Here is a 225777-nt window from a genome sequence, read left to right as displayed (position 1 = left end):
CGATGCGGCCTTCATCCAGCGCGGAAGGCGCGCCATCATCGTCAGTCCGCGCTTGTCCGGGCGTTCGCGTAACGTGGCGCCGAGCCAGGATTCGAGCGCGTCGAGATGGTCCAGATTATAGACCCAGAGCGTGTAGTTGCCGATCGGGCGCCGCAGATAGGGCGCGCGACGATAGGGCAGGCCGCGGCTCCAGTAGAGGGTCGAGCGACCGGCATAGGCGCGATAGGCGCCACGATGGCCGCAGGTCGGGCATTTGACCTGCGCCATTGGCGTCGCGTCGTCGCCGTCCGGGCGCAGCGCACGTCCGCGCCCGGGGATCGGCGCCTTGCACTTCGCGCAGGCGGGGCTGCCTTTTTGAAGCATGAGGAGTTGCCCCTTGCGAATGCGCTGTTCTTTCGCGCCGAACGCATAGCCGCATTGGATGCAGGTGATCCGCCTGTGGGTATCACGCGCGGGGCCGCCGCAACTGGGGCAGTTCACCCAGTTCACCCCGCCCCACTCGGCGAGATACTGGAACAGCCGCTTGCCGGGATCGCGGGCGCGGTGTGGCGGAGTTGGGATTTCCGTCATCGCGGCGCGGGTCAGAGCCAGCGCGGGACGTTGTGCGTGTAATTGATGTACGGCACGCCGAACTTGTCGGCCATGTAGCGCTCCTCACGCACGATCACCCCGTAATGGATCGTCACGATCAGCGGGAGCAGAAGCCACAGGACAACGGGCGCGTTGGCGGCGACGGCGAGGCCGAGATAGATCAGCGTCATGCCGAGATACATGGGGTTGCGGGTGAAGCGATAGATTCCCTGCGCGACAAAGGCGGTGGCGGGCTGCCAGGGCGGGGCGGGGGTTCCGGCGGCGCGAAAGCGGGCCAGCGCGGCGACGACACTGGCGATCCCCGCGATCAGGAACAGCGTAACGACTGTCCAGCGCAGCGAACCGGGCATGTCGAGCCCCTGCGTCCGGACCACCAGAAATTCGAGCGCGAGGCCCGCGAGCAAATAGCCCAGGAAGATCAGCGGCGGCGGGGCGATGACGCCGGGAATGTCGGATTTCGTGTCGGTCATGCGCGCTTCCTAACCTTCCGAATCGAACTTGTCGCGCTTGCGCTTGCCGAACAACAGCCGTCGTTCGAGATGCAGGCGCGCGGCGGCATAATAGGCGTCAAGGAACCCGCGGTCGTCGCCATCATCGGGGCGCCCGATCTTGCGCCGGATGACGCCCGCAACGGTGGTGATCGTGTCCGGATCGTCGCGGTGGAGCACGTCGGCAAGCCGCTGGATCTCGAACTGGCCATAGGCTTCGAGTTCCTCGGGGGTGAACGCATAACGATCGAGCTGTTCGACCCGGGTATCGGCGAGCAGATCGGGCGCAATCCGAGGCCGCTCATTTTCGACGACCCAGGTTCCTGCGAGCAGATCGCCCGCGCGCAGCCGGTCGCGGTTGAACAGCGGCATCAGCATGAAGATCGCGGTCCAGCCAAAGCCGAACAAGGTGAGCCAGCGATTGCTGAACCCCTGGACCTGCGCGGCGATGAGGAAGAGGAGGGGGAGGAATATCTCGACCTCACGCATCAGGTTGCGCGCGAGGATTGCGCCGCCGGTGAGGCGCCCGCCATCGCGCGCGACGACGCGCAGCTTCAGGATACGCTTGCCCAGCGTCGCCGCGCGAGTGCCGCTTTCAAACAGGGTGAAATAGAAGTTTCGCAGCAGGAAGAAACCGAGCAACCAGATGATCTGGGCGGCGCTGTCGGTCGCGCGATTGCTGAGCAGCCAGACGGCCAGAAAGGTCAGGCCGATCAGCGTCACGAGCATGATCGTCGCGTCGATGGTGAAGGCGCCAGCGCGCGCTGCGGCACTTGCGAGGCGCAGGTGAAGCACCGCCCCCTCCGGCGTCACCATCTCGCGCACCCGCCGGGAGGAGCGCTCAGCCATTGCGACGGCGCCCGGCGAGCGCAAAATAGCCGACCCACAGGGCGAACATCGACGCGGCGATGGCAAAACGTGCGGCATCGGCGGTGATGAGCTGGCGCGCGAACCCCTCCAACAGTCCTGCGGCGAGTAGCATAATCACCACGCCGATCATCACCAGCGCGCCGCGCCGCCCTGCCTCTCCGGCGGCGGCAAGCCGGCTGCGGGGGCCAGGAAAGGCGACGGCGCGGCCGATATGCAGGCCCGCGGCGCCCGCCAGGACGATCGCGAACAGTTCGGTCGAGCCGTGAATCATCAGCCAGCCGGTAAAGCCGACCCCCAGCCCTTTGGGCACGAACGCGGCATAGAAGGCGCCGATCAGGATGCCGTTGCTGGCGATCAGCAGGACGGTGGGGATGCCGAAGGCGAAGCCGAGCGCGAAGGCCATGATCGAGATCTGGCTGTTATGCGTGAACAGCATCGTCGCGAAGACTTCGAGTCCGCCGCGTTCGGGCTTGCCGTAGATCGATTCGCGCAGCGTCTCGATGCTGGCGTTCATGTCGCGGCCGCTGGCGAGTTCGGACGGTACGATCGCGCCGAACCAGGCGGGATCGGACAGGACGAGCAGATATCCCGCCAGCGCGCTGCCGAGAAACAGCGCGGCGATCAGCAGCGTCTCGGCAAAAAGACCGCGCACCGCGGCGGGCCAGCCCTGGGCGAAGAAGTCGCCGATCTGGCGCCAGAAGGAGTCGCGGCAGCCATAGAGGATGAAATAGGCCCGTGTGGACAGGCTCTCCAGATAGGCGATCATCGACCCGTCGAGCGAGGTGTCGCGGGCAATCGACAGCGCCGAGAGGGTCGAGCGGTAGAGTCGCGGGAGTTCGACCAGATCGTCATTGGTCAGGCGGCGGGGCGATTTTTTCTCGACAAGATCGAGCAGCGCTTCGAGCCGCTTCCAATCGGCTTCGCGCTCGCTGCGGAACTGGCTGACGCCAAAGACGGGGTTGGAGGCGGTCATGGGCGCTCGCGGTCCCGGACATAGCGCTCGGCGAGGGCCAGAGCGAGATCGTCGGGATTCGCCTCCAGCACGTCGATTCCGAGGCGTTTGAGGCGTTCGATGACGATCCTCCGTTCACGCAGCAGCGCATGGGCGACATTGGCGCGGACGATATCGTCCGCGCTTTGCGGGCGCGCATCGACGACGCGGTCGAGTTCGACATCGTGGAACAGCACGAACAGCAGCCGGTGGCGCTTGTGCATCCGCGCGGCGGCGGCGAGCATCAGTTCGGCGCTGGTCGGATCGGTGAACTCGGTGAACAGAATGACCAGGCTGCGCCGTTGCAGCCGCTGGTCGAGGCTGACGAGCGACAGGGTGTAGTTGCTTTCCCGATTTCCGTAATCGAGTTCGGCAGCGGTGCGGTGTAGCGTCGCAAAGCCACGCGCGCCGTTGACGCTGCCCGAATCGGCGACCGGGCGGCCGGCAAAGCCGAACAGGCGGACCGTGTCGCCGGACTTGAGGGCGACAAAGGCGGCGAGCAAGGCGGCCGAGACGGCGCGGTCGATGCGCGGGAGTCCGTCGACCGGATCGCTCATCGCGCGTCCGCAATCGACCGCGAAGACCACGCTGTTGTCCCGCTCGGTGCGATATTCGCGGGCCAGGAGCGAGAGATGGCGGGCGGAGGACTTCCAGTCGATTGCGCGACGTTCCATGCCCGGCTGGAAATCGGTGAGCGACTGAAATTCGGTGCCGTCGCCGCTTTCGGGACGGATGCGCGCGCCGAACTGACGGCTGCGCAGAAACTGCCGCATCCCCTGTTCGCGTACGGGGCGCAGATCGGGGAGAATGCGGACTTCGCCATCCTGCGCGGCGCTGCGCTGGCGCCAGGCGAGGCCGAGCGGCCCGGCGACACGCGCCCAGAGCCGCACGATGCGCGCGGTGCCGCGCCGGGCGGCGGTGAAGGCGAGGGGCGCGTCGGCTGGATCGAGCGGCGGTGTGGCTTCGACCGCATAGGCGAGGCCCGGGGTGGCGCCGGTCAGCGTTACCCGGTCGCCGACTTCGGCGGTGGCGGGTGCAGCAAGCGCAAGATCGGCGCGCACGATGCGGCGGGCGAGCAACCCGTCGAGCAGGACCAGCACCGCGATCCCGAGCGCCCAGGCCACCCCCAGCAGCCAGCCTTCGGGACGCAGCGCGCCGAGCAGCAACGCCAGCGGCGCCGCCGCAAGCGCGAGCGCGACCGCACGCTGGGTCGGCACGATCAACGCGGTGCCTCGACCCGGTCGATGATCTGGCTGACGATGTCGTCGGTGCGGCGGCCGTCGATCTCGGCCGCGGGGGACAGGACGACGCGGTGGCGCAGCAGCGGCTGGGCGAGCAATTTGACGTCGTCGGGGATGACATAGTCGCGTCCCTCGAGCGCGGCGGCGGCACGGGCGGCGGCGGCAAGCGCGGAGGCGGCGCGGGGCGAGGCACCGTGCGACAGATCGGGATGATCGCGGGTCGCGCGGATCAGATCGACGACATAGGCGATGATCTCGTCCGCCAGCCGGACTTCTAGCACCGTGTCGCTCGCTCCCTTGACCGCATCGGGGGTCGCGACCTGTTCGACGCCGCTATCCTCGGGCCGGGGGGAGCCGGTGCGGCTGCCATATTGCGCGACGATCGCACGTTCCGCCTCGGCATCGGGATATTCGATCGCGAGCTTGAACAGGAAGCGGTCGAGCTGCGCCTCGGGCAGGGGATAGACGCCCTGTTGTTCGATCGGGTTCTGCGTCGCGACGACGGTGAAGCGATCGGAGAGCTTCTCGGTCGAGCCGTCGATCGTCACTGCGCGCTCCTGCATCGCCTCGAGCAACGCGGCCTGGGTCTTGGGCGGGGTGCGGTTGATCTCGTCCGCGAGCAGCAATTCGGTGAAGACCGGCCCGCGGCGCAGCTCGAAGCTCGAACTCTGGAAGTTGAACAGGCTGGCGCCGACGATGTCGCCGGGCATCAGGTCCGGGGTGAACTGGATGCGTCCGAAATCGAGGCCTAGGGTGCGCGCGAAGCTTTGCGCGAGCAGGGTCTTGGCGGTACCTGGCGCACCTTCGAGCAGGACATGGCCGCCCGAGAGAAGCGCGATGGTGAGCAGCCGGGTCGCGGCGCCCTGGCCGACAACGGCTTTCGCCACCTGCGCATCGATCGCCGCACCGAGGTTGCGGACGTCGTCGAGTGTCATGCCTTCACTTCCTTTCGCCAATCGTCGAGTTTCTGTGCCGCGTGGAGCAGGTCCGCCTCGCTGGTCGCGGTGCGGACGCGCGTCGCCCATTCGGCATAGGGTGTCGTGGTTTTCAGCGCGTCGAGATGCGTGTCGAGCGCTTCGCCCTTCAAGGTGCGGGGCAGCGCCAGGCGGCGCGCGGCCCAGTCGCGGATCGCATCGGCATAGGCGCCGCCGCCCTCGCGGGTCCTTTTGGCACGGCGGGCGAGGCTGACGATATTCTCGATCAGCGCCGCCTTGCCCAGCGGGATGCCGCGCGGCTCGCGCCGGACGGGGCCGAAGCGCATCAGCGTCGCGAACCCGGCCAGCAGCGCGGCGATGGCGAGCGCGACGCTGACCCCGGCAAAGGGCGGTTCGAACATCAGCTGCGTGACGTTGCGGTCGCCGGCCCCAAAGGGGAGCATCGTGTCGAAGATCACCGTCCCGGGCGCATCGGGGTCGAGCGCGGCGAGCATCGCGATTGCCGCACGGGCATTGGCGCGTTGCGCGAGACCGCGATTGTTGAGCAGATCGGGGTCAGACAGGATGTAGGTGTGGGTGCCCGGCACCTCGCCCAGCACCGTCGCGCCGCCGGCGGACTTGATCAGTGGATAGATTTTTGCGCCCGTGATGGTCTGGATCGCGTCGACAGGCTTGAAATCCGGTATCGGCAGGCTGGTCGTGACGTCGAGCTTGCCGGGTTTTTCCCGCGCGACGCGTGCGGCGGCGAGCGGCGCGAGAATCTCCTCGATCCGCTCGGTGGGCAGATAGGCGGTGCGCTGCTCCCGGGTGGGGCGTTGTGGCTGCGGAAACGAGATCCATTTGGGAAGGACGATCAGGACCGGCGCGGTTTCGCTCGCAGCATCCTCGAGCGCCGCGGCCATTTGCTCCCGCGTGGTGGCGCGATGGGGCGTCAGGATCAGGATGCCGCGCGCGGGGCGGTTCATCGCGTCCGCCGACAGCGTGACGCTGCCGCCGGAAAGCTCGATCAGGCGGGTGAGGCCGTAATAACCCGTGGCGAAGCGCGAGGTGGGGCTGGGGATGTTGCTGCGCTGACGATCGACGCGATCGCCATAGGCGCTGACCAGCAGAAAGCCGAGCGCGAAGATCACGCCCGCGGCGATCAGGATCAGCACCGTGCGGGTGCGGAACGGGTTGGCGGAGGTTGCGGTCATCGGGCGAGGGCAAAGCCGGCATAATCGGCGCGAGCGCGCTCCCAATCGGTGCGGACGAGCGGCTGGCCCGCGAACAGGCTGCGTTCCACATCCGCGACGATTCGGCCGAACACGGCGCGCGCAGCATCGGGCAGCCGGTCGATCCGGGCGATGTCGCGACTGGTGAGGGAGGGGCGCAGCGGATCGCCGCGCCATTTCTCGATATCCTCGATGCTGCGATGGAGGAGCAGACGAACGGCTGCGTCATAGTTCCCTTCGCCCGCCAGCCGGTCGGCCTCGACCAGCAGCGCACGGGCGACTGCAGCTTCAGGCGCCCAGGCGGGAGCTGCCGCTGAGACATCGCCCCGCCGGGCGAGGCGCGTCGCGAGCCATTCGCGGGCGGGCGAAAAGAGCGCAAAGACGAGGGCGATCACCACCAGGGCGATTGCCACCCACATCAGCACCCGCCACCCGCCGCCGACCCATTCGATCGCGTTGTTGAACCACTCGAACAACTCGGTCAGCCAGCGCGGGGGCGGGTTGCGCTTGATCTCTAACCAGGGGAGGTCGAACTGGATCGTCGGATCGGCGCGGATCGCGCGCTGGGCGGCATCGACTTGCGCCGGATCGCCAAACGCAGCGGCACCGTCGCGCGCGGCGGCGCTTGCGCCCGTAGCCGTCATTGCCGCAATCCCCCGCAACTGCTTCATCCCCTTGGAGCAAATCGGCAAATTGCGCGCAACGCTTTTCATCCCTAACGTCGCCACAAAGCTGCGGCGAAGCGACCGCGCATCACCATTCAGGGAGACAGACGAGTTGATCCGGATCATCATCGGCGCGGCAGCGGCGGCCAGTCTGGCGGCATGTACCGCCAATGCAGGGGACAAGCCCAGATCGGCATCTGCCGCTCCGGCGAAAAGCGGCCCGGGCGTGGGCAAGGGATATGACCGCAATCCCTATCCTTCGACTTACAAAGCCTATCCAGGCGTGCCGACGCTGTTGACCAATGTGACGATCCTGGACGGTGAAGGCGGACGGATCGAGCGCGGCGCGGTGCTGTTCCGCGACGGCAAGATCGTCGAGGTGGGGCCGAGCATCGATGCGCCTGAAGGTGCGGTGGTGATCGACGGGGCGGGCAAATATGTGACGCCTGGCGTGATCGACGTCCACAGCCATCTGGGAGACTATCCCAGCCCCGGGGTGCAGGCGCATTCGGACGGCAACGAGATTACCGGGCCGGTCACGCCCGAAGTGTGGGCGGAGCATAGCGTCTGGCCGCAGGACCCGGGGTTCAGCCGCGCGCTGGCCAATGGCGGTGTCACGACGCTCCAGATCCTGCCCGGCTCGGCAAACCTGTTCGGCGGACGCAGCGTGACGCTGAAAAATGTCTATGCGCGCACCATGCAGGGAATGAAGTTCCCCGGCGCGCCCTATGGCCTCAAAATGGCGTGCGGTGAGAACCCGAAGCGCGTCTATGGCGGCCGGGGGCGGATGCCGTCGACCCGCATGGGCAATATCGCGCTTGATCGCGGCACTTGGGCCAAAGCGGTCGAATATAAGCGCCGCTGGGACCGCTATGAGGAAAATGGCGGCGAGGCGCCCGCGCGCGACATGGCGATGGAGACGCTGCGCGGCGTTCTGGCGGGCGAGATCATCGTCCACAACCATTGCTATCGCGCCGACGAGATGGCCATCGTCCTCGATATGGCCAAGGAGTTCGGGTACAAGGTGGGGACGTTCCACCATGCGGTGGAAGCGTACAAGATTGCCGATCTATTGAAGGAACGCGGCACCTGCGCTGCGGTCTGGGCGGACTGGTGGGGCTTCAAGATGGAATCCTACGACGCGATCGAGGAGAATCTGGCGATCCTGGAGCGCGAGGGCGCGTGCGGGATGATTCATTCGGACGACGCCAACGGCATCCAGCGGCTCAATCAGGAAATTTCGAAGGTGCGCGCCGCGGCGAAGCGCGCGGGCTTCGTCATCCCCGAGGAAATTGCGTGGAAATGGGCGGCGATCACCCCGGCAAAGGCGCTGGGCATCGACGCGGTCACCGGCAGCCTGAAGCCGGGCAAGATGGCGGACGTGGTGCTGTGGAACGGCAATCCGTTCAGCGTCTACACCCGGCCCGAGAAAGTGTGGATCGACGGCGCCTTGCTGTACGACATGCATAATCCCAAATTGCGGCCGGTGTCCGATTTCGAGCTTGGCCAGCCCGGATCGGGAGACGTGAAATGAAGAAGCTCCTGATGGCAGCAGCGGCGTTCGGCACCGCCCTTCCCGCCGCGGCACAGACGGTCGCGGTCACCAATGCGAAGCTGGTGATCGGCGACGGATCGGCCCCGGTCGAGGGCGGCACGGTGCTCGTTCGCGACGGGCGCGTGGTCGCCGCCGGACCGGGCGTGACGGTTCCGGCCGGGGTGCCGGTGATCGATGCCGAAGGCCGCTGGGTCACGCCGGGCATCTTTGCCGGCTTTACCCGCCTGGGCATCGTCGAGGTCGATGGGGTGAGCGAAACCGACGATAGCGCGGCGAGCAGCTCGCCGTTCAACGCGGCGCTCGACATTTCCCCGGCCGTCAATCCGAAGACGAGCGCGATCACGCTTAACCGCGCCGAGGGGGTAACCCGCGCGGTAGTGGCGCCGGAGGCGCGCGGATCGATCTTTGCCGGGCAGGGCGCGGTGATCGATCTGGGCGCGGACATGGACGCGGTGAGCAAGCCGCGCGCCTTCCAGTTCATGGAATATGGCGAAACCGGCGCGCGGCGCGCGGGCGGCAGTCGTCCGGCGGCCATCGCGCTGTTCCGTAACGCGCTGTTCGAGGCGCGCGACTATGCGCGCAACCCGGCGAGCTTCGCCGATCGCGGCAAGGACGCGCTGCTGACCCGCGCCGACGCGCTGGCGTTGCAGCCGGTGGTGACGGGGCAGGTACCGCTGCTGGTGCATGTCGAGCGCGCGTCGGACATTCTGGTGATGCTCGACCTCAAGCGCGAGGTCCCAGCACTCAAGCTGGTGCTGGTTGGGGCCGAGGAGGGCTGGACCGTCGCGCGCCAGATTGCCGCGGCGAAGGTGCCGGTACTGGCGAGCGCGTTGGCCGATCTGCCCGCCTCGTTCGAGCAGCTGGCGGCCACCCAGTCGAATATCGGGCGGATGCAGGCGGCGGGCGTCACCGTGGGCATCGGCACGATCAACGACAATGAGGCGCGTCAGGCGCGGCTGGTGAAGCAATATGCCGGCAACCTGGTCGCGCTGACCAAGGTGCCCGGCGCGTCGGGCCTCGACTGGGGGCAGGCGTTCGCGACGATCAGCTCGAAGCCTGCCGAGGCGATGGGAATGGGCGGCGAGTTCGGGTCGCTGCGGCCCGGACGGCGCGGCGACATCGTGCTGTGGGACGGCGATCCGCTGGAAATCGGCACGGCGGCGGTGCGGGTGTTCATCGACGGCGTCGAGCAGCCGGTCGAGACGCGGCAGGATTTGCTGCGCAAACGCTATTTCGATCCGAAGGAAGGCGCCTTGCCCAAGGCGTATGAGCGCTGACCGAGGACCTGAAATTGGCCAGTGCGGCCGAGGAACCGCGTCGCGCGGGTCGGCCGCGCGACCCCGCCAAATATGCCGCGATCATCGAGGCCGCGCGTACGGCGTTCTTCACGCGCGGCTTCCACGCCGCGACGATTGAGGACATCGCGCAGGCGGCGGAGGTGTCGAAGGTGACCGTCTATAGCCGGTTCGGCGACAAGGAGACGCTGTTCGAGGAGGTCATGCGCGCGGAGAGTGCGCGAATGGCGGCGGTGTTCGACGAAGAGATCGCCGGGCAGCGCAATCTTGAGGAACAGCTCAACGCCTATGGCGTCGGGCTGCTGAATTTCATGTTCAGCAAGGACCATGTCGCGGTCGACCGGGTGCTGATGCACGAAATCGCGCAGATCCCCGATCTGGCGCGCCGCTTTTACGAGGCGGGACCTGCCTTGTGCTTCGGGCGGCTGGCCGAAGTACTGTCCGAGGCGGCGGCGCGGGGCGAGGTCGAGGTGGACGATCCCTATCTGGCCGCACAGGACCTGTGCGGGCTGTGGAAGGGGGTGTCGGACCTTGGGCTCAAATTGGGCCTCGATCCGCTTCCTGGACCGGAGGCGATCCGCAAGCGAGTCGAGCGGGCGACGCGACTGTTTCTCAAAATGATTGGATCGAAGGCGTGACGATCGGCGTTATAGCCGCCGATGGAGGTGCTTAGATGCGACAGATGATTCTGGTACTTGCGACGGCGGGCCTGCTGGCCGGATGCGGTGGCGGGCAGACCGCCAGCAATGTGACGGCGAACCAGGCCGTCGAAAATACGGTCGAGGATACGACCAATTATCAGGCCGAGGTGCTCGCGCTCAATCTGCGCGCGCGCGAAGGCGTATTCCTCCGCGCGGTGCGCGATGCCGGCCTGAGCTGTCAGTCGGTGACCGCAAGTGAGCGGGTCGAGGATCGCGGCGGCGACCCGACCTGGCGGGCGACGTGCGACGACCGCAACCCGCATCTGATCTCGATCACCAAGGACGGCACCGCGAATATCGTGAGCCGTACCGACGCGGACTGATCTCCACCCAAAAAATTGGGAGGCAGGCTTAGGCCCGCCTCCCATGAGTGGGGGTTCACTCTTCAGAGGCCGACGACGCCGCCATCATTCTTGGTGATGACGACCACCGAGGAACGCGGGCGCGTTCCGGCGGGGGCGGTGCCGGTCGCCTGCGTCGCAGGCCAGCTGCTGTCCGGGGCGGCGGCGGTGCCATCTTCACCGGGATGCTGGATCCCGACGAACAGCGCGCGTCCATCCGGCGTGCTGTCGACGCCGGTGATCTCGCAGCCAACCGGACCGACCAGGAAACGCTTGAGGGTGGCGTCCGTCGCCGGCGCGCCGCGGCGGGTGGTCTGGGTCGCCGTCGCGCCGCCCGAGCCGCGGTTGGTGATCGTCACCGATCCGCCATCGCCCACCGTTCCCGGAATGGCGACGAGCATCTGGTTGTTGGTGCGGTCGGTCAGCGCGCCATCGTCGGTCTGGATCCACAGTAGCGGCTTGACCTGACCGCCCGGGTTGGTCGGGCGGGAGAACCACAGGCCGTCGGGGCTGGAGAAGTCGTTCGACGCGGTGAGGCCTGATAGATTGACGTCGCTGTCCGCGTCCGCAGAGTCCGCGCCGAACAGATAGATGTCCCAGACAAAGCCGGTGGCTGCCGGATCGGACGCATTCTCGCGCAGGCGCAGAATGTGGCCGTTCGGATTGCCATACTGGTTCGACGCGCCCTTGGGGTCGTTATAGTGGCGCGGGTTCGCGGCGTCGGTGCCGCCCAGCGGGCGAACCGATGCGTTGTTGTTGGTAAGCGTCAGGTAGATGTCGCCGTTCACCGGGTTGGTCGCGGTCCATTCGGGACGATCCATCCGGGTCGCGCCGACCGCGTCGCCAGCAAGGCGCGGGTGGACGAGAATGTCGGCCTGATCAGCGAAGACATATTCCGCGTCGGACCCGGTCGCGGGGCGGTTGGGGACCGATCCGAACACCAGCGGCACCCACACGCCCGTGCCATCGGCGTTGAACTTCGCGACATGGAGCGTGCCAGCGTCGAGATATTTGTCGCCGATGGCGAGGCGATCCGCCGCCTGCGCATCGGCCGGGTTCCACGCGGCGTCCGATACGAATTTGTAGAAATATTCGCCGCGTGAGTCATCGCCCAGATAAACCGCGACCTTCTTGCCCGAGGCTAGATTGCCGAGCCACGCGCCCTCATGTCCCAGTCGGCCCAGCGCGGTGCGTTTGCGGGGGGCCTTCGTCTTGTCATAGGGGTCGATCTCGACCACCCAGCCGAACTGGTTGGGCTCATTGCGCCAGTCGGTCGCGGCGGTGCCACCCGCGGTCGCGCGCGCATCCCAGCGGCGGAAGCGGGTGTCGGTCGCGTCGGCGGCCACGACGGTCGACCAACCATAGCTGCCGGTGCTGCTGGTGACGCCATAGCGGCGCAAACCGGTGACTTCACGCGGGGTGCGCAGTGCGTCGTCGCCGCTGCGACGGAAATATCCGGCCCAATTCTCCTCACAGGTCAGGTTCGTGCCCCACCCGCTATGGCCGTTGGCGCAATTGTTGATCGTTCCGCGGCCAGCAGTGCCGTCCGACGAGAAGGGGGTACGCAGCATCGCCGAACCACGGACCGGGCCGTTGATGACCATCGGCGTGTTCGGAGTGATCCGGCGGTTGAAGGTCGAGTTCTGGACATAGGTCCAGGCGCGGTTTGCGCCTTCGACGATTTCGGTCACCGACACGCCATGCGCTTCGATCTCCTTGATCGCCTCTGCTTCCGGACGCACGCCGCCCGTGCTGGTGGGGCCATTCGGATGGAGATACTGGACGTTGAGGTTTTCGTGATTCTGGACGAGCAGGCCGCGCGTCGAGCTTTTGTCGTCGCGCGCACCGGAGGCCGACAGGCCGTACCAGTAGAGCGCATCGCCATGATCGCCGATGCGGCTGGCGAAATCGGTGTCGGTGCCGTCATTCTTGTACGCCGGGGCGCCGGAAGCGATCGGATCGCCGAGACGGGTCAGCACGGTCACGGTGTAGCCGGCCGGAACCGTAACGATGTCGTTCTTGTTCTTCGCGAGCGAAGTGAACCCAAGCGCGGCTGGCGAGATGGCGACGGTGGTGGTGCCGACCGACGTCTGCCCGGCATTGTCGGTGGCGCGATATTCGAATTGCAGATTGGTGGGACCGCTGACCGCCGGGGCGATGAATGTGGCCGTCGCGCTGCTCGCGCCAGTCAACGTCACCGTGGGTCCCGAAATCTGGGTCCAGGACGAGGTGATCGTGCCCGCATCGGTGGCATTGCCGGTCAGCGTGACGACCCGGCCCGAGCTGGTCGCGCCCGACGACCCGACCGAGACGATGACCGGAAAGAAGTCGCCGTCGGCGTTGGCGCTGTCGCAGCCGGCCAGGATCGCGCCACCGAACACAGCCGCCGATGCCGCCGCGGCGCCGGAGCGCAGCGTCGCGCGGCGCGAATAGCGTTGCTGGATCATCGCATTGAGCGACGGGTTGCTGCTGGTATTGGTATCGACGTCGCCGTCGGTGTAGGCAAAGCCGTGCGCGGTCAGTTCGGTCATATCTCTGTCCCCTGGACCGAATCCATGGTTGGACGCGGTTCAGGGCGGCATGTGACCGTGCTCGCTTACAGGGTGATGCAATTGCGCTGACGAACATGTTGCGATTGCACGGCGAATTTATGACAGCTGGGCAGGCTGGGGCGTCTCGGCTAGAGGGCGCGCGATGACGCCGCCGCGCCACAGCCTGCTCGACTCGATTGCCCGTCGCGGTGCGGCGGCGAGGTCGATGCGGCTATCGCTTCCCCCCGTCGATCTTCGCTTTGCGGCTGCGTTGACGGGCCTGGTCGCCCTTGGCCCACTGCTGACCATAGCCGGAGCCGGATGGATACGCGCCGAGGTGGAGCGGGGCACAGAAGCGCTGCGTGCGCAGGGGCAGGCGCGGTTTGAGTCCGAAGGCGCGGAGCGGCGTGCTGCGATGCTGTTTCGCGACACGGTGCGACGTCCGACGCTATCGGCAACGCTGGACCGGATTGCGCGGGTGCTCCCCGATGACGCGCGGTTGGCGTCGGTGACGCGGGCCGCCGACGGGGTCTTGCGAATTGAGATCACCACCAACGATCCAGATCCGTTGCGCGCCGCGCTCCGTCGCGACCCGCTGTTCGTGGCGATGCGCGAGAGCGCGCAACGACGGACGGGGGATGGCCGGGTCGTGGTCACGATGCGGACGCTGCGATGAGGATCGGGAGTATCGCGGTCGGGCTGGTTGGCGGGGCGCTGTGCTGGCTTTTGCTCGCGCAGCCTATGGCCGAGTCCGTCACCAGGCTGGTGAGCGCGCGCCAGACCCGCGCGAACCTCGCGGCGCGGCTCGAGGCGCCCCCTGCACCCCAATCGCCGATTGCTGCTGCCGGTGCTGCATTGCGTGCCGATACGCGCATGGCCGCGACCCGCGCCATGGCGGCGCGCATCCGCACTGCGGCGGCAGGAGCCGGGGTGCTGGTCGAAGCGCTGAGCGCGACCGACCCCGGGCCGGGCCTGGCGGGCGTGCGCGTGCGCCTGTCGGGACCGGACAAGGCGGTAATTGCGCTGGTCGACGGGATCGAGCGGGACGCCCCGTTGATCCGCTTTCGCGAATGGCGCGCGACGCCGATTGCCGATGGCGGCGTGCGGATCGAGGGGGAGATGGTGGCGGCATGGCGTTGAAGATTGTCTCAACTGCGCTGAACCGGCGCCGCGATTCAGCGGGGCTGAATCCGACTCTCGAGGCGGGACAGGCGCGCATCCTGATCGGTGCGGCAATCCTGGCGGTCGCTGTGCCGGTGGCGGCGCTCTATCCCTATCCGCTGACCCCGCGCATCGGCGGCGGTCAGGCGATCGGGACCGTCGCGCCACCGCCGCAGCCCGCCATTGGCGCTGTCTATGAACGCCGTTTGTTCGCGTTAGCGGAGGGCGACGCGCCTCCGGCCGACGCGCCCGCGCTGACCGGCATAGCGGGGCGGCTGAACCGCGACGCGGTCGCGCTGGTGAGGATCGCCGACGGGAGCGCACGGACGCTGAAGATCGGCGAGAGCGTTGATGGCTGGCGGCTGGAAAGCCTGGCGATTGACGCGGCGTTCTTCACGCGGGGGCGCGAGCGGGTGCGGGTTGCGATGGGCGACGCAGAGCCATCGGTCGAATAGGCCCCGCTCCGTCCTATTGATCGCAGGTTTTCAACGCCTCCGTGCGGGTCGTGCGTCCGCTGGTGATCCAGCTTTCCGGGATCACGCTCAGATTCTGCTGGGTGATGAGGTAAGAGCCCGGTCGCTGGCGATAAATCACCAGCATCCCGCAATAGGCCGCGATCTTCGGATAGGTTCCGGTCACCTTGACGAAGGCGTAGCGGCCCGGATGCGATGCGCCTTCGGGATTGTTGACCCAGCCGAGCGTTTGCAGATTCCAGCTGCCTTTGCCGCCGGAATGCTGTTTGAGCATATTGGGGACGCTGAGCCATTCGTCCTTTTCGATCTCCAGGATCGGTTCCATCATCGGCATACCGGCGACGTAATCGCTGCGATCGAGCAGGCCCATATAGCGTTGGACAAAGGCGGTCAGATCGGCCTCATCCTGCGCGTTTGGCTTCCAGTCGGCGGGCGCGCGTTCATAAGGATCGGTCGCCGGGTCGTAACAGCTGAAGCTCGCCCGATATTCGGTCAGCGCCGCGCGGCCCTGAGCGTCGGTACTGGTGAAATATTTGTATCGGCCCATGCGGGCCGAGAGGCGACCGCAGCGTTGCTTGGCGAGTGCGCTGACGCGGTCGCTGACTGATGTAAGCTGCGCGACGGGGAAGGTCTCCACGACCGCCGCATAGCCCTTGCCCGGCACTGTTTCGACCTTGATCGCCGGTTGGGCCGGGGGGGCGGGCGGAGAGGGCGGTGGCGGTGCTGCGGCCATCTGTGTGCTCGTCGTTCCTCCACATACGCGCACGAGACGGTCGATGGCAGCCTTTAACGCTGCCGCCGCAGTGCCGCCGTAGAGGAACCGGCCACGCTCGGGCAGGCCCGGGGCGACCACCACGACATATTGATCACCGTTGGACAATCGAGTCGATCGTACCTGCCCCCAGGAGAAGTTCGTCGTCTCGGCCCGGGCCGGGTGCGAGGTGGTGCCAATCTGGTGCGAAGGATAGCTCACCTCCAGACGCGTGCTGCAACCCGTTCCCGAGATGGAATAGGTTGCGGTCTTGCCGGGAACCGCCGCGCCGGATGCGGCATACATCGGCGCACGAACCCGTTCGAGCAACGCCTTGATTTCGGTCTGAGCGGAAGCCTGATTATTCTGTGCCGAAGTTGCGGCGGGCAGAAACGAGACGAGCAATACAAAACTCAACAGACGCATATGCGCACCCCCACGCACATCACCAACGATGCTCGTCAGCATCACTCTATTTTAGGCGCTGATTTCTTCAAACAGAATCTGAGAGTTGCGTAGCAGGGCTGGTGGGTCAGTAAATCCCGTCAATCTCCAGCGTCAGGCGCGGCTGGAGCGGTTTGAGCAGCAGGTTGCTTGGGCTGTCGAGATCGAGTTCCTCGGCGCGCAGCCGGGCATATTTGGCCTTGGCGATCGCGGCTGCATCCTCACCGTTGCGCAGGATGGTGGGCTTGAGGAAGATGAACAGCGTCCGCTTCTGGCGGCTCTCGCGGCGGCTCTTGAAGAGTTCGCCCAGGATCGGGATGTCACCCAGGATCGGCACCTGGCTCTTTACCTGACCGTAATCGTCGGAGGTGAGGCCGCCCAGCACGATCGTCTGGCCATTGTCGGCGAGCACGGTGGTGTTGATCGCGCGGCGATTGGTGATCAGGTCGGTCGCCTGGGAGAGCTGCGTCGTGGCGATCGAGGACGCTTCCTGGACCACTTCGAGGCGGATCGTGTCACCCGCATTGATGCGGGGGAGCACCTTCAGGGTGATGCCGACATCCTTGCGCTCGACCGAGGTATAGGGGGTGACGTCGCTGGAGTCGGTGAGGATCGAGCCGGTGATGAACGGCACTTCCTGCGCGACAACGAATTCGCCGACCTTGTTGTCGAGCGTCGTGATCTGCGGTGTCGAGAGCAGGTTGGACTTGGACGAGGTGCCAAGCGCCTGGACAAGGATCGAGAAATTGTCGCCGATCGCGAGATTGGCGGTAAGGCCCGGCCCGAGGGCGGCGGCCATCGGCACGTCCAGCGCGCTGAGAATGGCGCTGAGCGACGGCTGGGTCGGGCTGCTGCTGAACGACGTGGCGGCGCCCTCAATCTGATTGAGCGCCGCGCCGCTCGTGCCGAGTTGCACCGCGAGCGCTTCGGCCTCGTCGCCGGTGATTTCGGCGATGGCGGCTTCGATCAGCACTTGGGGGCGGCGGACGTCGAGATCGATGATGAGCTGTTCAATCGCGGCGATGGCGCTGGGCGTGCCGCGGACGACGACGGCGTTGATGTCGGGCGAGGGCTGGACGGTGATCTCGGGGGTCGAGAAGCCCTGCGGCGTCGCCTCCTGTTGCTGGCCGAGCTGGGTCTGCTGCGCCTGAGCGGCGCCCGCGGCGGCGGCTGCGGCGGTCTGGGCGGGGCTGGTGCCGCCCGAGGCGATGAGGCCGCCGAGTACGCCGCTGGGGCTGCGCGGATTGCTGCGCGATCCGGACAGGCTGCGCGCGACAGGGTTGGTGGTGGTCGATTCCTGTCCCAGCACGCCGCGCAGCACTTCGGTCACCGATTCGGCGTCGGCATAGTTGAGGCGGAAGACGCGCGTCATCGGCGTCGCGCCGCCCGGCGCGTCGAGCGACGCGGCCATGCGGCGCGCGTCGGCGACGGCGGCGGGCGAGCCGCGCACGATGATCGTGTTGCTGCGCGCATCCGCCGCGACGCGCGCGCCGCCCGCTGCGGCATCGCCGAGCACCGTCTGGAGCGCCTGCGCGACTTCGGGTGCGCTGCCGTTGCGCAGCGTGATCGTGGCGAAGGTCATGCCGCTGCCGCTGCCGTCGAGCGAGCGCAGGATTGCCTCCACCCGGCGGACATTGTCGGCATAGTCGGTGACGACGACGGCGTTGGGCTGGGCCAGCGGCTCGACGCTGCCGAAGCTGGCGACGAGCGGGCGGACGACGCGGGCGGCCTCGGCGCTGGGCACGTTGGCGAGGCGGATCATCCGCGTCACCAGTTCCTGACCCGATGCGGCGCGCGAGGGGACGCCCCCGTCGCGCACGGCGTTGCCCGCCGGCACGATCCGCCAGGCGCGGCCCGAGCGGACCGCCGCAAAGCCGTTCGCGCGCAGCACCGACTGGAACAGCTCCCACACGCCGCTGGGAGAGAGCGGGGTCGCCGACGTGACGGTGACGCTGCCCTTGACCGACGGGTCGAGGATGAGCGTGCGCCCGGTGAGGCGCGAGATCTGGTCCGCGACATCGGCGATCTCGACCCCGCGCATGTTGACGACGATGTCGGCGGCCTCGGTCTGCTGCGCGAGCACGGGCTGCGCAGTCATGGCGGCCAGCGCGAGGGCCAGAGAGACTTTGGCTGCGGTCTTGCGGATCATGTGCGGCACGGTTGGATACCTAGCGGGTCGGGATGGTCAGCGTCACGGGCTTTCCATCGCGGGTGATCTGGACTTGGACGGAGCTGCGGCCCTGGGCAGCGGCGAAGGCGGCGGCGGCGCTGGCCTGTCCGGTCAGCGGGGCGCCGTTGATCGAAGTGATGACGTCGCCCGACTGAAGCCCGGGCGGGGCATTGGCGCCGACCTGCATCCCGCCGCCCGGAGCGGGGGTCATGCCCGCGAGCGCGGCCGCAGCTGCCGGAGGAGGAGCGGGGGTGGTCGCGGGCGCGGCGGCAGCGGACTGGGCCGGGGGCGCGGCGGCGCTCGCCTGTTGCTCGGGGGTCAGCGTGGGATCGGGAAAGGCGAGATATTCGATGTTGCCGCCGACGCGCAGGATCACGCGGTCGCGCAGGATCCCCTCGATCGTTCCGCCGCCCGGTGCCTCACCGATGCGGAATGGCTTCGCGGTTTCGCCGCCGACTTCGATATAGGCGACCGAGAGCGCGGCGGGCACGGCGGCGAACACGCCCTTGAGCTTCAGCGGAAGGCCGGTCGGCTGGGACGCGTCGGTGATCGCACCCTTGCCGAACGGGGCAAAGGCGAGCGCAGGGGCGAGATCGGCGGTCGTGGCGGCGGGACGCGCGCCCGAGGGAACGGTGACCGCGCCGGTGCTGGCATGGCCGGCGATCCGCCAGGTCAGGCCCGCAAGCGCGATCGCGACTGATACGATCGCCGCCGCCGCGAAGATATCGAGCGCAGTGCGCGCCTGGCGCGGCGAGAGGTCCGGGAATCGGATCATGCTCCGCCGCCCTCGACGAAGCCGTCGAGCGATGCAAGGGGCGAACGCTCGCCTGCGGGAGTTACGTCGACGCGGACCTTGTCGATCGCCCTATCTTCGGTGCGGGCGCGGACGACCTGTACCTGCCATTGCTCACCGAGCAGTTCGACCTGCTTCTGCGCAGCGGCAGGGTCTGCGACCTGGAGCTCGGCGAGGCGGTTTTCGGCGACCCACATCGCGACGGCGCGGCGTTCGAGCCCGCGGGTCGAATCGACATGGCTCTCCACCGCGCGGATGAGGCCCACGCTGGCGATAGCGAGCACCGCGAGCGCGACCAGCGCCTCGATCAGCGAGAAGCCCGCGTCGTCCTTCACGAGGGCTGGGTCCCGGCCTGTGCGCGCTGCGCGGTGGCGGTCATGCCGTCGTAGCGGACGGTCCAGACCTGTTCGCCATTGCTGATGGTCGCGTTGAGCGGCTTGCCCGATCCATCGACGCCCATCATCACCGGGGGCGCCACGTCCAGTGCGACCGCGATGCCACCGGGCAGGCGGTGAAAAGCGAGGCCATCCGACAGGGGGGTCATGGTTCCGTCGCGGCCGACCGCGGCAAAGCCATAGCCGTGCTTCTCCACTGTGAAGGCGATGATGCGATCCCCGATCATCGCATCGTCGGCTGCCGCCTGCAGCCGGAGCGCCAGGCGGCGCGCTTCGGTTTCGACCGAGGGTGCGCGGGTGGCGGCGCCGACGCCGAGCGCGACCCCGCCCGCGACGACGCCGATGATGACGAGCACGATCAGCATCTCGATCAGGGTCATGCCCTGATCAGCGCATCTCCTGCTTGTCCCCCCCGGCACCGACTCTACCGATCCCGCGAGTCGAGATCGGCGTCGAGACCCTCGCCCCCGGGCTTTCCGTCCCGGCCGAGCGATTTCAGCGTGAAGCTGGAGCCGGTGGATTCATAGACATAGGGGTTGCCCCAGGCATCGACCGGATCGATCCGGACATATCCGCCATCCGGCCAGGCTGTGGGGAGGGGCGGGGTCGTCGGCTTTTCGACCAGCGCTTTCAGCCCCTGCGTCGTCGACGGATACTGGCCATTGTCGAGGCGATAGGTGGTGAGCGCGCTCGACAGCGTCACGAGATTGGTCTTGGTGGTCGTCACGCGCGCCTGATCGGGGCGGCCGACGACATTCATCGTCACCAGCCCGGCGACGATGGCGATGATGACGAGCACCACGATCATTTCCAGCAGGGTGAGCCCGGCCTCGCCCGTTGGCACGGGCCGACCCTTGCCCTTCGCGTGCTTGCTCTTCGCGACATCGACTGTCACGGTGTCATTGAATTGTTTTAAAACTGTGCGCATCGCGGCCCCATGCGGGTTCATCGTGAAAGCCATGTTACAGCCGGGACTCCTCAAAGCATGACGGGCCAACCCATTTCGGAGTTCGCGGACGAGCCGTCCGGCGGCGTGTGGACGCTGGCGGGCGGACGGCCGATCATAGCCGACCCCGACGGCCCTGCAACCATGCTGGTGCCGGGCGAATCGGTGCTGGTGCTGGCCGTCGACCTGCCGCTGGCGTCGCGGGCGAAGCGGATCGAGGCGCTGCCCTTCGCGATCGAGGACAAGATCGCCGATCCGATCGAATCGGTGCATCTGGCGATCGGCGAGGAGATCGCGCCGAAGAAATATCTGGTCGCGGTGGTCCGCCACACCCGGATGGTCGAATGGGTCGAGGCGGCGGAGGTCGCGGGCCTTGGCCATGCCGCATTGGTCCCCGATGCGCTGGCGCTGCCGGTGCCGGGACCGGGCGAATGGTGCGCCGAAGCGGGCGATGGACGCGTGGTCGTGCGCAGTGGCGATGCGACCGGCTTTGCCGCGCCCGCCGCGCTGATCGGCCCGGCCTGGGAAGCGGCGGGGCGCCCGCGCATCTGGAATATGGGCGCGACGCCGATCGGCGAACTCCCGCAACAGCCTTATGCGGGCGGCGGCGGGGGGCTGGCCGAGCGGCTGATGCGCCCCGCGCTCGACCTCCGGCAGGGCATCTATGCGCGGCGCGCCAGCGCGGCACGCAGCAGCTGGCTCAAGCGGTTTGGGTGGATCGCGGCGGCGGGGATCGCCGCGCACACGGTGATCGCGGCAGCCGATGCCGTGATGTTGCGCGTGATTGCCGAGCGCCGTGCGGAGGATGTGCGCACCGCCGTCGCGCAGGCAGCGCCGGGAACGCCGCTCAATGGCGATCTGGAACAGACGGTGGTCGAACTGTTGCCCGCCCCCGGCGCGGCACCGGGCGGGTTCGTGCCCGCCGTCACCCAGCTTTCGCGGGCGCTGGCACCGCTGTCGAGCGCCGTGACGGCGCGGGCGATGCGGTATGAGGGGAGTGCGCTGGTGCTGGAGATAGAGCCGGGCGCCGGCGATCTGGCCGGGCGGGTCCGCGCGGCGTTGCAGGCGGCGGGCGTGGCCGGGCAGGTATCCGCCGGTGCCGATGGCGCGATCCGCGTGAGCATCGCGGCATGATCCGGGTCGTTCGCATTTCCGCGCTCGACAGCCTGTCGTCGCGCATGTCGCTATGGTGGGCGGGGCTGAGCAGCCGTGAACGCTGGCTGGTCGGTATCCTGGGCGGGCTGCTCGCGGTCCTTGTCCTCGTGTTCGGGATCGTGAAGCCGCTGCAGACCGCGCGTGCCGATGCCATCGCCGATATCCGGGCGCGCGAGACGCTGGCGGCGCGGGTGCGCGCGGCGGGCGTGCTGGCACCTCCGGGCAGCCAGCCGCAGCAGCGCGCGGGCGCGCCGATCGATGCAGCGGGCGTCGCCGCGCGTGAGGTGGGGCTGGTCGCCACGCTCGCGCCGGGCGGGGCCGGGGTAATGGCGCAGGTCGCCGAGGCGCCCTATGAAACCGTGATCGGCTGGATCGGCAATGTCGAGCGCACCACCGTGCTGCGCGCCCGCCGGGTCGAGATGACCCGGGGCGGCGCCCCGGGTCGCGTCACGACCAGTGTGGAGTTCGGCCAGTGAATGCGGTGACGCCCGACGTCGCGAACCTGCCCTATGGCTATGCGCGCAATCATGGCGTGGTGCTGCGCATGGGACCCGGCGGGCTGGACTGCGTGCATCGCTCCGACGCGGCGCTCGACGCGCTGCTCGAGGTCCAGCGGATCGCGCCGGGCGTGCGGTTCGTGCCGGTGGCGGATGCCGACTTCGATCAGGCGCTGGCAGCGAGCTATTCAGGCAGCGCGGGCGCGGCGGCCGAGTTCGACTTGGGCGGCATGGACCTGGCGGCGCTGGCGGACAGCGCGGCGGCGGTCGACGACCTGCTCGATTCGCGCGACGATTCGCCGGTCATCCGCCTGATCAACGCGCTGCTGCTCGAGGCGGTGAAGGAAGGCGCGTCGGACGTGCATGTCGAGACGCAGGAGAAGCGCGTCGTCGTCCGCTTCCGCATCGACGGGGTGCTGCGCGACAAGCTCGAACCGCGCCGCGAGCTCGCGCCGCTGCTGGTCAGCCGCATCAAGGTGATGGCGAAGCTCGACATCGCCGAGAAGCGCGTGCCGCAGGACGGCCGCGTGACATTGCGCATCGGCGGGCACGATGTCGACGCGCGTGTCTCGACCATCCCGACCCAGCATGGCGAGCGGGTGGTGATGCGTCTGCTCGAGAAGGGCTCGCTCAAGCTCGACATGGAAGCGTTGGGGATGAGCGCGCGCGACCGCGAGGTGTTCGCGCGGTTGCTTGAGCGGCCGCACGGCATGTTGCTGGTCACCGGGCCTACGGGCTCGGGCAAGACGACCAGCCTCTATGCCGCGCTCCAGCGGCTGAACGATCGCAAGCGCAACATCATGACGGTGGAAGACCCCATCGAATATGAGCTGGCGGGCGTCGCGCAGACCCAGGTCAATGCGCGCACCGGCATGACCTTCGCACGCGGGCTGCGCGCGATCCTGCGCCAGGACCCCGATGTCATCATGGTCGGCGAGATCCGCGATCAGGAAACCGCCGAGGTCGCGGTAAGGTCGGCGATGACGGGGCATTTCGTGCTGTCGACGCTGCACACCAACAGTGCGGTCGGATCGGTCACGCGGCTGATCGACATGGGGGTCGAGCGGTACCTGCTCGCGCCGATGCTGGTCGGGGTCGCGGCGCAGCGGCTGGTACGGCGGCTGTGCTCGAGCTGTCGGCGCCAGGATGTGGCGAGCGAGGGCGATTCGCTGCTGCTGGGCGGCGCGCTCAAGCCGGGCAAGAAGGTCTGGCGTGCGGTGGGCTGCGACGACTGCCATGGCGATGGCTATCGCGGACGTGCGGGCCTGTACGAGGTCGTCGCGGTCGACGAGACCTTTCAGGCGATGATCCACAATGGCGCGTCCGAGGCGGAGATCGAGGCGCACGCGCGGCGCGACAATCCCTCGCTGCTCGACGATGGCGTGGACAAGGTTCGCGCCGGGGTGACGACGGTCGAGGAAGTCGCGCGGGTGGTGAGGGACGAGGCGTGAGGGATTCGCAAATCCTCCCCGGAACGGGGAGGGGGACCGCGCCCGCAGGGCGTGGTGGAGGGGGGGCTAGGCGCCGGACTCCTTTGCCTTGGGCCCCCTCTATCATGCTGCGCATGGTCCCCCTCCCCGTTCCGGGGAGGATTTAGTGCCTGCCTTCACCTATCGCGCTGCCGACCGGGCGGGCGCGCAGAAGAAGGGCGTGGTCGAGGCGTCCAGCCCCGCTGCCGCCCGCGCGATGCTGCGCGATCAGGGGCTGCTGCCGCTCGCCGTCGAGGCAGCGGGGGAGCGGCGGTCGATCGGCAGCATCCAGCTTCCCAAGATCGGCCGTTCGGGGATGAGCGCGCGCGAACTGGCGACCGCGACGCGGCAGATCTCGACGCTGGTGGGTTCGGACATCCCGGTCGAGGAGGCGCTGCGGCTCGCGGCGAGCCAGTCGGAGACGCAGCGCGTATCGGGCATCCTGCTCGACGTGCGCGGCGCGATCCTGGACGGGCGTAGCTTTGCCCATGCACTGGGCACGCACCCGAAGACCTTTCCCGAATTCTATCGCGCGTCGGTGGCGGCGGGGGAGGCGTCGGGTCGGTTGACCGAAGTGCTCGCCCATCTCGCCCATTTCGTCGAGAACCGACAGGCCAATGCGCAGAAGCTGCAGCTGGCGTTGCTCTATCCCGGGTTGCTGGCGACGGTGTCGCTCGGCGTGATCGTGCTGCTGCTGGTTTATGTGATCCCCGACATCGTAAATGTGTTCGTGTCGCGCGGGACCGATCTGCCGCTGCTGACGCGCGTGCTGATCGCCGTGTCGGGGTTCCTGCAGAGCTGGGGGCTGTACATCCTGCTTGCGGGACTGGTTGCGTTCTTCGCGTTCAACCGCTGGGCGGCGATTCCCGCCAACCGGTTGAAGGTCCATCGCGGGTTCACCGAGCGCTGGCCGTTCAAGCGCTTTTCACGCCAGCACAATGCCGCGCGTTTTGCCGGGAGCCTTGCGACGCTGGTCGAAAGCGCGGTGCCGCTGGTCGAGGCGCTTCATGCGGCGGCGGCGGTGACCCCGAATCTGTGGGTGCGGGCGCGGGCGATGCACGTCGCGGCGCGCGTGCGCGAAGGCATCAGCCTGCGCGCCGCGATGAGCGAGGCGGGGGTATTCCCGCTGATGCTGACCGCGATCGTCGCGTCGGGCGAGGCATCGGGCAAGCTCGGCCCCGCACTGTCGCGCGCCGCCGACGAGCTGGATCGCGAACTGGACGCGGTGACCACCGCGCTGGTCGCGCTGGTTGAGCCGATGGTGCTGCTGCTGATGGGCGGGATCGTGCTGATGATGGTGCTTGCGATCCTGCTGCCGATCATCAACCTCAACGATCTGGTGACGCTGTAGCGGGTTACTTCGCGATATATCCCTGCGCCCGAAGGAATGCCGCGATCGTGGCATCGCCATCCTTGTCCGCATTTGGGTCGATGTCGAAATCGCTCTCCTGATTGGCCAGGTTGCGCGTGAGCAGGTGGCCGAGGCCCGGATAGGTCTTGAGCTGGCAGGTGCCGCCCTTGGCCGTGAGGCGCGCGCAAAAGGCGTTTGCGCCCGATAGCGGCGTCAGCGTGTCGCGCTCGCCCTGGATGATGACGGTCGGGGGACCGCCCGCAACGGCCAGCCGGAGCGGGGAGATCGCGGCGACGTCACGGCCCTGCATCAGCTTGCCGAACCACCCGTCGCGTTCGAGATCGAGCGCGGGCGACCATAGCAGCATGACGTCCGGCCCGCGCACGTCGCCGCAGGCGCCGAGCCCCGCCGCTGCGACGAGATGACCGCCCGCGCTGACCCCATATCCCCCGATGCGGGTCGGGTCGACGCCCAGTTCGGCGGCGTTGCGGCGGACCCAGGCGAAGGCGTCACACGCGTCCGCTACGGCGTCGCCCGGGGTGACCGTGCCACGGGAGAGGCGATATTCGATCGAAATCGCAACAAGGCCATCGGCTCGCAGCAACTTCGCCGCGCCGTAGGTCCATTGCGGCTCGCCGACCTGCCACCCGCCACCGTGAAACAGCAGGATGGCGGGAGCAGGACTCCGGCGATTGGCGGGGCTGAAGATATGCGCGGCGAGGCTGGTTTGCCCCACGGTCTTGTAGCTGGTGACACGCGGGGGCGCAGGATTTTCGTCCGGAGCAGCGGCGCCAAGCAGTGCGAGCAGGGCCGAGACGAACAGGATCTTCATGCCTAAAGTTCTCCGTTGATCGTCGCTCCTCCCGGCAATCCCGCGAAGGGCAGGACGCGCGCGCCGTCCGGGGTCATCCGCAGGGTCAGCACGCCGCTCTCGGCGAGCGTCGCGTCGAGCAGGACCTGGCGCCGCTGCGCGCGGGGGGTGAGGCGGATCTGGGTCGCCGTGCCAATCTTTTCCGATGTCAGCATCAAGGGCGGGACCGGGACGGGCGCGCCGCCGCCCTTGGGCGTGCACGTGCCGGCGTCGGTGGTGAGGCGGCCGTCGATGCCCTGGTTCGATCCGCCGACCGCGATCCGGTCGAACTCGATCTGCATCACCAAGTCGCAGGTGAAGGGCAGGTTGGGCTGGAGCGCCTGGAGCAGCGAGGCGTGGCTGCTGCCGCTGACCTTGTCGAGGATCATGCTGGACAGGCCCGCGAGCGCGCGACCGCCCATGTCGGTGTCGGGTCCGGTCGCGGTCCAGTCCGCGGCGAAGCCGAGGCTGGTGAGCGAGCGCAAAGGCGCCCAGTGCCATTCGAACTTGCTGCCGCCCGCGACGCCGACCTCGCCATTCCACACGGTTCCGGCGACGCCGGTGCGCCAGGGGCGGTTCTTGACCACGACGCTGGCGGGCATCGTCGCGATCATCGCCAGGGCATAAGCGGCTATGCCGAGCACGACGAAGACGGTAAGACGCCGCCGTGCCGACCAGGATGCCTTTGATGCCGCCACAGCCGATTCGCCGTCGCGAAGCGCTGACTCTGTTAGGATCAGGGTTGATGGCGCCGTCGGCATTGCTCGCAAGTTCCTCCGTCTTCGCGGCCGACAAGGTCAAGCGTGACAAGCGGCCGGTGGCGTTGCTGCTGCCGCTGAGCGGGCCGCGCGCCGCGCTGGGCCTTAGCATGAGGCAGGCGGTGTTGCTCGCGGATTCTGGGCCGGAACTCACCGCCTACGACACCGGCGGGACGCCCGAGGGGGCGGTGCTGGCGGCGCGCAATGCGTTGAAGGCCAAAGCTGCGATGATCCTGGGGCCGGTGACGGCGGAGGAGCTGACGGCGGTGAGCGCCGAGGTCGCGCGGCGGGTGCCGGTGATCGCCTTTACCAACAATGCGGTGGTGGGCGCGCCGGGCAGCTTCGTGTTCGGCATCACCCCGGCACAGGTGACCAGCGCGATCCTGCGCTATGCCCGGTCGCGCGGGGTCCGGAGCATCGTGGTGATCGATGATACCTCGCCGTGGAGCGCGGCAGCGGCGCTGGCGGCGGGGAAGGCGCAGGGCGAGATCGGGATCGACGTCCGGGTGCTGACGGTGACCGACGGCCAGCCTTTGCCGGAGGCCGGGGACGCGCCCGACGCGGTGCTGCTGCCCGGCAGCGGCGCGGCGGTGCTGGCGGCGGCGCGGAACCTGAAGGCGACGGGCATTCAGCTGCTCGGCACGGTGCAGGCGCTGGACCATCGCCCCGCATCGCTCGAGGCGCTGGACGGGGCGTGGATCGCCAGCCCCGATCCGGCGGCGTTCGGACGCTTTGCGGGCGAGTTTCGCTCGCGGCATGGAGGAACGCCGGGGGCCCTGTCGGCGCTGGCCTATGACGCCGGCGGGATCGTCAAGATCCTGCGCGCCAAGGGATCGTTGGACGAGACGGCGTTGCTGGCGGAGACAAATTATCCGTGCGTGACCGGCAATGTGCGGTTCCGCAGCGATGGCAGCGTGGCGCGCGAGCTGTCGATCCTGGTCGCGGGTCCACAAGGCTATGAGCCTGTTGCGGTGAGCCTGGGGGCGTGAACGACGGTGAGCGGCATCGGCCCGCTCCGCCACCGGGCCAGCCAGCTTTGATATCCTGTGGGGGAGCGGGCCGGTGCCGAACCCCAACGAATGACGCGGGATTCACCCTTCTCGAACTCATCATCTCGCTCGGCCTGTTCGCGCTGATCGCGGTTGCGGGCCTGGCGCTGCTCGAGAGCGTGATGGGGGTGCAGGCGCGCACCGAAGGGCGGCTCGACCGCACCGCGACGCTGCAGCGCGCGATGTTCGTGATCCAGAGCGACCTCGACCAGATTGCGCGGGGTGAGGTGAGCGGCGGGGGCGCCGGGATCGCCTTTACCCGGATCGCGGCGGGGATGGGCGGAACGCCGGTGCCGCTGCGCTATCAGGCGGCGGGCGGGGCGCTGGTGCGCGCGGCGCCGCAGCCGCAGCTGCTGATCGACGGGGTGACGGGGGTGCGCTGGCGCTTTCTGGACGGGCAACGCTGGATCGACCGCTGGCCGCCGAGCGAGGAGCGCAAGGCGGAGTGGCCGCGCGCGGTGCAGGTCGAGATGCAGGTGACCGGTGCGCGCGGGCCGCAGGGGAGCCTGCGCCGGGTCGTCGCGCTGCCGGTCCGGCCCGAGGATGACACGCCATGACGCGGCGCGACGACGAGCAGGGCATGATCCTGATCAACGTGCTGATGTTCGTCGCGATCGCGAGCGGGCTGGTGCTGCTGATGATCGGGCGTGAGGAACTGGCGCTCGACCGCGCCCTGCGCAGTCGGGAGGCGGCGCGGGCGGCGGCGATCGTGCGCGGCGGCGAGCTGTCCGCCATTGCGGCGTTGCAGCGCGACGCACTGGCGGCGCCGGACGTCGATCATGCGGGCGAAGCCTGGGCATCGATCGGGGCGAGCGGGGCGGCGATCGACGGCGGAACGTTCGACCTCGCGGTGAGCGACGCCGAGGGGCGGTTCAACGTCAATTCGCTGCGCAGCGGCGACGCGGTGCCGGTGATCCTGTTCCAGAAGCTGGCGGCGATCGCCGGGCTGGACGAGCAGCAGACGGTCGAGGCGATCGCCTATGTCCGCAGCCAGGGGCCGGTGACCGATATCCGCCCGATCCGCCTGTTGCCCGGTGCCGATCCGGCGGCGATCGCGCGGCTGGAGCGGATGGTCACGGCTTTGCCCGGCAAGACGACGATCAACCTGAATGCGGCGGACGAGGAGTTGCTGGCGTTCCTGTTCGACGATCCGGTCGCGGCGCAGCGGCTGGTCGCGATCCGCAAGCGCAACGGGCAGGTGACGCTGCGCGACCTTTCCGACCTGAAGATCAGTCAGCCGCCGGGGACGGGGTTCAGGTCCAGCACCTTCTGGGTGCGGGTACGCGCGACGATCGGCGACACCGCGCAACAGGGCGCAACGCTGATCCAGCGGCGGTGGACGGTGGAGAACGGGGTTGAGACGGTGCCGGTGGCACGCTGGCGCAACGCGGCGGTGCCGCCCGAGGCTCCGGCGTTCGCGGTCCGAAGTTGACACTGGCTTTACACTATCGGCGGGTTCGGCGGGGGTGGAAGTTCCGCGATCGAACGCGCGCATTGCCGCAATTGCAGATGGATCGACCGGTTCAAAGAGCGGGCGGCCGTTCGGACTGCCGAGTTCTGCATTGCATCAGTTGAATTCCAACATTGCAAGGCTGGTTTTGCCCGGTCGCCCCTTGCAATTGATGATATAAAGTATCATCTGCGCCGCGAGCGATGGAGTGTGCGTGGATGCGGATGAGTATAGCGCGGTGGTTCGACGGGTTTGCGGTCGGCGCGTCGGCGCTGTGCCTGGTCCATTGCCTTGTCCTGCCGCTGCTGATCGCGGGGCTGCCCGCGCTGGCGGGGCGGCTTGATCTGGGCGAGGGCTTTCATCTTGGCGTGCTGGCGTTCGCGGTGCCGACGAGTGCGTTTGCGCTGATGGAGGGATGGCGGCGGCATCGCGCCGTGGCGCCGCTGTTCGCCGGGATTTCCGGGCTGTTGCTACTGGCGGCGGGGCTGGCGTTCGAGGACTGGGCGGCGGTCGAGACGGGCGTGACGGTGGCGGGGAGCTTGTTGCTTGCCGGGGCGCATGTGGCGAACTGGCGGGGGCGGCGACCGCTTCAGTCTTTTCCCCAATAGGCTCGAAAGGCCGAGTGTTCGCCGACAAGCGCTTCATACGAGGGTTCGGAGATTTCGAGAAGGTGTAGCTCTCGCTCACCCAGCTCGGACCAGTCCTGAATCGAAATCGCACGACAAACTATGCTAATCCCGTCTGTCCTCTCCACCCGCAAAGTCTCGCTCCGGTCTGCGATATAGTCGCCATCGACCATGTTCGCGTGGCGATCCGGGACATAGGCCGAGGTTGGCTCGAACTTTCCCATTGCGATCCCCATCGCTGGGTCGAGCGCGTTCAGAAACGCGGTGCCGATCGGCGTGAGGCCTTCCAGGATTGTGACGTGCATTGGCATCATTCTTCACCATTGGGCGATGCCACGCAACGGGTGGCTTTGCCGCACGTCCGTCATCCCGGACTTGTTCCGGGATCCACCCGTCGGCAGGCGTGGGGCAAGAGGCTTTGGGTTCGGGGTGTGCGGGTTGGTGGACCCCGGCACAGGGCCGGGATGACGAAGAAGGAGTCTGTTGCTGGCCCGGGCGCATGTGGCGAATTGGAGGGGGCTCGAGGCATCGGGTTCCCTTGCCTCGGGCCCCCTCCACCGCGCCCTTCAGGCGCGGTCCCCCTCCCCGTGCCGGGGAGGATTTGTTGCGTCGGGCTCGGTGAGACTTGGCTGCTCCACCCCAACCCCTCCCCTGAAGGGGAGGGGCTATCGGATCCCCGGCAGGTCCAACCCCATTTCCGCGGCGCAGGTCTTGGCGATCTCGTAGCCCGCATCGGCGTGGCGCATCACGCCGGTCGCGGGGTCGTTCCACAGCACGCGCTCCAGCCGCTTGGCCGCTTCGGGGGTGCCGTCGGCGACGATGACCATGCCGGAGTGCTGCGAATAGCCCATGCCGACGCCGCCGCCATGGTGGAGCGATACCCAGGTGGCGCCGCTGGCGGTGTTGAGCAGGGCGTTGAGCAGGGGCCAGTCGCTGACCGCGTCGGAGCCGTCGCGCATCGCCTCGGTCTCGCGGTTGGGGCTGGCGACCGATCCGCTGTCGAGATGGTCGCGGCCGATGACGATGGGGGCTTCGAGTTCGCCCGATGCCACCATCTCGTTGAAGGCGAGCGCGAGGCGGTGGCGGTCGCCAAGGCCGACCCAGCAGATGCGCGCGGGCAGGCCCTGGAAGGCGATCCGATGGCGCGCCATGTCGAGCCAGTTGTGGAGGTGGTGGTTGCCGGGTAGCAGTTCCTTCACCTTCGCATCGGTCTTGTAGATATCCTCGGGATTGCCCGACAGCGCGGCCCAGCGGAACGGGCCGATGCCGCGGCAGAAGAGCGGGCGGATATAGGCGGGGACGAAGCCGGGGAAGGCGAAGGCGTTGGCGACGCCTGCGTCCTTGGCGACCTGACGGATATTGTTGCCGTAATCGAAGGTGGGTACGCCCATTTCCTCGAACGCGAGCATTGCGCGGACATGGGTGGCCATCGACGCGCGGGCGGCGGCTTCGACCTCGTGCGGGGCGGTTTCGCGTTTGGTGAACCAGTCGTCCAGCGTCCAGCCGGCGGGGAGGTAGCCGTTGATCGGATCGTGCGCGCTGGTCTGGTCGGTCACCATGTCGGGGCGGATGCCGCGCTTCACCAGTTCGGGCAGGATCTCGGCGGCGTTGCCGAGCAGGCCGACCGAGACCGGGGTTTCGCTGGTGCGGATGATGTCGAGCGCTTCGTCGATGCTGGTCGCGCTGCGGTCGAGATAGCGGGTCTTGAGGCGCATCTCGATCCGGCTGGGCTGGCATTCGATCGCGAGGCATGACGCGCCCGCCATCGTCGCCGCGAGCGGCTGCGCGCCGCCCATGCCGCCAAGCCCGGCGGTCAGGATCCACTTGCCCGACAGGTCGCCGCCATAATGCTGGCGCCCGGCCTCGACAAAGGTTTCGTAGGTGCCCTGAACGATGCCCTGAGTGCCGATATAAATCCACGATCCGGCGGTCATCTGGCCGTACATTGCCAGCCCCTTGCGATCGAGCTCGTGGAAATGCTCCCAGGTCGCCCAATGCGGGACGAGGTTGGAGTTGGCGATCAGGACGCGCGGGGCGTTCTCGTGCGTGCGAAATACGCCGACGGGTTTGCCCGACTGGACGAGCAGGGTTTCATCGTCGTCGAGGCGGCGGAGCGTTTCGACGATCTTGTCATAGCTCGCCCAGTCGCGCGCGGCGCGACCGATGCCGCCATAGACCACGAGGCTTTCGGGCGCCTCGGCGACGTCCGCATCGAGATTGTTCATCAGCATCCGCAGCGGGGCTTCAGTGAGCCAGCTCTTGGCGGACAGCTGGGTGCCGGTCGGTGCCTTGATACGGCGGCTGTTGTCGGTGCGGGTCATTGGGTTCTCGCGAAGTCGATAGCGGCGGAGAGGATCGGGCGGAGGGTCGCCTGAGCCTGTGCGGCGTGGAGGTCGTCGTAACGCGGGGGCCAGTCGGCGGCGGGGACCTCGGTGAGATAGGTGCGCATCGCCAGCTCCATCTGGATGGCGTGGACGCCCTTATCGGGCTCGCCGTAATTGCGCGTGGTCCAGCCCCCCTTGAAGCGGCCGTCGATGACGTGGCTGCGCTGCTGTTCGGCGCAGATCGCGGCGATGGAGTGCGCGAGTTCGGGGGCGCAGGACTGGCCGCTGTTGGTGCCGATGTTAAATTCGGGCAGGCGGCCGTCGAACAATTTGGGCACCACGCTGCGGATCGAATGCGCTTCGTAGAGGACGATGGCCGGGTGGAGGTCGCGCAGGCGATCGATCTCGGCGGTGAGGGCCGCGTGATAGGGGTCGAACCAGGCGGCGCGGCGGCGGGCGATCTCGGTTTCGTCGGGTTCCTGGCCCGGATGATAGAGCGGGTCGCCGTCGAAGGTGACACGCGGGCACAGGCCGGTGGTGAACTGGCCTGGATAAAGCGTCTGGCCGCTGGGATCGCGGTTGACGTCGATCACCGTGCGCGAGGTGGTGGTGCGGATCAGCGTCGCGCCCAGCTTGAAGGCGAAGGCGTAGAGCTGGTCGACATAGAGATCGGCGTCGTGGCGTGCGCGGGCGGGGGAGATCAGCGCGGGGGCGATATCCTCCGGGATTTCGAGGCCGGCATGGGGGATGCTGACGATCAGCGGGCCATCGTTGCGGACGGTGACGATCATGGGAGGCGCACCCTTCTAGGCCCCTCCCCTTCAGGGGAGGGGTTGGGGGTGGGGCGTATCAGTCTCACCGAGCCCGATTGCCAAAAGGATAGGCCCCACCCCAACCCCTCCCCTGAAGGGGAGGGGCTAAGGAAGTGCTCGGCCCTCATGCTTCCACCCCCGGCAGGCCTTCGCCCAGCGCGCCGCTGGTGACGAGTGCGGTCGCCAGCGCCATGTCGGGGGCGAAGTAGCGGTCGTCCTCCAGATGCGGGACCTGTTCGCGCAGCAGCGCGCGGGCGGCTTCGAGCGGGGCGCTGGAGGCGAGCGGGGCGTGGAAGTCGCAGCCCTGCACGGCGGCGAGATATTCGATGCCGAGGATGTTGGCGAGGTTCGCGGTCATGTCGAGCAGGCGGCGCGCGCCATGGCCCGCCATCGAGACATGATCCTCCTGATTGGCGCTGGTCGGGATGGAGTCGACGCTGGCGGGGTGCGCGCGCTGCTTGTTCTCGCTGACCAGGGCGGCGGCAGTGACCTGGGGGATCATGAAGCCCGAGTTGAGGCCGGGGCGCGGCGTGAGGAAGGCGGGAAGGCCCGAGCAGGCGGGATCGACGAGCATGGCGATGCGGCGCTCGGCGAGGCTGCCGATCTCGCAGATCGCCAGCGCGAGCATGTCGGCGGCGAAGGCGACGGGTTCGGCGTGGAAGTTGCCGCCGGAGAGGGCTTCACCCGTATCGGTGAAGATGAGGGGGTTGTCGGTGACTCCGTTCGCCTCGACGGCAAGCGTGTCGGCGGCCTGACGGATCAGCGTGAGGCAGGCGCCCATCACCTGCGGCTGGCAGCGCAGGCAATAGGGGTCCTGCACCCGCTCGTCGCCCTCGCGGTGCGAGGCGCGGATGGCGGACCCCTCCATCAGGCCCGCGAGCGCTGCGGCGACCTCGATCTGCCCGGGATGGCCGCGCACCGCGTGGATGCGGGGGTCGAAGGGGGTGTCGGAGCCTTTTGCCGCTTCGGTGGACAGCGCGCCGGTGACGAGCGCGGCGCGGAACAGCTTCTCGGTCTCGAACAGGGCGGCAAGGGCATAGGCGGTGCTGAACTGGGTGCCGTTGAGGAGGGCGAGCCCTTCCTTGGGGCCGAGCGTCAGGCCGCCCAGCATCGTGCGCGCGGGGATGCGGCGCGGGCCCATTTCGACCTCTCCCACGCCGATCATCGCGGCGGCGAGATGGGCGAGCGGGGCGAGATCGCCGCTGGCGCCGACCGATCCCTGTGCCGGGATGATCGGGGTTATGCCGCGATCGAGCATGTCCTGAAGCATCGCGATCGTCTCGGGCTTCACGCCTGAATGGCCCTGCGCGAGGCTGGCGAGCTTGAGCGCTATCATCAGGCGGACGATGGGGGCGGGCATCGGATCGCCGACGCCTGCGGCGTGGCTGAGGACGATGTTGCGCTGGAGCGTTTCGAGATCGTCGTCGCCGATGCGGACGCTGGCGAGCTTACCGAAGCCGGTGTTGATGCCATAGACGGGCTCGTGCCGGGCGAGAATGTCCTGCACCGCCTGGGCGCTGGCGGCGACCTTGTCATGGCATGACGGGTCGAGCGGGGCGGGTTCGCCGCGATAGATGGCGTTCCACGTGCTGAGGGGCGTGTTGCCGGGGACGATCATAGACCTGCGTACACTCGTGCATGAAGGGGGTTGGCGGCGATGCGGTAGACCAGCTCGGCCGGGTCGGCGATGTTCCAGATGGCGAGGTCCGCCGCCTTGCCTTGTTCGAGGCTGCCGATCCGGGCGTGCGCGCCCAGCGCGCGGGCGGCGTTGAGGGTGATGCCGCGCAGGCATTCGGCCACGGTGAGGCGGAAGAAGGTCGCGCCCATGTTCGCGGCGAGCAGGAGCGACGCCATCGGCGAGGTGCCGGGGTTGCAATCGGTGGCGATTGCGATGGGCACGTTTGCGTCGCGTAGCGCCTGTACCGGCGGGCGGCGTTCCTCGCGCGTGAAGTAGAAGGCGCCGGGGAGGAGCGTGGCGACGGTGCCGTTCGCGGCCATTGCCGCGATCCCGGCAGCGTCGAGATGCTCGAGATGATCGGCGGAGAGGGCGCCGTGGCGGGCGGCGAGCGTGGCGCCGGAGAGATTGGACAGCTGTTCGGCGTGGAGCTTGACCGGCAGGCCGTGAGCGACCGCAGCGGCGAGGACACGGTCGGTCTGCTGCGCGGTGAAGCCGATGCCCTCGCAAAAGGCGTCGACGGCGTCGGCGACGCCGACGGCGGCGGGGATGATGGTTTGGCAGACGAGGTCGACATAGCCCTCGGCATCGCCCTTATACTCTGGGGGGACTGCGTGGGCGGCGAGCAATGTGGTGCGGACACGGACGTCGCGGACCTCGCCGAGGCGGCGGGCAGCGCGGAGCATCTTGAGTTCGTCTTCGAGGGTGAGGCCGTAGCCGGACTTGATCTCGACCGTGGTAACGCCTTCGGCGATGAACTGGTCGAGGCGGGGGAGGGCGGTGGCGATCAGATCGTCTTCGCTCGCGGCGCGGGTGGCGGTGACGGTTGAGAGGATGCCGCCGCCGGCGCGTGCGATCTCTTCATAGGTCGCGCCCTCGAGCCGCGCCTCGAACTCCTTTGCGCGGCTGCCTGCGTGGACGAGATGGGTGTGGCAGTCGATCAGGCCGGGGGTGATCCAGCGGCCTCCGCAATCGATGATCTCGGCCGCATCGGGAGCGTCGGTGGCGGGGCCGACATAGCTGATCGTATTGCCGGTCGCCGCGACGGCGCCCTGCTCGACGACGCCTAGCCCGTCGCCGGTCATCGTCGCGAGGCGGGCGTTGCGCCAGAGTTTGTCCGCAGGAGTCGCCATGCGTTTAGTGTTGGACAGTGCGGCCATTATGTCTAGACATATTCGGCATGGCGCTTTGGTTCGAGACTGCGTTGCTGGAGACTGGCTGGGCGGAGCGCATCCGGCTGACGCTTGCGGGTGGGCGGATCGCCGCGGTCGAGACGGGGGTCGATCCGGCGCCGCAGGACGAGCTGCATTTCGCTGCGCTGCCGGGCCTGCCCAATCTGCACAGTCACGCCTTTCAGCGTGCGATGGCGGGGCTGACCGAGGCGCGCGGGGGCCAGGGCGACGATTTCTGGTCGTGGCGCGAGTTGATGTACCGCTTCGTGCGGCGGATCGGGCCGGAGCATTGCGAGGCGATCGCCGCGCTGGCCTATGCCGAGATGCTGGAAAGCGGGTTCACGCGGGTCGGCGAGTTTCACTATCTCCACCACGCGCCCGACGGGTCGCGCTATGCCGACCCCGCCGAGATGAGCGGTCGGATCGCGGCGGCGGCGGAGACGGCGGGGATCGGGCTGACGCTGTTGCCGGTTTTCTACGCGCATGGTGGGTTCGGCGGGCAGGCGCCGGGGGCGGCACAGGCGCGGTTCGTCAACGACGTTGATGGCTTTGCCGATCTGGTCGAGCGGGCGCGGGCGAAGCTGCCACGGAATGGCGTGATCGGCATCGCGCCGCACAGCCTGCGCGCGGTGACGCCGGAAGAGCTGAGTGCTTTGTTGCCCATCGCAAAGGGCGGGCCGGTGCATATCCATAGCGCCGAACAGGTGAAGGAAGTGGAGGATTGCGTGGCGTGGAGCGGGCGGCGTCCGGTCCGCTGGCTGCTCGACGCCGCGCCGGTCGATGCGCGCTGGACGCTGATCCATGCGACGCATGTCGACGCGGACGAGATTGCCGACATCGCGGCGCGGGGCGCGGTGGCCGGATTGTGCCCGATTACCGAGGCCAATCTGGGGGATGGCCTGTTCCCCGCCATCGACTATCTGGCGGCGAACGGGGCGTTCGGGGTCGGTAGCGATTCCAACGTGCGGATCGATGCGGCGGAGGAGTTGCGGTTGCTCGAATATGGCCAGCGCCTGTCGCGACGGGGCCGGAACCTGCTGGCGAGCGATGCGCGACCGGCGACCGGCGCGCGGCTGTTCGCGGCGGCGGTGGCGGGGGGCGGGCGATCGCTGGGGGTCGAGACGGGCCTAGCGGTCGGGCGTCAGGCGGATATCGTGTCGCTCGATCGCAGCGATCCCGCATTCGGAGGCCGGTCGGGAGATGCGCTGATCGACAGCTGGATCTTTGCCAGCCGCCGCCCGGTCGACTGCGTGTGGCGCGGGGGCGTGAAGCAGGTCGAGGGTGGGCGGCACCGGTACCGCGCGGCGATCGAGGCGCGCTATGGCGTGGCGCTGAAGGATCTGCTGGCATGAGCATCGAGGCGCGCATCCGGGGCGAGATCGAGGGGCGCATCCGCTCGGGCGAATGGGCGCCGGGCACGCGCGTACCGACCGAGCATGAGCTGATGGAGGCCTATCGCTGCGCCCGCGCGACGGCGAACAAGGCGCTCAGCCGCCTGGCGCGCGAAGGGTTGATCGAGCGCAAGCGGCGTGCGGGGAGCTTCGTCGCGCCGCCGTCGATCCGCGCGCCCGTGGTGGGGGTGCCCGATATCGCCGCGCTGATCGCGGGGCGGGGCGAGGTCTATCGCTGGGAATTGCTGACGGTGAACCTGCACCGTCGCGCGCCGCCGGGATTTCCGGTGCGGGGCTCTGGCAGCGGCTGGCTGGTGCTGACGGGCGTGCATCATGCCGGGCGCGCGCCATTCGGCTGGGAGGAGCGCTGGCTGGACCTGGCGGCCGCGCCCGAAGCGGCGGAGGCGGACTTCTCCGCGACCGCGCCGGGCAGCTGGTTGCTCGCCCATGTTCCCTGGACCGATGCGCGGCACCGGATCGCGGCGGTGGGGGCGAGTGCGGAAGCGGCGGGGCGGCTGAAGCTGGCCGAGGGCGCGGCCTGTTTGCAGGTCGAGCGCTGGACCTGGCGCGGCAAGGCGCCGGTGACGTTCGCGCGCCAGATTTTTCCGGGCGAGCATTACCAGCTGGTCGAGGATTTCACGCCGCGTGGCTAGGTCGTCGCGCAATCAGGATCGTCATCCCCGCGAACGCGGGGGCCCACCTTCCTGTCCGTTCGTCGACCGCGCTCGCGTGGCTAGAGGAACGCGTTGGAGATGGGTCCCCGCTTTCGCGGGGATGACGGCTTGCCCTTAGGAGTAGCGCATGTTCAAACGTCTGTTCATCGATCACCCGCGCGATGTCGGCGAAAGTTACGCCGAGCATTTCGCGACGGCGGCCGGGTTCGGCGTGCGGATGGTGATCGGGGGGCTGGCGTGCATCGTCCACGCGTTCCTGCCCGCGCTGTTCATCCGCACCGCCAGCGATACCGTGAAGTCGCTCTACGGCACGATGAAGGCGCGCCAGCCGGCCTTTGCCGAGCAGCGACCTGCATTCGAGGCGCCGGAATGGCAGCTCGACTACGAGATTTGAGGATATGCGGATCGAGCATGTCGCCATCGTCGGTGCGGGGTTTTCGGGCACGTTGCAGGCGATCAACCTGTTGCGGCACAAGGGTCCGCGCGCGACGCTGATCGAACGGGCGGGGGCGCCGGGGCTGGGGCTGGCCTATGGCGCGGCGCATCCCAGCCATGTGCTCAATGTGCGTGCGGGGAATATGAGCGCCTTTCCCGACGATCCCGGGCATTTCGCGCGCTGGCTCGCGGAGCGCGGGGTGGCCGATGCAGCGCACGCCTTTGCGGCGCGGGTGACCTATGGCGAGTATCTGCGCGAACTGCTCGACGCGGCGGTGGCGGGGAGCGGCGGGCGGCTGACCGTGAGGCGTGGCGAGGTCACGCGGCTGGACGAGCGCGTCGACGGCGTGACGCTGGCGTTGGCGGATGGCGAGAAGTTGGAGGCCGACGCGGCGGTGCTGGCGGTGGGCAATCTGCCGCCGCATGATCCGCCGGGGCTCGATCCGGCGACGTTGCCCGGCGATCTCTACAAGGGCGATCCATGGGCGGGCGATATCGGCGACGGGCTGGACGATGCCGACACGGTGCTGGTGATCGGCACCGGGCTGACGATGGTCGATGTCGCGCTGATGCTGGAGGCGCGGGGTTTTGGCGGGAAGATTGTCGCGCTGTCGCGGCGCGGGCTGCTGCCGCGGCGGCACGCGGCGGGCGGGGCTTGGCAGCGAATCGAGGAACGGCCCGCGACGGTGGCGTCGGCGCTGGTGCGCCGGGTGCGGACGCGTGCCGAGGCGATCGGATGGCGCAATGCGGTGGACGAACTGCGCCCCTTTACCCAGCCGATGTGGGCCAATGCGAGCGAGGCGGAGCGGGGGCGGTTCCTGCGCCATCTGCGCCCCTGGTGGGACGTGCATCGCCACCGGTTGGCGCCGCAGGTGGCCGACCGGCTGGATGCGATGCAGGCGCGGGGGCAGCTGGAAGTCGTGGCGGGCAAGACGCTGGGCTTTGCCGCGCAGGATGGCGCGGTCGCGGTGCGCTGGCGCCCGCGCGGGAGCCATGGCGAAGCGGTGATGCGGGTGCGCCGGGTGGTCAATTGCACCGGGCCGCTGGGCGACCTCAACCGCACCGACGATCCGTTGCTGGTCGCGTTGCGTGAGGACGGAGCGATCCGGCCGGACGCCGCGCATCTGGGGATCGACGTCAATGGTGCGGGCGAGGTGATCGGCGCGGACGGGACTGCGAACCGGCGGCTGTTCGCGCTGGGCCCGATGACGCGCGGGGCGTTCTGGGAAATCGTCGCGGTCCCCGACATCCGCCGCCAGACCTGGGACGTCGCACGGCGGCTGTCCAACGCGCATTGGGTGGGGGGCGAGGGACTGTAGGGTTGCCGTATTCGGGCGAAGGCGCCTCAGCCACGATCCACAGCATATTTCGATTTCGAGGAAGACCGAAGGCGGCCAGCAATTTGGACGGGCTTGCAAGGGGAAGGGCAGCTATTGAGTTTGATAGCTGCCTGACCGTTCTCGACCCACTTGCGGACGTTCCATCAATGCGGCGCCACTCCGCAGAACTCCTCGATCCATAGGGCGAATGACGGAGCGATCACGTCCACGGTCCCGTCGTCATGATTAAAAAAGATGACCGGGGCTGGTTCCCCAGCTTCAGCAGCTATGGGAAAGCAGAATAGATTGCCCATGCAGTCGGTAGCGAAGGCAATAAAGTCGTTAGGTAAACCTAAAGCGCGCCAGTCCTGAGTGACAGACACAAGCTCCGCCGGACTGAGGAACTCGCTCACGTCCCTAAGGTCGAGCTCTCGATCAACGATCGCATCGAGTAGTTCAATGTTTGGGCGCGGCAGTCCGGCTTGGAGAACAGCGGTGCGGTAATCGGTCGGTAGTCGTGTGTTTAGTCGATCCTCGGCGCGTTCCAGCTCGCCTTCAGAAACCGGATCGGGAGCATAATCCGGATGTGTCCAAAGCGCGATGAAGCGATCCAAGCTCATCTCGCCTATGTAGCGCCTCGGGTTGGGGTCCTGGAAGAGCGGAATGTCCGCTTTCCACCCAGCTCCCGACATCCGGTCTTTAGCAGTGGCTCAGCGACGTTTTCGCGCGCGAATGGCGGGGCCGGTGACCGGGCGCTAGTCGCGATGCCGCTGCATCAGCATATGGTGAAATATGGTCGGGGAAAGAGGATTCGAACCTCCGGCCCCTGCCTCCCGAAGGCAGTGCTCTACCAGGCTGAGCTATTCCCCGACTGAGCGACGAAGTCCTTGTCAAAGGCCCCGGGTGGGCAGACCGCGCCGCTTGGAGGCGGGCCTATAACCGGCGCAATCCGGCCTTGCAAGCGCCCCTGCGCGCTTTTTTATGCCCCGCGCGCGTCGAGCATTTCGGTCACGCTGGTAAACTTCTCACGCGGGGAATCGGCGCGGGCGGCGGCGATTTCGGCCGCGTCGATCTTTTGCCAGTCGCGGAAGGTGACGACATCGACATTTCGCGATGCGAGCAGCGCATCGAGCGCGGGACGACCGCCCTTGCCGGTGCCGTGCGGGATATCTTCGGCGATCTTTTCGGCGATGGCGAAGCCGTCGGGGCGGTTGGTGCCGATCGTGCCGGTGGGGCCGCGCCGCGCCCAGCCGACGGCATAGAGGCCCGGCAGCACGCGCCCTTCGTCATTGGCGAAGCGACCGGCGCGGTCGTCATAGGGCACCCCCTCGATCCGGGGGGTGCGGTATCCGATGCATGAGACGACGAGGCCCGCCGGGATCGCATAGGTTTCGCCCGTCCCAACCGCCGCGCCGCGCTCGTCCAGCCGGGTGCGCTCGACGATCACCCGCTCGACGCGGCCCTCCCCCTCGATCCGCAGCGGCATGGCGAAGAAGTCGAAGACGATGTGCACCGGCTTGTCGACGCTGGCGGCGGCGAAGTTGCGCAGATGCGTCACCGATTTGCGCAGGCCGGGCTCGAGCAAAGCATCGTCGAGATCGGGGGGGAAATCGGCGGCATCGACCACCGGGGCGGCGCGCTGGAGCTCGCCGAGTTCGCCAAGCTCCTTGGGCGTCATCGCGATCTGATGCGGACCGCGGCGGCCGAGCAGGGTGATCGTCTCAATCCCCGATCCCGTCAGCGCGTCGAGCGCGTGGCTGACGATGTCCGATCCGGCGAACTCGGCGCGCGTCTTGGCGAGGATGCGCGCGACGTCGAGCGCGACATTGCCGTTGCCGATCACCACTGCACCGGGTCCTTCGAGCGGCGGGGCGAGGTCGGCGAAGTCGGGATGGCCGTTATACCAGCCGACGAATGCGGCGGAGCCGGTGACGCCGGGCAGGTCGGCGCCTGGAACCTCCAGCGGCCGGTCGGAGGGGGCGCCGGTCGCCAGCACCACGGCGTCATAAAGGTCCATCAGTTCGGGGATGGTGACGTCGCTGCCCACCGTTACATTACCGACGAAGCGGACCGTGTCGGTCAGCGCCACCGCCTCGTACCGGCGCGAGACCCCTTTGATCGACTGATGATCGGGCGCTACGCCGCTGCGGATCAGGCCGAAAGGGACGGGCAGGCGATCGATAATATCGACCCGGACATCCTCCCCGAACTGCTTCTGGCACGCTTCTGCGGTGTAATAGCCCGCCGGCCCCGATCCGATCACCGCGATATGCCGCATAGCCGGTCCTTTTTTTGATGTGGGGGGGGAGGCTAGCGGGGAAATGGGGAAGGGCAAAGGGGCTTTGCCCGGCACTCGACGCGGTTGAGGGGGCGAAGTAGAACCGGCTGCCGCAAGGATCGTGCGGGTGGGAGCTGGGCAGGATGACGCGAATCGAGGGCGGGGACGAACGCTGGCCGCTGCTTCCGGCGATACTGGCGGCGCTGGGGCTGGTTACCGGGCTGATCGCGCACTGGATCATCGGCACGGGATATCAGGCGCAGATCGGCGCGGGGCGGCTGGCGCTGCTGAGTTTCGTCAGCGTCTCGGCGATCGTGTTCGGGTTCGTGGTGATCCGCGCCGACCTGATCCGGTCGGCGGCATTCGCGCTGGGATGCGGGGCGGTCGCGGCGCTGATCCTCTATTTCAACGGCGCGACATCGGGGTGGAGCTCGAGCGAGGGGTGGCGGCTCGTGTGCCTGGCCCTCGCCATCGGAATTGCCGCACCGCTGTTTCAGGCGGGGCGCGAGGGCGGGTTTCGGCCGATCTCCTATCCTTTGGCGCACGACCATGCCTGGACCAACGCGGTGCTGTGGTGCCTTGGCTGGGCGTTCGTCGTGGTCGTCATGCTGCTGTCCTGGCTGCTGGCCGCGCTGTTCGATCTGATCGGGATCGAGCTGCTTTCGGACCTGCTGCGGAAGGAGTGGTTCTGGCGACCGCTGGTCGGGTTGGCGTTCGGGCTGGGGCTGGCGCTGCTGCGCGAACAGCGGCGGATCGTTGGGTTGCTCCAGACTGTCGCGATGCTGGTGCTGGGCGTGCTCGCGCCGGTGCTGGCGGTGGGGCTGGGGCTGTTCCTGATCGCGCTGCCGTTCACCGGGTTGCAGCCGCTATGGGAGGCGACCAAGTCGACCACGCCGATCCTGCTGGCGTGCGCGGTCGGCGCGCTGCTGCTGGTGAATGCGGTGATCGGGAACGGCGGCGATGATGCGCCGCGCAACCGCGTGCTGCGCTGGGCGGCGCTGGTGCTGGCGGTGGCGATCCTGCCGCTGGTGGTGATCGCGCAGGTCTCAACGGGGCTGCGCATTGGGCAATATGGTTATACGCCGGAGCGGCTCTGGGGGCTGACCTTCGTCGTCATCGCAACGGTGGTGGCGGTGGCGTATCTGGTCAGCGTGATCCGCGGGCGCGGCGCGTGGGCGGAGCGGGTGCGGTCGGCCAACCTGTATCTGGCGATGATCGTGTGCGGCGTCGCACTGCTGCTGGCGACGCCGCTGGTGAGCTTCAACGCGATTTCGACCCGCGACCAGGTCGCGCGGCTGGAGTCGGGGAAGGTTGCACCGGACAAGTTCGACTGGCGCGCCTTGGCGTTTGACTTCGGTGAGCCGGGTCGAAAGGCATTGGAGCGCTTTAAAGCGTCGAAGAACGAGGCGATCCGCAAGGGGGCGACCGAAGCGGCAACCGCCAGGTATCGCTGGGATGCGCCGGACGGAACACAGGCGGTTCGGGAAGAGTCGCTCGACAAGACGCTTCGCATCCTGCCGGCGGGAACGCCGCTGCCTGCGGAACTGCGTCAAGCGATTGCGGAAACCTGGGAGTGCCGAGCCGAACGTTGCACGCTGGCCTTCCTGCCGGGAGGCAAGGAGGCGGTGCTCCTCGCTCACTCGCAGTTCACCAGCCAATCTACGCCCAGCGATACGCCCGTCGCCAAGATGCAAGTAGTGGGGAATGCGCGCTACGGGGGCACCGATGCGGTGCGGCGATATGTGATTGCGAACGGAAAATGGGCTGATGCGGCCGAAGCTGCGAAATCTTCAACAGAGACCGCATCGGATGTGCGTGCAGCGGCCGCCGGGCTTGACGCGGGCGAAATCGAGGTCCGCCCGGTCCAGCGCCGCCAGGTCTTCGTCGGCGGCGTGCCGGTCGGCGATCCGTTCGAATAACCCCGCTTGCTGAAACAGGGGCGTCGCTGCTAGGCGCGCGCTTATGTCCGTAGATACCGCCACCGTGAAGAAGGTCGCGAGCCTTGCGCGCATCGCGATCAGCGATGCCGACGCCGAGCGGCTCGCGCCTGAGCTCAACAACATCCTCGGCTGGATCGAGCAGCTGGGGGAGGTCGATACCTCGTCCGTCGAGCCGATGACCGCCGTGATCCCCAACACGCTGCGCCTGCGCGACGACGTCGTGAACGACGGCGACATGCGCGACGCGGTGCTGGCCAATGCGCCGCTTGCCGAGCATGGCTTTTTCACCGTGCCCAAGGTGATCGAATAATGACCGACGTCACCACTCTCGGCGTCGCCGCGCTGCGTGACGGCATCCGCACCGGCGAGTTTTCGGCCAAGGAAGTCGCCGACGCCTTCATCGTCAAGGTGAGCGCGGCCAAGGCGCTCAACGCCTTCATCGTCGAAACGCCCGAACATGCGCTGGCCGCCGCGCGTGAAGCCGATGCCGCGCGCGCCGCTGGCGAAACGCTGAAGCCCTTGGCCGGCGTGCCGATCGGCATGAAGGACCTGTTCTGCACCAAGGGCGTGCAGACCACCGCCGCCAGCCATATGCTGGAGGGGTTCAAGCCGGTCTATGAATCGACCGTCTCGCAGAAATTGTGGGACGCGGGCGCGGGGATGCTGGGCAAGCTGAACCTCGACCAGTTCGCGATGGGGTCGTCGAACGAGACCAGCTATTTCGGCAATGTGATCAGCCCGTGGCGGCGCAAGGATGGCGGCAATGCCCCGCTCGCACCCGGCGGTTCGTCGGGCGGTTCGTCCTCGGCGATCGCGGCGCGGCTGTGCCCGGCGGCGACCGGCACCGATACCGGCGGATCGATCCGCCAGCCTGCGGCATTCACCGGCATTTCGGGCATCAAGCCGACCTATGGCCGCTGCTCGCGCTGGGGCGTGGTGGCGTTCGCCTCGTCGCTCGACCAGGCGGGGCCGATGGCGCGCGACGTGCGCGACTGCGCGATCATGCTGGAGGCGATGGCGGGCTTCGACGCCAAGGACGCGACCTCGCTCAAGCTCGACGTGCCCAACTGGGAGCAGGGGCTGAACCCCGACCTGCGCGGCAAGAAGGTCGGCATCCCCAAAGAATATCGCGTCGACGGCATGCCGAGCGAGATCGAGGCGCTGTGGCAGCAGGGCATCGACTGGCTGAAGGATGCAGGCGCGGAGATCGTCGAGGTCTCGCTTCCGCACACGAAATACGCGCTGCCAGCTTACTACATCATCGCCCCGGCGGAGGCGTCGTCCAACCTCGCCCGCTATGATGGCGTGCGCTATGGCCAGCGCGACCTGCCCGATGGGGCGGGGTTGCAGGACATGTACGCCGCGACCCGCGCCGCGGGCTTCGGCCCGGAGGTGCAGCGCCGCATCCTGATCGGCACCTATGTGCTCTCGGCGGGCTATTACGACGCCTATTACACCCAGGCGCAGAAGGTCCGCACGCTGATCGCGCGCGACTTCGAGCGGGCATGGCTGCACTGCGACCTGCTGCTGACCCCGACCGCGCCGAGCGCCGCATTCGCGCTGGGCGAGAAATCGGCCGATCCGCTGGCGATGTATTTGAACGACGTGTTCACCGTGCCGTCCTCGCTGGCAGGCATCCCCGCGATGTCGGTGCCCGGCGGGCTGGACAAGGACGGGCTGCCGCTCGGCCTGCAGATCATCGGCAAGCCGCTCGACGAGCAGGGCGTGCTGAACGCGAGCCTCGCGATCGAGCAGCGCGCGGGATTCACGGCGCGGCCGGAGCAGTGGTGGTGATTGAAACGCCGGACGCCCGGTGTTACCTCCGGTAACACTGGAGCATCGCCATGAACGCGCCGATCGATCTTCGCACCGTTACCAACATGACCAGCAAGGGTCAGGTGCTGATCCCCAAGGATGTGCGCGACCGTCTCGGCCTGCAGCCGGGCAAACCGGTGCAGGTGGGGATCAATGATCGCGGTGAGGCGGTGGTGCTGCCCGCGCCGTCCGAACCGACCGAAACGCCGGACGAGCGCCGCGCGCGGTTGATGAAGGTACTGGCGGAAGTCCGTGCCCGGCAAAGCACCGGAAAGGCGACCGACGAGATCATGGAGTTCCTGCGCGGCGACGAACCGCTGCCGTGATTTTTCTGGACAGCAATGCCGTGATCGATCTGATGAACCAGCCCTCCTCGGTGGACCGGGGCTGGGCCGCGCGTCTGTTCGATCGCTATGCCAATGACGTCGGACTTGGCGCTAATCTGATCGTCGTGTCAGAAGTCGCGGTCGGCGTGCAGCAACCCAACGCGCTGGTCGATGACATGGGCCAGCTTGGCATTGAAATCCTCGACCTCACCCCGCCCGTGGCGCTGCGCGCCGCCGCCGCGTTTCGCGAATATCGCCGTCGCGGTGGTCCGCGTTCGACAATCTTGCCGGATTTCCTTATCGGCGCGCATGCAACGGTGTTGGGCGCGACGTTGATGACGCGCGACCAGCGGCTGGCATCCTATTTTCCGGAACTGACCTTCCTTACACCAGAGACCGAACATGGCTGACGCAACTGCATACCGCATCAAAGGCGAAACCGGTGAGTGGGAGGTCGTGATCGGCCTGGAGGTCCATGCGCAGGTCACGTCCAACGCCAAGCTGTTCTCGGGCGCGGCGACCGCGTTCGGGGCGGAGCCGAATACGCAGGTCTCCCTGGTCGACGCCGCGATGCCGGGGATGCTGCCGGTTCCGAACCGCGAGTGCATCCGCCAGGCGGTGCGCACCGGCATGGCGATTGATGCGAAAATCAACAAATGGTCGCGCTTCGACCGCAAGAACTACTTCGCCGATCTGCCGCAGGGCTATCAGATCAGCCAGCTCTACCACCCGCTGGTCGGCGAGGGCGCGGTCGAGATCGACGTGGACGGCGAGACCAAGGTTATCGGCGTCGAGCGTATCCATGTCGAGCAGGATGCCGGCAAGCTGATGCACGACCAGCATCCGCGCCTGTCCTATGTGGACCTCAACCGCAGCGGCGTTGCGCTGATGGAGATCGTGTCCAAGCCCGACATGCGCTCGCCCGCCGAAGCCGGGGCGTATCTCGCCAAGCTGCGCTCGATCCTGCGCTATGTCGGCTCGTGCGACGGCAATATGGACCAGGGATCGATGCGCGCCGACGTGAACGTCAGCGTGCGCAAGCCCGGCGCGGAGTTCGGCACGCGGACCGAGACCAAGAACGTCAACTCGGTCCGCTTCGTCATGCAGACGGTGGAGATCGAGGCGAAGCGCCAGATCGAGGTGCTGGAGAGCGGCGGCACGATCGTGCAGGAAACCCGCCTGTTCGACCCGGATCGCGGCGAGACGCGGTCGATGCGGTCGAAGGAAGATGCGCATGATTACCGCTACTTCCCCGATCCCGACCTGCTCCCGCTGGAGCTGGACGACGCCTTCCTCGACGATTGCCGCAAGTCGCTGCCAGAACTGCCCGATGCCAAGCGGGCGCGCTACGTCGCGCTCGGCATTACTCCCTATAATGCGGGCGTGCTGACCGCCGAAGTCGAATCCGCGCGCTATTTCGATGCGCTGCTGGAGGCCGGGGCGAAGGGGCCGGCGGCGGCGAACTGGGTGACGTCGGAACTGTTCGGCGCGCTCAATCGGCTCGGCAAGGATATCGAGCACAGCCCGGTTTCGCCCGCTCAGGCGGCTGAGCTGCTGGGCCTGGTCGCCGACGGTACGTTGTCCGGCAGCCTCGCCAAGCAGGTGTTCGAGATCATGCTGGAGACAGGCGACGATCCTGCAAAGATCGTCGAGGAGCGCGGACTCAAGCAGACCTCCGATACCGGCGCGATCGAGGCGGAAATCGCCAAGGTGCTGGAGGCGAATGCCGACAAGGTCGCCGATTATCGCGGCGGGAAGGACAAATTGTTCGGCTTCTTCGTCGGCCAGACGATGAAGGCGATGGCGGGCAAGGCCAATCCCGGCGTGGTCAACGACCTGCTCAGAAAGGCGCTGGACGGCTAGCGCTTACGGGGCGCGATCAGTCGGGCGGCGGGGGAACGCCCGGTTTGCCGTTGGACTCCTCGGGATAATCCTCGGGCGTCACGCTGCCCTGATTGCGGACCGCTTGCCGGTCTTCGGCGTCGCGGGGCGTTCCATCCGCCTCGCGATCGCCACCGGGCTTGTTGGGTTGTCCCGTATCGGGGGTGCTCATTGCCCTGTCCTCTCGATCATTGCGCGCTATCGTCCTGATTTTTCGTGACGCCGCCGGTGCCGCCAACGGCACCGTCCACCCCTTCGGGCGGGGTGTCGTCCTGGACATTCTCGATATCGCGGTTGGTGCCGCTGACCGCGCGTTCGAGGTCGCTGTGGCTGTCGTGGTCGGCGCCGGGCAGGCTGTCGGGATGGGGGTCGCGGTCGGTGTCGCTCATGGTTCACTCTCCTTCGCATCGATAACGCGCGGCATCGCCTGCCGCTCCATCGATCCCGCTTGCCTGCCGTATCGCCGGCGATAATCTCCGCCGCGGGGCAGGTGATCCGCCGAGTCGGCGGACCATCACTGAAATGGAGGGGTATCCATGGAATATCACGGTGTGGCTCGGCGCGCGTGCGCCGCGCTGACGGCGGCTGCGCTGGTGCTGCCGGGCATCGCGACGGCGCAGGAGCAGGCCCAGGGACAGGCGACGCCGGTCTATCTCGAGGATAGCGGCTCGCCATTCGGGCGATTACCGGCGGAGGCCGGAGACGCTGCGGCGGTCGAGATGCCCAAGCTCGACTTCACGCCGTCCGCGACCGACCCGGACAATTACGACAAATATTATTACTTCGTCCGGTCCGGGACCGACTTCGAGACTGCTTATGCCGACATCGTCGAATGCGATGGCTATGCCCGCGGGCTAGCGAGCGGGATCAGCTATACCCAGCCACCCTATCCCTATGCCGGTACGATGGCGGGCGCCGTTGGCGGGGCGATCGGCACCGCGATGGCGATGGCGATCTTCGGATCGGCGGAGAAACGTCGGTTGCGTCGGGTGAACATGCGCCAGTGCATGAATTTCAAGGGCTATGCCCGCTACGGGCTGTCCAAGGAGCTGTGGCAGGAATTTCATTTCGAGGAAGGGCTGTCCGACATGCCGGAGAGCCGCCGGTTCGACTATCTCAAGCGGCAGGCGCTGGTGGCCGCGACCGCGCAACCGCAGGGTGAGGAGCTGGGCCTGTGAAGATGCTGACGATGACCGCCGCTGTGGCGCTGCTGGCCACGGGTGCGGCGATGGCGGCGCCCGCCGCGAAGAAGGAAAAGGTCGTGTTTGTCGAGGCCGCGCCCGTCAAGGACAAGCCCGCCGTCACGCTGGACCCTGCCAAGGCCTATGTCATGCTGCGCTCCGACGCCGCCATCCCGCTCCAGCTGATGCGCGTGCCGAGCGCCGAGGATCAGGCGAAATATGACGAATTGCGCGCCGATGCGCTGGTCGAGGCGCGCGAGAAATATGTGAAGAAGAAGGCATCCTACGACAAGGCCAAGGCCGCCTACGACAAGATGCCCAAGGGGTCGCCGAAGCCCGAACTTCCCAAGGAGCCGGTAGAGCCGACCGAGGAGAATTTCGAATTCACCCCCTTCGGCCTGCTGACCGGCGTGTCGGTCGGCCCGCTGAACCGCTTCGCCAAGGGGGCGGGCGACGACAAGGTCTCGACCTATGTTCACGAACTGACGCCCGGAACCTATCGCGTATATGGCGTGATGTCGGTGCTGCCCGGCGGCGGCGCCTTCGGCAGCTGTTTCTGCATGGGAAGCGTCAAGTTCGATGTGAAGGCGGGCGAGATCACCGATCTCGGCCGCTTCGTGTCACAGGAAATGCCCAAGCGCGAACCCGGCGACAATGCGAAGCCGAGCCCGATCGCGCTGGAATATCGCCTGCCTGTCGCCGGCGACACGGTAGACGCGCGCCTGCAATCGCTACCGGTACGTCAGGCGAGGCTCAAGCCGGTCGGTAAGCTGCCCAATTACTTCGGCATGCCCATCGGCCGCTTTCCGGCGATCGAGGGCGTCATGCGCTATGACCGCGACAAGATCGTTGACCTGACCGCTGGCAGCTGACCCCTTATGCTGTCGGCTGGATCGGCGTCGCCGGCGGCTCACCTCCTGGCTGAGGGGCGGGCACGTCGATGTCGGGCGGCGGAGGACTGATCTCCGGCGTCGCAGGTTCCGGCTGGCCGGGCTGCGGCGTCGGGGGCGCTTCGGGCGGGGGGACGGACGGTTCGGCGGGGATCGGCGGTTCGACGGGCATTGGATGATCTCCTTTGCCCCGTTGAACGTGCCGAGAGGCGCTTTGGTTCAGGCCGATTTGCGTCTAGGCAACCCTCGTTCGCGATCTACGACTTCTGTCGGAATGGTTCGTCGCGCCAGATGCGCTATGGGGTCGCGAAGATATGAGGCGAACAGGAGAGCGTGATGGCTGAGTCGATCTACCCGGTACCGCAGCAATGGGCCGAGGGGGCGTTGATCGACGCGGCGGGCTATCAGACGATGTACCGCCGCTCGGTCGAGGATCCCGAAGGCTTCTGGGGCGAGGCGGCGCAGCGGCTCGACTGGATCAGGCCGTTCACCCGGGTCAAGGACACCAGCTTCGACGAAGCCGATTTCGGCATCGCCTGGTTCTCCGACGGCACGCTCAACATCAGCGCCAACGCGCTCGACCGGCACCTCGCCGAACGCGGCGACACGGTCGCGATCCTGTGGGAGGCGGACGACCCCGCCGAGCCGCACCGCGCGATCACCTATCGCGAATTGCACGCCGATGTCTGCCGCTTCGCCAACCTGCTCAAGGCGCAGGGGATCGGACGTGGCGATCGGGTGACGCTGTATCTGCCGATGGTGCCCGAAGCGGCGGTGGCGATGCTCGCCTGTGCGCGGATCGGCGCGATCCACTCGATCGTGTTCGCCGGCTTCTCGCCCGATGCGCTCGCCGGACGGATCCGGGATTGCGACAGCCGTATCGTGCTGACCGCGGACGAAGGGCTGCGCGGTGGCAAGCGCATCCCGCTCAAGGCGAATGTCGATGCGGCGCTCACGCATTGCATCGGCGTCGAGCGGGTGATCATGCTCCGCCGCACCGGCGCGGATGTGCCGATGGTAGAGGGCCGCGACATCGACTGGGCAGAGGCTGCGAACCAGTCCGCCGACTGCGCGCCGGCCGAGATGAACGCGGAGGACCCGCTGTTCATCCTCTACACCTCGGGATCGACCGGAAAGCCCAAGGGCGTGCTCCACACCACCGGCGGCTATGCCGTGTGGACCGCGATGACGCATGAATATGTGTTCGATTACCGGCCGGGCCAGATCTACTGGTGCGCCGCCGATATCGGCTGGGTCACCGGGCACAGCTATGTCGTCTACGGCCCGCTGATGAACGGCGCGACGAGCGTGATGTTCGAAGGCGTGCCCAACTGGCCCGATCCCTCGCGCTTCTGGCAGGTGGTCGACAAGTTCAAGGTAGAGATCTTCTACGGCGCCCCCACCGCCTTGCGCGCATTGATGCGCGAGGGCGACGACTGGGTCGCGAAGACCGATCGCAGCTCGCTGCGCCTGCTCGGCAGCGTCGGCGAGCCGATCAACCCGGAGGCCTGGTCCTGGTATCACCGCGTGGTGGGCGAGGGGCGCTGCCCGATCGTCGACACCTGGTGGCAGACCGAGACCGGCGGCGCGATGATCACCCCGCTGCCCGGCGCGACGCCGCTCAAGCCCGGTTCCGCGACCAAGCCGTTCTTCGGCGTCCAGCCCGCGCTGCTCGATACCGACGGCAAGGAGATCGAGGGGGCGGGTGATGGCTGTCTGGTCATCAAGGACAGCTGGCCCGGCCAGATGCGCACCGTGTGGGGCGATCACGACCGCTTCTTCCAGACCTATTTCACCACCTTCAAGGGCGTCTATTTCACCGGTGACGGATGCCGCCGCGACGAAGACGGCTATTACTGGATCACCGGCCGCATCGACGACGTGATCAACGTGTCGGGCCACCGCATGGGCACGGCGGAGATCGAAAGCGCGCTGGTCGCGCATCACAAGGTCGCGGAGGCGGCAGTTGTGGGAATGCCCCACGACATCAAGGGGCAGGGCATCTACGCCTTCGTCACCACCAACGCCGAGGTGACGCCCGACGCCGCGCTGCGCGCCGAGCTGATCAAATGGGTGCGGCAGGAAATCGGCCCGATCGCCACGCCCGACGTGATCCAGTTCGCCCCCGCACTGCCCAAGACCCGATCGGGCAAGATCATGCGCCGCATCCTGCGCAAGATCGGCGAGAACGACGTCGGCAATCTCGGCGACACCTCGACGCTGGCCGATCCCTCGGTGGTCGACCATCTGCTCGCCAACCGGCCGCATCTGACGGAGGCGTGAGGGCGGGGGCGTGCCTGAAGGATGAACGTCGACAGCGCGTGGGCGGAGCGTCTCACTTCTTTGCGAGGAAGGCGGCGATGACGGGGCGGCGGGAAGTGATTGAAAAGCGAACAGCCGCTGCCATGCGGATCAGTCTCCGACGGCCAATATCCACCGATCTGATCGAACGCTCTCATCCAACGCCTCGAGAAACCTTTGGATGTTTGGGCTTTCGCGGCCGCTAGACCTGATGGCCTCGGAAAGTAGTCTTGCATGATCGGGAGCAAGTCGCGTGTCCGAGTAGGGGTCGATGTGAACCCCTGTTTTCGACCGTAGGATGAAAAGCTCTTGCTGCAACTCTGACACGTCGTGCTCATTCAATTGCGCGATGCACGCGCTCTGCCGGGCATCCAACCACACGAAGTCCAGCATGACATCTCCCTTGCCCGAACCGCGCAGCGTTGCTTACGACGCGAGTATTCACAAGGGGGCGCAAGCTGAACGGCGGCTTCGTGCTCCGTCCCCCTATCAGCGACTCCGCCCCAGCGGCACGATCGCGGGGCGGCCATCATGCTCCTCGATCCGCACCTCGATACCATAGACCGCGCGCAGATTGTCGGCCGTGAGCACGACGCCGGGCGCGCCGTCGGCGACGATCCGGCCGCCGTCGATCAGGATGATCCGGTCGCAATAGCGCGCCGCCATGGTCAGGTCGTGGAGTACGGCGACCACCGTGCGCCCGGCACGCGCCTCCTCGCCCAGCAACTCCATCACGTCGATCTGGTGCCCGGGATCGAGGCTGGCGAGCGGCTCGTCGGCGATCAGCGCGGGTGCCTCGACCGCCAGCGCGCGGGCGAGCAGCACGCGGGCGCGCTCGCCGCCGGAGAGTTCGGTGGCGATCCGGTGGCGCAGCGGCAGCACGTCGGCGCGGTCCATCGCGCGCTCGATCGCGGCGGCATCGGCTTCCCCGAGCCGCGACATCGGTGCGAGGTGGGGTAGCCGACCAAGGCCGACCAGCCGCTCGACCGTCAGCGGCCAGTGCAGCGTCTGGCCCTGCGGCAGATAGGCGATCCGCCGCGCCAGTTCGGCGCGCGGCATCGTCGCCGCATCCGCGTCATCGACCAGCACGCGCCCCTGCGCCGACACCAGCGCGAGCATCGCGCGCGCCAGCGTCGACTTGCCTGCGCCATTGGGGCCGACGATGCCGGTCAGCGTCCCGGGCGACACCGTGAAGCTGGCGTCGCGGACCACGGTGCGCTTGCCCAACGCGACGCTCAGACCTTCGACGGTAACGGTCACCATAGCCGCCGCTCCCGCATCAGATGGAGCAGGAAGACGGGGACGCCGAGGAACGCGGTGACCACGCCCAGCTTGAGCTCGTTGGTGGTCGGCGCGATGCGGACGCCGAGGTCGGCGAGGGTGAGCAGCGCCGCGCCTCCGATCGCCGAGGGAATCAGGATCGCCGATGGGCTGCGGTCGGTGAGCGGGCGCACGAGATGCGGCACGATCAGCCCGATAAAGCCGATGGCGCCCGACACCGCCACCGCGCCGCCGACGCCGATCGCGGTGCCGAGCAGCAGCCGCATCCGCACACGGCGCAGATCGACGCCCAGCGCCGCAGCGCCATCCTCCCCCAACGTCAGCGCATCGAGCGCGCGCCCGTTCCACAGCAGCAGCGCCGCGCCGACCGCGATGCAGGGCAGGGCGATGGCGACATGCTCGAACGACCGGTTCTCGAGACTGCCGAGCAGCCACGTCATGATCTCCATCGCCGCGAACGGATTGGGCGACAGGTTGAGCGCAAGGCTGATCCCGGCGCCAGCCAGCGTCGAGACGGCGATCCCCGCAAGGATCAGGGTGAGCGCGCTTTCCGACCGCCCCGCCAGCGCGAACAGCAGCACGAGCGACAGCAGCGCGCTCAGGATCGCGAGCAACGGCAGCACCGCGGGGTGAACGGCGGCAAGCCCGAAATAGAGCGCGGCGACCGCACCCAGCGACGCCGAACTCGACGTGCCGAGCACCGCGGGTTCTGCGAGCGGATTGCGCAGGAACCCCTGCAGCACCGCTCCGGCAAGACCGAGCATTGCCCCCACCGCAAGGCTCAGCAGCGTGCGCGGCAGCCGCAGTTCGAACAGGATCGCCGTCGCGACGGGGTCACCGCGCCCCGACAGCGCGGCGAAGAGGCGGGGGAGGCCAAGATCGACCGGCCCGAGCAGCAGCGATGCCAGCGCGGCGCACAGCGCCAGCGCGGACAGGGCGACGATCAGCGTCGAAAGATGGCGGCTCGATGTCATGCTGTGCCTCGCAAGCGCTTGCTGGCACGCGCCGCTCGGCTATGGAAGCGGCCATGGCTCGTCTTGGCTTCGCAACGCTCGGCATGATCGCACTCGGCGTCGGTGCCGCCGCATGGGGGGCGCGTCCCGCAACCCGGGACGCCGCGCCCGCGGCTCCCAAGCGCGTGGTCTCGTTCAATCTCTGCGCGGACCAGCTCATCGTCGCGCTCGCCGACCGCGCGCAAATCGCGGGGCTGACCCACAATGCCACCGATCCCTGGATGTCGGCGGCGGCGGAGCGCGCGCGCGGCCTGCCGCGCCTGTCGAGTTCGGGTGAACAGATCCTCGCGATCCAACCCGATCTGGTCGTCGGGATGCCCGCGGGCCCCGCCGCCGCTTTGATCGCACGCCAGGGCTATCCGACGCTCGATTTCCGTTTCGCCAACTCGGTCGACGAACTCTATCTGTCGATCCGCGAAACCGCCGCCGCGCTCGGTCATCCCGCGCGGGGCGCGGCACTGATCGCGCGGATGCAGGCCGATCTTGCCGCGATCCCGCGAACCGGGCGCGGCCGGGTGGCGGCCTTCTACCAGCGGCGCGGCTTCATGACCGGCACCGGCACATTGGTCGACGACCTGATGCGCCGCGCCGGGCTGGTGAACCTCGCCGCGAAGCTCGGCAAGCCGCCGCTCGCACAGGTCAGCATCGAGGAGATGGTCGCGGCAAAGCCCGATTTCCTGATCGTTGACAGCGCCAGCGACACGGTGACCGATCAGGGGACGGAAATGCTGCACCACCCGGCGCTGCGCAACATCCCCCGCATCCGCCTCCCCGAGGCATGGACCGTCTGCGCGGGCCCCGCCTATGTGCAGGCGGCGCAGAGCATCGCGGTACAGATCGCCCGCCACCGCTGACCGCCGCCGCAAGGGCGCAACGGCGCCGCCGGCCGGAACCGGCGACGCCGCCCAAGGCAGCCCGCTGACGAGGCTGCCGACGTGCATCAGAACGCTACGCGCACGCCGCCATAGGCACCGATCCCGGAGGTCGCGGTACCGAAGATTTCCTCGTAATCGACGTCGAACAGGTTCTCGACGCGCCCGAACAGCTGGATGCTCTCGGTCACGCGATAGCGCGCGGCGAGGTTGACCAGCGTGTAGGGCTTCATCGACACGCGCACCGGCGCGTAGCTCGGGTCGGTATAGGCGACATCGACGAAGCGACCGTTGTGCCGCACCGTCAGCGTGGTGGAGAACCGCTCGTCCGCGCTCGCGAAGGTCGCGTTGAAGCTGGCGATATCGCCGGGGCGCCGCACCTCCTCGACGCCATTCTCCTTCGCGTCGAGATGCGTGTAGCTCGCGTCGAGCCGCAGCTGCGGGATCGGGCGCGCGCTCGCGAACAGCTCGACGCCGTGCTGCCTGGACTCGGTCGCACGGTTGGCCGGGGTCGCGACGAACGTCGGCGCAGGGTAGCTGGTATAGATTTCGTCGGTCAGCACGGTGGCGAAATAGGTCGCGCCGAAGCTGACCTTGCCGTCGAGCAGCTCCTGATCGACCCCGGCCTCCCAGCCCTTCGACTTTTCGGGCTTGAGGTTGGGATTGCCGATATAGCGGCCGTCCGAATAGCCATAGAGCTCGTAATAGCCGGGGTTCTTCACCCCGGTGCCATAGGCGGCCCGAAGCCGCGTGCCCGTGGCGAGGCGATAGCCGCCCTGCACGCGCCAGGTCGTGGCATTGGCGAAACGGTTATTGTCGTCATGGCGGACCGACCCGCCCAGCGCGAGCCCGCCCGCGGTCAGCTCATACTGGCCGACCAGCCCGACATTGGTGGTGCTGCGCTTGCCGGTGAACGCGTCGAACGGCGATCCGCTGGATGGCGTGGTGTTGCGATAATCCTCTCGCTCGACATCGACCGCGCCCGTCACGCGGTGACTCACCGCATCGCTGCCGAAGCGCAGGCTTGAGACGAACGATCCCTTGTAGCGCTGGCCCTTGTCGCCATAATCGACCCCGAACGGCGAATAGCTGGTGCGCTCGGTGTCCGAGAATTGCCCGGTCAGCGTATTGGTCCAGCGCCCGTCGAGCGCGGTCAGCTCGGCGCTGACCAGCCCGTAGATCGCGTCGTTGACGAAATACACGCTCGGGCTGTCGATCGTCAGGCCGAAGGTCGGGCTGGTCGGATCGCCATCGGTGTTGTTCGTCTCGGCATCGGTATGGCTGTAGCGCAGCACGCCGGTCAGCTTGAACGTCTCGGTCGGGCGCCAGTTGAGCTTCGCGCTCGCGCCGACGCTGTCCGCGCCGACCTTGCGGCTGCCGCCGCGCGCGGTGGGGATGCCGTCGCTGTGCAGCCAGCTGGCGGTCAGCGCATAGTCGAACGCGTCCGATGCGCCAGCCGCGCGTGCCGCTGCGCTGACCGTGCCGAACGACCCGGCCTCAGCGCGCGCGGTGAACCCCGGAGCCTCGGCGCCCGACAAAGTGATATAGTGGATCACCCCGCCGATCGCGTCCGATCCGTAGAGCGAGCTTTGCTGCCCGCGCAGCACCTCGATCCGCGCCGCCGGATCGGCGATCAGCGTGCCGAAATCATATTCGCCCTGATAGGGATCGGCGACCTCGATCCCATCGACCAGCACCAGCACATGGTTCGCCTCGGTCCCGCGAATGCGGATCTGGGTCAGGCTGCCGATCCCGCCGGTGCGATTGACCGCGACGCCGGGAACGTCGCGCAGGACGTCGGACACGATCCGCGTCTGGCGATCCTCCAGCGCCTGCGCGTCGATCACGGTGATCGAGGCGGGGATGTCCTCCACCGGCACGTCCTCGCCGGAGCGCGAGGCGGTGACGACCACGTCCGCACCGTCGGCGGTATCGGAATTGGCGAGCGCGGGCGATGCCGCGGCGATGGCGATCAGTGAAACGAAACCGGTCTTCAACATGGATATTCCCCCGGCGCCTGAACGAGCGAGGGCAGGGGCCTGCCATCCGCCTCCGCGAACGGCCGGTGCGTTGTGACAGACGGGCGCTAGAAGTCGCCTGACGCACGCACCGAAGCGGCCCCGGCCGCTTGGGTCGTCGCTCAGACGGAGAAATACCGTGCCGTGGCCATCCCCTGGACCAAGGCAAGAGCGACCGGTGCGCTGGCAGGTCTCCTGGCTCGCGGGTCAGGGCGTGATGCACGGCCTTCCCGGGCCGCATGGCCCAGTGGCTGTTCCCTCGACGGGGAACCAGTGCATCGCGCTCGCCGCTTACAGTTGCAGGGACAGCCGCGGAGTTGGACGGTCGACCCGTCCGCACCGCATTCCCGTTTTAAGCCCCTTGCGGGGCACCGGCGCGATCATCGAGGGGCGGGGTTGCCCCCGATCCTCGCCCGGCCCAATAGGCGCGTGAGTCCGCGGCGGCAAGACATAAAGAATTCTTTATATCGCATTCGTTCTGAGACCGGCGATTGAGGCTTCCCCGCGCCGCGTTTTCCTGATTGCTTGGCAAACATGATGCTCCGCGCCGCCCTGTCGCTCGCCCTGCTCGCCCCGCTGCCTGCCCTCGCGCAGGCGCCGGCCAAGCAGATCCCCGCCGCCCAGACCGCGGAGATCGACGCGCTTTTCGCCAGCTATCGCGATCAGAACCCGAGCCCAAGCATGGTCTATATGGTGATCAAGGACGGCAAGCCTGTCATGTCCGCCACAGTCGGCACCCAGACGCCAGGCGGCGCGCCGGTCACGCTCGACACCCGCTTCCGCATCGCATCGATGAGCAAGGCATTCACCGCGCTCGCGATCCTCAAACTGCGCGACGACGGCAAGCTGCGGCTCGACGACCTCGCGGAACAGCACGTCCCCGAAATGCGCGGCTGGGCATACCCGACCAGCGACAGCCCGCGCATCCGCATTCGCGACCTGCTCGCCCACGTCTCGGGCATGGTCACCGACGACCCCTGGGGCGACCGGCAACAGGTGCTGAGCGAGGCCGACTTCACCAAGATGATCGCCGCCGGTGTGCCGTGGAGCCGCACGGGCCAAATGAGCCACGAGTATTCCAACTTCGGCTATGCGCTGCTCGGCCGGATCGTCACCAACGTCTCGGGCCAGCCCTATCAGGACTATATCCGCCGCACGATCATGCAGCCGCTCGGCATGGCCGCGACGACCTATGACATCGCGACGGTACCGCGCGACAAGCTCGCGCTCGGCTATCGCTGGCAGGACGATCAATGGGTCGCGGAGCCGGAAATGCGCGACGGTGCGTTCGGGGCGATGGGCGGGGTCATCACCACCGCGAAGGATTATGCGAAGTGGATCGGCTTCCTGCTCTCCGCCTGGCCGCCGCGCGACGGGGCGGAGGCCGGCCCCGTCAAGCGCGCCACCGTGCGCGAGCTGGCGCAGGGCCTCAACTTCGTCCAGATCGGCCCCCGCCGCGGCGCGCCGGAAGGGGACAAATGCGTCCATGCCGTCGCCTATGGCATGGGGATGCGGGTGACGCCCGATTGCGATCTCGGCCTCACCCTCGCGCATGGCGGCGGCTTCCCCGGCTATGGCAGCTTCGTCGTGCTCGCCCCCGAGCGTGGCATCGCCGCCTTCGCGTTCACCAACAAGACCTATACCGCCCCCGCCGTGCCGGTCTGGCAGTCGCTCTGGGCCTTGGCGCGGGCAGGGGCGGCGCAGCCCCGGGAACTCCCGCTCAACCCGCTGCTGGCGCAGATGCAGGACGCCGCCCGCGCCGCCTATGCCGCCGGCGAACTCAAGCCGCTCGACGGCAAGCTCGCGATGAACTTCCTGATGGACCGCGACGCCGCGCATTGGCGGACGGAATTCGCGCGGATCAAGGGGCTGGTCGGCGACTGCCCCACCGCCGAACCGCTCTTCCCGACCGGCAACCTCACCACCGCCTTCCGCTGGAACTGTGCCAAGGGGAAGCTGGACGGCCAGATCCTGCTCAGCCCGACCAACCCGCCCGCGATCCAGGCGCTAAGGTTTGCGCCGCGGCCGGACTGAGGGCACGCGCAACAAAAACGGCCTGTCGGCTAGCGATCCCATTGCGGCGGCCGTTGCTATTCGATGGACTGCAATCAGCGTCAGGCATTCGTTGATCGTTGTGCGATAGCCTGAAACAAGCAGTCTTCGGCTCGCCGGCCAAAAACGCCTTTTGCACAAAATCTGTCGCTCGCACTCAATCCAAAATGAACATAATTGCTATAAGCAAATCGCATAGAGCAGATTATTCTGCCACATCAACAAGAATATTGAGTCGGGAGATTTTCAATGCGCAAGCACGCAGCAGTTGCCGTTGCAGTTTTATTATCTTCAGCACTAATCTCCTCCAAAGCGCAGGCGCAAGAGGAGACGTTTTGCGATTCATACGCGAGGTATCTCCATGATTACTGCGGATTAAACTGGCAGAATGCGGCATATTCGTCGGTTGAGTCGTGCTGGGAGGAGCAATTCAGTTCGGCATGTCCCGAACAATATTCAACACCAGGACTCGGAACGAGGGACTATAATTTTTACGAGTTTCCGGTCTGCAAATGGTCTGGTCCCGTGGGTACGATGTATGGCGTTTGCTATTACGGATGAAATATTCCCGTTCAGCGATAGCGTTGTCGCGCGAATCCTATTTTTCGAACGCGCGCGTTGCCCGTAACCTTGTCAACTTCCCCGCGAGCCTACCGCCAAATCGCCCGCTGCTCGCTCAGCATGTTGCGGATCGTCGTTGACGCGACCCCGGCCTGACCCATCGCGTTGCTGATCTGGTCCAGTCCAAGCACCACATCCCCCGCAGCGAACAGCCCGGGGATCGACGTGCGCTGGTGATCGTCCACCTCGAGGCATCCCTCCTCGGTCGCCGCCGCGCCCGCCGCGACCGCCAGATCGGACCGGATGCGCGATCCCAGCGCCGGGTACACACTGTCGAACGCAAGCGGCCCGTCGGCCGTCTGCACCACCAGCTGGTCGCCCTGAATGGCATAGCCGCCGCACGGCCCGTCGACCCGCGCGATCCCGGCTTCTTCCAGCCTGGCGACGCAGGCATCGTCCAGCCGATGCTCCACATCCGGCGCGATCAGCGTCACATCACGGGTAAAGCCGCGCAGGAACAGTGCCTCGCGCATCCCGTGATCGCCGGTGCCGATCACCCCGACGCGCTTGTCGGTGACCTCATATCCGTCGCACACCGGGCAATAGCGCAGCAGCCCGGCGGCGAGCGCCGGATCGTGCACCGCATCCGCAATCCCCTCGGGCCGGTGATTGACCACGCCCGTCGCCAGCAGCACCGATCGCGCCGGGAAGCTGCGCTCGCCCGCATGGACGATGAAACCCTCGTCCTTCGGCTCGATCCGCGTCACCTTGGCCGGCTCGCGCACCGCGCCATATTTCTCTGCCTGCGCCAGCATCCGCCGCAGCAGCTCGACCCCCTCGATCCCCTCGGGATAGCCGGCATGGTTGTGCGTGCGCGGGATCAGCGCCGCGCGGCTCGACCCGCAGTCGAACAGCCGGATCGACAAATGATAGCGCGCCAGATAGATCGCCGCCGTCAGCCCGGCCGGCCCCGCGCCGACGATGATACAGTCTTCCATGACCGCCATAGCGCGGCGGGGGCGAGTTCGTTCCTTGAAGTCAACGAAGGCTATGTATATACATCGCGTATATACGGGAGGCCGTGATGGGCGACGAATATCGCGCAAAGACGTTCAAGTCGGGCAATTCGGTCGCCCTGCGGCTGCCCAAGGCGCTTGGCATCAAGGAAGGCATGGAAATGAAGGTGCGCGAGGAGCGCGGCAATTTCATCGTCGAACCGGTCGCCGAGACACCGAAGAAGATCGACATCAGTAAATTCGCCGGAAAGATTCCCTGGTTGAAGCCGATCCCGCCCGAGGATCGCATCTTCGAGGAGCGTGAACTCGACTGGGGTTTGAAGCGGATCAAGGGTGACTGATCTGCGCTACCTGCTCGACGCCAATATCTGCATCTACATTCTGGCTGATCTCACCAGTCCGTCGGCTCAGCGCCTGGCATTGCAGGATGTGGGAACGGTCGGCATTTCAGCCATCGTCTTTGCAGAATTGGAACGCGGCCTAGTGGGAGCCAACTCGGCAGCACGCGCGGCTGCCGATGCCCTTTACGAGGCGGCTCCGCTTCTCGAATTCGACCGGGACGCCGCACGCACCTATGCGCAAATTCCGTTCAAACGTGGCAGTTTCGACCGGCTGATCGCCGCCCACGCCCTTTCGCTCAACCTCATACTCGTCACCAACAACGAAGCCGATTTTGCCGATATCCCCGGCCTCAGGTGCGAAAACTGGACCCGATGACCTTCGCCGCCACCGTCCTGACCCTCTACCCGGACATGTTTCCGGGGCCACTTGGCGCGTCCATCGCCGGACGCGCGCTGAATGAGCGGAAATGGAGCCTCGACACCGTCCAGATTCGCGACTTCGCCACCGACAAGCACCGTACCGTCGACGACACGCCGGCGGGGGGCGGGGCGGGGATGGTGCTCAAGCCCGACATCCTCGCCGCCGCCTGCGACAGCGTCGGCTATGACCGCCCGATGCTGGCGATGACCCCGCGTGGTGCGCCGCTGACGCAGGAGCGCGTCCGCGCGCTCGCCGCCGGTCCCGGCGTGTCGATCCTGTGCGGCCGGTTTGAGGGGTTCGACGAGCGGCTGTTCGACGCGCGTCCCATCGAACAAGTGTCGATCGGCGACTATGTCCTTTCGGGCGGGGAGATGGGCGCGCTGGTGCTGCTCGACGCTTGCATTCGGCTGCTTCCCGGCGTAATGGGCGCGCCTTCCAGCGGAGTCGAGGAAAGCTTCGAAAGCGGCCTTCTCGAATATCCGCAATATACCCGACCCGTCGAATGGGAAGGGCGCACGATCCCCGAAGTGCTGCGATCGGGGGATCATGCGCGGATCGCGGCCTGGCGAACGCACCAGGCCCAGACCGATACACGGCTAAGGAGGCCGGATCTTTGGGAGCGTCATGAGGGCGCTCGGGTCCAGTCTCCCTCTGGCGCGCGGCGACAGAAGGACGAATGAGCATGAACCTCATCCAGCAGATCGAGGCCGAGAACGTCGAAAAGTTCCTGGCCGACAAGAAAATCCCCGAATTCCGTCCGGGTGACACCGTCAAGGTCGGCGTGAAGGTCGTCGAAGGCGAGCGCACCCGCGTTCAGAACTATGAAGGCGTCTGCATCGCCCGTGCCAACAAGGGCATGGGCAGCAACTTCACCGTTCGCAAGATTTCGTTCGGCGAGGGCGTCGAGCGCGTCTTCCCGCTCTATTCGCCGAACATCGACAGCATCGAAGTCGTCCGCCGCGGCGTCGTGCGTCGTGCGAAGCTCTATTATCTGCGCGGTCGCACCGGCAAGTCGGCACGTATCGCCGAGCGCCGCGACCCGCGCCCGGCCAAGGGCACCGCTGCCGCCGAGTAATCGGCGCGCAGGCTTGAACATGCGCGGGGCGCGGAGGCGAAAGCTTCCGCGCCCCGTTTGATTCTCCGCCCAGCGGCACTAGATTGAAGCCGTGACAGCCCGTGCGATCCCCCTCGGCTCCAATCCCGCCCGACCGGTTCGGGCAATGGCGCTGTGGATCGCGCTGCTTGTCGCTCTGGCATCCTCGCTGCTTAGCAGCGGCCTGCCGCGCACCATCGCTTATGGATCGGCGTTCAACCCTGCGACGACGGTCGTCGCGCTCAAGCCGATCCGCCCTGCGCCGCGCATCCTGGCCGAGCCGACTCGTCGCGATGACGGACCCGCCGCCGGGGCAAGCGATCGTGCAACGCCTGCCCTTGTCGCCGCTCCGGCGCCATCGGTCGACACCGATCGCGCGCCGGTCGGTGCAGCGCGCGCTATACCTCCCCTCCGCCCGCACCCCGTCCTCAACGGCAGCCCGCGCGGCCCCCCGCTGATCTGACCATCCGCCCTTTCGCCGACCGCGGCGTCATCGGGAGTTTTGTCGTGAATCAGAAAAAGAGGCGGCCACCCTGGTGGTTCGCGCCGATCGTATGGGGTGGGGTCGTGGCCAGTGCCGCCGCCGCCGTCCTCGTGATCGGCGGGACCCAGGGCTAGCCGCGCCGCCCGGGCCGCGCGCTGTGGTCCGGGCGCCAACAGGGACGCCAGCCAGCCTATGCACCACACCCCCCTTATCGCCACCATCGTCGCGGGGCTCGTCATCGCCTTCGTCATGGGGTCGATTGCCCACAAGCTGAAAGTTTCGCCGATCGCGGGCTATCTGCTCGCCGGGATCATGGTCGGGCCGTTCACGCCCGGATTCGTCGCCGACGGCAATCTCGCCGCGGAACTGGCCGAGATCGGCGTCATCCTGCTGATGTTCGGCGTGGGCCTGCACTTTTCGCTTCGCGACCTGTTGTCGGTGCGCAGGATCGCGGTGCCGGGCGCGATCGGTCAGATCGCCTCGGCCGTCGTGATGGGAATGGCACTTGCCTGGGCGCTGGGCTGGAACCCGCTCGCCGGGTTCGTATTCGGCCTCGCGCTGTCGGTCGCGAGCACGGTGGTGCTGCTGCGCGGGCTTCAGGGGTTCGGCATTGTGGATACCGAGCGTGGCCGGATCGCGGTGGGCTGGCTGATCGTCGAGGATCTGGTGATGGTGCTCGCGCTCGTCCTGCTCCCGGCGCTGGCCGAGGTGATGCAGAGCGACGGGCCGATGACCTGGGACGCAATCCTCGTCCCGCTCGCGCAGACCGCGTTCAAGGTCACCGGATTCCTCGTCGTCATGCTGCTCGTCGCGCGGCGGATCATTCCGCTGGTGCTGCACTGGGTCGTCCATACCGGATCGCGCGAGCTGTTCCGCCTCGCGGTGCTCGCCATCGCGCTCGGCGTTGCGTTCGGCGCGGCGGTGGTGTTCGATGTCTCGTTCGCGCTCGGCGCCTTCTTCGCCGGCATGATCCTCGGCGAAACCCCGCTCAGCCGCCAGGCGACCGAGGAGACGCTGCCGCTGCGCGATGCGTTCGCGGTGCTGTTCTTCGTGTCGGTGGGGATGTTGTTCAATCCGGCAGTCATCGTTGAGCAGCCGCTGCCGCTGGTTGCAACTGTCCTCATCATCGTCGTCGGTAAGTCGGCGGTCGCCTATGGTATCGTCCGTGCGCTCGGCCGTTCCCACCGCATCGCGATCACCGCGGCCGCCAGCCTGGCGCAGATCGGCGAATTTTCGTTCATCCTGGTCGGGCTGGGGGTCGGCCTCGAAATCCTTCCGGCGGAGGGACGCGACCTGATCCTTGCCGGGGCGTTGCTGTCGATCCTCGCCAACCCGTTCATCTTCACCTGGCTGGTCCCGCATCGCCAGGAACAGACCGACCCGATTGAACCGCCGCTCGATACCAAGGACCGCATGGGTCATATCGTGCTGGTCGGCTATGGCCGGGTCGGCAAGCTGATCGCGCGCGATTTGCTGGCCCGGCAGCGCCCGTTCATCCTGATCGAGGATCAGGCCGACATCGCCACCGCCGCCAAGGCGGGAGGACTGGACGTCGTGCGCGGCAACGGCGTCGATCCCGAAGCGCTCAAAGCCGCCGGCGTGGATCGCGCGGCCAAGCTGCTGATCGCCATCCCCGAGGGGTTCGAGGGCGGCGCCGTCGTCCAGGCGGCACGCGAACTCAATCCCGGCATCGCCATCGTCGCCCGCGCGCATTCGGATGCGGAAGTCGAGCATCTCGAAGCGCGCGGTGCGGGCGATGTCGTGTTGGGCGAACGCGAAATCGCCAATCGCATGCTCAGCCTGTGCGCGGCGCGGGCGGGGCGGGGCTAACCGCGATGACGTCCTCGGGTCAGCGGTAGGAGACAATCTCGAACTCGATCCCGTCGAAATCGAAGAAGTAGAACCGCCGCCCGGGCTCATAATCGTCATGGCCGAAGGGTTTCAGCCCCGCCGCCGCGACCTTCGCCTCGACGGCGTCGAGATCGTCGACGACGAAGCCCACATGGTTGAGCGGCTGGCCCTTGGGATAGCGGCGCTCGGCCTCGACCGGCGGGGCGTAGAGCGCGAGATAGACGCGCGCGTCACCCACGTGGATCGACATGCCGCCGTCGCGCGCGGCGCCCTGCCAGCGGACGTGCCAGCCGAACAGATGCTGCATCAGCCTCGCGGTGCGCGCGGGGCTGGTGACGGTCAGGTTGACGTGCTCGATAAAGGTCGTGGGCATGATCGCGTCCTTTCGGTTTTGCGTGTGTGCCCGCCTCCGCTACAACCTCAACTTAAGGTGAGATCAAGCGGAAAGTTGCACATCATGCGGGGGAATGAATTGCTGTCGATCGGCGATCTCGCCGCGCGTACCGGCCTGTCGGTATCGGCTATTCGCTTCTACGAGCGTCGCGGGCTGGTCGAGCCGATCCGCACCAGCGGGAACCAGCGCCGTTTCCTGCGCTCCGACATCCGCCGCCTGTCCTTCGTGCTCATCGCGCAGAAACTGGGCCTGACGGTTCAGGAGATCGCCGCGGAACTGGCGCACCTTCCCCAGGGCCGGACGCCGACGCTCGCCGACTGGACCCGCATCAGCCGTCACTTCCGCGCCGAGATCGACCGCCGTATCGCCCTGCTCGAACGGACGCGTGAGAAGCTGGACGGATGTATCGGCTGCGGCTGTCTGTCGCTGAAGAAATGCGGTCTCTACAACCCGGACGATCGGGCAGCGGCAGAGGGTGCGGGGCCGCGCTACCTCCTCACATGAGCGGTCAGCCGAAGGTGAAGTTGACCGGCTTTCCCAGATCCCGATTGCGATCGAAGGCGTGGCTGGCATAGCGCCCGTCGCGCTCGACCCAATGGAGGAACAGATGCGCCGACCAGCCATTGGGATTGGGTTGGGTGCGGCCATGGCGCAGGTGGACGCCATCATAGATGACCCCGTCGCCCGGCTCCATCGCCCAGCCGCGACAGGGACCGTCGAACCCGTCCTCGATTTCCAGCTGGGACACATCCGCCCGGCGTTCCGAGACTTCGAGCGGCCATGGAACGCCGTCGCTATAGTCGAGCGTGAGCGAGAGGCTCACCTCGCACGACGGCCGGTCGGAGTGAACCCGGCAGATATCGCCCTCGCGATAGAGGCGCAGATAACTGTAGGTCGGCAGCAGGTCCCGTCCGGCAAGCGCGGAGATGGTCGGGGTCAGCCCCCAGAGCAGCGTCAGCATCGGCGGATAGTCATAGCCGTACAGTTCTGGCGCGCCGCGCTTCAGGATCACCGATTCCTTGGTGATCTGGTTTAACTGCACACCCGATCGCGCCATGCCCTCCTGAAGCTGACGGAGGAAGGCGTTGCACACCTCGCGCGGGAGCAGCCCCTGAACATGCGCGTGCCCGTCGCGCTTGAAATCGCCGATTACCTGCATGGCGCGATCGATAAGTGGCGGCGGGGCGGGACGCAAGCGGCGGGGCTTTACCGCCATGCCATCGCCGCATAACGCTGGACGGGCGGAGTGTTGAAGCGCCGCTGGTGGAGTCGATGCATGTGGAAATGGACCTTGGGTGCGGCGCTGATGTTCAGTGCGGCGCTGGGCAGCGGCGCCATGGCCGGTGAAGCCCCGGATGCTCCCATGGACCTGACGCTGGAGCGCGTCTTCGCCAGTCCCGATCTCGCCGGCGTGGCGCCGCGTGCGCTCAAACTTTCGCCCGACGGAAAGTTTGTGACGCTGTTGCGCAACCGGCCCGACGACAATCAGCGCTACGATCTGTGGGCGATGGACACCGCGACCGGCGAATGGCGGATGCTGGTCGACAGTCTCAAGCTCGGGACCGGCGCCGAACTGTCCGAGGCGGAAAAGATGCAGCGCGAGCGCGCGCGCATCGGCGGCAGCAAGGGCATCGTCGCCTATGACTGGGCGCCCGATGGCAAGTCGATCCTCGTGCCCCTCGACGGCGATCTCTATCTCGCGACGCTGGACGGCCAGGTCCGCCGCCTGACCGCGACCGAGGGGGGCGAGCTCAATCCGGTCATCAGCCCCAGGGGCGGATATGCCAGTTTCGTGCGCGACCAGAATCTCGTCGTGCTCGACCTTGCATCGGGCAAGGAGATCAAGGCGACGACCGAAGGCAAGGGAACGGTCTATTTCGGCGAGGCCGAATTCGTCGCGCAGGAGGAAATGGGGCGTCGCACCGGCTATTGGTGGTCGCCCGACGACAGGCGGATCGCCGTCCAGCGCTTTGACGAAGCCCCCGTCGGCATCGTCAGCCGCGCCGCGATCGGGGCCGAGGGGACGAAGGTCTATGACCAGCGCTATCCCAAGGCCGGTACCGCCAACGTGCTGGTCGACCTCTATGTCATGAACCCCGACGGTAGCGGCAGGGTGAAGGTCGATCTCGGCACCGAGACCGATATCTATCTCGCCCGTGTCGACTGGACGCCCGACGGCAAGACGCTGCTCGTCCAGCGCCAGAATCGCGCGCAGACCGTCCTCGACATGCTCGCGGTCGACCCCGCGACCGGCAATTCGCGCGTGCTGTTCAGCGAACGCGTGAAGGAGAAAAGCTGGATCAACCTGTCCGACGCCTATCGTCCGCTCAAGGACGGCAGCCTGATCTGGTGGTCGGAGCGCGACGGCCACGGCCATCTCTATCGCTTCAAGGCGGGCAAATGGACGCAGTTGACCAAGGGTGACTGGGAAGTCGCCGATATCGTCGGGGTGGATGAGGAGAAGGGGCGGATCACCTTCACCGGCAACAGCGACGGCGTGCTCGAACGCCACCTCTATACGGTGAATCTGAACAAGCCCGGCGCAGTGACTCGCATCACCGAGCCCGGCTGGTGGCACGGCGCCAGCGGCGACGACAGCGCCGAGCGGATCATCGTGACCCGCTCCAAAAGCGAACAGCCCGCGCAGGTCATGCTCACCGACGCTGCGGGCAAGCGCCTGGCCTGGGTGAACGAGAACAAGGTCGCGGGCGACCATCCCTACGCCCCCTATCTCGCCAGCCACCGCGCGAAGCAGTTCGGGACGATCAAGGCGGCGGACGGCACCGTGCTGCACTGGGAGATGGTCACCCCGAAGCTCGAGCCGGGGAAGAAATACCCCGTCTTCTTCCATCACTATGGCGGACCGCACTCGCAACAGGTGAGCAAGGCCTGGGGCGGCGCGCTTCAGCAATATCTGGTGGATCGCGGCTATATCTGGTTCGTCCTCGACAATCGCGGCGCGGCCAATCGCGGCAAGGCGTTCGAGGATCACCTCTATCGGGCGATGGGCAGCGTCGAGGTCGCGGATCAGCTTGCAGGCGCTGCGTATCTCAAGACGCTCGACTTCGTCGATGCCGACCGCATCGCCACCTATGGCTGGTCGTACGGCGGCTATATGACGCTCAAGATGCTCCAGGCCGCGCCCGGCGCCTTCGCCGCGGGCATCTCCGGCGCCCCGGTCAGCAAATGGGAACTGTACGACACCCATTATACCGAGCGCTATATGGGCGATCCGCGCCAGGTGCAGGCGGCCTATGACAAGGCCAATACCGTCGCCGACGCCACCAAGATCGCCGATCCGCTGCTGCTGATCCACGGCATGGCCGACGACAATGTCGTGCTGGAGCATTCGACCGTTATGATGGCAAAGATGCAGGGCGCGGCGGTGCCGTTCGAAACGATGCTCTATCCCGGCCAGACGCATCGCGTAGCGGGCCCCGGGATCAGCGTGCACCTGTGGACGACGATCCTGAACTTCCTCGACCGGCATATGCAGGAGGACAAGCCATGATGCGTTTCGGTATCTGTGCGGCGCTCGCCGGGCTGCTGCTGTGCCCGCCCGCGGCTGCCGAAGTCACCAAGTCCGACCCTGGCGGCTTCGTCTCGACCCACACGCTCACCATCGCCGCGCCGCCGGAAAAACTGTGGGATACCATTGCTACGCCGGCGCTCTGGTGGAGCAAGGATCACAGCTATTCGGGCGACAGCGCCAACATCAGCTGGGACACGCGTCCCGGCGGCTGTTGGTGCGAGACGCTGGAGGGTGGCGCGGTCGAGCATGGGCGCACCCTCTATGCCGTCCGGGGCAAGGCACTGCGTATCGCGGGCGCGTTCGGCCCGCTTCAGAGCGGGGCAGTCAACGCGACGATGACCTTCGCGCTCAAGCCGGAGGGGCAGGGGACGGCGCTGACCGTCACCTATGTCGTCGGCGGCTATCATCCCGCGGGTCTCGCTACGTTTGCGACGGCGGTAGACGGGGTCATCGGGGCGCAGATGCCGGGGCTGAAGGCGGCGGCGGAACATGCCGATTAGGGGCAGGGGCGAGGCGCTAACGCTTGGTGGATTTCCGCAAATGGTGTATGCTGTACTTACCTGAAATTGCGCCGGGCCGACGCTTGACAGCGATGGCGCGAGGGCATATGTCGCGCATCTTCCGAAACACCGGTGAACGGCAACGCCCTTGTGCGTCTGCCGCGCGCTTGCGTTCCGGGTCAACGCGAAGAGATGGGGTTCAGCTGCCATGCGGGCCCCGTGGAGCTGGGAGAACAAGATTCATGGCACGTATTGCGGGCGTTAACCTGCCCACCAACAAGCGCGTATTGATCGCGCTTCAGTATATCCACGGCATCGGCCCGGCCAAGGCCAAGGAAATCACCGAAAAGCTGGGCATCACGCTCGAGCGTCGCGTGCAGGACCTGACCGATCAGGAAGTGCTGCAGATCCGCGAAACCATCGACGCCGACCACACGGTCGAGGGTGACCTTCGTCGCGAAACCGCGATGAACATCAAGCGCCTGATGGATCTCGCCTGCTATCGCGGCCTGCGTCATCGCAAGGGCCTGCCCGTTCGCGGTCAGCGCACGCATACCAATGCGCGCACCCGCAAGGGCAAGGCAAAGCCGATCGCCGGCAAGAAGAAGTAAGCCGCTGGGCCGCTTTGCCGCGGCCCGCCTGCTTCGCATTTCGAAGGATTACTGAACAATGGCACAAGCACCGCAGCGTCTTCGCCGTCGCGAGCGCAAGAACATTACCGCCGGCGTCGCCCATGTGAACGCCAGCTTCAACAACACCATGATCACGATCACCGATGCCCAGGGCAACGCGATCAGCTGGTCGTCGGCCGGCATGATGGGCTTCAAGGGTTCGCGCAAGTCGACTCCTTATGCCGCCCAGGTCGCCGCCGAGGACGCAGGCCGCAAGGCTGCCGAACACGGCGTCCGCACGCTCGAGGTCGAGGTGAAGGGTCCCGGTTCGGGCCGCGAGAGCGCCCTGCGCGCCCTCCAGGCGGTCGGGTTCCAGATCACGTCGATCCGCGACGTCACCTCGATCCCGCACAACGGCGTTCGCCCCAGCAAGCGTCGTCGCGTCTGATTTACCTTTCCGCGTCGCCTGCGGGTCCGGGGTGCCGGGTCCGGGGCGGGGCGGCTCTCTTTACTGGCAGGATACCCCCCGTCCTGCCCAACTCAGGGGAAGCCCGTGTCTGTCAATGCAAAGAACTGGCAGGAACTTAAGAAGCCGAACGGCCTGGAGAAAAAGGGCGGTGACGGCAAGCGCAAGGCGACCTTCGTCGCCGAACCGCTGGAGCGCGGCTTCGGCCTGACGCTCGGCAACGCGCTGCGCCGCGTGCTGCTCTCGTCGCTTCAGGGCGCTGCGGTCACCTCGATCAAGATCGAAAACGTCCTTCACGAATTCTCGTCGCTCGCCGGCGTGCGTGAGGACGTGACCGATCTGGTGCTCAACGTGAAGCAGATCGCGCTGCGTATGCAGGGCGAAGGCGCCAAGCGGCTCCAGCTCAGCGCCACCGGCCCGGCCGAAGTCAAGGCCGGCGACATCGCCGTTTCGGGCGACATCGAAGTGATGAACCCCGAACTCGTCCTGTGTCATCTGGACGAGGGCGCGACGCTGAACATGGAACTGGTTGCCGACACCGGCAAGGGTTACGTCCCCGCCAGCGCCAACCGCCCGGCCGATGCGCCGATCGGCCTGATCCCGGTGGACGCGCTGTACAGCCCGGTCCGTCAGGTCAGCTACAAGGTCGAGAACACCCGCGTCGGGCAGGAACTCGATTATGACAAGCTGAGCCTGTCGATCGAGACCGACGGCACCGTAACGCCCGAGGACGCGCTCGCTTATGCCGCGCGCATTCTTCAGGACCAGCTGGCGCTGTTCGTCCACTTCGACGATTCGTCGATCGCGCGTGCGGCTCCGGTCGGCATCGCCGCCCAGTCGTCGGCCGCCGAAGGCGGCAGCGATACGGCGACGATCAACCGCTACCTGCTCAAGAAGGTGGACGAGCTCGAGCTGTCGGTTCGCAGCGCCAACTGCCTCAAGAACGACAACATCATCTATATCGGCGATCTGGTCCAGAAGACCGAGGCCGAGATGCTGCGCACCCCGAATTTCGGTCGCAAATCGCTGAACGAAATCAAGGAAGTGCTGTCGTCGATGGGCCTGCGCCTCGGCATGGAAATCCCGGGCTGGCCGCCTGAGAATATCGAGGAAATGGCCAAGAAGCTCGAACAGGAGATTATGGGGTAACGCCCATACCGCCGTCATCCCCGCGCAAGCGGGGACCCATCTCCGCAGCGTGGAGCTGGGTTCGACGGCGGGAGATGGGCCCCCGCTTTCGCGGGGGTGACGGTTTAGGTGGCGGCCGACTGTCCCGCCTGGCTTGGGGTTCCGTAAGACGGCCCCCTGACGAACTGAAAGGAAATACCATGCGCCATAAATACGGCGGTCGTAAGCTTCAGCGCACCTCGGCACATCGCATCGCGCTGTTCCGCAACATGTCGGCTGCGCTGATCAAGCACGAGCAGATCACCACCACCGTCGCCAAGGCGAAGGAACTGCGTCCCTACGTCGAAAAGCTGGTCACGCTGGCGAAGAAGGGTGGTCTTTCGAACCGCCGTCTCGCCCATGCCCGTCTGCTCGACGATGCGCAGCTGGTGAAGCTGTTCGACGTGCTCGCGTCGCGCTACGCCGACCGCAACGGCGGCTACACCCGCATCATCAAAACCGGCCCGCGCGCTTCGGACGCCGCGCCGATGGCGATCATCGAATTCGTCGACCGCGACGTCTCGGCCAAGGGCCAGGATTCGGGTCCGGTGATGACCGACGAGGATTACGAAGACGCTGCCTGATCGGCGTTTTTCGTCAAGAGCTGGGGCGGTCGCACGACGGTGCGGCCGCCCCTTCTCGTTTCAGTCCGAGGCGCTATTCGACCTCAAAGGCGCAGCATCGCGAACATGACACCCTCATAGCTTACCCAGACGAGAAGCAGCATCACGACCGTGTTGATGGTGGCCGCGAGTATCGGGCTGTCACCACAGGCTCTGGCAACCGATCTGGCAAGCGTCCGGACGATGAATCCCAGCACAGTCGCTGCGCCGAGCAGGACGGCGAAATTGCGAAGCGCTGCAAATTGGGCACTTTGTTTGCAGGTTGGCTGCGGCTCGCAGTGCGCGCCCGTCCAGGCAAGCACGAACGCGAGCATGAATCCGACCGATATGAACAGCAATGTCGCGGCGACGCATCCCAAAGCGGCTCCGCCGCTTCGCACAATCGCTTTTTCGTCCATGTCCAATGGCTAGCGCGCTTCCTTCGTCAGGCAAGAAGCAAGTGGATGTCAGCGGCACGTCCCCTTCAGCCCGCGACCATGATGATAGCGCACGTCGCGCGGGAGGAAGTCCGGAAACCGGCACCCGAACATGTGGGTGGCCCGCGCGCCGGCAAAGATCGCGCGCGCGCTGCTCTGCGGCTTCAGGTCATAACTGCCGACCTGCCCGCGCGCGCAGTCGAAATAGGTGTCGCGTTCGCGCTGTGGCGGCCCTGTGACGCACATGAACACCACTACGCGATAATCGCAGCGGTTTTCGAGCGTGCCGATCGTTCCCGAAGCGGGTTGCACCGTCCGGACGCACGCGCTGACATCGTCTCCACCGGGGGACAGGAACGCGAGCGCAAGCAACGGGAAGATAGAGGACATCCCGCCATTCTGCCACGGGTCGGCGCCCCAAGCTAATGTTGCGGGCCCGTAAGAATCGCTGAACTTTGGTGCGGCCTCCTACTTCCCATCTAGTGGCGCGAAGCGAACCCACGGAAATCCGCCGGTCCGCAGATTGGCACGCGCCGTGCAAACCCGCGGCGCAGGAGGACGTGATGAGACGATCGAATGGATATGGCGCGGGCGGGGCGGTGGCGGTCGCCTTCGCAACGCTACCGCTGCTGGTGATGAGCTGGGTCGGCTACGAAAGCGCGCTGACCGCGTTCGCGTGAGGGCTGCACGTTCAATGCTGGCGTTCATCTGATCTACCCTGTCCGATGCGCGATCTGCCGGTCCCGACCCTGAAACCAACTCTTTCCATCCGTCGCGTGACGGACGCGCGGCAGTCGCGAAGCTGTCGCGTTCCCCTCGCGTCGGGGTCGCTTTCGCCGAAAAACACTGCATTTCTGTCAGCTTTGTCGGACACGCCGCTTGACCGCCCGATCACCGGCAATAGGTTGCGGTCACCCCGTAACCGGAGAAACCAATGCGCCGTTCGTCGCTGATCGCCCTGCCGCTGCTGTTCGCAGCCCCCCTTGTCCATGCCAGCCCGGAGTCCCAGCCGACGATGACCGCCCCGATCACCTATCCCGAAACCCGCCGCGTCGATGTCGTTGACGAGGTGTTCGGGGAAAAGGTCGCCGATCCCTATCGCTGGCTCGAAAACGACGTCCGCAACGACAAGGAGGTCGCCGCCTGGGTCGAAGCGCAGAACAAGGTGACGGACGCCTATCTCGACACGCTGCCGGGCCGCGACATCTTCCAGGCGCGGATCAAGCAGCTGTTCGACTATGAGCGCTTTGGTGTCCCGACCCGCAAGGGCGGGCGCTATTTCTACAGCCACAATAGCGGCCTTCAGAATCAGAATGTGCTGTGGGTGCGCGACAGCCTCGAGGGTGAAGCGCGGGTGCTGATCGACCCCAATGGCTGGGCCAAGGACGGCGCTACCGCGCTCTCCGAATGGGTACCGTCGGAGGACGGCAAGCTACTCGTCTATGGCATTCAGGACGGCGGGTCGGACTGGCGGACGGTGAAGGTGCTCGACGTCGCCACCGGCAAGACGCTGGACGACGAGGTCAAGTGGATCAAGTTCAGCGCGCTGTCCTGGGCGAAGGACGGATCGGGCTTCTATTATTCGCGCTTTCCCGAGGTGAAGGAGGGCGAGACCTTCCAGGCACTCAACGAGAATCAGGCAGTCTATTTCCACAAGCTCGGCACGACGCAGGATCAGGACCGTCTGATTTACGCGACCCCTGACCACCCCAAGCGCGGCCATTTCGCGCAGGTCACCGATGACGGCGGCTGGCTGGTCATCACCACGACCGAGGGGACCGACAACCGCTACGAGATCACGATCCTGAACCTCAAGGATCCCGCCGCCAAGCCGCGGACGATCATCAAGGGGCTGGAGAATGACTGGAGCCTCGCCGGCAATGTCGGATCGCGCTTCTTTTGGACGACGGACAAGGGGGCCGCGCGCAAGAAGGTCGTGACGATGGATGTCGCTGCGGCAAATCCGGTCGCGACCGACCTTATTCCCGAGGACGCGGCGACGATGGAAGGCGCCGGGATCGTCGGCGGCCAGCTGTTCGTCAGCTATCTGGTCGATGCGAAGGACGAGATGCGCCGCTATGCCCTCGACGGCAAGCTGCTGGGCAAGGTCGACACTCCCGGCATCGGCAGCATTGCCGGGTTCAGCGGCGATCCGGACGAGAGCGAGGCTTTCTATGCCTTCACCAGCTTCAACATGCCGACCACCGTCTATCGCTACGACGTCAAGTCCGGCAAGGCGACGACCTGGGCACAGCCGAAGGTCGATTTCGATCCCAGCAAATACGGCGTCGAGCAACGTTTCTTCACGTCGAAAGACGGCACCAAGGTCCCGATGTTCATCGTCAAGCGCAAGGATGTGACCGGTCCCGCGCCGACCTTGCTCTGGGCCTATGGCGGGTTCAATATCAGCTATGGCCCTGCCTTTTCGGCGGCGCGGCTGGCGTGGATGGAGCAGGGCGGCGTCTTCGTTCTCGCCAACATTCGCGGCGGCGGCGAATATGGCAAGGCGTGGCACGATGGCGGACGGCTGAAGAACAAGCAGAATGTGTTCGACGATTTCATCGCCGCGGGCGAGTATCTGATCGCCCAGAGGATTACGAAGAAGGACGGCCTCGCCATTCAGGGCGGATCTAATGGCGGTCTTTTGGTCGGGGCGGTGACCAATCAGCGCCCGGACCTGTTTGCGGCGGCGCTGCCCGCCGTCGGCGTGATGGACATGCTTCGCTTCGATCGCTGGACCGCGGGCCGCTATTGGGTCGACGATTACGGCTATCCGTCGAAGGAAGCGGACTGGAAGGTGCTGCGGGCCTATTCGCCTTATCATAACATTCAGTCGGGCAAGACCTATCCGGCGATCCTCGCGACCACGGCCGATACCGACGACCGCGTGGTGCCGGGCCACACCTTCAAATATACCGCCGCACTCCAGGCCGCTGATATCGGTCCAAAGCCGCACCTCGTTCGCATCGAAACCCGCGCCGGACACGGATCGGGCAAACCGACCGACAAGATCATCGAGGAAACCTCAGATCTCTGGGCGTTTGCGGCGAAGTGGACCGGGCTCCAGGTGAAGCCGGTCGAATGACGTGACCCGCGTCGGCGGTGCGAGCAAGAGGTAAACGCAACCCGTTGTAGAAACCCCATAGCATTTTCCCGATATGGGCGGGGGAGGCGGCGCGTGGCAGTATGGCAACTGTCAGTGGAGACGTGCCATGTACCTTCCCCGCGAGATCAAATCCCCCGACACCTTCGACGTGCGCGAGCCCGAGCTGGTGGATGACCGGATGCCTGCGGGTGCCGGGTTTCTGATCATCGTCTGTGCGTCGCTCCTCTTCTGGTTGCTCGTGCTGCTGACCTTCACGATGGCCTGACGCGCGTCACGGTAGCCGGGTCACCTTCAGCACCCGGATCTTCGGTTCCAGCATCTGCCCCTTCATCACCCCCTCGCCGGCGGTGGGGGAGGTGGGGGCGTCCAGAATCTTCCACACGACGTCCATCCCCTCGACCACTCGGCCGAATGCGGCGTAGCCGAGATTGTCGCCCGGCTTGCTGGGGTCGGCGTCGAGCGAGGGCTGGTCCCCGACGCTGATCGTAAACTCCCCGCGCGCCGTTCCAGGAGCCAGTCGCGCGACGGAGATCGCGCCGTTGAGGTGCTTGACCCGGGTCTGGGTCGTCGGCTCGTGCTTGATCGGGGGAAGGATGCGCTTGGGCTGATTGTCCACTCCGAACTGGACGAAGCCGAACTTGTCCGCGACCTTGACCGTTCGATAGAAATAGGTGCCATCGAGCCGCTTCTGATCGGCGTAGCGCAGGAAATTGCGCGCGGTGATCGGTGCGCGCTCGGTTTCCAGCTCCAGCACGATGCGGCCCATGCTGGTGTCGATCGCCACCTTCTGCGTCGCAGGCTTTGGCGTTACCGATGGGGCCGGGGCCGGGGCGCTCTGGGCGAGCGCGGCGGCGGGGAGCAGCAGGGCTGCGGCGAGCAGGGAGCGGCGGAGTGTCATGCCGCCAGTCTGCCGAGCGCGCCGCGCGGCTTCAACCGGCTTTCGTCCACAACAGAATCGCTTTGCTGGCAGAGCCGCGCGCACCCCCCATGTTGCCTTTGGCGGTGCCGACCCCCTAGATGCGGCACCGCCACCCCGTCTGGGGACAGTTTCAGGAAAGCCGAATGACCGCCACCCACTCCACCCGAATGCTGATCCTCGGCTCCGGTCCTGCCGGCCTGTCCGCCGCCATCTATGGCGCGCGCGCCGGACTCGCGCCGATCGTCGTTCAGGGCGTCCAGCCGGGCGGCCAGCTGACCACCACCACCGATGTCGAGAATTACCCCGGCTTTCGCGAGGTGATCCAAGGGCCGTGGCTGATGGAGGAGATGCAGGCGCAGGCCGAGCATGTCGGCGCGCAGATGATGTACGACATGATCGTCGACGTCGATCTGACGCAGCGCCCGTTCCGGCTGACTGGTGACAGCGGTACCATCTATGTCTGCGACACGCTGGTGATCGCCACCGGCGCACAGGCCAAATGGCTGGGGCTGGACAGCGAAGAGGCGATGAAGGGCAAGGGCGCGAGCGCCTGTGCGACGTGCGACGGCTTCTTCTATCGCGGCAAGAAAGTCGCGGTGATCGGCGGCGGCAACACCGCGGTCGAGGAGGCGCTGTACCTGACCAATCACAGCCATGACGTGACGCTGATCCACCGCCGCGACACGCTGCGCGCCGAGAAGATCCTGCAGGAGCGGCTGTTCGCCAATCCGAAGATCACGGTGCTGTGGAACAAGGAAGTCGTCGAGTTCGTCGGCGGCGGCGATCCCGAGGGGCTGGTCGCGCTGAAGCTCAAGGACTCGGTGACGGGCGATTTGTCGCAGATCGATGTCGAAGGCGGCTTCGTCGCGATCGGCCATCATCCGGCGACCGAGCTGTTCCGCGGGCATCTGGAGCTGGACGAGGACAGCTATATCACCGTCGAGACGGGCACGACGCGGACCAGCGTGCCCGGCGTGTTCGCGTGCGGTGACGTGATGGACAAGGTGTATCGCCAGGCGATCACCGCGGCGGGGACGGGGTGCATGGCCGCGCTCGACGCCGAGCGCTTCCTGGCCGAGGCCGATTTCGAGGCGGTGGCGCAAGCGGCGGAGTGATCGCCCGAAACTGACGAAGTTGCGGTCAACGGGGTCGATTCTGTCAGCTTCGGCCTCTGACGTGGAAATCGATTCCGGTATCCGCGCGCGCCGCCGCGTGGAAGTTGACACTGAGTTGACACTATCGGCGCGTTCTGGCCCGGCGGGACCATGGCCCATGTCGGGCGGATCGGTCCGGGGCAGGCGAGTCGGGTGCGCATTGACCAGTTTATGCGCTCAACCGGGCCTTGTAGGAAAGTTGTTTGTGGCGGGCTGCCGCTTGCGGGCCGGGCAGGATCATGTCGGGCGGCAGGACGTTGAGGGTCCATGCCCGTCCTGACCCGCTTCGTTTTCGCGCTGGCGCTGCTGCCGATCCCGTTGATCGGATGCAACGCCGCGCCGGCCCCTTCTCAAGTTCCGAGGAGCGAGGGCCAACCGTCGGCAAGGGTTGCCAAGACCGGTCTGGACGCAGCGCGGATGGCGCAGACCGTGGCGGCGGCGGAACGGCTGCCGCGATTGCGATCGCTGCTGGTGCTGCGCGATGGCGAGACGCTGGCGGAACATCGCTTCAATGGCGGGCCCCCGCTCGACCGGCCGGTGAACATCAAGTCGGCGTCGAAATCGGTGCTGTCGGCGCTGGCGGGGATCGCGATCGCGCGCGGGGTGCTGGAGGGTGCGGAGCAGCCGGTGGTGTCGGTGCTGGAGGCCGATGCGCCCGCCAATCCCGATCCGCGGCTGGTGCAGCTGACATTGGGCAATCTGCTGTCGATGCAGGCGGGGCTGGAGCGCACGTCCGGCCCCAATTACGGGCGCTGGGTGACCAGCCCGAACTGGGTGCGCTATGCGCTGTCGCGGCCGTTCGTCGATGCGCCGGGCGGGGGGATGCTCTATTCGACCGGGAGCAGCCACCTTGTCTCCGCGATGCTGACGCGGGCGAGCGGGCGCAGCACGCTGGAGCTGGCGCGCGACTGGCTGGGCGGGCCGCTGGGGATCACCATCCCGCCCTGGCCGCGCGATCCGCAGGGGGTGTATTTCGGCGGCAACGACATGCTGATGAGTCCGCGCGACCTAGCGCGGTTCGGCGAGCTGTATCGGCTCGGCGGCGTGGTTGGCGGCAAACGTATCCTGCCTGCCGAGTGGATCGCGGCCAGCTGGACCCCGCGCACGACGTCGCCGTGGAGCGGTGAGGACTATGGCTATGGCTGGTTCGTCAGCGAGATGGGCGGGCATCCGGTGCGCTATGGCTGGGGCTATGGCGGGCAGATGCTGTACATCGTGCCGAGCCTGAAGCTGACGGTCGTCATGACGTCGCAGTCGGATGCCGCGCGCGAGGGCGGGCATATCGATGCGCTGCACCGGCTGCTGGCGGAGGGGGTGATTCCGGCGGCCGAGGCGGGGGCGGGCTAAATCTGGCGATCACTGTCGGCGAATCAGCTATCGCCTTCCCGTGTGATGCGCGACCGTCGATACTTTGGTAGGACGCCCCGCACGGCGCTTCAATGGTGGGAGCCATATCATGCACGCAGTGGTGGTCGCTATAGCTCTTGCGACGCAGGTCCTTCCGACCGATGGCATCGCGCCGAGCACGGCAGATGGGATCTTCCAGGAGGCCGTCGGCCACTGGGGCAATTCCGGGTCGGATGCGGCGATGGTGATAATCGAAGACGCTCGCACGCGACGGCAACAACTGATCTGCGTCGATGTTGGCGCGCTCGGAAAAGCAGTCGCGCTCGAGCATGATATGGCGTGGTGGCCGGGCCATATGGAGCACGTCACCCAGCGCATGCGATTGCAACGGGATCGCCATTTCGTCTTCGCCAAAGAGGACGCGTTGAAGGTGATCGGCCAAGACCGGGATTATATCGACTTCGACGTGCCGCTCTGCGCGTTAATCCGCGATAATGTGTACGCTTTTCGCGGTGATTGGCCCCCCACGCTCTTTGTCGGACAATTGCGCAAACAGTGAAGCGGCCCCCGCTCGTCCGGCGACGAGCTAAGAAGCGTGGAAATCCAGCGCCTTCAGCACCCGCTCCACCAGCCATGCCTTGTCTTGCGGCCGGGCGAAGCTGTGGCTGTCGGTGGGGCAGGTTTCTAGGGTGGCGCGGGTGCGGGCCGTCTTGAACGCGTCGCCTTTCCAGTGGTCGGCGAAGGCGAGGGCGGTGTTGTCGCGTTCGGCGAGCAGGATCGTCACCGGGATCCTGGTGGCTGCCAGTGCGGTCCCGAGGCGGGCGGGAAGGCTGGTGGGTTGTCGAGATTGTTTCGACGATACCTTTGCCAAGCCACTGACAAGTTTACCGATATTAACCCCGCCGGTGACCAAGCGGAGGAGCTCCCGTGGGTTCTTCAGCTTCTCGACATAGCGCGAGCGGATCGCGGCGGCGGGGGGGAGATCGTCACCTTTCCCGTCGGGTTCGATCGTCCAGGGGTTGGTCAGGATCAGCGCGTCGATCGGCGCCTTGTCATGAAACAGGATCAGCGCGCTGGCCGCGTCGCAATTGCCGAAGGCGACGAGGCGGGTGAGGTGCGGGCAGTCGCGGCGAAAGGCGGCGACGGCTTCGGAAATATCCTGAGCCGTCGACTCGAAGTCGTTGTTTTCGCCCGTCGAATCGCCGATTCCGCGGCGGTCGTAGCGGAACACGGGGTGGCCCTGTGCCGCGACCGTGGCGGCGAGTTCGGCCATGCCGCGATGCGCGCCGATGCGAATCTCGTTGCCGCCCGAGACGATCAGCAGGCCGGTGGTGCCGGGCGCGTCGTCGAGCGTCGCGATCAGCGTCTCACCCGCGCAGCGGAAGCGCTTCAGGCTTCGCATGTCGCGACCCATTGGGCGATGTCCTCGGCAAGGCGTTCGGCGAATTCGGGGTCGTTGTCCGGCTCGGCACGGCGCCACAGCGGGCTTCCGGGGAGCTTGGCGTCGGCGGGGCGTGCCTCGGTTTCGAGGCGGACGGTGCGCACGGCAGTGGTCGCCGGGACTGCGGTGGCGAGTTCGGCCAACATCGCCGGTGCGACCAGATTGCCCGCCAGTTCGACCGGCGCGGTCGCGGTGTCGAGGCTGGCGGGATCGAACGCCTCGCCGGATTCGCGGGACGAGGCCTGGCGCGCGCGGACGAGTTCGCGCCGCAGATCGGCGCCGGTCATGGGCGCGAGATGATAGCGCGCGACGACAAGCGCCGAGCCGTCGAGCAGCGTGCCGCTGCGGATCGCGAGACTGTAGGCCGATCGGCGCAGGCTGGCGACGCCGGCGGCGAAGGCTTCGCTCAGCGTGGCGAGCGTGGCGTTATGGGTCGGGACGAGGCTTTCCCCCTGGCCCGGAAGATCGGGCAGGGCGCCTGCGATGCCGCGGTCGGCGAGCGCGCGCAGGACCGTTACCGCGAAGGTGCGGGTGCGGTTGGCTTCCTCGAACAAGGGCAGGGCGACGACCACGACCGGGCCGGACGACGGGCCGAAGCGGAGCATCGCCTCCCGCCCGCCGGGCCAGTCATAGGCGTCGAACGCGATCAGGTGAGCGCCTTGGCAGCGGAGAATTGTACCAGCGCGCCGAACGTTTCGAGCATCTCGCCATCGACCTCGTCATCGTCGATCACGATGCCCAGGCGATCCTCGATCTCGGTCAGCACGCCTGCAACCGCCATCGAGTCGAGTTCGGGCAGCGCGCCGAACAGCGGCGTCGCTTCGTCGAACGTCGCGGCGCGCGCGGCGTCGATCCCCAGCACGTCGCGCAGCACGCCGCGCACGGTTTCCTCGACCTCGTGATATCCGTCAGGCTGCACGGCCCCAATTCCCCGGTTGTTTTGCGCCCGTTACGCGCTGGACGCCGGGATGCCAAGTGCTGCACCTGCTAAGACGCAATAGACACTGTATCGTTAACCGATGCGCGATATGCAGGCGCGATGGTTGAATTGGACCCGACCCCCTATCCGATCGATGCGCTGACGAAGCGTGGCGCACCCGAGGCGATCGCGCTGGAGGATCGCGCCGGGACGCTGATCTATGCCGAGCTGGAGGTGGCGGTGGCCGCGCTGGCGCTGTGGCTGCGCGGTCAGGGGCTGGAGCCGGGGGATCGCGTCGCGACCTGGCTGCCCAAGACGCGCCATGCGTGCGTGATGCCGCTGGCGGCGGCGCGCGCGGGATTGGTGCATGTGCCGGTCAACCCGGTGCTCAAGCGCGCGCAGGTGGCGCATATCCTGGCCGATAGCGGCGCGCGGCTGTTGCTGACGCAAGGAGCGCGGGCGGGGACGCTGGAGGATGGCGACGTGCCCGCGGGGTGTCGCGTCGTGTTCGAGGGCGATGCGCCGCTGGCGGGCGGAGGGCTTGGCTTTGCCGAGCGCGATCCGCAGGCGCTGGCGGCGATCCTCTATACCTCCGGATCGACCGGGCGGCCCAAGGGGGTGATGCTGAGCCATGCCAATCTGTGGCTCGGCGCGATCAGTGTTGCCCATTATCTGAAGGTAACGCCGGACGACCGCGTGCTGGGCGTGCTGCCGCTGAGCTTCGATTATGGACAGAACCAGCTGTTCTCGACTTGGGCCGCTGGCGGTCGGGTGGTCCCGCTCGACTATCTGACCGCGCGCGACGTCATCAAGGCGGTGGACCGGCATGACGCCACCACCATCGCCGGGGTGCCGCCGCTGTGGACGCAATTGCTGGAGGCAGAGTGGCCGGAAGCGGTGGCGGGGAAGCTGAAGCGGCTGACCAATTCGGGCGGAGCGCTGACGGTCGGGATGGTGCGGGGCTTGCGCGCGCGGTTTCCGAAGGCGGACCTGTATCCGATGTACGGGCTGACTGAGGCGTTTCGGTCGACCTATCTCGACCCGTCGCTGGTGGATGCGCATCCCGAATCGATGGGGCAGGCGATCCCCTTTGCCGAGATCATGGTGGTGCGTCCCGACGGGACGCGCACCGATCCGGGCGAGCCGGGCGAACTGGTCCATGCCGGGCCGCTGGTCGCGCAAGGCTATTGGCAGGATGCGGAGCGGACCGCGTTGCGCTTCAAGCCTGCGCCCGTGCACTCCCGCTATGGCGGGATGGCGGTGTTTTCGGGCGATACGGTGGTCGAGGGCGCGGATGGGCTGTTGCGCTTTGTCGGGCGCGATGACGAGATGATCAAATCGTCGGGCAACCGGATCAGCCCGACCGAAGTCGAAGAGGCCGTGCTGGCCGGGAGCGAGGCGCGCGAGGCGGTGGCGCTGGGCGTGCCCGATCCGCGGCTGGGGCAGGCGGTGGTGGTGATCGCGGTGGCGCGGGGTGACACTGAGGCTGCGGAAGTGGCGTTGCGTGAGCGGCTGCGGCGCGAACTGCCCGCCTTCATGCAGCCGACGACCTATCTGTGGCGCGATTCGCTGCCGCGGAATGCGAACGGAAAGCTCGACCGGAGCGGACTCAAGGCCGAACTGGCGTGAAGCGTTGGACCGTCCGGGCCGCGCTCCTGGCGATCCTGTGTCTGGGGGCATGGCAGTTCTGGTTGAATTCGAAGCCGCGCGTGCCGGTTTTCCCGCAGGCTTATGCCGGATGCTATTCCGACGGAACGGCAATGATAATCCTGCGCGCGGATTTGACCATGCGTGCGGGAGCCGTCGAGGGCCGATACTATTTCCTGCGCGGCGAGGCCGGTGTGCGACCGGACGCCATCGTCCCCCAGGGCGTGCTTGCCAGAAACGCAGGCGGACGGGTGGACTTCGTCGCGTCGAATGCACCGGGCCGCTGGTATCTTGAGCGCGGCACGGCATTACGGATACCGGGGAGCAAGGGCGTGCATGAGTTTGCGAAGGTGGCGTGCGGGGTGAAATCATGAAGCCGATGGGGCCGATCCCGCCCTATTTTGCGGGGCAGAGCGGTGACTTGCGGATCGCGGGACGGTCGGCGAGCGACTGGGTGGCGGAGGCGGGGACACCGGTGTTCGTCTATGACACCGCCATCGTGCGCGAGCGGATCGGGCAGCTGCGGGCGGCGCTGCCGCGCGCGGTGGAGATTCATTTTGCGATCAAGGCCAATCCCTTACCGGCGTTTCTGGAAATAGTTTCTCCGCTGGTCGGTGGCCTCGACGTCGCGTCGGGGGGCGAGCTGGCCAAGGCGCTGGCGGTCAAGGATGCAGCGCATGTGAGCTTTGCCGGACCGGGCAAGCGCGATGTCGAGCTGGAGGCGGCGATCGTTGCCGGGGCCACGCTGAACCTGGAGTCCGAAGGGGAGGCGGATCGGGCGCTGGCGATCGCAGAGCGGCTGGGCGTGACGCCGAAGCTGGCGGTGCGGGTCAATCCGTCGTTCGAGCTGAAAGGCTCAGGCATGAAGATGGGTGGGCGCCCGTCACCATTCGGGATCGACGCCGCCCGGGTGCCTGCGCTGGTCAGACGCCTGATCGCCGCAGGGGCGGACTGGCGGGGGTTCCATATCTTTGCGGGGTCGCAGGCGCTGGACAGCGACGCGATCTGCGAGACGCAGGCGGCGACCGTCGGGCTGGCGCGCGAGCTGGCCGAGGCGGCGGGGGCGCGGGCGCCTTTGGTGAATATCGGCGGCGGATTGGGCATTCCCTATTTCGCGGGCGATGTGCCGGTGGATATCGGGCTGGTCGGCGAGCGGCTGGCGGAGGCGATCGAGCCCGATCAAGCCTATGCGATCGAACTGGGGCGCTGGATCGCGGGCGAATGCGGCGTCTATCTGACGCGGATCGTCGACCGGAAGGTGAGCGGGGAAGAGACGTTCCTGATCTGTGACGGCGGGCTCAACCATCAGCTGGCGGCATCGGGCAATTTCGGAACGGTGGTGCGGCGCAACTATCCGATCGCGATTGCCGGGAAGATGGGCATAGCGGCGGACGAAACCGTGTCGGTGGTCGGCCCGCTCTGCACCCCGCTCGACCGGCTGGGGGACAAGGTAGCGCTGCCGCACGCGGAGCCGGGCGATGTCGTCGCGTTGTTTCTGGCGGGGGCCTATGGCGCCAGCGCCAGTCCCGCCGCGTTTCTGGGCCATGGTCCGGCGGCGGAGATCGTCGCCTAGGCGGCAAACCACCCGGTGCGCAGGAAATCGGTGCGGCGATAGTCGGCATAGCCCTGCCACCCCTCTTCCAGCGTGGCGCGTGCCTGGGCGAAGTCCATGCCGAGCGGCAGGAAGACCAGCTGGGCGAGCGCGGTGCAGAGCAGGCCCCACCACGCCAGAACCTCGAACTCATGGATCAGCGCGAGCGCGTCGCAGGCAAGCATGGGAAGGAACATGACCCAGGCGAGGATGCACCATTCGTTGCGCAGATAGCGGCTGCCGATGATGAAGGCAGCGAGGTGCTGGGCGAGGTTGACCCAGGGGGCCGGAACGCCGAGCCAGAAGGCATATTCGCCGGTCAGCCAGCTGAGAACGATGACGCGCGCTAGGGGGCTGAACGGGGCGACGAACAGCCCCGCCAGCAAGATGCCGAGATAATAGAGATGGCCCGGCCCCATGCGCGCGCGCCTTTAGTTCGGATTGGGCGGCGGGGGCGGCGGCGGCGGCGAAGGCGAGGGCGCAGGGGCCGGCGGTGGGGGAGGCGAGGGCGGCCAACCGCCATGCTGGCCATCACCGCCGCTCATCGCTTCGTAACCGTAACGCATGCGTTTTCTCCCCGCAGTTGCTCTGTGGATATAGCGCAAGCGCAACCTGTTTTCAGCCGGATTCTGCGGGTTCCGCGCGGATGCCGGTCGATGAGGTTCCTAACGGTATCTTTACCTCCGCGCCCCATAGCAAAGCGGTTGTTCGCGCACGCACCGACGGGACGCCGGAGGGCTGGAGCGCGCAAGGAGGTTCGAGAGTCATGCGTTTGGGACATGCCGGAAAGGTCTTGGCGCTATCGCTGATCGCGATGGTGCTTTCGAGCTGCATGGGCGGCGCGAATCGCCCAGAGCTGCCGCCCACCGCCTTTGTCGCGAGCCGTGAGGGGCCGGGCGAGGAATATGTCATCGGCCCGCTCGACACGCTCCAGATTTTCGTATGGCGCAACCAGGAATTGTCGGCCGAGGTACAGGTGCGCCCCGACGGCCGTATCACCACCCCGCTGGTGAGCGACATGCCCGCCGTGGGCAAGACGCCCGCGATGCTGGCCGACGACCTCAAATATGCGCTGGGCGAATATATCAAGGACCCGATCGTGTCGGTCGTGGTGAAGAGCTTCTCCGGCACCTTTGGCCAGCAGATCCGCATCGTTGGCGCGACCGAGAAGCCCGCATCGATCCCGTATCGCGCCAACATGACGCTGCTCGACGCGATGATCGCGGTGGGGGGGCTCAGCGAATTCGCCGCGGGCAATCGCGCCCGGCTGGTGCGGTTCGACAAGAATGGCGGACGGCAGCGCGAATATCGCCTGCGGCTGTCCGACCTGCTCAAAAACGGGGACACGAGCGCGAACGTCCGGCTGGAGCCGGGCGACGTGATCATCATCCCCGAAAGCATGTTTTAAGGAGTCGCGCCCGGTGGGGGGACTTTGGACCGAGATCAGGACGGCGCTTCACGGCGTTTGGCAACGTCGCTGGATCGCCGTGGCCGTCGCCTGGGCATTGTGCCTTGCGGGCTGGCTGGTCGTGTCGCAAATCCCCAACCAGTTCGAAAGCCGCGCGCGCATCTTCGTGCAGCTGCGCCAGATCCTGCCGGGCGAGGGGATCGCGACGCAGCAGGAGCAGCAGAAGGACATCGACCGCGTCCGCACGACGCTGGCGAGTGCGGTGAACCTCGAAAAGGTCGTGCGCGGCACCGACCTGGCCAATACGGTCGCGACCGACCGTGATGTCGCCGATCGCGTCGGTACGCTTCAGAAGCATATCAAGATCACCGCGCAGCAGGACAATCTGTTCGAGATTACCGCGACGGCCGATAGCGGAAAATTGTCGCGCGCGATTGTCCAGAAGCTGATCGACATCTTTGTCGAGGACAATCTGGGCACGATGCGCGACGAGGCGAGCCAGTCGCTCACCTTCCTCGACCAGCAGCTCGCCCAGCGGCAAAAGGCGCTGCAGGAGGCCGAGGCCAAGAAGGCGGATTTTCAGGACCGCTATCTCGGCTCGTTGCCCGGCACCGGCACGCTTGCCGAACGCCTGTCGGCGGCGCGCGCGCAACTGGCGCAGGTCAATTCGGAGCTGGCGGCGGCGCAGAGCAGCCTTGCCGCGGTGAACGGGCAGATGGCCGGGACCTCGGCAACGGTCGCAGGTGCGGGCGGCGGCGCGGTCGCGGGTCCGGCGCGGGCACGGCTCGCGGCGATCCAGGGCCAGCTTGCCGAAGCACGCTCGCGCGGCTGGACCGACAATCACCCGGACGTGATCGCGCTCAAGAGCCAATTGTCTGCGGCCCAGGCCGCGGCAAAGCGCGAGCCGGTCTATTCGGGCGGTGGTGGCTCCAGCGCCAACCCCCTCTATCTTAGCCTGCGCGCGATGCAGGCGGACAAGGCGGCCCAGGTCGCGGCGCTGACCAATCGCAAAGCACAGATCGAGGCCGACATGGCGGCGATCGACCAGAAGATTGCGGGCGATCCGGCCGCAGCGCAGGAACAGGCGGAGATCGACCGCAATTATCAGGTGATGAAGGCGGCCTATGACAAGCTGCTCGCCGATCGCGAACAGGTGAAGCTGCGCAGCCAGGCGGCGAGCCAGACCGACGCAGTGAAGTTCAGTGTGATCGATCCGCCCACCGCGCCGCGCGCCCCGACCGCGCCCAACCGGATGCTGTTGCTGACCGGCGTGCTGGTCGTCGGGCTGGGCGGCGGCGTGGCCGCAGCGTTCGGTCTCAGCCAGATCGCCGGAACCTTTCCGACCGCCGGTCGGCTGGAACGGGCAAGCGGGATGCCGGTGATCGGATCGATCGGCGAGGTCGTGACCGCCGCGCAGGCGAGCCTGCGCCGCAAGAGATTGCAGATGTTTGCGGCGGCTACTGCGGGATTGCTGGTCGCCTGGGTCGCGCTGTTGGGGCTGGAAATGGCCCAGCGCGGCATGGCGGCGTGAGGGGGACAGGATGAACGATCAGACCCCCAAGCGACTGCGCGGATCGCTGCTCGAACGGGCGGCGGCGCAATATGCCCTGTCGCCGAAACCGGCTCCGGCGCTCCAGCCTGCGGCGCCTAAACCTTCCGCCCCGCCGGTCCAGCGTGCGGCCGCGCCGGTGTTCGACCGGGTGGAGGCGCCCCGCGCCCCGCTGCTGCGCCCCGAAGCCGATGCGGTGGCACCGGAGGGCGCACCAGAGAGCGGGCGGCGCCGGATTGCGATCGACCGCACGAAGCTGGCGGAGCACGGCATGTTGGTGCCGGGCGCGACCGTTACCGCGCTGGCCGAGGAATTCCGGCTGGTGAAGCGCCAGCTGCTCAACACCGCGCGCCAGATTCGCGCGACAGGCGCGGCAGATGCCGACGATCGGTCGCGGATGATCCTGGTCTGCTCGGCCAAGCCCGATGACGGCAAGACATTCTGCGCGATCAACCTCGCGCTCTCCATGGCGGCAGAGAAGGATGTCGAAATCCTGCTGGTCGATGCCGATTTCGCGAAGCCGGACGTCCTCAACCGCTTCGGCGCGCCCGACGGGCCGGGACTGCTCGACGTGCTGACCGGCGCCGTGGCGAACGCGGAAGCCTGCGTGATCGACACCGATGTTCCGCAGCTCTCGGTGCTGCCCGCCGGCACGCGCAGCGTCGCCGATACCGAATTGCTGGCCAGCGAGCGCGCCGACGCGATCCTGGACGGACTGGCGGCGGCCAATCCGCGCCGCATCGTCATCTTCGATTCGCCGCCGATCCTGGCGGCATCGCCCGCGAGCGCACTCGCCAGCCATGTCGGGCAGGTGATGCTGGTGGTGCGCGCCGATCGCACGACCGAGAGCGAGTTGCGGGAGGCCGTCGCGCTGCTCGACGGGTGCGAGCATATCCAGCTGTTGCTCAACAGCGTGTCATTCCAGCCGGGGGGGCGTCGCTTCGGCAACTACGGCGCCTATTACGGGGAGCCGGACCAATGAGGCTGATCGCCGCGGCGTGCGCCGCCACTGCCATGATCGTCGTCCCGGCGACTGCCAAGGACCGGCGGACCTCGATCGAACCCTATATCGATGCGGGGCAGGTGATCGTCGCCGATCTTTCGGGCGGAGGCGAGGTGCTGACCTACTCGACCGTCGGCGTCGGGGTCGATGCGGCGATCCAGTCGCGCCGGGTCGAGGTGCAGCTTTCGTACAAGTATGAGCGCCGCTTCGATTACCAGAAGGACGTCGCCGATGGCGACACGCATAGCGGCCTGGCCCGCGCGGCGGTGAAGGTCGCCCCGGGCTTCACGGTCGAGGGTGGTGCGCTGGCGACGCGCGCGCGCAGCGACATTCGCGGTGACGCGCCGGTCAATCTGGCGGGCAATGTCCGCAATACCAGCCAGGTCTATTCGGCCTATGCCGGCCCCACCTTTCACACCGGCGACGGTCCGGCGAGCCTGAGCGCCGCCTATCGTTTCGGCTATACCAAGGTCGAGGCGCCATCGATCCCGAGCATCGATCCCGCCGATCCGCCGGTCGATCTGTACGACAGCTCGACCAGCCATCTCGCGCAGGTGCGCGCCGGGGTGAAGGCGGGGACGATCCTGCCGGTGGGCCTCAGCGTCGCGGGTGCATGGCAGCGCGAAGAGGGCAGCCAGCTCGACCAGAAATATGACGGCAAATATGGTCGCGCCGACGCGGTGCTACCGGTCGGGCGCGGGCTCGCCGTGGTCGGCGGTGTCGGCTATGAGAAGATCGAGATCACCCAGAAGGACGCGCTGCGCGACGGATCGGGCAATATCGTGCGCGACGGGGCGGGGCGGTTCGTCACCGATCCCGCATCGCCGCCGCGCATCGCTTACGAGGTCGAAGGCATTTTCTGGGATGCCGGGGTGATCTATAAGCCCAGCGCGCGCTTCATGATCGAGGCGCGGGTGGGCCGCCGCTATGAGTCGATGAGCTATACCGGATCGCTCCAGTGGCAGATTTCGCGTCGTTCGGGGCTCCAGATCGGCGTCTATGATTCGGTGCAGAGCTTCGGCCGCCAGCTTGCCAGCGATCTGGCGGCGTTGCCGACCAGCTTCAACACGCCCAACGACCCGTTTGGCGGCGCGTTCGGCGGTTGCGTCTATGGCGATACCGGCGCGGCGGCGGGCAGCTGCCTGACCAACACGCTGGGGTCGATCGCCAGCGCCAATTATCGCGCGCGCGGGGTGACCGGCGTGCTGTCGATGAATGCGGGCCGGGCGACCTTCGGCCTGGGTGCGGGCTATGCCAACCGCGAATTCCTGGTGCCCGACGGCAGTTCGATCATCGCCGGGACGAGCGACGAGACCGCCTATGCGCAACTGTTCGCCGCGCGCGCGCTGAGCTCGCGCTCTGGCGTCAACGGCAATCTGTTCGTCAATTACTTCCAGAGCGGTATCCCAGGCGCGCCGCGCGTCTATGGTACCGGGGCGAACGGCACCTACTATCACAATTTCGGTCCGCTCAGCGCCACGGTTTCGGCCGGGATCGCCACGTTCGATGTCGAGGGCGAAACGAACAATACTTCGGCTCAGGGTATGCTTGGCCTGCGCTACGGTTTCTGAAGACTCTGGTCCTAGGGTGTAACGATGTACGACGACCATTATGGATTGAGCGGGAGGCCGTTCCAGCTGACGCCCGATCCGGCGTTCTGGTTCGATACCGCCACGCACAAGAAGGCGATGGCCTATCTGGGCTATGGCCTGAGCCAGGGCGAGGGGTTCATCGTCATCACCGGCGCGCCCGGCGCGGGCAAGACGACGCTGGTCGGTCACCTGATGGGGACGATCGATCCCGAGCGGCTGCACGTCATCAAGATCGTCACGACCCAGATCGAGGCCGAGGACCTGCTGCACATGGTGGCGGCGGGGCTGAACATCGACAGCACCCACCTGCTGAAGGCGCAGGTGCTGGCGGCGATCGAGAAGCAGCTGCACGCGGTGGCGCGCAGCGGGCGGAGGACGCTGCTGATCGTCGACGAGGCGCAGGCGCTGCCGATCGAAAGCCTGGAAGAGCTGCGGATGCTCTCCAATTTCCAGGCGGGCGGCTATCCGCTGCTGCAGATATTCCTGCTCGGCCAACCCGAATTTCGCGCCAAGCTCTCCGACCCGCGGCTGGAACAGCTGCGCCAGCGCGTGATCGCGATGCACGAGCTGACGCCGATGGACGAGGATGAGCTGGACGCTTATCTGATCCACCGCCTGTCGGTGGTGGGCTGGCGCGGGAAGCCGCGCTTCACCAATGGTGCGAATGCGGCGATCTATCGCTGGTCCGGCGGTATCCCGCGCAAGGTCAACCAGCTTGCCAGCCGGGTGCTGCTGTTCGGCGCGATCGAGCAGATCGACAGTTTTTCCGGCGCCGATGTCGAGGCGGTGATCGCCGATCTCGAGGGCGATATGGCGATCGAGCGGCGCGCGGTGCCGCGACCCAAGGGTGCGTCCCAGGCATTCGAGCGCGAGGCGGCGCTGCGGCGTGAGGTTTCGACCCCGGCCGCGCCTGCCGCAGCGGCGCCCGATGGGGAGCTGGCTGCGCGGCTCGCGCGGCTGGAGGCGCGGCTGGAGGAGCAGGATGCGGCGTTGCGCCGGGTGCTGACGCTGATGGTCGATTTCGTCGAGGTCGAGGACGCGCGGCCAACGCGGCGGGGAGCCGCCGCCTGACGATGGTCGCCAACGCCCTTTCGGTCGATGTCGAGGACTGGTTCCAGGTCGGCGCCTTTGAAACGGTGATCGCGCGTGACGACTGGAACGCGCTCGAACAGCGGGTCGAGGCGAATACCGATGCGGTATTGGACCTGTTCGCGCAGGGCGGGGTCAGCGCGACATTCTTCACGCTGGGCTGGGTCGCCGAGCGGCACCCCGCGCTGATGCGGCGGATCGCTGGGGCGGGGCATGAGGTCGCCAGTCATGGCTGGGACCATCAACGCGTCTTCACCATGGGGCCCGAGCAGTTTCGCGCCGATATCGGCCGGGCGCGCGCGGTGCTGGAGGATGCGACGGGACAGCGCGTCAGCGGATATCGCGCGCCGAGCTTTTCGATCGATGGCCGGACCCCCTGGGCGCATCGGGTGCTGGCGGAGGAAGGCTATGCCTATTCGTCCAGCGTCGCGCCGATCGGCCACGACCATTATGGCTGGGCCGATGCGCCGCGTCGCGCCTATCGGCCGGTCGCCGGTAGCCACCTGATCGAACTGCCGGTGACGACGGCGCGGTTCCTGGGGCGCGAAGTGACGACCGGGGGTGGGTTTTTCCGCCTGTTGCCCGCTACCGTGGTGCAGGGCGCGATCCGGCGGATGAACGACGATGGGCAGCCCGCGGTCTTTTATTTTCACCCGTGGGAGATCGATCCGGGTCAGCCGCGCGTGGCGCAGGCGTCGTTGCGATCGAAGCTGCGGCATTACAGCCGGTTGGGGGCGATGGCGGGGAAGTTGCGGACGTTGATGGCCGGACATCGCTGGGACCGGACGGATGTCGTGGTGGCGGCCGAGGCGGCGCGGATCGATGCGGGCGCACTGGCGCTGGGGGCGGCGGCATGAACGCGCCGCTGCTCGCCCGGCCCGTCGCGCTCCGGGTTGCCGATCTGGGCGACACGATCGATCGTGCGCGGATCGGCGCCTATGTCCAGGAGCATCCCGATGCTACGCCCTTTCACATGCCCGCCTGGAGCGTGGCGGTGGCCAAGGGGTGCGGACAACGGAGTCACTATCTGGTCGCCGAGCGGGGCGAACGTGGCATCGTCGGGGTCATGCCGCTAACCGAGCTGCATTCGCCGCTGTTCGGACGGGTGCTCGCCTCGGCGGGGTTCGGCGTCGGCGGGGGCATCTTGGCCGACCGGCCCGATGTGGCGCGCGCGCTGGCCGATGCCTGCTGGTCGCTGGCGCAGCGGCTGAGTTGTCCCAGCGTCGAGGTGCGCGGCGGGCCGCGACCCGGTCCCGAATGGCAGGTGGACGATAGCCATTATCTGGGCTTTGCGCGCGATCTGGCGGAGGATGATGCAGCAGAACTGCTCGCCATCCCACGCAAGCAGCGCGCAGAGGTGCGCAAGGGGCTGGAGAATGATCTGACGGTCAGCATCGGGCGCGATGCGGCGGATGTCGCGGCGCATTATGCGGTCTATGCCGAATCGGTTCGCAATCTGGGGACGCCGGTTTTTCCCCGCGCGCTGTTCACGGAAGTGTTGCACGCGTTCGCTAGTGCAGCAGATGTGCTGATTGTGCGGCGTGAGGATGTGGCGGTGTCGGCGGTGTTGAGTCTGTATTGGCGGCGCACGGTCTATCCCTATTGGGGCGGGGGCACGACCGCGGCGCGGCGGCTGCGCGCCAATGATCGGATGTATTTCGAGCTGATGCGCCATGCGCGCGAAAAGGGCTGTACGCGGTTCGATTTCGGTCGTTCCAAAACCGGGACGGGCCCCGCGGCGTTCAAGAAAAACTGGGGGTTCGAACCGACGTCGTTGACCTATTATGAACGTACCGCCGATGGCGCGGCGCCACGCGATGCCAGTCCGTTGAACCCCAAATACAAGATGCAGGTCGCGCTGTGGAGCCGCCTGCCGCTTGCGGTTGCCAACCGCGTCGGCCCGTGGATTTCGCGGGGGCTTGGCTGATGGGCGACATCCTGTTCCTGGCGCATCGCGTACCGTTCCCGCCCGACCGGGGCGACAAGATCCGGGCGTACAACATCCTGCGCTATTTGTCCGAGCGCAGCCGGGTCCATCTGATCGCCTTCGCCGACGACCCCGCGGACCTGAAGCAGAAGTCCGGTCTCGCCAAGCTGACCGGCAACCGCCAGATCGTGTGGCGCAACAAGCCGCAGCTGGTGGCGGGAGTACAGTCGATCCTGTCGCATCGACCGGTGTCGCTGACCGCATTCGACAACGCCGAGGTGCATCGCGCCGTCGCCGAGATGCTGGCACGGCACGCGATCGACACGATCTACGTCTTTTCCAGCCAGATGGCGCAATATGTGCCGATGCGTCCGCGCCAGCGGGTGGTGATGGATTTCGTCGACATGGATTCGGCGAAATTCGCCTCCTATGGCGCGTCGAGCCGGGGCTTTACCGGATGGATGATGCGGCGCGAGGCGCGGTTGCTCGCTGCGCATGAAAAAGCGGTTGCCGCGCGCGCCCATGCCAGCCTGTTCGTCAGCGAAGAGGAAGCGGCATTGTTCCGCGAGCGGACCGGCGCCGAGCGTGTCCATGCCGTGGGCAACGGGATCGACACCATGGTCTTTGATCCGGGTGCGCAGTTCAAGCGCATCGACACGATGGGCGAACTGATCGTCTTTACCGGCCAGATGGACTATCGTCCCAATTTCGAGGGCGTGACCTGGTTCGTCGAGACGATCCTGCCGCATATCCGCCTGCGCCACCCCAACGCGCGGTTCGCGATCGTCGGGCGCAAGCCGACCGATGCGGTAAAGGCACTGGCGAAACATCCCGGGGTCAACGTGACGGGCGAGGTCGCCGATGTGCGCCCCTGGTTGCACGCGGCATCGGTGGTCGTCGCGCCGCTGAAGCTGGCGCGCGGCGTGCAGAACAAGATATTGGAGGCGATGGCGATGGCCCGGCCGGTGGTGGCGTCGGGCGCGGCGGCGACCGGCATCGACCACGGCGGGACGATTGAGGTCGGCGAAACGGTCGGTGAGATTGCCGATGCGGTGAACCGCATCCTGGCCGATCCGGCGACCGCTGTTGAATTCGGCGCGCTCGCGCGGCAGCGGGTGATCGACCATTATAGCTGGGACGCGCGCCTGTCCGCGCTCGACGATATTCTGGGTCTGCGCGGGGGGCGCAGCGGCGGGCGATCGGCGCGGTCGGCGGCGGCATGACTGCGACGACGGCAGAAATCCGGTTTGCTGCGGACGGCGCGACGTTCGATGCGCGCTGGCGCAGGCACGCTGCGTTGCTCGCGGGCGTATGGGCCGCCCTGCTGTTGCTGTTCCACCGCGATGTCGGCGACCTCGCCACGATCTATTGGACCAACACCACCTTTGGGCACTGCCTGTTCGTCGCGCCGGTGGTCGGATGGCTGGTGTGGCAGCGGCGGGAGGAACTGGCCAAGGTGCCGCCCGCCGCCTGGTGGCCCGGCCTGGTGGCGGTCGCAGGCGGCGCATTCGTCTGGCTGATCGGCGATGCGGCGGGGGTGGCGCTGTTCCGTCATCTGGGACTGGTCGTAATGTTGCAGGGAGCGGTGGTCGCGCTGTTGGGACCCAATGTCGTCCGCGCGCTGCTGTTCCCGCTGGCCTATATGCTGTTTCTCGTGCCCTTCGGCGAGGCGCTGGAAAAACCGCTCCAGGATCTGACGGTTGCGATTCTGGTGCCGTTGCTCGACCTGTTCGGCGTGCCTGCGCATGTCGATGGCGTGCTGATCACCACGCCCAATGGCTATTTCGAAGTTGCCGAAGCCTGTTCGGGCGCGAAATTCGTGATTGCGATGATCGCCTATGGCGCGCTGGTCGCCAATGTCTGTTACGTCAGCTGGACGCGGCGGGCGGCGTTCATCGCGGTCGCGCTGATCGTGCCGATGATCGCCAATGGCGTTCGCGCATTCGGGACGGTCTATGCCGCCTATCTCACTTCGGTCGAGGCGGCGACGGGATATGACCATATCGTTTATGGCTGGGTCTTCTTCGGCGTGGTGATGGCGGGCGTGCTGGCGATCGGCTGGAAATGGTTCGACCGCGATCCGGACGCGCCGTGGTTCGACGCGGCGAAGCTGCAGGCGCGCTGGCCGGGCACTGCGCAGGTGCCTGCGGTGGTGGCGCTGACGTCGCTGTGCGCGGTGAGCCTGTTCATGGCCTGGGCCGGAGTGATTGCCGCGCGCGCCGATACGCTGCCGGCCAGGATTGCCGCGCCGCAAATCGCCGGCTGGACACAGGTGCCGCTCAGCACCCGCGCGGCATGGACGCCGAACTTTCCGGGTGCGGATCATTTCGTGATGACGCGCTATTCCGACGGGATGGGCGCGCAGGTCGATCTGGTGCTGGCGGTCTATTCGAGCCAGCGCGAGGGCAAGGAGCTGGTCGGGTTCGGTCAGGGCGCGATCCGGGAGAATGACAGCTGGGTGCGGATCGAGGACCTGCCCACGCTGGAGGGCGGGAGCGCAATGCGGATGACTGCACCGGGTCCTGTCGAGCGCGAGGTCGTCAGCTGGTATCGCGTCGGCGACGTGGTGACCGGCAGCCCGTCGCGGGTGAAGGCGGAGACGCTGAAGGCGAAGATGCTGGGCGGTCGCCAGCGCGCGGTTGCGGTGATGGTGTCTGCGGAGAAGACCGACCTCCCGACACGCGCGGCGATCAAGCGCTTTTTGGGGGCGATGCCGCCGGTGGCCGCACTGGCGGATCGGGCGGCGGGAAGCCAATAGCTCACCCGCCCTTTGCCCTGAGCCTGTCGAAGGGCCAGTCCCGGCGATGGTTTGGGGCGGTTGATCGAGAGCGCAGGAATCGGCCTTCGACAAGCTCAGGCCAAACGGGTTAGGGGCCGGGCGGAAATGCGGGCGGGGTTCACGACACGATGTGCGGCATAGCTGGCCTTTACTATCCGGGAACGCCCAAACCGGTGGAACCGGCGCGGGTGCGGGCGATGACCGATGCGCTGGTGCATCGCGGGCCGGATGGGGCAGGGGTGTGGACCGCGCCGGGCGTCGGGCTCGGGCATCGGCGGCTGTCGATCATCGACCTGGCGGGCGGCGGGCAGCCGATGGCGACGAGCGCGGGCGATGTCGTCGTCAGCTTCAATGGCGAAATCTATAATTTTCAACAGGTGCGCGCCGAGCTGGAGGCGAAGGGCGCGCGGTTTGTCAGCCATAGCGATACCGAAGTGCTGTTACATGGCTGGCGCGCATGGGGCGTGGGGCTGCTGGAGCGGCTCAACGGCATGTTCGCCTTTGCGCTGTACGATGCGCGGTCGCAATCGCTGCTGCTCGCGCGCGACCGGCTGGGGGTGAAGCCGCTTCATTATGCCGAGCTGTCGGATGGCGCGGTGGCGTTCGCATCGGAGATCAAGGGGCTGCTGGCCCATCCGCTGTTCCGGCGGACGCCCGATTTTACCGCGGTCGAGGATTTTCTGGGGCTGGGCTACGTCCCCGATGATGCGTCGATTTTGGCGGGGGTCAAGAAGCTGCCCGCCGGACATTATCTGTTGCTGGAGCGGGGAAGGCCGGTGCCCGCGCCGGTCAAATGGTGGGACGTCGATTTTTCGCAACGGGCCAAGGGTTCGGCGCGCGATCTGGAGGCGGAGCTGATCCAGCATCTGCGCGATGCGGTGCGTTCGCGGATGATCGCCGACGTGCCGCTGGGGGCGTTCCTGTCGGGTGGGGTGGATTCGAGCGCGGTGGTCGCGCTCATGGCCGAGGCGAGCCGGGCGGCGGTGAAGACCTGTACCATCGGGTTCGACGAGGCGGGCTATGACGAAAGCGCGCACGCGGCGCTGATCGCCGAGCGGTTTCGCACCGATCACCGGGTTCGCAATGTCGCGGCGGATGATTTCGCGCTGATCGACACGCTGGTCCATCATTTCGATGAGCCTTTTGCCGACGCTTCCGCGCTGGCGACGTATCGCGTGTGCGAATTGGCGCGCGATAGCGTGACGGTGGCGTTGTCTGGCGACGGCGCGGATGAGGCGCTGGCCGGATACCGGCGGTACAAATTCCACGCGGCGGAGGAGCGGGTGCGCTCGGTGCTGCCGTCATCAGTGCGCGGCATGTTCGGGGCGCTGGGGCGGGTCTATCCCAAGGCCGACTGGGCGCCGCGGCCGTTGCGCGCGAAGACCACGTTGCTGGCCTTGGCGGACGAGGGGGGGGCTGCCTATGCCAAGGCGGTTGGGGTGACCAGGCCGGGGGTGCGCTTTGGCCTTTATACCGATGCGGCGCGGGCGACGCTCGGTGACCATCGCGCCGAGACGCGTTATGTCGAGACGATGCGGGAGGCTCCGGCGCGCGATGGGCTGGACCGTGCGCAATATGCGGATTTCAAGCACTGGCTGCCCGGCGACATCCTGACCAAGATGGACCGGACAAGCATGGCGGTGAGCCTGGAAGCGCGCGAACCGTTGCTGGATTATCGCTTCGTGGAGTTTGCGGCGACTTTGCCCGCTTCAATGCGGATCCGGGGCGGGCAGGGCAAGTGGCTGATGAAAAGGGCGCTGGAGCCGTATCTGCCGAAAGAGGTGCTGTACCGGCCCAAGATGGGGTTTGTGACGCCGGTGTCGGCTTGGTTCCGCAAGGGGCTGGCGGACGAGGCGGCGGGGCTGGCGCGCTCGCGCGTGCTGGCGGGGAGCGGGTGGTTTGAGTCCAAGGCGATCGCGCGCCTGGCGGAGGAGCATCGCTCCGGGCGCGCCGAGCATGGGCGGACCTTGTGGCAGCTGATGATGCTGGAGCGGAGTTTGGGGCGGTTGTTTGGGTGAGTTAACTATCGAGTGCGCCGACTCAATACTCGCTTCTAGATGATAGTAGCCAAATGAGTATCCAACCGAGCGCGTCGGTCAGAAATAGCGCGATAGCGATGATGCGTTCGCCGCAGGCCCACAGCACTACGCTGATCAAAAGACCAAGGATCAGCGCCGCAGTTTCCAGACTATTCTCCATTGCCTCACGGATGACACGGCCGCGATAAGTCGGCAATGTCTTTGGGATTACGCCCTTCTCAAATCGGGTGCGTCTGCCGAATTTAGCTTCCCCAATACGCCATCGCCGCGTGCACCGTCAGCATCATCAGCACGATCGTCGCGAGTGAGAACAGCGCGAATCGCACGATGACCCGGTTGGTGGTGACCTGGACGAGGCTGTGGGCGATGCGTAATCCGACATAGGCCCAGGCGATGGTGGCGTTCAGATTATCGCCCTGCTCCATCAGCGCGAGGACGATCGCGACCGCGTAGAACAGCACCGGCTGTTCGAGTAGGTGGTTGTAATTGTCGGCGGGCCATTGCTGCTTGGCGGGGATCACCTTTTTGAGGTCGGAGCCGGTTCCGCCCGTCAGGTTGGCGACGTCGATCCCCGCGCGCTTCATCGCGGGGATGCGGGTGGCGTACATCCATAGCCACATGACGAGCGTCCAGCCGATGAGCGTGATGACGGGTGCGAAGATGGCGGATTGCATGACGGTCCCTCCCCCTATTCGACGGGAGGGTGGCGGATTTGTTGCGGGGGTGCAACTTTCCGAGATTCGGTGTGTACGCCGTCAGGCCGCTAGCGACTCCAGCGCTTCCTGTGCCTCCAGCCACGTCTCTTCCGCTGCCTCGATCTGCTTCGTCACCCCGTCGCGCAGCTTCATCAGCTCGGTCATGGTCAGCTTGGTCAGGTCGGGCGCGGCGCTTGCGGGATCGAACATCGCCCGGTCGATCCCCGACAGTCGTTCGTTCAGCTTCGCCAGCTCCGCTTCCGCTGCCTTTGCGGCCTTGCGCATCGCATTGCCCTTTTCGCGCGCCTCCGCCGCTTCGCGTCGCGCGTCCTTGCGGTTGACACCGCCCCTGGCGCCTTCGGCCTTCGGCTCCTTTGCGAGCACGAAGGCGATATAATCGTCCAGATTGCCGTCGAAGGGCCGCGCAGTCCCCTGATCGACCAGCACCAGCCGGTCCGCGGTCATCTCGATCATGTGGCGGTCATGGCTGACGATCACGACACAGCCCTGATAGGCGGTCAGCGCCTGGATCAGCGCCTCACGCGAATCGACGTCGAGATGGTTGGTCGGCTCGTCGAGGATCAGTATGTGCGGCGCATCGCGGGTGATAAGCGCCAGCGCCAGCCGCGCACGCTCCCCGCCTGACAGCTTGCCGACCTGCGTCATCGCCTTGTCGCCGGCAAAGCCGAACCGGCCGAGCTGCGCGCGCACCGCCGACGGCTTCTGCCCGTCCATCAGCCGCTGCATATGATCGAACGGCGTCTCGTCGCTGTGCAGTTCCTCGACCTGATATTGGGTAAAATAGCCCACCCGCATCTTGCCCGATGCCGATTTCTCACCCTCCAACGGGGTCAGCTGCGCCGCGAGCAGCCGCGCCAGCGTCGTCTTGCCATTCCCGTTGCGGCCCAGCAGTGCGATGCGGTCATCGGGATCGATGCGCAGGTTCAACCGCTGAAGGATCGGCTTGCCGTCATAGCCGACGCTGGCATGGTCGAGAGTGATCAGCGGCGGGCGCAGCTGATCGGGATCGGGAAAGCCGAAGGACAAGGTCGGATCGTCGACCACCGCGGCGATCGGTTGCATCCGGGCCAGCGCCTTGGCGCGCGATTGTGCCTGTTTGGCGGTCGATGCCCGGGCGGAGTTGCGCGCGACATAGTCCTGCAGCTTTTCCCGCTCGGCGAGCTGCTTCTCGCGCGCCGCCGCCTGCTGCGCCTGCCGTTCGGCGCGCTGGCGCTCGAAACTGTCGTACCCCCCCGGGTACAGCGTCAGCTTGCCGCGCTCGAGGTGCAGGATGTGATCGACGACATTGTTCAGAAAGTCGCGCTCATGGCTGACGATGACGATCGTCGCCGGGTAGGAGGTCAGGAAGTCCTCCAACCAGAGCACGGCTTCCAGATCGAGATGGTTGGACGGTTCGTCGAGCAGCAGGAGGTCGGGCTGGCTGAACAACAGTGCCGCGAGCGCCACGCGCATCCGCCACCCGCCCGAAAAACTGTCGAGCGGCCGGTGCTGCGCCTCCTCGTCGAACCCCAGACCGACCAGAATCCGCGCCGCACGCGACGGCGCCGAATAGGCATCGATCGCCCCCAGCCGCTCGTGAATCTCCCCCAGCCGGTGCGGGTCTTCCAGCCCCTCCGCCTCGGCCATCAGCGCCGCGCGCTCTGTATCTGCGGCCAGCACCGTCTCGAACGGCGTGGTCTTCCCCGCCGGAGCTTCCTGCGCGACATAGCCGATGCGCGCGCCGCGCGGCATTTCGGCGCTGCCCTCGTCCGGGTCGATCTGCCCGGCGATCACCTTGACCAAAGTGGATTTGCCCGCGCCGTTGCGCCCGACCAGCCCGATCCGCCCGCGGGGGGGCAGGGCGGCGCTGGCGCGGTCGATGATGACGCGGCCGCCAAGGCGGACGGTGACGGCGGAAAGGTTCAGCATGGGCCGCCGCCTATCACCGCAACGCAGCAATCGGAAGCCCCGCCCTCTTGGCATGACCGCAAGCGCTGCTAACCTCGCGATCATCAGGGGCCGGGGGGCTGGATGAGCGACACGCCGAACAGAAATGACACACGGCAGGACAGGCGTGAGGCGCCGGTGTTCCCGGGGCTCGCGCGCACATCACTCACCTTCGCATTCGAGATCAGCTACGAACGATCCCGCCTCGGGCGGGAGCTGCGCAAGCTGACCCGCCGCCATGGCAATCAGGAAGATCGCGTCGCCTTCCGGCTGCGCGCGTTGGTGGACCGGCTGGCGCATGACGATACGCCCGCCTTCGACAAGCTGGTCGAGCCGGTTCGGTCCTTCCTCGACGATGTGACGACCGGCCCGCCCGGCACCAATGGCCGCCCCTTTCTGTTCCTCGCCTCCGCCGCCCCCGAAAATTGCCGCACCCGGCAGGTCTGGTTCCAGCGTGGCGAAAGCTGGGAATATCTGTACGAGGGCACGACCACCGTGCTGCTGGTGCCGGAAGATCGGCGACGCATCGAATTCTGCCTGCGCGATTCCTTCTGCGCGTTCGACAGCGGCCGGATTTTCTACCTGTTCACCCTGACCCAGGCGCATGAAAAGCCGCAAAGCCCCGCCGAAGGGCTGATGGACGAATATGCGCTGCTTCAGCTTCAGCAGTTCGCGCTCAGCCCCGATAGCGATGCGACCAATGTCGAGTGCGGCGGCTTTTCCACCGAACCGCAGGGGACGGCCCTGTCGCTGGTGGACTTTGCCGAAGAAAGGCTGCGGCAGATCGAAGACGAGCCGCACGGACCGCCCAATGGCATCCGCGACATTATCCGCGCCTATGGCCTCGCCACGCCCGGCTTCGTCCGCAAGCCGCTCGACGCCGATGCGCTGCACCGGCTCTGCCTGGGCATCGAGAGCGACGCGCTGTTCGGCGTAACCTCCTGCGCCATCGACATGTACGACCAGGGGCGCCGTACCGACGCGCATCGCGCCACGGTCACCGCTGCGCGGGCGGCGAGGGATTCGGCGGGCGCGACGACGGCGGAACCGCCGACCTGCCCCGTTGCGATGATGCTTAAATCCGATGCGGAGTGGCGCGATCGTCACGCGGCGCAGGACGGCGACGTCGAATGGCATGTCAACAAGGACGGTGCGACGTTCGAACGTCCGCTGCTCGCGATCGCCGGGCTGGTGCAGGGGGTGCCGGACTTCCCGGCCCAGGATGATTCGGAAATCCATGATTCGACCCGCCCCACCGCCAATTCGGTCGAATCCGCGCTGTTCATCCATCCCAGCATGATGATCGAGATCGCGAAGAGCTGGCGATCCTACCAGCGGGGACGCCCAAAGCTGGGCACCTGTCCCTATCTGCTGCTCACCTTCCTCGTCGCGGTGCATGACGAACTGGTCGTCAGCGAACTCGAAAAGGGGATCGGCGACATGATCTACGCGCCGCGCCGGTCATTCAGCCTGCGGCGCTGGATGGGTGCGCAATTCGCCAGGCTGATCCGACCGGTCTTCCGCCTGTTTGGCGCCACCCGGCTCCGCTTCGACCATGCCCGCTCGCGTCCGATGGCCGATGTCCGCGACGTGCTCGACCGCGCGGACGAGATGTTCCTGACCAATGTCGGCATCCTCGAGCAAAATATCCGGCGGCGGCTCGAACTGTTCCGCTGGGCGTCGATCCACCGGTCGGGTAATATCTTTCGCTACCCCAAGGAAACGGCGGCGCTGGCGGCGGTTCGCGCCAAGAGCGGCACCGAAACGCGGTTCAAGGACGCGCACGAAACCGTCGATCGCATCGAATCGCTGGTCGAGGACGTGTCGGGCCTGCGCAGCAGCTATGCCGAACGGCGCACCAACACGATCCTGTTCATCCTGGCGATCATGGGTATCGTCCAGCTTCCCAACAATCTGGTGGCGAGCATGGGGATGCAGGACGAACTCGGGGCGCTCTATCGGCGCTATCTGGTCGATCCTTTCCCGATCAACGGGCCGGTCCCGCTCGACGGACCGTGGATCAGGCGAAAATCATCGCCGGCACCCGAACCTCAGGACAAACGCCCCTCGAAATCGGAATAGCCGAAGGTCTTTACGATCTGCAGATCGTCGCTCCGGCTGTCCCAGAGCGCGATGGCGGGCAGCGGCACGCCGTTGAAGGTCGTGGTCTTGACCATCGAATAATGCGCCTGATCCAGGAACGCGAAACGCTGTCCCGGCACCGGCCGCTCCGGGAAACGATAGTCGCCGAGGATATCGCCCGCCAGGCATGACGGCCCGCCCAGCCGTACCAGCACGTCGCCGTCTTCACCCAGCATCGCCGGGCGATAGGGCGCCTCGATCACATCGGGCATGTGGCAAGTGGCGGAGATATCGACCACGCCGATCGGCATTCCATTGTCGAACAGATCGACGAACTCGCCGACCAGAATGCCGGTATCGAGCGCGATCGCCTCACCCGGCTCCAGGATCACCTCAAGGCCGGTTTCCGCGCGGACCTGTTTGAGAAAATCGACCAGATCATCGCGCTGATAATCGGCGCGCGTGATGTGATGCCCGCCGCCGAGATTGAGCCATTTGAGCTGGCCGAGATAGGGCGCGATGCGCGGGCGCAGCGCTTCCCAGGTACGACGCAGCGGCGGGAAATCCTGTTCGCACAGCGAATGGACATGGATGCCGTCCACACCCTCCAGATGCTCCGCCGTCAACTGATCGGCGGGGAAACCAAGCCGCGAATGCGGTTGCGCGGGATCGTATTTCTGGACCTCGCCCTCGCTGTGCATCGGATTGAGGCGCAGGCCGACCTCGAACTTGTCCCCACGCGCCCGCGCTGCCGCCAGTTCGCTCTTCATCGCGGCATGCTGGAACGGGGTGTTGAAGATCACATGATCGGAAATTGCGCAGATTTCGGCCATGTCGGCGGCCTTGTAGCCCGAGCAATAGGTTGCGATCTCGCCATGATAATGATCCTTGGCGAGCTTCGCCTCATACAGCCCCGACGTCGCGACGCCGTCGAGATAGGTGCCGACCAGATCGCCCAGCGACCACATCGAAAACGCCTTGAGCGCCAGCAGGATCTTCACCCCTGCCCGATCGCGCACATCGGCGATGGTCGCGAGGTTGCGCTCCACCGCCGCCGCATCGACGACGAAACACGGCGACGGCACGCGGGCGAGGTCGAACCGGGCAAACGCGCCCGGATCGCCGGCCTTGGTGGACATCACGGGCGATGCAGCGCGGGTTTCGGTCATGACAACTCCAAAATCCTCCCCTGCCCCGCAGGGGAGGTGGCATCGCGCAGCGATGACGGAGGGGCGGCCGCGCAGACGGCCGAAACGCCGCCCTCTGCGGGGCGGCCCCTCCACCACTCGCTGCGCGAGCGGTCCCCCTCCCCTGAGCAAGCTCAGGGGAGGAATTTTAGAACTTCAGCGGCCCGTCCAGCTCATGCACCTGCCATGGCAGGCCATGCTGGTTCAGCATGTCCATGAAGGGGTCGGGATCGAACTGCTCCATGTTGAACACGCCTTCGCCACGCCACGTGCCATTGAGCATCAGCGCCGCGCCAATCATCGCCGGAACGCCGGTGGTGTAGCTCACCGCCTGATTGCCGGTCTCCTCGAACGCGTCTTCGTGATCGCAGACATTATAGACGTAGAAGGTCTTCTCTTCGCCGTCCTTCATGCCGGTCGCGATGTCGCCGATATTGGTCTTGCCCTTGGTCGTCGTGCCCAGCGTCGAGGGCTCGGGCAGTACCGCCTTCAGGAACTGCAGCGGCACGATCTCGCGGCCCTCGAACATGATCGGCTCGATCGAGGTCATGCCGACATTCTGCAGCACGCGCAGATGGGTCAGATACTGTTCGCCGAACGTCATCCAGAAGCGCGCACGCTCCATTTCGGGGATGAACTTGGCCAGGCTCTCCAACTCCTCATGATACATGAGGTACATGTTCTTGGCGCCGACCTGATCGAACTCGAACACCTGCCGCGTCGACAGCGCCGGGGTCTCGACCCATTCCCCATTCTCCCAATGCCGCGCGGGCGCGGTGATCTCGCGGATGTTGATCTCGGGATTGAAGTTGGTCGCGAAATGCTGGCCGTGATCGCCGCCATTGCAGTCGAGGATGTCGAGCGTGCGGATCGTGTCGAGCAGGTGCTTCTTGATGTACATCGCGAACACGCTGGTCACGCCGGGATCGAAGCCCGAGCCCAGCAGCGCCATCAGGCCCGCATTCTTGAAGCGGTCCTGATAGTCCCACTGCCAGCCATAATGGAACCGCGCCTCGTCGCGCGGCTCGTAATTGGCGGTGTCGAGATAGTCGGTGCCGGTATTCAGGCACGCGTCCATCAGGTTCAGGTCCTGATAGGGCAGCGCCAGGTTGACCAGCAGGTTCGGCTTGACCTGTTCGATCAGCTTCGACGTCGCGGCGACGTCATCGGCGTCGACCTGTGCAGTGTCGATCGTTACGCCGAAGCGCTGCTTGACCGATTCGGCGATCGCGTCGCACTTGAACTGGCGGCGGCTGGCGAGGGTGATCTTGCCGAACAGCTCGGGATTCTTCGCCATCTTGTGCACCGCGACCGACGAAACGCCGCCTGCGCCGATTACGAGAACGTCCTTCACGCCTTGTCCTTCCTAAAGATGTCCCGAAGGGAATGAGGCTCCCATATGAGAGCAACGCCCGGGATGCAAAGGCCGATCCCGTCGGCTATCGGCGTGACATGAGCATGACGATCGGACGCAGGGCATTTATTGGCGGCGCAACGGCATTCGGCCTTGCGGGACAGGCCACGGCGCAATCGCGGCCCAAGGTCTTCACCCCGGCCCCGCCATGGCCCCCGCGCGAAACCATGATGCTCTGGCCCGGTCTGCCCCCGGGCACCCCACCCGGCATCGCGCCGTCGAAAATTCCCGTCCCACTCCCGCTTGGCACGCCGCAGCGGTGGGAAAAGGGCATCCGCTACCCCTATCTCGGCGTGTTCCGCCCCCAGCGGGCCGATGGCCGCGCGGTGCTGGTGATGCCGGGCGGGGGCTATGTCTTTGTCAGCCTGATCAATGAAGGGGTGAATGTCGCGCGTGTGCTCAATCCGCTCGGCATCACGGTGTTCGTCCTCGCCTATCGGCTGCCGGGCGAGGGCTGGTTCAACCGCACGGAGGTGCCGCTGCAGGATGCGCAGCGCGCGATGCGGCTGATCCGTGCCAGTGCCGCGCATTACGGCATTGATCCCGCCAAGCTCGGCATTCTCGGCTTTTCCGCTGGGGGCCATCTCGGCGGCACGCTTACCGTCGGCCACGCCGATCCGGCGTACAAGCCGCGCGATACCGCCGACAGCCAGCCCGCGCGCCCGGCCTTTTCGGGCCTGATCTACCCGGTCACCCAGTTTGCCAGCGCCGGTCCCAATAGCCGATCCGGGCCCAATTTGTTCGGCGGCCCGCCCCCCGCAGGCGCAGCCTCCGCCCGCTTCGACGTCCTCACCCGCGCCAGCCCGGCGATGCCGCCGCTCTTCCTGTGCCACGCGATGGATGACGGCACCGTGCCGGTCAGCCAGAGCATCGCGCTTCTCGAAACCGCGCGCCGCCACAAGGTGCCGGTCGAGGCCCATTTCCTCGAACGCGGCGGCCATGGCTTCGGCGCGCTGTCGCTGCCCCCGACCAACCCCGGCGCGAACTGGCTGGAGTGGTTCGCAACCTGGACCGCTGCGCATGGCAGATAAGGGGCGCTCCTCGGGCAAGGAGGTACCGCTGCAGCCGCTGGCGGTGCCGAATAAGCTGTGGACAAGTGCCCGGCTTCCTTTGACCCGGCCGTCCCCCCACATATAGTCGCGCCATGCCCCATTCCGGCTTCGTCCCCCTCCGCATCTTCTCCGCCTACACGATGCTGGAGGGCGCGATCGAACCCAAGGCGATCGCGTCGCGGGCGCGCGAACTGGGCTTTCCTGCAGCCGGGCTGTGCGACCGCAATGGCCTCTATGCCGCGATGCCCTATTCGGACGCGGCGAAAAAGGCCGGGGTCCAGCCGATCATCGGCTCCCTGCTGTGCGTCGAGCGGGCGGACATGCCCGATGGCGTCACCCCGCCGCTCGACTGGCTGGCGCTGTTTGCGCAGGACGAGCGGGGCTATCAGAATCTCTGTCACCTCGTGTCGATGGCACATCTCGACCGGCCGATCGAAAAGGACGCGCATGTCCCGTTCGCGGCGCTGGAGGGCCGGACCGACGGACTGATCGCGCTGACTGCCGGGCGCGAGGGCGCCTTGGCGCGGCTGTTCGCCGAGGAGCAGGAGGACGCCGCGCTCGCATACGCCGATCGGCTCCAGGCGCTGTTCGGCGACCGGCTGTATGTCGAGATCATCCGGCGGCTGGACGAGGTCGAGGCGCGGGCGGAACCGAAGCTGCTCGACCTGGCCTACGACCGCGGGCTGCCCATCGTTGCGACCAATCCGGCCTGTTACGCCGTTCCCGACTTCCATCAGGCGCATGACGCGATGCTGTGCATCGCGGGATCGGCCTATGTCGCGAGCGAGGAGCGCCAGCGCTCTTCGCCGGACGCGTGGATGAAGCCCGCGACCGAGATGAAGCGGCTGTTCGACGATCTGCCCGAGGCGATCGACAATACGCTGGTGGTGGCGCAGCGCTGTGCCTTTGCCGCGCCGAAGCGCAAGCCGATCCTGCCGAGCCTGGCCGGCGACATCGAGGGGGAGGCGGCTCAGCTGCGCGCCGATGCGCGTGCGGGGCTGGAGGCGCGGCTGGAAGTTGCCGGGATCACCGACCCCGCCAAGCGGCAGGAATATTACGACCGACTGGCATTCGAAACCGACATCATCGTTCAGATGGGGTTCCCCGGCTACTTCCTGATCGTCGCGGACTTCATCAAATGGGCCAAGGCGAACGGGATTCCGGTGGGGCCGGGGCGCGGTTCGGGTGCGGGCAGCGTGGTCGCATGGGCGCTGACCATCACCGATCTCGACCCGCTGGCGCTGGGATTGCTGTTCGAGCGCTTCCTGAACCCGGAACGCGTGTCGATGCCCGATTTCGACATCGATTTCTGCGAAACGCGGCGTGGCGAGGTGATCCGCTACGTCCAGGCGAAATATGGGCGCAATCAGGTGGCGCAGATCATCACCTTTGGAACGATGAAGGCGCGCGCGGTGCTGAAGGATACCGGGCGCGTGCTCCAGATGAGCTATGGCCAGGTCGATCGCCTCGCCAAGCTGGTGCCCAACCACCCGACCGATCCGTGGACTTTGTCGCGCTCGCTCAACGGGGTGAGCGAGTTCAAGGCGGAATATGACGGCGCGAGCGATGTCCGGCACCTGATCGACCTCGCCATGCGGCTGGAGGGGCTGCCGCGCCACTCATCGACCCACGCGGCGGGCGTTGTGATTGGCGACCGTCCGCTGGCCGAGCTGGTGCCGCTGTATCGCGACCCGCGCTCCGACATGCCGGTGACGCAGTTCGACATGAAATATGTCGAGGGCGCGGGGCTGGTGAAATTCGACTTCCTTGGCCTCAAGACGCTGTCGGTTCTGCAAAAGGCGGTCGACCTGCTCGCCGCGCGCAACATCGCCATCGACCTTGCGGCGCTCGGCTGGGACGATCCGGCGGTGTATGAGCTGCTTCAGCGCGGTGAGACAGTTGGCGTGTTCCAGCTCGAATCCGAAGGGATGCGGCGCACGCTGACGGCGGTGCGGCCGACCAATTTCGGCGACATCATCGCGCTCGTCTCGCTCTATCGCCCGGGTCCGATGGACAATATTCCGATGTTCGGGCGGCGTAAGCAGGGGCTGGAGCCGATCGAATATCCGCACCCGTTGCTGGAGGGAATCCTCAAGGAAACCTACGGCATCTTCGTCTATCAGGAACAGGTGATGCAGGCCGCGCAGATCCTGGCCGGCTATTCGCTCGGCGGCGCCGATTTGCTGCGCCGCGCGATGGGCAAGAAGATCAAAGCGGAGATGGACGCGCAGCGCGCGCTGTTCGTCGAGGGCTGTGCCAAGGTCAACAATATCGCGGAGGCGAAGGCGAACGAGCTGTTCGACTTGATCGACAAGTTCGCGGGGTACGGGTTCAACAAGTCGCACGCGGCGGCCTATGCGCTGCTCGCCTATCATACGGCCTGGCTGAAGGCGCATTATCCGCACGAATTCTATGCTGCGTCGATGTGCTTCGAGCTTGGCCAGACCGAGAAGCTGGCGGTTTTCGTCGAGGATATGAAGCGGCTCGACACGCCATGCCTGCCGCCCGATATCAATGCGAGCGAGGCGGAGTTTTCGGTGGCCGAGACCGCGGAGGGCTTTGCCGTCCGCTATGCGCTCGCAGGCCTAAAGGGCGTGGGTGAGCGGGCGATGGAACTGCTGGTCGAGGAACGCCAGGCCAAGGGGCGGTTCCAGAGCCTGGACGATTTCGCGCGGCGCGTGGACCCACGCCTGCTCAACAAGCGGCAGGTCGAGGCGCTGGCCGGGGCGGGGGCGTTCGACAGCATCGCGCCGGATCGGGCCAAGGTCCACGCCGCCGCCGAAACGATCATGGCGGTGGCGCAACGCACGCATGAAAACCGCACCAGCGGGCAGGGCGGGCTGTTCGGCGAGGCCGAGCCGGTCGGGTCGGCGATCCAGCTGCCCAAGAGCGCACACTGGACGCTGGGCCAGCGGATCGAGGCGGAGAAGGAGGCGTTCGGCTTCTTCTTCTCGGCCCACCCGCTCGACCGCTACCAGCATCTCGCCAAGCTGCATTCGGCGCGGAGCATCGCCAGCCTCAATGAGATCGAGATTGCCGAAGGGGGCCGCGCTGGCGCGACGATCGCCGCGCTGATCGAGGATGCGCGCTGGCGCACCTCGGCACGCGGCAAGCGCTACATGATGGCGACGTTGTCGGACGCCAGCGGGACGGTGCCGTGCACCTGTTTCGAGGAGCATACTGCCAAGGAGATGGAGGATGCGGCGCGCGTCGGCGGATGCGGCATCCTGACCGTCGAGCTCGACCGGCGGGCGGGCGAGGACAGCGCGCGGGTGACGGTGCGCAAGGTCCAGCCGTTCGAGGGGATGGCGAAGGATGTGCGGCTGACGCTGCGCATGGCGGTGCGCGAACCGGGCACCTTGGCAGCCGTCGCCCAGCTGCTCGCGGATGCCCGCGGCGGGCGGTGCGAGGTCGTGATCGATGCGCCGCTGCCCGATGGCGGCGAGGCGGAGCTGGTGCTGGGGCGCAATTTCCGGCTCGACGGCGAATTGGCGACGCGGGTCGAGGGACTGCCCGGGGTCGAACGCGCCGAGTTGAAACCGACCGCTCAGCCCAGGCTGGCGCTGGCGAGCTGACCAAATTCCTCCCCTGCGCAGCAGGAGAGGGGGACCGCCGCGAAGCGGTGATGGAGGGGCGGCCGCGCAGACGGCCGTGGGTAGCTCGGCAAAATTCCGCCCTCTGCGGGGCGGCCCCTCCGTCAGCGCTGCGCGCTGCCACCTCCCCCAGCAAGCTGGGGGAGGAACGAGGACCCCTTGCATCCCCGCATTCGAAGCCGCAGGATGGGTTGACGGACGCGGAAACCCGCGCGGAACTAGGAGATGAAGATGCTGGGCGCGATGCAGGATTTCGAGCTTCGGGTACCCCGGGTGATCGAACATGCGGAGCGCGAATATGGATCGCGCGAGATCGTCAGCCGCTGGGCCGATGGCAGCGAGACGCGCACCAACTGGGCCGAGATCGCGCGCGACGCCCGCAAGCTGGCGCAGGCGCTGGAGCGGATGGGGATCAAGCCGGGCGACCGCGTCGCGACGCTGGCGATGAACCACAGCCGCCATCTCGTCGCCTGGCATGGCACGATCGGGATGGGTGGCGTCGTCCACACGATCAACCCGCGGCTGTTCGAGGACCAGCTCGCCTATATCGGCAACCATGCCGAGGACCGCGTGCTGATCTATGACCGCATGTTCCAGCCGATCGTCGACAAGCTGAAACCGCAATGGAAGACGATCGAGCACTATATCGTCTTCGACCCTGGCTCGGAGGCCGGGGCAGGCGCCGAAGGCCCCGACAGTTTCGAGGCGGTGATCGGCGCCGAGACCGGCGATTATCAGTGGGTCGAAGGCAGCGAGCGCGACCCGTGCCTGCTCTGCTATACCAGCGGGACGACGGGCAATCCGAAAGGCGTGCTCTACTCGCACCGATCCTCGATGATCCATGCGATGGCCGAATTGCAGCCCGCGGTGTTTGACTTGTCGACCCAGGCGGTGGTGCTGCCGGTCGTGCCGATGTTCCATGCGGTGGGGTGGGGCCTGCCTTTTGCCGCGCCCATGGCGGGGGTGAAGCTGGTCATGTCGGCGATCAACGACGGCAAGACATTGTGCGACCTGATGAACCGCGAGAAGGTGACCCACAGCGCGGGGGTGCCGACAGTGTGGCTGGCGATGTTCCAATATATCGATGAGACGGGCGCTGCACCCGAGCATCTGAAGGTCGTGACGATCGGCGGATCGGCAGCGCCGCGCGCAATGATCGAGCGGATCATGAAGATGGGGGCGCGGGTCAACCATGCCTGGGGCATGACCGAAACCTCGCCGATCGGGACGATGGGCGCCCCGACGCATGACTGGGACGACCTGAGCTTTGAGGAGAAGGTCGACAAGACCGTGTTCCAGGGCCGGGCACCCTTCGGCGTCGAACTGCGCACGGTGGACGATGCGGGGGCGCTGCTGCCGCGCGACGGCGCGACGTCGGGGCGGCTCCAAATCCGCGGACCGTGGATCATCAAGCAATATTTCCAGGACGAAAGCGGGCCGTGCCTGACCCCGGACGGCTGGTTCGACACCGGGGACGTCGCGGTGCTGCACCCGGACGGAACGATGCAGATCACCGACCGGGCCAAGGACGTCATCAAATCGGGCGGCGAGTGGATCAGTTCGGTCGATCTGGAGAATGCCGCAGTCGGTTGTCCCGGCGTCGCCGAAGCGGCAGCGATCGGGGTGCATCATCCCAAATGGGACGAGCGCCCGTTGCTGTTGGTGATCCGCAAGGCAGGAAGCGATGTCAGCGAGGACGATATCCGCGCGCATCTCGCAACGCAGGTCGCCAAATGGTGGTTGCCCGACGAAATCCTGTTCGTCGACTCGCTTCCGCATACCGCGACCGGAAAGCTGCTCAAGACCGCGTTGCGGGCACAATATCGCGATTATCGTTTTGCGGCAGCATGAGGGGCGGTTGAAGACGCCGGCCGGGCGCGTGGCCGCCCGGTCGCGATCGACCGGGCGGTTCGCATCGGTCAGTTTCGCGAGGGGAAGATGCCTTCCAGCGCGATGATGAAATTCAGCCCCAGATAGGGGCTGTGAAGATCGAAGGGCTGACTGCCGCCGCTATTGCCGATCGAACTCTGCGCCATGGTCCGGTCGTCGGCGGGGATCGGGGTCGCGTAAATCGGCGTGCCCGGGGTCAGCGCCAGCATGTTTCCTTGCGGCGTTTGCTTGTCCGCTGTGGCGAGTTCGCCGTGCATAGTGTGATTGTGCGCGGGCATCTCGTCCACCGTCAATGTGTGGGTCGGGGCACCGCCGATCTGACCGATCGCGACCGTAGCCAGCCCCGGCCCGGCACCTGTTCCGGCATGAACGGGTGAGCGCCCGCGCAAATCCGGTAGCTTGAACGTCGTCCGCCCATCGCCGCCATAGATCGTGCCGATAATGGCGTAGAGGGGGGTATATTGCTGGATGGACATGAGCTGTCCATCGCAGAACGCCCACCCCCTGGGCGCGAAATTGCCGCCGAACATCATGATCTGACCGATAAATGGTTCCATAATCCCGCTCCTTCCAGTTCACATTCGTCCAGTTGCTGCGTTGAAGTCCAATTCGCGACTCCAGCAACTTGAGCATGATAGGCGGAATTCTTGAAACGCTATACCGGGTTCAGGTTCGCCGGGGCGCGTGCGCGGCCCAATTTTCACCTGTCTGCCGAACGGGTAGACTCGATCGCTAGAGCTAAGGCTGTCCCGGTGTCGCCGCCATGAAGCGCGGGTTGCGGAGCAATAAGGCCGCGACCAACGCGACGAGAAGGCCGATCGGCAGAATCTCGCTCATCGTGATGAGAACGCGCAGCAGCGGATTCGCGTAATAGCCCTGCATCTGCGCCATCTGGTTGCTCAGGGCGGCGATTTCCGCCGGGCTGGCGCCGCTCGCGCGCTTTTCTTCGATCATCTGCGCGGCCATCTGCGCGATGTAGTCGCCGCCATTGACTGCCAGCACGGCTTCCCAGGCGAGGACATAGACGAGACTGGCGATCAGCGTGATCGCAACTCCCATGCCGAATGCGGGAAGGAACCGGATGGCGCCGCCGCAATGATGGTCGCGATGCTGCTTCACCCCGGCGAAGATCGCAGTGAACGCGACCAGCATGATGAGATAGCCGATTGCCATGCCGATGGTGCCGCTGGGCGGATTGTCCGCCATCAGCGTTCCCATCAGGAACAAGGGGACGCCGACGACCAGTCCGGCGATCAGGCCATAGGTTAGGATGATCCGCTGCATGTTTGCCTCCTGCTGCATTGATAGGGTGCTCCTATGAATGCCGCGCCGCCCGCCATGCACAATCGCCCGAAAGGGTGATTTCGGCGCGCTCACCCCGATTTCCGGTCAGGGCAGCAGCCCGAGATCCCGGGCGCGGGCGATCGCATCGGTGCGGCGGCGGGCGCCAAGCTTGTCGAACAGCCGCGCGACATGCGTCTTCACCGTATTTGGCGATACGGCGAGGCGGCGGGCGATTTCCTTGTTCGAGTAACCGGCGGCGAGTTCGCCAAGCACCACCATCTCGCGTTCGCTGATCCCGAGCGCGACTCGCGCCTGCGGGTTCCCCTGCGGCCGCGGGGGGGACGCACGGCCCAGCAACCGGGCGCCGACGAACAGGCCGAGCGCGAGAAAGCAGATGGCGACCAGCAGCAGATAAAGTTCGAACGAATGGCTGCGCGCGAGCCAGCGATAGTCGAGCCATTGCAGCAGCGCTGCGGCCAGTGCCAGCAGCGCGCCATATAGCGCGGCCTGACGCCACCAGATCGTTTCGGGCCGCCGCCTAGCCATAGTCCAAGCATCGCGCAGCGCCGGACGGCTTGCAACCGTCAGAACAACTCCCCCTGCGCGCCTGCTGGCGGCCGGAACAGGTCGCGGCGCAGCGGGGGGAAGGGTCTGTCGAGACCATGGCGGCGGGCGGCGATGGCGAAGCGGGTGCGGAGCAGCGCCGCCCAGGGGCCTTCGCCGCGCATCCGGCTGTGGAAATTGGGATCGTTGTCGCGGCCGCCACGGATCGACTGGATCGTCGCCATCACCTTGGCCGCGCGGTCGGGGAAATGTGCGTCGAGCCAGGCGCGGAACAGCGGGGCGACTTCGTACGGCAGACGGACCGGAAGGTAGAAGCAGCCGATCGCACCCGCCTGCGCCGCGCGTTCCATGATGTGCTCAATCTCGTGATCGGTAATCTGGGGGATGACCGGGGACAGGGAGACGAAGGTCGGGATGCCGGCCTCGCGCAGTTTCACCAGGGCGGCGAGGCGGCGTTCGGGATGCGGCGCGCGCGGTTCGACGGTGCGCGCAACCTTCGGATCGAGCGAGGTCACCGATAGCATCACCGCCGCCAGCCCCTTTGCCGCCATCGGGCCGAGCAGGTCGATGTCGCGGGTCACGCGGTCCGATTTGGTGGTGATGGTGATCGGGTGGTCGCATTCCGCCAGCACCTCGATACAGCCACGCGTGATCTTCCACGTCGCCTCGATCGGCTGATAGGGGTCGGTGTTGGTGCCGAAGGCGATGGGCTGGCAGACATAGCCGCGCTTGCCCAGCGTCGCGCGGAGCAGATGGGGCGCATCGGGCTTGGCGAACAGCTTCGTCTCGAAATCGAGGCCCGGCGACAGGTCGTGCCAGGCATGGGTCGGACGCGCGAAGCAATAGATGCAGCCATGCTCGCAGCCGCGATACGGGTTTACCGATCGGTCGAAGGGGATGTCGGGAGACTGGTTGCGGGTGAGGATCGTCTTTGGGCGTTCGACGGTGACGGTCGTTCGGAGCGGCGGCGCGGCGCCATCGATATCCTCACGCGCATCGAGCCAGTCGCCATCGGCCTCGCGCTCGGCAAGGCCGAAGCGGGTGCTTTCGCGATTATCGGTCGCGCCGCGAACGGGGCGGGGTTTCGCCATTTGATGAGTCTAGCGCCCACGCCAGAACATAACAAGAACTGTGCGGTGATCGGGCGTAGTTCTGCTTTCACCCTTGAAACCGGGCTGGCGGGGGGTCGTTTCCCGGCATATCTGTGCCCCGCAACGGGTGGAGTGTCCCATGAAGCGCGTACCGGTCGTCATCTTCTGCGCGGCGGCGATCGTGACGCTGGCGATGGGCGTACGTCAGGCGTTCGGACTGTTCCTGCCGGACATGAGCACGGACCTCGGCATCGGCCGGTCGAGTTTCGGACTGGCGCTGGCGCTCCAGAATTTGCTGTTCGGGCTGGTTCAGCCATTTGTCGGCGCGCTTGGCGACCGCCACGGGGCGGGGCGCGTCGTGGCGGGCGGAACGCTGCTCTACGCTGCCGGACTCGTCGCGGCATCGATGGCGAGCAGCGCGCTCGGGTTGCACCTGTCCTTTGGCCTGATGGTCGGAATGGCGTTGTCGGCGACGACCTTTGTCGTCGTGTTGGGTGCGGTGGGACGCGTGGTCCTTCCCGAGAAGCGCGGCATGGCTTTCGGTATCGTCACCGCAGGGGGATCGCTCGGCCAGTTTCTGGTGGTGCCGGCGGGGCAATTGCTGATCGGTGAACTGGGCTGGCGGATGGCGCTGGTCGCACTGGCGGGTCTGATCGCGGTGATGCTGGTGCTGGCGATCGGCGTCGCGGGCAAACCCGCAGCGGCGGCGCAGCGTAGCGGTGTGCCGGAGCAATCGATGGCGCAGGCGTTGCGCGAAGCATCTGGCAATCGCAATTTCTGGCTGCTCAATGCGGGATTCTTTGTCTGTGGCTTCCATGTCGCGTTCATCGCGACGCATTTCCCCGCCTATCTGACCGACAAGGGGCTGGGGCTGGCGATCGGGGCCAATGCGCTGGCGCTGGTCGGGCTGTTCAATATCTTCGGATCCTATCTGTTCGGCATGTGGGGCGACCGGTGGAGCAAGAAGGGGCTGCTCGCCGCGCTCTATGCGTTGCGCAGCGTGGTGATGGTTGCCTTCCTGATCGCGCCGCTGACCCCGGCGAGTGCGTTGATGTTCGCGGCGGCCATGGGGTTTCTGTGGCTCGGCACGGTGCCGCTGACGAGTGGGCTGGTGGGGCAGATTTTCGGGATGCGCTACCTCTCGACGCTCTATGGCATCGTGTTCCTGGGGCACCAGGTCGGGAGCTTCTTTGGCGCGTGGTTGGCGGGGCTGATGTTCGACTGGACGGGCAGCTATGACAGCATCTGGGTCGCCTCGGTCGCGCTGGGGCTGATCGCGGCGCTGCTGCATCTGCCGATTTCGGAGCGGCCGGTTGCACGGATGCGGATGGAGGCGAGCGCGTGAAGGGCGTCGCCTTCGTTGCGCTCGCACTCGTTCTGGCGGGGGGATGGTGGCTGTGGCAGCGCGCCGGCGCCGATGTCGCGCTCGGCGCCGCGCTCAGCTGGTGCGGGTGACGCCCGGCGGTCAGCGGTTCTTCTTCATCTCCGCCATTCGCGCCTTGGCTGCCGCGACCTCGTTGCGGTCGAGCCGGTCGTCGCCATTGGTATCGGCGCGGTCGAACAGCGGTGCGGGGCCATCCACCATTTCGGCGCGGCTGATGCGGCCGTCGCCATTCGCGTCCGCAGCGCGGATCAGCGAGTCGATCCGGTCGCGCGCCTTTGCCGGGGCGAAGCGCAGCCGCTTGAAATCATTCTTGCTGATATAGCCGTCCTCATTCTTGTCCATTTGTTCGAAACGGGCGCGGCGCGATGCGTCATATTCGGCGCGGGTGATCACGCCGTCATTATTGACGTCGGCGCGATCGAACATCTCGGCGCCACCGAAGCGCTGGGCGTTGGCTGGAGTAGCGGCGAGGAGCAGCGCGAACCCCGCAAAGCTGGCCAAGGGATGCATGTGATTCTCCATTTTCAACGGTCGACGCGCGAGGCCGCGCGGATCAAGGCGCGGCCCCGCCAAGGCGTTTACGGGCGGGGACCGACGGTTCCCGAGTGCGAAACGGTCGATCCGTCGCGGCGTGTGCGGTTATAGTCATAATTGGCGGTGCCATCGCCATTGCCTGTCACGACGGTCGAGCGACCGAAGCTGTTGCCGGCGTTGGTCGTGACGGTCCGGCCGCCCTGATAGCGGCCATCGCCCCAATTGGCGTCTCGCGAGACGCTATGGCCATAGCCGGAACGAGTCTGGCGGGTCGTGTCACGGTTATAATAGCCGGGACCCCAGCTCGCATCTGTCGAGCTGTAGGCGCCGCGACCCGACCGGGTGCGGACACCGCGATCGACCGAGCGGTAGCCCGGGCCACGCTCGACCCGGCTGCCGCGGACATAACCGCGATAGGGCGTCTGAACGCTGACGACCTTGCCGCGGCGGACTTGAGCCTCTGCGGGGGTGGCGGGGAGGGTGATCGCCGCGGTCGATGCGGCGAGCGCGGCCAAGGGGAGGAGGTGCTTCAACAACATGCTCTGGGTCCTTTTACGCAGTGGTACATGGGGACCGGCCGGGGGAGCCGGTGGAAAGGCTTTTGCCGCAAAGCTGTAATGAGGGTGCGTCTCCACAGTGACGAACGGTAACGAAGTGTAACCGCGCGCTCCTTCGACTGGCGCAAGGGTGTATCGATGGGCAAGATTGGCCGGATGGACGCCAGCTGCATCGCCGTTGTGGAGGACGACAACGAGATTCGCGCACTCGTCATGGGCCTGCTCGATCGCGAGGGGTTCGTGGCGGTCGGGTGTCGGACCGCGTCGGATTACGACCGGCTTGCCGAGCGGCAGCGCATCGACCTCGCCATCCTCGACGTCATGCTGCCGGGTGAGGACGGCTTCAGCCTGTGCCGGCGCATCCGCGCGGCAGCGGACACGCCGGTGCTCATGGTCACCGCGCGGAGCGACGATATCGACCGGATCGTCGGGCTTGAGATCGGCGCCGACGATTATCTGCCCAAGCCCTTCAACCCGCGCGAACTGATCGCCCGGGTCCGGGCGATCCTGCGCCGCACGCGGGATGCCAATCGCATCGGGGTTTCCGCGCCGCCCGAACGCTGGCGCTTCGCCGGGTGGATGATCGATAGTGGGGCGCGATCATTGCATACGCCGGAGGGCAAGAGCGTCGAGCTGACCGGGGGCGAGTTCGACCTGTTACTGGCGCTGGTGCGGCATCCGTTGCGCGTGCTCAATCGCGACCAGCTGCTCGACTGGACACGCGGGCGTAGCGCCGGTCCGTTCGACCGCGCGATCGACGTCCAGCTCGGCCGGCTGCGGCGCAAGCTGCACGCGCATCCGGGCGGAGGGACGCTCATCAAGACGATCCGCGGCGGCGGGTATCAGTTCACCGCGCCGGTCGAGCGCGGCTGATGTCGATCGGCGCAAACCTCTCGCTTCGCATCGCCGCGATCCTGCTGGGCGGATTCGTGCTGCTCCAGCTTTTGATCGCAAGTTCGGTCACCCTGCCCGGCAGCGCCGATACGCGGCGCCCCTACAGCCTGCCGCGGCCCGATGAGGTGCGGACGATGGTCGCTGCGATCGAACGGACCCCTGCCGCCGACCGCCTGGCTGTGATCGCGTTGTTCGATCAGTCGCTCTACCATAGCGCGCTCGCCGACGCGCTCCCGCCGACCAAAGACCGGGATGGGGATGCGGATCTGCGCGACCTCGCCGGTCGCTATCGATCCGTGCTGCCGGGTCGGGAGGTCGTGGTCTGGGGATCGGGGTCGTTGCTGCGTCGGTTGCTCGGCAACCGTCCCCGTTCCGCGCGGCTGCTGGCGCCGGTGAACGTCGCGGTGCGCCTGTCGGACGGACGCTATCTCGTGTTTGACAGCAGGCCGTCCGCCACGTTGCGGCGCTATTTGCGGGGCCGATCGATCGTTGGGGCGGTCGGCGGGCTGATCTTGCTCGCCGTGTTGCTGATCGCGGTGCGGCGAACCACCGGGCCGCTAGTCCGGCTGGCACGCGGGGTTCGCGGATTCAGTGCGGCCACCCACGCGCCCGACCTGCCCGAGGAAGGGCCGCGCGAAGTGCGCGCCGTCGCCGCGGCGCTCAACGAGATGAAGCGGCGCATCATCGGCCTGATCGACCAGCGCACGGCCATGCTGGCTGCGATCGCGCACGACATGCGAACCTATCTCACGCGGCTGCGGCTGCGCAGCGAGTTCATCGGCGATCCGGACCAGCAGATGCGCGCGAACCGCGATCTGGACGAGATGGCCGGGCTGCTCGACGACACGCTGATCCTGGCGTCGGGCCGGGATGGGCGGGAGACACCTGCGGAGCCGGTCGATCTGCGCGCGGTGGCGGACGAACTGGTTACCGAACGGTGCGAACTGGGTGAGAAGGTCATGGTCGATGGTGGTGCGGTCCCGCTTGTGCTTGCCCGGCGCGTCGGAGTGCGGCGCATTCTGTCGAATCTGATCGACAACGGCCTTCGCCACGGCAGCGAAGTCCGGGTCACCGTGCGGGAGGAGGGCGACGGGGTCCTGCTATCCGTGGAGGATGACGGTCCGGGGCTTCCCGAAGCGGCGCTGGCACGCCTTGGCGAGCCCTTTGCGCGGCTCGACCCGTCGCGTGACCGGGAGAGCGGCGGAGCCGGTCTGGGGCTGGCGATCGTCAAGGCATTGGCGGCGCGCGATGCGGCCGAGGTGCGCTTCGCCAACCGGCGCGGTGGTGGTCTCAAGGTAACACTGCACTATGGCGGCGAGGCTATTCGCTGAGCCGCGGCATCAGCTCGACGAAATTGCAGGGGCGATGGCGGATGTCGAGTTGGGCAGCGAGGATGTCGTCCCAGCCGTCCTTGACCGCGCCGGTCGAACCCGGAAGCGCGAAGATATAGGTCCCGCGCGCAACGCAGGCGGTGGCGCGCGACTGTATCGTCGAGGTGCCGATCTTGGCATAGCTGAGCCAGCGGAACAGCTCGCCGAACCCGGGGATCATCTTGTCGGCGACCCGTCCCAGCGCTTCGGGGGTCACGTCGCGCCCGGTAACACCGGTGCCGCCGGTAGTGATGATGCAATCCACCCGTTCGTCGTCGATCCAGGCGTGGAGCTTACCGACGATCGCCTCGGGATCGTCATGGACGATCGCGCGGTCGGCGAGGATATGGCCCGCGTCGGTCAGTCGTGCGACGAGCGTGTCGCCCGACCGGTCGTCCGCGAGCGTCCGCGTGTCGGAGACGGTGAGCACCGCGATCCGGACGGGCCGGAACGGTATACTCTCGTCAATTGGCACCGGCGACGCGCTCGTCGTCCGGCACCGAGGCAGTCATCCGCACCGCCGCCGCGCCATTGGTCCCCGGCACCTTGGGCCAGAGCCCCTGGCTGATCGCCGCGCGGCTGACGCTCTCACGCCCCGCATTTTTTTCATACATCCAATAGTTGCGCAGCACGATCATCACATAGCCGCGCGTCTCCCAATAGGGGATGCTCTCGATGTAGAGCAGCGGGTCGCCCTTGTCGCGGACCTGGCTGTTCCAGGCAGCGACCGGGGTGGGGCCGGCATTGTAGGCGGCGATCACCTTGGGCAGCAGCCCTCCGGTGAAGGGCTGGTCGCGCAACTGTTCGATATAGGACTGGCCGACCTCGATATTGGTCGAGGGGCGCGACAGGTCCGCGCGATCGATGGAGACGCCGCGCTTGCGGGCGATGTCCGTCGCCGCGGCGGGCATGATCTGCATCAGGCCATAGGCACCGGCCGGGCTCTGCACGCGTGGATCGAACTTCGATTCCTGAAGCGCATGGGCATAGACCAGCGCCTTGTCGACGCGCCAGCCGCCGTCGGGCGTCCAGTCGGGGGCGGGATAGCGCGCCTCGTTGATCGGGCGGGCGCCGACCGGGCAGTTGTGCGTCAGCCAGAGCTGGGTCGCGGGCAGGTCGAGTCGCCCGGCAAGTCGGGTGAGCGAGGCATGGTCGCGCGCGTCGCCGATCCGAGCCTGATGCTTGATGACCTCAGATGCGAGGGCGTCCTCGCCAATCTCGGTAAGCGCGGCGGCGACACGGACGTTGGGGCGGCGTTCGAGCGCTTTCCAGTCGGCGGCGACGAACTTTTCGGTCTGTGACGGGGTTTCGCGGATGCCAAGCGCCTGACGCGCGAGCATCCCGTAAAAGGTTTCACTATGCTGGGCCGCGCTCTGGAGCCGGGCGCTGACCAGATCGGGGCGCCCGCATGCCATATCTGCACGCGCCGCCCAATAGAGTCCCGCAGTGCGCTTTTCGGTGTCGGTCGAACGCTGCGCGACTGCGGTGAACGCGGTTTGAGCCGCCGCGCAGTCATTCTGACGCCATGCGGCAAGGCCCTGGACCCAGTCGGCAAGTGGCGCGAATTCGCCCGATCCGGCCTGTGCGACTGCGGCGACGCGGCGCGCATCGGCGTCGCGGCCGACGGTATAATACATCCACGCGACGCGCTGGCGCCATTCGGTCAGCGTTTCGGGATCGAGATCGGCGGAACGGCTTTCGACGAGCGATTCGGCGCCCGACGCATCGTCGGCCTTGATCAGCGGAACCATCGCGCTTGCCACCTGAGCGGCGGCGGCGTCGGCGCTGGACGAGCGGTAGCGTTTGCGGATCGGGGCGCCGTCGTGCCAGATCATTCGCTGCGCTGCGGGCAAGACGGGAAGTTCGGTCGCACCGCGCAGCTTGGCAAGGCGGGTCAGTTGCTCTGCCTGGGGCAGTTGCGCTGCGTCGCCGAGCAGCGCCATGATCTGGGGCAACTCGACCCGGGGCGATCCCTTGGCGAGATAGAGTTCGGCGCGGGCGGTCGCGTGAAGCAGGCCCGGACGCATCGCATCGAGCTTGATCTGGGCATCGGCCCAGCGCGATTCCCGGATCGCGGCGAAGACGGCGCGATAGGCTTCGCGATCTTCACGATCGAGCTGGGCGGGGACGCCTTCGCCCGATGCCCGACGGTCGTAATTGGTGGCCCGGTCGTCGGCGGCATGGCCCACCGCCGGGATCATCAGTGCAAAAGCGGCTAGCAGGATACGCGCACTCACTGGCTCTGCCCTTCGATCAATAATTGTAGATCCTTCCAAACATCCGCCTTTGCCGCCGGCTTGTTCAGCAGAAAGCGCGGATGGAAAGTGGCGACTGCAAGCGATTGTCCGCCCGAATGGTTAAAGGGCGTTAAACCGTCACGCCCGCGCGCGGGGCCGGTCCCGAGAATCGCACGGCTGGCCGATTGGCCGAGCAGAAGCAGTCGGGCGGGCGTTGTCAGCCCGACGTGATGACGCAGCAATTCGCCCAGTCTTTCCTCCAGTTCGCGCGGGACCTGTCCGGTAATCGGCCGGACGGCGCAGAGCGGCACAAGGTATATCGAGTCGCGCGATTGGCCGATCGCGGCGAGGATGCGGTCGAACAACGCGCCCGCTGCGCCAGCCAGCAGGGCGGGGTTGCCACCGTCGAATTCGGGAAGATCGGTGACGACCATCAGCGGCGACGCCGGATCGCCTTCCGGGGGCACCAGTGGTTCGCCCGGCACCGCCTCGGGCGCCCCGGCACCGAAGCGCCAGTCGAGAAAGGCGTCGAGCGTGGCGGGGAGGGGGGCTTCGGGTTCCGGCTCGGCCCGCACGGGACCGCGCATCGGCTCGTCCTTGACCGCCGCAGCGGGACGGGCGGTCCAGTCGCGCGGCGCATCCTCGACGAGCACATCTACCCCTGCGTCGCGCCACCATATCAGTGCGCTCGCCGCTTCGGCCCGCCAGTCGGTTGCCCCCTCAATACCCATGGGCCCACAGAGTCATGCCTTGACGCCACCGTCAATCTACCTTCATCGGGGCAGGGACAGAATGCGCCGGGCGTGCGACGACGTGTTACGGTGCTGTTCCGATGGGAGACAGGAAGTGAGCGAACGCGAGTCGATGCCTTATGACATCGTGATCGTGGGCGCGGGGCCGGCGGGCCTTGCGGCGGCGATCCGGCTGAAGCAGCTGGCGAATGAAGCGGGCCGCGAATTGGGCGTCTGCATCCTCGAAAAGGGCTCAGAGGTCGGGGCGCACATCCTGTCGGGTGCGGTGATCGATCCCAAGGCGCTGGACGAACTGCTGCCCGACTGGCGCGACCAGGGCTGTCCGCTGGCGCAGGTGCCGGTGACCGACAACCAGCACTGGCTGCTCGCCAAGAAGGGCAAGTGGTCGATCCCGCACTTCATCACGCCCAAATTCATGCACAATGAAGGAACCTATACCGGGAGCCTGGGCAGCCTTTGCCGCTGGCTCGCCGAACAGGCCGAGGCGCTGGGGGTCGAGATTTTCCCTGGATTTGCTGCAGCCGAGATTCTCTACAATGACGACGGATCGGTAAAGGGCGTCGCGACCGGCGACATGGGCGTAGCGCGCGACGGGACCCGCAAGCCCGATTATCAACCGGGCCTCGAACTCCATGCGCGCTACACCTTTTTCGGCGAGGGGGTGCGCGGGCATCTCTCAAAGCAAATCCAGCGCCAATTCGGGCTATGCGAAGGCGTCGAGCCGCAAATCTACGGGCTGGGCGTCAAGGAATTGTGGGACATCGACCCCGAGCTGCACGAGCCGGGCCGGGTGATCCACACTCAGGGCTGGCCGCTGAGCGAGACCGAAGGCTCGAATGGCGGCGGGTTCCTGTATCATCAGGCGAACGGGCAGGTGGCATTGGGCTTCGTGACCTGGCTCAACTATTCGAATCCCTATCTCTCGCCGTTCCAAGAGATGCAGCGCTGGAAGACCCACCCGGCGATCGCCGAGATCCTGAAGGGCGGCAAGCGGGTCAGCTATGGCGCGCGGGCGATCAGCGATGGCGGGTTGCAGGCGATTCCCAAGCTGGTCTTCCCCGGCGGTGCGCTGATCGGCGATAGCGCGGGATTCCTCAACGTGCCGCGGATCAAGGGTACCCATGGCGCGATGAAGAGCGGGATGCTGGCGGCCGAGGCGGCGTTTGCCGCGGTCGCAGCCGATCGCTCAAGCGACGAGCTGACCGCCTATCCGCAGGCGTTCGAGGCGAGCTGGCTCTACAAGGAGCTGAGCATCGTCCGCAACGTGGTGCCGCTGGTCAAGAAGTTCGGAGACCTGGTCGGATCGGGTCTGGCCAACGTCACCATGTTCCTTGAGAGCTGGGGTCTCAAAATGCCCTTCACGCTGGGGCACAAGCCCGACCACGAAAGCCTGTGGCGCAAGGATCTGGTCCAGCCGATCGCCTATCCCAAGCCCGACGGCGTGCTGACCTTCGACAGGCTCTCGTCGGTGTTCCTGTCGAACACCAATCACGAGGAGGACCAGCCGGTCCATCTGACGCTGAAGGACCCCGACATCCCGGTCGAATACGACCTGCCGATGTATGATGAGCCGGCACAGCGTTACTGCCCGGCGGGAGTCTATGAGATCGTCGGTGAGGAAGAGGGTGATCCCCGCTTCGTCATCAACGCGCAGAATTGCGTCCACTGCAAGACCTGTGACATCAAGGACCCGACGCAGAACATCAATTGGGTCGTCCCGGAGGGCGGCGGAGGTCCGAATTATCCCAATATGTAAGCATCTCGCTCTGCCGCTGGCGGCCCTGGCGGCTTCGCTGCCCGGCGTCGCTCATGCCGATCTTGGCGAATATGTGAAGGCGCGTGCCGCCGCCGCCGATGGCGCGGTGGACGTAGCGGCGGCGGGCTATGCGGCGGTACTGGCGGCCGCGCCCGGCGACGAGGTGGTGGCGATCCGCGCCTATCGCAACGCGCTGGCGGCCGGCGATATCGCGCTCGCCCGGCGGGCCGCGGCAGTGCTGGTCCGATCGGGCGTTGCGCCTGCGGATACGGCGATCCTCGAATTCGCAGATGCCGTGCGGGCGCGCGACCGGGCCCGCGCCGATGATGCACTGGGCAAGATCGGCGCCGGGCCGCTCGATTTTCTTGCACCCGTGCTTCGCGCCTGGCTGGCATTCGACCGGGGCGCCGATCCGTTTCCCCTCCTCGACAGTGCCGGTGAAAGCGGCCTCGGTCGCCGCTATATCGCCGAACATCGCGCACTATTGTTGATCGCCTCCAAGCGGCTGGATGAGGGCGTCGCTGCGCTGCAGGCGGCGGTCGGCGCCGACCCGGGCAGTGTCGATTTGCGCTGGAACGCCGCGACCCTGCTGACCGGAACGGGCCAGCGCCGGATCGCGCGCGACGTGCTGTCGGGCGACGATCCGGTGATGACCGCGCTGCGCGACGGGCTGCGCAAGGGACGACCGGGTGCGGCATTCGGGACCAGCCGGTTGCTGACCCGGCTCGCCGCCGACCTGTCGGGGCAGGAGACACAGGCACTGTCGATTCTGCTGACCCGCTCCGCCTTGATGCTGGATCCGGGTGACGATCGTGCGAAATTGCTGCTCGCCGCTGCATTGGCGGGCGAGCGGGCGTTCGATCGTGCGATCATGGTGCTCGATACGATCAAGGCCGCCAGCCCCTTCTACAGTGCCGCACTGGCCGAACGGGTGGGAATGCTGCGGGAACAGGGCGCGCCCGAACGCGCGCTGGCGCTGGCGCAGGGCCTTGCCACGCGGCGCGACGCGGATGTTCGCGATCTTCAGCGCTATGCCGACGGTCTGTCTGACCTTGGGCGCGACGGGGATGCCGCGAAAGTCTATCAGCAGGTGGTGGATCGCGTCGGCGATGCCGCGACCTGGATCCATCACCTTCAGCTTGGCGGATCGCTGGAGCGATCGGGCGAATGGCAGGCGGCGCTGCCGCATTTGCGCAAGGCCGTCGAACTGGCGCCGGAACAGCCGGTCGCGCTCAACTATCTTGGCTATGCGCAGGTCGAGCGGGGCGAGAATCTGGCCGAAGCGGTGGCGTTGCTGGAGCGGGCGAGCCGGTTGCGTCCCGACGACCCCGCGATCACCGACTCGCTCGGCTGGGGCTATTATCGTAGCGGCGATGTGGCGAAGGCGCTCCCACTGCTCGAACGCGCGGCGCAGGGCCAACCGTCGAGCGCCACGATCAACGAGCATCTGGGTGACGCCTATTGGAAAGCCGGCCGCCGGTTCGAGGCGCGCTATGCCTGGCGCGCCGCGGCACTCTATGCCGAGGGTGAGCAAAAAGGTCGGCTGACGACCAAGCTGGCCGATGGCCTGGTGCAAAGGACGGCGGCAAACTGATCGACCGAGAGCCTGCGCCGGCGAAGCTCAACCTGGCGCTGCATGTGCGGCGGCGGCGGGACGACGGCTATCATGAGCTGGAGACGCTGTTCGCGTTCGTGAAGCACGGCGATGAAGTGCGGCTGGACGGCTATGGCGACGGGTTCGCGGTCGAGGGGCCGTTTGCGGCGGGTCTGGCGGGGGAGGGCGACAATCTGGTGACCCGCGCGCGCGATGCGTTCGGCGCAGCGTTCGGGGTGACGACGCCGGGGCGGATCACACTCCAGAAGAACCTGCCGGTCGCATCGGGACTGGGTGGCGGATCGGCGGATGCCGCCGCGATGCTGCGCCTGCTGGCGCGGCGCGAAGGCGTGCCGACCGACGATCCGCGGTTGTTCGCGGTGGCGGATGGGCTGGGATCGGACGTTCCGGCGTGTCTGTTGGGGTGTACCGCGATCGGCACCGGGCGCGGCGAGCGGCTTGCCCCGATCGCTGGTGCGCCGGGCGTGCCGGTGCTGCTGGTCAATCCGGGGGTCGCGGTAGCGACTGCGGCGGTGTTCAAGCGCTGGGACGGCGTGGATCGCGGGGCGCTTCCCTCCGGGGATGCGCTCAACGCCGCACGGGTTGGGCGCAACGATCTGGAGGCGTCGGCACGCGCACTCGCGCCCGTGGTCGATGCCGTGCTGGCGCGACTCTCCGATGCGCCGGGCGTGGCACTTGCGCGCATGTCCGGATCGGGGGCGACCTGTTTTGCGCTGTTCGATACAGTGGCGGCGCGTGCGGCGGCGGCGCGCGACATCGGGGAAGCGGAGCCGGGCTGGTGGTGTCTCGAAACGGAACTCGCGTGACAGAGGGCTGTGCCATTCTGGCTCGGCGCGCGATGCCGGGCGTTGCGTGCAGGTGGGGCGGGGCAACTGGCCCCGTTCTTGCTGCGCCGTTGCTGCGGGTCAGGCGCCGGGAGCGAGACGCCCGTGGGTGGCCCCCGTCTTCGGGCGGGCGCCATCCCCCCGATCGGGGGCGGCAGTGATTCGGTCCGAGCGGGACGGTCCGCTTGCTCTGCTGACATTGGATCGCGGTGGCGCCCGCAACGCCATTTCCATCGCTGCATGGGATGCACTGGCGGCTGCCGCAGCAGGAATCGGTGCTGGCGATGCCGCCGCCGCCATTCTTCGGTCGGCGATGCCTGGAAGCTTCTCCGCAGGCGCGGACCTCACCGAATTTCGAGACCTGATCGACGATCCGGCGCTGCGCACCCGCTTCCGCGTTGCGATGGCGCGCGGGATCGGGGCGGTGGCGGCGCTGCCAATGCCGGTAATTGCGGCAGTCGATGGCGGATGTTTCGGCGCAGCGGTGGCGCTGACGCTGGCGTGCGATATCGTTGTCGCGGGCGACGGGGCAGTGTTCGCGACCACGCCCGCGAAGCTCGGCATCGGCTATCCGGCGGTCGACGTCGCGCGATTGAAGGCACGGATTGGCGCGGGACAGGCGGCGGCGATGCTGTTCACCGGGGAGCGGATCGATGCGGACGCGGCATTGCGCATCGGGCTGGCGCATCGCCGGGCGCCCCACGCCGAGCCGGTGGCGCGGGAGATTGCGCGCGCCATTGCCGCAAACGATCCCGGCGCGGTTCGACTGCTCAAATCCGTCTTGCGCGATTCCGGTGCGTCCAGCCACGATCAGGCGTTTGAGGATGCGTTCGGTTCGGCCGCATTTGCCGAGCGGCTCGCGGCATTTCTGAAGGGCAAAAGATGACCCCCTATCGCTGCATCGAGGGTGCGAGCGATGTGCTGATCCTGTGCGATCATGCATCGAACGCGGTGCCGGCGGATATCGATCTGGGGATCAATCCGGCGCTGCTCGTCAAGCATATCGCGATCGATATCGGTGCGGGGCCGCTGGCCGAGGCGCTTGCCGGGCGGCTGGAGGCGCCCGCGATCCTAGCGGCGGTCTCAAGGCTGGTTATCGACTTCAATAGAGAGCCCGATGCGCTGGGGCTGATCGTTCGGGCGAGCGACGGCCATGCCATCCCCGGCAACGAGGATGCGGATCGGGACGAACGCATCGCACGCTTCTTCGCCCCTTATCACGCGCAGATCGCGCGAACCGTCCGGACTCGGCGCCCGGCGCTGATCGTCGCGATCCACAGCTTCACGCCCGAGCTGGAAAGCGGGATCGACGAACCACGTCCCTGGGAGGCGGGTATCCTCTACAATCGCGACGCGCGCGCCGCCAATGTCGCGGTCAGGCTGTTGCGCGAGGCTGGAATCGTGACCGGGGACAATGAACCCTATTCGGGACGCATCCTGAACGCGACGATGAATCGTCATGCGGAGGCGGGCGGAACGCCCTATCTGGGGATCGAGATCCGCAACGATCTGATCGCCGACGATGCGGGGGTGGCGCGTTGGTGTGAAATTCTCGCAAAACTGGTATCAGATGTGCGCAATCACCTTGCGCAGGAGCGGCCTGCGGCGACATAGGCGGTGGCCATGACCAACCGTTTCGACAAGTCCCGCCTGCCGTCGCGCCACGTCTCCGTCGGCCCCGAGCGCGCGCCACACCGCAGCTATTATTACGCAATGGGCCTGAGCGAAGAGGAAATCGCCCGCCCCTTCGTCGCGCTCGCCAGCGCGGGCAATGACAGCGCTCCGTGCAACACGACGCTGGACATGCAGGCCGATGCCGCGCGCAAGGGCGTGATCGACAATGGCGGGATGCCGCGCCGGTTCAACACGATCACCGTGACGGACGGCATCGCAATGGGGCATCAGGGGATGAAATCCTCGCTGGTCAGCCGCGAGGTGATCGCCGATTCGGTCGAGCTTTCGGTGCGCGGCCATTGCTATGACGCGCTGGTCGGGTTTGCTGGATGCGACAAGTCGCTGCCGGGGATGATGATGGCGATGCTGCGCCTCAATATCCCGTCGATCTTCGTCTATGGCGGATCGATCCTGCCCGGTACGAAGAGCGCGACGTCACCGTCGTCGACGTGTTCGAGGTGGTCGGCAAGTTCGCGGCGGGCACCTGTCCGATCAGCGAGGTCCATGCGCTCGAGAAGGTCGCCTGCCCGGGTCATGGCGCGTGCGGCGGCCAGTTCACCGCCAACACCATGGCGTGCGTCGGCGAGGCGATCGGCCTGTCGCTGCCCAACAGCAACATGGTGCCGGCGCCCTATAGCAGCCGCGAGCAGATCGCGATCGCGGCGGGCTATCAGGTGATGGAGCTCATCGAGCGCAATATCCGTCCGCGCGACATCTGCACGCGCGAGGCGTTCGTCAACGCTGCGCGCATCGTCGCGGCCACCGGGGGGTCGACCAACGGTGCGCTTCACCTGCCCGCGATGGCGAGCGAGGCGGGGATTGAGTTCGACCTGTTCGACGTCGCCGAGATATTCAAATCAACGCCTTACATCGCCGACCTGAAACCCGGTGGAAAATATGTCGCGAAGGACATGTACGAGGCGGGCGGCGTCTACATGCTGATGAAGACGATGCTGGCGAACGATCTGCTCGACGGCAACTGCATGACCGTCACCGGCCGCACGCTGGGCGAGAATATCGATCAGGTGACGTGGAACCCCGACCAGAAGGTCATCTATGACGTCAAGACGCCGATCACCCCGACCGGCGGTGTCGTCGGCCTGCGCGGCAGCCTGGCGCCAGATGGCGCGATCGTGAAGGTCGCGGGGATGCACCGGCTCCAGTTCGAAGGCCCGGCGCGCTGCTTCGATTGCGAGGAGGACGCCTTTGCCGCCGTGGAGGCGCGCTCGATCCGCGAGGGCGAGGTCGTCATCATCCGCTACGAAGGCCCCAAGGGCGGCCCGGGGATGCGCGAAATGCTGTCGACCACCGCGGCGCTCTATGGCCTGGGCCTCGGCGAGAAGGTCGCGCTGATCACCGATGGTCGCTTTTCGGGCGGCACGCGTGGCTTCTGCATCGGCCATGTCGGGCCGGAAGCGGCCGAGGGCGGGCCGATCGCGCTGGTCGAGGATGGCGACACGATCCGCATCGACGCCGAAGCGGGGACGATCGATCTCGACGTGCCTGAGGATGTGCTGGCGGCGCGCCGCGCAAAGTGGCGGCCGCGCGTCAACGACTATCAGTCGGGCGCATTGTGGCGCTATGCGCAGAATGTCGGACCTGCTTATAAGGGCGCGGTAACGCATCCGGGGGCAAAGTCCGAAACGCATGTCTTTGCGGATATCTGAACTCACCGCGGCGGCGGTAGCGTTGTTTGCGCTCGCCGCCTGCGACCGTCCGCAGGTTCAGACCAAGGCCGAACGGGCCGAGGCGGCGCGCGCGATGGAAAAGCGCGCGGCGGCGGAAGGGCGTATCCCCTGTGCGTTGGGCGGCACGGGCGATTTCGCGACGCGCTGCACGATCGACCGGGTCCAGACACAGGACGGGCTGATGCTCACCATCCGTCATCCCGATGGCGGCTTCCATCGGCTGCGCGTGACGAAGGATGGACGCGGCGTGATCGCGGGGGACGGGGCGCGGGAGGCTGTGGTCACCGTGATCGCGCCGGATGCGATCGAGGTCGCGATCGATGATGTCCGCTACCGCCTTCCCGCGACCGTAAAAGGCCAGCAGCGTCAGTGAGCGTCGCGGCGCGGCGATCGGGCTGGGCGGTGTTCTGGCTGGTCGTCGCGATCGCGGCGGCATGGTTCCTGACCGATTCCTTCCGCTTTATCGCCGCGCGGGAGGCTCCGGCGGGAGAGACGCTGTGGGGGCGATGCGTCTGGTATTTCGCGCATGTCGCGCTCGCCATCCCCGTGCTGCTGATCGCGCCGCTCCAGTTTGCCGCGACGTTGCGGACGCGCTGGCCGGTGCTTCATCGCGTGCTGGGACGGTTCTATCTCGCCGCCTCGCTGCTCGCCGGTGTGTTTGCAGTCCATCTCGGGCGCACGATCGCGACGCCGGAGACGCAGGTGCCGCTGACGCTGTTCGCGCTTGTGTGGATCGGCTTCGTGCTGATCGCGTGGCAGGCGGCGCGGCTGCGGCGGTTCGACCTGCATCGCGGCTTCGTGACCCGCGCGACAGCGCTGGCGCTGTCGTTCGTCTGGGTGCGGATGATGGCTGCTGGGGACGGGCTGTTGCTTGGGTTTGTCGAAAACATCGAACTGCGTGCGGCGACGCGGGGGTGGCTGAGTTTCGTGCTGCCGCTGTTGGTGGTGGAGGCATGGCTTTCGTGGTGGCCGGCGGCAAAACCGCTATTTGCGCGTCGCCCTGATTAGTCCTATCGCAGCAAGGCCAGAGGGCCGGGCGGCCGCGTTATGCGCAAGCATACCGAGGAAAGTCCGGGCTCCACGGAAACACGGTGCCGGGTAACGCCCGGCGGTCCCGGTTCGCCGGGGTCAGGGAAAGTGCCACAGAGAGCAGACCGCTCACTGGTCTTCGGGCTGAGGGCAAGGGTGAAAGGGTGCGGCAAGAGCGCACCGCGCGACCGGCAACGGAAGCGGCACGGCAAACCCCACCGGGAGCAAGATCGAATAGGGGCCGCATATGGGGAGTTCCGCCTCGCGGCCCGGGTTGATTGCTTGAGCCCCCACGCAAGTGCGGGCCTAGAGGAATGGTCGCCTATCGCGCGCACCTCCCCTTGGGGAAAGGGCCGCGTGGACAGAACCCGGCTTATAGGCCCTCTGGCAACTCATTTCGTCTGAAAGGCAGGGCTTGTCAGCGCCTTGCCCCCTGGGGGATAAGGGGACGGAGGCGAGACCAATGACACGCGGCATCCTGTTCAGCGCGGGCGTATCGCTCGTGGCCCTGATTTCCACCCCTGCCGAGGCGCGGGACGGCGAACTCGGAAACATGTGCGCGCAGGAAGCCCGGTTGCCGACCCCGGATGACGCCACCGGCAAGACTTACGACGAGATCGTCGTCGAACGCGCGATCGAACTGTGCCGTCGCGCCCTCGCCAAATCTCCTGGCGACGCGGAGGTAATGGCCAATCTCGGTCGCGCGCTCACCAAGGCGGGCGAGGGCAAGGAGGCCTTCCCGCTGATCGAGCGCGCCGCAGCAGCGGGCAGTATGCAGGCGGCAAACACGCTGGCGTCGATGTACGAACTGGGCGATGGCGTGGCGAAGGATCCGGCGCGCGCGTTCGCCTATGCACGCGCTGGCGAGAAAAGCCGTTACGTCTGGATCGTCGGGCGGCTCGCCGAATATTATATGAAGGGTGTCGGCACGTCGCCTGAACCGAAGGCTGGGCTGTCGCTCTACGCGCGCGCCGCCGATCTGGGCAATGCGGGTGCTGCCAAGGATTTGGGCGACCTCTATCGTTTCGGTCGCCACGGCGTTGCGAAGGACTTTGCCCAGGCGCGCAAATGGTACCAGCGCGCGATGGACATGGGCGACGACGATTCGGTCGCGGCGCTGGGCTATATGGCCGAGAGGGGGCAGGGCGGCCCCAAGGATGAGGCTGAGGCGCGGCGGCTTTACCGGATCGCATCGGATCGCGGATCGGGATGGGGCGCGGAAAATCTGGCGGTGATGCTCCAGACCGGGCGCGGCGGCCCCAAGGACGAAAAGACTGCGGCTGATTTCGTCCGCCTTGCCGTCGATCGCGACCAGACCGGTGCGATGCGACGGCTGGGTACCTATTATCGCGACGGCATCGGGCTCGAGCGCGACAATCAGATGGCAATCGCCTGGTTCCGAAAGGCGGCAGACGAAGGCGATGACGACGCGATGGTCGCGCTGGGCGACATGGCGACCAACGGCAAGGGAATGCCGCGCGACGAGGCTGCCGGGCGCGAATGGTATCGCAAGGCGGCCGAAGCGGGCAACGGGAACGGGATGCGCAAGCTCGCATTCGGCCTGGCATCGAGCGAATTCACGGGGGTGCCGAGCGACAATCCTGCTGCGGTCGAATGGTACCACAAGATGGCCGCGCTGGACGATCCCGACTTCGCGGCTGTCGCCGCCGATGTGTTTTCGGAGGGCAAGCTTGTCCCGATGGACCTCAAGGCGGCGCGCAAATATTACGCGCGCGCTTATGCCGAAGGAGTCGAGGATACCGGGCGGCCGCTGGTCGAGGTTATCCTGCGAGATGGGCCGGGCGATGCCGGGCGGGCAGAGGCACTGAAAATCCTGACGGATGCTGCGGACAAGCGGGAGGGCTGGGCGATCGCAGCATTGGCCCACCCCGGGCCACTGATCGAACAGGCGGGCCTCAAGATCGATACCGATGTGTGGCAGGAAAAGATCGCGCGTGAGACCGATCCTGCGCTTTTGACTGAGGTCGCAAAATCTTTGCAAAAGGGCACGCTGTCGCGGCAGCAATTCGGACTCGCCGTGCAATATGCGCGCGCCGCCAGCGACCCGTCGGTGTCGAAGGAATATCAGCTCAAGCTGATGGTCGACCTGCAGTTGCAGGAGGCTGCGCTACGCGAGCTGGCCCGCTATGCGACCACGGACCAATTCAAGGCGCTGTCCGAAGAGCGCCAAAAGACGTTCCTGGCGGCGTTCGACAACCCGCCGACCTGTAATTTCAATGGCGACCAGAGCCATATCGCGCTGTTCCGCCAGCTCGCCGAACTGGGGATGAAGGAGCCGGCGGCCAAATATGCCTGGCTCCTGCTCAATGAGGGCAAGGGCGATGTCGCGGCGGCGATGAAATGGTTCGAGATCGCCGCCGAACGCGGATCGGCCGACGCCCAGCGCGCGATCGGCTATCTCCACCTCAAAGGCTTTGGCGTCGAAAAGAGTGCGCTCAAGGCTGTTCGCGCATGGGAGGAGGCGTATCGCCGGGGCGAGGGTTATGCGGCGCTGAGTCTCGCGCTCTATTATAAGGGTGATCTCGAGTTTACCGAGGCGGAGCGTGCGGGAGCGCCGGCCCCTGATCCGGTGCAGGCGTTCGAATGGATGCAACGTGCGGCGTCGTCGAGCTATGCCAATGCGGTGCTGCTGGCGCGCATGTACCTGGCGGGCGACGGGACCAAGGCAAATCCCAAGGAGGCGATGCGCCTGCTGCACTGGGCCGTGCATTGCGGCGATTATAGCGCACGCGTCGCGGTCGGCGAAGCGTATCTGCACGGATCGGGGGTGGCGAAGGACCCGGACATGGCGCTGCGCTGGTTTCGCCATGCCGCAGGCTCCGGCTGGGCCGGCGGGGCGGTCGCGATGGCCCGCGCTTCGGCGCTCGGCTGGGGTATGAAGCCCGATCTCAAACAGACGCGCTATTGGCTTGCCGAAGCGGTTCGCCGTGGCAGCGACGACGCGAAGAAATGGCAGGAGGCCTGTGGCGTGCAGGCGACGATCAAGTGCCTGACGCGGATCGAGGGCTTTACGCCTCTGCCGATCGGACCGGAGACGCCGGGGCTGAGCGCGGCGCCGAGCTTCGAGGTACGCGAGGCCGCCCTCAAGAAGGATCTGGACGCGGCGGTCGAGAATGGCTCCGAATATGCGATCTTCGAAGGGTTTCGCGGGCTGGAGGAGCATTATCTCCTGTACGGCAAGATGGACCAGTATCTGGCGACCAAGGTCCGCTCGCTGGCGATCAAGGAATCTGCGATCCAGGCGCGGTTCGGGAGCCGTGACAATTATTTCGCGCTGATCGAATCCTCGTGTCACTGGTCGAGCGCGGCAAAGGAAGCCAATGGCGGGGGGCGGCCCGAGGCGGCGCTGTTCTTCGCCAAGGTGGCGGTCAACAAACTGCAGGATGCGCGCAAGCGGATTTCGGACCTCGATCCCTCGATCCGCGAATGCTTCATCCGCGTGCATCAGGATCGCTATCGCTATCTGGCGGGCATCTTCATGGAGATGGGCCGGTTCGGCGAGGCCGAGCATGTGCTGGCGATGCTCAAGGATTTCGAGAGCTACAACTACACCCGCGACAAGCGGCGCGAGGGCGAGGCGTTCGACCGGATGCCGCTCGACGCCCAGCAGACGCAGAGCATGGCCGCATTCGACGCTGCGACGGCAGCGCTGGTGCAGGCCGGGGCAGCGCGTGATCGTCTGATCGCCTTGCAACGCCAGGGGACGCTGACTCCCGAACAGCAAAGGGAACTGGGCGCGGCGACGACCGCACTGGGTGCCGCGCAGACGGCGTTTCGCGGCGAACTGGGCGATCTGGCCGATGCAGTCGCGGGGCTGGATGCCGCCAAGACCCCGGACCAGGAGGAGAAGGCCGATCGCGTCGCGTCGATTCAGCCGCGGCTCATCAGCACCGTTCGACGGCTGGGCAAGGATGTGGCGGCGCTGCACGCGGTCGTATTGCCCGATCGCATTCACTGGCTGCTGACGACTGCAAATTACCAGAAATCGATCGTCGTACCGGTCGATATCACGGCGCTGCGCAAGGATATCGGTCTCTATCGCCAGGCGATCAGCGACCAGGCTGTGTTTATCACTGACCCCGCATCGCGGCTTTATCAGGCGGCGTTCGAACCGGTGGACAAGGCGTTGCGCGCGGCGGGGATTACCCAGGTCATGCTCTCGCTGGACGATGCACTGCGCTATCTGCCGATGGCCGCGCTGCACGACGGCAAGGATTGGCTCGCCAAGCGCTATGCCTTTAGTTTGTTCCGCTCGATCGACGAGGTCCAGACGGGGCCGTCGGATGCAGAAGGATGGCAGGTCGCGGCGTTGGGCGCCAGCCAGGGCGGTGCGGGCCTCAGTCCATTGCCCGCGGTGCCTGCGGAATTGACCGGTATCGTGCGCACGGACGGGGCGGCGACCGGGGTGTTGCCCGGCGTGGTCAAGCTCGACACCGCGTTCGACCGCGCGGCACTGGGGACTGCGATGGCGGGCGGCTATCGCGTGATCCATATCGCGTCGCATTTCTCGCTCGACCCGTCGAGCGCGGACAAGTCGTTCCTGCTGCTCGGCACGGGACACGAACTCCCGCTCACCGAGTTCATCCGCGACGGCAGCTTCACTGCGATCGATGTCGATCTGCTGGCGCTTTCTGCCTGTCAGACGGGCGTTCCGGGAAGCAACCAGAACGGGTCCGAGGTCGATGCAAGCCTGGCAGAACTGGCGCAAAAGGCCGGTGCGTCGGCGGTGCTTGCATCGCTCTGGTCGGTCGCGGACGAGTCCACCGCAGTGCTGATGCAGCGCTTCTACGCGATCCATGCCAAGGGCGACACGAGCAAGGCCGAAGCGCTGCGCCAGGCCCAGATCGCGCTGATGGGCGCCCAGGGCGGTACCGGTGCCGATCGCGGCAGGCTGAAGCCGCAGCCCGGCAAGCCAAAGGGTCCGGCGGTGACGGGCTATGCCCACCCCTTTTACTGGGCGCCGTTCACATTGCTGGGCAATTGGCAGTAGCGATTCGGTGTATTCAGCTGCGCTGAAGCGGCACCGGCCCGCTTCCCCGCCCGGCCACCCATAGGATACTAAAGTTGGGTGGCCGGGCGGGGGAGCGGGCCGGTGCCGCCTGACTGAAGGCGCCCTTAAGCCGCCTTGCGCCGCTCCGCCATCTCGTCGTTGAGCATTTCCGCCAGCAGGAACGCCAGTTCGATGCTCTGCCCCGCGTTGAGGCGGGGGTCGCAATGGGTGTGGTAGCGGTCGGCCAGATCATGCTCGCTGACGTCGATCATGCCGCCGGTACATTCGGTGACATTCTGTCCCGTCATCTCGGCATGGATGCCGCCGGCATAGGTCCCCTCGGCACGATGCACGGCGAAGAACCCGCGCACTTCGTCGAGAATGCGGTCGAACGGACGCGTTTTGTAGCCGTTCGCTGCCTTGACGACATTGCCGTGCATCGGGTCGCAGCTCCACACCACCGGATGCCCCTCGCGCTTTACCGCGCGGACCAGCTTGGGGAGTCCGTCCTCGATCTTGTCATGGCCGTAGCGGGTGATGAGAGTCATACGGCCCGGCGTGCGCGTCGGGTTGAGCGTGTCGAGCAGGCGCAGCAACGCGTCCGGCTCCAGGCTGGGTCCGCATTTCATGCCGATCGGATTGCCGATGCCGCGCAGGAATTCGACATGCGCCGACCCGTCGAACCGCGTGCGGTCGCCGATCCACAGGAAATGCGCGCTGGTGTCGTACCAGTCGCCGGTCAGGCTGTCCTGCCGGGTCAGCGCCTGCTCATAGGGGAGCAGCAGCGCCTCATGGCTGGTGTAGAAATCGGTGCGCTTGAGCTGCGGCACGGTGTCCGGGTTGATCCCGCACGCCTCCATGAACTCGAGCGATTCCCCGATCCGGTCGGCGACCGCTTCGAACCGCTTGGCCCAGGGACTGCGGCCCATGAAGTCGAGCGTCCACTTGTGCACCTGATGCAGATTGGCATAGCCGCCGCTGGCGAAGGCGCGCAGCAGGTTCAGCGTCGCGGCAGACTGGGTATAGCCGCGGATCAGCCGCTGGGGGTCGGGGATGCGCGCTTCGGGGGTGAAGGCGATGTCGTTGACGATGTCCCCGCGATAGCTGGGCAGTTCGACACCGTCGATCGTCTCGGTCGGAGCCGAACGGGGCTTGGCGAACTGCCCGGCCATGCGGCCCAGCTTCACCGTCGGGAGCTTTGACGCGAAGGTCAGCACGACCGCCATCTGGAGGATGACGCGGAAGGTGTCGCGGATGTTGTTCGGGTGGAATTCGGCGAAGCTCTCGGCGCAGTCGCCGCCTTGAAGCAGGAACGCCTCGCCGCGCGACACGCGGGCGAGTTCCTGGGTCAGGGCGCGCGCCTCCCCTGCAAAGACGAGCGGGGGAAAGCTGGCGAGTTGATCCGTGGCGGAACGCAGGGCGGCGTCGTCGGGGTAAACGGGCAACTGGCGCGCTTCCGCCTTTGTCCAGCTGTCGGGGCTCCAGTCCATGGCCTGCTCCACGTTACGGACATGGACGTACCAGTCCTGATGATGCGCGATTCCGTTCGCCGCAATCTGGTTGAGAACGGCCGGCGACGCGCGCTTGCCGTCTTCCTCCCAGCCCTGAACCGTCGATCCGGGCGTGTCGAACCACGCGCCGAAAGCGGCACGGGAGAGGGAGCGTTCCTCGCGGAAGCGGCGGATTTTGGAACCGGCTAACGTCGTCATGCGCCGCCCTTACCCCCGCTGGGTAAGATTGCGCAACAGCTAAATTAACCCAGGCGGGGTAATTGCGCTATGTGCGGCCGTAACGGTTCATCCCGGCTTCATCGGCGCGGGTGTGATACCCATATCTGCCGCGAAGGAGTTGCGTATGTCCCGCCTATTGATGCTTGCCGTGCTGTCTGCGGCGCCCGCAATTGCGCAGGAGGCGCCGGAGGGCGAGCCGGGCGCGCCACCCACGCGCGTTCGCAGTGTGCTACTCTATGGCGACGACACCTGCCCCAAGGCGGAGGGACCCGACGAGGTGGTAGTTTGCGCAAAGGCGGGCGAATCGCCCTATCGCATTCCCAAATCGCTGCGGAAGACCGAACCGGGGCCGGGCGGGACGAGCTGGGTACGCCGCGCCGAGCTGGTCGACGAGGTCAACCGCCAGGTGCTGCCCGGCAGCTGTTCCCCAATCGGCAGTTATGGCCAGAGCGGTTGCACGATCCGGATGCTCCAGCAATGGAAGGCGGAGCAGCGCGCCAAAAAGGAAGAGGAAGCGGCAATCCCCGGCGGAGATGACGACTGACGCCGTCGGTTACTGGCCGAAACCGGGCTCGCTGGCGCGTGCGATGGCTTCACGCGCTGCGGCGAACAGCGCACCGGCCTTTGCCTCGCATTCGCGCTGCTCATAGACCGGGTCGCTGTCCGCGACGATGCCTGCACCGGCGGTGACGTGCATCGTCCCGTCCTTCACGATCGCGGTGCGCAGGACGATGCAGCTGTCCATCGATCCGTCGGGGGAGAAATAGCCGACTCCGCCCGCATAGGGGCCACGCTGGTCCCGCTCCAGTTCGGCGATGATCTCGCAGGCGCGGACCTTGGGCGCGCCGCTGACCGTCCCGGCGGGAAAGCCCGCGAACAGCGCATCCAGCGCATCGGCATCGGGGCGCAGCCGTCCCACGACGTTCGAGACGATGTGCATGACATGGCTGTAGAATTCGACGGTGTAGCTGTCGGTCACCTTGACCGATCCAGCCTGCGCCACGCGGCCAGTATCGTTGCGGCCGAGGTCGAGGAGCATGAGATGCTCGGCGCGCTCCTTCGCGTCGGCAAGCAGGCTGAGGCGGTTCGCTTCGTCCTCCGCCGCGTCCTTGCCGCGGGGGCGGGTTCCGGCGATCGGGCGGATCGTCACCTCGCCATCGCGCACGCGCACCAGAATTTCGGGGCTCGACCCGGTGAGCGCGAATCCGGGAAGGTCGAGGAAATAGAGGAAGGGCGAGGGGTTCACGCGGCGCAACGCGCGATACAGCTCGATCGGCGGCAGCGTGAACGGCGCGGTGAAGCGCTGGGCAAGGACGACCTGAAAGATGTCGCCTGCTGTGATATATTCCTTGGCGCGCAGCACCCGTGCGGCATAGTCATCGGCGGCCACGGTCGGTTGCGGTACGATATCGAGCGCATCGGCGGTCGCGCGCGGGGGCAGCGGGGCCGCGGACAGGCGCGCTGCGGTGGCCTCGATCCGGTCGGTGGCGGCGGCGATCAGCGCATCGGCGTCGCGGGCGGGATCGGGCCAGACTGGCGAGACGAGGAACAGCGAGTCCGCCAGCCGGTCGAAGATCAGGATCACTGTCGGCCGCACAAAGATCATATCGGGCAGGTCGAGTGGATCGTTGGCGGCGCGAGGCAGCGTTTCGACCAGGCCGATCGTCTCATAGCCGAAATAGCCCACCAGACAGGCAAGGGCCCGGGGGATTTCGGCGGGCACTTCCATCCGGCAGTCGGCGACGAGGCGGCGTAACGCGTCGAGCGTCGGAGCGTCGGCGGGGTGAAAGGCGTCGCGGTCGGTGAGCCAGTTGGCATTGATCTCAGCTTTTTCGCCTTCGGCCCGAAAGACGAGATCGGGGGCGAGGCCGATCATGCTGTGGCGACCGCGCACCGCGCCGCCCTCAACCGACTCCAGCAGGAAATCGCCGCGGCCTGGCTCGATCAGCTTGAGCGCAGCGGCGACGGGCGTGTCGGTATCCGCCAGCTGACGGCGCCAGATCAGCGCGGGTTTCCCCGCGCCAAGCGCCGCACGGGCGGCATCGATCCCTTCGACCCCGCCCGACATGACGATCAGTTGCCGCCCGTCGCCTGGCCGCCCAGCTGCGCCTTGAGGCGCGCGATGGCCGCTTCGTTGCGCTCGACCTTCACCGCCTTGCGGGCGGCGGCGGCGAACTGTTCGACATATTCGTTGCCGACAAGCTGGCCGAGCTGGCCGCGCGTCTGGGCGATCAGCGCGTCATTGCCCTTGGCATTGCCTTCCTCGATATCCTCGAGCCAGACGATCCAATAACCGCCGCCCTGCGGCGCTGCGGTCATCTTCGCCTTCTTCTCCGCCATGCTGAACATCAGCCGCACCGGCGGGGGAAGCTGATTGCCCATTTGCGATAGCTGTCCGCGCGAGGCGTCGAGCGGCTGGGGCGGGGGAAGGCGCAGGCCGCTTTCCTGGATCGCCTGCGCCATCGGAGTGCCCTTGTTCAGCTTCGCCAGGATCGCCGACGCAGCCTTGCGGGCCCCCTGAAGCTGGCGGTCGCGGATGAAATCGGCCGTTACCTGGTCGCGAATTTCGGCCAGCGGGCGAGGGGCGGCGGGGATGACCCGTTCGGTCTTCACCAGCGCGAAGCCGCCATCCTGACCGATCGGAGCCAGCTGGGGATCGTCGCCGGTTTCCATCGCGAAACCGGCGGTGGCGATCTGGGCAAGCGCAGGATCGGGCGCTTCGCCATCCATTGCGGCGCGACCATCGGCGAACAGCGGCGCGCTGGTCTCCGCCTTCAGCTTCGCCTCGGCGACCGCTTCGTCGAACGTGGAATTGTCGGCGATGGCACCGTCGATCTTGGCGCGCAGATCGGCCAGCGCTTCGGCTTCCTTGCGCTTGGTAATCTCGTCGGCCAGCTCGCTGCGGACCTGATCGAGCGTCTTGCCCGCCACCTGTTCAATCCCCTCGACGCGGACGATGTGCCAGCCGAGCGGCGACTTGAGCGGGCCGACCACGGCGCCCTGATCGGCGGCGAAGGCGGCATTGGCGATGGCGTCGCTGCTGGCGCGGGCAAAGGCGGCCTTTTCGGCATTGTCGATCGTGGACGGGGCCAGCCCAGCGGCCTTGGCGGCATCGGCCATGCTGGTGCCGCCCTTCACCTTCGCAGCGATCGTCTTGGCGGCGTTTTCGTCGGCGACGATGATCTGCGCCAGGTTGCGACGCGTGCTGGCGGCATATTGCGCGGCATTTGCCTTGTACGCCGCTGCGATCTCGGCATCGGTCGCCTTCGCGGTTTCGGCGAACTGTTCGGGGCGGACGATGGCATAGCGGACGACGCGGCGCTCGGGCAGCGTGTAGCGAGCGGTGTTCTTCTTGTAGAAGCCCTCAATCTCGGCCGCGGTCGGCGCCTTGCCCGGATCGATCGCACCAATGGGAACGTAGCCAACCAGCCCCTTGCGGCGCTCGAGCAACAGCGAGGCATAGGGCAAGGCAAGCTGGGTCGGGACCTGGCTGGCGCCGATGGTCGGGCCGACCAGCCACTGGACCAGCGTCTCGCGGCGGAAATCGGCGCGGACCTGATCGGCGGTGATGTTCTGCTGTTTCAGCAGATCGTCGAACCGCTGCTGGCTGAACTTGCCGTCGAAGCCCTGAAAGGCGGGGAGCGAGGCGATCTGGCCGTCGATCGACGCCTTTGACACCGTCATTCCCTGTTGCAGGGCATATTCCTCCAGCGCCATGCCGTTGATGACCTGGTCGAGCACCTGTTCGAACCCGCCGGTGTTCACGAACTGGGTCATGTCGAGCATCGGCTGTTCCTGGCGGATGCGGTCGAGCGCGTTCTTGAGGCGATCCTGAAGCTCCTGCTCGGTCAGCTTCTTGTCGCCCACCGTCACCAGGGCAGAGCTGGATGCCGCCCCGCCGCCGACGCCGGAAATGTCCGCCATGCCAAAGGCGACGGCGATGATGACGAGGACGATCAGGGCGATGATCTTGCCGGGGGTCGAAAAGATGGCGCGCCGGAGGTTGGTGAGCATGGATACCCGCTGAAGAGGGATGGATTGCGCTCGCTTTAGGGGGCACGGGGACGGGCATCAAGCGACAACGGACGCGAACGGGGCGGGGACGGCGGGCAAGACGCTTGTGCGGTCTGGCAGCGCGGCCTATCGGCCTGTCCAATAGTGGACAAAGGGGAAGCGGGATGCGGCGCAAGCTGGTGGCGGGAAACTGGAAGATGAACGGCGTTACCGCCTCGCTGCCCGAGGTGGAGGCGATCGCGGCGGCCGCCGCGGCCAATCCCGGCGTCGACGTGGCGCTGTGCCCCCCGGCGACGCTGATCGCCCCGGCGGTGGCGGTTGCGAGCGGGATGCCGATCGGCGGGCAGGATTGCCATGAGCATGACAGCGGCGCGCATACCGGGTGTATCTCGGCCGCGATGCTCAAGGATGCCGGGGCGACGCTGACCATCGTCGGGCATAGCGAGCGGCGCGCCGACCAGAACGAGACCAGCCACGACGCCTGGGCCAAGGCGGCGGCGGCGCATCGCCATGGCCTGAACGTCATCCTGTGCGTCGGCGAGACCGAGGCGGAGCGCAATGCCGGTCGCGCCGAGCGGGTGGTGCAGGCGCAGATCGAGAAATCGGTGCCCGAGGATGCGGACGGCAGCTGGCTCACCTTGGCCTATGAACCGCGCTGGGCGATCGGCACCGGGCGCACCCCGACGCTGGAGGAAATCGAGCTGATCCACGCCATCGCCCGCGCCAAGCTGGGCATGATGGTGGGTGCGGAGAAGGCCGAGGCGATCCGCATCCTGTATGGCGGGTCGGTGACCGGGGCGAATGCCGCGACCATCCTGGCGGTCGACAATGTCGATGGCGCGCTGGTCGGCGGAGCGAGCCTGACGGCGGAGAAGTTCGTGCCGATTATCGAAGCCGCCGCGAAGCTGTAGGCGATGCACGCCGCACGCCCCGATGTGCCGGAGACGCGGGGGCGGCGGATCGGGCGGTGGCTGCTCGCGCTCTTCTATGCGGTGGCGGGGGTGGCGCATTTCCTGTTCACCGATGCGATGGTGCGGATCGTCCCCGCATGGGTGCCATGGGACGCGCATGAGGTGGTGCTGACCACCGGCGCGGCCGAGATGATCTGTGCCGCGGCACTGATGACCCGCAAATGGCGGCTGGCCGCGGGGTGGGCGCTGGCGCTCTATGCGCTGTGCGTGTGGCCGGCCAATGTGAAGCACGCGATGATCGACCTGACGTGGCTGGGCGGAAGCGGGGCGGGGCTGTCGGCGTGGTACCATGTGCCGCGCCTGCTGGCGCAGCCGTTGCTGATCGCGTGGGCGCTGTGGGCGGTCGGTGCGGTGCGGGTGGAGCGAGGTGTGACGGCGGCGGGAAACTGACGAAGTTCCGCGCAACGCGCTTCATTCTGTCAGCTTCGGACGGCGCTGCGGCGGTGCGGGAGGCTCGGCCAGCGCGGCCAGCGCCATGCGGAAATCGGGGCGGGTGATCGTGCCGATCTGGCGCCCGCGATAATAGCGCGGACGGGTGACGCCGTTGAGCGCGCGGTCCATCGCCATGCTGAACATGCGATCATAGCCCATCATCAACGCCGCATCCCAGGCGCGGGCGAAGTCCGCCGCCTCGGGCCGCTCGCGCAATTTGTACGCGGTCTGGCGGCTCATGCCGACGGCTTTGCAGGCGCGGGTGACGGTGCCCATGACCGCGAGGGCGTGGATGAAGTCCGTTTGTCGGCGCGCAGTCCAGCCATCGGCGCGGCCACAGGTGGGGGCGGGCGTGAAGGCGAGGATGGCTTCATCCTCGTCGGACATGCCGGTTGGGGATGGGGCGGGCGGGGTGGGTGAGTCGTTCATCCACCAGTTTATGTGCTGAGATGGGGCTTGTAGGAAAGGGTTTGTTTGCGGTTTGTTCCGGTTAGTCGCAAACCTTTGTGACTTCTCGATTTTCTACAGTGCCCATTGACAATCACAGCCAAATCCCGGTCTAAATCACGACCATTTTTGCGGTTGACGGGGGAAGTATGTCGGAACTCGAAGCAAAGTTAAACGAGGTTGCTCAGGTCGCTCGGGAGCATAGGGAAGTGCTTTTGACCGAAGAGGCCGCTAAAAATGCCTTGGTCATGCCGTTTCTTCAGGCGCTCGGTTATAACGTGTTCAATCCCGGCGAGGTCATCCCAGAATTCACCTGTGACGTCGGGACAAAGAAGGGCGAGAAGGTTGATTATGCGATTTGCCACGGCGGTAGTGTCGCTATTCTCGTCGAATGCAAGCCGGCCAATGTCGAGCTGAACGTGAGCCATGCTTCGCAGCTCTTCCGGTACTTCTCGGTCACTGAGGCGAGACTGGCGATCTTGACCAATGGCATCGTCTACAAATTCTTCTCTGACATCGACACGCCGAACAAGATGGACGAGCGGCCGTTTTTCACGGTCCAGATCGACGCGCTGCGTAAGAGCGACTTCAGGACCCTCGAGAGCTTCACCAAGGCCGGCTTTGATATCACGAAGATTGTTGCGGAGGCGGGCAATCTGAAGCTTCAGACGTTGGTCGCCAAGGAACTGCAGAAAGAGTTCCAACAGCCCTCTGAGGAGTTTGTCCGGCTGATCGCAGCGCGCGTTTACGAGGGGCGGGTCACGGCGGCGGTTAAGAGCCAATTTGAAAGTGTTATTGTAGCGTCAATTTCCGCGTTGATACGAGACCGGGTGAATGAGCGTCTGACGTCCGCATTGAGCGTGTCGAACGCGCCAGAAATCGACAGTGCGGACGATCAATCACCCGATGATGCAGGCGTTATCACCACGGAAGACGAGATTGCAGGATTCAATATCATTCGAGCGATTGCTGCACGCGTAGTCGATCCGAAACGGATCGTCATACGCGATGCAATGTCGTATTGCGCGATCCTGCTGGACGACAACAATCGCAAGACGATAGCGCGTCTACACTTCAACAGTCCGACGTCGCGGTATCTGGGCACTTTCGTGGGTAAGGATGAGGCGCGTTTGCCGGTCGCAGGCCCCGTCGATATTTATCAGCACGAGAAGGCGATATTGGCGCGGATTCAGGAACTGACGCGCTAGCAGCGCGACGGCGGCTTTCTCTTCTCCCTCTCTCTTCTCCCTCTCTCCGCTTGCGGGGAGAGGGTGGCGCGCGGAGCGGCGCCGGGAGAGGGGGCTGGTTGGTTCTCGGCGTTTGTTCTTTTTTGGATAGCCCCTCTCCCCGGCCCTCTCCCCGCGAGCGGAGAGAGGGGGAAGGGGGGCTCCCGGCAAGCGGACAGGCGCGGAGGCGAAGGGGCGGCTATTTCCGCCGTTCGCTGATCGCGTTGGCGATCGTCGTCAGGACAGCGTCCAGGTTGGTCATCACGTCGCTGTTGGTGAAGCGCAGGACGCGGAAGCCTTCGCATTCGAGATAGCTTGTGCGGGTAGCGTCGTAATCCTGCTGGGTCGCGTGGGTGTCGCCGTCGATTTCGATCGCGAGCATTGCTGTGCGGCTGGTGAAGTCGACGATGTAGCTGCCGAGGACGGTCTGGAAGCGGAATTTGGTGGCTTCGAAGCGTTTGGCGCGGAGGTGGTACCAGAGGTGCGCTTCGGGTGGGGTGGGGTTCTGGCGCATGTGGCGGGCTCGGGCGAGGAGGGTGGGGTCTCTCATTTTCGGGCGTTCCCCTGCTTGGATAGCCCCTCTCCCCGGCCCTCTCCCCGCAAGCGGAGAGAGGGAGAAGTGGGCCTAGGTTTCCTTCGTGACAAAACTATCCATCACCCGCTTCCGCCCGGCGGTCTCGAACTCGATCTCCAGCTTGTTGCCTTCGATCTCGACGATCTCGCCATAGCCGAACTTCTGGTGGAAGACGCGCATCCCGAGCGACAGGTCGTCGCGGCCCTTGTTGCCCAGGCTGACTGCGCTGCCGCGGTTCTCCACGACGCGTTTGGGGGCGGTGGTGAAGGTGGAACTGGGGGCGGCGGCGCGTTGCCAGCCGGGGCCGCGGCCGGTGCCGCGTCCGACATGGGCGAAGGGGTCGGTGTGTTCGCTCCAGTTGGCGCGCCACAGGCTCGCGCCGCCGGACATGGTGCTTTCCTCCTCGATATGTTCCTTGGGCAGCTCGCCGACGAAGCGGCTGGGGATGCTGCTGGTCCACTGGCCGTAGATGCGGCGGTTGGCGGCGTGGAGGATGGTGGCGAGGCGGCGGGCGCGGGTGATCGCGACATAGGCGAGGCGGCGTTCCTCCTCCAGTGAAGCGAGGCCGCCTTCGTCGAGCGAGCGCTGGCTGGGGAACAGGCCTTCCTCCCATCCTGCGAGGAAAACGGTGTCGAATTCCAGCCCCTTGGCCGCGTGGATGGTCATGATCGTGACCTTGGGCTCGTCGGCGTTGTTCTCGTTATCCATGACGAGGCTGACATGTTCGAGGAACGCGCCGAGCGTTTCATATTCCTCCATCGCGCGGACGAGTTCGGAGAGGTTTTCGAGGCGGCCGGCGGCTTCGGCGGTGCGGTCCGCCTGCCACATCGCGGTGTAGCCGCTTTCGTCGAGGATGATCTGGGCGAGTTCGGTGTGGGGGAGGGACCCGATCCGCCCGGACTCGAACGTGGTCGCTTGCCGCGCTCCCCCTCCACCATCGCTTTGCGATGGTCCCTCTCCCCGTTCCGGGGAGGATTTTAGAAGGTTGCTCCAGCGGGCGACGTCGCCGACGAAGCTGCCGAGCGCGCGGCGGGCCTGCGGCGTCAGCTCGTCGGTGTCGAGGATGCGCGCGGCGGCGGCGAGCAGCGGGATGCCCTCCGCGCGGGCGAGCATGTGGATCTTGGCGATCGCCTTGTCGCCCAGGCCGCGCTTGGGGACGTTGACGATGCGTTCGAAGGCGAGGTCGTCGGCGGGCTGATGGACCAGGCGGAGATAGGCGAGCGCATCGCGGATTTCGGCGCGTTCGTAGAAGCGGAAGCCGCCGACGATTCGGTAGGGCAGGCCGATCGCGATGAAGCGGTCTTCGAACTCGCGCGTCTGATGCTGGGCGCGGACGAGGATGGCGAATTCGTCCAGCGACTTGCCCTCACGGATGCGGGCGCGTTCGATGTCTTCGCCGACGCGGCGCGCTTCTTCCGGGCCGTCCCACACGCCGATGACGCGGACCTTCTCCCCCGCGTCGATCTCGGTCCACAATTCCTTGCCAAGGCGGCCGGAGTTGTTGGCGATCACCGCGCCGGCGGCGGCGAGGATGTGCGGGGTGGAGCGGTAATTCTGTTCGAGGCGGATGACCTTGGCGCCCGGAAAGTCCTTTTCGAACTTCAGGATATTTTCGACCTGCGCGCCGCGCCAGCTGTAGATCGACTGGTCGTCGTCGCCGACGCAGCAGATATTCTTGCGCTCCTGTGCCAGCAGGCGGAGCCAGAGATACTGGACGCTGTTGGTGTCTTGATACTCGTCCACCATGATGTAGCGGAAGCGCTGCTGATACTGCGCCAGCACGTCGCGATGGGTGCGCAGGATGGTGAGCATGTGCAGCAGCAGGTCGCCGAAGTCGCACGCGTTAAGCGCGCGCAGGCGGTCCTGATACTGCTGGTAGAGCGCCTGGCCCTTGCCGTTGGCGAAATGCTCCGCCTCGCCCGCGTCGAGCATGTCGGGGGTCAGGCCCTTGTTCTTCCACCCGTCGATCAGCCCGCCGAGCTGGCGCGCGGGCCAGCGTTTTTCGTCGAGGTCGTTGGCGACGATGAGCTGCTTGAGCAGGCGCAGCTGGTCGTCGGTGTCGAGGATGGTGAAGTTGCTCTGCAGCCCGACCAGCTCGGCGTGGCGGCGGAGCATCTTGGCGCCGATCGCGTGGAAGGTGCCGAGCCACGGCATCCCCTCGACCGCGTCGCCGACATGGTGGCGTACGCGCTCGCGCATCTCGCGCGCGGCCTTGTTGGTGAAGGTGACGCTGAGGATTTCGGACGGGTAGGCGCGGCGGGTCCACAGGAGGTGGGCGAGGCGGGCGGTAAGCGCGGCAGTTTTGCCGGTTCCGGCGCCGGCCAGGACGAGGACGGGGCCGTCGAGCGTGAGCACGGCTTCGCGCTGCGGCGCGTTGAGGCCGCGCAGGTACGGGGGATCGTCGGGCGAAGGCTGAGGTACGGACATTGTGAACAGGTAGGGAACGGGGCGAGTCGGGGCAAGCGTGATCGCCGTCTTGCTATTGTCATCAATGCGAAAGACACTTTCCCCAATCGGATCAAGGAGATCGGCAGTGATTATCGGACGGCGGCCGCTGTTGGCCGGAGCGACGGCGGCACTGCTGGGCGGCGCAACCCGCGCGGCGGCAGCACCCTTCAACGTGCCGATTCGGCTTACCGACAGGCGGGTACTGGTCGAAGGCACCTTCAACGGAGACCGCGCGTTTCTGCTCGCGCTCGATACCGGCGGACAGATGGGACTGATCAACAGCGGGGTCGCCGAAGCGATCGGCCTGAAGAAGATCGGCAGCCGTCGGCTGAGGCTCGCCTGGGGCCATACCGACTATTCCGTGTTTCAGGCGAAGAATGTGATGCTGGGCGGGCGCGTTCGGCTCGCCACGCTCGAGCTGGCGGGGATCGAGCGCGATCTGGGCGATGGAGCGGTGGGCTCGCTTCCCGCATGGGTGCTGACGCTGGCCGACGGAGAACTCGATTTCGATGCAGGTGTGTGGCGCGCGCATGAAGGGGGACTGCCCGCGCTTCCCGGCGCGACGCGGTTCGACAAGGCGATCGTCCAGAAAGGCGCGACGGCGGACAAGCGCTTCCTGTTCGCCGATGCCGCGCTGAATGGCCGCAGCTTCCGGTTCGGGCTGGACACCGGAATGCCGAATTACTCGCGGATCTATCGCAAGACGGCCGAGGCGGCGGGGCTGTGGGACGCGCCGCGCTGGTCGCCGGCGGCTCCGCGCGGGGAGACCCGCGTGATACGACCCGACCGGATCGAGCTGGCCGGTGCGACGATCGAGCGGCCGCTGATCCAGATGCGCGACACGCCGGATTGGGAGGAGTTCGACACCGGCATCATCGGCCTTCCGATCCTGCGGCTGTTCAACATCGCGACCAGCAATCGCGACGGTGCGGTGTTCCTGACCCGCAACCGCCAGTCGCCGCAGCCGGCGGAGTACAACCGTGCCGGGCTATGGGTCGAGCGCGCGGGATCGGGCGTGGTCGCCGGCGTCGTCGGCGCGGGCAGCCCCGCGGAGAAAGCGGGGATCGAGGCGGGGGACCGGCTGTCGGGGATGACGTTTGAGACGCTGATCCAGCAGACTTCGGGGCCGGCCGGGACGGTGCTGCCACTGACGGTCGAGCGTGGCGGGGCGGCGCGAACGGTCTCGTTGGTGCTGGAGGATTTCCTTTAGGTCTTAGTCCCCTCCCACGCACGCGTTGCACAGCGACAGCGGTTGAGGCAGGGAGGGGCCATGTGGGACAAAGTGAAGCGCAGGTTCGATAGACGTAGGCTGGTGCTGATCGCGGCGCTGGCGCTGGTGATGCTGTATGTCGGCTGGCGGACGGGCGGGTTCGAGACGCAGCCCGAACAGAAACCGTGCGTCGAGGGGCGCAACGAGATCAAGGACAAGGACGGCAAGGTGGTGCAGGTGACGCGCACCACTTGTTTCGAGGACAAGAAGTAGCGATGCCGGGGGGCGTTGCTCGCGGGGAGGACATGGATGGACGCTGACCGGACGCGGCGACGGCGCGCGCTGTGGGCGAGCTTCGTGGGGACGGGGATCGAGTTCTACGATTTCTATATCTACGCGACCGCCGCCAGCCTGGTGTTCGGCCAGATTTTCTTTCCGCCGGGCGATCCGGGCGTGCAGCAGATGGCGGCATTTGCGACGTTGGGCGTGGCCTTCTTCGCGCGGCCGTTCGGTGCGGCGGTGTTCGGCCATTATGGCGACCGCATCGGGCGCAAGGCGACCTTGGTCGCATCGCTGCTGACGATGGGGCTGTCGACGACATTGGTGGCGTTCCTGCCCACCTATGAGGCGGCCGGGTGGGTCGCGCCCTTTGCATTGTGCCTCCTGCGCTTCGGGCAGGGCTTCGGCCTGGGCGGCGAATGGGGCGGCGCGGCGTTGCTGGCGGTCGAGAATGCGCCGCCGGGGTGGCGCGCGCGATTCGGGAGCGCCCCGCAAATGGGCGCGCCTGCGGGGTTCATCGCCGCGAACGGATTGTTCCTGGTGCTGCTGACCTGGATGACGCCGGAGCAATTCGCCGACTGGGGCTGGCGAATTCCGTTCGCGCTGTCAGCGGCGCTGGTGCTGGTCGGGCTGTGGGTGCGATTGAAGCTGGGCGAAACGCCCGAGTTCAAGGCGTGCCTCGCCGAAGCGCCGCCCGCCAAGGTCCCGCTGGGCGAGGTCGTCGGCCGGCATGGCGGCGTGCTGATCGGCGGTACGATCGGCGCGGTATGCTGTTTCGCGACCTATTATATCGCGACCGCCTTTCTGCTGGGCTGGGGAACCAAGTCGCTGGGCTATGCAAAGGGCGACTTCCTGGGGGTTCAGCTGGTCGCGATCCTGTTCATGGCGGCGGGGATCTATCTCGCGGCCTGGGCGGCGGATTCGCGCTGGGATCCGCGCCGCGTGCTCGCGGGCGGGTGCGTGATGGTCGCGGCGAGCGGATTCGTGATCGCGCCGCTGATGGGGGCGGGGCTGGTCGGCGTGTTCGCGTTCCTGTCGCTGCTGCTGTTCGCGATGGGGTTCGTCTATGGGCCGCTGAGCGCGTGGCTGACCGACCTGTTCCCGCCCCGGGTGCGCTATACCGGCGTGTCGATGGCGTTCAACATCGCCGGGGTGATCGGTGGCGGGCTGACCCCGGTGATCGCACAGAAGCTGGCGATGGACCATGGGCTGATGCCGGTCGGCTGGTATCTGAGCGCGGCGGGCGCGCTGAGTCTGGTGGCGCTGCTGGCGCTCAAGGGACGCGACGGCGCACAATCGCACTGATCGAGGTTAACGCCGACGATTGCCATGCACCCTTTGACGATGCCGCCCGTTGAGCGGGCACGGCATCACAAGGGTTTCCGACATGGCAGACGACACACGCTTCGACACCGAAACCGGCAATGGTGGCGAGACCCATCAGCGTATCCCGGCCAAGGGCGATCATGCGAGCACTGATCACCTGACGACCAATCAGGGCATCCGCGTCTCCGACAACCAGAACCAGCTGAAGTCCGGCGCGCGCGGGCCGGTGCTGCTGGAAGATTTCGTGCTGCGCGAGAAGATCTTCCATTTCGACCATGAGCGCATCCCCGAGCGGATCGTGCACGCGCGTGGTTCTGCGGCGCATGGCTATTTCGAAAGTTATGAGGATCTGTCGGACCTCACCCGCGCGGCGCCCTTCAGCGCGAAGGGCAAGAAGACGCCGGTGTTCACGCGGTTTTCGACCGTGGCGGGCGGCGCCGGATCGGTCGACACGCCGCGCGACGTGCGCGGATTTGCCGTCAAATTCTATACCGAAGAGGGCAATTGGGACCTGGTCGGCAACAACATCCCGGTGTTCTTCATCCAGGACGCGATCAAGTTCCCCGACCTGATCCATTCGGTGAAGATGGAGGCCGATCGCGGCTATCCGCAGGCGGCGTCGGCGCACGATACCTTCTGGGACTTCATCAGCCTGATGCCCGAATCGACGCATATGATCATGTGGGCGATGAGCGACCGCACCATCCCGCGCTCGCTGCGCACGATGGAGGGGTTCGGCATTCACACCTTCCGCATGGTCAATGCCAAGGGCAAGTCGACCTTCGTCAAGTTCCACTGGAAGCCCAAGCAGGGCGTGCAGTCGACCTGCTGGGACGAGGCGGTGAAGATCGCCGGCGCCGATCCCGATTTCCACCGCCGCGACCTGTTCGAAGCGATCGACCGCGGCGACTTCCCCGAATGGGAGCTGGGCATCCAGGCGTTCGACGCGGAATTCGCCGACAGCCTGCCCTATGACGTGCTCGACCCGACCAAGATCATTCCCGAGGAAGTGCTGCCGGTGCGGATCATCGGACGGATGGTGCTCGATCGCTGTCCCGACAATTTCTTCGCCGAGACCGAACAGGTTGCCTATTGCCCCGGCAATGTCGTGCCGGGGATCGATTTCACCAACGATCCGCTGCTGCAGGGGCGCCTGTTCTCGTACCTCGACACGCAGAAGAGCCGGCTGGGCACCGCCAATTTCCACCAGCTGCCGATCAACGCGCCCAAATGCCCGGTGATGAACTTCCAGCGCGACGGGCAGATGCAGATGAACGTGCCCAAGGGGCGCGCAAATTACGAGCCGAACAGCCTGGACATGACGGGCGAGGAGACCGGCCCGCGCGAATGCCCGGTGACCGGCTTCGTCACCGATCGCGGCCGTGCCGCTGAGGAGGAACAGGGCGACAAGCTGCGCGTGCGGCCGGAGAGCTTCGCCGATCATTACAGCCAGGCGCGGCTGTTCTATCGCTCGCTGGCCGAGCCGGAACAGGCGCATGTCGCCTTCGCTTTGGTGTTCGAGCTGTCCAAGGTCGGGCTCGAGCATATCCGCGAGCGGATGATGGCCAATCTCGGCAATGTCGATCCCGACCTCGCCAAGCGCGTCGCCGACGGACTGAACATGCCGGTGCCCAAGCCGTCCAAGGCGGCGGCCCCGGTGCAGGACATGGATTTGTCGCCGGCGCTGCGGATCATCGGCGGGCCGCTGGAGCCGGATGGCATAAAGGGCCAGACGATCGCGATCCTGGTCGCCGATGGTTCGGACGCCGGGACAGTCGGCAAGCTGACCAAGGCGATCGAGAAGGCCGGGGCGCGCGCCGTGATCGTCGCGCCCAAGGTCGGCGGCGCGAAGCTGTCCGACGGGTCGATGTTGAAGGCCGATGCGCAGCTCGCGGGCTATCCGTCGGTCATGGCCGATGCCATTGCCATCGCGCTGTCGGATGAGGGCACCAAGATGCTGCTCAAGGAAGGCGCGGCGGTGCAGTTCGTGATGGATGCCTTTGGGCACCTCAAGGCGATCGGCGCGAGCGAGGCGTCGAAGCCGCTGCTCGACAAGGCCGGGGTGGAGCCGGATGCGGGTGTCGTCGGGCTGGACGATGGCTTCGTAGAAGCGGCGGCGAAGCGCTATTGGGATCGCGAGCCGGGCGTGCGGATGCTGCCGTGATGCTCGGGCGGCGGCTTCTTTCGGGGAGCCGTTGCGGCTAGGGATAGCGTTGGCGGGAGTGAAGCAGCCGGATTATATCGATCGACTCGGGCACGATCTGGTAGACGACCAGATAATTCGGGTGGACGATCAATTCGCGCGTGCCATCGACCCGGCCGGGACGCCCGGACTCCGGGAAATGGCGTATCCGCTCAGCGCCATCACCGATCCTTCGGGCGAGCGCCTCTGCCGCTCGCTCATCCCGATCCCGGACGAACTGGATCAGCAACTCGAACTGAAGAAGCGCGTCAGCTTCCCAACGGAGGCCCAGCACGGCGCTTTCCGTCCAGTATTTCCCTGATACGCGCCATCACTTCGTCGTGTGGAATTCGCGGCTTGGTCGACGCGAGCCCAGCCTCCACCTGCGCGCGAAACCAGGTGTCATAGGCTTGCGCGTCTTCCTCGGTTTCGAATTCCGAGACGATCGGGTCGAGCTTTCCCATGCCGCAATTATGCGCTGTCAGGTCGCCTGCCGCAAGATCGTCAGCATCGCCTTGCCGTGAACCCGCTCCGTATCGGTTTCAAATCCGTCGACCGTCACCGTTTCGCCCTTGGCCGTCTCGATGCTGATCCATGTCGCAGCACTGGTCCAACCGAGCCGGGCGAGCTTGTCGAGCGCGACGGCGCCCGCGCCGGTGCCATAGGGCGGGTCCATCATGATGAGGTCGAGCGGCTTGGGCGCCGGGCCGAGCGCCAGGACCGAGGTGGCGCGGATATCCGGGCGGACGCCGAGCTTGTCGGCATTGAGGCGCAGCGCGTCGAGCGCGGCGCGGTCCTGTTCGACGAACAGACAGGAGGCGGCGCCGCGCGAGAGCGCCTCGAACCCCAGCGCGCCCGATCCGGCGAACAGGTCGGCCACCGCCAGCCCCTCGAAGCTGCCGACCCGGCTGGTGAGCATCGAGAACAATGCCTCGCGCGTGCGATCGGCGGTGGGGCGGGTGGCGTCGCCCTTGGGTGCGACGAGCGGGCGGCCGCGCCAGGTTCCGGCGATGATCCTCATTTGCGCGGGCCTTGCTTGGCGGGGCCGCCCTTTCCTGCGGGCGGACGTTTTCCCGAAGCGGTGCCGGGGCGGCGGTCGTTGGGGCGGAAAGCGCGCTTGGGCCGGTCGAGCAGCGGGCCGGCGTCGTCGTCATGCTGGGCGTGACGGGCAGCGGGGGCCTCCTTGAACGGCTTTCCTTTGGGGGAAGGGGGAGCGGTTCGAGCGGGCGCATCCTGACGCGGGTTGCGCGAGGGGCGCATAGCGCCCGCAGCGGTATCGGGTCGCTTTCGACGTTGCCCCTCTGTCAGGTCCTCACTGAACGGCGCGGGGTTGGCTTGGCGCTGCGTCTTGGCTTGGTGACGGCGGCGCTGGGCCACGCCGAACTTCTCCGGACCCTTCTTCTCTGCCTTGGGACGCTGGACGCGGGCGGGTTTGTAGGCTTCGGGCTCGCGATTGTTTGCCGGCGGCTGCGCGCCGGCCTTGCGACGCTCGGCGCGGTTCGCTGGCGGCGCGGCGGCGGGTTCCGCGGATGCGTCCTCCGGCTCGGCATCGACGGCCTTGGATTTGCCGGAAAGCTGGAGGTTCGAGGCGGCCTTGCCGCCGCCGGGGCCGGTCAGCGCCTTGCGGAAGACGATCAGGTCGTGCTGGCGGATTTCGTCGGCCGCCCCGACCGGCATATCGCCGAGATGGAAGGGGCCGTAGCGGGTGCGGATCAGGCGGCTGACCTTGAGCCCCAGATGTTCGAGGACGCGGCGGACCTCGCGGTTCTTGCCCTCGGTCAGGGTCAGTTCGATCCACACATTCGCGCCGGTGCGGCGTTCCAGATTGGCGTTGATCGGGCCGTAGCGGACGCCCTCGATCTCGACGCCGAGCATCAGCTCTTCAAGCTGCTCCTGGCTGACCTGGCCATAGGCGCGGGCGCGATAGCTGCGCTCCACGCCGGTGGCGGGGAGTTCGAGCTGCCGCTTCAATTCGCCATCGGTGGTCATCAGCAACAGCCCCTCGGTCGAGAGGTCGAGACGGCCGACGGGCATCAGCCGGGGCAGCCCTCGGGGCAATTTGTCATAGATGGTCGGGCGCCCCGCAGGATCGCGCTCGGTCGTCAGCAGGCCGGCGGGCTTGTGGAAGCGGAACAGGCGGGCGGGCGCGGGCGCCGCGACCGGATTGCCGTCGACGGTGACGCCGTGGAGCGAGGTGAGGACCGTCGCAGGGGTCGTCAGGGTCTGACCCTCGAGCGCGATGCGCCCTTCGGCGATCATGCGTTCGATCTCTCGCCGCGACGCGATTCCGGCACGGGCGAGCAGCTTTGCGATACGCTCGCCTTGTCGGGCGGATTCCTGGGGGGATGAAGGGGACATGGGCGCGCGATACAGCGGCTTTGGGTTTGGCGCAAAAATCTTGTGCGCGAACGAACCCGGACCGGGCGTAGCGCGTTCTAGGTCCGTAACGTTCGGGTGGGAAATGGTGTTCGGAAAGAAGAAGCGGCGGATCGTGCGGGTTCTGATCGTCGAGGACGAACCCCTGGTCGCGTTCGACGCCGAACATTATCTGACGGAGGAAGGGTTTACCGTCGTCGCGACCACCGATTCGGTGGGCGAGGCGATCGGTCATATCATCGCTGCTGAGAAGCCCGATATCGTTCTGGTCGATCTCGGACTGCGCGATGGCAATGGCGCCGATGTCGCCCATGCGGCGTGCGCGGAGAATATCCCCGTGCTGATCGTATCGGGGCGCGATCCGGGGGAGATCCAGGCAATTGGCCTCGGGTGCCTGACCAAGCCCTACAAGCAGCGCGACCTGCTCGCCGCGATCGACATTTGCGAGGCGCTGGGCGAGGGCAAAATGCCCAAGCGGCTTCCGCCCGGCTTGCGCCTGTTCCAGTCCGCCGCGCAATAATCCGGCGCCGGGCTTTGCAGCGCCGATTTTGCCGCTAGGGTCTGCCCCGGAATGAGGGGGATTGCATGAGCGACGCGGTGAAGGCGGCAGGGGGCGGGTCGTTGATCGACGGCATTCGCCCCTATTTCGAAAAGGCGCCGCTCGCCGCGCTCGCGCTCGGCATCTCGTCGGGCTTCCCCTTCGCGATGATCGGCGCGACGCTGACGACGCGGCTGGCGCAGGACGGGATCACCAAGTCCGCGGTGACCGCATTTGCGCTGACCTTCCTCGCCTATAATCTCAAATGGGCCTGGGCGCCGGTGGTGGACAAGTTCCGCATTCCGGTGCTGGGCGCGATCGGCGCGCGGCGCAGCTGGCTGATCGTCACCGGCGCGCTGGTGGCGGCGGCGGTGATCTTCCTTGGTAGCCTCGATCCGAAAGCGTCGCTCGGCTGGGTCGCGGTCGCGGCGATCATGGTCGGGCTGGCGGGTGCGACGTTCGACATCGTGATCGACGCCTATCGCATCGAATTGCTGGAGCCGCGCCAGCTGGGCGTGGGGTCCGGCATGTCGCAATATGGCTGGCGGATCGGAGCCGCGGCGGCGGGCGGACTGGCGCTCTATGTTGCCGAGGGCGCGGGCTGGGGCGTCGCCTATGCCGTGTGTGCGATCTTCGCGCTGCCCGCAGTGCTGGCCGGGCTGATCGTCGGCGAGCCCGTGCGCAAGGTGTTCCGCGAGTGGCCCGAGCGGATGGGGCAGAAGCCCTACCTAGCGTTTATCCTCGCCTTCGTGCCCGTCTATCTCGCCGCGCGCTGGATGGACCAGGTGCTGGAGGTGAACATCCTCTCCAACATGGTGCTGGTCGGCTATCTCTTTCCCCTGTTCGACCTGACTGCACGGCGCGCGCGCGATGCGGGCAAGCCGAGTGCACTGGCCTGGCTGGGGCTGGTGCCGGTCGCGGGCGTAACGGCGGGGCTGTGGTTCGGCTGGGCCGATCCGGTGGCGATCGCGCTGGTGCTGGTCGGTGCGGTGCTGCTGCTTGGCATCGCGACGCTCAAGCCGATATCGATGACCGCCGTAGAGAGCGGCAAGGTCGGACCGCTGATCGAGTTCTTCAAACGCGATGGCGGGCTGGTCGTGCTGCTGTTCGTGCTGGTGCACAAGCTGGGGGATACGCTCGCGAACCTGACGCTGCGGCTGTTGTTCAATGACCTCGGCTATACGCTCAAGGAGATCGCCTTTTACGACGTAATCGTCGGGTTCGCCGCGCTGCTCCTCGGCATCTTTGTCGGCGGCGTCCTCTATGTGAAGCTCGGTATGAAGCGGTCGGTGCTGCTCAGCCTGTTTCTGATGATGATTTCCAATGCCGCCTTTGCCTGGCTGGCGGCGAGCGGGAAGAGCAATATCGGCATGGCGCTGGCGATGGGGTTCGAGAATTTCGCGAGCGGTGTCGGCGGGGTGTGCGTGGTCGCGTACCTGTCCGCGCTGTGCAATTTGAGCTTCACCGCGACCCAGTTCGCGTTGCTCTCGGCCGCTGCGAGCATCCTCGGCCGGTTCCTGTCGGGGACCAGCGCGGGGCGGCTGATCGAGGGCATGGGCTATGTGAACTATTATCTGTTCACGACGCTGCTGGCGTTGCCGGGAGTCGTGATCTTCTGGTGGATGATGCGCACCGGATTGGTCGACAAGTCGATCGGCAATGCCGGGACCGAGGGTGAAGGCGATGCGCGGGCCGAGGACGAAGCCGACGCGCCGGTGATCCGGGGCTAGACCTCCACCGGCAACCCGGCATCGGCGAAGGCGTTGGCGAGCGCGTGTGCGGTTGCCAGTACGCCATCGACGCGCCGAATGCCGAGCAGATCGGAGAGCAGAAAGCGCGCCCGCTCCGAATCGCGTTCGGCCTGCGCGATGAGATCCAGCAATGCGCCCTCCGACGCCGTCATGCGGGCGCAGCACCATGGGGCGATCTGGATCGGCCCGGCACTCGCCGCCGACATTTCCGCCATCAGCGTGCGAAGCAGCAGCAGCGGGCGGCGAAATCCGGTGCCGAAGGCTGTGACGAACGCATGGGCGGCGGCGGCGTCGTTGAGGCCGTTCGCGCCCAGTTGACGAATGCCGAACAGCAACAGGCGCGCCGCGGGATCCTCCGGCTGGAGGCGGGGCAGGCTGTGGCCGAGCGCGGCGGAGGCGAGCGGGCGAGGGGACGAATGGCGCAAAAGAGCGACTCCTTGGTCAGGAGTGCCAGTCTGCCCATCTGGTATTGATAGTCAATCGCAATAACGATCAGTCGGGCAATTCGTCGTTTGCGCGGAGCACTTCACCCGCAAGGTAGAGCGAGCCGAGGATAAGGATCAGCGGTGCCTCGCCGGCCTGAAGGGTGGCGAGCGCGGTCGGGACGTCGGGCGCGGTGGCGGTGGTGGCGATGCCGAGCGCGCGGGCGGTGCCGGCGAGCGCCTCAGGATCATGGTGCGCGTGGCCCGGCACGGGGACCGCAGTGAAGCTGGCGGCGAGCGGGGCGAAGGGGGCGAGCAGGCCGGTCGCGTCCTTGTTCGACAACATGCCGAGGATCAGGTGCGCGGGGCGGCCGTTCGCGACCTGCGCCAGGGTGGCGCTGACCGATTGGGCTGCGGCTTCGTTATGGCCGCCGTCGAGCCAGATCTCCGCTCCGGCGGGCAGGAGGGCGTGGAGCGGGCCGGGGGTCAGGCGCTGCATCCGCGCGGGCCAGCGCGCGGCGGTGGCGGCGCTGGCGAAGGCGCTGTCGGGGATGGCGAGCGCGGTCTGATGGCGCAGCGTGGCGATGGCGAGCGCGAGGTTGGCGGGCTGGTGCGGTCCGGCGAGGATGGGGAGCGGGGTTCCGACCTCGCCCTGCGCGTCGCGGTAGATCAGGCGATCGGGGGTGACGGTGAAGTCCCATGCGGTGCCGCGGGCGTGGACCGGGGCTTGGGCTGCGGCGGCGACTTCGGCGATGCGCGCGGTGACGCTGTCGCCATAGGACATGGTGACGAGCGGGACGCCGGGCTTGGCGATGCCGGCCTTTTCCCCCGCGATGGCTTCGGCGGTGTCGCCGAGGAATGCCTGATGGTCGATGCCGAGCTGAGCGATGGCGCAGGCTGCGGGGGTTTGGGTGACGTTGGTCGCGTCCAGCCGCCCGCCAAGGCCCACTTCGATGATGCACGCGTCCGCCGGGGTGCGCGCGAAGGCGAGGAAGGCGGCGGCGGTGGTGACCTCGAAGAAGCTCGCGCCGATGTCTCCACCGGCGTCGAGCACCTGTTCGAGCAGGGTGGCGAGGGTGGCGTCGTCGATCAGCTTACCGCCAAGGCGAATACGCTCATTGAAGCGGACCAGATGCGGGCTGGAATAGACATGCGCGGTGAGGCCCGCAGCCTCGACCGCGGCGCGGATGAAGGCGCAGGTCGAACCCTTGCCGTTGGTCCCCGCGACATGGAGCACGGGGGGGAGGCGCAGGTGCGGGTTGCCGATCCGGTCGAGCAGCGCGGTGATGCGGCTGAGCCCGAGGACATCGGCACCGGGGCCGAGCGCCCAGAGACGGTCGAGCTGGCGCTGGACGGCGGGGGAGGAGGAGGTCGCGTGGTCGGGCATCGCGGGGGTGTATAGCGGGTGTGGGGGCGGTGGGGAGGGGGGTGTAGTTTCGTCGCCTCGTAATTCCTACGTATCTTAAGAGCGAATTCGCCCGCAATGAGGCCGCAATGACTCTGCCACCGATCGTGAAACAGCCGCATTATGTGTGGCGCTACTACCTTCAAGCTTGGGAAGTCAGCGGCAAGCTTCAGGTGCTACGGAATCGTGAAAAGGTTTTTCCTGCGGCTGCAGCTAAGGTTGCGCGGGAGGGCGGCTTCCATCGCCTTCGTGAGCTTAGTGATAGCGACGTCGCTTTCATCAAGGCTGTATGTATCGTCAAGGGATCGGCGCGCGAGAAGATGCACAGCGACTTTCTTGACAAGTTGGTGTTTGCACAGCGTATCTGCCAGGCAGTAGTCGATGGGCCGAACGCTTTTCCTCAAGATGCAATCGATGCAGCGAGAAAAATACTGCACGATGCTGAAGAGGAAATTCAGTCATCGATTGAAACGCTGGGCATGCCTTGGCTGATTGCGCTTCGTAAAAAAGATTGTTCGTTTCTAGAAGAGGAGCGTGAGAGCCTTTTTTACTACTTTATAGCCATGCAGTATATGCGTTCGAAGGCTATCCAGTCGAGTGTTTTGGATGCACTCGGAGAATCTAATCTCGCAGTTCTGAAGCCAATGATGGAACGAACTTGGCCATATCAGCGGCATATTCATGCGGTGGACGTCGCCGCCAATCTTTTCGCGACACGTGGTGAATTCAATTTGATTTTCTTAATCAATAAGTCTGAAATCCCCTTCATCGCCGGTGATTGGCCGCTAATTAACACCCATGCTACGGCGTCTCCAAGAAAGATCCCAGAAAAGTTCGAAATTTACTACCCATTATCTCCTTCGTTGGCGATGCTCTACACGCCGGAAAGAGAGTACGGAAAGAGTGGTACTACGATCGAGATCGGTTACCAGATGGTTACGCATTTCAACGATCAGATTGCTACGGCGTCGTCCGAAATGATCTTTGCAGATCGCGAAGATGCGCTGCTGCCGTATCGAGAATGAGACCGATAACTTGAGTTGACCAATGCGCCTTCGCCAATTCCGCCGGTCAGGAGGAGCTTGCGGACGCGGCCGGTGCGGTAGAGGGTGACGCGTGGCGGATGCGTTCGCGGAACACGGGCGAGGGGGTGGCGCCGTTGACCGCTAGCTTCGACAGGATCGCCTGAAGCACGCCGTCGATGTTTTCATGCACCTCGGCATTGGTGAAGCGGAGCGTGGTGAAGCCGGAGCGGAGGAAGAAGATGTCTCGCGCCTCGTCGCGGTCGGCGCGGTGGGTGTCGCCGTCGAGTTCGACGACCAGGCCTTTGGCCGGGCAGAAGAAGTCGGCGATATAGGGGGCGAACTTATGCTGGCGGCGGAATTTGTGGCCGGCGAGCTGGCGGTTGGAGAGGTGGCGCCAGAGGCGCTTTTCCCATTCGGTGGGGTTTCGGCGCATCTGGCGGGCGAATTCGCCGAGTTCGCGGTCGCTTGCCATGAGTCCCCCACCCCAACCCCTCCCCTGAAGGGGAGGGGCTTATTTCCGCTACCCTACGCCGCCGCCTTTTGCTCCACCAGCAGGCCGATCAGGGCGCCGAGCTTTTCGCGCAGGTCCTTGCGGTGGACGACCATGTCAATCAGGCCGTGGTCGAGATAATATTCGCTGGTCTGGAAATCGTCGGGCAGCTTTTCGCGGATCGTGCTTTCGATCACGCGGCGGCCGGTGAAGGCGAGCGTCGCCTTGGGCTCGGCGATCTGGACGTCGCCGAGCATCGCATAGGCGGCCATCACGCCGCCCGAGGTCGGGTCGGTCAGCACGACGATATAGGGAAGCCCGGCGTCGTGGAGCATCGAGATGGCGACGGTGGTGCGCGGCATCTGCATGAGGCTGAGGATGCCCTCCTGCATCCGCGCGCCGCCGCTGGCGGTGAAGACGATATAGGGCGCGCGGGCGCCGATCGCGGCTTCGACGCCGGCGATGAAGGCTTCGCCCACCGCCTGGCCCATCGATCCGCCCATGAAGGCAAAATCCTGTACGCCGATCACCGCCTTGTGGCCCAGGATCGTGCCACTGGCGTTGAGGAAGGCGTCCTGCTCGCCGGTGCTGGCGCGGGCGGCCTTGATGCGGGCGGGATAGGGCTTCTGGTCGCGGAATTTGAGCGGGTCTTCGGCGACCTTGGGGTTCGGGAGCACGGTGTAGCTGCCCGCGTCGAACAGCTGTTCGAAGCGCGCGCGGCCGCCGATGCGCTCATGATGGTCGCAGATCGGGCAGACCGACTGGTTTTCCTGGAGTTCCTTGACGAACACCATCTGCCCGCAGCCCTTGCACTTGTGCCAGAGATTGTCGGGCGTCTCCGCCTTGTTCGGGATGACGAGCGAGATCGCGTTGCGGACGCGGGTGAGCCAGCTCATGCGGCGGTTTCCTTGCGTGCTGCGGCCAGCGCGGCCGACAGGGATTGAATATAGGTGCGGACGGCGGCGGGGGCACTGGCGCCCTGTGCCGCGATGATGTCGATGATCGCCGAGCCGACGACGACGCCATCGGCGACGCGGCCGATCGCGGCGGCTTGCTCCGGCGTGCGGACGCCGAAGCCGACCGCGACGGGGAGGTCGGTCGCGGCCTTCAGGCGGGCGACGGCGGCTTCGATACTGTCCTGCGCCGCCTGCTGCTTGCCGGTGATGCCGGCGACCGAGACGTAGTAGAGAAAGCCGCTCGCGCCATCGAGCACGGCGGGCAGGCGCGCGGCGTCGGTGGTGGGGGTGGCGAGGCGGATGGTGGCGATGCCGTGCGGGGCGAAGGCGGCGATTTCGTCCGCTTCCTCGGCGGGAATATCGACGATGATCGCGCCGTCGACGCCCGCGTCCGCTGCCTTTTGCGCGAAGGCTTCGGGCGTCGGGCGAGTCATGGTGTTGGCATAGCCCATCAGCACCAGCGGGGTTTCCGGATGGCGCTGGCGGAAGGCGGCGGCGATGGCGAGCACGTCGGCGGTGCGCGTGCCCGCGGCGAGGCTGCGCAGGTTCGCGGCCTGGATTGCCGGGCCGTCGGCCATCGGATCGGTGAAGGGCATGCCGAGCTCGATCACATCGGCCCCGCCCGCGACGAGCGCGTCGAGGATCGCGGCGGTGTCGCCATCACCTGCTGTGACGAAGGTGACGAGCGCGGCGCGGTGGTTCTGCGCGGCGGCGGCGAAGGTGGTGGCGAGGCGGGTCACTTAGCGGGGACTTCCTACTTCGGCTTGAGATGCGCGGCGTGCGATCCGTCGCTGGTCGAGCATCAGCGCCGCCCAGAACAGGATGACGAATATAGGGAAGAGAACTGCCATCTGTTGGATGGTCGCAACCGGCTTGCCAACGATCCAGTTGATGCAGCTTAGTCCGATCAACAGGTACGCTGCGTAAGCGACGGCACGAACGACGATGCTGCCACTCATATCTCCACCCCCAGCGCCTCGGCGACGGTGAAGATGTCCTTGTCGCCGCGACCGCACAAATTGGCGAGGATCACCTGATCTGCCCGCATTTGCCGTGCCTTGACCGCGACCGCTGCGATCGCGTGCGAAGGCTCCAGCGCGGGGATGATGCCTTCGGTGCGGCAGAGCAGCTGGAACGCGTCGAGCGCCTCGGTGTCGGTCACCGAAGTGTATTCGACGCGGCCGATATCCTTGAGCCAGGCATGTTCGGGGCCGATGCCGGGATAGTCGAGGCCGGCGCTGATCGAATGCGCTTCGGTGATCTGGCCGTCCTCGTCCTGCAACAAATAGGTCTTGTTGCCGTGGAGGATGCCGGGTTCGCCGCCCGCGAGGCTGGCGGCGTGCTTGGCGTCGAGCCCTTCGCCCGCCGCTTCGACGCCGAGCATCGCGACGTCGGCGTCGTCGAGGAACGGGTGAAACAGGCCGATCGCGTTGCTGCCTCCGCCGATCGCGGCGACGAGCAGGTCGGGGAGGCGGTCGGTGCGGGCGAGCATCTGCGCGCGGGCTTCCTTGCCGATCACGCTCTGGAAATCGCGGACTAGCTCCGGATAGGGATGCGGGCCGGCGGCGGTGCCGATGATGTAGAAGGTGTCGTGGACGTTGGCGACCCAGTCGCGCAGCGCTTCGTTCATCGCGTCCTTGAGCGTGCCCGCGCCACTGGTGACGGGGCGGACTTCGGCGCCGAGCAGCTTCATGCGGAACACGTTCGGCTGCTGACGCGACGCGTCCTTGGCGCCCATGAAGATGGTGCAGGGCAGGCCGAAACGCGCGCAGACGGTGGCGGTGGCGACGCCGTGCTGGCCCGCGCCGGTCTCGGCGATGATCCGCGTCTTGCCCATGCGGATCGCGAGCAGGATCTGGCCGATGCAATTGTTGATCTTGTGCGCGCCGGTGTGGTTGAGCTCATCGCGCTTGAACCAGATTTCGGCACCCATGCCGTCGGGCGCGTCCTTGCGCAGCGCCTCGGTCAGCCGTTCGGCATAATAAAGCGGGCTCGGGCGGCCGACATAATGTTCGAGCAGATCGTCGAACTGCGCGGCGAAGGCGGGGTCGGCCTTCGCCGCCTTATACTCGCGCTCGAGGTCTAGGACGAGCGGCATCAGCGTCTCGGCGACGTAGCGGCCGCCGAATTGGCCGAAATGCCCGCGATCGTCGGGCTGGGCGCGGAAGCTGTTGGGTGCGTTCATGATGAGCGGCGTTTAGGCGGGGATTGGCGCATCTCCAAGCCCCGTTCGCGCTGAGCCTGTCGAAGCGCCTGCCGCTGCGGTCGAGAGTGCGGGTCCGGCCCTTCGACAAGCTCAGGGCAAACGGGTTGGGGAGCGCTTCAGAGACTCGCGACGGTTTTGAGGAAATCGGCGATCTTGTCCTTGTCCTTGACCCCCGGGGCGCTTTCGACGCCGGAGGAGACGTCGACCAGCCGGGCGCCGCTGATTGCTGCGGCCTCGGCGACATTGTCCGCATCGAGGCCGCCGGACAGCGCCCAAGGGAGCGGGTGGGAAAAGTCCTGGAGCAGCGTCCAGTCGAAGCGCAGGCCCATGCCGCCGGGGAGCTTCGCGTCTTCCGGGGTCTTGGCGTCGTAGAGGATGCGCTGTGCCGCGCCGCGAAAGGCGTGGGCTGTTTCGAGATCGGTGCGGGTCTTGACCGCGACCGCCGCCCAGACGGGCAGGCGGGTGCGGGCGCCGATCGCGGCGGCGCGTTCGGGGGTGGCCCGGTGCAGCTGGATCGCGTCAAGCCGTGCGGCGGCGATCGCCTGGTCGAGCAAGGCATCTTCCGGATCGACGAACACGCCGACGCGGCCGACCGCGTCGGGCACGCGGGCGGCGAGCCCGGCCGACTGGTCGAGGGTGACATGGCGCGGCGAGGGCGGGAAGAACACGAAGCCGACATGACTCGCGCCGCCGGCGACCGCCGCGTCGAGCGTCGCGGGTGTCGAGAGTCCGCAGATCTTGGCTGTGACGGGCATCGATCGCCCCTTTGGCCCTATAGAAGCGATTTGACCAGCACCGTCATCGTCAGCGGCGAATCAAGCGGGACGGGGAAGGGGCGGGTTTCGCCCGATCTGGTGTAGCCGTGGCGCTCGTACCAGGCGATCAGCTCGACGCGGCGGTCGATCACCGTCATTTCGATGCGCGTCGCGGCAAAGGTGTCGCGGGCGGTGGCTTCGGCGGCGGCGATGAGCTGTTTGCCGATGCCTCGTGCCTGGATGTCGGGATCGACGCAGAGCAGGCCGAGATAGGCGAGGCCGTTATCGCGGCTCGCGACATTGACGCAGCCGAGCATGGTGTCGCCGTCGAGCGCGATCAGCAACCGGCTGTCGCCGTCGATCAGCGTGGCGAGCGTGTCGAGATCGGTCCGTGCGTCGCTGAGCATATCGGCCTCATGCGTCCAGCCCTGTCGCGCGGAGTCGCCGCGATAGGCGCGTTCGATCACGGGGTGGAGGCGGGGGAGGTCGGTGAGGGCGGCGGCGCGGACTTCTATTCTCGTCATGCTTTGGTCAAACGTTCACCCGCTCGCGCTAACGCAGCACCAAGCACGCTCCCGAGCACCCAGACTGGTGAGAGTTCCCACAGCACAAGAGCTGCAAAATAAGCCCAGCCGGTACAGGCGTCGCCTACGCAGCGACCCAATACATCCCAAACTATAACCGGTGCGGCCGAGACGGCTGCTGGTCCTATGAGAAATAGGAAAAGTAGCGACCAACGGAGCCTCTGGACCTTAATGGCAGCGAGATAGCCAGCACCTAAGCTCGATACGACAAATAAAATTAGTATCGTAAGTGGACCGCCTTGCAGCATCCTAAAGCGTCGCCTCGATCTCGCGTGCGGCGAGGTCGGGGTCGTCGGCCTGCGTGATCGGGCGGCCGATCACCAGGATCGAGGCGCCGGCGTCGAGCGCGGCGCGGGGGGTGACGACGCGCTTCTGGTCGCCTGCATTGCCATTGGCGGGGCGGACGCCGGGGACGACGAAGAAGCCGTCCTTCCACGCGGCGTGCGCGGCCTTCACTTCCTCGCCCGAGCAGACGATGCCGTCGACTCCCGCAGACTTTGCGAGTTCGGCGAGGCGGACGACCTGTTCGTGCGGATCGGGGCTGAGGCCGATCGAGCGCAGGTCGTTCGCATCGAGGCTGGTGAGCATCGTCACCGCGACGACCTTCGTGCCCGTTGGCGCTGCGGCCTTGGCATCCTCGAGCATCGCACGGCCGCCGGCGGCGTGGACGGTAATGATCGCGGGTTCGAGCGGGCGGAGCGCCTGCACCGCCTTGCCCACCGTATTGGGGATGTCGTGGAATTTGAGGTCGAGGAAGATCGGCAGGCCGATTTCCGCCATTTCGTGAACGCCGTGGCGGCCATTGGCCATGAAGAATTCAAGGCCCAGCTTGATCCCGCCGACATGATGGCGGACGCGTGTGGCGATCGCCTTTGCGCGGTCGATGTCGGGGGTGTCTAGGGCGACGAAGATCGGGCTCATGGTGCGGCCGGTGTCTGGGACGGTGTGGGAGCGGTGGGCGCTTCGGGCGCGGGGGCCGGATCTGGATCGGGCATCGGCGCTGGCGAGGGAGTTGGAACCGGGCGCAGATCTTCGATCGTCCGCTCGAGCATCGCGATCCGGCTGCGGTTACGCCAGCGCATCGTGTGGTGAATGACCAAAATCGGCAGCAGCCCGCCCAGATAGACGAGGAGCAGCAGGAAGGGGAGGTTCACATCTGCGACCAAACCGCTCCACAGCCGGATTTCGACCGGGTGCCAGTTGGTGACCGCGAACGCCGCCACCAGGCCCAGGATCAGGAACCAGAACAAAGCCTTCAGAAACTGCATCCGCCGCGATCATCCCGATTGTTGCGCACCCGCTTTAGGACGGGGATGCGCACTTGGCCAGACTCACCCGATTTCGGTGCGCAACTGCTCGAACAGGCCGGGGACGGCGGCGAGGCGCGGCTGCTCCTCGTCGAGGATCGCCAGGAAGATGTCGCGCTTGATCGTTGCGACGCGGCCTGCGGGCAGGCGGGTGGCCGCGGGCAGGGTCGAGAGCATGATGTCGATCAGTCGGTCGGCGCCGTGCAAGCGGCCCCAGAGATAGTCGTTTTCGCGATAGGCGCGGCTGAAGAATGCGCCGAAATTGTGGAACTGGATGCCCTTCAGCGTCGCCTGAGCCCCGCCACTGCGGATCGCCGTGGCGTCGTCGGGGGAAATGCGATCGACGCGGATCGGGTCGAATTCGTTCAGCCCCTCGCCCTGCAGCATCGGCAGGGTAGCGATATCGAAAAAGGGAAAGCCGAGATAGGCGAGCAGCATCGGGCGACGCAGTTCACGCGGGAGATGGCTCAGACCTTCGGAGAGTCGTTGATCGGTATCGGCGTCGAGCGTGCGCAGGTCCATGCGCGAGGCGAGCTCGTCGATCAGCGCGCCGATATCGGTATCCGTGGTACGGATGGATTCGCGCATCCCCAGAAACGGGTCGGCGCGCTGGCATTCGAGATAGCCTGCGAGCGATTCGTAGATCGCGTTGCGGATCGGTCGCAGTTCGGCGAGCTTGTGCTCCTGATCCAGTTCGGTCGCACGGCGGGCAAGGAGGCGCAGACGGCGGATGCGGAAGCCGACATCATGGGCGCGGAGCAGGTCGAGCGTGGCGGCGCTGGCCGATCCGCTGTGGTGCGATCCGAAATCGTCGGCGCCGCGCCGGACGATTTCCGCCCAGATCCGGTCGCGCAGCCGCTGCCATTTGTCCTGCCCGCGCTGGTCCCCGATCTGGTGCAGATGCGTCGCGATACGATCGGCGACGCCTTCGGCCTTGAGCAATCCATAGGCGGCATGGCCATAGCCCGCGCGCGATGCCGCCGCGACCTGCGCCCGACCGCGCCAGCCCGAGAGCCGCTTGGGGGTTGGATAGTCGAGGAACAGCGTGTAGCCGAACAGCGATTCAACCTGCGATTCCACCTCCGCGCGGATGCGGTCGATCACGCCCAGCATCCGCTCGATCCGCGCCGAACGCTGGCTGATCGCCTCCAGATTGTCGCGGATCGGCTGTTGCCGGGGCAGTTCGGAGAGCGCGCCGATGATCGTCTGGAAAAAGCCCGGGGCCTCGGGCGGGCCGTCATTGTAGAAGCCGATGCGATAGCCGGGCGTGGGATCGATGAAGACGAAACGCCGGTCGATCTGGCGACGTGCGGGGCGTTCCTTCAGCGCGTCCATCGCCGGGCGGAAGGGGGCGTTGGCGAGCACCGATCCGTCGATCAGCGCCGCCTTGTCCACCGCCCCCGCCGCGAACTGTCGGGGCAGGGCATGTTCGAGGAAGGCGCTGCGCCCGGGCCAGCTCATCTTGCGATCGGCCAATACCGCATCGATCTCCGCGACGGTCGCGGGCGGGAAGGCGCCGGGAAAGCTGGAGGTTGCGCGCGCGGCGAAGGCGAGTTCCGCGGCATGGGCGAAGGGTTCGGTATCGCGGCCATTGTCGCTGAACGAAAAGACGAGGCGATGTTCGGTCTCGACCACTTCGGGCGGAGAGTTGAGCCGTAACCGCTCTGGATGGCCGCCAAAGTCGGTGACGGTGACGAACAGGTCGAGCGGCTGGCCGGGCGGAAGCAGGCGCGGGCCGCATGGCGCGCGTTCCATCGCATCGAACGCATCGAGCATCATGTTGAGCAATTGCTTGCCGCCAAAGGGCGGCTCGAACCAGCGCGAACGGACGAAGCGTTCGAGCTTGGCGCGCACCTCGGCGCGGGCGGCGGGCTCGACCGTTTCGTCGACGTCCGAACCGCGTCCCGCGACCATCCAGGCGATCGGCAGCGCCCAGACCTTGGCCAGCCGATGCGAGGGGCCGTGATCGGGGTTCAGCAGTGCCTCCACATCCGCCACCTCCAGCCACAGATCGGTCAGCGGATCGAGCGACTGGCCGGTCGCCAGCGCCTGGGACAGGAACACGCCGTTGATCCCGCCTGCGCTGGCCCCCGCGACGATATCGACCATGACGCGCAAATGCATGTCGGCATGGGTGCCGATTTCGTCGAGCAGTGCGTGGTAGATGCGCTCGCTCGGCCCCGGCGAGGCTTCGCCGTCGCGATGCGCGCGGCTGGCGCGGGAGAGGTGCCAGATTTCCTTGGTGATGCCGTGCATGTACACCGCGAGGCTGATGCCGCCATAGCAGACGAGCGCGAGGCGAAGCTCCTTGTCCTGCACTGCGCTCTCAGCCCCGCTTGATCCGCGCCCAGACGGGCAGATGGTCGGATGCGGTGCGCGCCGCCGCGCTGTCGTTCACCCCGCAATCCTCCACCGTCAGATCGCTGGAGACCATGATCCGGTCAAGCCGCGCGACCGGGCGGCGGGCGTGAAAGGAGCGGCCCGTCGGCGCGAAGCTGAACTCTCTCCCGAAATCGCGCAGGCACCCCGATTGCGCGCTCCAGTCGTTGAGATCGCCCATCATCACCGTGGGCATCGCACGGTCGCACGCGCCGATATGGGTCAGGATCGCATGGGCCTGGCGCCGCCGCCACAGGCCCGACAGGTCGAGATGCATACCGACCACCCGGAGCAACTCGCCGCCGATGCGCAAATCCGCCATCACCGCGCCGCGCGGCTCGAGCGCGGGGAGGTGGACGATCTCGCAATCGAGGATCTGCGCATCCTTTCGCACGAGGATCGCATTGCCGTGCCAGCCCATGCTGCCATGACGCACGCCAAAGGACACGGCCTTCCAGGGGCTGTGCTCGTCGAGCATGTGCGGAGAGATGACGCCCTGGCGCTGGCCGAAGCGGCGGTCGCATTCCTGGAGCGCGATCACATCGGCATCGATCTCGCGCAGCACTTCGAGCGTGCGCTCGGGACGGCGGCGACGGTCGGTACCGATCGCCTTGCGCATATTGTAGCTGGCAACTTTCAGCATCGGCCCTGTTTGGGGCTCCCGAAGCGGCGAGGCAAGGGTGCGGTCAGGCAGGGACGGGCGGAAATTGCATGGGTTCTTGCCCACGGGCCTCGGCTGCGGCGGCGGTGAGGTTGCGCGCGGTGGCCTCTGCCGCATCGGGGGTCAGCGCGATTGCCAGGCCCCCCGGTCCCTCGAGCAGGACGATGCCTGCCTCCGCGCTTGCTGTCCCCCCCTGCCGATGCGGTTCAAGTCCCTGGCCGTCCATGGCGTATATCTTCCCTGTTGCCGAGACCGGGCTTAACGCGGAAGAAATGCAAAATATCCCCGAAATCCGTCACTTCGTCGGATAAGCGGCGATTAACGACCGCCGGCCTCGAGCAGGCGGCGGGGCGCGACCAGTTCCCAGCTGATCGCGACGCGATCGCCGACCCGGTCCCAATCGAGGTCGGGGGCGTCGAGATGGATGCCAACCCAGCCCGACGGGCCGAAATAGGGCGGGCGGTAATAGAGGTCAGGCTCCATCTCGATGAGCATTTCCTGTTCCTCCGGCCCGCTCGTCTTGACGATGGCGGAGGTGACATCGTCGCCATGATGCGCGTGCCAGAAATAGGCGAACATCTTGCCCTTGGTGATGAAGAAGGCAGGCATCCCGTGCGAGAGCTTCTCGTTTGCCTCTGGCAATGCGAGCGCGATCGCACGGAGTTTTTCCAACGCGACGCTCGCTTCGGGGCTCATCTGCTCAGCCATTGTGCGACAATGCGGGGATAGAGTTTGTGTTCCTCGGCAAGGACGCGCTGCGCGAGGGTATCGGCGGTGTCGCCGGGAAGGATCGGCACCTTCGACTGACCCAGCACCGCGCCGCCATCCAGTTCCTCGGTAACGATGTGGACCGAACAGCCGCCATGGCTGTCGCCTGCCTCGATCGCGCGCGCGTGGGTGTCGAGGCCCTTATAGTTGGGGAGCAGGGAAGGGTGGATGTTGACGATATGTCCGCGCCAGCGCGCGACGAAAGCGTCGGAGAGGAGGCGCATATAGCCGGCAAGGGCGATCGCCTCGACCCCGTGGCTGCGCAGGGCGGCGTCGATCTGCGATTCGTAATCGGCTTTGGCCAGGCCCTTGGGCGATCGGGCAAAGGTGGCGATTCCCTGTCCCGCCGCCCAGGCCAGGCCGGCGGCTTCGGGCTTGTCGGAGGCGACGAGGGCGACCGAATAAGGGCTGCCGGGGACGCGTGATCCTTCGACCAGCGCCTGCATGTTCGATCCGCGGCCGGAGATGAGGATGCCGAGCTTATGGGTCATTACAGCCGTTGGTGCTGAGCTTGTCGAAGCACGGTTCTTCTTCGCAACATCGGGTGGGTGACGCCCTTCGACAAGCTCAGGGCAAACGGACGTCAGTGGGTATGCGTCGCTTCCCAGTCGGCGCGCGCGCTCCAGGTCTCGGCGCTGCCGGTGACGGTGCAGCCGCGCTGGCCCGTTTCGATCGTGCCGATGCGGTGGACGGACTCGCCCGCAGCTTCCAGCGCCGCCGCGACCGCGTCCGCCTGATCCGCCGCGACGACCGCGACCATGCCGATGCCGCAGTTGAAGGTGCGCGCCATTTCCTGCGGCTCGATATTTCCCTGGGCCTGGAGGAACGCCATCAGCCGCGGTTGGGCCCAGCTGTCGGCATCGACGCGGGCGTGGCAGCCTTCGGGCAGGACGCGCGGGATATTCTCGAGCAGTCCGCCGCCGGTGATATGGGCGAGGCCGTGGATCCGTCCCGCCTTCAGCAGCGGGAGCAGCGATTTCACATAGATGCGGGTCGGCGCCATCAACGCGTCGCGCAGGATCGTTTCGTGATCGAACGGGGCGGGGCGGTCCAGCTTCCAGCCCTTGTCCGCGGCGAGGCGGCGTACCAGCGAATAGCCGTTGGAATGGACGCCGGTCGAGGCGAGGCCGAGCATGACGTCGCCGGGTGCGATCTTCTTGCCGTCGAGCAACTGGTCGCGCTCGACCGCGCCGACGCAGAAGCCTGCCAAGTCATAGTCGCCATCGGCGTACATGCCGGGCATCTCTGCGGTCTCGCCGCCGATCAACGCGCAACCCGCCTGCTTGCAGCCTTCCGCGATGCTCGCGATGACGCGTTCGGCGACGCCACCGACCAGCTTGCCGGTGGCGAAATAATCGAGGAAGAAGAGCGGTTCGGCCCCCTGAACGATCAGATCGTTGGCGCACATCGCGACGAGATCCACGCCGACGCCGTCATGGCTGTCATGCTCGATCGCCAGTTTGAGCTTGGTGCCGACGCCGTCATTGGCGGCGACCAGCAGTGGATCGGTGAAGCCCGCCGCCTTGAGGTCGAACAGGCCGCCGAACCCGCCGAGATCGGCGTCGGCGCCGGGACGGCGCGTCGCGCGGGCGAGCGGGGCGATGGCCTTGACCAGCGCATTGCCGGCGTCGATCGAGACGCCCGCCTGGGCGTAGGTATAGGACTCGGGATCGGTCATGTGAGGCGCCTAGCCACATCGCGCTTGGATTTCCATGTCCTCTTCGCCAAAAGGGCGCGGAATGTCAGTACGTCCTTCCCCCGCCATCGCCGCGATCGGCATCGCCGCGCTGCTTGCGTCCGCCGGATTCGCCGTTGCGCAATCGGGCAAGGGCGCGGCCAAGGTCGATTCGAGCCGCGAGGCGGGCGACAGTTCGGGCAGTTTCGAGGTGAGCGGCGTCGATGTCGATGTGCGCGGCAAGAATGCCGAGGCGGCCCGGCTGGGCGGCTGGCGGCTGGCGCAGCGCAAGGCATGGGGGATGCTGGCGCAGCGACTGGCCGGGCGCAGTTCGAGCCTGTCCGATTCGGCGCTTGACGGGATGGTCACCGGCATCGTCGTCGAAAATGAGCAGATCGGCCCCAACCGCTATGTCGCGCGGCTTGGCGTGTTGTTCGATCGCGGGCGCGCGGCGTCGATCCTGGGCGTGGGCGGCCAGATGATGCGATCGCCGCCGATGCTGCTGGTGCCGGTGCAGATTTCCGGCGGTGTGCATCGCGTGTTCGAGGGCAACAGCGCCTTTGCCGAGGGCTGGGGGCGGTTCCGTACTGGCAACAGTTCGATCGACTATGTCCGGCCCAATGGCACCGGCCCGGACCGCCTGCTGATGAATGCGGGGCAGGTGGCGCGGCGCGGACGCGGCTGGTGGCGGTCGATCCTGGATCAATATGGCGCGCACGACATCCTGATCCCGACCGTCGAGCTGCGGCGTGCCTATCCGGGCGGACCGATCACCGGCGTCTTCACCGCCGGACACGGGCCGGACAACCGGATGCTGGCGCAATTCGTGCTGCGGGTGAATGACGGCAATGCGCTCCCCGCGCTGATCGACGCGGGCATCGCACGGATCGACAGGGCATATCAGGATGCGTTGCGCGCGGGCGTGCTGAAGGCCGATCGGCTGCTAATCACCGAACCCCCCAAGCCGGAGGTCCCCGTCGAGGAAACCGGGGAGGAAGTGCCCATCGAGACCGGCGAGACCCCGGTGGTGCCGACCGGCGCGGTCTATACAATCCAGTTCGAGACTCCGACCGTCGGCGCATTGACCGGCGGCGAGGCGGCGTTGCGCGGCGTTCCGGGCGTGAGTTCGGCGATCACCACCAGCACCGCGCTGGGCGGCGTGTCGCTGATGCGCGTCACCTATGACGGCAGCCAGGCGTCGTTGCGGTCGGCGCTTCAGGCGCGCGGATGGCAGGTCGAGGAGGGCGCGGGCGTGTTGCGCATCCGTCGCGGAGGAGCCAATCCGGCGCCGCCGCCACCCGCACCACCGGCATCCTCGCCGATCCCCGAAAGCGGAGCAGACGGGCCGGAATGAGCCAGCTTTCCCTGCCGCTCGCCCGATATCCCGGCGCGCGCGAGGACAGGTTCCTGATCGGTGAGTCCAATGCCGATGCGGTCCGGATGCTGGAGCGCTGGGCGACCTGGCCGGTGATGGCCGGGATCATCACCGGGCCGCGCAAATCCGGACGCAGCACGCTGGCGCGAACGATGGCAACGCGCAGCGGCGGAACGATGATCGACGATGCCGACCGGCAGGACGAGACCGCGCTGTTCCACGCCTGGAACACGGCGCAGGCGGAGCACAAGCCGTTGTTTCTGGTCGCGGATCACGTCCCCCCGGCCTGGAGCGTGCGGCTGCCCGACCTGCGATCGCGGCTGGGGGCCAGCGTGGTCGCGCGGATCGGGGCGCCGGACGATGCGCTGGCGCACGATATCTTCGCACTTTTGCTGGAGCGTCATGAACTTGTCGCGACTCCCGATCTAGTGGCCTGGGTGATACGCCGGATCGAACGGACGCATCTTGCGATCCTGCGTGCCGCCGAGGCGCTGGAAGAGGATGCGAGCCGTCGCGGCAACCGGCGCTTGTCGATTCCCACGGCGCGGGCCACATTGACACAGGCCGCGCTGCTCCGTGAGGCAGCCGACCCAAGCTGAACGAGGACGCATGTCGACCCGCGCGCACGCCAAGACCGAAAAGACCCTCAACACGGGTGAATTGTCGACTGCGGCGGTTCCCGAAGCGCGTTATTTCAACCGCGAGCTTTCCTGGCTGGCGTTCAACCGCCGGGTGATGGAGGAGGCGTGCAATCCCGCCCATCCGATGCTGGAGCGGCTGCGCTTCCTGTCGATATCCGGCTCCAACCTCGACGAATTCTTCATGGTTCGCGTCGCGGGGCTCAAGGGCCAGCAGATGCAGGAGGTGGAGGCGCATTCGACCGACGGACTGACCCCTGGGCAGCAATTGGCCGCGATCGTCGCCGATGCCAGCAACCTGGTGAGCAGTCAGCAGGCGGTGTGGCACGAGATTCGCAGCGCGCTTGGCGAGCGCGGGATCGAGGTGCTGGACGGCGACGCGCTGACCGGGGAGATCGCGCAATGGGTCGAGGAGCATTTCCGGCTCCAGATCTTCCCGATCCTGACGCCACAGGCGCTTGATCCGTCGCATCCCTTTCCGTTCATCCCCAATAAGGGGTTGAGCGTCATCTTCGACCTTGTCCGCGCCAGCGATGGCGAGGCGGTGCGCGAGCTGGTGCTGCTTCCCGCCGCGACGCCACGCTTCGTGCGGATTCCGGGCGATGTCGCGCGTTACGTGTCGGTAGAGACGTTGCTCAAGCGTTTTGCGCCGCAGCTGTTCCCCGGGTTCGAGATCCGCAAGTCCGCGACCTTCCGCGTGCTGCGCGACAGCGATATCGAGCTTGAGGAAGAGGCCGAAGACCTGGTCCTGTATTTCCGCACCGCGATCAAGCGCCGCCGCCGCGGCCGCGTGATCCGGCTGGAGATGGAGGAGGGTATCGATCCGGGGCTGGAGGCGGTGCTCAAGGAGGAACTGGGCGGCAGCGACGCGCTGTTGACCGAGACCGGCGGGTTTCTGGGCATCGGCGACCTGGCCTCGATCGTCGAGGAGGACCGGCCCGACCTCAAATTCTCGCCCTATGCCGCCCGTTTTCCCGAACGAATCCGCGAATATGACGGTGATTGTTTCGCGGCGATCCGCGCCAAGGACATCGTCATCCATCACCCCTATGAGACGTTCGACGTGGTGCTGGCCTATCTGCGCCAGGCGGCGAGCGATCCCGATGTCGTTGCGATCAAGCAGACGCTGTACCGCGCAGGCAAGCAATCGGCGGTGATCCAGGCGCTGATCGCCGCAGCAGAGGCCGGCAAGTCGGTGACCGCCGTGGTCGAGATCAAGGCGCGGTTCGACGAGGAGCAGAATCTGCTCTGGGCCAGCGCGCTCGAACGCGCGGGCGTGCAGGTCATCTATGGCTTCACCAGCTGGAAGACCCATGCCAAGATTTCGATGGTGGTGCGGCGCGAGGGCGACGAATTCCGAACTTACTGCCACTTCGGCACGGGGAATTATCACCCGATCACCGCGCGCATCTATACCGATTTGAGCTTCTTCACCGCCGACCCGCGCATGGGCCGCGATGCCGCGAAGATCTTCAACTACGTCACCGGCTATGTCGAGCCGCAGGATCTGGAACTGCTGACCGTCTCGCCCCGTCATTTGCGCGAGCGGCTGATCGAGCTGGTCGATCGCGAGATCGCCAATGCGCTGGCGGGGAAGCCTGCGGCGATCTGGGCGAAGATGAACAGCCTGGTCGATCCGGTGATGATCGAGAAATTGTACGAGGCGAGCAACGCGGGGGTCGAGATCGACCTGGTCATCCGTGGCATATGCTGCCTGCGCCCCGGAGTCCCCGGGATGTCCGAGCATATCCACGTCAAGTCGGTCGTCGGCCGGTTCCTGGAGCACAGCCGCATCTGGGCGTTCGGCAATGGCAAGGCGCTGCCCAATGACGGGGCGGAGGTGTTCATCTCGTCCGCCGACTGGATGCCACGCAACTTCGACCGTCGGGTGGAGTTCATGCTTCCGATCCTGAACCCCACGGTCCACGATCAGGTGCTCGACCAGGTGATGGTCGCCAATCTGATCGACACCGAGCAAAGCTGGGACCTGCAGCCCGATGGCCGATATGTGCGCGACGAACCCGGCGAGAAGCCGTTCAATCTGCACCGCTATTTCATGACCAATCCGTCGCTGTCGGGGCGCGGCGCGGCGCTGGAATCGAGCGGGGCGGTGCCCAAGCTGTCGCTGCGTCGCTGGCGCGCGGAGCGGGGCGCTTGAGCGTTTCCGCCCTGATCTTTCGCCGCCCGCGCACCGATGCGACGCCGCAGACCCGTCGCACCGGCATTATCGACATCGGATCGAACTCGATCCGGCTGGTCGTCTATGACGGGTCGGCACGATTGCCCGCGACGCTGTTCAACGAAAAGGTGATGGCGGGGCTGGGGCGCTCGCTCGCGGAAACGGGGGCGATCGGAGAGGAAGCGCTTGCCCTTGCGACGACCGCGTTGGCGCGTTTTTCGAGCCTGGCGCGCGAGATGGAGGTCGATTCGCTGCGCACGGTGGCGACCGCTGCGGTGCGCGAGGCGAGCAATGGTGACCGGCTGATCGAAATCGCAAACGCACTCGGCCTCAAGGTCGAGCTGCTGTCGGGCGAGGCCGAGGCGGTGGCCGCAGGCTATGGCGTGCTGTCGGGCATTCCGGAGGCTGACGGCATCGTCGGCGATCTGGGCGGTGGGTCGCTGGAGCTGGTGCGCGTGGTGGCGGGGACGGTGACCGATCGCGTGTCCTTCCCCCTCGGCGTGCTGCGGCTCGAAGCGATCCGCGCGCAGGGCAAGGGGGTGCTCGACAAGACCGTAGAGCGGATGCTGGGCGAGGCGGGGTGGAGCAAACGGGGCGAGGGCCTGCCTTTTTATCTTGTCGGCGGATCATGGCGTGCGCTGGCGCGGCTCGACATGCATCTCAGCGGCTATCCGCTGCCGGTGATCCATGAATATGCGATGCCCGCAGCGACGGTGACGCGCCTGCAGCGGACGATCGCGCAAATGGGGAAGAGCCGGATCCGCGCCGTGCCGAACCTGTCTTCGGGGCGTGTCGCAACGATGGAACATGCCGCTGCGCTGCTCGGCGTGCTCATCCGGCATTTGGGGAGCGCCGAGACGGTCGCCTCCGCATTCGGGCTGCGCGAAGGACTGCTTTATGGCGAGTTGAGCGCCGAGGAGCGGCGCGAGGACCCCCTGGTCGTCGCCACGCGCGACGAGGCGCGGCGATCGGGGCGGTTTCCCGAACATGGCGACCTGCTGGACCGGTGGATCGCGCCGCTGTTCGCGGACGATATCGAGGAACTGGCGCGGCTGCGCCATGCCGCCTGCCTTCTCGCCGATGTCGGATGGCGCGCCAATCCGGAATTTCGCGCCGAACGCGGCCTTGAGATCGCGCTGCACGGGAACTGGGTGGGGATCGACGCGCGGGGACGTGCGATCGTGGCACAGGCGCTGTTCACCTCATTGGGCGGCGGGCTCGAATCGCCTGCGCCGGTCGGGCAACTGGCCCTGCCCGACGATCTGGAGCGTGCGCGGCTCTGGGGGCTGGCGATGCGGCTGGGACAGCGGCTGTCGGGCGGCGTCGCGGGACCGTTGCGGCGATCGTCGATCTGCGTCGAAGACGAGCGGCTGACGCTAAGGCTGGGCGAGGACGACGCGCCGCTTTATGGCGAGGCGGTGGAGAAGCGCCACCGCGCGCTTGCGGGAGCGCTGGGGCTGACGGCGGATGTCGCGGTTGGGGGGTAGGCTATTCGCCTCCCAAGCGTTCCGATCCCCGTTCGCCCTGAGCTTGTCGAAGGGCTGATCCCAGCGCCCCTGTGGCTTGCGGCCCTTCGACAAGCTCAGGGCAAACGGACGTGATGCGCGCTGTTGACCGGACCGGGTTCACCCGCAGCGCAGTGCCTTAATCGTGTTCACATCGTCCAGCTCGACGTTCAGCCGATCGCTGCGGAAATCCATGGTCACCGCCTGACCCGGGCGGATGACGCGGACGGTGCGGGCGCCCGAGCGCTGCTTTGCGCGCTCGATCACGCGCGGCTTTGCCTCACGGCCGACCAGCGCCTGAACGCGATCGGCATTGCACTCGCGGATGCCGGTGCCGGGCCCAGGGCGTTCTTCGACACAGGCGACAAGGCCGACCGGAAGGGCAAGGGCGAGCAGGGCGGTTGCGGCTTTCATGGAACGGGCTCCTCGGTTCGGGTCATCTTGAGCTTACCATTGCGCACGGTGAACCCAAGCTGACCCTCGACCAGCGCAAGCGCATCGCGGCCGAACTGTTCGAAGCGCCAGCCGCGCAGGATCGCCAGATCGTCGCGCTGCCCCGCCGCCAGCGCTTCGAGATCGTCGGTGCGTGCGAGCAGGCGGGCGGCGACGTTGATGTCGCGCGCGCGGATCTTGAGCAGCAGCTTGAGCAGGTCGGCGACCAGCGCACCTTCCTTGCCCAGCGGGAGCTTGCGGTCGTCGCGGGCGGGCAGTTCGTCGCTCGGCATCGGCGTGGCGGCTTCAAGCGCGGCCATCAGCCGCCCGCCTATATCGTTGCCGCCCCATGAGGCGGAAAGGCCGCGTACGCGGGTGAGATCGGCCTGCTTTCGCGGCGGATTGCCGGCGAGATCGGCGATCGTCTCGTCCTTGACGATGCGGCCGCGCGGCAGGTTCTTCTGCTGCGCCTCGCGTTCACGCCATGCGGCGAGCGCCTTGAGACGGCCCAGCACTTCGGCCTTGCGGCTGGAGATGCGGATGCGTTGCCATGCCTGTTCGGGGTCGTTGCGGTAGTTTTCGGGATCGGCGATCCGCTCCATCTCCTCGTCCAGCCAGGCGCCGCGCCCGGTCTTTTTGAGCTTGGCGAGCATCTTGGGAAAGATTTCGGAGAGGTGGGTCACATCGGCGATCGCATAATCGATCTGGCGCTTGTCGAGTGGTCGGCGCGACCAGTCGGTGAAGCGCGCGCCCTTGTCCACGCTGATGCCGAGATAGGTCTCGACGAGGTTGGAATAGCCGATCTGCTCACCCTGACCCAGCGCCATCGCCGCGACCTGGGTATCGAACAGCGGGTGGGGCGTCTTGCCGGTCAGGTTGTAGACAATCTCGAGGTCCTGGCCGCCGGCGTGGAAGACCTTGAGCACGTCTTCATTGTTGACCAGCAGGTCGAGCAACGGGGTCATGTCGAGCCCCGGCGCCATCGGATCGATCGCCGCGGCCTCGTTGGTGTCGGCGATCTGGATCAGGCACAGTTCGGGGTAGAAGGTGTTTTCCCGCATGAACTCGGTATCCACCGTGATGAACGGTTGCTGCGCGAGGCGGGTGCAGAGATTGGCAAGCGTTGCCGAGTCTTCGATCAGGCCGTGAATATGCATCGCAGGCCCATAGCCGCGCCTGCGCGGGTTGACAAAGGGGCGTGTGAAGGGGAAGCGCCGTCCCCATAATTTCCTGCCGTCATCCCCGCGCAAGCGGGGACCCATCTCCAGCACGATCGGCAATCCGTGTCGGTGCGCTGGTGGACAGTTCAGGAGATGGGCCCCCGCTTTCGCGGGGGTGACGGTTTAGACTTAGATGAAGAGACACGAACGATGCACGCCTATCGCACCCACACTTGCGGCCAGCTGACCGCCGATCAGGTCGGCGAGACCGTCCGCCTGTCGGGCTGGATCCATCGCAAGCGCGACCATGGCGGGGTGCTGTTCGTCGACCTGCGCGACCATTATGGCGTGACCCAGATCGTCGCGGACAGCGACTCGCCTGCGCTGCCGGTGCTGGAGGGACTCCGCGTCGAATCGGTGGTGACGATCGACGGCGTGGTCAAGGCGCGCAGTGACGCGACGGTGAACGCCAACCTGGCCACCGGCGCGATCGAGGTGTTCGCCAAGGGCGTTACGGTGCAGTCGTCGGCGCAGGAGCTGCCGATGCCGGTGTTCGGCGACAGCGATTATCCCGAGGATATCCGCCTGCGCTACCGCTTCCTCGACCTGCGGCGCGAAGGGCTGCACGCCAACATCATGCTGCGCAGCCATGTCATCGCGAGCCTGCGCAAGCGGATGATCGACCAGGGCTTTACCGAGTTCCAGACGCCAATCCTGACCGCGAGCAGCCCGGAGGGCGCGCGCGACTATCTGGTGCCGAGCCGCGTCCATCCGGGCAAATTCTACGCGCTCCCGCAGGCGCCGCAGATGTTCAAGCAGCTGCTGATGGTTGCTGGTTTCGATCGCTATTTCCAGATCGCGCCCTGTTTCCGCGACGAGGACGCCCGCGCCGACCGTTCGCCCGGCGAATTCTACCAGCTCGATTTCGAAATGAGCTATGTCACGCAGGACGATGTATTCGCGGCGATCGAGCCGGTGCTGCACGGCGTGTTCGAGGAATTTGCCGACTGGCAGGGTAAGGGGCGGACGGTCAGCCCGCTGCCGTTCAAGCGCATCCCGTACCGCGAATCGATGCTGAAATATGGCAACGACAAGCCCGACCTGCGCAACCCGATCCTGATATCGGATGTCAGCAGCCACTTCGAAGGCTCTGGTTTCGGGCGCTTTGCCTCGATCGTCGAGGGCGGCGATGTGGTCCGTGCGATCCCCGCGCCGGGGACTGCGGACAAGAGCCGCAAATTCTTCGACGATATGAACGCCTGGGCGCAGAGCGAGGGCTTTGCGGGCCTGGGCTATGCGACGCGCAAGGGCGGCGAATGGGGCGGCCCGATCGCCAAGAACCATGGCGAGGACAAGATGTCGGCGCTGGCCGACGAACTCGGCCTCGGCCCGGACGACGGCATCTTCTTTGCCGCGGGCAAGGAGGCACAGGCCGCCAAGCTCGCCGGTCTCGCGCGCACCCGCGTTGGCGAGAGCCTCGAGCTGATCGACAAGAGCCGGTTCGAATTCTGCTGGATCGTCGATTTCCCGATGTTCGAATATGACGAGGACGCGAAGAAGATCGACTTCAGCCACAACCCGTTCAGTATGCCGCAGGGCGAGCTGGAGGCGCTGGAGACCAAGGACCCGCTCGACATCCTCGCCTGGCAGTATGACATCGTCTGCAACGGCATCGAGCTGTCGTCGGGCGCGATCCGGAACCACCGGCCGGAGATCATGTACAAGGCGTTCGAGATCGCCGGGTACAGCCAGCAGGACGTGGACACCAATTTCGCGGGCATGATCAACGCATTCAAGTTCGGTGCCCCGCCGCATGGCGGCTCCGCCCCGGGGGTCGACCGCATCGTCATGCTGCTGGCCGACCAGCCGAACATCCGCGAGGTTATCGTCTTCCCGATGAACCAGAAGGCGGAGGACCTGATGATGCAGGCCCCGTCGCCGGTGAGTGACAAGCAGCTCAAGGAGCTGAACATCCGCCTCGCCCCGCAGGCGATGGACAATAAGGGCTGATCCATGAGCACGTCGATCGACCTTTCCGACTTCGAACTGGGCGGAAAGGTCGATGACTATCACGACCGCCTGAAGGCGCTGCAGGAGCGGCTCAGCCATATCCAGACGGCACACATCATCCACAAGCGCCGCGCGATCATCGTGTTCGAGGGCTGGGATGCGGCGGGCAAGGGCGGGATCATCAAGCGGCTGACCGCCGAATGGGACCCGCGCTACTTCGAGGTGTGGCCGATCTCCGCCCCGACGCCGGAGGAGCTGTCGCACCATTTCCTGTGGCGCTTCTGGCGGCGCTTGCCCGCCCAGCACAATATCGCTGTGTTCGACCGCAGCTGGTATGGTCGCGTGCTGGTCGAACGCGTGGAGGGCTATGCCAGCGAGGCCGAATGGCGGCGCGGCTATGACGAGATCAACGATTTCGAGGCGCAGCAGGCGGAGACCGGGGCGACGCTCATCAAGATCTTCGTTCATGTGACTCAGGAAACGCAGGATAAAAGGCTGCGCGAGCGGATCGAGACCCCGTGGAAGCGGTGGAAGACCGGCCTCGACGATTATCGCAACCGGGCGCGGCGCGCGGACTATCTGGATGCGATGCACGACACGTTCGCGCGGACCAGCACCGATGCGGCGCCGTGGATCGTGATCGACGGGAATGACAAGAAGGCGGCGCGCATCGCCGCGCTGACCGCGATTGCCGACACATTGGCCGCGTGCGTGCCGATGGACCCGCCGACGCTCGATCCGGCGGTCGAGAAGGCGGCGCGGGACGCGGGGGTGATCGACTGACGGTAGACGCTGGGCCGCCACCCTTCTACGGCTGTAACATAATTACATGACCGAGAGCGTGATGCCCGATTCGACCAGCGCACCCACTTTGGATCGCGCCCAGACCAATATCGGCATCGCCGATCTGTTCACCATCGGCATCGGTCCGTCGAGTTCGCACACGGTTGGTCCGATGCGCGCGGCATGTGCCTTTGCCGAGGCGGCGCTGGATCGCGGGGCGCCGGTTTCCGCCTCTTGCGAGTTGTTCGGATCGCTGGCGCTGACCGGCAAGGGCCATGCGACCGATATCGCGGTGATGCTGGGCCTAGCCGGATTCCAGCCCGAGAGTGTCGATCCCGATGCGGTCGCGACGATCATCGCCACAATTCGCAGCGAAGAGCAGCTGAAGCTGGGCGGGCAGGTTCCCTTGCCGTTCGTCGAGGGAACGCATCTGGTCTTTCGCAGCGACCGCTTCCTGCCCGCCCATCCCAACGGGATGCGCTTCGTCGCGCATTATGCCGAGGGTGAGCCCTATGAGACCTTCTGGTATTCGATCGGCGGCGGAGCGGTGGTCGAGGGCGGGTGCGAGCCGCCGCAGACCAATGTGAAGCTGCCGCTTCCCTTCTCCTCCGGCGCCGAACTGCTGTCGGTGGCGGAGGCGGAGGGGGCGAGCATTGCCGATATCGTCCGCGCGAACGAGGCCGCCTGGCGCGACGATGCGGAGACCGATGCATTCATCGATTCGCTGCGCGCCGCGATGTCGGCCTGTATCGAACGGGGGATGCGCGGCGAGGGCGAGCTGCCCGGCGGATTGAAGGTCAAGCGCCGTGCGCGCGACCTGCACGCGCGGTTGATGGCGCGCGGGCCGCGATCCGATCCGTCTCTGGTGTTCGACTGGGTGAGCCTGTGGGCACTGGCCGTGAACGAGGAAAATGCCGCGGGCGGGCGCGTCGTTACAGCGCCGACCAATGGCGCCGCCGGTGTGATCCCGGCGGTGCTGCGTTATTATGAGACCTTTTGCGCGTCACCCACGCCCGCTGGTGCGCGCACCTTCCTGCTGACGGCGGCGGCGATCGGATTTCTCTACAAGAAGCGGGCGTCGATCAGCGCGGCGGAGATGGGGTGCCAGGGGGAGGTCGGGGTCGCCTGTTCGATGGCGGCGGCGGGGCTCGCGGCGGCGCTGGGCGCGACCAACGCGCAGATCGAGAATGCGGCCGAGATCGGGATGGAGCATAATCTGGGCCTCACCTGCGATCCCATCGGCGGGCTGGTGCAGATTCCGTGTATCGAGCGCAACACGATGGGCGCGATCAAGGCGATCAACGCCGCCTATCTGGCGATGCATGGCGATGGCAGCCATGTCGTCAGTCTGGACGCGGTGATCGAAACGATGCGCCAGACCGGCGAGGACATGCGCTCGAAATACAAGGAGACCGCGCAGGGTGGGCTGGCGGTGAATGTTGTGGCGTGTTGAGCGCCGACACCTGACCGCGTTCACATGATTTGTAGCGGCCAGGAACGCCGGCTCTCCCGATCCGTTTGCACGCGATCGGGAGAGAGACGATGACTGCCAGCACACGCCTTACGACACTGACACGGATCGGATTTGCGACGCGCGGCGTGCTGTACAGCGTCATCGCATATCTGGTGATCCGGACCGGCCGCGCCGAGGGTCCAGGCGGGGCGCTCGACTATCTGAGCGAGGGGTCGGGCAAGGTGCTGCTAAGTGTCATGGCTGTAGGGCTGCTGGCCTATGGAATGTGGCGACTGGCCGACGCCGCGCTCAATATCGAAGATCACGAGGCCGACAAAAAGGGCGCGATGGAGCGGGCGGGTGCCGCGCTGAGCGGACTCGCCCATCTGTTTCTGACCTGGCAGGCGATCCAGCTGGTGCAGGGCGTGTCGTCCGATGGCAACAGCGTGCAGGATAGCGCGCGCACCGCGTTGACCTTTCCCGGGGGCGGCGTTGCGATCCTGCTTGCCGGGGCGGTCGTTCTGGTGGTCGGCGTCGTTCAGTTGGTGCGAGCCTGGAAGGGTTCGTTCCTGCGCCATCTCGAGCCGAAGATGGCGCGTCGGACATGGGTGAAGTGGAGCGGGCGGGCAGGTTATGCGGCGCGCGGCATTGTGTTTCTGATCGTCGGCTATTTCCTGGTCGCGGCTGGCCTGGACACGACGTCCAGCGGGGTCGGCGGGATGGACGCAGCGCTTTCATGGCTTGAAAGCCCGGTCGACGTGATCGTCGCATTGGGCCTGTTCGGATTTGGCATCTTCAGCCTGGTCGAGGCGCGTTGGCGGATACTCCAATCCGTGCCGGTCGACCGGCTCACCTAGAGTCGTTTTCAGCAGAGCTGAATCGGCACCGGCCCGCTCCCCCACCCGACCACCCATAGGATACACTGTCGTTGGGTGGCCGGGTGGGGGTAGCCCCGCAAAGTACTACTTTGCGGGGACCCCGTGGGGGAGCGGGCCGGTGCCGCCTAACTGAAAACGACTCTACACCTGGGCCGGGTAGCGGATTTCCACGATCTCATATTCCTTCTCGCCAGCCGGGAGCAGCACGCGGCGCAGATCGCCGACAGCTGCGCCCCGCAGCGCGCGGGCGAGGGGCGAGTTCCAGCCGATCCGGCCCGCGCCCGCATCCGCTTCGTCATCGCCGACCAGCGTCAGCGTGCGGTGGTTGTCGTCCTCGTCGGCGATGGTGACGGTGGCGCCGAACCAGACCTTGGAATGGTCCTCCTGCCGCGTCGGATCGACGACCTTGGCCGCCTTCATCCGCCGCGCCAGCCAGCCGAGCCGCCGGTCGATCTCGCGCAACCGCTTGCGGCCGTAGATGTAATCGCCGTTCTCGCTGCGGTCGCCATTGCCCGCTGCCCAGGCGATCGTCTCGACCAGCGCAGGGCGCTCGGTGGAAAATAGTGTGTCATATTCGGCCTTGAGCGCCGAATAGCCCGATGGGGTGATGTAGTTCGGACGGTCGGTCAAAGCGTGCGGCCCATGCTGATTCGCGGCTCGACCGCATAGCCCATATGCGCCCAGAAGGCGGCGGCGTCGCGGTTGGTGTCGCGGACCTGCAGATTGACCTTGGTGCAGCCCAGATCGGTCAGCGCGCGCTCGGCACTGCGGACGAGCGAATGCGCGATGCCGCAGCCGCGCGCCTTGGGATGTACCGCGAGCTTGTAGAGCCAGCCGCGATGCCCGTCATAGCCCGCCATGATCGTGCCGAGGACGTGGCCGTCCTCCTGTGCGACCAGCAGCAGATCGCGCTGCACGGCCAGCTTTTGCGGAATCGCGACCGCGGCGTGGCTGTGCGGAGGATCCTCGGGAAAGACGGTGCGCCACAGCGCGTCCACCTCCGCGAACTGCGCCTCGGCGTAGGGAAGGATCGCGATCACCCCGGGCGGTTCTTCCCCAGATACCAGCTGATCCGGTGCGGTCCGCGCGAGCGGGAGTGCCGGGGGTGAAGCATGTCGTACACCACGGCATTCTCCAGCACGCGCTGGACGTAGTTTTTGGTCTCGTAGATCGGAATATTCTCGATCCATTCGAGCATGTCGACGCCGGACGTGCGCGGGTCGCCATTGGCGCGGATCCATTTGTTCACATTGCCCGGCCCGGCATTGTAGGCGGCGACAGCGAGCGGGTAGCTGCCGCCATAATAGTCGAGCATCCGCTGGATGTAGCTCGACCCCAGGCGGATATTGTAATCCGTGTCGGTGGTGAGCGCGGCGCGATCATAGCTGAGGCCGAGCTTCCCCGCGACTTCGCGCGCGGTGCCGGGCATCAGCTGCATCAGGCCGCGCGCGCCCGCATGGCTGATCGCCGCCTTGTCGAACTGGCTTTCCTGGCGCGCGATGGCGTGGATCATCGTGAAGTTCGATTCCTGCCCGGGCGGCACCCGGACCGATGGATAGCCCGCGACGGTGTAATCGCTCAGACCGTTGAGCAGCGCGCTGCGCCCGACCATGACGCCAAGGTCGGGGCGACCGATGGTGCGCGAGAGTTCGGTGGCGAGGACATGGTCCTCTTCGCTGGTTGCGTCGGCCGCGATCTGGCGCAGGAAATAGCCCTGGTCCTCGGTACGGCCGAGCGTGCCGAGCATCTGCGCGGCCCGCACGACCTCGCGATTGTAGAAGGCAGTGCGCGCCTCGCCGCTGACCTTGCGGGTGTCGACCGGCGGTGGCGCCTTGAGGTCGCGGCCCAGCCGTTCAGCGGCGAGCTGGCCGTAATAGAGGTCCGAATAGGCGGCGGCGCGTTCGTAATAGGCGCGGGCGGCGGCCGACTGGCCTGCAGCTTCGGCGGCGCGACCGGCCCAGTAGATGCCCTTGGACTGCGTCGTCGGGGTACGCGATCCGCGCGAATAGCGGTCGAACATGCCGACCGCATCGGCGGGACGGTTGAGCTTCTGCATCGCCACCGTGCCGGCAAGCCAGACGAGGCTGGTATAATCGTCGCGGATTCCGAGCCCCATGTCGGAGACGTCGGTGCCCGGCGCGAACGCGTCGTCGACCTGGCTCGCGATCGCATAGGCGAGCGCATATTGCCGGTCGGACTCGGCGGCGCGCGCGTTGGTGAGCAGCACCTCATACCATTCCTCGACATTGCCGGGGCGGCTGTCGAGCGTACGGCTGCGGGCGAGCAGCGAGCGGGCGGAATGGCTGGCGCCATTGGCGCGATACCACATGGCGCGATCGGCGATGAAGCCGGGGTCGCGGGCGCCCAGCGCTTCGACCGCCGCAGCCTTGGATGAGGCATCCGGGGCGTTGGACTGAAGCGCGAGACGCGCATCGAACAGCGCGCGCCGTTGCGGCGAGGTGAAGCCGAGCTGGCGTGCGGCGGCGGTGCGCGCATCCTGCCAGAGCAGCGCGTCCATCCGCGCGTCATGGTCGGCGGGGGAGAGGGCGGCGGAGAAGGCGCCGATCAGCGCGGTTTCGTCATCGGGCCGCATCGCGCCGCTGCGCCAGGCGCGGCGGGCCTGTTCGTCGGCTTCCGCGCGGCGGCCCGAAATGGCGAGCGCCTCGGCATAGCGGACGCGGCCCGCGGCGGTCAGCGGCGGAAACCGCTCGAAGAAGCGGATCGCCAGGGAGGGGGAGTCGGTGCCTGACCCCAGCGACGTTTCGGCAGCGGCGCGGCGGCTCATCTCTCCCGGCCAGCCGGGATGGGCAAGCATGAAATTGGCATAGTCGCCGAACGGCCAGCGATCGGACTGCTGGAGCCGCTTCCACTGATCGATCGTATATTGGAGGCTCGCGGCAGACGGTGGCGCGGCAGGCAGGACCTGCGACGCGAGCGCAGCGAATTGCGCGCGATACCATTCTGCACCGTCCTGCACGACCTGCGATGAGACCGCGACACCCGATACGCCGGCGAGCAGAAGCCCGCTTCTGAACAAAGAGGCAAGCATGCTGGACATGATACGGAATCCGGGCCTATGCGCCACCCCATATTTTCTGACCTTTGGGGCATTTTGACGCATATGTTCTCCGGATCGATCCCCGCGCTCATCACCCCATTCCGTAACGGCAGCTTTGCCGAGGACGTTTTCCGCGATTTCGTCGAATGGCAGATCGGCGAGGGATCGTCCGCGCTGGTGCCGGTGGGCACGACGGGTGAGGCGGCGACGCTGTCGAAAGACGAGCATTTCGAGGTGGTGCGCGTTTGCGCCGACCAGGTGCGCGGGCGGGTGCCGGTGATTGCGGGCGCGGGGTCGAACGATACGCGCGTCGCGATCGGCAATGTGAAAGCGGCGAGGGAGGCCGGCGCGGACGCTGTGCTGATGGTCCCGCCCTATTACAACCGGCCAAGCCAGGAGGGGATTTTTCGCCATTTCGAGGCGGTGGCGGCGGAGTGCGACCTGCCGATCATCCTTTATAATGTTCCGGCACGGACGGCGACCGATATCCATCCCGAGACGGTGATCCGCATCGTTCAGGCGTTTCCCGGCAAGTTCGTCGCGATCAAGGATGCGAGCGGGGATCTCGCCCGGGTGTCGAAGCACCGCGCCGCGCTGCGCAGCGGGTTCGCGCAGCTTTCGGGCAATGACGAGACCGCGCTGGCCTTCAACGCGATGGGCGGGGTGGGGTGCATCTCGGTCGCCGCAAATGTCGCGCCGAAGCTGTGTGCGCAGTTCCAGGCGGCCTGGGCGGAGGGTAACACCGCCATTGCGCTGGCGCTGCACGACCGGCTGTTCGCCCTGCATCTGGCGCTGTTCACCGACGCCTCGCCAGGTCCGGTCAAGTACGCCGTGAACAAGCTGCGCCCCGAGATTTCCGCCGAACTGCGCCTGCCGATGGTCGCGCCGAATGAGGCGAGCAAGGCGGCGGTCGATGCGGCGATGAAGGCGGCGGGGATTATCTGACGCCGTCCGCTTTCCTTTCTCCCGCCGCCGCCCTACATCGCGCGTCCCATGGCACGTCCTCGCCCCACAGAATTCGACAAGAAAAAGGTCGTCGCGGAGAACCGCAAGGCGCGCTACGAATATTTCCTCGAGGAATTTTTCGAGGCGGGCATTGCGCTGCACGGGACCGAGGTGAAGGCGCTGCGCTTCGGCGAGGGCTCGATCGCCGAAAGCTATGCCGAGGTGCGTAATGGCGAGGCATGGCTGGTCAACGCGAACATCCCGGAATTTTCGCACGGAAATCGATTCAATCACGAACCCAAGCGTCCCCGTAAATTGCTCCTTCATCAACGCCAGGTAGAAAAGCTGCATGGCGCGGTCGCGCGGGAGGGCATGACGCTGATCCCGATGTCGATCTACTTCAACGGTCGCGGCCGTGCGAAGGTCGAGCTGGCGCTGGCGAAGGGCAAGAAGACTCACGACAAGCGCGAGTCGATCAAGGAACGGGACTGGAAGCGTGAACAGGGGCGGATCCTCCGCGATCGCGGCTGACATGAAGCGGGGTCGCCTCAGCGCCTGGTGGCATCGCAACATGCCGACCCGCGACTCGATCGAGCAGATTCGCTGGCTGCGCCCGGTCGCGCATCGCGTGCTCGCGCCGGAGCTGTGGCGCTTTACCCGCCGGTCGGTGCCGCGCGGCGTGGCGCTCGGGCTGCTGGTCGGTATCTTCCTGCTGATCCCGGGACTGCAGATCGCGGGGGCGGCGATGCTGGCGCTGCCGTTCCGCGCCAATGTGCCGATCGCGGCGGCGATGACGTTCCTGAGCAACCCCGCGACCACGCCGTTCATCCTTTACGGGTCGGTCTATACCGGCAATGCGATGCTGGGCCGTCATGCCGATGTGTCGGGGTTCATGGCGCTGATCGAGCAACATGCGAGCATCGGCCAGTGGTTCGACTGGCTGTTTTCCCAGGCCGCGCCGGCGCTGGTGATCGGCCTGCTCGTGATCTCGGTCGCGACCGCCGCGGCGGGCTATGGCATGTCGATCCTGGTGTGGCGCGCATGGGTCGGGCGCAAATGGCGCAAGCGCGTGATGCTCCGCATGAAAGTTTCGTCCGAGACTTGATCCAGCGTATCATCGGCGTAAGACACGCGCATCCTTGACCCCCGAAAGGTATATGATGCGTCTCCTCCTCGTCTCCGCCCTTCTTGCCGGTACCGCTCTTGCGGGCTGTGCGCCGACCGCGACCTCGGAAGCGCCCGCCGTCGCGCCCGTGACCGCGAAGCCCGAACTGGGCAGCTTCGGCTTCGACGCGGCGGGAATGGATCGCAGCGTCGCGCCGGGCAATGATTTCTACGAATATGCCAACGGCACTTGGGCGAAGAACACGCCGATCCCGGCGGACAAGTCCAACTATGGCATGTTCACCGCGCTTGCCGACCTGTCGAACGAGCGGGTTCGCGGAATCCTGGACGAAGTGAAGGATGATCCGGCCAGCATGGTCGGTCGGGCGTACACCAGCTATCTCGATACCGCGACGGTCGAGGCGCGCGGGCTGGCTCCGATCCAGCCCTGGTTGGGCAAGATCAAGGCGCTCGACGACAAGGCGGACTATGGCGCGCTGGTGGTCGAGGGCGCGAAGATGGGCGTTCCGGGACCGTTCGGTGGCTATGTCGGCCAGGACGACAAGCATCCCGACCGCTATATCTTCACGCTCTATCAGGGCGGCACGGGCCTTCCCGATCGCGACATGTATCTGGTCGACAATCCCAAGATGGCGGCGATCCGCACCGCCTATGTCGACTATCTGGCAAAGATGCTGACGCTTGCGGGCGAAGCCGATGCGGAGGCGCGCGCCAAGGCGGTGATGGCGCTGGAGACCCAGATCGCCAAGGTCCAGTGGACGCGCGAAGAGTCGAGCGACGCGACCAAGACCTATAACAAATATACCCTGGCCCAGACGGCGCAATTCTCCTCTCCTACGCTGAACATGCCGGCGACGCTGGCCGCGCTGAGTCCCAAGATCACCGAAGTGCTGATCAGCCAGCCGAGCGCGGTGAAGGGCATCGCCCAGGCGCTGGATGCGGCGCCGCTCGCTGTGCTGAAGGACCAGATGCTGCTGCGCAGCCTCGGCGCGCTGTCCAACTATTTGCCCGACGCGATTTCGGACACGAACTTCGCCTTCTACGGCACGACGCTGCAGGGCACGCCCGAGCGCGAGGAGCGGTGGAAGCGTGCGGTCGCCTTCACCGAAGGCGCGCTGGGCGAAGCGGTCGGCAAGGAATATGCCGCGCGCTACTTCCCCGCCGAATACAAGGCGGAGATGAACAAGCTGGTCGCCAATGTCCTCGACGCGATGGGGCGGCGGATCGACGCGCTCGAATGGATGCAGCCGCAGACCAAGGCGCGGGCGAAGGCGAAGCTCGCCAATTTCACCGTCAAGGTCGGCTACCCCGATCGCTGGCGCGACTATACGGGGCTGGAGGTCAGGGCCGACGATCTGTTCGGCAATGCGGTGCGTTCGAACCGGTTCGACTATCAATATATGCTCGACAAGCTGGGCGAGCCGGTCCGTAGATGGGAGTGGGGGATGCTGCCCCAGACGGTGAACGCCTATGCCAATTTCGGCATGATGGAGGTCGTGTTCCCCGCAGCCATCCTCCAGCCGCCCTTCTTCGATCCGAAGGCGGATCCGGCGGTCAATTATGGCGGCATCGGCGCGGTGATCGGGCATGAGATCAGCCACCATTTCGACGATCAGGGTGCGAAATATAATGAGAAGGGCGAACTGAGCGACTGGTGGACGCCGGAGGACGTCAAGGCGTTCGAGGCTGCAAGCAAACAGCTGGTCGCGCAGTATGACGCCTATGAGCCGCTGCCGGGCGAGCATGTGAAGGGCGAGTTCACGCTGGGCGAGAATATCGGCGACCTTGCCGGCCTCACCATCGCCTATGATGCCTATAAGCATTCGCTGGGCGGCAAGGAGGCGCCGGTGATCGACGGCTTCACCGGCGACCAGCGCTTCTATCTCGGCTGGGCGCAGGTGTGGCGGCGCAACTATCGCGAAGCCAATTTGCGCCAGCGGCTGCTGACCGATCCACACAGCCCGTCGGTCCAGCGCGCCTGGGTCGTCCGCAACCTCGACCCCTGGTATGGTGCGTTCGATGCGAAGCCGGGCGAGAAGCTGTATCTGGACCCGGCAAAGCGCGTTCGCATCTGGTGAGCGCTTGACGGCTTGGCAGGGGAGCGGGAAAGGGGGCGATGCCCGCCATTTCCGCATCCCCTGACGAGTCTCCGTCCTTCACCGGGGCGTTGATCGCCGCGCTGGTCGCGGGGGGCGTCGCGGCGGGCGTTGTGTTCTGGACGATCGAGTCGGTGACGGTCGCGGCCGGGTTCGCCGCGACGGCGGTACTGATCGCGCTCGCTGCGCTGTTGCTGCGTCGCTCGCCCGCGCCGGCGGAGAGCGCCGAGGGCGACGGTGGCGACTGGACGGTCGCCCATGTCCTGGCGTCGATGAGTCCCGATGCGATCGCGGTGACCGACCGCGCAGGGCGGATGGTCTGCGCGAACGAGCGGTTCGGGACGCTGTTCCCCGGTTATCCCGCGCCGCCGGGCGTTGTGATCGGCGACTGGGCCGCGTCCCAGCTTGGCAGCGCGGGGCGCGCGGCCTGGCGCGACGGGCAGGCATCGAGCGGGACGTTTGACGCGGGCGGGACCAAGCTCAGCGCGCATGTCACCCGGGTCGGCGATTCGATGCTGGTATGGCGCTTTGCGGGCGTCGACGCGATCGACCTGGCGAAACAGGCGCAGGGGCTGGTCGCGGGAAAGTCCGGCGACCGGCTGGGGCAGGCGGGGATCATGATGGCCCTTGTCGGCGCCGACGGTCGGGTGCGCGCGGCGAACCGCGTGCTGCGGCTGCGCGCTGCGGGCGACGAGCAGGCGATGATCGAGGGGCGCGACCTGACCCGTTACCTCATTACCGACAATCGCGGCACCGTGCGGTTCGAGCGCGAGGGGCTGTCGGGCACGCCGATCCGCGTGCTCGAAATCCCTTTCCTCGACGGCGATCATTCGCCGATGCTCGTCGCCTTGCTGGACGAGGATTATGCGCCGCCCAGCGATGAAGCGGGCGCCGAGTCGGCGACGCATGTCCGCTCGCTGATCGCGCTGCTGCCCACGGGCATCGCGCTGGTCGGTGGCGACGGGCGGTTCGTATACATGAACGACGCCTTCATCCGCGCCGCGCACGTCAATACCGATGCGCCGCCGCTCTATCCCGGCGATCTGGTCGTGCGGGAGGACAAGAGCGCGCTGGCCGATGCGGTTCGCCGCTTTGCGGCTGGCGCCGCGCATTCGATGGACCTCACCGTCCGATTCACTCCGGCGCCGGACGAGGCGGCGTCGATCTCGATCGCTTCGGCCCGTGGGCTCGGCGATTCCGCCGTGCTGCTGAGCCTGCGCGACGCGGGCGAGGAGGGGCAGCTCAAGCGCCAGGTGGCGCAGGCGACCAAGATGCAGGCGGTGGGCCAGCTTGCGGGCGGCGTGGCGCATGATTTCAACAACATCCTGACCGCGATCATCGGCCATTGCGACCTGATGCTGATGCGCCACGCACCGGGCGACAGCGATTATGACGATATCCAGCAGATTCTGCTCAACTCCAACCGTGCCGCCGCGCTGACCCGCCAGCTGCTCGCCTTTTCACGCCAGCAGACGTTGCGGCCGCAGGTGCTGCAACTGCCGGACGTGATTTCGGAGGTGTCGAACCTGCTCAAGCGGCTGCTGGGCGAGACGGTGGAGCTGGTGGTCAATCATGGCCGCAACCTGGGACCGGTACGCGCCGATCCCGGCCAGCTGGAACAGGTCGTCGTCAACCTTGCGGTCAATGCGCGCGATGCGATGCTGGCGAAGAATCCGAGCGGCGGTGGCACGCTGACGATCGAGACGTTCAGCGTCCCCGCGCATGAGGTGCGCGCGATGGACGACGATGTGCTGCCGCTCGGCGACTATACGGCGCTGCGCATCTCCGACACAGGCAATGGCATTCCCGAGGATGCGCTGCCGCATATCTGGGAGCCGTTTTTCACCACCAAGGAAGTGGGGAAGGGAACGGGCCTGGGCCTGTCGACCGTCTATGGCATCATCAAGCAATCGGGTGGCTTCATCTTCGCGGAAAGCGGGATCGGCACGGGCGCGGTCTTCACCATCTACCTTCCCGTCCATGACGCGCCTGAGCCTGCGACCCTGTTGTCCGCATCCAAAGCCGTGCAGGGCGACCTGTGGGGAAGCGGCACGATCCTGCTGGTCGAGGATGAGGCGATGGTGCGCGCGGTCGCCGAACGGGCGCTGACGCGGCAGGGCTATACGGTGTTGACTGCGGAGAATGGCGAGGCGGCGCTGGAGCTGCTGGAGACCAGCGACAAGCCCGACCTGCTGATCAGCGACGTGGTGATGCCGACCATGGACGGCCCGACCATGGTACGTCATGCCCGCAAGAAATATCCCGATCTCAAGATCATCTTCATGTCGGGCTATGCCGAGGAGCAGCTGCGCAAGTCGATCGACATCGACAAGGTGGCGTTCCTGCCCAAGCCATTCTCGGTCCAGCAACTGGCCGAACTGGCGCGCGCGGTGATGACGGCCAAATAGCATCGCGCAAATAAGGACTTGGCGACGCGCAAAGAGTCCGGCAATCGGGGAAAATGACCGCCCCCCAGCGTATCCTCATTGTCGAGGACGAACCCCTGATCGCCATGATGCTCGAGGATTTCCTCGAACTGCTCGGCAAGCAACTCGCCGGATCGGCGGACAGCGTGGCGACGGCGCTGTCCGTAATCGCCGATGGCGGGATCGACGCGGCGATTCTCGACGTGAATCTCGCTGCGGGCGAAAAGAGCTGGCCGGTGGCCGATGCGCTGGCGGCGGCGGATATCCCGTTCGTGCTGGCGACCGGGGGGAGCGGCGATATGGTCGCCGATGGCTATAAGGACCGTCCGGTCCTCGCCAAGCCATTCACCATGGACGCGGTCGAGCAGGCGCTGGACTCGCTGTCGCGCTCTATCTGATCCGGTCGGGAACCTCGGCGGCGTCGGCAGCGATCGACGCGGCGGAGGCGACCGCCTCCCACGGGAAGACGAACCAGTCCTTGGTCACCGTGCGGTCGATCTCGCGCGCGGCATAATCCACGCGCTGCGATGAAACGCGATTGTCGAGCAATGTCGCGAACCGGATCGCGCCCGCCACCGCGCCCGCATCGGCGAGTTTGGTCCGCAGCTTCGCGATGGTCGCGCCGCTGTCGTTGATATCGTCGAGGAACAGCAGCTTTTCGCCAGCCCGGGTGCGCTCGGCGAGCCGTTCGAGCGGAGCGTCGGCGAAATCATGCACCTGCGAGCTGTGATCGACCGAGAGCATCGCGATGCCCGTCGCATGGCTGAGATAGACCGCAGGAGCGAGGCCGCCGCGCCCGATACCGATGATGAAGTCGGGCCGCCAGTCGCGATCGGCATGGACCGCCGCAGCAATGGCCAGCACGTCTGCCACCAGCTGCTCATGCCCGATCGGCGTAAAGACCGGCATCACTGTGCCGCCAGATAGGCATCGATACGGGCAAGGTGCGTTGCCTTTGCCGCATCGTCGAGGAAGGCGCCGGTGAAGCTGTTGCGCGCAAGCTGGACGATCTGGTCGCGGTCGAGGCCGCGGGCGGCGGCGACCGCGCGGTAATTGTCCGCGACATAGCCGCCGAAATAGGCCGGGTCGTCGGAATTGACCGTGGCGCAAAGTCCCTGCGCCAGCATTCGATCGAGCGGATGGTTCGCCATATCGTCCACCACGCAGAGTTTGAGGTTGGAGAGCGGGCAGACGGTGAGCGTCATGCCCTCATCCGCCAGTCGTCGGACGAGCGCAGGATCCTCGAGACTGCGATTGCCATGGTCGAGCCGGTCGATCTTGAGCAGGTCGAGCGCCTGCCAGACATAGTCCGGCGGGCCTTCCTCGCCGGCATGGGCGACGCGCTTGAGGCCCATATCCCCGGCTGCGGCAAAGACTCGCGCGAATTTTTCGGGCGGATGGCCGACCTCCGACGAATCGAGGCCGACGCCTTCGATCCGGTCGAGCCAGGGTTCGGCAGCCTTGAGCGTCGCGAAGGCCGCGTCTTCGTCGAGATGGCGCAGGAAGCAGAGGATCAGCTTTGAACCGAGACCGTGGTGCTCCTGCGCATCGCGCATTGCGGACAGCAGACCGTCGGCAACGACCTGGAACGGGATGCCGCGATCGGTGTGCGTCTGGGGATCGAAGAAGATTTCGGCGTGGACTACCCCATCGGCGGCGGCGCGCGCGAAATAGGCGGCGGCGAGGTCGTGGAAATCCTGTTCGGTTCGCAAGACATCGGCCCCGGCATAATAAATGTCGAGGAAATCCTGAAGGTTCGAGAAACTGTACGCCGCGCGCACTGCCTCGACACTGTCGAACGGGATGCAGACGCGGTTGCGCTGGGCCAGCGCGAACATCAGCTCGGGTTCGAGACTGCCCTCGATATGAAGGTGAAGTTCGGCCTTGGGCAGACCGGCGATGAAATCCTGGTCGTTCATCGCCGGAAGATCGCGCGAATGACGGGGAAGGGCAAGCGCGATGGTGTCAGGCGTAGCTCACCCAACCGCGCCAGGTGAATGCCATGTAAAAGGGCGTAATGTCGCGAAAGCCCGCCGTGCGCAGTACGGCTTCATCCCCTTCGGGCGACAGCATGTTGAGCGCGGCGCTGACGGCGTCGCGCGCGCCGTGAGCCTGGACGGGATCGGCGCCCGAAGCGATGGCGAAACCAGCGTAGCGGTCCAGCCACTGGCCGCGCGTCTCGTCCTGCGGGAAGCTGGCATGTGCGGCGACGAACGGAGCACCGGGCTTCAGCCGGTCCCGAATCTGCACTGACGTGCGGGTGCGTTCGGCGGCGTCGAGGAAATGCAGGGTCAGCAGGCACACCGCGCCATCGAACGGGCCGGACGGGGCATCGTCGATATACCCCTCGATCAGCTCGGCGCGGCGGGCATCGGCGCCGAGCGCGCCCCTCGCAAGATCGAGCATGGCGCGGGCCGGATCGACGCCGGTGAAGCGCCAGCCGGGATAGGCGGTGGCGAGCGCGCGCAGTTCCAGCCCCCCGCCAGCGCCCAGCACCAGGATATGCGCATCGTCCGGAACCTGTTCGGCAAGCAGGATGCCGGTCATGCGGTGGAGGTCGGCAAAGCCGGGAACATAACGCGGCGGGCCAGCGGCATAGTCGGCGACGGCGGCAGGATCGGCGAATTTGTCGAGAAAGGTGCGGGCGCCGTCAATGGCCATGGCTAGGGTCCTTGCTACAATATGGGTGCGCGGCGAGCCGCGCACGGAAATCGGCCTGGAGATCGGCGAGCGTGATGCGGCCCAGCCGATCGAGCAGCAGCGTTTCGGCTGCGTCGAACGTCTCGTCGAGCGCGGCATTGACCGCCTGTTCCACAAGGCATTGCGGTGCCTGAGACCGGTTGCCGATCGCGAGCAGGGAAGGGCGACCGAGCGCGTCATAGATATCGTGCAGGGTCAATTCGGCGAGCGGGCGGGCGAGCGTCCAGCCCCCGCCATGGCCCTTTTCCGATCGGACATGTCCGCGCTCGCGCAACCCCGCCAGGATACGGCGGATGACCGTCGCGTTCGTGCCCATCGCCCGGGCCAGCTGGTCCGAAGGCATCGGCCCCTCATGGTCGGCGAGGTGGAGCAGCAGGTGGAGGACGCCCGAAAGGCGGCTGTCGCGAATCATGCAACATTCGATGTTACATGAAATGGCGACAGTCAAGTCGGCGCGCTCACCAGATCGCGGCGAAAACAGTCGATGCTGTGATCGTTGACCATGCCGACCGCCTGCATCCAGGCATAGACGATGACGGGCCCGACAAACTTGAATCCCCGTGCCTTCAGCGCTTTGGACATGGCTTCCGAGGTGGTGGTTTTGGTCGGAACGGTCGTGCCGTCGCCGATCACCGGCGTCCCGCCTGCCAGATCCCAGGCCCAGGCGCCGAAATCCTCGCCGCGATCGGCGAAAGCGAGATAGGCCCGGGCATTTCCGATCGTCGCTTCGATCTTGGCGCGTGCACGGATGATGCCGGGATCGTTCATCAGCCGCGCGATATCGCTCGGGCCGAACGCCGCCACGTTCACCGGGTCCCATTGCGCAAAGGCGGTGTGGAAGCCGCCGCGGCGCTTCAGGATGATCGACCAGGACAGCCCCGCCTGAAATCCCTCCAGCATCAGCATTTCCCACAGCAGCCGGGAATCATATACCGGTACGCCCCATTCGGCGTCGTGATAGGCGGTCATCAGCGCGTCGCCCTGTGCCCATCGGCAGCGTATTACCTCGGTCATCGGCGCCTCTCTGCGATGAGAACAAAAAAAGATCGTTCCCCGCTTGTTCTACTGGAACAAATGCTATACGCAAGCAAACAGAGATCGGCGAGAGCGTGTTGAAGACAACGCGTAAAGCCTCTAGCGACGGAGACTATCGATGGCAGCTTCCCTCAAGGTGATCGAAGGAAAGATGGGCATTTCTCCGGACAAGCAAAAGGCGCTCGACGCAGCGCTGGCACAGATCGACCGCGCATTCGGCAAGGGTAGCGCGATGAAGCTCGGCTCTAAGGAGACGATGCAGGTCGAAGCGATCTCGACCGGCTCGCTCGGGCTCGACATCGCCCTTGGCGTCGGCGGCCTGCCGCGCGGGCGCGTAATCGAGATCTATGGCCCGGAAAGCTCGGGCAAGACCACGCTGGCGCTGCACACCATCGCCGAGGCGCAGAAGACGGGCGGGGTCGCTGCGTTCGTCGATGCCGAACACGCGCTCGATCCCGTTTACGCCAAGAAGCTGGGGGTCAATATCGACGAGCTGATCGTGTCGCAGCCGGATACCGGCGAACAGGCGCTTGAGATCGTCGACACGCTGGTCCGGTCGAACGCGATCGACGTGCTGGTGGTCGACTCGGTCGCCGCGCTGGTGCCGCGCGCGGAGATCGAGGGCGAGATGGGCGACAGCCATGTCGGACTTCAGGCGCGGCTGATGTCGCAGTCGCTGCGCAAGCTGACCGGATCGATCAGCCGTTCGCGTTGCATGGTGATCTTCATCAATCAGCTGCGCATGAAGATCGGCGTGATGTACGGCAATCCCGAGACCACGACCGGCGGCAATGCGTTGAAATTCTACGCGTCGGTCCGGCTCGACATCCGCCGCACCGGACAGATCAAGGACCGCGACGATATCATCGGCAATGCCACGCGCGTGAAGGTGGTGAAGAACAAGGTGGCGCCGCCGTTCAAGCAAGTCGAATTCGACATCATGTATGGCGAGGGCGTTTCGAAGATCGGCGAGATTCTGGACCTGGGCGTCAAGGCCGGGCTGGTCGAGAAGGCGGGCGCATGGTTCAGCTATGACAGCATCCGCATCGGCCAGGGGCGGGAGAACGCCAAGACCTTCCTCAAGGAAAATCCGGACGTCTGCGCGCGACTGGAAGCGGCGATCCGTGGACGTACCGATCAGGTCGCCGAAGAGATGATGACGGGACCGGATGCCGAGGACGATCTCTGACCCGACGTTTCGGAGGGGTCTTTTAGTCGGATTGAGCCGCGCTGAATCGCTGCACCGGCCCTCGGTTCAGCGTTGCTGACCCGACCCTCTCGAACCGGATTCTACGGATAGCGGGGTTAATCCCCCGGCAAGGATGAGCGGGCAGAACCGCATGTATCGCGGGCCGTGCCGATCCCTGGGGACGGCGGCGGTCAAGGGACGAGGCTCCCACTGGAAGGCCCGGCGTGGCTGCGCCGGGCCTTTCCATTTGCGCCGCATCCGCGCACCTTATGCTCCGATAGTCCCCCAATCCTGTCGGAGCGCATCATGATTACCGTCCATCATCTCGAAAATTCGCGTTCGCAGCGCGTGCTCTGGCTGCTTGAGGAACTGGGGCTGCCCTATGAAATCCGCCGCTACGCGCGGAATCCCAAGACGATGCTGGCGCCGCCGGAACTGCGCGCCGTCCATCCGCTGGGCAAATCGCCGGTGATCGTCGATACCAGCGGCGATACGACCCGCACGGTCGCCGAGACCGGTGCAATCGTCGAATATCTGGTCGAGATGGCGGACGGACGGCTCGGCGCCCCCGCGCATCGCGAATCGGCGCTGCTGTACCGCCAGTTCCTCCATTATGCCGAAGGGTCGCTGATGCCGCCCTTGCTGGTCAAGCTGGTGCTGACGCGCGTGCCGATCTTCGGCAAGGCGGCGCAGAAGCGCATCCAGCCGATGATCGACGTCCATCTCGACTTCGTCGAGGCCGAACTGGCGCGCCGCCCCTGGTTCGCGGGCGAGTCGATGACTGCCGCCGATGTGATGATGAGCTTCCCGCTGGAGGCGGCGCGATCGCGGGGCGGGCTTGACGAATCGCGGCCCGCGACGATCGCCTGGCTGAACAAGGTTCATGCGCGCCCCGCCTATCAGACGGCCCTCGCCAAAGGCGGCCCCTATGCCTATGCGTGAGCGCGCAACAATCTGAGGGGCAAGCATGGCGGGCGAAGAGGCGATGACGGAGGTGCGGCGCGAATCGACGCTGCAATGGCAGATGCTGGGCGGCTTCGTGCTGGGCCTGGCGCTCGGCCTGTTCGTGCATTTCGCGGCGGCCGATGCAAAATGGGTCGTGTGGGTGACGACCAACGTCACCGGTCCGATCGGCCAGATTTTCCTGCGCCTGTTGTTCATGCTGGTGATCCCGCTGCTCTTCTCCGCGCTCGTCGTCGGCATCGCCGAGATGGGGGAGATCCGCGCGCTCAAGCGGGTCGGCCTGCGCACTCTCATTCTCACCATCTGCGTGTCGAGTATCGCGGTGATCGTCAGCCTTGCGCTGGTGAACCTGTTCCAGCCCGGTGCGGGTGTCGACCGGGGCGAGGCACAGGCGCTGCTCGCGGCGTCGGGCGACAGTGCCGGCGCAATCCTCGACCGCACCGCCAGCACCCCCAGCGGCATCGATGCGATCCTCAATATCGTGCCCAGCAATATCGTCGCCGCGATGACCGCGAACGACATTCTCGCGATCATGTTCTTCGCGCTGTTCTTCGGCATCGGCATCCTGCTGACGCTCGACAAGCCGCACGTCCAGACGCTCAAGACCGGCATCGAGGGGATTTTCGAAGTCTCGATGCGGTTGATCGGCATCGTCATCCGCCTCGCGCCGATTGCGGTGTTCTGCTTCATGTTCAACCTTGCCGCGCTGTTCGGCTGGGAGTTGCTGGTGCGGTTGCTGGCGTTTGTCGGCGTGGTGCTGGCGGCGCTCGGCACGCAGATGTTCGTCGTCTTCCCGATCCTGTTGCTGCTGCTCGCGCGCAAGAGCCCGCTCGCCTTTTTCCGCGAGACGCAGGAGGCGGCGGTGATGGCTTTCTCTACCGCGTCGTCCAATGCGACGCTGCCGACCGCGCTGCGCGTGGCGGAAAACAAGCTCAAGCTGCCGCCCAAGGTGTCGCGCTTCGTGCTCACGATCGGCGCGACCGCGAACCAGAACGGCACCGCGATGTTTGAGGGGGTGACGGTAATCTTTCTCGCGCAATTCTTTGGCGTCGACCTGACATTGGGGCAGCAGATCACGGTGATGCTGGTCTGTATCCTCGGCGGCATCGGGACGGCGGGCGTGCCTGCGGGATCGCTGCCGGTGATCGCGCTGATCCTGGGCATGGTCGGCGTGCCGCCTGCGGGAATCGGGCTGGTGCTCGGCGTCGACCGCTTCCTCGACATGTGCCGCACGGTGCTGAATGTCATCGGCGACCTCGTGCTCGCGACGATCGTGTCGGCGGGGGAGAAGGAGCCGGTCGAGGTCAAACCATGAGGCTGACCCGGCGCGGGTTGCTCGCGGCTGGGGCGCTGGCGCCGATCGGCCTTTCCACCGTGGCGCGCGCGGCCGAGCCGGACTTGTCGGCACTCCAGCCGATCACGGGGGACGCGGTGCCGATCGGGCGCGAGGAGCGCGCCGCGCGGCTCGCCCGCGCACAGGCGCTTATGAAAGCGAACGGCATCGGCGCGGTGCTGATCGAGCCGGGCGCGAGCCTCGTCTATTTCACCGGCGTGCGCTGGTGGCGCAGCGAACGGCTGACCGCCGCGATCATCCCGGTCGAGGGCGATCCGGTGATCGTCACGCCGTTTTTTGAAGAGCCTTCGGTCCGCGAATCGCTCGGCATCCCGGCGGATGTGCGCGTGTGGCAGGAGCATGAAGATCCGTTCGCGGTCGTCGCGGGCTTCCTGCGCGAGAAAAAGCTGCTCGGCCGCCCGCTGGGGATCGAGGAAACCGCGCGCTTCTTTGCGGTTGATGGCATGTGGCGCGCGCTCGCGGGCGTGAAGATCGTGTCGGCCAACCCGGTCGTGCGCGGATGCCGGATGTTCAAAAGCCCGACCGAAATCGCGCTGATGCAGAAGGCGGCGGACGTGACGATGGCCGCCTATCGCTGGACCCATCCCCGGATCGAAGCCGGGATGACGCCCAAGGACATCGCCGCGCTGATGAGCGCCGCGACGGTAAAGCTGGGCGGGCAGGTGGCGTTCAACCTGATCCTGCTGGGCGAAGCTTCGGCCTATCCGCACGGATCGGGCAAGCCGCAGCGGGTGGCGAGGGACGAGATCGTGCTGATGGATTGTGGCGCGGTGGTCTATGACTATGAAAGCGACATCAGCCGCACCTTTGTCCACGGCACGCCGAACGCCGAACAGCGCAAGGTGTGGGAACAGGTGCGCATGGGCCAGCAACGCGCCTTCGCCGCCGCCAAACTGGGCGCGAGCGCGGGCAGCGTCGATGATGCGGTGCGCGGCTGGTATGCGACGCTCGGCTATGGCCCCGACTATAAGCTCCCCGGCCTGTCGCACCGCACCGGCCATGGCATCGGCATGGACGGGCACGAGCCGATCAATCTGGTCCGCGGCGAAGCGACCAAGCTCGCGCCGGGGATGTGCTTTTCGAACGAACCCGGCCTGTATCTGCCCGGCCAATTCGGCGTGCGGCTGGAGGATTGCTTCCACATGACCGCGGCGGGGCAGAAATGGTTCAGTGCGCCGCCCACGTCGATCGAGGCGCCTATCGGGTGAGCATATAGGGGGCGGGCATGATAGGATGCATCTCTGTTTTGGCAGTAATCGCCGCTGCTATAGCCGCTGGCTTCGACTATTTTTCATTTTGGTGGGTCGCAATTCCGGCGTTCGTGGCGGGTGCGTTCTCGATATCCAATGGCCCCGGTTACTCTTTTGTAATGCGCGCAAATGAGGAGGGCCGACTCTCGGTCTTTCCATTGATGCTGGCTACTCGCACGCTCGCCCATTTTGCGTTGGGAGGGGCAGCGTTTGGTCTTACGCGGTTGCTTAGCTAAGCATCCCGCTCATACTCTGCGCTGCCCCAATCACCCTGATCGAACCGTTTCGCTTGAGCGAACGCCCGCGCGCGCTTAAGTCGCGAAAATGACCTCGACCAATGATATCCGCCGCAGCTTCCTCGACTATTTCGAGGGCCAGGGCCATGCGCGCGTTCCCTCCGCTCCGCTGGTGCCGCACAACGATCCGACACTGATGTTCGTCAATGCGGGCATGGTGCCGTTCAAGAATGTGTTCACCGGGCTGGAGACGCGGCCGTACAAGACCGCGGTGTCGTCGCAGAAATGCGTCCGCGCGGGTGGCAAGCATAACGACCTCGACAATGTCGGTTATACCGCGCGGCATCATACCTTCTTCGAAATGCTCGGGAATTTCAGCTTCGGCGATTATTTCAAGGAGCAGGCGATCCTCCATGCCTGGACGCTGCTGACAAAGGAATGGGGCCTGCCCGCCGAGAAGCTGACCGCGACCGTCTATCACACCGACGATCAGGCGTTCGATCTGTGGAAGAAGATCGCTGGTCTGCCCGAAGAGCGCATCATCCGCATCGCGACCAAGGACAATTTCTGGGCGATGGGGTCGGACGGGCCGTGCGGGCCGTGTTCGGAAATCTTCTACGACCATGGCGACCATATCTGGGGTGGGCCTCCGGGCAGCCCGGAAGAGGATGGCGACCGCTTCGTCGAGATCTGGAACCTCGTCTTCATGCAATATCTGCAGGAGAATGACGTCCAGATCGGCGAGCTTCCCCGGCCGAGCATCGACACCGGCATGGGTCTGGAACGCATCGCCGCAGTGATGCAGGGCGTGCACGACAATTACGACACCGACACGTTCAAGGCGCTGATCGCCGAGAGCGGGGCGCTGACGCATTCGGCGACGACCGGCGAGAATCAGGCGAGCCATCGCGTAATCGCCGACCATATCCGCACCTCCGGCTTCCTCGTCGCCGACGGCGTGCTGCCGGCCAATGAAGGTCGCGGCTATGTGCTGCGCCGGATCATGCGCCGCGCAATGCGTCACGCGCATATCCTGGGCGCCAAGGAGCCGTTGATGCACCGCATGGTGCCGAGCCTGGTCGCCGAAATGGGCGCAGCCTTCCCCGAACTCGTCCGCGCCCAGCCGCTGATCGAGGCGACGCTGTTGCAGGAGGAAACCCGCTTCCGCCAGACGCTGGCGAACGGGCTCAAGCTGCTGGATGAGGCGACCGGATCGATGGGCGAGGGCGATACCCTGCCCGGCGAGACCGCGTTCAAGCTCTACGACACCTATGGCTTCCCCTATGACCTGACCGAGGATGCGCTGCGTCCGCAGGGGATGAAGGTCGACCGCGCCGGGTTCGACGCGGCGATGGCGCAGCAAAAGGCCGCCGCGCGCGCCGCGTGGAAGGGATCGGGCGCCAAGGCCAGCGACGATGTCTGGTTCGATATCGCCGAGGAGCTGGGGAGCACGGAGTTCACCGGCTACAGCTCGACCGAGGGCGAGGGGCAGGTCGTCGCGCTGGTCAAGGATGGCGTGCGCGTAGAGCGCGCGGGGGCGGGCGCCGAGGTCACGATCCTCACCAACCAGACCCCGTTTTACGGCGAAAGCGGCGGCCAGATGGGCGATGCGGGCACGATCACCGGCGACAAGGTGAGGGCGAGCGTCAGCGATACGAGCAAGCCGCTCGGGCGGCTGCACGCGCATCAGGCGACGATCGAGAGCGGCGAGATCGCGGTCGGCGACACGGTGAAGCTGGCGATCGACGTCGAACGCCGCGACGCGATCCGTGCCAATCACTCGGCGACGCACCTTTTGCACGCTGCGCTGCGCAACCGCCTGGGCGGGCATGTCTCGCAAAAGGGCTCGCTGGTCGCGCCCGATCGCCTGCGGTTCGACTTTTCGCACCCCTCGGCGCTGACGCCGCAGGAAATTGCGGACATCGAGGCGGATGTGAATGCCGAAATCCGCGCCAACGAGACGGTAGGCACGCGGCTGATGACCCCCGACGATGCGGTCGCGGCGGGCGCTCTGGCGCTGTTCGGCGAGAAATATGGCGACGAGGTCCGCGTCCTGTCGATGGGACGGCTGACCGAGAAACATTATTCGGTCGAGCTGTGCGGCGGCACCCATGTCAATGCGACGGGCGACATCGCGCTGTTCAAGATCGTCAGCGAGAGCGCGGTGTCGAGCGGCGTGCGCCGGATCGAGGCGCTGACCGGTGAGGCGGCGCGACTGTGGCTGGCGGATCGCGACGCGAAACTGCGCGAGGTGGCGGCGACGCTCAAGACCTCTCCCGATGAGGTCAGCGCGCGCGTCACGGCGTTGGTCGAGGAACGGCGCAAGCTCGAGAAGGAACTGGCCGAGGCCAGGAAGGCGCTTGCCATGGGTGGCGGCGGGGCGACCGCGCCTGCCGGGCCGGAACAGATCGGCGGAGTCAATTTCGTCGGTCAGATCCTCGACGGGCTCGATTCCAAGGCGCTGCGCGGCGCGGTGGACGAGGCCAAGGGGCGGATCGGTTCAGCTGTTGTAGCTTTTGTCGCGGTAAATGAAGGACGTGCAGCGATCGCGGTGGGTGTCACCGACGACCTGACCGGCGCCTTCAGTGCCGTCGAGCTGGTCAAGCGCGGGGTATCCGCGCTGGGCGGGCAGGGCGGCGGCGGGCGGCCGGACATGGCGCAGGGTGGCGGACCCGAGGGCGGCAACGCCCAGGCCGCGCTCGACGCCGTCAGGCAAGCGCTTGCCGAGGAGAAAGAAGCTGCGTGACCATCTATTGCCGACCGCCATTGCCGCTGCGGTCCTGTTCGCCGGTTCCGGCGCTTCGGCCCAGGCCAAGCTGCCGCCCTATCCGGAGGCGCTGAACTGCGCCGCGTTGACCCATGCCGCCGCCAAGATCGGCAAGGGTACGCCACAGGAATCGCAGCTGTTCGACCAGCTGATCTTCTGGGGCATGGCCGCGGCGGATGCGGGCCGGGCAGCGGGCAAGACGTCCAAGGCGGTCGATGCCGAGGTCGCGGCCCGATCGGCAACGCTTGAATCCAGGCTGCGGGCGCAGGACGGCGCAACCACCGCGGCGCTGGCAAGCTGCGTCGCGCGTGTCCCGGCGCTGGAGGACTGAGCTGGCGGCGGGGGTTACGCCCCCGCCTCTTCCTGCCGCACCCGGCGGATTCGCGGTTCGCGCTCCAGCCCCGCCGCTTCCTTGATCGATTTGCGCATTTCGTCGCGCTTCTCATGGATCGATGCGATCACCGGTCCGACCGCGACGCCCAGATCGACCAGCACGGCTTCCGACAATTGCAGCGAGCTTTCCAGCGTTTCGGGTACCGCATCGGTGGCGCCCGCTTTGTAGAGTTCGGCGGCATGGGCGGCATCGCGCGCACGCGCGATGATCGGAATGCCCGGCACCCAGCTGCGCACGCGCCGGGTCAGGCGCACGGTCAGCACCGGATCGTCCATCGTCAGGATCAGCGCCTTGGCATGGCCAAGCCGCAGGCGATCGACCAGTTCGGCGCGAGAGACGTCGCCGAACATGACCGAATAGCCTTCGCGCCGCGCCGCCGCGACGCCATCGATATCCGCATCGACCGCCAGATAGGGCTGGTTGTGCGCGGTGAGCATGTCGGCGACGGTTCGCCCCACCCGGCCAAAGCCGATGATGACCGTGCCGCCCAGAACGACCTCCGGCCGCCCCGCTTCCTCGCGATCCGAATCGCGTTCCTCGATCTTGCGCGATACGTAGCGGCCGGCGGTGGCGAGCACCGGCGTGATCGTAAGACCGATCGCGGTGACGGTGGTCCAGAACGCCGACGTCGAAGGCTGGATCAGCCCCGCGGTCGCAGCGACGCCCAGCACGATCAGCGTCGTTTCCGACGGGCTCGCCATCAGCACGCCGACCTCGGCCGCAGTGCCGGTGCGGGCGCCGGACAGTTTGAGCAGCGCCATGGTCACGCCGACCTTGATCGCCATCACCCCCAGGATCGCGGCGAACAACAGGCCCCAATCCTGAATGACCATGCGCAGGTCGAGCTGCATCCCGACCGTGATGAGGAACACGCCGAGCGCCAGCCCCTTGAACGGCGCGGTGATGACCTCGACCTCGCTGTGATATTCGGTTTCGGCGATCAGCAGACCGGCGAGCAGCGCGCCGACGATCGGCGACAGGCCGACAACGGTGGTGGCGAGACTGGCGACGATCACCACCAACAGGCTGGCGGCGAGGAACAGTTCGGGCGATTTGGTCCGGGCGGCCTGGGCGAACAGCCGCGGGAGGAAGAAACGCCCGCCCAGGAACAGCAGCACGACGACGACCCCGCCGCGTAGCAGCGTCATCATGAAATCGCTGAACCCGGCATCCCCAGCCGCCGGCGCCAGCGCGCCGAGCAGGAACACGATCGGCACCAGCGCCAGATCCTCGAACAACAGCATCGCAAAGGCGGATCGTCCCACCGCGCTGGTCGTCCCCGCGATCGGTAGCACCAGCGCGGTGGAGGACAGCGCGAGCGCGAGTCCCAGGCCAAGCGCTCCGGCCCAGGGCTGGCCAATAGCATAGAGTCCCACCCCGATCAGCGCCCCGGCGCCGAGCAGTTCCGCTGCGCCGACGCCGAACACCAGCCCGCGCAACGCCCATAATCGCTTGAACGACAGTTCGAGGCCGATCGAAAAGAGCAACAACACGATGCCGAACTCCGCGAACGGCTCGATCGAATGCGGGTCGGTGATGGTGAGAAAATAGAGCCACGGCATCGTATCGACCAGCTGACCGAGGCCCGCCGGGCCGACCAGCGCGCCGACCAGGATGAAGCCGATCACCGGGCTGATCCGAAAGCGCGTGAACGCCGGGATGACCAGGCCCGCCGCGCCGAGAATGACGAGCGTGTCGCTGAAACTGCTGTTGGACAGGTCAAGGGCCATATCCTACCCTAGTCGGGGGCGAAACACTTTGTCACCGGGCTTGTGCGATGCGGTACGATCTTTGTGTTGCGGGCGGTGGCCCGGCGGGGATGATGGCGGGGCTGTTGTTCGCGCGTGCGGGGCTGCGGACGGTCGTCCTGGAGAAGCATGGCGATTTCCTCCGCGACTTTCGCGGGGACACGGTCCACCCCTCGACGCTCAATCTGTTCGACGAGCTAGGGATGCTCGATGCGCTGCTGGCGCGACCGCATGACCGGGTCGACCGGATCGGGGCGGTGATCGGCGGGCGCAGCTATACCATCGCTGATTTCCGGCACCTCCCGGGGCGGGGGCGCTTTATCGCGATGATGCCGCAATGGGAATTTCTGGACTTCGTCGCCGATGCGGCGCGCCGCGATCCCGCATTCGAACTGCGCATGAATGCGCGGGTCGAGGGGGTGATCGAGCGCGGCAACCGGATCGAAGGCGTGACGCTGGCGGGCGGCGCGGCGATCGAGGCGCGGCTGGTGATCGCCGCCGATGGGCGCGGATCGGTGTTGCGCGCGGCGGCGGGGCTTCCGCTGGAGGATCTGGGCGCGCCGATCGACGTGTTCTGGTTCCGCGTGCCGAAACCGCGCACCGGACGGAATGAGACACAGGGCTATATCCAGAATGGCGAGATGATCGTCGCGATCGACCGGGGCGATTATTTTCAGGGCGCGCGCGTGATCGCCAAGGGAAAGGCAGACGCGATTCGCGCGCGGGGCATTGCGGCATTCCGGCGCGAGGTCGCGGCGACCGCCCCGGCGATGGCGGAAGGCATGGCTGCGCTGACCGACTGGGACGCGATCAAGCTGCTCAGCGTCTCGCTTGACCGGCTGACCCAATGGTCGCGTCCCGGTCTGCTGGCGATCGGCGATGCGGCGCACGCGATGTCGCCGGTGGCGGGGGTGGGGATCAACCTTGCGATTCAGGATGCAGTGGCGGCTGCGAACATCCTCGCCGCGCCGATGCTGCGCGGGGAGGACCCCGATCCGCTGCTGGAAAAGATACAGCAAAGGCGGATGCTGCCGGTTCGCGTGATCCAGGGGATGCAGCGGATCGCCCATGATCGGGTGATCGGCGCCGCGCTGGGCGGAGCGTTCCGTGCCCCGGCGGCGCTGCGGATGATCGACGGGGTGACGCTGCTTCAGCGTATTCCGGCGCGCGTCATCGGCCTGGGCGTGCGGCGCGAGCATATCCGCTCACCCGCGGCCGATTGACACAGCGCAACAGCAAAAGGCCGCGCCCCCCGGGGGAACGCGGCCTTTCGGATACCGATGACGGAGAGGCTTACGCCCAGCTGCCCATTTCGGTTTCGAGGTTCGCTCGGATCGCCTCGAAGAACTGTTCGGTGGTCATCCAGGGCTGGTCGGGACCGATCAGCAGCGCCAGATCCTTGGTCATCTTGCCGCTCTCGACGGTCTCGATGCAGACGCGCTCGAGCGTTTCGGCGAACTTCACCACATCGGGCGTCTCGTCGAACTTGCCGCGGAACTTGAGCCCGCCGGTCCAGGCGAAGATCGAGGCGATCGGGTTGGTCGACGTCGCCTTGCCCTGCTGGTGCTGGCGATAGTGGCGCGTTACGGTGCCGTGCGCGGCTTCGGCTTCCACCGTCTTGCCGTCGGGCGAGAGCAGCACCGAGGTCATCAGGCCGAGCGAGCCGAAGCCCTGTGCGACCTGGTCCGACTGGACGTCGCCGTCATAATTCTTGCACGCCCAGACGAACTCGCCGCTCCACTTGAGCGCTGAAGCGACCATGTCGTCGATCAGGCGATGCTCATAGACGATGCCCGCGTCCTTGAACTTGGCATCAAAGCCCTCGGTCTCGAACACTTCCTGGAACAGGTCCTTGAAGCGGCCGTCATAGGCCTTGAGGATGGTGTTCTTGGTCGACAGATAGACCGGCCAGCCGAGGTTGAGGCCGTAGTTGAATGATGCGCGCGCGAAATCGCGGATCGAATCGTCCAGATTGTACATCGCCATCGCGACGCCGCCGCCCGGGAAGTTGAATACCTCGCGGTCGATCGTCTCGCCATTCTCGCCCTCGAACACCAGGCGCAGCTTGCCCGGGCCGGGGACGCGGAAATCGGTCGCGCGATACTGGTCGCCGAATGCGTGGCGACCGACGACGATCGGCTTGGTCCAGCCGGGGATCAGGCGCGGCACGTTCGAGATGACGATCGGCTCGCGGAAGACGACGCCGCCCAGGATGTTGCGGATCGTGCCGTTGGGTGACTTCCACATTTCCTTCAGGCCGAAATCCTCGACGCGCTGCTCGTCCGGGGTGATCGTCGCGCACTTCACGCCAACGCCATATTGCTTGATCGCATTGGCGGAATCGATCGTGATCTGATCGTTGGTCTCGTCGCGCTTCTGGACGGAGAGATCGTAATATTTGAGGTCGATGTCGAGATAGGGGAGGATCAGGCGCTCGCGAATCCATTCCCAGATGATCCGGGTCATTTCATCGCCGTCGATCTCGACGACCGGGTTCTTCACCTTGATCTTCGCCATGCTTCGCTTTCCTGTTCGTGTCGGGAGGTGGTTTGGCGGTGCGTCTAGGAGCAAGCGCGCGTGCGATCAAGCTGTGGCGGGCATCTGTCGCCTCGCGCCACCACACAGGGCCACCACACAGGATTGTGTTGCGGGGGTGACACAGCTAGACCCCGGCCATGCCATCGCTCGAAACCCCGCCCGCCGTGACCAATACCGTCAAATGGCGTTTTCCCGCCGTCCATCCCGAGGGGCGCAAATATGTGCTGATCTCGGCTGCGATCACGACCTTGTTTCTGTTCGCGATTTGGGATGAGCTCGGCTTCGCACTGATCGGCGTCACGATCTGGGTCGCGGCGTTCTTCCGCGATCCGATCCGCGTGACGCCGCAGGGTGAGGGGATGATCATCTCCCCCGCCGACGGGCTGGTGACGATGATCGAACGGGTTCCGGTGCCGCGCGAGATTGCTGGACCGGACGGATTGAACGAAGCGACGCGGATACGCGTTTCGATCTTCATGAGCGTGTTCGATGTCCATATCAATCGCACCCCGATGGCCGGTACGATCCGGCAGGTCGTCTATATTGCTGGCAAGTTCCTCAACGCAGACCTCGACAAGGCGAGCGACGAGAATGAGCGTCAGCATTTCGTGATGGAAACGCGCGACGGGACGCGGGTGGGCTTCACGCAGATCGCGGGGCTGGTCGCGCGCCGCATCGTGACCTTCGTCAAGCCGGGCGACATCGTCGCTGCTGGCCAGCGCTTTGGCCTGATCCGCTTCGGGAGCCGGGTCGATGTGTTCCTGCCCGACGATTATGCGCCCCAGGTCGCGCTGGGTCAGCGCTGCCTGGCGGGGGAGACCGTGGTCGGAATCAAGGGCGGCGTCGCCGCGATGGGCGTGGCGCAATGAGCTTGCGGCCGCGACCCCAGCGCCGCGGCATCCCGCTCCGCACGATCGCTCCCAATGCGATCACCGCGCTGGCGCTCTGTTCGGGGCTTACCGGCGTACGCTACGCGATCAGTGAGAATTGGGAGCGCGCGGTTCTGATGATCCTGATCGCGGCGTTGCTCGACGGGATCGACGGGCAGGTCGCGCGCATGGTGCGCGGCGAGAGCAAGTTCGGCGCAGAGCTGGACAGCCTGTCGGACGCGATTTCCTTTGGCGTCGCGCCCGCGCTGATCCTGTATCTCTGGGCGCTGATGTACGCGCCCAAGGTGGGGTGGATCGTCGCTCTGCTCTATGCGGTGTTCTGTGCATTGCGGCTCGCACGGTTCAATGCCCAGATCGACAGCGATGCCCAGCCGCGAAAGCTGGCCGGATTCTTCACCGGCATTCCGGCGCCTGCGGGCGCGGGCCTCGCGATGCTGCCGCTCTATATCTGGCTGTGGAGCGAGGAGCCGCTGGCGCGCTCGCCCTGGATCGTGACCCCTTGGGTCGCTTGTGTCGGGCTGCTGATGGTGTCGAGCCTGGCCACCTATTCGTGGAAGTCGCTGCGGCTACGGCGTAATGTGCGGTTCGAGGCGCTGGTCGTTGTCGCGATCATGCTGGCAGCGCTGGTTAGCGCGCCCTGGCAGACGCTGACCGTGATCTGCATCGCCTATCTCGCGACGCTTCCGTTCAGCATTCGCGCCTATCAGCGCTCGCGTGTCACGCCGCCGCGCGAAGTGCCTGCGCGGCGCGGCGCGGGGCCGGACGCGGCATAACCCGCACGCGCGCCGTCGCAACGGGCGTGAGCGCAAGAGCCGGCCCGCCCAGCATCAGCGAACGGATATAATCGATCCGCGGCGCGATCGTCGCGAAGATCGTCCAGAGCGACACCGCAGCTGCGGTGGCGAAGAGCAGCGTCGTAAGAACAACAACCATCATGGCCTCCCGGATTCACTAAGCGACTGGAATCCGATGATTCCCGACGCCCGATAGCGGCCATGGTTCCCCCGTCCGCCCTGCGAACCCTTTATGTTCCGTTAACGTTCCTCCGTCAAGCGCGCCATTCCACTTTTGTTCACTTGCGCAGTGCGGCGATTGCGCGTATGCGCGCCGCCTCAACCCCACATGGGAAGCATCATAACCCGGTGCCGCGGGCCGCTCAGGTCTTCGGTCACTCGCTTCCCAGAGGCTCAACCGGAAGGAGTTATCCCTATGGCGGCACCAGTCGTCTCCATGCAGCAGCTGCTCGAATCGGGCGCGCATTTCGGCCACCAGACGCACCGGTGGAACCCCAAGATGAAGCCGTATATCTTCGGCGATCGCAACGGCGTCCACATCATCGACCTGTCGCAGACCGTGCCGCTGTTCGCGCGCGCGCTCGACTTCATCAGCTCGACCGTCGCCTCGGGCGGCAAGGTCCTGTTCGTCGGTACCAAGCGCCAGGCGCAGGAAGCGATCGCGGAAGCGGCGCGCAAGTCGGGCCAGCATTTCGTCAACCATCGCTGGCTGGGCGGGATGCTCACCAACTGGAAGACGATCAGCAATTCGATCAAGCGCCTCAAGACGCTTGAGGAGCAGCTGGCGGGTGACACGCACGGCCTGACCAAGAAGGAAGTGCTGAACCTGACGCGCGAGAAGGACAAGCTCGAGCTGTCGCTGGGCGGTATCCGCGATCTGGGCGGCATTCCGGACATCATGTTCGTGATCGACGCCAACAAGGAAGAGCTGGCGATCAAGGAAGCCAACACGCTCGGCATCCCGGTCGTCGCGATCCTCGATTCGAACGTTTCGCCCGACGGCATCGCGTTCCCGGTTCCGGCGAATGACGACGCCAGCCGCGCGATTCGCCTGTACTGCGAAGCCGTCGCCATTGCGGCGACCCGCGGCAACCAGCACGCACAGGTCGTGAGCGGCGCGGACTTCGGCGCCGCCGAAGAACCGCCGGTCGAGGAAGCCGTTGCCGAGCCGGCGCCCGCCGCCGAAGCCGAGCCGGAAGCCCCGGCCGCATCGACCGAGCCGGAAACGGCTGCCGAGGGCGAGCGCCAGATCGACGCGTAAGCGCGCCTGGTCATCGAACCGTAATGGGGGCGGGGCAGGGCGTTTGAGCTTTGCCCCGCCCGCACCATATTTGAAGCAAACAGCTTAAGCACGAGGAAGAGAACATGGCCGAGATCACTGCAGCAGCCGTCAAGGAACTGCGCGAGAAGAGCGGCGCCGGCATGATGGACTGCAAGAAGGCGCTTGCGGAAAACAATGGCGACATCGAAGCGGCGGCCGACTGGCTGCGCGCCAAGGGCCTGGCTGCCGCCGCCAAGAAGTCGAGCCGCACTGCGGCCGAGGGCCTGGTCGGCGTCGCCGTCGCGGGCACCAAGGGCGTCGCCGTCGAGGTCAATTCGCAGACCGACTTCGTCGCGAAGAACGAGATCTTCCAGGGCTTCGTCCGTGACGTGACTGCGGTCGCGCTCGAGCAGGGCATCGACGATGTCGACGCGCTGAAGGCCGCGAAGATCGACGGTGGCTCGGTCGAGGACGTGCTGACCGCCAACATCTCGACGATCGGCGAGAACCAGGTGCTGCGCCGCGCGAAGAAGGTCGAAGTGACCAACGGCGCGGTGATCCCCTATGTCCACAACGCCGCAGCCCCGGGGCTGGGCAAGATCGGCGTGCTGGTCGGGCTGGAAAGCGATGCCGGCGTCGGTGTGCTCGAGCCGCTGGGCAAGCAGATCGCGATGCACATCGCCGCTGCCTTCCCGCTGGCGCTGGACGAAAGCGGACTCGACCAGGACGTGCTGGAGCGCGAGCGCGCCATTGGCCGCGAAAAGGCTGCCGAGAGCGGCAAGCCCGCCGACATCATCGAGAAGATGGTCGAGGGCGCGGTGAAGAAGTTCGCCAAGGAGAACGCGCTGCTCAGCCAGCTGTTCGTAATGGACGGCAAGACCCCGGTCGCCGAAGTCATCGCCAAGGCTGCCAAGGACGCGGGCACGACCATCGTGCTGAAGGACTATGTCCGCTTTCAGCTCGGCGAGGGCATCGAGAAGGAAGAGAGCGACTTCGCAGCCGAAGTCGCGGCGACGGCGGGCCTGAACCGCTAAGCCGGATTCCGGATCGAAACAGAGAGGGCGCGGCCAGCGATGGCTGCGCCCTTTTTGTGCCTGTCGTGACTCCAGGGCCCTGATCGCTAGCGATCCCTCGCGTGCTTGGGGCTAACTCCCTGTGCCTGCCGATTGTTGGATACATGTTGGAATTCATGTGCTTAACTCGATCCGAATCAGCTGGTTCGCGCTCTTTTCCATCGTGATCCCAACCGCTGCGACGCTGCCCCGACGCTTGGGCGCCAAAATCCGAACGACATGCCCTCGGCCTGCCCCGCGGCCGACCTCGTCGATAGTGTCAACCGAGTGTAAACTTTGCCACGCGCCGGCCCGCGCCCGCCGCGCCCCGGGAATGAGGCACGCTTTGCCGGTTTCCCCGCTTGGCTTCCCACGCGCCCCCGCCTAAGGTCCGCGCCGCTCCCAACCCCCGACAGACATTAGGGCCAGATGACCGCGCCACGCTTCAAACGCATCCTCCTCAAACTCTCCGGCGAAGTGCTGATGGGGCAGGGGCAGTTCGGGATCGATCCCGCCACCTGCGAGCGCGTCGCGCGCGAGGTGAAGGCGGCGACCGAGGCGGGGTTCGAGATCTGCATGGTTGTCGGTGGCGGCAACATCTTCCGCGGCCTCGCCGGTGCGGCACAGGGATTTGAGCGGGCGAGCGCGGATTATATGGGAATGCTCGCGACCGTGATGAACGCGCTGGCGATGCAGAACACGCTCGAGCGGCTCGGCGTCGATACCCGCGTCCAGTCGGCGATCCCGATGGCGAGCGTTTCCGAACCCTATATCCGGCGCAAGGCAATGCGGCATATGGAGAAGGGCCGCGTGGTGATCTTTGCCGCCGGCACGGGCCTGCCCTTCTTCACCACCGACACCACCGCCGCATTGCGCGCCGCCGAGATGAACTGCGACGCGCTGTTCAAGGGCACCAGCGTCGATGGCGTGTACAATGCCGATCCCAAGAAGGTGGCGAGCGCGACCCGCTATGACGAACTGAGCTTCGACCGGGTGCTGGTCGACAATCTTAAAGTGATGGACGCGACGGCGGTGGCGCTGTGCCGCGACAATGATATTCCGATCGTGGTGTTCAACATTCGTGACGAAGGCAATCTGGAGGCGGTCTTGCGTGGCGAAGGCACCTCGACCATCGTCCGCAACCCGCCCCCGGCCGCGTGAATCGACTCAAGCCTGACTCAACTTAAGACCGAATAAGAGGAACCTGAACCATGGCCGCATATGACAAGGCCGATCTGGAGCGCCGCATGGCCGGCGCCGTCGAATCGCTGAAGCATGACCTGGGCGGACTGCGCACCGGGCGGGCGAGCACTACGTTGCTCGAACCGGTGACGGTCGAGGTCTATGGCGCGCATATGCCGCTCAACCAGGTGGCGACCGTTTCTGCGCCCGAGCCGCGGATGCTGTCGGTGCAGGTGTGGGACAAGTCGAATGTCGGGCCGGTCGAAAAGGCGATCCGCTCGGCCGGGCTTGGTCTCAACCCGATCAACGATGGCCAGACGCTTCGGCTGCCGATCCCCGACCTGACCGAAGAGCGCCGCAAGGAACTGGCAAAGCTCGCGAGCAAATATGCCGAGAATGCCCGCATTGCCGCGCGCAACGTGCGCCGCGACGGGATGGACAGCCTGAAGACCGACGAGAAGAAGGGCATTTATTCGGAGGACGAGCGCAAGCGGCTGGAAGGCGAGGTCCAGAAGCTGACCGACGCGACGATTGCGGAGATCGATGCGGCGGCGACGGCGAAGGAAAAGGAAATCCTGGGTAAGTGACCGGCGAGCCGCGCCAGCGGATCAGGCCATGCCGGGGGCATGGCCGGCCGGTCGCTCCTTGGGAACCATGGACGTGATCGAATCCCTCCATTCGCGATCGGACGATACCACACCCGTCCCGCGCCATGTTGCGATCATCATGGACGGCAATGGCCGCTGGGCGAAGGCCCGGCGGCTGCCGCGCATTGCCGGGCACAAACAGGGCGTCGAAGCCGTGCGCCGCGTGTCCAAGGCTGCGCGCGAGCAGGGCGTCGAGGTGCTGACGCTTTACGCCTTCTCGTCGGAGAACTGGCGACGGCCAGAGGAGGAGGTGCGCGACCTGATGGGTCTGCTGCGCCATTTCCTCAAGAACGAGCTCAAGGATCTGGTCGCCGAGAATGTCCGGTTGCGGGTGATCGGCGATTATCGGGCGCTGTCGGGTGATCTGGTCGCGATGATCGACGATGCGATCGCAAAAACCTCGGTCAATACCGGCGCGACGCTGGTGATCGCGCTCAACTATGGCGCACAGGCGGAGATCGTCGCGGCGGCGCGGCGGCTCGCGAGCGCGGCGCAGGCCGGTGAGATCACGGCCGACGCGATCGACGAGGCGATGTTCAGCGACGCGCTGACCACCCATGGCCTGCCCCCTCTCGACCTGTTGATCCGAACCTCTGGCGAACAGCGGCTGTCCAACTTTCTGCTGTGGCAGGCGGCCTATGCCGAATTGCTGTTCGTCGACACGTTGTGGCCCGATTTCGACGCCGCCGCGCTGGCCGATGCGCTGGCGCAGTTCGGACGGCGCCAGCGGAGGTTCGGCGGGTTATGAACGTCGTTCCGCCGCGACCCAATGCCGATCTGCCGGTGCGCGCGGCGGTGGGGCTGGCGCTGATCGTCATCGCGGCGGCTGCGTTGTGGTTGGGCGGTTTTGCCTTCTGGCTGCTCGTTACCGTCGCCGCGATCGTGATGATTCACGAATGGGGCGGGCTGCATGGCGCGACGCCGGGTCAGCGCAAGCTGGCGCAATATGCGCTGATGGTGCCCCTGGCGATCATGGCGCCGGTCGCAGCGGGGGCGAGCTTCCTCGCGCTCGGCCTTGTGTTCGCCGCGTTTTTCTTTCTCGCCATCGTCACGCGCAACGGCGCGCTGGGGGCGGGGGCGGTCTACGTCGGGCTGCCGGTGCTGGCGCTGATCTTACTGCGCGCGCACGAGACGGGACTGTTGCTTGCTTTCTGGGCGATGGCGCTGGTCTGGGCGTGCGATATCGGCGCCTATTTCGCCGGGCGTACCTTTGGCGGGCCAAAGCTGATGCCGAGGGTAAGTCCGAACAAGACCTGGGCCGGGCTGGTCGGCGGCGTAACCGGCGCTGGGCTGTTCGCAATGATCCTGACCTATTGGGGACTGCCGCCGATGCTGGCGCTTGCGACACCTCTGCTCGCCATACTCGCACAGGCCGGCGACCTGTATGAAAGTCATTTGAAGCGTCAGGCCGGGGTCAAGGATTCGGGGACGATCCTGCCGGGTCATGGCGGGGTGCTCGATCGGCTGGACGGGCTGGTCCCGGTTGCGCCGGTCGCGGCACTGCTCGTGCTGATTCTGGGGGCGCAGTGAAGACCGTTACCATTCTGGGGGCCACCGGCTCGGTCGGCACCTCGACGCTCGACCTGATCGAGCGCGATCCGCAGGGGGTCGAGGTGGTCGCGCTGACCGCCAATTGCGATGTCGAGCGGCTGGCCGCGGCGGCCAGGCGGGTGAAGGCGCAACTGGCGGTGGTGGCCGATGAGAGCTGCCACGCTGCGTTGCGCGATGCGCTGGCGGGGACGGGGATCGAGACCGCGGCGGGCGATGGCGCCGTATGTGACGCCGCACGGCGCGGTGCGGACTGGACGATGGCGGCAATTGTCGGGACTGCGGGGCTGAAGCCGGTCCTGGCTGCGCTCGACGGCGGCAAGGCTGTGGCGCTGGCGAACAAGGAATCGCTGGTGTCGGCGGGCGATGTCGTGATGGAGGCCGCCAGGCGCCACGGCGCGACGCTGCTGCCGGTCGATTCAGAGCATAATGCAATCTTCCAGTGCCTGGAGCAGGCCAATGCGGACAAGATCGCCCGGATCATCCTGACCGCCAGCGGCGGGCCCTTCCGGACGCGCACGTTGGAGCAGATGCGCGGTATCACCCGCGAACAGGCGGTAGCGCATCCCAACTGGTCGATGGGCGCCAAGATCAGCGTCGATTCGGCGACGATGATGAACAAGGGGCTCGAGCTGATCGAGGCCTATCACCTGTTCCCGGTGACGCCCGAGCAGCTCGACGTGATCGTCCACCGTCAATCGGTGATCCATTCGATGGTCGAATATGTCGACGGGTCGGTGCTGGCGCAGCTGGGGGCGCCGGACATGCGGGTCCCGATCGCGCACGCCCTCGCCTGGCCGCAGCGGATGGAAACACCGTGCCAGCGCCTCGATCTCGCCACGATCGGGCGGTTGGATTTCGAAGCGCCGGATTATGTCCGCTTCCCCTGTCTGAGGCTGGCGCGGGAGGCGCTGGCAGCGGGCGGAGCGCGTCCGGCGATCCTGAATGCGGCGAACGAGGTGGCGGTCGCCGCCTTCCTGGCGGGACGGGTCGGCTTTCTTGAAATTGCCGCAATCGTCGCGGATACACTCGATCGCTATGACCCGGCCGCTCCGGACACGCTCGATCAGGTATTGGCGATCGACGCAGAGGCGCGGCATTTGGCGGGCGAGCGTGTGAAGGACTGCGTCGCTTGACCGATAATCCCGGTTTCCTCCTCTATCTTCTCGCCTTTGCGCTGGTCATCGGGCCGCTCGTTTTCGTCCATGAACTGGGGCATTATGCTGCGGGCCGCTGGTTCGGGATCAAGGCGGAGGCCTTTTCGATCGGCTTCGGGCGCGAGGTTGCGGGCTTTACCGACCGGCGCGGGACGCGGTGGAAGTTCGGCTGGTTGCCGCTGGGTGGCTATGTCAAATTCGCGGGCGACATGAACCCGGCGGGGCAACCCAGCCCCGAATGGCTCGCACTGCCCGCCGCGCAGCGCGCGCAGACGTTTCAGGCCAAGCCGCTCTGGCAGCGCGCGATCGTGGTCGCGGCGGGGCCGGTGACGAATTTCGTGGTAGCGATCCTGATCCTGGCGGCGTTCGCCATGGCCTATGGGCGGCCGAGCACGCCCCCGGTGGTCGGCGCGGTCGAGCCTGCCACTGCGGCTGCCTCTGCGGGGATCCGGCCCGGCGACCGCATCGTTGCGGTGGGCGGGCGCGCGGTCACGAGTTTCAACGAACTGGCCCAATATGTGACGATGCGGCCCGGAGAAGCGATGCAAGTCGCGGTCGAGCGCGATGGTGGCCGCGTCGATCTTCAATTGACCTCGGGGGTGCGCGAAGAGCGCGACCGGTTCGGCAATGTCTATCGGCTCGGCGTGCTGGGCGTGCGCTCCGGCCCGGTCGAGATGGAGCCGGTTGGGCTGTTGGAGGCGCCAGGCGAAGGCCTGCGCCAGACCGCCAACATCGTTCGCATGACCGTGGACGGGCTTGGCCAGATCATCACCGGGCGCCGATCGCTCGACGAACTGGGCGGACCGCTGCGAATCGCACAGGTTTCGGGAGAGCGGTTCGCGATGGGAGTGGCGGAATTCGTGTTCCTGATCGCGCTCATCTCGATTAATCTCGGATTCATCAACCTGTTGCCAGTCCCGGTGCTGGATGGCGGCCATCTTCTGTTCTATGCGGTCGAGGCGCTCCGCCGGAAACCCGTCGAGCCTGAGGTGATGGAATGGGCATTTCGTGGCGGGATGGTGGCGATCCTTGCGCTGATGCTGCTGGTGACGTTCAACGATCTGGGCGCCTTTGGCGTGTGGAGAAATCTGGCCGGGTTGATCGGCTGACGCGGTTGGGGCAGGGCAGGGCATCTGCCCGTGCTTCGGCCAGAATATTCTCAAATCCGACTGGGGTGGGATGGTGACGGCAATCAAGGTTACGAAAATGGGCGTGCGCGCCACCGCGGTGCTTTTGGCCGGGACGATGCTGTCCGGACTTGGCTCCGCTGCCCAGGCCCAGGACGCGCCCGCACCGCCTGCCGCTCAGCAGACGGCGCCGCCGCCTGCGGTAACGCCGCCGGTGACCCGGACGATCCGCACATTGCGGGTCGAGGGGACCCAGCGGCTGGAGCCGGATACGGTGCTGTCCTACACGCGGTTGCGCGTCGGCCAGCCCTACACCACCGAGAGCCTCGACCAGGCGATCCGCGACGTGCTGGCCAGCGAACTGCTTGCCGACGTGACGATCGAAGGCGTCGAGACCGGCGACATCGTTCTGCGCATCCGCGAGAATCCGGTCATCAACCGGGTGATCCTGGAGGGCAACAAGCGGCTCAAGAACGACAAGATCGTCAAGGAGATCAAACTGGCCCCGCGCCAGATGTTCACCCGTACCGCCGTGCGCGCCGACGTCGCCCGCATCGTCGAACTCTATCGCCGTCAGGGCCGGTTTGCGGCATCGGTCGAGCCGAAAATGGTCAGCCTGGACCAGAATCGCGTCGATATCGTCTTCGAGATCCGTGAGGGACCCAAGTCGAAGGTCCGCCAGATCAACATCATCGGCAACGAGCAGTTTTCGGACGGCAAGCTGCGCGGCGAAATGGCGACCAAGCAGGCGCGCCTCACCAGTATCTTCAGCTCCAACACCAGCTACGACCAAGACCGGCTGGCCTATGACCAGCAGAAGCTGCGCCAATTCTATCTGACTGAGGGTTATGCCGACTTCCGCGTCGTTTCGGCGGTCGCCGAGCTGACGCCGGACAAGAAGGACTTCATCATCACCTATGTGATCGAGGAAGGTCCGCGCTACAAGTTCGGTCCGGTCACGGTCGACAGCAATATCCGCGACTTTGACGACGCGACGCTCGCCAAGAGCCTCGCGATCAAGGAAGGCGACTGGTACAACGCCAAGCTGGTCGAGGATACGGTCGACAGCCTGTCCGAGACGGCCGGTGCCTTCGGCTATGCCTTTGCCAATGTGAGCCCCGAGTTCCAGCGGGACCGCGAGAAGTTGACGATGACGCTCAACTTTAACATTGCCGAGGCGCGCCGCACCTATGTCGAGCGGATCGACATCACCGGCAATACCCAGACTCAGGACAAGGTGATCCGCCGCGAGATGCGCCTGGCAGAGGGCGACGCCTTCAACACATTCCTGGTCAAGCGTTCGCAGGATCGCATCAACTCGCTCGGCTATTTCGACGAAAAGTTCGAGATCGAGCAGAAGGAAGGCTCGGCGCCTGACCGCGTCATCCTGACCGCCAATGTCGAGGAGAAGTCGACCGGCGAACTGACGCTGTCGGCGGGCTTCTCCAGCCTAGAACGCTTCATCTTCCAGGGATCGATCCGCCAGCGCAACTTCCGCGGCAAGGGGCAGGACCTGCGCCTGTCGGCCGACTATTCGAGCTATTCGAAGTCGGTCGAACTGGGCTTTACCGAGCCTTATTTGTTCGATCAGAATGTCGCGTTGGGCGGGACGATTTTCCGCCGCGACTATAATTCGTTCAACTATCTCGGCACCGATCGGCGGACGACCTATGAACAGGTGTCCACCGGCGGGCAGATCGTCCTGGGCGTGCCGCTCACCGAATATTGGACGCTGTCGGGCCGCTATTCGCTGACGCATGACTCGGTGTCGCTCGACGAAAGCACCTTCTTCACCAACGGCGCCTGCGATCCGCTCAAGGCCGGACGCTATCTGTGCGAGGCGATCGGCAAGCGTTGGACATCGGCGGTGGGCCTGTCGCTGATCTACGACAGTCTCAACAGCCGCCTGCGCCCGACCGCGGGTCAGCGATTGGTGGTCGGCACCGACTTCGCCGGGCTGGGTGGCGACGTCAAGTATATCCGCGGTCGGTTCGACGGCGACAAATACTGGAATGTCGGCGGCGGGTTCATCCTGTCCGCAGGGGTTGAGGGTGGATATATCCACAGCCTTGAGGGCGATCTTGCGCCCGGTGTCGATCCGGTGCGCATCACCGACCGTTTCTTCCTGGGCGAGCCGCAGTTCCGCGGCTTCGACATTCGCGGTGTCGGTCCGCGCATCCAGCGTATCGGCTATACCGGTACGGTCGCGGCCGGCAATCAGACGCTGATCACCGACGAGGATCAGATCTTCGACGACGCGATCGGCGGCCGCGCCTATTATCTCGGCAAGCTGGAACTTGAGATTCCGCTGGGCGCCGGCGCGCGCGAGATGGGCATCCGTCCGTCGATCTTCCTGATGGCGGGCGCGAACTGGGGCGTGAAGGAACCGAACAAGACGGCCACCTTCACTCAGGCCACCGACGGATCGGGCAATTTGCTGTTCAACGCCGATGGGTCGCCCTCACTTCTGCCGATCCAGACCCCGCAGTTCGATTCGGAGGGTCGTGCGCTTTACGCCGTGCCGCTCACCGACTCGGTCGCGCCGGGGCAGTTGACGACCTGTACGATCGGCTATTCCTCGACGCTGGGCGGCGCGTGCTCGGGAACGTCGATCAACAGCCGCTACAACATCGAAACCTCGCCGTTCCTGGAAAACTTCCTGGGCAACTCGCCCAAGCCGCGCCTTTCGGTCGGTATCGGCGTCAACTGGAACTCGCCATTTGGCCCGCTTCGGCTCGATCTCGCGCACGCCTTCCTGACCCAGAAGGGCGACGACACGAAACTCTTCACCTTTAACGTAGGGACTGCCTTCTGATGCGTAACACCAAGACCCTCCTCGCCGCGATCGCGGTCGCGGGCGTGACGTTTGGCGCTGGCGCTGCCACCGCGCAGGCGCTCGCCGACGCCAAGGTCGCAACCGTCGATACCGAGCGCGTGATGCGCGAATGCGCGGCGTGCGTCGTCGCCAACCAGCAGCTTCAGACCCAGCTGACCCAGCTGCAGCAGTTCGCGCAGCAGCAGGGCGCCCCGCTCCAGACCGAAGAGCAGACGTTGCAGGCCGCACTCAAGGCCGCCAACGGCAAGCCCGATGCCGCCCTGACCCAGCGCATCCAGGCATTCCAGACCCGTCAGGATGCCGCGCAGCGCCAAGTGAACGAACGACAGTCGGTCTTCCAGCGCAACGTTCAATATGTGCGCCAGCAGATCGCCGAAAAGATGGTTCCGGCGGTTGAGCAGGTTTCCAAGCAGCGCGGCGCGACCGTCGCGCTCGATCGCGGCAACGTGCTGTTCGCTGCGCCGACGGTCGATATAACCGCGCAAGTGCTTAGCACGCTCAACCAGCAGCTGCCGAGCGTCAATACCGTCGCGCCGCCGCCGCAACAGCCAGCGCAGCAACCGGCCCAGCAGCCGACGCAGCCCGCCCCCACCGGCCGGTGAGCGAGGCCGCCGAAGGAAAGGCCGCGATCGGCCCGCTCGATGTGACGCGGGTGATGGCGGCGCTTCCGCACCGTTATCCCATGCTGCTCGTCGATCGGGTCGAGCAGCTCATCCCCGACGAGAAGATCGTCGCGATCAAGGCGGTGTCGATCAACGAGGAATTCTTCCAGGGGCATTTCCCCGGAAGGCCGATCATGCCCGGCGTGCTGCAGGTCGAGGCGCTGGCTCAGGCGGCGGGCGTGCTCGCGGTCGAAAGCCTCGGCCTCGCGGGCACGGGCAAGCTCGTCTATTTCATGTCGATCGACGGGGTGAAGTTCCGCAAGCCGGTCGAGCCCGGCGTGCTGCTGCGGCTCGAGGTTGAATTCGTTCAGAAGCGCGCGCGCATCTGCAAGTTCGCGGGCAAGGCCTATCTCGGCGACGATCTGGCGACCGAATGCGAATTTACCGCGATGATCGCGGACCCGCCTGCGGCGTGAGATGACCTAGCCGCACCGGCGCCGAAGTCCATTGCAAGATCGGCGCGGCTCTGTTAGGGGCCGCGCCTTCTTGTTGCCGGTCGGAAACCGGCGCTCAAACTCAAGGAAATATCCGTGAAGGCCGATACGCACCCCGATTATCACATGATCAAGGTCCAGATGACCGACGGCACCGTCTATGAGACGCGTTCGACGTGGGGCAAGGAAGGCGATCTGATGCAGCTGGAAATCGATCCGCTGGCGCACCCGGCCTGGACCGGCGGTCGCGGGCAGATGCTCGATTCGGGTGGTCAGGTTGCGCGCTTCAACAAGCGTTTCGGTGGGCTTTCGCTCTCGAAGAAGTAAGGCGCGGGCGACACGCCCGGCCCGTTCATCCGCAACGGCTCGCTCCGGAACCCGGTGCGGGCCGTTTGCTTTTGGCGGTCAGACAAAGGCGTTAACGCCCGATTAGGCATCTCGGCCTAGGTTCAGCGCATGGCTCTTACCGGCAAGCGCAGCTTCGCAGCAGAATTCGAACCCGCCGTGCTTGGGCGGCGGCGCAGTCCACGCGCTCCGGTATCGCTGGACGCCAAGGTCGGTCGCGGCGGGCTCGATCGCGCGCTATGCAAGGTCGTCGACCTGTCGATGCACGGCGCCAAGATCGAGACCTATTCGGCGTTGCGCCGCGATTCGGTGATCTGGCTGACATTGCCCGTGATCGGTCACTGGGCCGCACGGGTCGCCTGGGCCAGCGACTTCGAGGCCGGGCTGGAGTTCCAGATCCCGCTGACCGAAGACGAGTTCGATCGGCTGACCGCAGCGGGGTAAGCCGCCGGGATCTCGAAGGCTTGGACAGACGCGTGCTTCTCGCTTAAGGGCGTCAAAACGCCGTGATCCATGCACTCGCCAACCCCACGCGCTTCCTTCGACTGGCGCGCCCGTTGACGCCCATCCTCTATTGGAGCGGGTTGTTGCTGGTGCTTGTCGGGGCCTGGGGGGGGCTGACGCAGACCCCGCCCGACTATCTGCAGAAGGAAAGCGTCCGCATCCTTTATATTCATGTCCCCGCCGCCTGGCTGGGGATGGGAGGATGGAGCGCACTGGCGATTGCCTGTTTCACTTATCTCGTCTGGCGGCATCCGCTGGCGGCGTTGGCCGCGCGGGCGATCGCGCCGGTCGGGGCCGTATTCGCCGCCTTATGCCTCACCACCGGATCGATCTGGGGCCGACCGACCTGGGGGACGTGGTGGCAATGGGACGGGCGGCTGACGTCGATGCTGCTGCTGTTCTTCGTTTATATCGCCTGGATCGCGCTGGAGCGCGCCGATCGCGAGCGGGG

Annotated in this window: 217 protein-coding genes, 1 tRNA gene, 1 other RNA gene, 1 pseudogene and 1 riboswitch (2 of these 221 only partly in view); of the genes and pseudogenes, 126 read left to right on the top strand and 94 right to left on the bottom strand. The window is 66.4% G+C overall.

The annotated features are described in order from the left end of the window. The 8 genes in view from FPZ54_RS05980 to FPZ54_RS05945 are tightly spaced (at most 11 nt apart) and all read right to left on the bottom strand, a layout consistent with a single transcriptional unit that may run on beyond the window. Positions 1 to 570 carry the 5' portion of a hypothetical protein gene (locus tag FPZ54_RS05980; protein WP_145845711.1) on the bottom strand. It extends 75 nt beyond the left edge of the window, so the window shows 570 of its 645 coding nt (coding positions 1–570); it begins with the start codon at positions 568 to 570; its stop codon lies beyond the left edge, outside the window. An 11-nt stretch (positions 571 to 581) separates the two neighbouring features. Continuing rightward, positions 582 to 1061, bottom strand: coding sequence for a methyltransferase family protein (locus FPZ54_RS05975; RefSeq protein ID WP_145845709.1), 480 nt, complete (start codon positions 1059 to 1061; stop codon positions 582 to 584). Positions 1062 to 1070: 9 nt separating this feature from the next. Then, positions 1071 to 1928, bottom strand: coding sequence for an RDD family protein (locus FPZ54_RS05970; RefSeq protein ID WP_145845707.1), 858 nt, complete (start codon positions 1926 to 1928; stop codon positions 1071 to 1073). Beyond that, a complete protein-coding gene (locus tag FPZ54_RS05965) occupies positions 1921 to 2922 on the bottom strand; it encodes a stage II sporulation protein M (RefSeq protein WP_145845706.1) in 1002 nt (333 codons plus the stop codon). The genes FPZ54_RS05970 and FPZ54_RS05965 overlap by 8 nt, the downstream gene beginning before the upstream one ends. Continuing rightward, positions 2919 to 4157 carry a DUF58 domain-containing protein gene (locus FPZ54_RS05960; RefSeq protein ID WP_239019801.1) on the bottom strand — a complete coding sequence of 413 codons (1239 nt, stop codon included), beginning with the start codon at positions 4155 to 4157 and terminating at the stop codon, positions 2919 to 2921. The genes FPZ54_RS05965 and FPZ54_RS05960 overlap by 4 nt, the downstream gene beginning before the upstream one ends. Before the next feature lie 2 nt (positions 4158 to 4159). Further along, positions 4160 to 5116: an AAA family ATPase gene (locus tag FPZ54_RS05955; RefSeq protein WP_145845703.1), complete on the bottom strand. Its 957-nt coding sequence runs from the start codon at positions 5114 to 5116 to the stop codon at positions 4160 to 4162. Further along, positions 5113 to 6309 carry a DUF4350 domain-containing protein gene (locus FPZ54_RS05950; protein ID WP_145845702.1) on the bottom strand — a complete coding sequence of 399 codons (1197 nt, stop codon included), beginning with the start codon at positions 6307 to 6309 and terminating at the stop codon, positions 5113 to 5115. Before FPZ54_RS05950 ends, FPZ54_RS05955 begins: the two co-directional genes overlap by 4 nt. Beyond that, positions 6306 to 6971, bottom strand: a complete 666-nt coding sequence (locus FPZ54_RS05945; protein ID WP_145845701.1) for a hypothetical protein — start codon at positions 6969 to 6971, stop codon at positions 6306 to 6308. The genes FPZ54_RS05950 and FPZ54_RS05945 overlap by 4 nt, the downstream gene beginning before the upstream one ends. 133 nt (positions 6972 to 7104) lie before the next feature. Between FPZ54_RS05945 and FPZ54_RS05940 the strand changes: the two genes are divergently transcribed. The 4 genes from FPZ54_RS05940 to FPZ54_RS05925 are packed head-to-tail and all read left to right on the top strand — an operon-like array spanning position 7105 to position 10866. Then, positions 7105 to 8526, top strand: a complete 1422-nt coding sequence (locus FPZ54_RS05940) for an amidohydrolase (protein ID WP_145845699.1) — start codon at positions 7105 to 7107, stop codon at positions 8524 to 8526. Continuing rightward, the gene (locus FPZ54_RS05935) at positions 8523 to 9824 is read left to right on the top strand and encodes an amidohydrolase family protein (protein WP_145845698.1); all 1302 of its coding nucleotides are present in this window, start codon (positions 8523 to 8525) and stop codon (positions 9822 to 9824) included. Before FPZ54_RS05940 ends, FPZ54_RS05935 begins: the two co-directional genes overlap by 4 nt. A 14-nt stretch (positions 9825 to 9838) precedes the next feature. Then, the gene (locus FPZ54_RS05930) at positions 9839 to 10480 is read left to right on the top strand and encodes a TetR/AcrR family transcriptional regulator (protein WP_145845697.1); all 642 of its coding nucleotides are present in this window, start codon (positions 9839 to 9841) and stop codon (positions 10478 to 10480) included. 35 nt (positions 10481 to 10515) lie between these two features. Further along, a complete protein-coding gene (locus FPZ54_RS05925; protein WP_145845696.1) occupies positions 10516 to 10866 on the top strand; it encodes a hypothetical protein in 351 nt (116 codons plus the stop codon). Positions 10867 to 10928: 62 nt separating this feature from the next. Here FPZ54_RS05925 and FPZ54_RS05920 read toward each other — a convergent pair whose 3' ends face one another. Continuing rightward, on the bottom strand, positions 10929 to 13415 hold the full coding sequence (locus FPZ54_RS05920) for a PhoX family protein (RefSeq protein ID WP_145845694.1): 2487 nt from the start codon (positions 13413 to 13415) through the stop codon (positions 10929 to 10931). A gap of 163 nt (positions 13416 to 13578) precedes the next feature. On the opposite strand from FPZ54_RS05920, the gene FPZ54_RS05915 reads away from it, so the two are divergent. The 3 genes from FPZ54_RS05915 to FPZ54_RS05905 are packed head-to-tail and all read left to right on the top strand — an operon-like array spanning position 13579 to position 15031. After that, on the top strand, positions 13579 to 14091 hold the full coding sequence (locus tag FPZ54_RS05915; protein WP_145845693.1) for a hypothetical protein: 513 nt from the start codon (positions 13579 to 13581) through the stop codon (positions 14089 to 14091). After that, the gene (locus tag FPZ54_RS05910; RefSeq protein ID WP_145845692.1) at positions 14088 to 14555 is read left to right on the top strand and encodes a hypothetical protein; all 468 of its coding nucleotides are present in this window, start codon (positions 14088 to 14090) and stop codon (positions 14553 to 14555) included. Before FPZ54_RS05915 ends, FPZ54_RS05910 begins: the two co-directional genes overlap by 4 nt. Further along, positions 14546 to 15031, top strand: a complete 486-nt coding sequence (locus tag FPZ54_RS05905) for a hypothetical protein (RefSeq protein ID WP_239019732.1) — start codon at positions 14546 to 14548, stop codon at positions 15029 to 15031. The genes FPZ54_RS05910 and FPZ54_RS05905 overlap by 10 nt, the downstream gene beginning before the upstream one ends. 13 nt (positions 15032 to 15044) lie before the next feature. On the opposite strand, the gene FPZ54_RS05900 is transcribed toward FPZ54_RS05905, so the two are convergent. The 6 genes from FPZ54_RS05900 to gspG form a co-directional block, all read right to left on the bottom strand. Continuing rightward, the gene (locus FPZ54_RS05900) at positions 15045 to 16226 is read right to left on the bottom strand and encodes a hypothetical protein (protein WP_145845691.1); all 1182 of its coding nucleotides are present in this window, start codon (positions 16224 to 16226) and stop codon (positions 15045 to 15047) included. A gap of 106 nt (positions 16227 to 16332) precedes the next feature. After that, positions 16333 to 18393, bottom strand: a complete 2061-nt coding sequence (gspD, locus tag FPZ54_RS05895; protein WP_145845689.1) for a type II secretion system secretin GspD — start codon at positions 18391 to 18393, stop codon at positions 16333 to 16335. Positions 18394 to 18412: 19 nt separating this feature from the next. After that, on the bottom strand, positions 18413 to 19189 hold the full coding sequence (locus FPZ54_RS05890) for a type II secretion system protein N (RefSeq protein WP_145845688.1): 777 nt from the start codon (positions 19187 to 19189) through the stop codon (positions 18413 to 18415). After that, positions 19186 to 19542, bottom strand: a complete 357-nt coding sequence (gspI, locus tag FPZ54_RS05885) for a type II secretion system minor pseudopilin GspI (RefSeq protein ID WP_145845687.1) — start codon at positions 19540 to 19542, stop codon at positions 19186 to 19188. Before gspI ends, FPZ54_RS05890 begins: the two co-directional genes overlap by 4 nt. Continuing rightward, complete coding sequence (locus FPZ54_RS05880; protein ID WP_277872324.1) at positions 19539 to 20021, bottom strand: prepilin-type N-terminal cleavage/methylation domain-containing protein; 483 nt, start codon at positions 20019 to 20021, stop codon at positions 19539 to 19541. Before FPZ54_RS05880 ends, gspI begins: the two co-directional genes overlap by 4 nt. A 5-nt stretch (positions 20022 to 20026) precedes the next feature. Next, positions 20027 to 20530: a type II secretion system major pseudopilin GspG gene (gspG, locus tag FPZ54_RS05875; RefSeq protein WP_145849605.1), complete on the bottom strand. Its 504-nt coding sequence runs from the start codon at positions 20528 to 20530 to the stop codon at positions 20027 to 20029. Between the two features lie 57 nt (positions 20531 to 20587). On the opposite strand from gspG, the gene gspL reads away from it, so the two are divergent. From gspL to FPZ54_RS05855, 4 genes are all read left to right on the top strand, one after another. Further along, positions 20588 to 21682, top strand: coding sequence for a type II secretion system protein GspL (gene gspL, locus FPZ54_RS05870; protein ID WP_145845683.1), 1095 nt, complete (start codon positions 20588 to 20590; stop codon positions 21680 to 21682). Beyond that, the gene (gene gspM / locus FPZ54_RS05865; protein ID WP_145845682.1) at positions 21679 to 22179 is read left to right on the top strand and encodes a type II secretion system protein GspM; all 501 of its coding nucleotides are present in this window, start codon (positions 21679 to 21681) and stop codon (positions 22177 to 22179) included. The genes gspL and gspM overlap by 4 nt, the downstream gene beginning before the upstream one ends. Beyond that, positions 22176 to 23651: a GspE/PulE family protein gene (locus tag FPZ54_RS05860; protein WP_422396559.1), complete on the top strand. Its 1476-nt coding sequence runs from the start codon at positions 22176 to 22178 to the stop codon at positions 23649 to 23651. The genes gspM and FPZ54_RS05860 overlap by 4 nt, the downstream gene beginning before the upstream one ends. 145 nt (positions 23652 to 23796) lie before the next feature. Then, a complete protein-coding gene (locus FPZ54_RS05855) occupies positions 23797 to 25020 on the top strand; it encodes a type II secretion system F family protein (protein WP_145845680.1) in 1224 nt (407 codons plus the stop codon). Positions 25021 to 25024: 4 nt separating this feature from the next. Here FPZ54_RS05855 and FPZ54_RS05850 read toward each other — a convergent pair whose 3' ends face one another. Together FPZ54_RS05850 and FPZ54_RS05845 are read right to left on the bottom strand one after the other, a co-directional pair. Then, a complete protein-coding gene (locus FPZ54_RS05850; protein WP_145845679.1) occupies positions 25025 to 25852 on the bottom strand; it encodes an alpha/beta hydrolase in 828 nt (275 codons plus the stop codon). Positions 25853 to 25854: 2 nt separating this feature from the next. Further along, positions 25855 to 26568, bottom strand: coding sequence for a hypothetical protein (locus FPZ54_RS05845; protein ID WP_239019731.1), 714 nt, complete (start codon positions 26566 to 26568; stop codon positions 25855 to 25857). A gap of 47 nt (positions 26569 to 26615) precedes the next feature. Here FPZ54_RS05845 and FPZ54_RS05840 point away from each other — a divergent pair, with 47 nt between their 5' ends. The 4 genes from FPZ54_RS05840 (at position 26616) to FPZ54_RS05825 (ending at position 29735) form a co-directional block, all read left to right on the top strand. Continuing rightward, positions 26616 to 27617 carry a penicillin-binding protein activator gene (locus FPZ54_RS05840; protein WP_239019730.1) on the top strand — a complete coding sequence of 334 codons (1002 nt, stop codon included), beginning with the start codon at positions 26616 to 26618 and terminating at the stop codon, positions 27615 to 27617. 47 nt (positions 27618 to 27664) lie between these two features. Further along, on the top strand, positions 27665 to 28234 hold the full coding sequence (locus FPZ54_RS05835) for a type II secretion system protein GspJ (RefSeq protein ID WP_239019729.1): 570 nt from the start codon (positions 27665 to 27667) through the stop codon (positions 28232 to 28234). Next, on the top strand, positions 28231 to 29109 hold the full coding sequence (locus FPZ54_RS05830; RefSeq protein WP_145845677.1) for a type II secretion system minor pseudopilin: 879 nt from the start codon (positions 28231 to 28233) through the stop codon (positions 29107 to 29109). Before FPZ54_RS05835 ends, FPZ54_RS05830 begins: the two co-directional genes overlap by 4 nt. Before the next feature lie 236 nt (positions 29110 to 29345). Beyond that, positions 29346 to 29735, top strand: coding sequence for a MerC domain-containing protein (locus FPZ54_RS05825; RefSeq protein ID WP_145845675.1), 390 nt, complete (start codon positions 29346 to 29348; stop codon positions 29733 to 29735). Here the strand turns inward: FPZ54_RS05825 and FPZ54_RS05820 are convergent. The 5 genes from FPZ54_RS05820 to hutI all read right to left on the bottom strand — a co-directional run bounded on the left by FPZ54_RS05820 (position 29717) and on the right by hutI (position 35697). After that, positions 29717 to 30067, bottom strand: coding sequence for a hypothetical protein (locus FPZ54_RS05820; RefSeq protein ID WP_186456928.1), 351 nt, complete (start codon positions 30065 to 30067; stop codon positions 29717 to 29719). The genes FPZ54_RS05825 and FPZ54_RS05820 overlap by 19 nt on opposite strands. Before the next feature lie 351 nt (positions 30068 to 30418). After that, on the bottom strand, positions 30419 to 32074 hold the full coding sequence (gene hutU / locus FPZ54_RS05815; protein ID WP_145845672.1) for a urocanate hydratase: 1656 nt from the start codon (positions 32072 to 32074) through the stop codon (positions 30419 to 30421). After that, entirely contained in the window at positions 32071 to 32868 is a 798-nt protein-coding gene (gene hutG, locus FPZ54_RS05810) for an N-formylglutamate deformylase (RefSeq protein ID WP_145845671.1), read from the bottom strand. The genes hutU and hutG overlap by 4 nt, the downstream gene beginning before the upstream one ends. A 145-nt stretch (positions 32869 to 33013) precedes the next feature. Beyond that, positions 33014 to 34507, bottom strand: a complete 1494-nt coding sequence (gene hutH, locus FPZ54_RS05805; RefSeq protein ID WP_145845669.1) for a histidine ammonia-lyase — start codon at positions 34505 to 34507, stop codon at positions 33014 to 33016. Continuing rightward, complete coding sequence (gene hutI / locus FPZ54_RS05800) at positions 34504 to 35697, bottom strand: imidazolonepropionase (protein WP_222428352.1); 1194 nt, start codon at positions 35695 to 35697, stop codon at positions 34504 to 34506. Before hutI ends, hutH begins: the two co-directional genes overlap by 4 nt. A gap of 47 nt (positions 35698 to 35744) precedes the next feature. On the opposite strand from hutI, the gene FPZ54_RS05795 reads away from it, so the two are divergent. The 4 genes from FPZ54_RS05795 (at position 35745) to FPZ54_RS05780 (ending at position 39555) form a co-directional block, all read left to right on the top strand. Further along, positions 35745 to 37088, top strand: coding sequence for a formimidoylglutamate deiminase (locus FPZ54_RS05795; RefSeq protein ID WP_145845666.1), 1344 nt, complete (start codon positions 35745 to 35747; stop codon positions 37086 to 37088). After that, positions 37085 to 37780 (top strand): UTRA domain-containing protein, encoded by a 696-nt coding sequence (locus tag FPZ54_RS05790; RefSeq protein WP_145845664.1) that lies wholly within the window; start codon positions 37085 to 37087, stop codon positions 37778 to 37780. The genes FPZ54_RS05795 and FPZ54_RS05790 overlap by 4 nt, the downstream gene beginning before the upstream one ends. 148 nt (positions 37781 to 37928) lie before the next feature. Further along, entirely contained in the window at positions 37929 to 38195 is a 267-nt protein-coding gene (locus FPZ54_RS05785) for a DUF6356 family protein (protein ID WP_145845662.1), read from the top strand. 4 nt (positions 38196 to 38199) lie between these two features. Next, positions 38200 to 39555, top strand: coding sequence for an FAD/NAD(P)-binding protein (locus FPZ54_RS05780; RefSeq protein ID WP_145845660.1), 1356 nt, complete (start codon positions 38200 to 38202; stop codon positions 39553 to 39555). A 164-nt stretch (positions 39556 to 39719) separates the two neighbouring features. On the opposite strand, the gene FPZ54_RS05775 is transcribed toward FPZ54_RS05780, so the two are convergent. From FPZ54_RS05775 to FPZ54_RS05765, 3 genes are all read right to left on the bottom strand, one after another. Continuing rightward, a complete protein-coding gene (locus tag FPZ54_RS05775; RefSeq protein ID WP_186456927.1) occupies positions 39720 to 40169 on the bottom strand; it encodes an SMI1/KNR4 family protein in 450 nt (149 codons plus the stop codon). A gap of 179 nt (positions 40170 to 40348) precedes the next feature. Continuing rightward, a tRNA-Pro gene (locus tag FPZ54_RS05770) sits at positions 40349 to 40425 on the bottom strand. Between the two features lie 109 nt (positions 40426 to 40534). Further along, a complete protein-coding gene (locus tag FPZ54_RS05765; RefSeq protein ID WP_145845656.1) occupies positions 40535 to 41833 on the bottom strand; it encodes an FAD-dependent oxidoreductase in 1299 nt (432 codons plus the stop codon). Positions 41834 to 41976: 143 nt separating this feature from the next. Here FPZ54_RS05765 and FPZ54_RS05760 point away from each other — a divergent pair, with 143 nt between their 5' ends. The 6 genes from FPZ54_RS05760 to gatB are packed head-to-tail and all read left to right on the top strand — an operon-like array spanning position 41977 to position 47777. Further along, entirely contained in the window at positions 41977 to 43752 is a 1776-nt protein-coding gene (locus tag FPZ54_RS05760) for a DUF4153 domain-containing protein (RefSeq protein WP_145845654.1), read from the top strand. Positions 43753 to 43795: 43 nt separating this feature from the next. After that, on the top strand, positions 43796 to 44083 hold the full coding sequence (gene gatC / locus FPZ54_RS05755; RefSeq protein ID WP_145845652.1) for an Asp-tRNA(Asn)/Glu-tRNA(Gln) amidotransferase subunit GatC: 288 nt from the start codon (positions 43796 to 43798) through the stop codon (positions 44081 to 44083). Then, positions 44083 to 45567: an Asp-tRNA(Asn)/Glu-tRNA(Gln) amidotransferase subunit GatA gene (gatA, locus tag FPZ54_RS05750; RefSeq protein WP_145845650.1), complete on the top strand. Its 1485-nt coding sequence runs from the start codon at positions 44083 to 44085 to the stop codon at positions 45565 to 45567. The genes gatC and gatA overlap by 1 nt, the downstream gene beginning before the upstream one ends. A 50-nt stretch (positions 45568 to 45617) precedes the next feature. Continuing rightward, on the top strand, positions 45618 to 45914 hold the full coding sequence (locus FPZ54_RS05745) for an AbrB/MazE/SpoVT family DNA-binding domain-containing protein (RefSeq protein ID WP_145845649.1): 297 nt from the start codon (positions 45618 to 45620) through the stop codon (positions 45912 to 45914). Further along, positions 45911 to 46324: a type II toxin-antitoxin system VapC family toxin gene (locus FPZ54_RS05740; protein WP_145845648.1), complete on the top strand. Its 414-nt coding sequence runs from the start codon at positions 45911 to 45913 to the stop codon at positions 46322 to 46324. Before FPZ54_RS05745 ends, FPZ54_RS05740 begins: the two co-directional genes overlap by 4 nt. Continuing rightward, entirely contained in the window at positions 46317 to 47777 is a 1461-nt protein-coding gene (gene gatB, locus FPZ54_RS05735; RefSeq protein WP_145845646.1) for an Asp-tRNA(Asn)/Glu-tRNA(Gln) amidotransferase subunit GatB, read from the top strand. The genes FPZ54_RS05740 and gatB overlap by 8 nt, the downstream gene beginning before the upstream one ends. A 16-nt stretch (positions 47778 to 47793) precedes the next feature. Here gatB and FPZ54_RS19745 read toward each other — a convergent pair whose 3' ends face one another. Together FPZ54_RS19745 and FPZ54_RS05730 are read right to left on the bottom strand one after the other, a co-directional pair. Continuing rightward, positions 47794 to 47967 carry a hypothetical protein gene (locus FPZ54_RS19745; RefSeq protein WP_186456926.1) on the bottom strand — a complete coding sequence of 58 codons (174 nt, stop codon included), beginning with the start codon at positions 47965 to 47967 and terminating at the stop codon, positions 47794 to 47796. A gap of 16 nt (positions 47968 to 47983) precedes the next feature. Then, positions 47984 to 48184 (bottom strand): hypothetical protein, encoded by a 201-nt coding sequence (locus tag FPZ54_RS05730; protein WP_145845645.1) that lies wholly within the window; start codon positions 48182 to 48184, stop codon positions 47984 to 47986. Between the two features lie 147 nt (positions 48185 to 48331). Here FPZ54_RS05730 and FPZ54_RS05725 point away from each other — a divergent pair, with 147 nt between their 5' ends. Next, positions 48332 to 48973, top strand: coding sequence for a hypothetical protein (locus tag FPZ54_RS05725; RefSeq protein WP_145845643.1), 642 nt, complete (start codon positions 48332 to 48334; stop codon positions 48971 to 48973). 2 nt (positions 48974 to 48975) lie between these two features. Continuing rightward, positions 48976 to 49848 carry a hypothetical protein gene (locus FPZ54_RS05720; protein WP_239019800.1) on the top strand — a complete coding sequence of 291 codons (873 nt, stop codon included), beginning with the start codon at positions 48976 to 48978 and terminating at the stop codon, positions 49846 to 49848. A 4-nt stretch (positions 49849 to 49852) separates the two neighbouring features. Here FPZ54_RS05720 and FPZ54_RS05715 read toward each other — a convergent pair whose 3' ends face one another. Beyond that, positions 49853 to 50038 (bottom strand): hypothetical protein, encoded by a 186-nt coding sequence (locus tag FPZ54_RS05715; RefSeq protein ID WP_145845642.1) that lies wholly within the window; start codon positions 50036 to 50038, stop codon positions 49853 to 49855. A 164-nt stretch (positions 50039 to 50202) separates the two neighbouring features. Here FPZ54_RS05715 and acs point away from each other — a divergent pair, with 164 nt between their 5' ends. Continuing rightward, a complete protein-coding gene (gene acs / locus FPZ54_RS05710) occupies positions 50203 to 52149 on the top strand; it encodes an acetate--CoA ligase (protein WP_145845640.1) in 1947 nt (648 codons plus the stop codon). Between the two features lie 507 nt (positions 52150 to 52656). Here the strand turns inward: acs and FPZ54_RS05705 are convergent. Beyond that, a complete protein-coding gene (locus FPZ54_RS05705; RefSeq protein ID WP_145845639.1) occupies positions 52657 to 53430 on the bottom strand; it encodes an ABC transporter ATP-binding protein in 774 nt (257 codons plus the stop codon). Continuing rightward, a complete protein-coding gene (locus FPZ54_RS05700) occupies positions 53424 to 54422 on the bottom strand; it encodes a FecCD family ABC transporter permease (protein ID WP_145845638.1) in 999 nt (332 codons plus the stop codon). The genes FPZ54_RS05705 and FPZ54_RS05700 overlap by 7 nt, the downstream gene beginning before the upstream one ends. Before the next feature lie 53 nt (positions 54423 to 54475). Between FPZ54_RS05700 and FPZ54_RS05695 the strand changes: the two genes are divergently transcribed. Continuing rightward, positions 54476 to 55315: an ABC transporter substrate-binding protein gene (locus tag FPZ54_RS05695; protein WP_239019728.1), complete on the top strand. Its 840-nt coding sequence runs from the start codon at positions 54476 to 54478 to the stop codon at positions 55313 to 55315. A gap of 86 nt (positions 55316 to 55401) precedes the next feature. Here the strand turns inward: FPZ54_RS05695 and FPZ54_RS05690 are convergent, their stop codons facing one another. After that, positions 55402 to 57333, bottom strand: a complete 1932-nt coding sequence (locus tag FPZ54_RS05690; RefSeq protein WP_239019727.1) for a TonB-dependent receptor plug domain-containing protein — start codon at positions 57331 to 57333, stop codon at positions 55402 to 55404. Positions 57334 to 57519: 186 nt separating this feature from the next. Then, positions 57520 to 57742, bottom strand: a riboswitch (cobalamin riboswitch). A gap of 143 nt (positions 57743 to 57885) precedes the next feature. Here FPZ54_RS05690 and FPZ54_RS05685 point away from each other — a divergent pair. Continuing rightward, positions 57886 to 59385, top strand: a complete 1500-nt coding sequence (locus tag FPZ54_RS05685) for a serine hydrolase domain-containing protein (RefSeq protein WP_145845634.1) — start codon at positions 57886 to 57888, stop codon at positions 59383 to 59385. Between the two features lie 668 nt (positions 59386 to 60053). On the opposite strand, the gene FPZ54_RS05680 is transcribed toward FPZ54_RS05685, so the two are convergent. Further along, positions 60054 to 60962 (bottom strand): NAD(P)/FAD-dependent oxidoreductase, encoded by a 909-nt coding sequence (locus FPZ54_RS05680; protein WP_145849599.1) that lies wholly within the window; start codon positions 60960 to 60962, stop codon positions 60054 to 60056. An 86-nt stretch (positions 60963 to 61048) separates the two neighbouring features. On the opposite strand from FPZ54_RS05680, the gene FPZ54_RS05675 reads away from it, so the two are divergent. From FPZ54_RS05675 to FPZ54_RS05650, 6 genes are all read left to right on the top strand, one after another. Beyond that, positions 61049 to 61321: an AbrB/MazE/SpoVT family DNA-binding domain-containing protein gene (locus FPZ54_RS05675; protein WP_145845633.1), complete on the top strand. Its 273-nt coding sequence runs from the start codon at positions 61049 to 61051 to the stop codon at positions 61319 to 61321. After that, positions 61314 to 61697: a type II toxin-antitoxin system VapC family toxin gene (locus FPZ54_RS05670; protein WP_145845631.1), complete on the top strand. Its 384-nt coding sequence runs from the start codon at positions 61314 to 61316 to the stop codon at positions 61695 to 61697. Before FPZ54_RS05675 ends, FPZ54_RS05670 begins: the two co-directional genes overlap by 8 nt. Then, entirely contained in the window at positions 61694 to 62422 is a 729-nt protein-coding gene (gene trmD, locus FPZ54_RS05665; RefSeq protein ID WP_145849598.1) for a tRNA (guanosine(37)-N1)-methyltransferase TrmD, read from the top strand. Before FPZ54_RS05670 ends, trmD begins: the two co-directional genes overlap by 4 nt. Positions 62423 to 62424: 2 nt before the next feature. Continuing rightward, on the top strand, positions 62425 to 62817 hold the full coding sequence (gene rplS, locus FPZ54_RS05660; protein ID WP_145845629.1) for a 50S ribosomal protein L19: 393 nt from the start codon (positions 62425 to 62427) through the stop codon (positions 62815 to 62817). Between the two features lie 91 nt (positions 62818 to 62908). Then, positions 62909 to 63298 (top strand): hypothetical protein, encoded by a 390-nt coding sequence (locus tag FPZ54_RS05655; protein ID WP_145845627.1) that lies wholly within the window; start codon positions 62909 to 62911, stop codon positions 63296 to 63298. Positions 63299 to 63511: 213 nt separating this feature from the next. Further along, positions 63512 to 65149 (top strand): cation:proton antiporter domain-containing protein, encoded by a 1638-nt coding sequence (locus FPZ54_RS05650; RefSeq protein WP_145845625.1) that lies wholly within the window; start codon positions 63512 to 63514, stop codon positions 65147 to 65149. A 19-nt stretch (positions 65150 to 65168) separates the two neighbouring features. On the opposite strand, the gene FPZ54_RS05645 is transcribed toward FPZ54_RS05650, so the two are convergent. Next, positions 65169 to 65543, bottom strand: coding sequence for a VOC family protein (locus FPZ54_RS05645; protein WP_145845622.1), 375 nt, complete (start codon positions 65541 to 65543; stop codon positions 65169 to 65171). Between the two features lie 84 nt (positions 65544 to 65627). Between FPZ54_RS05645 and soxR the strand changes: the two genes are divergently transcribed. Then, positions 65628 to 66068 carry a redox-sensitive transcriptional activator SoxR gene (gene soxR, locus FPZ54_RS05640; RefSeq protein ID WP_145845620.1) on the top strand — a complete coding sequence of 147 codons (441 nt, stop codon included), beginning with the start codon at positions 65628 to 65630 and terminating at the stop codon, positions 66066 to 66068. A gap of 4 nt (positions 66069 to 66072) precedes the next feature. Here soxR and FPZ54_RS05635 read toward each other — a convergent pair whose 3' ends face one another. Beyond that, entirely contained in the window at positions 66073 to 66780 is a 708-nt protein-coding gene (locus FPZ54_RS05635) for a hypothetical protein (protein WP_239019726.1), read from the bottom strand. 60 nt (positions 66781 to 66840) lie between these two features. On the opposite strand from FPZ54_RS05635, the gene FPZ54_RS05630 reads away from it, so the two are divergent. The 6 genes from FPZ54_RS05630 (at position 66841) to rplQ (ending at position 72424) form a co-directional block, all read left to right on the top strand. Continuing rightward, positions 66841 to 69075 carry a S9 family peptidase gene (locus FPZ54_RS05630; protein WP_145845617.1) on the top strand — a complete coding sequence of 745 codons (2235 nt, stop codon included), beginning with the start codon at positions 66841 to 66843 and terminating at the stop codon, positions 69073 to 69075. Continuing rightward, positions 69072 to 69596, top strand: a complete 525-nt coding sequence (locus FPZ54_RS05625; protein ID WP_145845615.1) for an SRPBCC family protein — start codon at positions 69072 to 69074, stop codon at positions 69594 to 69596. Before FPZ54_RS05630 ends, FPZ54_RS05625 begins: the two co-directional genes overlap by 4 nt. A gap of 242 nt (positions 69597 to 69838) precedes the next feature. Further along, entirely contained in the window at positions 69839 to 70207 is a 369-nt protein-coding gene (rpsM, locus tag FPZ54_RS05620) for a 30S ribosomal protein S13 (RefSeq protein WP_145845614.1), read from the top strand. A 58-nt stretch (positions 70208 to 70265) separates the two neighbouring features. Beyond that, positions 70266 to 70655, top strand: coding sequence for a 30S ribosomal protein S11 (gene rpsK / locus FPZ54_RS05615; protein WP_066579261.1), 390 nt, complete (start codon positions 70266 to 70268; stop codon positions 70653 to 70655). 105 nt (positions 70656 to 70760) lie between these two features. Next, complete coding sequence (locus tag FPZ54_RS05610; RefSeq protein ID WP_145845612.1) at positions 70761 to 71822, top strand: DNA-directed RNA polymerase subunit alpha; 1062 nt, start codon at positions 70761 to 70763, stop codon at positions 71820 to 71822. 179 nt (positions 71823 to 72001) lie between these two features. Then, positions 72002 to 72424 (top strand): 50S ribosomal protein L17, encoded by a 423-nt coding sequence (rplQ, locus tag FPZ54_RS05605; RefSeq protein ID WP_145845611.1) that lies wholly within the window; start codon positions 72002 to 72004, stop codon positions 72422 to 72424. 83 nt (positions 72425 to 72507) lie between these two features. On the opposite strand, the gene FPZ54_RS05600 is transcribed toward rplQ, so the two are convergent. Next, positions 72508 to 72861, bottom strand: coding sequence for a hypothetical protein (locus FPZ54_RS05600; protein ID WP_186456925.1), 354 nt, complete (start codon positions 72859 to 72861; stop codon positions 72508 to 72510). Positions 72862 to 72909: 48 nt separating this feature from the next. Beyond that, complete coding sequence (locus FPZ54_RS05595; RefSeq protein ID WP_145845608.1) at positions 72910 to 73269, bottom strand: hypothetical protein; 360 nt, start codon at positions 73267 to 73269, stop codon at positions 72910 to 72912. Between the two features lie 544 nt (positions 73270 to 73813). Between FPZ54_RS05595 and FPZ54_RS05590 the strand changes: the two genes are divergently transcribed. Both FPZ54_RS05590 and FPZ54_RS19740 read left to right on the top strand, forming a co-directional pair. Next, positions 73814 to 75964 (top strand): prolyl oligopeptidase family serine peptidase, encoded by a 2151-nt coding sequence (locus FPZ54_RS05590; protein ID WP_145845607.1) that lies wholly within the window; start codon positions 73814 to 73816, stop codon positions 75962 to 75964. Between the two features lie 127 nt (positions 75965 to 76091). Further along, positions 76092 to 76250 (top strand): hypothetical protein, encoded by a 159-nt coding sequence (locus FPZ54_RS19740; RefSeq protein ID WP_186456924.1) that lies wholly within the window; start codon positions 76092 to 76094, stop codon positions 76248 to 76250. A 6-nt stretch (positions 76251 to 76256) separates the two neighbouring features. Here the strand turns inward: FPZ54_RS19740 and FPZ54_RS05585 are convergent, their stop codons facing one another. Continuing rightward, a complete protein-coding gene (locus FPZ54_RS05585; protein ID WP_145845605.1) occupies positions 76257 to 76883 on the bottom strand; it encodes a peptidylprolyl isomerase in 627 nt (208 codons plus the stop codon). A gap of 164 nt (positions 76884 to 77047) precedes the next feature. Between FPZ54_RS05585 and trxB the strand changes: the two genes are divergently transcribed. From trxB to FPZ54_RS05570, 3 genes are all read left to right on the top strand, one after another. Next, positions 77048 to 78019, top strand: a complete 972-nt coding sequence (trxB, locus tag FPZ54_RS05580) for a thioredoxin-disulfide reductase (RefSeq protein ID WP_145845603.1) — start codon at positions 77048 to 77050, stop codon at positions 78017 to 78019. A 306-nt stretch (positions 78020 to 78325) separates the two neighbouring features. After that, positions 78326 to 79405 carry a serine hydrolase domain-containing protein gene (locus FPZ54_RS05575; protein ID WP_239019725.1) on the top strand — a complete coding sequence of 360 codons (1080 nt, stop codon included), beginning with the start codon at positions 78326 to 78328 and terminating at the stop codon, positions 79403 to 79405. 109 nt (positions 79406 to 79514) lie between these two features. Next, a complete protein-coding gene (locus FPZ54_RS05570) occupies positions 79515 to 79964 on the top strand; it encodes a hypothetical protein (protein WP_145845602.1) in 450 nt (149 codons plus the stop codon). Positions 79965 to 79991: 27 nt separating this feature from the next. Here FPZ54_RS05570 and FPZ54_RS05565 read toward each other — a convergent pair whose 3' ends face one another. The 3 genes from FPZ54_RS05565 to FPZ54_RS05555 are packed head-to-tail and all read right to left on the bottom strand — an operon-like array spanning position 79992 to position 81765. Then, complete coding sequence (locus FPZ54_RS05565; protein ID WP_145845601.1) at positions 79992 to 80807, bottom strand: hydrolase 1, exosortase A system-associated; 816 nt, start codon at positions 80805 to 80807, stop codon at positions 79992 to 79994. After that, on the bottom strand, positions 80795 to 81451 hold the full coding sequence (locus FPZ54_RS05560; RefSeq protein WP_145845599.1) for an alpha/beta hydrolase family protein: 657 nt from the start codon (positions 81449 to 81451) through the stop codon (positions 80795 to 80797). Before FPZ54_RS05560 ends, FPZ54_RS05565 begins: the two co-directional genes overlap by 13 nt. A 41-nt stretch (positions 81452 to 81492) precedes the next feature. Beyond that, entirely contained in the window at positions 81493 to 81765 is a 273-nt protein-coding gene (locus FPZ54_RS05555) for an acyl carrier protein (RefSeq protein ID WP_145845597.1), read from the bottom strand. Between the two features lie 120 nt (positions 81766 to 81885). Here FPZ54_RS05555 and FPZ54_RS05550 point away from each other — a divergent pair, with 120 nt between their 5' ends. Genes FPZ54_RS05550 through FPZ54_RS05540 form a run of 3 tightly spaced genes read left to right on the top strand, consistent with a single transcriptional unit; the run spans position 81886 to position 84985 of the window. Continuing rightward, positions 81886 to 83394: an AMP-binding protein gene (locus tag FPZ54_RS05550; protein WP_145845596.1), complete on the top strand. Its 1509-nt coding sequence runs from the start codon at positions 81886 to 81888 to the stop codon at positions 83392 to 83394. Then, positions 83391 to 83786: a hypothetical protein gene (locus FPZ54_RS05545; protein WP_145845594.1), complete on the top strand. Its 396-nt coding sequence runs from the start codon at positions 83391 to 83393 to the stop codon at positions 83784 to 83786. The genes FPZ54_RS05550 and FPZ54_RS05545 overlap by 4 nt, the downstream gene beginning before the upstream one ends. Next, positions 83783 to 84985, top strand: coding sequence for a pyridoxal-dependent decarboxylase, exosortase A system-associated (locus tag FPZ54_RS05540; protein WP_145845592.1), 1203 nt, complete (start codon positions 83783 to 83785; stop codon positions 84983 to 84985). Before FPZ54_RS05545 ends, FPZ54_RS05540 begins: the two co-directional genes overlap by 4 nt. Here FPZ54_RS05540 and FPZ54_RS05535 read toward each other — a convergent pair. Next, positions 84982 to 85422 carry a hypothetical protein gene (locus tag FPZ54_RS05535; protein ID WP_145845590.1) on the bottom strand — a complete coding sequence of 147 codons (441 nt, stop codon included), beginning with the start codon at positions 85420 to 85422 and terminating at the stop codon, positions 84982 to 84984. The genes FPZ54_RS05540 and FPZ54_RS05535 overlap by 4 nt on opposite strands. A gap of 347 nt (positions 85423 to 85769) precedes the next feature. Between FPZ54_RS05535 and FPZ54_RS05530 the strand changes: the two genes are divergently transcribed. From FPZ54_RS05530 to FPZ54_RS05485, 10 genes are all read left to right on the top strand, one after another. Beyond that, a complete protein-coding gene (locus FPZ54_RS05530; RefSeq protein WP_145845588.1) occupies positions 85770 to 86411 on the top strand; it encodes an XrtA/PEP-CTERM system exopolysaccharide export protein in 642 nt (213 codons plus the stop codon). 13 nt (positions 86412 to 86424) lie between these two features. Beyond that, positions 86425 to 87942, top strand: coding sequence for an XrtA system polysaccharide chain length determinant (locus FPZ54_RS05525; protein WP_145845587.1), 1518 nt, complete (start codon positions 86425 to 86427; stop codon positions 87940 to 87942). 10 nt (positions 87943 to 87952) lie between these two features. Next, the gene (locus FPZ54_RS05520; RefSeq protein WP_145845585.1) at positions 87953 to 88942 is read left to right on the top strand and encodes an AAA family ATPase; all 990 of its coding nucleotides are present in this window, start codon (positions 87953 to 87955) and stop codon (positions 88940 to 88942) included. Beyond that, a complete protein-coding gene (locus tag FPZ54_RS05515) occupies positions 88939 to 90534 on the top strand; it encodes a porin family protein (RefSeq protein ID WP_145845583.1) in 1596 nt (531 codons plus the stop codon). Before FPZ54_RS05520 ends, FPZ54_RS05515 begins: the two co-directional genes overlap by 4 nt. A gap of 24 nt (positions 90535 to 90558) precedes the next feature. Then, complete coding sequence (locus FPZ54_RS05510) at positions 90559 to 91626, top strand: ExeA family protein (RefSeq protein WP_145845581.1); 1068 nt, start codon at positions 90559 to 90561, stop codon at positions 91624 to 91626. 2 nt (positions 91627 to 91628) lie between these two features. After that, positions 91629 to 92501: an XrtA system polysaccharide deacetylase gene (locus tag FPZ54_RS05505; RefSeq protein ID WP_145845579.1), complete on the top strand. Its 873-nt coding sequence runs from the start codon at positions 91629 to 91631 to the stop codon at positions 92499 to 92501. After that, positions 92498 to 93571 carry a FemAB family XrtA/PEP-CTERM system-associated protein gene (locus FPZ54_RS05500; protein WP_145845578.1) on the top strand — a complete coding sequence of 358 codons (1074 nt, stop codon included), beginning with the start codon at positions 92498 to 92500 and terminating at the stop codon, positions 93569 to 93571. The genes FPZ54_RS05505 and FPZ54_RS05500 overlap by 4 nt, the downstream gene beginning before the upstream one ends. Beyond that, the gene (locus tag FPZ54_RS05495; protein ID WP_145845576.1) at positions 93571 to 94794 is read left to right on the top strand and encodes a TIGR03087 family PEP-CTERM/XrtA system glycosyltransferase; all 1224 of its coding nucleotides are present in this window, start codon (positions 93571 to 93573) and stop codon (positions 94792 to 94794) included. The genes FPZ54_RS05500 and FPZ54_RS05495 overlap by 1 nt, the downstream gene beginning before the upstream one ends. Then, positions 94791 to 96329 carry an exosortase A gene (gene xrtA / locus FPZ54_RS05490; protein ID WP_145845574.1) on the top strand — a complete coding sequence of 513 codons (1539 nt, stop codon included), beginning with the start codon at positions 94791 to 94793 and terminating at the stop codon, positions 96327 to 96329. The genes FPZ54_RS05495 and xrtA overlap by 4 nt, the downstream gene beginning before the upstream one ends. A gap of 149 nt (positions 96330 to 96478) precedes the next feature. Next, positions 96479 to 98368, top strand: coding sequence for an XrtA/PEP-CTERM system amidotransferase (locus tag FPZ54_RS05485; RefSeq protein ID WP_145845572.1), 1890 nt, complete (start codon positions 96479 to 96481; stop codon positions 98366 to 98368). A gap of 263 nt (positions 98369 to 98631) precedes the next feature. Here FPZ54_RS05485 and FPZ54_RS05480 read toward each other — a convergent pair whose 3' ends face one another. After that, a complete protein-coding gene (locus tag FPZ54_RS05480; protein ID WP_145845570.1) occupies positions 98632 to 99063 on the bottom strand; it encodes an MAPEG family protein in 432 nt (143 codons plus the stop codon). Between the two features lie 81 nt (positions 99064 to 99144). Next, positions 99145 to 101013 (bottom strand): ABC-F family ATP-binding cassette domain-containing protein, encoded by a 1869-nt coding sequence (locus tag FPZ54_RS05475; RefSeq protein ID WP_145845568.1) that lies wholly within the window; start codon positions 101011 to 101013, stop codon positions 99145 to 99147. Positions 101014 to 101115: 102 nt separating this feature from the next. Between FPZ54_RS05475 and FPZ54_RS05470 the strand changes: the two genes are divergently transcribed. Then, positions 101116 to 103113, top strand: coding sequence for a magnesium transporter CorA family protein (locus FPZ54_RS05470; protein ID WP_145845567.1), 1998 nt, complete (start codon positions 101116 to 101118; stop codon positions 103111 to 103113). Here the strand turns inward: FPZ54_RS05470 and FPZ54_RS05465 are convergent. Together FPZ54_RS05465 and FPZ54_RS05460 are read right to left on the bottom strand one after the other, a co-directional pair. Then, on the bottom strand, positions 103083 to 104252 hold the full coding sequence (locus tag FPZ54_RS05465) for a carboxynorspermidine decarboxylase (RefSeq protein ID WP_145849596.1): 1170 nt from the start codon (positions 104250 to 104252) through the stop codon (positions 103083 to 103085). The genes FPZ54_RS05470 and FPZ54_RS05465 overlap by 31 nt on opposite strands. Before the next feature lie 196 nt (positions 104253 to 104448). Then, a complete protein-coding gene (locus FPZ54_RS05460) occupies positions 104449 to 105654 on the bottom strand; it encodes a saccharopine dehydrogenase family protein (protein ID WP_145845565.1) in 1206 nt (401 codons plus the stop codon). Between the two features lie 32 nt (positions 105655 to 105686). Between FPZ54_RS05460 and FPZ54_RS05455 the strand changes: the two genes are divergently transcribed. From FPZ54_RS05455 to FPZ54_RS05445, 3 genes are all read left to right on the top strand, one after another. Beyond that, the gene (locus FPZ54_RS05455; RefSeq protein ID WP_239019724.1) at positions 105687 to 106745 is read left to right on the top strand and encodes an alpha/beta hydrolase; all 1059 of its coding nucleotides are present in this window, start codon (positions 105687 to 105689) and stop codon (positions 106743 to 106745) included. Positions 106746 to 106858: 113 nt separating this feature from the next. Continuing rightward, positions 106859 to 110341 carry a DNA polymerase III subunit alpha gene (dnaE, locus tag FPZ54_RS05450; protein ID WP_145845563.1) on the top strand — a complete coding sequence of 1161 codons (3483 nt, stop codon included), beginning with the start codon at positions 106859 to 106861 and terminating at the stop codon, positions 110339 to 110341. 249 nt (positions 110342 to 110590) lie between these two features. Next, positions 110591 to 112210 (top strand): long-chain fatty acid--CoA ligase, encoded by a 1620-nt coding sequence (locus FPZ54_RS05445; RefSeq protein ID WP_145849594.1) that lies wholly within the window; start codon positions 110591 to 110593, stop codon positions 112208 to 112210. A 68-nt stretch (positions 112211 to 112278) separates the two neighbouring features. Here the strand turns inward: FPZ54_RS05445 and FPZ54_RS05440 are convergent, their stop codons facing one another. The 4 genes from FPZ54_RS05440 to FPZ54_RS05425 form a co-directional block, all read right to left on the bottom strand. Then, positions 112279 to 112806, bottom strand: coding sequence for a phage tail protein (locus FPZ54_RS05440; RefSeq protein ID WP_222428351.1), 528 nt, complete (start codon positions 112804 to 112806; stop codon positions 112279 to 112281). Between the two features lie 181 nt (positions 112807 to 112987). Continuing rightward, entirely contained in the window at positions 112988 to 113533 is a 546-nt protein-coding gene (locus FPZ54_RS05435) for a DUF4199 domain-containing protein (RefSeq protein WP_145845560.1), read from the bottom strand. 105 nt (positions 113534 to 113638) lie between these two features. Continuing rightward, the gene (locus FPZ54_RS05430; protein WP_145845559.1) at positions 113639 to 114079 is read right to left on the bottom strand and encodes a helix-turn-helix transcriptional regulator; all 441 of its coding nucleotides are present in this window, start codon (positions 114077 to 114079) and stop codon (positions 113639 to 113641) included. Between the two features lie 38 nt (positions 114080 to 114117). Beyond that, positions 114118 to 115188, bottom strand: coding sequence for a PA0069 family radical SAM protein (locus FPZ54_RS05425; RefSeq protein WP_145845558.1), 1071 nt, complete (start codon positions 115186 to 115188; stop codon positions 114118 to 114120). A gap of 139 nt (positions 115189 to 115327) precedes the next feature. On the opposite strand from FPZ54_RS05425, the gene FPZ54_RS05420 reads away from it, so the two are divergent. Then, positions 115328 to 116533, top strand: coding sequence for an MFS transporter (locus FPZ54_RS05420; protein WP_145845556.1), 1206 nt, complete (start codon positions 115328 to 115330; stop codon positions 116531 to 116533). Between the two features lie 120 nt (positions 116534 to 116653). Here the strand turns inward: FPZ54_RS05420 and FPZ54_RS05415 are convergent, their stop codons facing one another. Together FPZ54_RS05415 and FPZ54_RS05410 are read right to left on the bottom strand one after the other, a co-directional pair. Continuing rightward, positions 116654 to 117082, bottom strand: a complete 429-nt coding sequence (locus FPZ54_RS05415; RefSeq protein WP_145845554.1) for an EF-hand domain-containing protein — start codon at positions 117080 to 117082, stop codon at positions 116654 to 116656. 68 nt (positions 117083 to 117150) lie between these two features. Next, complete coding sequence (locus FPZ54_RS05410; RefSeq protein ID WP_239019723.1) at positions 117151 to 117645, bottom strand: hypothetical protein; 495 nt, start codon at positions 117643 to 117645, stop codon at positions 117151 to 117153. A gap of 156 nt (positions 117646 to 117801) precedes the next feature. Here FPZ54_RS05410 and FPZ54_RS05405 point away from each other — a divergent pair, with 156 nt between their 5' ends. Together FPZ54_RS05405 and FPZ54_RS05400 are read left to right on the top strand one after the other, a co-directional pair. Continuing rightward, positions 117802 to 118536, top strand: coding sequence for a response regulator (locus FPZ54_RS05405; protein WP_239019722.1), 735 nt, complete (start codon positions 117802 to 117804; stop codon positions 118534 to 118536). Next, a complete protein-coding gene (locus FPZ54_RS05400) occupies positions 118536 to 119888 on the top strand; it encodes an ATP-binding protein (protein WP_145845553.1) in 1353 nt (450 codons plus the stop codon). The genes FPZ54_RS05405 and FPZ54_RS05400 overlap by 1 nt, the downstream gene beginning before the upstream one ends. On the opposite strand, the gene moaB is transcribed toward FPZ54_RS05400, so the two are convergent. The 3 genes from moaB to FPZ54_RS05385 are packed head-to-tail and all read right to left on the bottom strand — an operon-like array spanning position 119878 to position 122895. After that, on the bottom strand, positions 119878 to 120402 hold the full coding sequence (gene moaB / locus FPZ54_RS05395; protein ID WP_145845551.1) for a molybdenum cofactor biosynthesis protein B: 525 nt from the start codon (positions 120400 to 120402) through the stop codon (positions 119878 to 119880). The two genes, FPZ54_RS05400 and moaB, sit on opposite strands and share 11 nt — an antisense overlap. Beyond that, entirely contained in the window at positions 120392 to 122164 is a 1773-nt protein-coding gene (locus FPZ54_RS05390) for a lytic transglycosylase domain-containing protein (RefSeq protein ID WP_239019721.1), read from the bottom strand. The genes moaB and FPZ54_RS05390 overlap by 11 nt, the downstream gene beginning before the upstream one ends. Next, positions 122161 to 122895, bottom strand: coding sequence for a uracil-DNA glycosylase family protein (locus FPZ54_RS05385; RefSeq protein WP_145845549.1), 735 nt, complete (start codon positions 122893 to 122895; stop codon positions 122161 to 122163). Before FPZ54_RS05385 ends, FPZ54_RS05390 begins: the two co-directional genes overlap by 4 nt. Positions 122896 to 123010: 115 nt before the next feature. Between FPZ54_RS05385 and FPZ54_RS05380 the strand changes: the two genes are divergently transcribed. The 10 genes and pseudogenes from FPZ54_RS05380 (at position 123011) to FPZ54_RS05335 (ending at position 136513) form a co-directional block, all read left to right on the top strand. Then, positions 123011 to 124672, top strand: a complete 1662-nt coding sequence (locus FPZ54_RS05380) for an electron transfer flavoprotein-ubiquinone oxidoreductase (RefSeq protein WP_145845547.1) — start codon at positions 123011 to 123013, stop codon at positions 124670 to 124672. 73 nt (positions 124673 to 124745) lie between these two features. Continuing rightward, the gene (locus FPZ54_RS05375) at positions 124746 to 126266 is read left to right on the top strand and encodes a tetratricopeptide repeat protein (protein ID WP_239019720.1); all 1521 of its coding nucleotides are present in this window, start codon (positions 124746 to 124748) and stop codon (positions 126264 to 126266) included. Next, a complete protein-coding gene (locus FPZ54_RS05370) occupies positions 126266 to 127093 on the top strand; it encodes a 4-(cytidine 5'-diphospho)-2-C-methyl-D-erythritol kinase (RefSeq protein ID WP_145845545.1) in 828 nt (275 codons plus the stop codon). Before FPZ54_RS05375 ends, FPZ54_RS05370 begins: the two co-directional genes overlap by 1 nt. Before the next feature lie 175 nt (positions 127094 to 127268). After that, positions 127269 to 127997: an enoyl-CoA hydratase/isomerase family protein gene (locus tag FPZ54_RS05365; protein WP_145845543.1), complete on the top strand. Its 729-nt coding sequence runs from the start codon at positions 127269 to 127271 to the stop codon at positions 127995 to 127997. After that, on the top strand, positions 127994 to 128725 hold the full coding sequence (locus tag FPZ54_RS05360; RefSeq protein ID WP_145845541.1) for an N-formylglutamate amidohydrolase: 732 nt from the start codon (positions 127994 to 127996) through the stop codon (positions 128723 to 128725). Before FPZ54_RS05365 ends, FPZ54_RS05360 begins: the two co-directional genes overlap by 4 nt. Positions 128726 to 128734: 9 nt before the next feature. Next, a pseudogene (gene ilvD / locus FPZ54_RS05355) lies at positions 128735 to 130452 on the top strand (dihydroxy-acid dehydratase). Next, positions 130433 to 130846 carry a hypothetical protein gene (locus FPZ54_RS05350; protein WP_422396558.1) on the top strand — a complete coding sequence of 138 codons (414 nt, stop codon included), beginning with the start codon at positions 130433 to 130435 and terminating at the stop codon, positions 130844 to 130846. Before ilvD ends, FPZ54_RS05350 begins: the two are co-directional and overlap by 20 nt. Further along, complete coding sequence (locus FPZ54_RS05345; protein WP_145845540.1) at positions 130843 to 131481, top strand: DUF2306 domain-containing protein; 639 nt, start codon at positions 130843 to 130845, stop codon at positions 131479 to 131481. Before FPZ54_RS05350 ends, FPZ54_RS05345 begins: the two co-directional genes overlap by 4 nt. Before the next feature lie 16 nt (positions 131482 to 131497). Next, an RNA gene (rnpB, locus tag FPZ54_RS05340) (RNase P RNA component class A) lies at positions 131498 to 131894 on the top strand. Positions 131895 to 131965: 71 nt separating this feature from the next. Then, complete coding sequence (locus tag FPZ54_RS05335) at positions 131966 to 136513, top strand: CHAT domain-containing protein (RefSeq protein ID WP_145845539.1); 4548 nt, start codon at positions 131966 to 131968, stop codon at positions 136511 to 136513. 125 nt (positions 136514 to 136638) lie between these two features. On the opposite strand, the gene FPZ54_RS05330 is transcribed toward FPZ54_RS05335, so the two are convergent. After that, positions 136639 to 138222, bottom strand: coding sequence for a class II 3-deoxy-7-phosphoheptulonate synthase (locus FPZ54_RS05330; RefSeq protein ID WP_145845537.1), 1584 nt, complete (start codon positions 138220 to 138222; stop codon positions 136639 to 136641). Between the two features lie 145 nt (positions 138223 to 138367). Between FPZ54_RS05330 and FPZ54_RS05325 the strand changes: the two genes are divergently transcribed. Further along, positions 138368 to 138787 carry a hypothetical protein gene (locus tag FPZ54_RS05325; protein WP_145845535.1) on the top strand — a complete coding sequence of 140 codons (420 nt, stop codon included), beginning with the start codon at positions 138368 to 138370 and terminating at the stop codon, positions 138785 to 138787. A gap of 9 nt (positions 138788 to 138796) precedes the next feature. On the opposite strand, the gene trpE is transcribed toward FPZ54_RS05325, so the two are convergent. Together trpE and FPZ54_RS05315 are read right to left on the bottom strand one after the other, a co-directional pair. Beyond that, complete coding sequence (trpE, locus tag FPZ54_RS05320) at positions 138797 to 140311, bottom strand: anthranilate synthase component I (RefSeq protein WP_145845533.1); 1515 nt, start codon at positions 140309 to 140311, stop codon at positions 138797 to 138799. A gap of 5 nt (positions 140312 to 140316) precedes the next feature. Next, complete coding sequence (locus tag FPZ54_RS05315; protein WP_145845531.1) at positions 140317 to 142257, bottom strand: SurA N-terminal domain-containing protein; 1941 nt, start codon at positions 142255 to 142257, stop codon at positions 140317 to 140319. Positions 142258 to 142421: 164 nt separating this feature from the next. On the opposite strand from FPZ54_RS05315, the gene tpiA reads away from it, so the two are divergent. Then, complete coding sequence (gene tpiA, locus FPZ54_RS05310) at positions 142422 to 143168, top strand: triose-phosphate isomerase (RefSeq protein ID WP_145845529.1); 747 nt, start codon at positions 142422 to 142424, stop codon at positions 143166 to 143168. A 3-nt stretch (positions 143169 to 143171) separates the two neighbouring features. Beyond that, positions 143172 to 143618, top strand: a complete 447-nt coding sequence (locus FPZ54_RS05305; RefSeq protein WP_222428350.1) for a DoxX family protein — start codon at positions 143172 to 143174, stop codon at positions 143616 to 143618. 21 nt (positions 143619 to 143639) lie between these two features. On the opposite strand, the gene FPZ54_RS05300 is transcribed toward FPZ54_RS05305, so the two are convergent. Continuing rightward, on the bottom strand, positions 143640 to 144089 hold the full coding sequence (locus FPZ54_RS05300) for a hypothetical protein (RefSeq protein ID WP_145845527.1): 450 nt from the start codon (positions 144087 to 144089) through the stop codon (positions 143640 to 143642). A gap of 167 nt (positions 144090 to 144256) precedes the next feature. Here FPZ54_RS05300 and FPZ54_RS05295 point away from each other — a divergent pair, with 167 nt between their 5' ends. Beyond that, positions 144257 to 145315 (top strand): type I restriction endonuclease, encoded by a 1059-nt coding sequence (locus tag FPZ54_RS05295; protein WP_145845525.1) that lies wholly within the window; start codon positions 144257 to 144259, stop codon positions 145313 to 145315. 217 nt (positions 145316 to 145532) lie between these two features. On the opposite strand, the gene FPZ54_RS05290 is transcribed toward FPZ54_RS05295, so the two are convergent. Beyond that, positions 145533 to 145883, bottom strand: coding sequence for an endonuclease domain-containing protein (locus FPZ54_RS05290; RefSeq protein ID WP_239019718.1), 351 nt, complete (start codon positions 145881 to 145883; stop codon positions 145533 to 145535). 75 nt (positions 145884 to 145958) lie between these two features. Next, positions 145959 to 148334, bottom strand: a complete 2376-nt coding sequence (locus FPZ54_RS05285) for an ATP-dependent helicase (protein WP_145845522.1) — start codon at positions 148332 to 148334, stop codon at positions 145959 to 145961. 106 nt (positions 148335 to 148440) lie between these two features. Between FPZ54_RS05285 and FPZ54_RS05280 the strand changes: the two genes are divergently transcribed. From FPZ54_RS05280 to FPZ54_RS05265, 4 genes are all read left to right on the top strand, one after another. After that, a complete protein-coding gene (locus tag FPZ54_RS05280; RefSeq protein ID WP_145845521.1) occupies positions 148441 to 149565 on the top strand; it encodes an aspartyl protease family protein in 1125 nt (374 codons plus the stop codon). A 60-nt stretch (positions 149566 to 149625) separates the two neighbouring features. Then, on the top strand, positions 149626 to 149838 hold the full coding sequence (locus FPZ54_RS05275; RefSeq protein WP_145845520.1) for a hypothetical protein: 213 nt from the start codon (positions 149626 to 149628) through the stop codon (positions 149836 to 149838). A gap of 36 nt (positions 149839 to 149874) precedes the next feature. Next, positions 149875 to 151149, top strand: a complete 1275-nt coding sequence (locus FPZ54_RS05270) for an MFS transporter (RefSeq protein ID WP_145845518.1) — start codon at positions 149875 to 149877, stop codon at positions 151147 to 151149. A gap of 82 nt (positions 151150 to 151231) precedes the next feature. Next, positions 151232 to 153334 carry a catalase gene (locus tag FPZ54_RS05265; protein ID WP_145845517.1) on the top strand — a complete coding sequence of 701 codons (2103 nt, stop codon included), beginning with the start codon at positions 151232 to 151234 and terminating at the stop codon, positions 153332 to 153334. 37 nt (positions 153335 to 153371) lie between these two features. Here FPZ54_RS05265 and FPZ54_RS20450 read toward each other — a convergent pair whose 3' ends face one another. From FPZ54_RS20450 to FPZ54_RS05245, 4 genes are read right to left on the bottom strand one after another with little or no spacing between them, the layout of a single operon-like run. Then, a complete protein-coding gene (locus FPZ54_RS20450) occupies positions 153372 to 153647 on the bottom strand; it encodes a type II toxin-antitoxin system RelE/ParE family toxin (protein ID WP_145845516.1) in 276 nt (91 codons plus the stop codon). Beyond that, complete coding sequence (gene relB / locus FPZ54_RS05255) at positions 153622 to 153816, bottom strand: type II toxin-antitoxin system RelB family antitoxin (RefSeq protein WP_145845515.1); 195 nt, start codon at positions 153814 to 153816, stop codon at positions 153622 to 153624. Before relB ends, FPZ54_RS20450 begins: the two co-directional genes overlap by 26 nt. Before the next feature lie 17 nt (positions 153817 to 153833). Continuing rightward, positions 153834 to 154373 (bottom strand): 16S rRNA (guanine(966)-N(2))-methyltransferase RsmD, encoded by a 540-nt coding sequence (gene rsmD, locus FPZ54_RS05250; protein ID WP_145845514.1) that lies wholly within the window; start codon positions 154371 to 154373, stop codon positions 153834 to 153836. Further along, the gene (locus FPZ54_RS05245) at positions 154370 to 155710 is read right to left on the bottom strand and encodes a ribosomal large subunit pseudouridine synthase B (RefSeq protein ID WP_145845513.1); all 1341 of its coding nucleotides are present in this window, start codon (positions 155708 to 155710) and stop codon (positions 154370 to 154372) included. The genes rsmD and FPZ54_RS05245 overlap by 4 nt, the downstream gene beginning before the upstream one ends. Before the next feature lie 103 nt (positions 155711 to 155813). Here FPZ54_RS05245 and FPZ54_RS05240 point away from each other — a divergent pair, with 103 nt between their 5' ends. Beyond that, positions 155814 to 156248 (top strand): response regulator, encoded by a 435-nt coding sequence (locus tag FPZ54_RS05240; RefSeq protein WP_145845512.1) that lies wholly within the window; start codon positions 155814 to 155816, stop codon positions 156246 to 156248. A gap of 65 nt (positions 156249 to 156313) precedes the next feature. Continuing rightward, the gene (locus tag FPZ54_RS05235; protein ID WP_145845511.1) at positions 156314 to 157996 is read left to right on the top strand and encodes an AmpG family muropeptide MFS transporter; all 1683 of its coding nucleotides are present in this window, start codon (positions 156314 to 156316) and stop codon (positions 157994 to 157996) included. Here FPZ54_RS05235 and FPZ54_RS05230 read toward each other — a convergent pair. Further along, positions 157993 to 158442, bottom strand: coding sequence for a DUF6628 family protein (locus FPZ54_RS05230; RefSeq protein WP_145845509.1), 450 nt, complete (start codon positions 158440 to 158442; stop codon positions 157993 to 157995). The genes FPZ54_RS05235 and FPZ54_RS05230 overlap by 4 nt on opposite strands. Before the next feature lie 67 nt (positions 158443 to 158509). Beyond that, a complete protein-coding gene (locus FPZ54_RS05225; protein WP_145845508.1) occupies positions 158510 to 159826 on the bottom strand; it encodes a bifunctional folylpolyglutamate synthase/dihydrofolate synthase in 1317 nt (438 codons plus the stop codon). Between the two features lie 107 nt (positions 159827 to 159933). Here FPZ54_RS05225 and FPZ54_RS05220 point away from each other — a divergent pair, with 107 nt between their 5' ends. Continuing rightward, a complete protein-coding gene (locus tag FPZ54_RS05220; RefSeq protein ID WP_145845507.1) occupies positions 159934 to 160869 on the top strand; it encodes a DUF4238 domain-containing protein in 936 nt (311 codons plus the stop codon). 46 nt (positions 160870 to 160915) lie between these two features. Here the strand turns inward: FPZ54_RS05220 and FPZ54_RS05215 are convergent, their stop codons facing one another. The 15 genes from FPZ54_RS05215 to purM all read right to left on the bottom strand — a co-directional run bounded on the left by FPZ54_RS05215 (position 160916) and on the right by purM (position 172653). Continuing rightward, on the bottom strand, positions 160916 to 161341 hold the full coding sequence (locus FPZ54_RS05215; protein ID WP_145845506.1) for an endonuclease domain-containing protein: 426 nt from the start codon (positions 161339 to 161341) through the stop codon (positions 160916 to 160918). A 53-nt stretch (positions 161342 to 161394) separates the two neighbouring features. Further along, positions 161395 to 162255, bottom strand: coding sequence for an acetyl-CoA carboxylase, carboxyltransferase subunit beta (gene accD / locus FPZ54_RS05210; protein WP_145845505.1), 861 nt, complete (start codon positions 162253 to 162255; stop codon positions 161395 to 161397). Next, positions 162252 to 163055 carry a tryptophan synthase subunit alpha gene (gene trpA / locus FPZ54_RS05205; RefSeq protein WP_145845504.1) on the bottom strand — a complete coding sequence of 268 codons (804 nt, stop codon included), beginning with the start codon at positions 163053 to 163055 and terminating at the stop codon, positions 162252 to 162254. The genes accD and trpA overlap by 4 nt, the downstream gene beginning before the upstream one ends. After that, positions 163056 to 163274, bottom strand: a complete 219-nt coding sequence (locus FPZ54_RS05200; RefSeq protein WP_145845503.1) for a hypothetical protein — start codon at positions 163272 to 163274, stop codon at positions 163056 to 163058. After that, entirely contained in the window at positions 163271 to 164500 is a 1230-nt protein-coding gene (gene trpB / locus FPZ54_RS05195) for a tryptophan synthase subunit beta (RefSeq protein WP_145845502.1), read from the bottom strand. Before trpB ends, FPZ54_RS05200 begins: the two co-directional genes overlap by 4 nt. Positions 164501 to 164637: 137 nt before the next feature. Continuing rightward, positions 164638 to 165276 (bottom strand): phosphoribosylanthranilate isomerase, encoded by a 639-nt coding sequence (locus tag FPZ54_RS05190; RefSeq protein ID WP_145845500.1) that lies wholly within the window; start codon positions 165274 to 165276, stop codon positions 164638 to 164640. A gap of 17 nt (positions 165277 to 165293) precedes the next feature. Then, positions 165294 to 165800: a GNAT family N-acetyltransferase gene (locus tag FPZ54_RS05185; protein WP_186456923.1), complete on the bottom strand. Its 507-nt coding sequence runs from the start codon at positions 165798 to 165800 to the stop codon at positions 165294 to 165296. 309 nt (positions 165801 to 166109) lie between these two features. Then, on the bottom strand, positions 166110 to 166781 hold the full coding sequence (gene pyrF / locus FPZ54_RS05180) for an orotidine-5'-phosphate decarboxylase (RefSeq protein WP_145845499.1): 672 nt from the start codon (positions 166779 to 166781) through the stop codon (positions 166110 to 166112). After that, positions 166778 to 167128: a hypothetical protein gene (locus FPZ54_RS05175; protein WP_145845498.1), complete on the bottom strand. Its 351-nt coding sequence runs from the start codon at positions 167126 to 167128 to the stop codon at positions 166778 to 166780. Before FPZ54_RS05175 ends, pyrF begins: the two co-directional genes overlap by 4 nt. 63 nt (positions 167129 to 167191) lie before the next feature. Then, positions 167192 to 169486 carry a patatin-like protein gene (locus FPZ54_RS05170; RefSeq protein WP_145845497.1) on the bottom strand — a complete coding sequence of 765 codons (2295 nt, stop codon included), beginning with the start codon at positions 169484 to 169486 and terminating at the stop codon, positions 167192 to 167194. A 7-nt stretch (positions 169487 to 169493) separates the two neighbouring features. Beyond that, positions 169494 to 170189 carry an endonuclease/exonuclease/phosphatase family protein gene (locus FPZ54_RS05165; RefSeq protein WP_145845496.1) on the bottom strand — a complete coding sequence of 232 codons (696 nt, stop codon included), beginning with the start codon at positions 170187 to 170189 and terminating at the stop codon, positions 169494 to 169496. 43 nt (positions 170190 to 170232) lie between these two features. Further along, on the bottom strand, positions 170233 to 170433 hold the full coding sequence (locus FPZ54_RS05160; protein ID WP_145845495.1) for a hypothetical protein: 201 nt from the start codon (positions 170431 to 170433) through the stop codon (positions 170233 to 170235). Positions 170434 to 170525: 92 nt separating this feature from the next. Continuing rightward, positions 170526 to 170903: an MmcQ/YjbR family DNA-binding protein gene (locus tag FPZ54_RS05155; protein WP_145849586.1), complete on the bottom strand. Its 378-nt coding sequence runs from the start codon at positions 170901 to 170903 to the stop codon at positions 170526 to 170528. Further along, on the bottom strand, positions 170900 to 171466 hold the full coding sequence (gene purN, locus FPZ54_RS05150) for a phosphoribosylglycinamide formyltransferase (RefSeq protein WP_145845494.1): 567 nt from the start codon (positions 171464 to 171466) through the stop codon (positions 170900 to 170902). Before purN ends, FPZ54_RS05155 begins: the two co-directional genes overlap by 4 nt. 92 nt (positions 171467 to 171558) lie before the next feature. After that, complete coding sequence (gene purM, locus FPZ54_RS05145) at positions 171559 to 172653, bottom strand: phosphoribosylformylglycinamidine cyclo-ligase (protein WP_145845493.1); 1095 nt, start codon at positions 172651 to 172653, stop codon at positions 171559 to 171561. 61 nt (positions 172654 to 172714) lie between these two features. Between purM and FPZ54_RS05140 the strand changes: the two genes are divergently transcribed. From FPZ54_RS05140 to FPZ54_RS05125, 4 genes are read left to right on the top strand one after another with little or no spacing between them, the layout of a single operon-like run. Next, the gene (locus FPZ54_RS05140) at positions 172715 to 174004 is read left to right on the top strand and encodes a heavy-metal-associated domain-containing protein (RefSeq protein WP_186456922.1); all 1290 of its coding nucleotides are present in this window, start codon (positions 172715 to 172717) and stop codon (positions 174002 to 174004) included. Beyond that, entirely contained in the window at positions 174001 to 174624 is a 624-nt protein-coding gene (locus tag FPZ54_RS05135; RefSeq protein ID WP_145845492.1) for a P-loop NTPase family protein, read from the top strand. Before FPZ54_RS05140 ends, FPZ54_RS05135 begins: the two co-directional genes overlap by 4 nt. A 10-nt stretch (positions 174625 to 174634) precedes the next feature. Further along, positions 174635 to 176821 carry an RNA degradosome polyphosphate kinase gene (locus FPZ54_RS05130; RefSeq protein WP_145845490.1) on the top strand — a complete coding sequence of 729 codons (2187 nt, stop codon included), beginning with the start codon at positions 174635 to 174637 and terminating at the stop codon, positions 176819 to 176821. Further along, entirely contained in the window at positions 176818 to 178329 is a 1512-nt protein-coding gene (locus tag FPZ54_RS05125; protein ID WP_186456921.1) for a Ppx/GppA family phosphatase, read from the top strand. The genes FPZ54_RS05130 and FPZ54_RS05125 overlap by 4 nt, the downstream gene beginning before the upstream one ends. 138 nt (positions 178330 to 178467) lie before the next feature. On the opposite strand, the gene FPZ54_RS05120 is transcribed toward FPZ54_RS05125, so the two are convergent. Together FPZ54_RS05120 and rnd are read right to left on the bottom strand one after the other, a co-directional pair. Continuing rightward, entirely contained in the window at positions 178468 to 178761 is a 294-nt protein-coding gene (locus tag FPZ54_RS05120; protein WP_145845489.1) for an I78 family peptidase inhibitor, read from the bottom strand. Continuing rightward, complete coding sequence (gene rnd / locus FPZ54_RS05115; protein WP_145845488.1) at positions 178758 to 179936, bottom strand: ribonuclease D; 1179 nt, start codon at positions 179934 to 179936, stop codon at positions 178758 to 178760. Before rnd ends, FPZ54_RS05120 begins: the two co-directional genes overlap by 4 nt. 213 nt (positions 179937 to 180149) lie before the next feature. Between rnd and aspS the strand changes: the two genes are divergently transcribed. The 4 genes from aspS to FPZ54_RS05095 all read left to right on the top strand — a co-directional run bounded on the left by aspS (position 180150) and on the right by FPZ54_RS05095 (position 185042). After that, positions 180150 to 181949, top strand: coding sequence for an aspartate--tRNA ligase (aspS, locus tag FPZ54_RS05110; RefSeq protein WP_145845487.1), 1800 nt, complete (start codon positions 180150 to 180152; stop codon positions 181947 to 181949). A gap of 3 nt (positions 181950 to 181952) precedes the next feature. Further along, the gene (locus FPZ54_RS05105) at positions 181953 to 182732 is read left to right on the top strand and encodes a polyphosphate kinase 2 family protein (RefSeq protein ID WP_145845486.1); all 780 of its coding nucleotides are present in this window, start codon (positions 181953 to 181955) and stop codon (positions 182730 to 182732) included. Between the two features lie 61 nt (positions 182733 to 182793). Further along, the gene (locus FPZ54_RS05100) at positions 182794 to 184185 is read left to right on the top strand and encodes an L-serine ammonia-lyase (RefSeq protein ID WP_145849584.1); all 1392 of its coding nucleotides are present in this window, start codon (positions 182794 to 182796) and stop codon (positions 184183 to 184185) included. Positions 184186 to 184274: 89 nt separating this feature from the next. Continuing rightward, on the top strand, positions 184275 to 185042 hold the full coding sequence (locus FPZ54_RS05095) for a DUF1206 domain-containing protein (RefSeq protein WP_145845485.1): 768 nt from the start codon (positions 184275 to 184277) through the stop codon (positions 185040 to 185042). Positions 185043 to 185204: 162 nt separating this feature from the next. On the opposite strand, the gene greB is transcribed toward FPZ54_RS05095, so the two are convergent. Genes greB through FPZ54_RS05080 form a run of 3 tightly spaced genes read right to left on the bottom strand, consistent with a single transcriptional unit; the run spans position 185205 to position 188112 of the window. Continuing rightward, on the bottom strand, positions 185205 to 185693 hold the full coding sequence (gene greB, locus FPZ54_RS05090; RefSeq protein WP_145845484.1) for a transcription elongation factor GreB: 489 nt from the start codon (positions 185691 to 185693) through the stop codon (positions 185205 to 185207). Beyond that, entirely contained in the window at positions 185690 to 186103 is a 414-nt protein-coding gene (locus tag FPZ54_RS05085) for a GNAT family acetyltransferase (protein WP_145845483.1), read from the bottom strand. Before FPZ54_RS05085 ends, greB begins: the two co-directional genes overlap by 4 nt. Beyond that, on the bottom strand, positions 186100 to 188112 hold the full coding sequence (locus FPZ54_RS05080; protein WP_145849583.1) for a lytic transglycosylase domain-containing protein: 2013 nt from the start codon (positions 188110 to 188112) through the stop codon (positions 186100 to 186102). The genes FPZ54_RS05085 and FPZ54_RS05080 overlap by 4 nt, the downstream gene beginning before the upstream one ends. Before the next feature lie 72 nt (positions 188113 to 188184). Between FPZ54_RS05080 and dapA the strand changes: the two genes are divergently transcribed. The 6 genes from dapA to FPZ54_RS05050 are packed head-to-tail and all read left to right on the top strand — an operon-like array spanning position 188185 to position 195111. Then, entirely contained in the window at positions 188185 to 189066 is an 882-nt protein-coding gene (gene dapA / locus FPZ54_RS05075) for a 4-hydroxy-tetrahydrodipicolinate synthase (protein WP_145849582.1), read from the top strand. A gap of 48 nt (positions 189067 to 189114) precedes the next feature. Continuing rightward, complete coding sequence (smpB, locus tag FPZ54_RS05070; protein ID WP_145845482.1) at positions 189115 to 189597, top strand: SsrA-binding protein SmpB; 483 nt, start codon at positions 189115 to 189117, stop codon at positions 189595 to 189597. A gap of 1 nt (position 189598) precedes the next feature. Then, positions 189599 to 190171 carry a DUF2062 domain-containing protein gene (locus FPZ54_RS05065; RefSeq protein WP_145845480.1) on the top strand — a complete coding sequence of 191 codons (573 nt, stop codon included), beginning with the start codon at positions 189599 to 189601 and terminating at the stop codon, positions 190169 to 190171. Between the two features lie 55 nt (positions 190172 to 190226). Beyond that, complete coding sequence (locus FPZ54_RS05060) at positions 190227 to 192269, top strand: M13 family metallopeptidase (RefSeq protein ID WP_145849581.1); 2043 nt, start codon at positions 190227 to 190229, stop codon at positions 192267 to 192269. Between the two features lie 38 nt (positions 192270 to 192307). Beyond that, positions 192308 to 194695 (top strand): hybrid sensor histidine kinase/response regulator, encoded by a 2388-nt coding sequence (locus tag FPZ54_RS05055; protein WP_145845479.1) that lies wholly within the window; start codon positions 192308 to 192310, stop codon positions 194693 to 194695. A 53-nt stretch (positions 194696 to 194748) separates the two neighbouring features. Further along, complete coding sequence (locus FPZ54_RS05050; protein WP_145845478.1) at positions 194749 to 195111, top strand: response regulator; 363 nt, start codon at positions 194749 to 194751, stop codon at positions 195109 to 195111. Here FPZ54_RS05050 and FPZ54_RS05045 read toward each other — a convergent pair. The 5 genes from FPZ54_RS05045 to FPZ54_RS05025 are packed head-to-tail and all read right to left on the bottom strand — an operon-like array spanning position 195104 to position 198427. Beyond that, positions 195104 to 195622: a phosphoribosyltransferase gene (locus tag FPZ54_RS05045; protein ID WP_145845477.1), complete on the bottom strand. Its 519-nt coding sequence runs from the start codon at positions 195620 to 195622 to the stop codon at positions 195104 to 195106. The genes FPZ54_RS05050 and FPZ54_RS05045 overlap by 8 nt on opposite strands. Beyond that, positions 195622 to 196632 carry an adenosine deaminase gene (locus FPZ54_RS05040; RefSeq protein ID WP_145845476.1) on the bottom strand — a complete coding sequence of 337 codons (1011 nt, stop codon included), beginning with the start codon at positions 196630 to 196632 and terminating at the stop codon, positions 195622 to 195624. The genes FPZ54_RS05045 and FPZ54_RS05040 overlap by 1 nt, the downstream gene beginning before the upstream one ends. A 46-nt stretch (positions 196633 to 196678) precedes the next feature. Next, positions 196679 to 197374: a class I SAM-dependent methyltransferase gene (locus tag FPZ54_RS05035; RefSeq protein ID WP_145845475.1), complete on the bottom strand. Its 696-nt coding sequence runs from the start codon at positions 197372 to 197374 to the stop codon at positions 196679 to 196681. Then, complete coding sequence (locus FPZ54_RS05030) at positions 197364 to 197825, bottom strand: Rrf2 family transcriptional regulator (RefSeq protein ID WP_145845473.1); 462 nt, start codon at positions 197823 to 197825, stop codon at positions 197364 to 197366. Before FPZ54_RS05030 ends, FPZ54_RS05035 begins: the two co-directional genes overlap by 11 nt. 32 nt (positions 197826 to 197857) lie before the next feature. Continuing rightward, the gene (locus FPZ54_RS05025; RefSeq protein ID WP_145845472.1) at positions 197858 to 198427 is read right to left on the bottom strand and encodes a DNA-3-methyladenine glycosylase I; all 570 of its coding nucleotides are present in this window, start codon (positions 198425 to 198427) and stop codon (positions 197858 to 197860) included. Positions 198428 to 198566: 139 nt separating this feature from the next. Between FPZ54_RS05025 and recA the strand changes: the two genes are divergently transcribed. From recA to FPZ54_RS04995, 6 genes are all read left to right on the top strand, one after another. Further along, positions 198567 to 199637, top strand: a complete 1071-nt coding sequence (gene recA, locus FPZ54_RS05020; RefSeq protein WP_145845471.1) for a recombinase RecA — start codon at positions 198567 to 198569, stop codon at positions 199635 to 199637. Positions 199638 to 199943: 306 nt separating this feature from the next. Beyond that, positions 199944 to 200579, top strand: coding sequence for a glutathione S-transferase family protein (locus FPZ54_RS05015; RefSeq protein WP_145845469.1), 636 nt, complete (start codon positions 199944 to 199946; stop codon positions 200577 to 200579). 25 nt (positions 200580 to 200604) lie between these two features. Then, the gene (locus FPZ54_RS05010) at positions 200605 to 201915 is read left to right on the top strand and encodes a dicarboxylate/amino acid:cation symporter (RefSeq protein ID WP_239019717.1); all 1311 of its coding nucleotides are present in this window, start codon (positions 200605 to 200607) and stop codon (positions 201913 to 201915) included. Continuing rightward, the gene (locus FPZ54_RS05005) at positions 201912 to 203162 is read left to right on the top strand and encodes a M24 family metallopeptidase (protein ID WP_145845468.1); all 1251 of its coding nucleotides are present in this window, start codon (positions 201912 to 201914) and stop codon (positions 203160 to 203162) included. The genes FPZ54_RS05010 and FPZ54_RS05005 overlap by 4 nt, the downstream gene beginning before the upstream one ends. 366 nt (positions 203163 to 203528) lie before the next feature. Beyond that, a complete protein-coding gene (gene alaS, locus FPZ54_RS05000) occupies positions 203529 to 206186 on the top strand; it encodes an alanine--tRNA ligase (protein WP_145845466.1) in 2658 nt (885 codons plus the stop codon). Positions 206187 to 206193: 7 nt separating this feature from the next. Beyond that, positions 206194 to 206538, top strand: coding sequence for a hypothetical protein (locus tag FPZ54_RS04995; protein WP_145845464.1), 345 nt, complete (start codon positions 206194 to 206196; stop codon positions 206536 to 206538). Between the two features lie 14 nt (positions 206539 to 206552). Here FPZ54_RS04995 and FPZ54_RS04990 read toward each other — a convergent pair whose 3' ends face one another. Continuing rightward, positions 206553 to 208331: a cation:proton antiporter domain-containing protein gene (locus tag FPZ54_RS04990; RefSeq protein ID WP_145845462.1), complete on the bottom strand. Its 1779-nt coding sequence runs from the start codon at positions 208329 to 208331 to the stop codon at positions 206553 to 206555. 47 nt (positions 208332 to 208378) lie between these two features. Between FPZ54_RS04990 and FPZ54_RS04985 the strand changes: the two genes are divergently transcribed. Then, entirely contained in the window at positions 208379 to 209572 is a 1194-nt protein-coding gene (locus FPZ54_RS04985) for an FAD-dependent oxidoreductase (RefSeq protein ID WP_145845460.1), read from the top strand. 70 nt (positions 209573 to 209642) lie between these two features. Here FPZ54_RS04985 and FPZ54_RS04980 read toward each other — a convergent pair whose 3' ends face one another. Further along, a complete protein-coding gene (locus FPZ54_RS04980; protein WP_145845459.1) occupies positions 209643 to 210866 on the bottom strand; it encodes an NADP-dependent isocitrate dehydrogenase in 1224 nt (407 codons plus the stop codon). Between the two features lie 158 nt (positions 210867 to 211024). On the opposite strand from FPZ54_RS04980, the gene FPZ54_RS04975 reads away from it, so the two are divergent. Then, entirely contained in the window at positions 211025 to 211756 is a 732-nt protein-coding gene (locus tag FPZ54_RS04975) for a phosphatidylserine decarboxylase (protein WP_145845457.1), read from the top strand. Next, positions 211753 to 212550 (top strand): CDP-diacylglycerol--serine O-phosphatidyltransferase, encoded by a 798-nt coding sequence (pssA, locus tag FPZ54_RS04970; protein ID WP_145845455.1) that lies wholly within the window; start codon positions 211753 to 211755, stop codon positions 212548 to 212550. Before FPZ54_RS04975 ends, pssA begins: the two co-directional genes overlap by 4 nt. Here the strand turns inward: pssA and FPZ54_RS04965 are convergent. Continuing rightward, positions 212495 to 212713 carry a hypothetical protein gene (locus tag FPZ54_RS04965; RefSeq protein WP_145845453.1) on the bottom strand — a complete coding sequence of 73 codons (219 nt, stop codon included), beginning with the start codon at positions 212711 to 212713 and terminating at the stop codon, positions 212495 to 212497. The two genes, pssA and FPZ54_RS04965, sit on opposite strands and share 56 nt — an antisense overlap. A 273-nt stretch (positions 212714 to 212986) precedes the next feature. Here FPZ54_RS04965 and rpsB point away from each other — a divergent pair, with 273 nt between their 5' ends. The 14 genes from rpsB to ccmC form a co-directional block, all read left to right on the top strand. Further along, the gene (gene rpsB, locus FPZ54_RS04960; RefSeq protein WP_145845451.1) at positions 212987 to 213832 is read left to right on the top strand and encodes a 30S ribosomal protein S2; all 846 of its coding nucleotides are present in this window, start codon (positions 212987 to 212989) and stop codon (positions 213830 to 213832) included. A 104-nt stretch (positions 213833 to 213936) separates the two neighbouring features. Further along, positions 213937 to 214866: a translation elongation factor Ts gene (tsf, locus tag FPZ54_RS04955; RefSeq protein WP_145845450.1), complete on the top strand. Its 930-nt coding sequence runs from the start codon at positions 213937 to 213939 to the stop codon at positions 214864 to 214866. A 447-nt stretch (positions 214867 to 215313) separates the two neighbouring features. Continuing rightward, complete coding sequence (pyrH, locus tag FPZ54_RS04950; protein WP_145845448.1) at positions 215314 to 216045, top strand: UMP kinase; 732 nt, start codon at positions 215314 to 215316, stop codon at positions 216043 to 216045. Between the two features lie 50 nt (positions 216046 to 216095). After that, a complete protein-coding gene (frr, locus tag FPZ54_RS04945; RefSeq protein ID WP_145845447.1) occupies positions 216096 to 216653 on the top strand; it encodes a ribosome recycling factor in 558 nt (185 codons plus the stop codon). Positions 216654 to 216720: 67 nt separating this feature from the next. Next, positions 216721 to 217461 carry an isoprenyl transferase gene (locus FPZ54_RS04940; protein WP_145849579.1) on the top strand — a complete coding sequence of 247 codons (741 nt, stop codon included), beginning with the start codon at positions 216721 to 216723 and terminating at the stop codon, positions 217459 to 217461. After that, positions 217458 to 218243, top strand: a complete 786-nt coding sequence (locus FPZ54_RS04935) for a phosphatidate cytidylyltransferase (protein ID WP_145845445.1) — start codon at positions 217458 to 217460, stop codon at positions 218241 to 218243. Before FPZ54_RS04940 ends, FPZ54_RS04935 begins: the two co-directional genes overlap by 4 nt. Then, positions 218240 to 219397 carry a 1-deoxy-D-xylulose-5-phosphate reductoisomerase gene (locus tag FPZ54_RS04930; protein WP_145845444.1) on the top strand — a complete coding sequence of 386 codons (1158 nt, stop codon included), beginning with the start codon at positions 218240 to 218242 and terminating at the stop codon, positions 219395 to 219397. The genes FPZ54_RS04935 and FPZ54_RS04930 overlap by 4 nt, the downstream gene beginning before the upstream one ends. Next, positions 219394 to 220527: an RIP metalloprotease RseP gene (gene rseP / locus FPZ54_RS04925; RefSeq protein WP_145845443.1), complete on the top strand. Its 1134-nt coding sequence runs from the start codon at positions 219394 to 219396 to the stop codon at positions 220525 to 220527. Before FPZ54_RS04930 ends, rseP begins: the two co-directional genes overlap by 4 nt. A 70-nt stretch (positions 220528 to 220597) precedes the next feature. Continuing rightward, a complete protein-coding gene (gene bamA / locus FPZ54_RS04920) occupies positions 220598 to 223360 on the top strand; it encodes an outer membrane protein assembly factor BamA (protein ID WP_186456920.1) in 2763 nt (920 codons plus the stop codon). Beyond that, positions 223360 to 223983 (top strand): OmpH/Skp family outer membrane protein, encoded by a 624-nt coding sequence (locus FPZ54_RS04915; protein ID WP_145845441.1) that lies wholly within the window; start codon positions 223360 to 223362, stop codon positions 223981 to 223983. Before bamA ends, FPZ54_RS04915 begins: the two co-directional genes overlap by 1 nt. After that, positions 223980 to 224459: a 3-hydroxyacyl-ACP dehydratase FabZ gene (fabZ, locus tag FPZ54_RS04910; RefSeq protein WP_145845439.1), complete on the top strand. Its 480-nt coding sequence runs from the start codon at positions 223980 to 223982 to the stop codon at positions 224457 to 224459. The genes FPZ54_RS04915 and fabZ overlap by 4 nt, the downstream gene beginning before the upstream one ends. A gap of 114 nt (positions 224460 to 224573) precedes the next feature. Continuing rightward, the gene (rpmE, locus tag FPZ54_RS04905) at positions 224574 to 224804 is read left to right on the top strand and encodes a 50S ribosomal protein L31 (protein WP_145845438.1); all 231 of its coding nucleotides are present in this window, start codon (positions 224574 to 224576) and stop codon (positions 224802 to 224804) included. Positions 224805 to 224933: 129 nt separating this feature from the next. After that, positions 224934 to 225266 (top strand): PilZ domain-containing protein, encoded by a 333-nt coding sequence (locus FPZ54_RS04900; protein WP_145845436.1) that lies wholly within the window; start codon positions 224934 to 224936, stop codon positions 225264 to 225266. Positions 225267 to 225328: 62 nt separating this feature from the next. Continuing rightward, positions 225329 to 225777, top strand: partial view of a heme ABC transporter permease CcmC gene (gene ccmC, locus FPZ54_RS04895; protein WP_186456919.1) — the 5' portion only. 268 nt of this gene lie beyond the right edge of the window; the window shows 449 of its 717 coding nt (coding positions 1–449); the start codon lies at positions 225329 to 225331; the stop codon falls past the right edge of the window.

This window comes from Sphingomonas suaedae, assembly GCF_007833215.1.
GTDB lineage: Bacteria > Pseudomonadota > Alphaproteobacteria > Sphingomonadales > Sphingomonadaceae > Sphingomonas > Sphingomonas suaedae.
This window is presented reverse-complemented; position numbering and strand designations above follow the sequence as displayed.

Coding starts and splice junctions, on each gene's coding strand:
- FPZ54_RS05015 (WP_145845469.1), top strand. CDS start 199,944: ATGATTACCGTCCATCATCTCGAAAATTCGCGTTCGCAGCGCGTGCTC.
- FPZ54_RS05245 (WP_145845513.1), bottom strand. CDS start 155,710: ATGTCCCCTTCATCCCCCCAGGAATCCGCCCGACAAGGCGAGCGTATC.
- trpE (WP_145845533.1), bottom strand. CDS start 140,311: ATGTCGGGCGGGGTCGAAGGGATCGATGCCGCCCGTGCGGCGCTTGGC.
- FPZ54_RS05695 (WP_239019728.1), top strand. CDS start 54,476: ATGGCTCGTCTTGGCTTCGCAACGCTCGGCATGATCGCACTCGGCGTC.
- FPZ54_RS05625 (WP_145845615.1), top strand. CDS start 69,072: ATGATGCGTTTCGGTATCTGTGCGGCGCTCGCCGGGCTGCTGCTGTGC.
- pyrF (WP_145845499.1), bottom strand. CDS start 166,781: ATGAGCCCGATCTTCGTCGCCCTAGACACCCCCGACATCGACCGCGCA.
- FPZ54_RS05135 (WP_145845492.1), top strand. CDS start 174,001: ATGAGCCAGCTTTCCCTGCCGCTCGCCCGATATCCCGGCGCGCGCGAG.
- FPZ54_RS05550 (WP_145845596.1), top strand. CDS start 81,886: ATGGTTGAATTGGACCCGACCCCCTATCCGATCGATGCGCTGACGAAG.
- FPZ54_RS05720 (WP_239019800.1), top strand. CDS start 48,976: ATGCTGACGATGACCGCCGCTGTGGCGCTGCTGGCCACGGGTGCGGCG.
- FPZ54_RS05495 (WP_145845576.1), top strand. CDS start 93,571: ATGGGCGACATCCTGTTCCTGGCGCATCGCGTACCGTTCCCGCCCGAC.
- tpiA (WP_145845529.1), top strand. CDS start 142,422: ATGCGGCGCAAGCTGGTGGCGGGAAACTGGAAGATGAACGGCGTTACC.
- rplQ (WP_145845611.1), top strand. CDS start 72,002: ATGCGCCATAAATACGGCGGTCGTAAGCTTCAGCGCACCTCGGCACAT.
- FPZ54_RS05570 (WP_145845602.1), top strand. CDS start 79,515: ATGCACGCAGTGGTGGTCGCTATAGCTCTTGCGACGCAGGTCCTTCCG.
- FPZ54_RS05685 (WP_145845634.1), top strand. CDS start 57,886: ATGATGCTCCGCGCCGCCCTGTCGCTCGCCCTGCTCGCCCCGCTGCCT.
- smpB (WP_145845482.1), top strand. CDS start 189,115: ATGGCACGTCCTCGCCCCACAGAATTCGACAAGAAAAAGGTCGTCGCG.
- FPZ54_RS05025 (WP_145845472.1), bottom strand. CDS start 198,427: ATGACCGAGGTAATACGCTGCCGATGGGCACAGGGCGACGCGCTGATG.
- FPZ54_RS05105 (WP_145845486.1), top strand. CDS start 181,953: ATGAGCACGTCGATCGACCTTTCCGACTTCGAACTGGGCGGAAAGGTC.
- tsf (WP_145845450.1), top strand. CDS start 213,937: ATGGCCGAGATCACTGCAGCAGCCGTCAAGGAACTGCGCGAGAAGAGC.
- FPZ54_RS05790 (WP_145845664.1), top strand. CDS start 37,085: ATGAGCATCGAGGCGCGCATCCGGGGCGAGATCGAGGGGCGCATCCGC.
- FPZ54_RS05160 (WP_145845495.1), bottom strand. CDS start 170,433: ATGGACGGCCAGGGACTTGAACCGCATCGGCAGGGGGGGACAGCAAGC.
- FPZ54_RS05215 (WP_145845506.1), bottom strand. CDS start 161,341: ATGGCAAGCGACCGCGAACTCGGCGAATTCGCCCGCCAGATGCGCCGA.
- purN (WP_145845494.1), bottom strand. CDS start 171,466: ATGACCCATAAGCTCGGCATCCTCATCTCCGGCCGCGGATCGAACATG.
- FPZ54_RS05765 (WP_145845656.1), bottom strand. CDS start 41,833: ATGCGGCATATCGCGGTGATCGGATCGGGGCCGGCGGGCTATTACACC.
- FPZ54_RS05945 (WP_145845701.1), bottom strand. CDS start 6,971: ATGACGGCTACGGGCGCAAGCGCCGCCGCGCGCGACGGTGCCGCTGCG.
- FPZ54_RS05530 (WP_145845588.1), top strand. CDS start 85,770: ATGCGTTTGGGACATGCCGGAAAGGTCTTGGCGCTATCGCTGATCGCG.
- trmD (WP_145849598.1), top strand. CDS start 61,694: ATGACCTTCGCCGCCACCGTCCTGACCCTCTACCCGGACATGTTTCCG.
- FPZ54_RS04940 (WP_145849579.1), top strand. CDS start 216,721: ATGGACGTGATCGAATCCCTCCATTCGCGATCGGACGATACCACACCC.
- FPZ54_RS05585 (WP_145845605.1), bottom strand. CDS start 76,883: ATGACACTCCGCCGCTCCCTGCTCGCCGCAGCCCTGCTGCTCCCCGCC.
- hutG (WP_145845671.1), bottom strand. CDS start 32,868: ATGATCGTCACCGTCCGCAACGATGGCCCGCTGATCGTCAGCATCCCC.
- FPZ54_RS05065 (WP_145845480.1), top strand. CDS start 189,599: ATGAAGCGGGGTCGCCTCAGCGCCTGGTGGCATCGCAACATGCCGACC.
- dapA (WP_145849582.1), top strand. CDS start 188,185: ATGTTCTCCGGATCGATCCCCGCGCTCATCACCCCATTCCGTAACGGC.
- accD (WP_145845505.1), bottom strand. CDS start 162,255: ATGAGCTGGCTCACCCGCGTCCGCAACGCGATCTCGCTCGTCATCCCG.
- FPZ54_RS05505 (WP_145845579.1), top strand. CDS start 91,629: ATGGTCGCCAACGCCCTTTCGGTCGATGTCGAGGACTGGTTCCAGGTC.
- FPZ54_RS05520 (WP_145845585.1), top strand. CDS start 87,953: ATGAACGATCAGACCCCCAAGCGACTGCGCGGATCGCTGCTCGAACGG.
- FPZ54_RS05095 (WP_145845485.1), top strand. CDS start 184,275: ATGACTGCCAGCACACGCCTTACGACACTGACACGGATCGGATTTGCG.
- FPZ54_RS05360 (WP_145845541.1), top strand. CDS start 127,994: ATGACCCCCTATCGCTGCATCGAGGGTGCGAGCGATGTGCTGATCCTG.
- FPZ54_RS05010 (WP_239019717.1), top strand. CDS start 200,605: ATGGCGGGCGAAGAGGCGATGACGGAGGTGCGGCGCGAATCGACGCTG.
- recA (WP_145845471.1), top strand. CDS start 198,567: ATGGCAGCTTCCCTCAAGGTGATCGAAGGAAAGATGGGCATTTCTCCG.
- FPZ54_RS05475 (WP_145845568.1), bottom strand. CDS start 101,013: ATGCTGAACCTTTCCGCCGTCACCGTCCGCCTTGGCGGCCGCGTCATC.
- FPZ54_RS05820 (WP_186456928.1), bottom strand. CDS start 30,067: ATGATGCCAATGCACGTCACAATCCTGGAAGGCCTCACGCCGATCGGC.
- rnd (WP_145845488.1), bottom strand. CDS start 179,936: ATGCATATTCACGGCCTGATCGAAGACTCGGCAACGCTTGCCAATCTC.
- FPZ54_RS05285 (WP_145845522.1), bottom strand. CDS start 148,334: ATGTCCGTACCTCAGCCTTCGCCCGACGATCCCCCGTACCTGCGCGGC.
- FPZ54_RS05630 (WP_145845617.1), top strand. CDS start 66,841: ATGTGGAAATGGACCTTGGGTGCGGCGCTGATGTTCAGTGCGGCGCTG.
- FPZ54_RS05900 (WP_145845691.1), bottom strand. CDS start 16,226: ATGCGTCTGTTGAGTTTTGTATTGCTCGTCTCGTTTCTGCCCGCCGCA.
- trpB (WP_145845502.1), bottom strand. CDS start 164,500: ATGAACGCACCCAACAGCTTCCGCGCCCAGCCCGACGATCGCGGGCAT.
- FPZ54_RS05045 (WP_145845477.1), bottom strand. CDS start 195,622: ATGCCGGTCTTTACGCCGATCGGGCATGAGCAGCTGGTGGCAGACGTG.
- FPZ54_RS05240 (WP_145845512.1), top strand. CDS start 155,814: ATGGTGTTCGGAAAGAAGAAGCGGCGGATCGTGCGGGTTCTGATCGTC.
- soxR (WP_145845620.1), top strand. CDS start 65,628: ATGCGGGGGAATGAATTGCTGTCGATCGGCGATCTCGCCGCGCGTACC.
- FPZ54_RS05540 (WP_145845592.1), top strand. CDS start 83,783: ATGAAGCCGATGGGGCCGATCCCGCCCTATTTTGCGGGGCAGAGCGGT.
- FPZ54_RS05975 (WP_145845709.1), bottom strand. CDS start 1,061: ATGACCGACACGAAATCCGACATTCCCGGCGTCATCGCCCCGCCGCCG.
- purM (WP_145845493.1), bottom strand. CDS start 172,653: ATGACCGATCCCGAGTCCTATACCTACGCCCAGGCGGGCGTCTCGATC.
- FPZ54_RS05155 (WP_145849586.1), bottom strand. CDS start 170,903: ATGAGCCCCGAAGCGAGCGTCGCGTTGGAAAAACTCCGTGCGATCGCG.
- gatB (WP_145845646.1), top strand. CDS start 46,317: ATGGCTGACGCAACTGCATACCGCATCAAAGGCGAAACCGGTGAGTGG.
- FPZ54_RS05970 (WP_145845707.1), bottom strand. CDS start 1,928: ATGGCTGAGCGCTCCTCCCGGCGGGTGCGCGAGATGGTGACGCCGGAG.
- FPZ54_RS05330 (WP_145845537.1), bottom strand. CDS start 138,222: ATGACGACGTTAGCCGGTTCCAAAATCCGCCGCTTCCGCGAGGAACGC.
- FPZ54_RS04980 (WP_145845459.1), bottom strand. CDS start 210,866: ATGGCGAAGATCAAGGTGAAGAACCCGGTCGTCGAGATCGACGGCGAT.
- FPZ54_RS05950 (WP_145845702.1), bottom strand. CDS start 6,309: ATGACCGCAACCTCCGCCAACCCGTTCCGCACCCGCACGGTGCTGATC.
- FPZ54_RS05920 (WP_145845694.1), bottom strand. CDS start 13,415: ATGACCGAACTGACCGCGCACGGCTTTGCCTACACCGACGGCGACGTC.
- FPZ54_RS05760 (WP_145845654.1), top strand. CDS start 41,977: ATGACGCGAATCGAGGGCGGGGACGAACGCTGGCCGCTGCTTCCGGCG.
- gatC (WP_145845652.1), top strand. CDS start 43,796: ATGTCCGTAGATACCGCCACCGTGAAGAAGGTCGCGAGCCTTGCGCGC.
- FPZ54_RS05270 (WP_145845518.1), top strand. CDS start 149,875: ATGGACGCTGACCGGACGCGGCGACGGCGCGCGCTGTGGGCGAGCTTC.
- FPZ54_RS05030 (WP_145845473.1), bottom strand. CDS start 197,825: ATGATTCGCGACAGCCGCCTTTCGGGCGTCCTCCACCTGCTGCTCCAC.
- FPZ54_RS05055 (WP_145845479.1), top strand. CDS start 192,308: ATGCCCGCCATTTCCGCATCCCCTGACGAGTCTCCGTCCTTCACCGGG.
- FPZ54_RS05440 (WP_222428351.1), bottom strand. CDS start 112,806: ATGGAACCATTTATCGGTCAGATCATGATGTTCGGCGGCAATTTCGCG.
- FPZ54_RS05140 (WP_186456922.1), top strand. CDS start 172,715: ATGTCAGTACGTCCTTCCCCCGCCATCGCCGCGATCGGCATCGCCGCG.
- FPZ54_RS05635 (WP_239019726.1), bottom strand. CDS start 66,780: ATGGCGGTAAAGCCCCGCCGCTTGCGTCCCGCCCCGCCGCCACTTATC.
- hutU (WP_145845672.1), bottom strand. CDS start 32,074: ATGACCCGCACCGACAACAGCCGCCGTATCAAGGCACCGACCGGCACC.
- FPZ54_RS05080 (WP_145849583.1), bottom strand. CDS start 188,112: ATGCTTGCCTCTTTGTTCAGAAGCGGGCTTCTGCTCGCCGGCGTATCG.
- FPZ54_RS05185 (WP_186456923.1), bottom strand. CDS start 165,800: ATGACGAGAATAGAAGTCCGCGCCGCCGCCCTCACCGACCTCCCCCGC.
- FPZ54_RS05795 (WP_145845666.1), top strand. CDS start 35,745: ATGGCGCTTTGGTTCGAGACTGCGTTGCTGGAGACTGGCTGGGCGGAG.
- FPZ54_RS04990 (WP_145845462.1), bottom strand. CDS start 208,331: ATGGCCCTTGACCTGTCCAACAGCAGTTTCAGCGACACGCTCGTCATT.
- FPZ54_RS05425 (WP_145845558.1), bottom strand. CDS start 115,188: ATGGCGAAACCCCGCCCCGTTCGCGGCGCGACCGATAATCGCGAAAGC.
- FPZ54_RS05060 (WP_145849581.1), top strand. CDS start 190,227: ATGCGTCTCCTCCTCGTCTCCGCCCTTCTTGCCGGTACCGCTCTTGCG.
- trxB (WP_145845603.1), top strand. CDS start 77,048: ATGACCGCCACCCACTCCACCCGAATGCTGATCCTCGGCTCCGGTCCT.
- FPZ54_RS05480 (WP_145845570.1), bottom strand. CDS start 99,063: ATGCAATCCGCCATCTTCGCACCCGTCATCACGCTCATCGGCTGGACG.
- rplS (WP_145845629.1), top strand. CDS start 62,425: ATGAACCTCATCCAGCAGATCGAGGCCGAGAACGTCGAAAAGTTCCTG.
- FPZ54_RS05830 (WP_145845677.1), top strand. CDS start 28,231: ATGACGCGGCGCGACGACGAGCAGGGCATGATCCTGATCAACGTGCTG.
- hutI (WP_222428352.1), bottom strand. CDS start 35,697: ATGGCGACTCCTGCGGACAAACTCTGGCGCAACGCCCGCCTCGCGACG.
- FPZ54_RS04975 (WP_145845457.1), top strand. CDS start 211,025: ATGCCATCGCTCGAAACCCCGCCCGCCGTGACCAATACCGTCAAATGG.
- FPZ54_RS05220 (WP_145845507.1), top strand. CDS start 159,934: ATGACTCTGCCACCGATCGTGAAACAGCCGCATTATGTGTGGCGCTAC.
- FPZ54_RS19740 (WP_186456924.1), top strand. CDS start 76,092: ATGTACCTTCCCCGCGAGATCAAATCCCCCGACACCTTCGACGTGCGC.
- gspM (WP_145845682.1), top strand. CDS start 21,679: ATGATCCGGGTCGTTCGCATTTCCGCGCTCGACAGCCTGTCGTCGCGC.
- rpsK (WP_066579261.1), top strand. CDS start 70,266: ATGGCACAAGCACCGCAGCGTCTTCGCCGTCGCGAGCGCAAGAACATT.
- FPZ54_RS05465 (WP_145849596.1), bottom strand. CDS start 104,252: ATGTCCACCAAGGCCGGCGATCCGGGCGCGTTTGCCCGGTTCGACCTC.
- FPZ54_RS05700 (WP_145845638.1), bottom strand. CDS start 54,422: ATGACATCGAGCCGCCATCTTTCGACGCTGATCGTCGCCCTGTCCGCG.
- FPZ54_RS04965 (WP_145845453.1), bottom strand. CDS start 212,713: ATGATGGTTGTTGTTCTTACGACGCTGCTCTTCGCCACCGCAGCTGCG.
- FPZ54_RS05420 (WP_145845556.1), top strand. CDS start 115,328: ATGAAGCGCGTACCGGTCGTCATCTTCTGCGCGGCGGCGATCGTGACG.
- FPZ54_RS05100 (WP_145849584.1), top strand. CDS start 182,794: ATGCCCGATTCGACCAGCGCACCCACTTTGGATCGCGCCCAGACCAAT.
- FPZ54_RS05780 (WP_145845660.1), top strand. CDS start 38,200: ATGCGGATCGAGCATGTCGCCATCGTCGGTGCGGGGTTTTCGGGCACG.
- FPZ54_RS05190 (WP_145845500.1), bottom strand. CDS start 165,276: ATGCCCGTCACAGCCAAGATCTGCGGACTCTCGACACCCGCGACGCTC.
- FPZ54_RS05705 (WP_145845639.1), bottom strand. CDS start 53,430: ATGGTGACCGTTACCGTCGAAGGTCTGAGCGTCGCGTTGGGCAAGCGC.
- acs (WP_145845640.1), top strand. CDS start 50,203: ATGGCTGAGTCGATCTACCCGGTACCGCAGCAATGGGCCGAGGGGGCG.
- gatA (WP_145845650.1), top strand. CDS start 44,083: ATGACCGACGTCACCACTCTCGGCGTCGCCGCGCTGCGTGACGGCATC.
- FPZ54_RS05560 (WP_145845599.1), bottom strand. CDS start 81,451: ATGCTCCGCTTCGGCCCGTCGTCCGGCCCGGTCGTGGTCGTCGCCCTG.
- FPZ54_RS05590 (WP_145845607.1), top strand. CDS start 73,814: ATGCGCCGTTCGTCGCTGATCGCCCTGCCGCTGCTGTTCGCAGCCCCC.
- FPZ54_RS05925 (WP_145845696.1), top strand. CDS start 10,516: ATGCGACAGATGATTCTGGTACTTGCGACGGCGGGCCTGCTGGCCGGA.
- FPZ54_RS05200 (WP_145845503.1), bottom strand. CDS start 163,274: ATGAGTGGCAGCATCGTCGTTCGTGCCGTCGCTTACGCAGCGTACCTG.
- FPZ54_RS05035 (WP_145845475.1), bottom strand. CDS start 197,374: ATGGCCATTGACGGCGCCCGCACCTTTCTCGACAAATTCGCCGATCCT.
- FPZ54_RS05850 (WP_145845679.1), bottom strand. CDS start 25,852: ATGAAGATCCTGTTCGTCTCGGCCCTGCTCGCACTGCTTGGCGCCGCT.
- pyrH (WP_145845448.1), top strand. CDS start 215,314: ATGACCGCGCCACGCTTCAAACGCATCCTCCTCAAACTCTCCGGCGAA.
- rsmD (WP_145845514.1), bottom strand. CDS start 154,373: ATGAGGATCATCGCCGGAACCTGGCGCGGCCGCCCGCTCGTCGCACCC.
- FPZ54_RS19745 (WP_186456926.1), bottom strand. CDS start 47,967: ATGAGCACCCCCGATACGGGACAACCCAACAAGCCCGGTGGCGATCGC.
- FPZ54_RS05335 (WP_145845539.1), top strand. CDS start 131,966: ATGACACGCGGCATCCTGTTCAGCGCGGGCGTATCGCTCGTGGCCCTG.
- FPZ54_RS05715 (WP_145845642.1), bottom strand. CDS start 50,038: ATGCCCGTCGAACCGCCGATCCCCGCCGAACCGTCCGTCCCCCCGCCC.
- FPZ54_RS05165 (WP_145845496.1), bottom strand. CDS start 170,189: ATGCTGAAAGTTGCCAGCTACAATATGCGCAAGGCGATCGGTACCGAC.
- FPZ54_RS04935 (WP_145845445.1), top strand. CDS start 217,458: ATGAACGTCGTTCCGCCGCGACCCAATGCCGATCTGCCGGTGCGCGCG.
- FPZ54_RS04900 (WP_145845436.1), top strand. CDS start 224,934: ATGGCTCTTACCGGCAAGCGCAGCTTCGCAGCAGAATTCGAACCCGCC.
- FPZ54_RS05485 (WP_145845572.1), top strand. CDS start 96,479: ATGTGCGGCATAGCTGGCCTTTACTATCCGGGAACGCCCAAACCGGTG.
- relB (WP_145845515.1), bottom strand. CDS start 153,816: ATGGGAAAGCTCGACCCGATCGTCTCGGAATTCGAAACCGAGGAAGAC.
- gspG (WP_145849605.1), bottom strand. CDS start 20,530: ATGCGCACAGTTTTAAAACAATTCAATGACACCGTGACAGTCGATGTC.
- FPZ54_RS05385 (WP_145845549.1), bottom strand. CDS start 122,895: ATGGGTATTGAGGGGGCAACCGACTGGCGGGCCGAAGCGGCGAGCGCA.
- FPZ54_RS05410 (WP_239019723.1), bottom strand. CDS start 117,645: ATGTTGTTGAAGCACCTCCTCCCCTTGGCCGCGCTCGCCGCATCGACC.
- FPZ54_RS05910 (WP_145845692.1), top strand. CDS start 14,088: ATGAGGATCGGGAGTATCGCGGTCGGGCTGGTTGGCGGGGCGCTGTGC.
- frr (WP_145845447.1), top strand. CDS start 216,096: ATGGCCGCATATGACAAGGCCGATCTGGAGCGCCGCATGGCCGGCGCC.
- FPZ54_RS05430 (WP_145845559.1), bottom strand. CDS start 114,079: ATGGCTAGGCGGCGGCCCGAAACGATCTGGTGGCGTCAGGCCGCGCTA.
- FPZ54_RS05315 (WP_145845531.1), bottom strand. CDS start 142,257: ATGCTCACCAACCTCCGGCGCGCCATCTTTTCGACCCCCGGCAAGATC.
- FPZ54_RS05785 (WP_145845662.1), top strand. CDS start 37,929: ATGTTCAAACGTCTGTTCATCGATCACCCGCGCGATGTCGGCGAAAGT.
- rpsM (WP_145845614.1), top strand. CDS start 69,839: ATGGCACGTATTGCGGGCGTTAACCTGCCCACCAACAAGCGCGTATTG.
- FPZ54_RS05235 (WP_145845511.1), top strand. CDS start 156,314: ATGAGCGACGCGGTGAAGGCGGCAGGGGGCGGGTCGTTGATCGACGGC.
- FPZ54_RS05040 (WP_145845476.1), bottom strand. CDS start 196,632: ATGAACGACCAGGATTTCATCGCCGGTCTGCCCAAGGCCGAACTTCAC.
- FPZ54_RS04985 (WP_145845460.1), top strand. CDS start 208,379: ATGCGGTACGATCTTTGTGTTGCGGGCGGTGGCCCGGCGGGGATGATG.
- gspL (WP_145845683.1), top strand. CDS start 20,588: ATGACGGGCCAACCCATTTCGGAGTTCGCGGACGAGCCGTCCGGCGGC.
- FPZ54_RS05175 (WP_145845498.1), bottom strand. CDS start 167,128: ATGCAGTTTCTGAAGGCTTTGTTCTGGTTCCTGATCCTGGGCCTGGTG.
- FPZ54_RS05680 (WP_145849599.1), bottom strand. CDS start 60,962: ATGGAAGACTGTATCATCGTCGGCGCGGGGCCGGCCGGGCTGACGGCG.
- bamA (WP_186456920.1), top strand. CDS start 220,598: ATGGTGACGGCAATCAAGGTTACGAAAATGGGCGTGCGCGCCACCGCG.
- FPZ54_RS05535 (WP_145845590.1), bottom strand. CDS start 85,422: ATGGGGCCGGGCCATCTCTATTATCTCGGCATCTTGCTGGCGGGGCTG.
- FPZ54_RS05565 (WP_145845601.1), bottom strand. CDS start 80,807: ATGCGAAGCCTGAAGCGCTTCCGCTGCGCGGGTGAGACGCTGATCGCG.
- xrtA (WP_145845574.1), top strand. CDS start 94,791: ATGACTGCGACGACGGCAGAAATCCGGTTTGCTGCGGACGGCGCGACG.
- alaS (WP_145845466.1), top strand. CDS start 203,529: ATGACCTCGACCAATGATATCCGCCGCAGCTTCCTCGACTATTTCGAG.
- FPZ54_RS05905 (WP_239019732.1), top strand. CDS start 14,546: ATGGCGTTGAAGATTGTCTCAACTGCGCTGAACCGGCGCCGCGATTCA.
- FPZ54_RS05445 (WP_145849594.1), top strand. CDS start 110,591: ATGCTGGGCGCGATGCAGGATTTCGAGCTTCGGGTACCCCGGGTGATC.
- FPZ54_RS05955 (WP_145845703.1), bottom strand. CDS start 5,116: ATGACACTCGACGACGTCCGCAACCTCGGTGCGGCGATCGATGCGCAG.
- FPZ54_RS05130 (WP_145845490.1), top strand. CDS start 174,635: ATGTCGACCCGCGCGCACGCCAAGACCGAAAAGACCCTCAACACGGGT.
- FPZ54_RS05500 (WP_145845578.1), top strand. CDS start 92,498: ATGAACGCGCCGCTGCTCGCCCGGCCCGTCGCGCTCCGGGTTGCCGAT.
- dnaE (WP_145845563.1), top strand. CDS start 106,859: ATGCCCCATTCCGGCTTCGTCCCCCTCCGCATCTTCTCCGCCTACACG.
- FPZ54_RS05575 (WP_239019725.1), top strand. CDS start 78,326: ATGCCCGTCCTGACCCGCTTCGTTTTCGCGCTGGCGCTGCTGCCGATC.
- FPZ54_RS04915 (WP_145845441.1), top strand. CDS start 223,360: ATGCGTAACACCAAGACCCTCCTCGCCGCGATCGCGGTCGCGGGCGTG.
- aspS (WP_145845487.1), top strand. CDS start 180,150: ATGCACGCCTATCGCACCCACACTTGCGGCCAGCTGACCGCCGATCAG.
- FPZ54_RS05300 (WP_145845527.1), bottom strand. CDS start 144,089: ATGAACGACTCACCCACCCCGCCCGCCCCATCCCCAACCGGCATGTCC.
- FPZ54_RS05265 (WP_145845517.1), top strand. CDS start 151,232: ATGGCAGACGACACACGCTTCGACACCGAAACCGGCAATGGTGGCGAG.
- FPZ54_RS05730 (WP_145845645.1), bottom strand. CDS start 48,184: ATGAGCGACACCGACCGCGACCCCCATCCCGACAGCCTGCCCGGCGCC.
- FPZ54_RS05840 (WP_239019730.1), top strand. CDS start 26,616: ATGGCGCCGTCGGCATTGCTCGCAAGTTCCTCCGTCTTCGCGGCCGAC.
- FPZ54_RS05405 (WP_239019722.1), top strand. CDS start 117,802: ATGGGCAAGATTGGCCGGATGGACGCCAGCTGCATCGCCGTTGTGGAG.
- FPZ54_RS05275 (WP_145845520.1), top strand. CDS start 149,626: ATGTGGGACAAAGTGAAGCGCAGGTTCGATAGACGTAGGCTGGTGCTG.
- FPZ54_RS05305 (WP_222428350.1), top strand. CDS start 143,172: ATGCACGCCGCACGCCCCGATGTGCCGGAGACGCGGGGGCGGCGGATC.
- FPZ54_RS05225 (WP_145845508.1), bottom strand. CDS start 159,826: ATGCCCGACCACGCGACCTCCTCCTCCCCCGCCGTCCAGCGCCAGCTC.
- FPZ54_RS05455 (WP_239019724.1), top strand. CDS start 105,687: ATGAGGCTCCCATATGAGAGCAACGCCCGGGATGCAAAGGCCGATCCC.
- FPZ54_RS05470 (WP_145845567.1), top strand. CDS start 101,116: ATGAGCGACACGCCGAACAGAAATGACACACGGCAGGACAGGCGTGAG.
- pssA (WP_145845455.1), top strand. CDS start 211,753: ATGAGCTTGCGGCCGCGACCCCAGCGCCGCGGCATCCCGCTCCGCACG.
- FPZ54_RS05005 (WP_145845468.1), top strand. CDS start 201,912: ATGAGGCTGACCCGGCGCGGGTTGCTCGCGGCTGGGGCGCTGGCGCCG.
- FPZ54_RS05435 (WP_145845560.1), bottom strand. CDS start 113,533: ATGCAGCGGATCATCCTAACCTATGGCCTGATCGCCGGACTGGTCGTC.
- gspD (WP_145845689.1), bottom strand. CDS start 18,393: ATGATCCGCAAGACCGCAGCCAAAGTCTCTCTGGCCCTCGCGCTGGCC.
- FPZ54_RS05725 (WP_145845643.1), top strand. CDS start 48,332: ATGGAATATCACGGTGTGGCTCGGCGCGCGTGCGCCGCGCTGACGGCG.
- FPZ54_RS05515 (WP_145845583.1), top strand. CDS start 88,939: ATGAGGCTGATCGCCGCGGCGTGCGCCGCCACTGCCATGATCGTCGTC.
- FPZ54_RS05595 (WP_145845608.1), bottom strand. CDS start 73,269: ATGTCCTCTATCTTCCCGTTGCTTGCGCTCGCGTTCCTGTCCCCCGGT.
- FPZ54_RS05290 (WP_239019718.1), bottom strand. CDS start 145,883: ATGAGAGACCCCACCCTCCTCGCCCGAGCCCGCCACATGCGCCAGAAC.
- FPZ54_RS05915 (WP_145845693.1), top strand. CDS start 13,579: ATGACGCCGCCGCGCCACAGCCTGCTCGACTCGATTGCCCGTCGCGGT.
- FPZ54_RS05890 (WP_145845688.1), bottom strand. CDS start 19,189: ATGATCCGATTCCCGGACCTCTCGCCGCGCCAGGCGCGCACTGCGCTC.
- FPZ54_RS05415 (WP_145845554.1), bottom strand. CDS start 117,082: ATGCATCCCTTGGCCAGCTTTGCGGGGTTCGCGCTGCTCCTCGCCGCT.
- hutH (WP_145845669.1), bottom strand. CDS start 34,507: ATGATCGTCCCCGGCAACACGCCCCTCAGCACGTGGAACGCCATCTAT.
- rpsB (WP_145845451.1), top strand. CDS start 212,987: ATGGCGGCACCAGTCGTCTCCATGCAGCAGCTGCTCGAATCGGGCGCG.
- FPZ54_RS05120 (WP_145845489.1), bottom strand. CDS start 178,761: ATGAAAGCCGCAACCGCCCTGCTCGCCCTTGCCCTTCCGGTCGGCCTT.
- FPZ54_RS05675 (WP_145845633.1), top strand. CDS start 61,049: ATGGGCGACGAATATCGCGCAAAGACGTTCAAGTCGGGCAATTCGGTC.
- FPZ54_RS05645 (WP_145845622.1), bottom strand. CDS start 65,543: ATGCCCACGACCTTTATCGAGCACGTCAACCTGACCGTCACCAGCCCC.
- FPZ54_RS05050 (WP_145845478.1), top strand. CDS start 194,749: ATGACCGCCCCCCAGCGTATCCTCATTGTCGAGGACGAACCCCTGATC.
- FPZ54_RS05350 (WP_422396558.1), top strand. CDS start 130,433: ATGTCTTTGCGGATATCTGAACTCACCGCGGCGGCGGTAGCGTTGTTT.
- FPZ54_RS05400 (WP_145845553.1), top strand. CDS start 118,536: ATGTCGATCGGCGCAAACCTCTCGCTTCGCATCGCCGCGATCCTGCTG.
- FPZ54_RS05825 (WP_145845675.1), top strand. CDS start 29,346: ATGCGGATGAGTATAGCGCGGTGGTTCGACGGGTTTGCGGTCGGCGCG.
- FPZ54_RS05600 (WP_186456925.1), bottom strand. CDS start 72,861: ATGGACGAAAAAGCGATTGTGCGAAGCGGCGGAGCCGCTTTGGGATGC.
- FPZ54_RS05690 (WP_239019727.1), bottom strand. CDS start 57,333: ATGTTGAAGACCGGTTTCGTTTCACTGATCGCCATCGCCGCGGCATCG.
- FPZ54_RS05295 (WP_145845525.1), top strand. CDS start 144,257: ATGTCGGAACTCGAAGCAAAGTTAAACGAGGTTGCTCAGGTCGCTCGG.
- FPZ54_RS05965 (WP_145845706.1), bottom strand. CDS start 2,922: ATGACCGCCTCCAACCCCGTCTTTGGCGTCAGCCAGTTCCGCAGCGAG.
- FPZ54_RS05325 (WP_145845535.1), top strand. CDS start 138,368: ATGTCCCGCCTATTGATGCTTGCCGTGCTGTCTGCGGCGCCCGCAATT.
- FPZ54_RS05650 (WP_145845625.1), top strand. CDS start 63,512: ATGCACCACACCCCCCTTATCGCCACCATCGTCGCGGGGCTCGTCATC.
- FPZ54_RS05510 (WP_145845581.1), top strand. CDS start 90,559: ATGTACGACGACCATTATGGATTGAGCGGGAGGCCGTTCCAGCTGACG.
- FPZ54_RS05935 (WP_145845698.1), top strand. CDS start 8,523: ATGAAGAAGCTCCTGATGGCAGCAGCGGCGTTCGGCACCGCCCTTCCC.
- FPZ54_RS05745 (WP_145845649.1), top strand. CDS start 45,618: ATGAACGCGCCGATCGATCTTCGCACCGTTACCAACATGACCAGCAAG.